The sequence below is a fragment of the Gordonia crocea genome (assembly GCF_009932435.1).
GTDB classification, from domain to species: domain Bacteria; phylum Actinomycetota; class Actinomycetes; order Mycobacteriales; family Mycobacteriaceae; genus Gordonia; species Gordonia crocea.
Genome location: NZ_BJOU01000001.1, coordinates 113765 through 340703, shown reverse-complemented (window position 1 = coordinate 340703; position 226939 = coordinate 113765). Strand labels below are relative to the sequence as shown.

201 protein-coding genes, 3 tRNA genes and 4 pseudogenes (2 of these 208 cut by a window edge) are annotated in these 226939 nt (G+C 68.8%); 100 read left to right on the top strand and 108 right to left on the bottom strand.

Translation table 11 applies throughout. The features are described from left to right. From nbrcactino_RS01555 to msrA, 4 genes are all read right to left on the bottom strand, one after another. Positions 1 to 944, bottom strand: partial view of an ABC transporter ATP-binding protein gene (locus nbrcactino_RS01555; RefSeq protein ID WP_161925769.1) — the 5' portion only. It extends 814 nt beyond the left edge of the window; 944 of the gene's 1758 nt are visible here — the first part of the coding sequence; it begins with the start codon at positions 942 to 944; its stop codon lies off the left edge, out of view. Then, positions 941 to 2722 carry an ABC transporter ATP-binding protein gene (locus nbrcactino_RS01550; RefSeq protein WP_161925768.1) on the bottom strand — a complete coding sequence of 594 codons (1782 nt, stop codon included), beginning with the start codon at positions 2720 to 2722 and terminating at the stop codon, positions 941 to 943. The genes nbrcactino_RS01555 and nbrcactino_RS01550 overlap by 4 nt, the downstream gene beginning before the upstream one ends. A gap of 109 nt (positions 2723 to 2831) precedes the next feature. Then, a complete protein-coding gene (locus tag nbrcactino_RS01545; RefSeq protein WP_161925767.1) occupies positions 2832 to 3899 on the bottom strand; it encodes a winged helix DNA-binding domain-containing protein in 1068 nt (355 codons plus the stop codon). Further along, complete coding sequence (gene msrA / locus nbrcactino_RS01540) at positions 3896 to 4570, bottom strand: peptide-methionine (S)-S-oxide reductase MsrA (protein WP_161925766.1); 675 nt, start codon at positions 4568 to 4570, stop codon at positions 3896 to 3898. The genes nbrcactino_RS01545 and msrA overlap by 4 nt, the downstream gene beginning before the upstream one ends. A 212-nt stretch (positions 4571 to 4782) precedes the next feature. Here msrA and nbrcactino_RS18320 point away from each other — a divergent pair, with 212 nt between their 5' ends. Together nbrcactino_RS18320 and nbrcactino_RS01535 are read left to right on the top strand one after the other, a co-directional pair. Then, on the top strand, positions 4783 to 4914 hold the full coding sequence (locus nbrcactino_RS18320) for a hypothetical protein (RefSeq protein WP_267130391.1): 132 nt from the start codon (positions 4783 to 4785) through the stop codon (positions 4912 to 4914). Between the two features lie 98 nt (positions 4915 to 5012). Next, complete coding sequence (locus nbrcactino_RS01535) at positions 5013 to 5642, top strand: superoxide dismutase (RefSeq protein WP_161925765.1); 630 nt, start codon at positions 5013 to 5015, stop codon at positions 5640 to 5642. 72 nt (positions 5643 to 5714) lie between these two features. Here nbrcactino_RS01535 and nbrcactino_RS01530 read toward each other — a convergent pair whose 3' ends face one another. Next, positions 5715 to 6473, bottom strand: coding sequence for an energy-coupling factor transporter transmembrane component T family protein (locus nbrcactino_RS01530; protein WP_161925764.1), 759 nt, complete (start codon positions 6471 to 6473; stop codon positions 5715 to 5717). Beyond that, positions 6470 to 8575: an ATP-binding cassette domain-containing protein gene (locus nbrcactino_RS01525; RefSeq protein ID WP_161925763.1), complete on the bottom strand. Its 2106-nt coding sequence runs from the start codon at positions 8573 to 8575 to the stop codon at positions 6470 to 6472. The genes nbrcactino_RS01530 and nbrcactino_RS01525 overlap by 4 nt, the downstream gene beginning before the upstream one ends. 209 nt (positions 8576 to 8784) lie before the next feature. Here nbrcactino_RS01525 and nbrcactino_RS01520 point away from each other — a divergent pair, with 209 nt between their 5' ends. Next, positions 8785 to 9675, top strand: a complete 891-nt coding sequence (locus nbrcactino_RS01520) for a formate/nitrite transporter family protein (RefSeq protein WP_161925762.1) — start codon at positions 8785 to 8787, stop codon at positions 9673 to 9675. A 21-nt stretch (positions 9676 to 9696) separates the two neighbouring features. Here nbrcactino_RS01520 and nbrcactino_RS01515 read toward each other — a convergent pair whose 3' ends face one another. Genes nbrcactino_RS01515 through nbrcactino_RS01505 form a run of 3 tightly spaced genes read right to left on the bottom strand, consistent with a single transcriptional unit; the run spans position 9697 to position 11884 of the window. Next, entirely contained in the window at positions 9697 to 10830 is a 1134-nt protein-coding gene (locus nbrcactino_RS01515) for an MAB_1171c family putative transporter (protein ID WP_161925761.1), read from the bottom strand. Between the two features lie 3 nt (positions 10831 to 10833). Next, positions 10834 to 11343 carry a hypothetical protein gene (locus nbrcactino_RS01510; RefSeq protein ID WP_161925760.1) on the bottom strand — a complete coding sequence of 170 codons (510 nt, stop codon included), beginning with the start codon at positions 11341 to 11343 and terminating at the stop codon, positions 10834 to 10836. Between the two features lie 55 nt (positions 11344 to 11398). Continuing rightward, entirely contained in the window at positions 11399 to 11884 is a 486-nt protein-coding gene (locus nbrcactino_RS01505; protein ID WP_161925759.1) for a helix-turn-helix domain-containing protein, read from the bottom strand. Between the two features lie 373 nt (positions 11885 to 12257). Between nbrcactino_RS01505 and nbrcactino_RS01500 the strand changes: the two genes are divergently transcribed. Next, positions 12258 to 13256 (top strand): hypothetical protein, encoded by a 999-nt coding sequence (locus tag nbrcactino_RS01500; protein ID WP_161925758.1) that lies wholly within the window; start codon positions 12258 to 12260, stop codon positions 13254 to 13256. Positions 13257 to 13402: 146 nt separating this feature from the next. Here nbrcactino_RS01500 and nbrcactino_RS01495 read toward each other — a convergent pair whose 3' ends face one another. Continuing rightward, the gene (locus nbrcactino_RS01495; RefSeq protein WP_228460612.1) at positions 13403 to 15073 is read right to left on the bottom strand and encodes a TM0106 family RecB-like putative nuclease; all 1671 of its coding nucleotides are present in this window, start codon (positions 15071 to 15073) and stop codon (positions 13403 to 13405) included. 118 nt (positions 15074 to 15191) lie between these two features. Between nbrcactino_RS01495 and nbrcactino_RS01490 the strand changes: the two genes are divergently transcribed. Continuing rightward, positions 15192 to 15923, top strand: coding sequence for a DUF6474 family protein (locus tag nbrcactino_RS01490; protein ID WP_161925756.1), 732 nt, complete (start codon positions 15192 to 15194; stop codon positions 15921 to 15923). Between the two features lie 22 nt (positions 15924 to 15945). Here the strand turns inward: nbrcactino_RS01490 and nbrcactino_RS01485 are convergent, their stop codons facing one another. From nbrcactino_RS01485 to lysX, 4 genes are read right to left on the bottom strand one after another with little or no spacing between them, the layout of a single operon-like run. Then, the gene (locus nbrcactino_RS01485; RefSeq protein ID WP_161925755.1) at positions 15946 to 16398 is read right to left on the bottom strand and encodes a hypothetical protein; all 453 of its coding nucleotides are present in this window, start codon (positions 16396 to 16398) and stop codon (positions 15946 to 15948) included. A gap of 23 nt (positions 16399 to 16421) precedes the next feature. Continuing rightward, positions 16422 to 17975: a succinic semialdehyde dehydrogenase gene (locus tag nbrcactino_RS01480; RefSeq protein WP_161925754.1), complete on the bottom strand. Its 1554-nt coding sequence runs from the start codon at positions 17973 to 17975 to the stop codon at positions 16422 to 16424. A 53-nt stretch (positions 17976 to 18028) separates the two neighbouring features. Beyond that, positions 18029 to 18529 (bottom strand): ribonuclease E activity regulator RraA, encoded by a 501-nt coding sequence (gene rraA, locus nbrcactino_RS01475; protein WP_161925753.1) that lies wholly within the window; start codon positions 18527 to 18529, stop codon positions 18029 to 18031. Positions 18530 to 18575: 46 nt separating this feature from the next. After that, positions 18576 to 21899 (bottom strand): bifunctional lysylphosphatidylglycerol synthetase/lysine--tRNA ligase LysX, encoded by a 3324-nt coding sequence (lysX, locus tag nbrcactino_RS01470; RefSeq protein WP_228460611.1) that lies wholly within the window; start codon positions 21897 to 21899, stop codon positions 18576 to 18578. A 66-nt stretch (positions 21900 to 21965) separates the two neighbouring features. Between lysX and nbrcactino_RS01465 the strand changes: the two genes are divergently transcribed. Then, entirely contained in the window at positions 21966 to 22184 is a 219-nt protein-coding gene (locus tag nbrcactino_RS01465; RefSeq protein WP_161925752.1) for an RNA-binding S4 domain-containing protein, read from the top strand. A 41-nt stretch (positions 22185 to 22225) separates the two neighbouring features. Here nbrcactino_RS01465 and nbrcactino_RS01460 read toward each other — a convergent pair whose 3' ends face one another. Together nbrcactino_RS01460 and gltB are read right to left on the bottom strand one after the other, a co-directional pair. After that, entirely contained in the window at positions 22226 to 23677 is a 1452-nt protein-coding gene (locus nbrcactino_RS01460; RefSeq protein WP_161925751.1) for a glutamate synthase subunit beta, read from the bottom strand. Then, complete coding sequence (gene gltB / locus nbrcactino_RS01455; protein ID WP_161925750.1) at positions 23670 to 28256, bottom strand: glutamate synthase large subunit; 4587 nt, start codon at positions 28254 to 28256, stop codon at positions 23670 to 23672. Before gltB ends, nbrcactino_RS01460 begins: the two co-directional genes overlap by 8 nt. Before the next feature lie 319 nt (positions 28257 to 28575). Between gltB and nbrcactino_RS01450 the strand changes: the two genes are divergently transcribed. From nbrcactino_RS01450 to nbrcactino_RS01435, 4 genes are all read left to right on the top strand, one after another. Beyond that, positions 28576 to 29553 carry an alpha/beta hydrolase gene (locus tag nbrcactino_RS01450; RefSeq protein ID WP_161925749.1) on the top strand — a complete coding sequence of 326 codons (978 nt, stop codon included), beginning with the start codon at positions 28576 to 28578 and terminating at the stop codon, positions 29551 to 29553. 58 nt (positions 29554 to 29611) lie between these two features. Next, complete coding sequence (locus nbrcactino_RS01445) at positions 29612 to 30175, top strand: DUF937 domain-containing protein (RefSeq protein WP_161925748.1); 564 nt, start codon at positions 29612 to 29614, stop codon at positions 30173 to 30175. Positions 30176 to 30256: 81 nt separating this feature from the next. After that, complete coding sequence (locus nbrcactino_RS01440; RefSeq protein WP_161925747.1) at positions 30257 to 32074, top strand: DUF2207 domain-containing protein; 1818 nt, start codon at positions 30257 to 30259, stop codon at positions 32072 to 32074. Between the two features lie 69 nt (positions 32075 to 32143). Then, positions 32144 to 32716 carry a LemA family protein gene (locus nbrcactino_RS01435; RefSeq protein ID WP_161925746.1) on the top strand — a complete coding sequence of 191 codons (573 nt, stop codon included), beginning with the start codon at positions 32144 to 32146 and terminating at the stop codon, positions 32714 to 32716. Positions 32717 to 32731: 15 nt separating this feature from the next. On the opposite strand, the gene nbrcactino_RS01430 is transcribed toward nbrcactino_RS01435, so the two are convergent. From nbrcactino_RS01430 to nbrcactino_RS01360, 15 genes are all read right to left on the bottom strand, one after another. Then, on the bottom strand, positions 32732 to 34276 hold the full coding sequence (locus nbrcactino_RS01430; protein WP_443093404.1) for an ATP-dependent DNA ligase: 1545 nt from the start codon (positions 34274 to 34276) through the stop codon (positions 32732 to 32734). Positions 34277 to 34287: 11 nt separating this feature from the next. Then, the gene (locus nbrcactino_RS01425; protein ID WP_161927524.1) at positions 34288 to 35568 is read right to left on the bottom strand and encodes an MFS transporter; all 1281 of its coding nucleotides are present in this window, start codon (positions 35566 to 35568) and stop codon (positions 34288 to 34290) included. Positions 35569 to 35635: 67 nt separating this feature from the next. Further along, positions 35636 to 36277, bottom strand: a complete 642-nt coding sequence (locus nbrcactino_RS01420) for a TetR/AcrR family transcriptional regulator (RefSeq protein WP_161925744.1) — start codon at positions 36275 to 36277, stop codon at positions 35636 to 35638. A 42-nt stretch (positions 36278 to 36319) separates the two neighbouring features. Beyond that, positions 36320 to 36856 carry a hypothetical protein gene (locus nbrcactino_RS01415; RefSeq protein WP_161925743.1) on the bottom strand — a complete coding sequence of 179 codons (537 nt, stop codon included), beginning with the start codon at positions 36854 to 36856 and terminating at the stop codon, positions 36320 to 36322. Between the two features lie 14 nt (positions 36857 to 36870). Next, the gene (locus tag nbrcactino_RS01410; RefSeq protein ID WP_161925742.1) at positions 36871 to 37920 is read right to left on the bottom strand and encodes a zinc-dependent alcohol dehydrogenase; all 1050 of its coding nucleotides are present in this window, start codon (positions 37918 to 37920) and stop codon (positions 36871 to 36873) included. Next, the gene (locus tag nbrcactino_RS01405) at positions 37917 to 38111 is read right to left on the bottom strand and encodes a ferredoxin (protein ID WP_161925741.1); all 195 of its coding nucleotides are present in this window, start codon (positions 38109 to 38111) and stop codon (positions 37917 to 37919) included. The genes nbrcactino_RS01410 and nbrcactino_RS01405 overlap by 4 nt, the downstream gene beginning before the upstream one ends. 11 nt (positions 38112 to 38122) lie before the next feature. Further along, positions 38123 to 39340: a cytochrome P450 gene (locus tag nbrcactino_RS01400; protein ID WP_161925740.1), complete on the bottom strand. Its 1218-nt coding sequence runs from the start codon at positions 39338 to 39340 to the stop codon at positions 38123 to 38125. 37 nt (positions 39341 to 39377) lie between these two features. Further along, entirely contained in the window at positions 39378 to 40640 is a 1263-nt protein-coding gene (locus tag nbrcactino_RS01395) for a cytochrome P450 (protein WP_371864453.1), read from the bottom strand. Between the two features lie 11 nt (positions 40641 to 40651). Next, positions 40652 to 42037, bottom strand: a complete 1386-nt coding sequence (locus tag nbrcactino_RS01390) for an aldehyde dehydrogenase family protein (protein WP_161925739.1) — start codon at positions 42035 to 42037, stop codon at positions 40652 to 40654. A gap of 15 nt (positions 42038 to 42052) precedes the next feature. Continuing rightward, positions 42053 to 42841, bottom strand: a complete 789-nt coding sequence (locus tag nbrcactino_RS01385) for a coniferyl-alcohol dehydrogenase (RefSeq protein WP_161925738.1) — start codon at positions 42839 to 42841, stop codon at positions 42053 to 42055. A gap of 228 nt (positions 42842 to 43069) precedes the next feature. Beyond that, the gene (locus nbrcactino_RS01380) at positions 43070 to 44161 is read right to left on the bottom strand and encodes an N-acetylglucosamine-6-phosphate deacetylase (RefSeq protein ID WP_161925737.1); all 1092 of its coding nucleotides are present in this window, start codon (positions 44159 to 44161) and stop codon (positions 43070 to 43072) included. Continuing rightward, positions 44158 to 45525, bottom strand: coding sequence for a sugar porter family MFS transporter (locus nbrcactino_RS01375; RefSeq protein WP_228460610.1), 1368 nt, complete (start codon positions 45523 to 45525; stop codon positions 44158 to 44160). Before nbrcactino_RS01375 ends, nbrcactino_RS01380 begins: the two co-directional genes overlap by 4 nt. A 76-nt stretch (positions 45526 to 45601) precedes the next feature. After that, positions 45602 to 46147, bottom strand: a complete 546-nt coding sequence (locus nbrcactino_RS01370; RefSeq protein ID WP_161925736.1) for a GDYXXLXY domain-containing protein — start codon at positions 46145 to 46147, stop codon at positions 45602 to 45604. Then, positions 46144 to 47241: a DUF2157 domain-containing protein gene (locus nbrcactino_RS01365; RefSeq protein ID WP_161925735.1), complete on the bottom strand. Its 1098-nt coding sequence runs from the start codon at positions 47239 to 47241 to the stop codon at positions 46144 to 46146. The genes nbrcactino_RS01370 and nbrcactino_RS01365 overlap by 4 nt, the downstream gene beginning before the upstream one ends. 1 nt (position 47242) lies before the next feature. Further along, entirely contained in the window at positions 47243 to 47971 is a 729-nt protein-coding gene (locus tag nbrcactino_RS01360) for a hypothetical protein (protein WP_161925734.1), read from the bottom strand. A 104-nt stretch (positions 47972 to 48075) separates the two neighbouring features. On the opposite strand from nbrcactino_RS01360, the gene nbrcactino_RS01355 reads away from it, so the two are divergent. Next, the gene (locus nbrcactino_RS01355; RefSeq protein ID WP_371864452.1) at positions 48076 to 48918 is read left to right on the top strand and encodes an SDR family oxidoreductase; all 843 of its coding nucleotides are present in this window, start codon (positions 48076 to 48078) and stop codon (positions 48916 to 48918) included. Positions 48919 to 48927: 9 nt separating this feature from the next. On the opposite strand, the gene nbrcactino_RS01350 is transcribed toward nbrcactino_RS01355, so the two are convergent. Both nbrcactino_RS01350 and nbrcactino_RS01345 read right to left on the bottom strand, forming a co-directional pair. Continuing rightward, entirely contained in the window at positions 48928 to 49212 is a 285-nt protein-coding gene (locus nbrcactino_RS01350; RefSeq protein WP_161925732.1) for a YciI family protein, read from the bottom strand. A gap of 33 nt (positions 49213 to 49245) precedes the next feature. Further along, positions 49246 to 49428, bottom strand: coding sequence for a hypothetical protein (locus tag nbrcactino_RS01345; RefSeq protein ID WP_161925731.1), 183 nt, complete (start codon positions 49426 to 49428; stop codon positions 49246 to 49248). A gap of 192 nt (positions 49429 to 49620) precedes the next feature. On the opposite strand from nbrcactino_RS01345, the gene nbrcactino_RS01340 reads away from it, so the two are divergent. Beyond that, positions 49621 to 49884 (top strand): hypothetical protein, encoded by a 264-nt coding sequence (locus nbrcactino_RS01340; RefSeq protein ID WP_161925730.1) that lies wholly within the window; start codon positions 49621 to 49623, stop codon positions 49882 to 49884. 18 nt (positions 49885 to 49902) lie between these two features. Here nbrcactino_RS01340 and nbrcactino_RS01335 read toward each other — a convergent pair whose 3' ends face one another. Further along, positions 49903 to 50673: a FadR/GntR family transcriptional regulator gene (locus nbrcactino_RS01335; RefSeq protein ID WP_161925729.1), complete on the bottom strand. Its 771-nt coding sequence runs from the start codon at positions 50671 to 50673 to the stop codon at positions 49903 to 49905. 399 nt (positions 50674 to 51072) lie between these two features. Between nbrcactino_RS01335 and nbrcactino_RS01330 the strand changes: the two genes are divergently transcribed. Then, on the top strand, positions 51073 to 52029 hold the full coding sequence (locus nbrcactino_RS01330) for an oxygenase MpaB family protein (RefSeq protein ID WP_228460609.1): 957 nt from the start codon (positions 51073 to 51075) through the stop codon (positions 52027 to 52029). A 16-nt stretch (positions 52030 to 52045) separates the two neighbouring features. On the opposite strand, the gene nbrcactino_RS01325 is transcribed toward nbrcactino_RS01330, so the two are convergent. Further along, a tRNA-Leu gene (locus tag nbrcactino_RS01325) sits at positions 52046 to 52131 on the bottom strand. A 236-nt stretch (positions 52132 to 52367) separates the two neighbouring features. On the opposite strand from nbrcactino_RS01325, the gene nbrcactino_RS01320 reads away from it, so the two are divergent. The 7 genes and pseudogenes from nbrcactino_RS01320 to pknB all read left to right on the top strand — a co-directional run bounded on the left by nbrcactino_RS01320 (position 52368) and on the right by pknB (position 61828). Then, positions 52368 to 53594: an FHA domain-containing protein gene (locus nbrcactino_RS01320; protein ID WP_161925727.1), complete on the top strand. Its 1227-nt coding sequence runs from the start codon at positions 52368 to 52370 to the stop codon at positions 53592 to 53594. Positions 53595 to 53808: 214 nt separating this feature from the next. Continuing rightward, on the top strand, positions 53809 to 54270 hold the full coding sequence (locus tag nbrcactino_RS01315) for an FHA domain-containing protein FhaB/FipA (protein ID WP_161925726.1): 462 nt from the start codon (positions 53809 to 53811) through the stop codon (positions 54268 to 54270). After that, complete coding sequence (locus tag nbrcactino_RS18410; RefSeq protein ID WP_161925725.1) at positions 54267 to 55652, top strand: PP2C family protein-serine/threonine phosphatase; 1386 nt, start codon at positions 54267 to 54269, stop codon at positions 55650 to 55652. Before nbrcactino_RS01315 ends, nbrcactino_RS18410 begins: the two co-directional genes overlap by 4 nt. Continuing rightward, positions 55649 to 57107 (top strand): annotated as a pseudogene (locus nbrcactino_RS01305) (FtsW/RodA/SpoVE family cell cycle protein). Before nbrcactino_RS18410 ends, nbrcactino_RS01305 begins: the two are co-directional and overlap by 4 nt. After that, positions 57104 to 58606, top strand: coding sequence for a penicillin-binding transpeptidase domain-containing protein (locus nbrcactino_RS01300; protein ID WP_161925724.1), 1503 nt, complete (start codon positions 57104 to 57106; stop codon positions 58604 to 58606). Before nbrcactino_RS01305 ends, nbrcactino_RS01300 begins: the two are co-directional and overlap by 4 nt. Continuing rightward, positions 58603 to 59928 (top strand): serine/threonine-protein kinase, encoded by a 1326-nt coding sequence (locus nbrcactino_RS01295; RefSeq protein WP_161925723.1) that lies wholly within the window; start codon positions 58603 to 58605, stop codon positions 59926 to 59928. The genes nbrcactino_RS01300 and nbrcactino_RS01295 overlap by 4 nt, the downstream gene beginning before the upstream one ends. Positions 59929 to 59932: 4 nt before the next feature. Further along, a complete protein-coding gene (gene pknB / locus nbrcactino_RS01290; RefSeq protein ID WP_161925722.1) occupies positions 59933 to 61828 on the top strand; it encodes a Stk1 family PASTA domain-containing Ser/Thr kinase in 1896 nt (631 codons plus the stop codon). On the opposite strand, the gene nbrcactino_RS01285 is transcribed toward pknB, so the two are convergent. After that, positions 61825 to 62484 carry an aminodeoxychorismate/anthranilate synthase component II gene (locus nbrcactino_RS01285; protein ID WP_161925721.1) on the bottom strand — a complete coding sequence of 220 codons (660 nt, stop codon included), beginning with the start codon at positions 62482 to 62484 and terminating at the stop codon, positions 61825 to 61827. The genes pknB and nbrcactino_RS01285 overlap by 4 nt on opposite strands. A gap of 38 nt (positions 62485 to 62522) precedes the next feature. On the opposite strand from nbrcactino_RS01285, the gene crgA reads away from it, so the two are divergent. Both crgA and nbrcactino_RS01275 read left to right on the top strand, forming a co-directional pair. After that, positions 62523 to 62813, top strand: coding sequence for a cell division protein CrgA (gene crgA, locus nbrcactino_RS01280; protein ID WP_161925720.1), 291 nt, complete (start codon positions 62523 to 62525; stop codon positions 62811 to 62813). A gap of 108 nt (positions 62814 to 62921) precedes the next feature. Continuing rightward, positions 62922 to 63395, top strand: a complete 474-nt coding sequence (locus nbrcactino_RS01275) for a PH domain-containing protein (RefSeq protein ID WP_161925719.1) — start codon at positions 62922 to 62924, stop codon at positions 63393 to 63395. A 641-nt stretch (positions 63396 to 64036) separates the two neighbouring features. Here the strand turns inward: nbrcactino_RS01275 and nbrcactino_RS01270 are convergent. Both nbrcactino_RS01270 and nbrcactino_RS01265 read right to left on the bottom strand, forming a co-directional pair. Next, positions 64037 to 64714: a rhomboid family intramembrane serine protease gene (locus nbrcactino_RS01270; protein WP_228460608.1), complete on the bottom strand. Its 678-nt coding sequence runs from the start codon at positions 64712 to 64714 to the stop codon at positions 64037 to 64039. A gap of 53 nt (positions 64715 to 64767) precedes the next feature. Next, complete coding sequence (locus nbrcactino_RS01265; RefSeq protein WP_371864449.1) at positions 64768 to 65283, bottom strand: peptidylprolyl isomerase; 516 nt, start codon at positions 65281 to 65283, stop codon at positions 64768 to 64770. Positions 65284 to 65382: 99 nt separating this feature from the next. Between nbrcactino_RS01265 and nbrcactino_RS01260 the strand changes: the two genes are divergently transcribed. Together nbrcactino_RS01260 and nbrcactino_RS18315 are read left to right on the top strand one after the other, a co-directional pair. After that, positions 65383 to 65526, top strand: a complete 144-nt coding sequence (locus nbrcactino_RS01260; RefSeq protein WP_161925717.1) for a hypothetical protein — start codon at positions 65383 to 65385, stop codon at positions 65524 to 65526. A 288-nt stretch (positions 65527 to 65814) separates the two neighbouring features. Next, positions 65815 to 66333, top strand: coding sequence for a DUF4190 domain-containing protein (locus nbrcactino_RS18315; RefSeq protein ID WP_161925716.1), 519 nt, complete (start codon positions 65815 to 65817; stop codon positions 66331 to 66333). A 10-nt stretch (positions 66334 to 66343) separates the two neighbouring features. Here nbrcactino_RS18315 and nbrcactino_RS01250 read toward each other — a convergent pair whose 3' ends face one another. After that, a complete protein-coding gene (locus nbrcactino_RS01250) occupies positions 66344 to 68134 on the bottom strand; it encodes a CocE/NonD family hydrolase (protein WP_228460607.1) in 1791 nt (596 codons plus the stop codon). Between the two features lie 63 nt (positions 68135 to 68197). Here nbrcactino_RS01250 and nbrcactino_RS01245 point away from each other — a divergent pair, with 63 nt between their 5' ends. Next, a complete protein-coding gene (locus nbrcactino_RS01245; RefSeq protein WP_161925715.1) occupies positions 68198 to 68971 on the top strand; it encodes an enoyl-CoA hydratase in 774 nt (257 codons plus the stop codon). 83 nt (positions 68972 to 69054) lie between these two features. On the opposite strand, the gene nbrcactino_RS01240 is transcribed toward nbrcactino_RS01245, so the two are convergent. The 3 genes from nbrcactino_RS01240 to nbrcactino_RS01230 all read right to left on the bottom strand — a co-directional run bounded on the left by nbrcactino_RS01240 (position 69055) and on the right by nbrcactino_RS01230 (position 69888). Beyond that, positions 69055 to 69130 (bottom strand) — tRNA-Ala (locus nbrcactino_RS01240). A 44-nt stretch (positions 69131 to 69174) separates the two neighbouring features. Further along, a tRNA-Ile gene (locus tag nbrcactino_RS01235) sits at positions 69175 to 69251 on the bottom strand. Positions 69252 to 69315: 64 nt separating this feature from the next. After that, positions 69316 to 69888: a TetR/AcrR family transcriptional regulator gene (locus nbrcactino_RS01230; protein ID WP_161925714.1), complete on the bottom strand. Its 573-nt coding sequence runs from the start codon at positions 69886 to 69888 to the stop codon at positions 69316 to 69318. A 78-nt stretch (positions 69889 to 69966) separates the two neighbouring features. On the opposite strand from nbrcactino_RS01230, the gene nbrcactino_RS01225 reads away from it, so the two are divergent. Both nbrcactino_RS01225 and nbrcactino_RS01220 read left to right on the top strand, forming a co-directional pair. After that, a complete protein-coding gene (locus nbrcactino_RS01225) occupies positions 69967 to 70542 on the top strand; it encodes a dihydrofolate reductase family protein (protein WP_161925713.1) in 576 nt (191 codons plus the stop codon). 147 nt (positions 70543 to 70689) lie between these two features. After that, positions 70690 to 72054, top strand: a complete 1365-nt coding sequence (locus nbrcactino_RS01220) for an HNH endonuclease signature motif containing protein (RefSeq protein ID WP_161925712.1) — start codon at positions 70690 to 70692, stop codon at positions 72052 to 72054. A 196-nt stretch (positions 72055 to 72250) separates the two neighbouring features. Here the strand turns inward: nbrcactino_RS01220 and nbrcactino_RS01215 are convergent, their stop codons facing one another. The 7 genes from nbrcactino_RS01215 to dnaA form a co-directional block, all read right to left on the bottom strand. Then, positions 72251 to 73174, bottom strand: a complete 924-nt coding sequence (locus tag nbrcactino_RS01215) for a DUF3566 domain-containing protein (RefSeq protein ID WP_228460606.1) — start codon at positions 73172 to 73174, stop codon at positions 72251 to 72253. A gap of 16 nt (positions 73175 to 73190) precedes the next feature. Beyond that, on the bottom strand, positions 73191 to 75680 hold the full coding sequence (gene gyrA, locus nbrcactino_RS01210; RefSeq protein ID WP_161925710.1) for a DNA gyrase subunit A: 2490 nt from the start codon (positions 75678 to 75680) through the stop codon (positions 73191 to 73193). Positions 75681 to 75760: 80 nt separating this feature from the next. Continuing rightward, positions 75761 to 77803: a DNA topoisomerase (ATP-hydrolyzing) subunit B gene (gyrB, locus tag nbrcactino_RS01205; RefSeq protein WP_161925709.1), complete on the bottom strand. Its 2043-nt coding sequence runs from the start codon at positions 77801 to 77803 to the stop codon at positions 75761 to 75763. A 224-nt stretch (positions 77804 to 78027) separates the two neighbouring features. Then, positions 78028 to 78576 carry a DciA family protein gene (locus tag nbrcactino_RS01200; RefSeq protein WP_161925708.1) on the bottom strand — a complete coding sequence of 183 codons (549 nt, stop codon included), beginning with the start codon at positions 78574 to 78576 and terminating at the stop codon, positions 78028 to 78030. Next, positions 78569 to 79777 (bottom strand): DNA replication/repair protein RecF, encoded by a 1209-nt coding sequence (recF, locus tag nbrcactino_RS01195; RefSeq protein ID WP_161925707.1) that lies wholly within the window; start codon positions 79775 to 79777, stop codon positions 78569 to 78571. The genes nbrcactino_RS01200 and recF overlap by 8 nt, the downstream gene beginning before the upstream one ends. Positions 79778 to 79780: 3 nt before the next feature. Then, positions 79781 to 80950: a DNA polymerase III subunit beta gene (gene dnaN / locus nbrcactino_RS01190; RefSeq protein ID WP_161925706.1), complete on the bottom strand. Its 1170-nt coding sequence runs from the start codon at positions 80948 to 80950 to the stop codon at positions 79781 to 79783. 423 nt (positions 80951 to 81373) lie between these two features. Further along, positions 81374 to 82834: a chromosomal replication initiator protein DnaA gene (gene dnaA / locus nbrcactino_RS01185; RefSeq protein ID WP_228460605.1), complete on the bottom strand. Its 1461-nt coding sequence runs from the start codon at positions 82832 to 82834 to the stop codon at positions 81374 to 81376. 359 nt (positions 82835 to 83193) lie between these two features. Here dnaA and rpmH point away from each other — a divergent pair, with 359 nt between their 5' ends. From rpmH to nbrcactino_RS01140, 9 genes and pseudogenes are all read left to right on the top strand, one after another. Further along, positions 83194 to 83337: a 50S ribosomal protein L34 gene (gene rpmH, locus nbrcactino_RS01180; protein WP_124246127.1), complete on the top strand. Its 144-nt coding sequence runs from the start codon at positions 83194 to 83196 to the stop codon at positions 83335 to 83337. Positions 83338 to 83383: 46 nt separating this feature from the next. Further along, the gene (rnpA, locus tag nbrcactino_RS01175; protein ID WP_161925704.1) at positions 83384 to 83746 is read left to right on the top strand and encodes a ribonuclease P protein component; all 363 of its coding nucleotides are present in this window, start codon (positions 83384 to 83386) and stop codon (positions 83744 to 83746) included. Next, positions 83743 to 83949, top strand: a pseudogene (yidD, locus tag nbrcactino_RS01170) (membrane protein insertion efficiency factor YidD); the annotation flags it as partial. The gene rnpA and the pseudogene yidD, both read left to right, overlap by 4 nt. 38 nt (positions 83950 to 83987) lie before the next feature. Further along, entirely contained in the window at positions 83988 to 85139 is a 1152-nt protein-coding gene (gene yidC / locus nbrcactino_RS01165; RefSeq protein ID WP_161925702.1) for a membrane protein insertase YidC, read from the top strand. Positions 85140 to 85185: 46 nt separating this feature from the next. Beyond that, a complete protein-coding gene (locus tag nbrcactino_RS01160) occupies positions 85186 to 85839 on the top strand; it encodes a Jag family protein (protein ID WP_161925701.1) in 654 nt (217 codons plus the stop codon). Between the two features lie 94 nt (positions 85840 to 85933). Further along, the gene (gene rsmG / locus nbrcactino_RS01155; protein ID WP_161925700.1) at positions 85934 to 86692 is read left to right on the top strand and encodes a 16S rRNA (guanine(527)-N(7))-methyltransferase RsmG; all 759 of its coding nucleotides are present in this window, start codon (positions 85934 to 85936) and stop codon (positions 86690 to 86692) included. Between the two features lie 75 nt (positions 86693 to 86767). Further along, on the top strand, positions 86768 to 87715 hold the full coding sequence (locus nbrcactino_RS01150) for a ParA family protein (RefSeq protein ID WP_161925699.1): 948 nt from the start codon (positions 86768 to 86770) through the stop codon (positions 87713 to 87715). Between the two features lie 12 nt (positions 87716 to 87727). Continuing rightward, positions 87728 to 88741 carry a ParB/RepB/Spo0J family partition protein gene (locus nbrcactino_RS01145; protein WP_161925698.1) on the top strand — a complete coding sequence of 338 codons (1014 nt, stop codon included), beginning with the start codon at positions 87728 to 87730 and terminating at the stop codon, positions 88739 to 88741. Positions 88742 to 88878: 137 nt separating this feature from the next. Then, the gene (locus nbrcactino_RS01140; RefSeq protein WP_161925697.1) at positions 88879 to 89559 is read left to right on the top strand and encodes a hypothetical protein; all 681 of its coding nucleotides are present in this window, start codon (positions 88879 to 88881) and stop codon (positions 89557 to 89559) included. Between the two features lie 2 nt (positions 89560 to 89561). Here nbrcactino_RS01140 and nbrcactino_RS01135 read toward each other — a convergent pair whose 3' ends face one another. The 8 genes from nbrcactino_RS01135 to nbrcactino_RS01100 all read right to left on the bottom strand — a co-directional run bounded on the left by nbrcactino_RS01135 (position 89562) and on the right by nbrcactino_RS01100 (position 101195). Next, positions 89562 to 90740, bottom strand: coding sequence for an N-acetylmuramoyl-L-alanine amidase (locus nbrcactino_RS01135; protein WP_161925696.1), 1179 nt, complete (start codon positions 90738 to 90740; stop codon positions 89562 to 89564). Between the two features lie 182 nt (positions 90741 to 90922). Continuing rightward, the gene (gene trxA, locus nbrcactino_RS01130) at positions 90923 to 91255 is read right to left on the bottom strand and encodes a thioredoxin (protein WP_161925695.1); all 333 of its coding nucleotides are present in this window, start codon (positions 91253 to 91255) and stop codon (positions 90923 to 90925) included. A gap of 61 nt (positions 91256 to 91316) precedes the next feature. After that, positions 91317 to 92297, bottom strand: coding sequence for a thioredoxin-disulfide reductase (gene trxB / locus nbrcactino_RS01125; protein WP_161925694.1), 981 nt, complete (start codon positions 92295 to 92297; stop codon positions 91317 to 91319). A gap of 89 nt (positions 92298 to 92386) precedes the next feature. Next, positions 92387 to 93052: an anti-sigma factor family protein gene (locus nbrcactino_RS01120; protein ID WP_503826576.1), complete on the bottom strand. Its 666-nt coding sequence runs from the start codon at positions 93050 to 93052 to the stop codon at positions 92387 to 92389. A 187-nt stretch (positions 93053 to 93239) separates the two neighbouring features. Further along, entirely contained in the window at positions 93240 to 93800 is a 561-nt protein-coding gene (gene sigM / locus nbrcactino_RS01115; RefSeq protein ID WP_161925692.1) for an RNA polymerase sigma factor SigM, read from the bottom strand. 205 nt (positions 93801 to 94005) lie between these two features. Next, positions 94006 to 97815 carry a murein biosynthesis integral membrane protein MurJ gene (locus nbrcactino_RS01110; protein ID WP_161925691.1) on the bottom strand — a complete coding sequence of 1270 codons (3810 nt, stop codon included), beginning with the start codon at positions 97813 to 97815 and terminating at the stop codon, positions 94006 to 94008. Next, a complete protein-coding gene (locus nbrcactino_RS01105; RefSeq protein WP_228460603.1) occupies positions 97808 to 100339 on the bottom strand; it encodes a DUF6049 family protein in 2532 nt (843 codons plus the stop codon). The genes nbrcactino_RS01110 and nbrcactino_RS01105 overlap by 8 nt, the downstream gene beginning before the upstream one ends. Continuing rightward, positions 100332 to 101195 (bottom strand): NUDIX hydrolase, encoded by an 864-nt coding sequence (locus nbrcactino_RS01100; protein WP_371864448.1) that lies wholly within the window; start codon positions 101193 to 101195, stop codon positions 100332 to 100334. The genes nbrcactino_RS01105 and nbrcactino_RS01100 overlap by 8 nt, the downstream gene beginning before the upstream one ends. A gap of 231 nt (positions 101196 to 101426) precedes the next feature. Here nbrcactino_RS01100 and nbrcactino_RS01095 point away from each other — a divergent pair, with 231 nt between their 5' ends. After that, positions 101427 to 102875 (top strand): CCA tRNA nucleotidyltransferase, encoded by a 1449-nt coding sequence (locus nbrcactino_RS01095; protein WP_161925688.1) that lies wholly within the window; start codon positions 101427 to 101429, stop codon positions 102873 to 102875. Here nbrcactino_RS01095 and nbrcactino_RS01090 read toward each other — a convergent pair. Both nbrcactino_RS01090 and nbrcactino_RS01085 read right to left on the bottom strand, forming a co-directional pair. Beyond that, the gene (locus nbrcactino_RS01090) at positions 102872 to 103804 is read right to left on the bottom strand and encodes a diacylglycerol/lipid kinase family protein (protein WP_161925687.1); all 933 of its coding nucleotides are present in this window, start codon (positions 103802 to 103804) and stop codon (positions 102872 to 102874) included. The two genes, nbrcactino_RS01095 and nbrcactino_RS01090, sit on opposite strands and share 4 nt — an antisense overlap. Next, a complete protein-coding gene (locus nbrcactino_RS01085; RefSeq protein WP_228460602.1) occupies positions 103804 to 105393 on the bottom strand; it encodes an FAD-binding oxidoreductase in 1590 nt (529 codons plus the stop codon). The genes nbrcactino_RS01090 and nbrcactino_RS01085 overlap by 1 nt, the downstream gene beginning before the upstream one ends. Before the next feature lie 68 nt (positions 105394 to 105461). Between nbrcactino_RS01085 and nbrcactino_RS01080 the strand changes: the two genes are divergently transcribed. Both nbrcactino_RS01080 and nbrcactino_RS01075 read left to right on the top strand, forming a co-directional pair. Continuing rightward, positions 105462 to 106100 (top strand): TetR/AcrR family transcriptional regulator, encoded by a 639-nt coding sequence (locus tag nbrcactino_RS01080; RefSeq protein ID WP_161925685.1) that lies wholly within the window; start codon positions 105462 to 105464, stop codon positions 106098 to 106100. 4 nt (positions 106101 to 106104) lie between these two features. Then, entirely contained in the window at positions 106105 to 107628 is a 1524-nt protein-coding gene (locus nbrcactino_RS01075) for a glycerol-3-phosphate dehydrogenase/oxidase (protein ID WP_161925684.1), read from the top strand. 19 nt (positions 107629 to 107647) lie between these two features. Here nbrcactino_RS01075 and nbrcactino_RS01070 read toward each other — a convergent pair whose 3' ends face one another. Together nbrcactino_RS01070 and nbrcactino_RS01065 are read right to left on the bottom strand one after the other, a co-directional pair. Continuing rightward, positions 107648 to 108049 (bottom strand): YccF domain-containing protein, encoded by a 402-nt coding sequence (locus nbrcactino_RS01070; RefSeq protein ID WP_161925683.1) that lies wholly within the window; start codon positions 108047 to 108049, stop codon positions 107648 to 107650. Positions 108050 to 108076: 27 nt separating this feature from the next. Next, positions 108077 to 108634 carry a pullulanase gene (locus nbrcactino_RS01065; protein WP_308470326.1) on the bottom strand — a complete coding sequence of 186 codons (558 nt, stop codon included), beginning with the start codon at positions 108632 to 108634 and terminating at the stop codon, positions 108077 to 108079. A gap of 26 nt (positions 108635 to 108660) precedes the next feature. Between nbrcactino_RS01065 and nbrcactino_RS01060 the strand changes: the two genes are divergently transcribed. Next, positions 108661 to 109767 (top strand): aminotransferase class V-fold PLP-dependent enzyme, encoded by a 1107-nt coding sequence (locus tag nbrcactino_RS01060; RefSeq protein ID WP_161925682.1) that lies wholly within the window; start codon positions 108661 to 108663, stop codon positions 109765 to 109767. Here the strand turns inward: nbrcactino_RS01060 and nbrcactino_RS01055 are convergent. Next, complete coding sequence (locus tag nbrcactino_RS01055) at positions 109761 to 110954, bottom strand: MFS transporter (RefSeq protein ID WP_161925681.1); 1194 nt, start codon at positions 110952 to 110954, stop codon at positions 109761 to 109763. The two genes, nbrcactino_RS01060 and nbrcactino_RS01055, sit on opposite strands and share 7 nt — an antisense overlap. 59 nt (positions 110955 to 111013) lie before the next feature. On the opposite strand from nbrcactino_RS01055, the gene nbrcactino_RS01050 reads away from it, so the two are divergent. The 3 genes from nbrcactino_RS01050 to nbrcactino_RS01040 all read left to right on the top strand — a co-directional run bounded on the left by nbrcactino_RS01050 (position 111014) and on the right by nbrcactino_RS01040 (position 114252). Next, the gene (locus nbrcactino_RS01050) at positions 111014 to 111640 is read left to right on the top strand and encodes a YqgE/AlgH family protein (RefSeq protein ID WP_161925680.1); all 627 of its coding nucleotides are present in this window, start codon (positions 111014 to 111016) and stop codon (positions 111638 to 111640) included. Between the two features lie 180 nt (positions 111641 to 111820). Continuing rightward, positions 111821 to 113857: a CocE/NonD family hydrolase gene (locus nbrcactino_RS01045; RefSeq protein WP_161925679.1), complete on the top strand. Its 2037-nt coding sequence runs from the start codon at positions 111821 to 111823 to the stop codon at positions 113855 to 113857. 59 nt (positions 113858 to 113916) lie between these two features. Then, positions 113917 to 114252 carry a DUF4333 domain-containing protein gene (locus tag nbrcactino_RS01040; RefSeq protein WP_161925678.1) on the top strand — a complete coding sequence of 112 codons (336 nt, stop codon included), beginning with the start codon at positions 113917 to 113919 and terminating at the stop codon, positions 114250 to 114252. A 21-nt stretch (positions 114253 to 114273) separates the two neighbouring features. Here the strand turns inward: nbrcactino_RS01040 and nbrcactino_RS01035 are convergent, their stop codons facing one another. The 4 genes from nbrcactino_RS01035 to nbrcactino_RS01020 form a co-directional block, all read right to left on the bottom strand. Continuing rightward, the gene (locus tag nbrcactino_RS01035) at positions 114274 to 114735 is read right to left on the bottom strand and encodes a hypothetical protein (RefSeq protein ID WP_161925677.1); all 462 of its coding nucleotides are present in this window, start codon (positions 114733 to 114735) and stop codon (positions 114274 to 114276) included. 243 nt (positions 114736 to 114978) lie between these two features. Beyond that, the gene (locus nbrcactino_RS01030; RefSeq protein WP_161925676.1) at positions 114979 to 115551 is read right to left on the bottom strand and encodes a hypothetical protein; all 573 of its coding nucleotides are present in this window, start codon (positions 115549 to 115551) and stop codon (positions 114979 to 114981) included. 121 nt (positions 115552 to 115672) lie between these two features. Next, complete coding sequence (locus nbrcactino_RS01025) at positions 115673 to 116668, bottom strand: bile acid:sodium symporter family protein (RefSeq protein ID WP_228460601.1); 996 nt, start codon at positions 116666 to 116668, stop codon at positions 115673 to 115675. 5 nt (positions 116669 to 116673) lie between these two features. After that, on the bottom strand, positions 116674 to 117195 hold the full coding sequence (locus tag nbrcactino_RS01020; protein ID WP_161925674.1) for an SdpI family protein: 522 nt from the start codon (positions 117193 to 117195) through the stop codon (positions 116674 to 116676). Between the two features lie 47 nt (positions 117196 to 117242). On the opposite strand from nbrcactino_RS01020, the gene leuS reads away from it, so the two are divergent. Both leuS and nbrcactino_RS01010 read left to right on the top strand, forming a co-directional pair. After that, the gene (gene leuS / locus nbrcactino_RS01015; RefSeq protein ID WP_161925673.1) at positions 117243 to 120113 is read left to right on the top strand and encodes a leucine--tRNA ligase; all 2871 of its coding nucleotides are present in this window, start codon (positions 117243 to 117245) and stop codon (positions 120111 to 120113) included. 196 nt (positions 120114 to 120309) lie between these two features. Beyond that, positions 120310 to 120693 (top strand): VOC family protein, encoded by a 384-nt coding sequence (locus nbrcactino_RS01010; protein WP_161925672.1) that lies wholly within the window; start codon positions 120310 to 120312, stop codon positions 120691 to 120693. 65 nt (positions 120694 to 120758) lie between these two features. Here the strand turns inward: nbrcactino_RS01010 and nbrcactino_RS01005 are convergent, their stop codons facing one another. Continuing rightward, positions 120759 to 121448 carry a hypothetical protein gene (locus nbrcactino_RS01005; RefSeq protein ID WP_161925671.1) on the bottom strand — a complete coding sequence of 230 codons (690 nt, stop codon included), beginning with the start codon at positions 121446 to 121448 and terminating at the stop codon, positions 120759 to 120761. A gap of 48 nt (positions 121449 to 121496) precedes the next feature. Between nbrcactino_RS01005 and nbrcactino_RS01000 the strand changes: the two genes are divergently transcribed. Then, positions 121497 to 122264, top strand: a complete 768-nt coding sequence (locus tag nbrcactino_RS01000; protein ID WP_161925670.1) for a methyltransferase domain-containing protein — start codon at positions 121497 to 121499, stop codon at positions 122262 to 122264. 12 nt (positions 122265 to 122276) lie between these two features. On the opposite strand, the gene rnhA is transcribed toward nbrcactino_RS01000, so the two are convergent. After that, a complete protein-coding gene (gene rnhA / locus nbrcactino_RS00995) occupies positions 122277 to 122732 on the bottom strand; it encodes a ribonuclease HI (RefSeq protein ID WP_228460600.1) in 456 nt (151 codons plus the stop codon). 114 nt (positions 122733 to 122846) lie between these two features. Between rnhA and nbrcactino_RS00990 the strand changes: the two genes are divergently transcribed. From nbrcactino_RS00990 to nbrcactino_RS00965, 6 genes are read left to right on the top strand one after another with little or no spacing between them, the layout of a single operon-like run. After that, complete coding sequence (locus tag nbrcactino_RS00990; RefSeq protein ID WP_161925669.1) at positions 122847 to 124109, top strand: glycoside hydrolase family 183 protein; 1263 nt, start codon at positions 122847 to 122849, stop codon at positions 124107 to 124109. Positions 124110 to 124120: 11 nt separating this feature from the next. Beyond that, positions 124121 to 124648, top strand: coding sequence for a DUF1697 domain-containing protein (locus nbrcactino_RS00985; protein WP_161925668.1), 528 nt, complete (start codon positions 124121 to 124123; stop codon positions 124646 to 124648). A gap of 35 nt (positions 124649 to 124683) precedes the next feature. Then, positions 124684 to 124992: a hypothetical protein gene (locus nbrcactino_RS00980; protein WP_161925667.1), complete on the top strand. Its 309-nt coding sequence runs from the start codon at positions 124684 to 124686 to the stop codon at positions 124990 to 124992. Continuing rightward, complete coding sequence (locus tag nbrcactino_RS00975) at positions 124992 to 126512, top strand: hypothetical protein (RefSeq protein WP_161925666.1); 1521 nt, start codon at positions 124992 to 124994, stop codon at positions 126510 to 126512. Before nbrcactino_RS00980 ends, nbrcactino_RS00975 begins: the two co-directional genes overlap by 1 nt. Positions 126513 to 126554: 42 nt before the next feature. Beyond that, positions 126555 to 127169 carry a class I SAM-dependent methyltransferase gene (locus nbrcactino_RS00970; protein WP_161925665.1) on the top strand — a complete coding sequence of 205 codons (615 nt, stop codon included), beginning with the start codon at positions 126555 to 126557 and terminating at the stop codon, positions 127167 to 127169. Further along, positions 127166 to 128083, top strand: a complete 918-nt coding sequence (locus nbrcactino_RS00965) for a DUF8017 domain-containing protein (RefSeq protein ID WP_161925664.1) — start codon at positions 127166 to 127168, stop codon at positions 128081 to 128083. The genes nbrcactino_RS00970 and nbrcactino_RS00965 overlap by 4 nt, the downstream gene beginning before the upstream one ends. Before the next feature lie 42 nt (positions 128084 to 128125). Here the strand turns inward: nbrcactino_RS00965 and nbrcactino_RS00960 are convergent, their stop codons facing one another. The 3 genes from nbrcactino_RS00960 to nbrcactino_RS00950 form a co-directional block, all read right to left on the bottom strand. After that, positions 128126 to 128983, bottom strand: coding sequence for an alpha/beta fold hydrolase (locus nbrcactino_RS00960; RefSeq protein WP_161925663.1), 858 nt, complete (start codon positions 128981 to 128983; stop codon positions 128126 to 128128). 33 nt (positions 128984 to 129016) lie between these two features. Next, complete coding sequence (locus nbrcactino_RS00955; protein ID WP_161925662.1) at positions 129017 to 130996, bottom strand: M13 family metallopeptidase; 1980 nt, start codon at positions 130994 to 130996, stop codon at positions 129017 to 129019. A gap of 201 nt (positions 130997 to 131197) precedes the next feature. After that, positions 131198 to 131953, bottom strand: coding sequence for a pirin family protein (locus nbrcactino_RS00950; RefSeq protein WP_161925661.1), 756 nt, complete (start codon positions 131951 to 131953; stop codon positions 131198 to 131200). Positions 131954 to 132219: 266 nt separating this feature from the next. Here nbrcactino_RS00950 and nbrcactino_RS00945 point away from each other — a divergent pair, with 266 nt between their 5' ends. Beyond that, entirely contained in the window at positions 132220 to 133923 is a 1704-nt protein-coding gene (locus nbrcactino_RS00945) for an NTF2-like N-terminal transpeptidase domain-containing protein (protein ID WP_228460599.1), read from the top strand. 39 nt (positions 133924 to 133962) lie between these two features. Here the strand turns inward: nbrcactino_RS00945 and nbrcactino_RS00940 are convergent, their stop codons facing one another. Together nbrcactino_RS00940 and nbrcactino_RS00935 are read right to left on the bottom strand one after the other, a co-directional pair. Further along, on the bottom strand, positions 133963 to 134394 hold the full coding sequence (locus nbrcactino_RS00940; protein ID WP_228460598.1) for a DUF3054 domain-containing protein: 432 nt from the start codon (positions 134392 to 134394) through the stop codon (positions 133963 to 133965). An 18-nt stretch (positions 134395 to 134412) separates the two neighbouring features. Continuing rightward, entirely contained in the window at positions 134413 to 135669 is a 1257-nt protein-coding gene (locus nbrcactino_RS00935; protein WP_161925660.1) for a lysylphosphatidylglycerol synthase transmembrane domain-containing protein, read from the bottom strand. A 54-nt stretch (positions 135670 to 135723) separates the two neighbouring features. Here nbrcactino_RS00935 and nbrcactino_RS00930 point away from each other — a divergent pair, with 54 nt between their 5' ends. The 3 genes from nbrcactino_RS00930 to nbrcactino_RS00920 are packed head-to-tail and all read left to right on the top strand — an operon-like array spanning position 135724 to position 138781. After that, positions 135724 to 136884, top strand: coding sequence for an AI-2E family transporter (locus nbrcactino_RS00930; protein ID WP_161925659.1), 1161 nt, complete (start codon positions 135724 to 135726; stop codon positions 136882 to 136884). A gap of 14 nt (positions 136885 to 136898) precedes the next feature. Beyond that, entirely contained in the window at positions 136899 to 138134 is a 1236-nt protein-coding gene (gene macS / locus nbrcactino_RS00925; RefSeq protein ID WP_161927515.1) for a MacS family sensor histidine kinase, read from the top strand. Then, a complete protein-coding gene (locus nbrcactino_RS00920) occupies positions 138131 to 138781 on the top strand; it encodes a response regulator (RefSeq protein ID WP_161925658.1) in 651 nt (216 codons plus the stop codon). Before macS ends, nbrcactino_RS00920 begins: the two co-directional genes overlap by 4 nt. Positions 138782 to 138787: 6 nt before the next feature. Here the strand turns inward: nbrcactino_RS00920 and nbrcactino_RS00915 are convergent, their stop codons facing one another. The 3 genes from nbrcactino_RS00915 to trmB form a co-directional block, all read right to left on the bottom strand. Further along, positions 138788 to 141694 (bottom strand): MMPL family transporter, encoded by a 2907-nt coding sequence (locus tag nbrcactino_RS00915; protein WP_161925657.1) that lies wholly within the window; start codon positions 141692 to 141694, stop codon positions 138788 to 138790. A 144-nt stretch (positions 141695 to 141838) separates the two neighbouring features. Then, on the bottom strand, positions 141839 to 142534 hold the full coding sequence (locus nbrcactino_RS00910; RefSeq protein ID WP_161925656.1) for an NYN domain-containing protein: 696 nt from the start codon (positions 142532 to 142534) through the stop codon (positions 141839 to 141841). Continuing rightward, on the bottom strand, positions 142531 to 143274 hold the full coding sequence (gene trmB, locus nbrcactino_RS00905) for a tRNA (guanosine(46)-N7)-methyltransferase TrmB (RefSeq protein WP_161925655.1): 744 nt from the start codon (positions 143272 to 143274) through the stop codon (positions 142531 to 142533). The genes nbrcactino_RS00910 and trmB overlap by 4 nt, the downstream gene beginning before the upstream one ends. 55 nt (positions 143275 to 143329) lie before the next feature. Between trmB and nbrcactino_RS00900 the strand changes: the two genes are divergently transcribed. From nbrcactino_RS00900 to nbrcactino_RS00870, 7 genes are all read left to right on the top strand, one after another. Beyond that, positions 143330 to 144436 (top strand): hypothetical protein, encoded by a 1107-nt coding sequence (locus tag nbrcactino_RS00900; RefSeq protein ID WP_161925654.1) that lies wholly within the window; start codon positions 143330 to 143332, stop codon positions 144434 to 144436. 37 nt (positions 144437 to 144473) lie between these two features. Beyond that, a complete protein-coding gene (locus nbrcactino_RS00895) occupies positions 144474 to 144779 on the top strand; it encodes a DUF6802 family protein (RefSeq protein ID WP_161925653.1) in 306 nt (101 codons plus the stop codon). 187 nt (positions 144780 to 144966) lie between these two features. Further along, the gene (locus tag nbrcactino_RS00890) at positions 144967 to 146796 is read left to right on the top strand and encodes a phosphoenolpyruvate carboxykinase (GTP) (RefSeq protein ID WP_161925652.1); all 1830 of its coding nucleotides are present in this window, start codon (positions 144967 to 144969) and stop codon (positions 146794 to 146796) included. Positions 146797 to 146841: 45 nt separating this feature from the next. After that, on the top strand, positions 146842 to 147642 hold the full coding sequence (locus nbrcactino_RS00885; RefSeq protein WP_161925651.1) for an ABC transporter ATP-binding protein: 801 nt from the start codon (positions 146842 to 146844) through the stop codon (positions 147640 to 147642). Between the two features lie 14 nt (positions 147643 to 147656). Further along, positions 147657 to 150212, top strand: coding sequence for an ABC transporter permease (locus nbrcactino_RS00880; protein WP_161927514.1), 2556 nt, complete (start codon positions 147657 to 147659; stop codon positions 150210 to 150212). A gap of 52 nt (positions 150213 to 150264) precedes the next feature. Further along, positions 150265 to 150936: a hypothetical protein gene (locus nbrcactino_RS00875; protein WP_161925650.1), complete on the top strand. Its 672-nt coding sequence runs from the start codon at positions 150265 to 150267 to the stop codon at positions 150934 to 150936. A gap of 7 nt (positions 150937 to 150943) precedes the next feature. Continuing rightward, the gene (locus nbrcactino_RS00870; protein WP_161925649.1) at positions 150944 to 151294 is read left to right on the top strand and encodes a hypothetical protein; all 351 of its coding nucleotides are present in this window, start codon (positions 150944 to 150946) and stop codon (positions 151292 to 151294) included. Between the two features lie 8 nt (positions 151295 to 151302). On the opposite strand, the gene nbrcactino_RS00865 is transcribed toward nbrcactino_RS00870, so the two are convergent. Beyond that, positions 151303 to 152547, bottom strand: coding sequence for an MFS transporter (locus tag nbrcactino_RS00865; RefSeq protein ID WP_228460791.1), 1245 nt, complete (start codon positions 152545 to 152547; stop codon positions 151303 to 151305). Positions 152548 to 152661: 114 nt separating this feature from the next. After that, a complete protein-coding gene (locus nbrcactino_RS00860; RefSeq protein WP_161925647.1) occupies positions 152662 to 153123 on the bottom strand; it encodes a MarR family winged helix-turn-helix transcriptional regulator in 462 nt (153 codons plus the stop codon). A 220-nt stretch (positions 153124 to 153343) separates the two neighbouring features. Here nbrcactino_RS00860 and nbrcactino_RS00855 point away from each other — a divergent pair, with 220 nt between their 5' ends. Further along, on the top strand, positions 153344 to 153619 hold the full coding sequence (locus nbrcactino_RS00855) for a hypothetical protein (RefSeq protein ID WP_161925646.1): 276 nt from the start codon (positions 153344 to 153346) through the stop codon (positions 153617 to 153619). 22 nt (positions 153620 to 153641) lie between these two features. Here nbrcactino_RS00855 and nbrcactino_RS00850 read toward each other — a convergent pair whose 3' ends face one another. Further along, positions 153642 to 156533: a patatin-like phospholipase family protein gene (locus nbrcactino_RS00850; protein WP_161925645.1), complete on the bottom strand. Its 2892-nt coding sequence runs from the start codon at positions 156531 to 156533 to the stop codon at positions 153642 to 153644. 126 nt (positions 156534 to 156659) lie between these two features. Between nbrcactino_RS00850 and nbrcactino_RS00845 the strand changes: the two genes are divergently transcribed. Next, a complete protein-coding gene (locus nbrcactino_RS00845) occupies positions 156660 to 157400 on the top strand; it encodes an SDR family oxidoreductase (protein WP_161925644.1) in 741 nt (246 codons plus the stop codon). 10 nt (positions 157401 to 157410) lie between these two features. Here the strand turns inward: nbrcactino_RS00845 and nbrcactino_RS00840 are convergent, their stop codons facing one another. After that, the gene (locus nbrcactino_RS00840) at positions 157411 to 157803 is read right to left on the bottom strand and encodes a nuclear transport factor 2 family protein (protein ID WP_161925643.1); all 393 of its coding nucleotides are present in this window, start codon (positions 157801 to 157803) and stop codon (positions 157411 to 157413) included. A 133-nt stretch (positions 157804 to 157936) separates the two neighbouring features. On the opposite strand from nbrcactino_RS00840, the gene nbrcactino_RS00835 reads away from it, so the two are divergent. Genes nbrcactino_RS00835 through nbrcactino_RS00815 form a run of 5 tightly spaced genes read left to right on the top strand, consistent with a single transcriptional unit; the run spans position 157937 to position 163293 of the window. After that, on the top strand, positions 157937 to 158962 hold the full coding sequence (locus nbrcactino_RS00835; RefSeq protein WP_161925642.1) for a hypothetical protein: 1026 nt from the start codon (positions 157937 to 157939) through the stop codon (positions 158960 to 158962). Then, positions 158959 to 159654 (top strand): DUF4129 domain-containing protein, encoded by a 696-nt coding sequence (locus tag nbrcactino_RS00830; RefSeq protein ID WP_161925641.1) that lies wholly within the window; start codon positions 158959 to 158961, stop codon positions 159652 to 159654. The genes nbrcactino_RS00835 and nbrcactino_RS00830 overlap by 4 nt, the downstream gene beginning before the upstream one ends. Continuing rightward, positions 159651 to 160904, top strand: coding sequence for a DUF4350 domain-containing protein (locus nbrcactino_RS00825; RefSeq protein WP_161925640.1), 1254 nt, complete (start codon positions 159651 to 159653; stop codon positions 160902 to 160904). The genes nbrcactino_RS00830 and nbrcactino_RS00825 overlap by 4 nt, the downstream gene beginning before the upstream one ends. After that, positions 160901 to 161881, top strand: a complete 981-nt coding sequence (locus tag nbrcactino_RS00820; protein WP_161925639.1) for an AAA family ATPase — start codon at positions 160901 to 160903, stop codon at positions 161879 to 161881. Before nbrcactino_RS00825 ends, nbrcactino_RS00820 begins: the two co-directional genes overlap by 4 nt. Next, on the top strand, positions 161881 to 163293 hold the full coding sequence (locus nbrcactino_RS00815) for a DUF58 domain-containing protein (RefSeq protein WP_161925638.1): 1413 nt from the start codon (positions 161881 to 161883) through the stop codon (positions 163291 to 163293). The genes nbrcactino_RS00820 and nbrcactino_RS00815 overlap by 1 nt, the downstream gene beginning before the upstream one ends. Before the next feature lie 86 nt (positions 163294 to 163379). On the opposite strand, the gene nbrcactino_RS00810 is transcribed toward nbrcactino_RS00815, so the two are convergent. Further along, the gene (locus nbrcactino_RS00810) at positions 163380 to 164375 is read right to left on the bottom strand and encodes a stage II sporulation protein M (RefSeq protein ID WP_161925637.1); all 996 of its coding nucleotides are present in this window, start codon (positions 164373 to 164375) and stop codon (positions 163380 to 163382) included. 67 nt (positions 164376 to 164442) lie between these two features. Here nbrcactino_RS00810 and nbrcactino_RS00805 point away from each other — a divergent pair, with 67 nt between their 5' ends. Continuing rightward, positions 164443 to 165339, top strand: coding sequence for an RDD family protein (locus nbrcactino_RS00805; protein WP_228460596.1), 897 nt, complete (start codon positions 164443 to 164445; stop codon positions 165337 to 165339). Positions 165340 to 165342: 3 nt separating this feature from the next. Here nbrcactino_RS00805 and nbrcactino_RS00800 read toward each other — a convergent pair whose 3' ends face one another. From nbrcactino_RS00800 to nbrcactino_RS00765, 8 genes are all read right to left on the bottom strand, one after another. Next, on the bottom strand, positions 165343 to 166533 hold the full coding sequence (locus tag nbrcactino_RS00800; RefSeq protein WP_161925636.1) for an acyl-CoA dehydrogenase family protein: 1191 nt from the start codon (positions 166531 to 166533) through the stop codon (positions 165343 to 165345). A gap of 108 nt (positions 166534 to 166641) precedes the next feature. Further along, positions 166642 to 167574 carry a hypothetical protein gene (locus tag nbrcactino_RS00795; protein WP_161925635.1) on the bottom strand — a complete coding sequence of 311 codons (933 nt, stop codon included), beginning with the start codon at positions 167572 to 167574 and terminating at the stop codon, positions 166642 to 166644. Between the two features lie 160 nt (positions 167575 to 167734). Further along, positions 167735 to 169654 carry an ABC transporter ATP-binding protein gene (locus tag nbrcactino_RS00790; protein ID WP_161925634.1) on the bottom strand — a complete coding sequence of 640 codons (1920 nt, stop codon included), beginning with the start codon at positions 169652 to 169654 and terminating at the stop codon, positions 167735 to 167737. Next, positions 169651 to 171537, bottom strand: coding sequence for an ABC transporter ATP-binding protein (locus nbrcactino_RS00785; RefSeq protein ID WP_161925633.1), 1887 nt, complete (start codon positions 171535 to 171537; stop codon positions 169651 to 169653). Before nbrcactino_RS00785 ends, nbrcactino_RS00790 begins: the two co-directional genes overlap by 4 nt. 101 nt (positions 171538 to 171638) lie before the next feature. Continuing rightward, on the bottom strand, positions 171639 to 172433 hold the full coding sequence (locus nbrcactino_RS00780) for a family 1 encapsulin nanocompartment shell protein (RefSeq protein ID WP_161925632.1): 795 nt from the start codon (positions 172431 to 172433) through the stop codon (positions 171639 to 171641). A gap of 32 nt (positions 172434 to 172465) precedes the next feature. Then, a complete protein-coding gene (locus nbrcactino_RS00775) occupies positions 172466 to 173470 on the bottom strand; it encodes a Dyp-type peroxidase (protein ID WP_161925631.1) in 1005 nt (334 codons plus the stop codon). 111 nt (positions 173471 to 173581) lie between these two features. Beyond that, positions 173582 to 174028 carry a hypothetical protein gene (locus nbrcactino_RS00770; RefSeq protein ID WP_228460595.1) on the bottom strand — a complete coding sequence of 149 codons (447 nt, stop codon included), beginning with the start codon at positions 174026 to 174028 and terminating at the stop codon, positions 173582 to 173584. A 48-nt stretch (positions 174029 to 174076) separates the two neighbouring features. After that, positions 174077 to 175747: an FAD-binding dehydrogenase gene (locus tag nbrcactino_RS00765; RefSeq protein WP_161925630.1), complete on the bottom strand. Its 1671-nt coding sequence runs from the start codon at positions 175745 to 175747 to the stop codon at positions 174077 to 174079. A gap of 59 nt (positions 175748 to 175806) precedes the next feature. On the opposite strand from nbrcactino_RS00765, the gene nbrcactino_RS00760 reads away from it, so the two are divergent. Further along, complete coding sequence (locus tag nbrcactino_RS00760) at positions 175807 to 176865, top strand: alpha/beta hydrolase (protein ID WP_161925629.1); 1059 nt, start codon at positions 175807 to 175809, stop codon at positions 176863 to 176865. Between the two features lie 5 nt (positions 176866 to 176870). Here nbrcactino_RS00760 and nbrcactino_RS00755 read toward each other — a convergent pair whose 3' ends face one another. After that, positions 176871 to 177536 (bottom strand): TetR/AcrR family transcriptional regulator, encoded by a 666-nt coding sequence (locus nbrcactino_RS00755; RefSeq protein WP_161925628.1) that lies wholly within the window; start codon positions 177534 to 177536, stop codon positions 176871 to 176873. A 38-nt stretch (positions 177537 to 177574) separates the two neighbouring features. On the opposite strand from nbrcactino_RS00755, the pseudogene nbrcactino_RS00750 reads away from it, so the two are divergent. Continuing rightward, positions 177575 to 178624: pseudogene (locus nbrcactino_RS00750) on the top strand (acyl-CoA dehydrogenase family protein); the annotation flags it as partial. 33 nt (positions 178625 to 178657) lie between these two features. Here the strand turns inward: nbrcactino_RS00750 and nbrcactino_RS00745 are convergent. Then, positions 178658 to 179500, bottom strand: coding sequence for a 3-hydroxybutyryl-CoA dehydrogenase (locus nbrcactino_RS00745; RefSeq protein ID WP_161925627.1), 843 nt, complete (start codon positions 179498 to 179500; stop codon positions 178658 to 178660). A 392-nt stretch (positions 179501 to 179892) separates the two neighbouring features. Between nbrcactino_RS00745 and nbrcactino_RS00740 the strand changes: the two genes are divergently transcribed. Together nbrcactino_RS00740 and nbrcactino_RS00735 are read left to right on the top strand one after the other, a co-directional pair. Beyond that, entirely contained in the window at positions 179893 to 180897 is a 1005-nt protein-coding gene (locus nbrcactino_RS00740; protein WP_161925626.1) for an alpha/beta hydrolase, read from the top strand. A 196-nt stretch (positions 180898 to 181093) separates the two neighbouring features. Beyond that, the gene (locus nbrcactino_RS00735; RefSeq protein WP_161925625.1) at positions 181094 to 181846 is read left to right on the top strand and encodes a TMEM165/GDT1 family protein; all 753 of its coding nucleotides are present in this window, start codon (positions 181094 to 181096) and stop codon (positions 181844 to 181846) included. 15 nt (positions 181847 to 181861) lie between these two features. Here the strand turns inward: nbrcactino_RS00735 and pgfA are convergent, their stop codons facing one another. Further along, the gene (gene pgfA, locus nbrcactino_RS00730; RefSeq protein WP_161925624.1) at positions 181862 to 183316 is read right to left on the bottom strand and encodes a cell envelope lipid trafficking protein PgfA; all 1455 of its coding nucleotides are present in this window, start codon (positions 183314 to 183316) and stop codon (positions 181862 to 181864) included. A gap of 36 nt (positions 183317 to 183352) precedes the next feature. After that, entirely contained in the window at positions 183353 to 184681 is a 1329-nt protein-coding gene (locus nbrcactino_RS00725; RefSeq protein ID WP_161927510.1) for an ABC1 kinase family protein, read from the bottom strand. 142 nt (positions 184682 to 184823) lie between these two features. On the opposite strand from nbrcactino_RS00725, the gene nbrcactino_RS00720 reads away from it, so the two are divergent. The 9 genes from nbrcactino_RS00720 (at position 184824) to pntB (ending at position 195910) form a co-directional block, all read left to right on the top strand. Then, on the top strand, positions 184824 to 185624 hold the full coding sequence (locus nbrcactino_RS00720; protein ID WP_161925623.1) for an alpha/beta fold hydrolase: 801 nt from the start codon (positions 184824 to 184826) through the stop codon (positions 185622 to 185624). Between the two features lie 112 nt (positions 185625 to 185736). Further along, complete coding sequence (nadB, locus tag nbrcactino_RS00715; protein ID WP_161925622.1) at positions 185737 to 187371, top strand: L-aspartate oxidase; 1635 nt, start codon at positions 185737 to 185739, stop codon at positions 187369 to 187371. Between the two features lie 71 nt (positions 187372 to 187442). Then, complete coding sequence (locus tag nbrcactino_RS00710; protein ID WP_161925621.1) at positions 187443 to 188195, top strand: hypothetical protein; 753 nt, start codon at positions 187443 to 187445, stop codon at positions 188193 to 188195. Between the two features lie 49 nt (positions 188196 to 188244). Further along, entirely contained in the window at positions 188245 to 188577 is a 333-nt protein-coding gene (locus tag nbrcactino_RS00705) for a metal-sensitive transcriptional regulator (protein WP_161925620.1), read from the top strand. Positions 188578 to 188642: 65 nt separating this feature from the next. Then, the gene (locus nbrcactino_RS00700; RefSeq protein ID WP_161925619.1) at positions 188643 to 189599 is read left to right on the top strand and encodes an alpha/beta hydrolase; all 957 of its coding nucleotides are present in this window, start codon (positions 188643 to 188645) and stop codon (positions 189597 to 189599) included. Between the two features lie 63 nt (positions 189600 to 189662). Beyond that, positions 189663 to 191162, top strand: coding sequence for an FAD-binding protein (locus nbrcactino_RS00695; protein ID WP_161925618.1), 1500 nt, complete (start codon positions 189663 to 189665; stop codon positions 191160 to 191162). A gap of 38 nt (positions 191163 to 191200) precedes the next feature. Then, entirely contained in the window at positions 191201 to 192619 is a 1419-nt protein-coding gene (locus nbrcactino_RS00690; RefSeq protein WP_161925617.1) for a PE-PPE domain-containing protein, read from the top strand. A gap of 286 nt (positions 192620 to 192905) precedes the next feature. Beyond that, on the top strand, positions 192906 to 194453 hold the full coding sequence (locus tag nbrcactino_RS00685) for a Re/Si-specific NAD(P)(+) transhydrogenase subunit alpha (RefSeq protein WP_161925616.1): 1548 nt from the start codon (positions 192906 to 192908) through the stop codon (positions 194451 to 194453). Positions 194454 to 194455: 2 nt separating this feature from the next. Next, entirely contained in the window at positions 194456 to 195910 is a 1455-nt protein-coding gene (gene pntB / locus nbrcactino_RS00680; protein WP_161925615.1) for a Re/Si-specific NAD(P)(+) transhydrogenase subunit beta, read from the top strand. On the opposite strand, the pseudogene nbrcactino_RS00675 reads toward pntB, so the two are convergent. Beyond that, positions 195907 to 196912 (bottom strand): annotated as a pseudogene (locus tag nbrcactino_RS00675) (IS481 family transposase). The gene pntB and the pseudogene nbrcactino_RS00675 overlap by 4 nt on opposite strands. Before the next feature lie 404 nt (positions 196913 to 197316). On the opposite strand from nbrcactino_RS00675, the gene nbrcactino_RS00670 reads away from it, so the two are divergent. Then, positions 197317 to 198345: a YdcF family protein gene (locus nbrcactino_RS00670; protein WP_228460594.1), complete on the top strand. Its 1029-nt coding sequence runs from the start codon at positions 197317 to 197319 to the stop codon at positions 198343 to 198345. A 71-nt stretch (positions 198346 to 198416) separates the two neighbouring features. Here nbrcactino_RS00670 and nbrcactino_RS00665 read toward each other — a convergent pair whose 3' ends face one another. From nbrcactino_RS00665 to nbrcactino_RS00655, 3 genes are all read right to left on the bottom strand, one after another. Beyond that, entirely contained in the window at positions 198417 to 199220 is an 804-nt protein-coding gene (locus nbrcactino_RS00665; RefSeq protein WP_161925614.1) for a putative endonuclease domain-containing protein, read from the bottom strand. Between the two features lie 105 nt (positions 199221 to 199325). Further along, positions 199326 to 200063: a metallophosphoesterase gene (locus nbrcactino_RS00660; RefSeq protein WP_161925613.1), complete on the bottom strand. Its 738-nt coding sequence runs from the start codon at positions 200061 to 200063 to the stop codon at positions 199326 to 199328. A 12-nt stretch (positions 200064 to 200075) separates the two neighbouring features. Then, positions 200076 to 202481: an ATP-dependent DNA ligase gene (locus nbrcactino_RS00655; protein WP_161925612.1), complete on the bottom strand. Its 2406-nt coding sequence runs from the start codon at positions 202479 to 202481 to the stop codon at positions 200076 to 200078. Between the two features lie 55 nt (positions 202482 to 202536). Between nbrcactino_RS00655 and ku the strand changes: the two genes are divergently transcribed. The 3 genes from ku to nbrcactino_RS00640 all read left to right on the top strand — a co-directional run bounded on the left by ku (position 202537) and on the right by nbrcactino_RS00640 (position 205486). Then, positions 202537 to 203475 (top strand): non-homologous end joining protein Ku, encoded by a 939-nt coding sequence (gene ku, locus nbrcactino_RS00650; RefSeq protein ID WP_186343278.1) that lies wholly within the window; start codon positions 202537 to 202539, stop codon positions 203473 to 203475. Positions 203476 to 203541: 66 nt separating this feature from the next. Then, on the top strand, positions 203542 to 205032 hold the full coding sequence (locus nbrcactino_RS00645; protein WP_161925611.1) for a flavin-containing monooxygenase: 1491 nt from the start codon (positions 203542 to 203544) through the stop codon (positions 205030 to 205032). Beyond that, a complete protein-coding gene (locus nbrcactino_RS00640) occupies positions 205025 to 205486 on the top strand; it encodes a DUF4334 domain-containing protein (RefSeq protein ID WP_161925610.1) in 462 nt (153 codons plus the stop codon). The genes nbrcactino_RS00645 and nbrcactino_RS00640 overlap by 8 nt, the downstream gene beginning before the upstream one ends. Here the strand turns inward: nbrcactino_RS00640 and nbrcactino_RS00635 are convergent. After that, complete coding sequence (locus nbrcactino_RS00635; protein WP_161925609.1) at positions 205468 to 206586, bottom strand: glycosyltransferase; 1119 nt, start codon at positions 206584 to 206586, stop codon at positions 205468 to 205470. The genes nbrcactino_RS00640 and nbrcactino_RS00635 overlap by 19 nt on opposite strands. A gap of 3 nt (positions 206587 to 206589) precedes the next feature. Continuing rightward, positions 206590 to 207180, bottom strand: coding sequence for a TetR/AcrR family transcriptional regulator (locus nbrcactino_RS00630; RefSeq protein ID WP_161925608.1), 591 nt, complete (start codon positions 207178 to 207180; stop codon positions 206590 to 206592). 83 nt (positions 207181 to 207263) lie between these two features. On the opposite strand from nbrcactino_RS00630, the gene nbrcactino_RS00625 reads away from it, so the two are divergent. After that, positions 207264 to 208556: an alpha-hydroxy-acid oxidizing protein gene (locus nbrcactino_RS00625; RefSeq protein ID WP_161927507.1), complete on the top strand. Its 1293-nt coding sequence runs from the start codon at positions 207264 to 207266 to the stop codon at positions 208554 to 208556. Between the two features lie 28 nt (positions 208557 to 208584). Here the strand turns inward: nbrcactino_RS00625 and nbrcactino_RS00620 are convergent, their stop codons facing one another. Further along, a complete protein-coding gene (locus nbrcactino_RS00620; RefSeq protein ID WP_161925607.1) occupies positions 208585 to 208998 on the bottom strand; it encodes a hypothetical protein in 414 nt (137 codons plus the stop codon). Between the two features lie 16 nt (positions 208999 to 209014). Continuing rightward, positions 209015 to 209881 carry an oxygenase MpaB family protein gene (locus nbrcactino_RS00615; protein WP_161925606.1) on the bottom strand — a complete coding sequence of 289 codons (867 nt, stop codon included), beginning with the start codon at positions 209879 to 209881 and terminating at the stop codon, positions 209015 to 209017. 274 nt (positions 209882 to 210155) lie between these two features. On the opposite strand from nbrcactino_RS00615, the gene nbrcactino_RS00610 reads away from it, so the two are divergent. The 5 genes from nbrcactino_RS00610 (at position 210156) to nbrcactino_RS00590 (ending at position 215401) form a co-directional block, all read left to right on the top strand. Continuing rightward, entirely contained in the window at positions 210156 to 210764 is a 609-nt protein-coding gene (locus nbrcactino_RS00610; protein WP_161925605.1) for a TetR/AcrR family transcriptional regulator, read from the top strand. Then, on the top strand, positions 210757 to 211368 hold the full coding sequence (locus nbrcactino_RS00605) for a TetR/AcrR family transcriptional regulator (protein WP_161925604.1): 612 nt from the start codon (positions 210757 to 210759) through the stop codon (positions 211366 to 211368). The genes nbrcactino_RS00610 and nbrcactino_RS00605 overlap by 8 nt, the downstream gene beginning before the upstream one ends. Positions 211369 to 211533: 165 nt before the next feature. Further along, positions 211534 to 212826, top strand: a complete 1293-nt coding sequence (locus nbrcactino_RS00600) for a TrpB-like pyridoxal phosphate-dependent enzyme (protein ID WP_161925603.1) — start codon at positions 211534 to 211536, stop codon at positions 212824 to 212826. A gap of 193 nt (positions 212827 to 213019) precedes the next feature. Continuing rightward, entirely contained in the window at positions 213020 to 214168 is a 1149-nt protein-coding gene (locus nbrcactino_RS00595; RefSeq protein ID WP_161925602.1) for an acyl-CoA dehydrogenase family protein, read from the top strand. Positions 214169 to 214177: 9 nt separating this feature from the next. After that, complete coding sequence (locus tag nbrcactino_RS00590) at positions 214178 to 215401, top strand: acetyl-CoA C-acetyltransferase (protein ID WP_186343277.1); 1224 nt, start codon at positions 214178 to 214180, stop codon at positions 215399 to 215401. A gap of 78 nt (positions 215402 to 215479) precedes the next feature. Here the strand turns inward: nbrcactino_RS00590 and nbrcactino_RS00585 are convergent, their stop codons facing one another. Genes nbrcactino_RS00585 through nbrcactino_RS00570 form a run of 4 tightly spaced genes read right to left on the bottom strand, consistent with a single transcriptional unit; the run spans position 215480 to position 218850 of the window. Next, a complete protein-coding gene (locus nbrcactino_RS00585) occupies positions 215480 to 215935 on the bottom strand; it encodes a MaoC family dehydratase (protein WP_161925601.1) in 456 nt (151 codons plus the stop codon). A 37-nt stretch (positions 215936 to 215972) separates the two neighbouring features. Further along, on the bottom strand, positions 215973 to 216854 hold the full coding sequence (locus nbrcactino_RS00580; RefSeq protein WP_161925600.1) for an HTD2 family dehydratase: 882 nt from the start codon (positions 216852 to 216854) through the stop codon (positions 215973 to 215975). Further along, complete coding sequence (gene fabG, locus nbrcactino_RS00575; RefSeq protein ID WP_161925599.1) at positions 216854 to 217594, bottom strand: 3-oxoacyl-ACP reductase FabG; 741 nt, start codon at positions 217592 to 217594, stop codon at positions 216854 to 216856. Before fabG ends, nbrcactino_RS00580 begins: the two co-directional genes overlap by 1 nt. A 44-nt stretch (positions 217595 to 217638) precedes the next feature. Next, positions 217639 to 218850: an acyl-CoA dehydrogenase family protein gene (locus tag nbrcactino_RS00570; RefSeq protein ID WP_161925598.1), complete on the bottom strand. Its 1212-nt coding sequence runs from the start codon at positions 218848 to 218850 to the stop codon at positions 217639 to 217641. Between the two features lie 81 nt (positions 218851 to 218931). Between nbrcactino_RS00570 and nbrcactino_RS00565 the strand changes: the two genes are divergently transcribed. Beyond that, a complete protein-coding gene (locus nbrcactino_RS00565; protein ID WP_161925597.1) occupies positions 218932 to 220185 on the top strand; it encodes a CaiB/BaiF CoA transferase family protein in 1254 nt (417 codons plus the stop codon). Positions 220186 to 220203: 18 nt separating this feature from the next. Here nbrcactino_RS00565 and nbrcactino_RS00560 read toward each other — a convergent pair whose 3' ends face one another. Beyond that, positions 220204 to 221397: an acyl-CoA dehydrogenase family protein gene (locus nbrcactino_RS00560; RefSeq protein WP_161925596.1), complete on the bottom strand. Its 1194-nt coding sequence runs from the start codon at positions 221395 to 221397 to the stop codon at positions 220204 to 220206. Between the two features lie 17 nt (positions 221398 to 221414). On the opposite strand from nbrcactino_RS00560, the gene nbrcactino_RS00555 reads away from it, so the two are divergent. Genes nbrcactino_RS00555 through nbrcactino_RS00545 form a run of 3 tightly spaced genes read left to right on the top strand, consistent with a single transcriptional unit; the run spans position 221415 to position 225014 of the window. Then, positions 221415 to 222629 carry an acetyl-CoA C-acetyltransferase gene (locus nbrcactino_RS00555; protein ID WP_161925595.1) on the top strand — a complete coding sequence of 405 codons (1215 nt, stop codon included), beginning with the start codon at positions 221415 to 221417 and terminating at the stop codon, positions 222627 to 222629. Beyond that, on the top strand, positions 222622 to 223770 hold the full coding sequence (locus tag nbrcactino_RS00550) for a CaiB/BaiF CoA transferase family protein (protein WP_161925594.1): 1149 nt from the start codon (positions 222622 to 222624) through the stop codon (positions 223768 to 223770). The genes nbrcactino_RS00555 and nbrcactino_RS00550 overlap by 8 nt, the downstream gene beginning before the upstream one ends. A gap of 35 nt (positions 223771 to 223805) precedes the next feature. After that, a complete protein-coding gene (locus tag nbrcactino_RS00545; RefSeq protein WP_161925593.1) occupies positions 223806 to 225014 on the top strand; it encodes a CoA transferase in 1209 nt (402 codons plus the stop codon). A 40-nt stretch (positions 225015 to 225054) separates the two neighbouring features. On the opposite strand, the gene nbrcactino_RS00540 is transcribed toward nbrcactino_RS00545, so the two are convergent. Together nbrcactino_RS00540 and nbrcactino_RS00535 are read right to left on the bottom strand one after the other, a co-directional pair. After that, positions 225055 to 225405 carry a hypothetical protein gene (locus nbrcactino_RS00540; RefSeq protein WP_161925592.1) on the bottom strand — a complete coding sequence of 117 codons (351 nt, stop codon included), beginning with the start codon at positions 225403 to 225405 and terminating at the stop codon, positions 225055 to 225057. A 163-nt stretch (positions 225406 to 225568) separates the two neighbouring features. Further along, a complete protein-coding gene (locus nbrcactino_RS00535; RefSeq protein ID WP_161925591.1) occupies positions 225569 to 225985 on the bottom strand; it encodes a globin domain-containing protein in 417 nt (138 codons plus the stop codon). Between the two features lie 152 nt (positions 225986 to 226137). Here nbrcactino_RS00535 and nbrcactino_RS00530 point away from each other — a divergent pair, with 152 nt between their 5' ends. Both nbrcactino_RS00530 and nbrcactino_RS00525 read left to right on the top strand, forming a co-directional pair. Then, complete coding sequence (locus tag nbrcactino_RS00530) at positions 226138 to 226773, top strand: hypothetical protein (RefSeq protein WP_161925590.1); 636 nt, start codon at positions 226138 to 226140, stop codon at positions 226771 to 226773. A gap of 160 nt (positions 226774 to 226933) precedes the next feature. Continuing rightward, positions 226934 to 226939, top strand: the beginning of a protein-coding gene (locus nbrcactino_RS00525) for an acyl-CoA dehydrogenase family protein (protein WP_161925589.1). It continues 1206 nt past the right edge of the window; 6 of the gene's 1212 nt are visible here — the first part of the coding sequence; the start codon lies at positions 226934 to 226936; the stop codon falls past the right edge of the window.

Below are 226939 nucleotides of genomic sequence, written 5' to 3'. Positions count from 1 at the left end.
TCGAGGGCGTCGAGCAACGGTCGCCGCGACTCCAGCGCCATCGCACTCTCGGTGATCGCCGACAGCGTCGAGGTGAACCGCAGTGCCAGACCGATGAACGCCAGCGCCGGGATCGGCTCCAGCGACCCGGACACCGCCAGCGATCCGGCGACGGTGATCAGCGCGACGATGACCGCCTGGGTCACCATGCCGCTCAACAACATTCCGGCCGTCTCCAACCACATCGCCCGGTGCTTGGCGGCGCGCGTCGCCTCCAACGCGTCCGCCAGCGGGGTGAAGTCTTCCGACCGCCCGCAGGAACGCAGCGCGCCCTGGCACTGCGAGAACTCGACGATGCGGTCGGCGAGGATGACCTCCTCCGGCTCGTGGATGGCCCGCCCCTTGCGCATGAACCCGGTGGATACCAGGGTGATCACGACGAAGACCGGAGCGGCGACGGTGAGTACCAGGCCCAGCAGCGGGTTCCAGCACCAGGCGGCGACCACGATGACGATCGCGGCGGAGATCCGGGCGACCAGCGGGCCGATCATGTGGGCGAAGATCTCGCCGGCCTGCATCAGCTCGGTGGACACCATCCGCGACAGCCGCCCGGCCACCGGTCGGGCGAACCATCCCAACGGCTGCTTGGCCACCTGGTCGCCGACGATGCGGTGGATGCTGTAGAGGAAGTCCAGGGCGACCGCATAGGTCCGTTGGCTCTGCCAGTAGTTGAGCCCGTAACTGGCGAGCGCGAGCACGGCGAAGACGACCACCCAGCCCCAGACCCCCATGCCCCACGCCGCCTCGTCGGCGGCCAGCGAGCTGATCGCCGGCAGCAGCGCGGCCAGGGCCAGCCCCTCGACGAGGCCGGTGGCCATCGCGATGAGCAGTGCGGGGTTGATGGCCTCGGGTTGGGAGACCATTCGCCGCAAGCGCGGCACGACGTCGATCAAAGGCAGGTTCATCGTCGGTCTCCTCGTGCGTCGATGGCGGCGCCGGCCGACTGCCACAGGCGGGCGTAGCCGGGTTCGTCAGACAGTGATTCGTGGGTGCCGGTCGCCACGACGCGGCCGGATTCGATCAGGACGATCTGGTGCACGCCCTTGATGACCTCGGGACGGTGGCCGATGAGCAGGACCGTGCGGCCGCGGGCCAGCTCGGACAGCGCCTGTTGGATCTGGTGCTGCGATTCCGGGTCGGTCAGCGCGGTCGCCTCGTCGAGAATCAGGATCGGCGCGTCGACGAGCAGCGCCCGGGCGATGGCGATCCGCTGGGCCTGGCCGCCGGACAGTCCGGTGTCGCTGCCGTAGACGGTGTCGAATCCGGCTGGCAGCGCCTCGATCTCGTCGAGCACTCGGGCGGCCCGGGCCGCGTGGCGGATCTGCTCGTCGGTGGCGTCGGGTCGGCCCAGGGTGATGTTGTCGCGGATGCTGATACCCAGCAGTTGCGGATCCTGCAGCACGAAGCCGACGTGGGAATACAGGTCGCGCACTCTGGACACCGGCACCCCGCCGATCGTGATGGACCCCGACTGCGGGTCGTCGAACCGCGCCAGCAGCGTGGCAATGGTCGACTTGCCCGACCCGGACGGTCCGACCAGCGCGGTCACCGTCCCCTCGCGGAGGGTGAAACCGACGCCGTCGAGGGCGAGGGCGGTCTGTGACCCGTAGGCGTAACTGACGTCGTCGAACACCACCTCGTGCGACTCGGGGGTTTGTGCCGCCCCGTCGTCGGGCAGCACCGGGGTGTTCAACAGCGCGACGATGCGGCCCGCCGACGCCCCGGCCATCTGCTTGGACCACATGGCGTTCATCAGCGTCTCGATGCCGTATGGGATGAGCAGGGCGATGAGCGAGGTCGCCAACACGTCGGCGGCGGTCACCGACCCGCGGTGCACCAGCCACGCGCCCCCGCCGATGTTGATCAGCAGGACCAGCGGCACGGCCAACAGCGACATCCCCAGCCCACTCACGCGGATGAGCGGACGGACCCAGTCGTAGTAAAAGTCCTGGAACTCGTCGGCGGATTCCTGATAGGCGCGGTGGGCGCGGCCGACGCGGCCGAAGGCCTTCACCACCGAGATGCCCGTGACGAATTCGACCATCCGCGCCGACACCGTCGACAGCCGCTGGTCCATCTCGACGGTCTTCTCGCCCATCCCGCGCATGCTGATGCTCATCGCCGCGATGTAGAGCGGCAGCGTGGCGATCGCGAGCAGACCCAGCCGCCAGTCGACGATGAAGGCGTAGACCATCAATGCCAGCGGCATGACGACGGCGTTGGTGCCGTCGACCGGCTGGTGGGCGATGAGGTGGTGCACGGTGCCGATGTCGTCCTGCAGCGCCTTGCGGACCCGACCCGAGTTGGTGGCCGTGAACCACGCCAACGGGACGCGGGCCATCCGCTCGACCATGCGCTCGCGCACGTGGTGGCCGAACCGGATATCGGCGAAGTGGGTGATGAGCAGAGCGACGAGGTAGATGCCGAGCCGCACGGCGAAGGTGGTCACGAGGATACGGATCCACCGGCGGACCTCGTCGCCGTCGACGGCGGTCCCGGTGCCGGCGGCGGCCAGCAACACGTCGCCGATGTGGACCAGCGCGATATACGGGACGACCGCGAGGATGGCCGACGCCACCGCGAGGATCCGCCCGATGGTCAGCGACGCCGCGACCGGGCGCATCAAGTCCTTCAACGCCTTCGCGTCGGCGCGCTGCTGTGCTTTCGTGTCCGCGGTCGTCATGGCCGAAGATGCCCCGATCTGCATAAGTTAGGGTAACCAAACCCATTTATGAACGGGCTTCACATTAACCGGCGCGAGGCGGCCCCGCAAGGGGTGTGGGTGCCCGGATTCAGCCCGCGAGGAAGGCGCTGAGCATCTGCGCCTGCTCGTCGACGTCGCGGCGCTGCGCCGGTGAGACGTCGGCGAAGAGTTCCACCGCCACCGCCGTGCCGTCGGACTTCCAGGTGCCGGCCAGTCGTCCGTCGACGAGGACGAAGCCGGGGCTGCGCCCGTTGGGCGTGACGGTCCGCGCAAACTGCTCGGGGTCGGCGACACGGATGCGGTCACCCGGCGCCTGGGCGACGAGGATGTGGTCGAAGGGTGCGATCAGCCGGGCCGGCGCCGGCTCGTCGCCATCGGCGATCGGCAGGCCGTCGAGGTCGTAGAGCACCTCGCCGCCGGGACCGTCGATCCGGTTGAGTTCCCAGTCGTCGACCATCGCCTGTACCAACGGCCCCAGGCCGGTGAGCCCGGCCCAGGTCTGGATGCCCGCGACGCTGGCCGGCCCGAAGCCGCGCAGGTACATCCGGATCAGGTCGCGCTTCGCCTCGTCGCCGGTAACGGCCGGTTCGCCCGGCCCGATCCACTCGTCGATCAGGGCGTACGCCGGCTCGCCGGTCCCCTTGGCCGCCCACGTGCCGCGCGGCGGCACCTGGACGAGGTGCAGTCCGGCGCGGACCACCGCCATCAGATCGGCTGCCGGCGCCCCGGGCCAGCGCCGCGCCAGACGATCGCGCAGCTCCCGCGAGCCGAGGCCGTCGCCGGCCAGCGCCTCGCGGGCCGTATCGACCACCTCTCTCGGATCGACGTCGGCGGGCAGCCGGTGATTGGTCCGGGTGGCCGCCTCGATCCGCGGCTGGGCCAACGCCCGCATCCAGCGGGCGTCGAGGGCATCCATGGCGAGCAGCGTTCCGCGCAACACCACCGACCGCACGATCTCCCGCTCGCGCAGGAGCTCGTCGTAGTCCGCCGGGTCGAATCCCTCGATGCGCGACCACAGCGCGACGAACGGCGGCCGGGGGTCTTGCGCCTGCAAGCCGACACAGCGGTCGACGACCTCGATGACGTCCTCGTCAATCCGCTCCAGCAGATGCTGTCGAGCAAGGAGTGTCCGGTTCCACTGCTCGAGGGTGATCACGACGCGAAGGTCACTCCGGTGGCCGCGTGACAGCGGTAGCCGTGGGGATTCTTCGCCAGATATTGCTGGTGATAGTCCTCGGCGTAGTAGAAGCGGCCGTCGCCGGCATCGGACAACTCGGCGATCTCCGTGGCGATGGAGCCGTATCCGGCCGCGGTCAACGCCGGCTGGAACTTCTCGGCGACCTCGCGGGCGAGCCGGGCGTCATCGGCCGAACAGGTGAACACCGCCGACCGGTACTGCGTCCCGATGTCGTTGCCCTGGCGCATGTCCTGCGTCGGGTCGTGGGTTTCAAAGAAGGCCCGCAGCAGGGTTTCCAGATCGGTCTGATCCTCGTCGAACACGACGAGCACGGCTTCGGTGTGCCCGGTCCGCGCCGTGCAGACCTCCTCGTAGGTCGGATTGGGCGTGAATCCGCCCGCGTAGCCGACGGCGGTGGTGTACACCCCCGGCAGCTGCCAACAGATCTCCTCGACCCCCCAAAAGCATCCACCACCGAGGACGACCGCGCGCCGGCCCGGCCCCCAGTCGCACAGCCCGCCGCCCGGAGAGACCATCGGCGTACCCAAAACGATGTTGGCCGCGGCCACCGGCATCGGGGCCGGGCGTCCGGGCAGCGCCTCGGATGCGTCGACCATCACCTGCTTCGTGCGTGAGAAACCCCAGGACATGGCATCGATCCTACGCGTCGCACGCCGGTGGCGACGGTCGACGACCGGCCCCGCACGCCCCCGAGTTGAATCGACTCGCCGACGCTGTTTATGATGTGAATCACATACCGACTGTGATGCAGTTCACCTCACCTGGTCGACGGGATTCCCCGCGACAGGGAATCCGGGTGACTGCCCGAGCGGGGGAGAACGAAAGGGTGGAGGCACGCACCATGACGACGATGCAGCACGCGACCAAGCTGCCGTCTGAGGGCAGTCCCACTTACAACGTGTCGAGCAGTTGCCTGTGGACCCTGGCGACGATCGCGCCGCTCGTCGTCCTCCTGCTGCTGCTCGCCTTCTAACCTCCCCCGAGACGGGCGTCGTGCTGACGCCTCCCCGCTCGGGGGATACGGTGGGTGTGTCCATCCGAAACACCACCGCGAACGCGAAGGGAAGACCTGTGGCTGAATACACCCTGCCCGATCTCGACTACGACTACGGCGCCTTGGAGCCCCACATCTCGGGCCGCATCATGGAGCTTCACCACAGCAAGCACCACGCGACCTACGTGAAGGGCGCCAACACCGCGCTGGAGAAGCTGGACGCCGCCCGCGAGGACGGCACCATCGCCGACAAGGTGTACGGCCTGTCCGCCAACCTGTCCTTCCACCTCGGTGGCCACACCAACCACTCGATCTTCTGGAAGAACCTCTCGCCCAACGGCGGCGGCGAGCCGACCGGCGATCTGGCCGAGGCCATCGGCACCGACTTCGGCGGCTTCGACAAGTTCAAGGCCCACTTCACCGCGGCCGCCACGACGCTGCAGGGTTCCGGCTGGGCCATCCTCGGCTACGACACGATCGGCCAGCGCCTGGTCATTGAGCAGCTCACCGACCAGAGCGGCAACACCAGTGCCGGCCTGATCCCGGTCGTCATGCTCGACATGTGGGAGCACGCCTTCTACCTCGACTACCAGAACGTCAAGCCGGACTACGTCAAGGCTTGGTGGAACGTGGTCAACTGGGCCGACGCCGGCGAGCGCTACGACCGCGCCCGCACCCAGGGTGCCGGGCTGATCGTCCCCGCCTGATCTGCTCGAACGCACAGCGCCCGCCCGGGGCATCGACTCCGGGCGGGCGCTGTCGTTTGGTGTCGGTCGGGGCTACATCGCGCCGGTGATCAGGAACGACCCGGCGATGGCGACGGCCAGGACCACCGCCATGATTCCCAGGGCGATGTAGTCGATCCGCCCGGGCCGCGCGGCGTCGGCGGTCAGTCGGCCGGTGCCGCCGCGGGCGGTGATCGCCTCCCCCATCTCCGCCGACCGACGCAGGGCCGAGGACAGCGCGGCGACCACCATGTCCACCAGCGTCAGCTGGGCCGCGGGGTGGCCGGCATTCGACGGGGCGTGCGGCCGCAGTCGGTGCACCGCACGCAGCGTGAGCAACTCGTCGACCATCAGCGGCAACGACCGCAGGCACAGCGCGATCACCACCGCCCATTCGTCGACGGGAAGACGCAACCAGCGCAGCGGCCGCATGAGGGTGGCGATGGCCGGGGCGATCTGCGCCGCCGGGGTGGTCCAGACGACGAGGACCGACACCGCGATGACGAGCAGGCCCAGCAACACGCCGCGCGCGGTGACCAGGCCGCCGGAGACTCCCGCGACCAAGGTGGACAACCCGACACTGGCCGCCGCCAGCGCCCACAACCACCACGGCGGCTTGGGCACCGCACCCAGCGGGATCCCGGCGAGCAACGCCACCCCGACCACGACGACGGCGACCATGCCGAGCGCGGGCCACGACGGCAGCACCCACATCAGGATTCCGATCATGCCAATCGCAATGAGTTTGGTTCCCGCCCACAGGCGGTGGATCACCGAATCCCCGGGGATCTCGCGCAGCGGTAACCCGTTCATGACGCCTCCCGCGCAGCCGCGTCGACGAGCACACCGTCGACGAGTTCGACCTGCCGATCGCAGACCTGGGCGATCTCGTCGAGGTCGTGGGAGATGACGATGAGGGTCAGACCGGCGGCCCGCATCCGGCCGAACAGGGCGACGACGTCGGCCCGGGCCTTCGGGTCCAGACCGGCGAGCGGCTCGTCGGCCACGATGACCTGAGGGTGCCCGGCCAGCGCGCCGGCAAGCACGCCGCGCCGCATCTGGCCCCCGGACAGGGCGTCGGTGCTGCGGGCCGCGAACTCCCGCGGCAGCCCCACCTCGTCGAGCAACCGGGACACTTCGGCGGTGCCCACCTCGACGCCACCGGCGGCCTGGATGTCCTCGCCGAGGGTCGGGCGCTGCAACTGCAGTCGTGCGTGTTGGAAGGTCAACTTCACCACGCCGACCTGCTTGTGGATGGGCGAGCCCTCGTAGTCCGCGGTGCCCGACGTCGGTGTGGTGAGTCCGGCGAGGATCCACGCAAGGGTCGACTTGCCCGACCCGTTGCCGCCGACGATGAGCAGCCCCTCACCCCGGTTCACCCGGAGGCTCACCTCGCGCAGCGCCGTCACCTCCCACGGCGTCCCGGCCAGGTAGCGGTGGCTGATCCCGGACAGCTCGATCAGTGTCTCCCCCGGTCGGTGCGGCGAAATCGGGACGACCGGGGCGGCTGCCGGCTCGGTATCGGGTTCGGCCACACCGGCCAGCCACTGCGGCGGGGCCGGGTCGACGCGCCCCTCGCGCAAGTGCACGATTCGGTCGGCAGCGGCGGCCTCGTCGGCCCGGTGGGTGATCAGCACGACGGCGAGCCCGCGGCGAGCAGGCAACGTCGTCAGCACGTCGAGGAGTTCGGCGCGCCCGACGGGGTCCACCATCGAGGTCACCTCGTCGGCGATCAACAGTGCCGGGTCGCGGGCCAGCGCCGCGGCCAGCGCCAACCGCTGCTGCTGACCGCCCGACAGGTCCGCGGTGTCGCGGTCGGCGAGCCCGGTCAGACCGACCTCGGCCAGCAGGGCGTCGACGTCGACCGCCACCCCCTCCGGCAATCCCCACACCACGTCGTCGGCGACCCGTGCGCCGAGCATCTGCGTCTCCGGGCGCTGCAGCACCATCGCCGTCCCACCCGGGCGGCCGAGGCCGGGATCACCCGGGCGCACCACCTCGCCGGTACTCGGGGCGCGGCCGGCGAGGATCTTGGCGACCGTCGACTTGCCGGACCCGTTGGCGCCGACGACGGCGACGAGTTCACCCGGCTCGATTCGGAGGTCGACGTCGACCAGGGCGTCGTCGGAAGCGCCGGGATAACGGAACCCGACCCCGCGCAGGTGCACCGGCAACGGCCCGACCAGGGCATCGTCGGCCAGGTCTCGCCCGGGCTCGTCGAGGCTGTCGGTACTGGGGATCGCGCGCACCCGGTCGATGACCCCGCCGACCAACCACCAGGCGACGAACAGCGAGATCAGCGTGCCCACGGTCCCGGTGGACCACAACCACAGCCACCAGTAGTCGACGATGGCGCCGGTCAGGGCACGCAAGCCGTCGGCGGTCTGCGTGAACACCGCCTCACCGCCGGGCAGCCGTTTGCCGACCTCGTCCAACCCTTTGGCCATCCCGGTGACGGTGTTCTCCAACGACTCCAGCAGGAGCCGTCGCAGCGGGGTGAGGATCCAGAAGACCACCACCGACAACCCGCCCATGATCGGTGCGACCAGCACGGACACCGCCGAAAAGGCGGCCAATCCGCGACCGCGGCGCTTCATCTCACCGACCAACCCGCCGACAACGCCGGCTCCGACGACCGACACCGCCGCCGAGAGTCCGGCGAGCGCGAAGGAGACGCCGGCCGCGGCGACGACGACCGCCACCAACGCCCGGGGCCGGGTGCGTTGCCCGAGGAGGGCCATCGGAACCGGCGCCAACAGCGCCACCGATGTCAGGATCGGCAGGACCTGCGCCACGACGACCGTTGCCACGGACAGCCCGCCGAGCACGGCCGCCAGCGCGACCTCGTGCGGGCGCAGCGGACCCCGGTGGCGGGAACGGGCCGGTTCACCGACTCGGGCTGTGTGCGTGGACATCGCATCCAGTTTGCCTGACCGTGTGTGAGAGGGCGCTGAGTGGGATTGCGCGTGGATGGACGGGCGGCGCACATCCCCGCCTGCGCAGATGTGCGCGGAATGTAACCACCTGGACCTTCACCGAGATTGTCCGGAAACACCGGATTCCTACCTTTGGGCAAATCGTTTCCGCTTGTCCCGCCCTACCCCCGCCCGAGAAGGAATCCACGATGACCTACGTGAAACCCCCCGAACTCGCCGTGTCGCTGATCGACGCCGGCGCGTCGAAAGTCATGATGTCGACCCGGGACACCTTGATCCGTGCCTATATGGCCGGCGCCATGCTGACGCTGGCCGCGGCGTTCGCGGTGAAGATGGCCGTCGACACCGGCGCACCCATCGTGGGTGCACTTCTCTTCCCCATCGGTTTCGTCCTTCTCTACCTGTTGGGCTACGACCTATTGACCGGCGTCTTCGTCCTCGCGCCGCTGGCCTGGCTGGCCAAACGCCCGGGCGTGACCGTCGGTTCGGTCCTGCGCAATTGGGGACTGGTGTTCGTCGGTAACTTCGCCGGCGCCCTCACCGTCGCCCTACTCGTCTCGATCTTCGTGACGTACGGCTTCGACACGACGATCACCGATTCGGGCAACCAATTCGCCGAGTATGGACAGAAACTTGCCGCCATCGGCCATGACCGCACCCTCGGCTACGCCGAGCACGGTGCCGGGGGTTGGCTATCGGTGTTCGTCCGCGGGATGCTCTGCAACTGGATGGTGTCGACCGGCGTCGTCGGCGCGCTCGTCGCCAAGGACGTCGTCGGCAAGATCTTGGTGATGTGGCTCCCGGTCCTGCTGTTCTTCGCGATGGGGTTCGAGCACTCGGTGGTCAACATGTTCCTGTTCCCGGTGGGCATCATGCTCGGCGCAGATTTCGGGTGGAGTGATTACCTGCTGTGGAACGAGGTCCCGACGGTTCTCGGCAACCTCGTCGGCGGGCTGCTGTTCACCGGCGCCGCCATCTACCTGACGCACTACCGAACCCGCCCCAAGCGGACCGGTCGCCAGTCCGAGCAGGAGGGCGAGGCACTCGACCGCGACGAGGATCTCGCCCCCGTCGTCTAGGTCCCCCGTCTAGGTCCCGGCCTAGGACTTGACCCAGCGCTTGGGTCCTCGGCTCATCGCCAACGACACCTCGCGCAGCGGTTCCCCGTCGCCGACGATTGTGGCCGCCGTCGTGGGGAGGATGTCACGCACCTCCCCCGACGGCGCCCCCTCGTCGGCGTATCGGCGTGCTGCCACGCCGATGAGCTTGGCCTGGCGCTCCGGCGACGACTCGTCGAAATCATCGGGCAGCAGCGGGCTCAGCTGGGTGAGAGCATCCCGGATCTCCACCACCCGCCGGTCGAACAGGATGATCGGCGTCGCCTTCAGCTCACCGCCGTCGGGTGCGGGCAGCACGACCTCCGGCACCGCCTCGGTGACCACCGTCCACAACGGCTCCAAGTCGCGGTACTGCTCACGCAGGGTGAACCGCGCCCGAATCCACCTGATCCGAGCGTGTATCAACGGGTAGGTGATGCCGAGCATGAACGCGAACATGCCGGCCACCGTCAAGATGTTCCCGACCGTCAACAGGGACGGGACGACGAAGGATCGGGTCATCGCCCCGAAGATGAAGGCGATCTGTAAGACCGCGACCACGGCGAGTGCCGACAGGCCGACGATCAGCAGGCTCAGCGATACCCGCAGATAGCCCGCTGCGGCCGGGACGAACTGGCGGATGCTGGCGACGCAGGCGGAGAAGCCGTAGGTGAGGTACACGCTGGCGATGAGGAAGAACGCGGCGAAGGCCCAGTAGCGCACCGAATTGCCCGACAGCGCGTTGTCGCGGACTTCGCGTGGGATGTAAACCATCGCGATTTGCAGCCCGGCCGCCGCGATGGTCAGCGGGACGGCCTCGATCCCGGCGCGGCGGGCCCGCGCGGATTCCCCCGGCACGTAGTAGAAGACGACGATCAGCGCCGCGACGCCGAGCGCCAACATGCCCCAGATCAGCACGCGCGCCATGCCCTCGAACGTGACCGCGTCGACGCGTTTGCCCATGGACGGATTGGCGGCGACGAATGCGAGGGTGAACCCGATGATGCTGACCGTCATCGCCAACGCCTGGAGCCCGCCACCGTATCGGCGGATCTGATCCATCCGCCAGCACACCGCGATGGTGAACACGATCAGGGCGATCAGGTTCACGACGTCGGCTTGCAGGATCACTTCCACGCGCTACATCCATCCCCCGTGGCCGCCGAGGAGCCGCTGGATGCGGCGCATACCGGCGTCGGGCGCGGTCTCGCCGACCGACCCGGAGGCGTCGGTGGCCCACCCGACGATGATCGACGCCAGCATCTCCGCCTCCCACTCGCGCTCGTCGGAATAGCAGGTCCGGGCCAGGGCATCGGCGGCTTGCTCGTCCGTCGGCGCCAGCAGCGCTGCGGCGTCGATCCCGCCGAGGACCTGGTGTCCGGCGATCAGATGCCCGAACTCGTGGATGATGATCTGGTTGCGGTGCAGGGGCGAGGTGTTGGCCTGGCAGAAGAAGTAGTCGCCGTCGCCGGCGGCCAACCAGACTCCGTTCGGCATCCCCGCGGGCAGCGGATAGGCGATGACGCTGATCGGCCGTCCCCGGCGCTGCCCGTACTGCCGGCAGAGTTGCTCGGCGTCGAGCGGCAACTCGAGGTCGAGACCGCGTAACTCCTTACGGCACAACCTGCGCAGTGCTCTCTCGCTGCGCATCCGCTCTCACTCCCCAAAAGAATCCGACGCGGGCCGGATGGCCCGCGTCGTGATCCTACTTGGCGGCCTGGTCGGCCCCAGGAATGTCCGGTGGGTCCTGCGGCAGCCCCTGCTGCTTCCGCAACACCTTGATGAGCTCGTTGACGACCGAAACCTTGTCACTGGACAGGCCGGCGAGACGGAAGGCTGCGAGCTGGATGTCGGTATCGGCCTGCATCCGGAGCTTGTCGATCTCCGTGCGCGTCCGCTGGGCGGCGCCGTCCTCCAGGAAGTAGTGGACGTCCACACCGAACGCGGCCGCGATCCCTTCGACCGTGCGGAACGACGGCGACTTGGCCTTACCGGAACGCAGCTGGCTCAAGTAGGACTCGCCCAACCGGAATCCGCGCGCCGTGGACCGCTGGGCAATCGCCTTGGCGCTGTAGGCCCGCCCGTTCGGGCCCGGAACGGTACGGAACAGTTCTTCCAAGCGCCGGGCGAAGAGACCGGGTTCCACATCAGCCGGGCGACTGTCCGCAGTCCCGGTCTCATTTACCGTCATGAGCTCTCTCCAGTCGAATATCCCCTGTTCAGGGTTAATCTTGAATCTTCTTCAGAATACCCCATTTGGGTGAATCCTGCGGTGCCCCAAGGGGCCGTCGCGCGGGTCACCGCACGTCAGACCGCCTCAGCAGTGCTACTAGCTAGCGCCTTACTTTACCGATAGATGAGTATTCAACATCGCATCGGCACTCGTAAAGATTCCCAGGTAGTCTTCTAACTCAGCTGTGCCGGAGTTCATGGATAGCTCTGCACACCGGCGGGGCATGCTCGGTTCGGGTAGCCCGTCGATGCCCGACAGGTACTCCATAACCCCAGGTCGCGGCAAGAAAACTGCAGATCACCCACAACCCGACGAACAAGGAAAAGCCGCTATGTCGCCCACCGCCCGCCTGCGCACTCGCCGCGTCGCGGCCCGCGTGGCGGTGGCCATTGCGGCGGTCGGTGTGATGAGTTTCACACTCCCAATAGGTAACGGCGGAGGCGACAGCCACGCGTTTCCCGGCGCATTCTCCGGTCCGGGGCACAACGGGGGTGGACCTGGCGGGCCCGGCGGACCCGGTGGCCCTGGCGGCCCCGGATCGACGTGGAGCGGGCCATCGGGCCAGGGCGGACAGAACGCACCCGGAAGCGGCTGGGGGAAGCAGAGTCCGGGTAGCCCCAAGACGGGGCCGGGCAGTCCCCAGACGGCACCGGGCGCCAAGACCGGGCCGGATGCCGGCACCCCCAAGACCTATTCGGACCAAGCGCCGACGACCACCCCTCCTCCGCCGACGACGGAGAGCACCGATCCTCCGGTCACGACGCAGAACACCCCCTCGGCGACCGCTACCCCCACACCGTCTCCCGACAGCTACAGCGGCGGCGGTGGCGGCGGCGGCAGCACCGCACCGCCGCAGATGGGCGGCGCCCCACCGGTACAGGCGCCGCAGGCTCGACCCAACGATCACTATTCGCCAAGCACCTTCCCGCCCCCCGGGGCTCAACAAGGGGCCCCCGGCAACGGTTCGGGCCGAGGTGGACCCCGCCCTCCGCAGGGCGCGGCGCCGCCTCCTCGGCAGCCCGGCGCCGGCGCTCCACCAGCGGCGGCACCCCCGGCACCACCGGGCTCGCCCAGCTCACCCGGGTCGCCCGGCTCTCCGGCCGCACCCCGCTCGGCCGGTGCTCCGGCCAACCCCGGCTCCGGCAACGCCCCCGCCCCGGCGCCGTCTGCTGGCGAACCCTCGTCCAACGACGTTCCGGTCGCCGCCCCGCTGGGCGACTTCGGCGGCCTGGCCGACGGCTACGGCCCCGCGCTGCTGATGGGGATGTCGACGCTCGCGCTACTCGGCAGCGGCCGGTTCCTCGACGCGCTGCGCGCCATCCGCCGCTAAGCCCGGGCCCAGTCGACAAGATCGAGGGCCCAGTCGGCGAGATCGAGGGCCCACTCGACGAGATCGAGGGCCCAGTCGACAAGATCGAGGGCCCAGTCGGCGAGATCGAGGGCCCACTCGACGAGATCGAGGGCCCAGTCGGCGACTCAGGCCAGCAGCTCGCGCATCGTCGGCAGGGCGGTGACGGCATCGCTGTCCATCCACTCCCGCAGGACCTTCGTCGCGCGGACGTCGTCCTCGTTGTATTGCAACAACCGCGTGCGCTGACTCTCGTCGGGCGCCGAACCGTCCATCCCGACGGCCAACGCGTACCAGTCCATCGACGCCGCGCCGCCCGCCTCGTCGTCGCGCCAATGGAAGCCGGCGACCGGTGCGACCCGCTTGAGCCCTTTGCCCTTGGGACAGTAGAAGTTCGACGACACCGCGGCATATACGTCAACCCACTGCGGCGAGGCGATGAACGCATCGACCTCGGCCCGGGTCGGGATCCCCGGCATCCCGGCGAAGCGATCGGCCGACCCGCGCAGCCACCGGTTTTCGGCCTGCTCGGAGTAGCAGTAGGCGGCAAAGGTCTTGCCCCGGGCGTGCGCGTGCGCCATCTCCTCCTGCAACCACGCCCAGAACGCCGCGAAGGACTCGGCCTCGGCCGTCGTCGGCAGCGGCCGCCAGGTCACGAACGGCCGGTATCGGACCGGCCGGTCCGGGTCGGTCCGGTCGGTGAGCAGCGTGCCCCACAGGTACGCGCCATCCTCGCCGAAGCTCTCCATGTCGACATCCACCTCGACGTCGGCCCGCGCGATGGGGGCGGTCGTTGAGCGTCGCACCATGGGACTACCGGTTTGATAGCAGCGTGCCGCAGCAATCGCGTCGGGGAACGACCCGCTGTGCCATTCCTCGGGTTCCTGCGCCGGGGACAGGGCGGCAAGCGCGCCGATGGTAGTGATCCCGTGCTCGCGCAGCGCGGTGGTCACCGACCCGTTCACGACGAGGCTGACATCGTCGCGGACCATGAGTTCGGCCTCGCACTGTTTCCACCACGGACAGTCGGCGCACTCCCCGATGCGACTGGGCGCGGTGGCCACAAGCTGGTCCACAATCGCGAGACGCTCATAGGTGAGGTGGGCGAAATCCTCGCGCTGGGCACCCAGGTCGATCACGGCGATGCAGTCGGCGTCCATCCCGATGACACCGGCCCGCCATTGCCCCGTGCTGCGCTCCCCGGAGAGTCCGGCGGCCACCAGCATCTCGGTCAGGTGTTGGAGACGCTGCTGGTCGCGGCGGTTGGGCCGCATCGTCCGCGTCGTATCGGGCATCGGCAGCCACGCCCACAGGGGACTGGTGGTGATGGCGCGCGGCCCGTCGCCGTTCCCGTTGCCCGCCGACGCCGGCCGGGTCACCCGGTGGTTCACGACGATGACCGGGAGGTAGCCGATACCGTCATGCACCAGCAGTTCGCTGTGACCGCGGCGGCGGTCGAGCGGATCGTCGGGCAGGGCGGCATTCCAGATCCACCGCGCACCCGCCCGCGCGGCCGCCAGGGTCGCGGCGACGCGATCCTCGCGCGGCCCCGACTCGACCGTCACGAACGTGGCGGACGCCTCGTCGCTGTGGATCGAGCGCAGCAGGTCGTGCACGCGCGCCCGGTGCAGTGCCGCCGCCTCTTTGCGCCGGGCCACCTCGGGCGAGTCCGCTGCCTGATCTCGGTGTCCCAAGGCCTGCGGCGAGTTGTCCAGAGCCAACCGGTGCCCACATCCGGAGAGATCACGAGCGGTCAGCAGTACCGCCGCCTGATTCCGGGTCACCGTGCTCACTCTCACCACCTTGCGCCTCCGCGCAGGGAAGCGCGCGAGTCGGTTCCCAACGTAACCGATGGGTCTGACGCCGGAGGCCGGGCGACACGTATCGAACAGAACCGAGATGTCATAGTGTGGCCGCATGGGATTGTTCTCCAACAGCGAGCAGCGGAGCAGCCGCGCGGAGCGGCGCGCCGAGAAGAAGGCCGCCAAGCGGGCCACCAAGCAGCGGGCCAAGTTCGAAGCCCGGTACGACGCCAAGGAGCGCCGCGCCGAACGCAAGCGCGTCGAGAAGGACGGCAAACGCGCCCAACGCCGCACCGACCGCAAGGACGAGCGGGCCCACAAGCGCGAACTGCGCACCGAGGGCCGTAAGGCCAAGCACGCGTCCAAGGCCTCGATCGCCGAGGCCAAGGTCCGCACCGCCGAGATCGAGGCTGCTGCGGCCAAGAAGCGCCTCACCCCGAAGAACGCCCGCCGCGCACTGTCGGTGGCCCGGGTGCTGGCGCCGGTCCTCGGCCCGGTGGTCTACCGCGGCGGGGTGGTCGCCCGTGAGAAGCTCGCCGACTACCAGGCGTCGCGCGCCGGGGTGGCCCCCGAGACGCTGCGGCAGTTCTCCGGCAAGGGGGCGCCGCTGGCGGCCCGTACCGCGACGACCCGGGAATCGCTGCGCGCCCTCACGCTCACCGATTCCAGCGCCGACGCGGCGGCTTTCGCCGCGGCCATGAACGCCCGCCTCGACAACCTGGCGGTGGCGGTCGACGCCGCCGAGTCCATGGCCCCCGCGGCGCGCAAGAACGCCCACCGGGCCATCGGCAACGAGCTCACGGCGATCGACGCCGACATCCTCGCGCGCCTGGGCGTCTCGTCCTAACGCGAGTCAGCGACTAGCGCCCCTACGGGACGATGATGTTGCTGTAGGACGTGCAGTCCTTGCCCGTGGGGGCCAGGCGGCACAACCGGAACTGCTTGCCGTCGAAGCCCTGCAGGCGGGTCCACTGACCCCACACCGGCCCGGAGCCCGGGCGGGCGATGGCCAGGCGCTTCCACGGCGTGCCCACCTTCTTGCGGTACTTCACACTGCGCTGCTCGAGCACCACCGGCGAGCGGCCCTTGTCGTGGGTGAGCACGAATCCGCCGTTGTCCGGCGTCGTCAGTGTCACCGCCCAGGCGGTGCCGTACCAGTCGGCCAGGTGCACGGCGGCCGCCGGATGGGGCGCCGGGGCCCCGGGAAGGGGCAGTGCATCGGCCTGCCCGGACCCGGCCAGCGCGGTCGCACCCACCGCGGCGGTGGCGGCCAGGGCGACCGCCCCGCGGCGGGCGGTATCGCGGATCAGCATCGTCGTCATCGTCGTCTCCGTTCGTGCCCGGTCTAGCGCCCGGGGAGGAACTTCATGGCCGCCATGGCCTTGGGCGTCAGTTTGAGGAAGACGTTCTGCGGAACGCCGCGGATGCCGTCGATCCCGATCACCCGCTGCTCGGCGACCGTCTGCGGCTCGGTGTACTTCAGCAGACCCTCGTCGCCGTGGCGGCGGCCCACCCCGGAGATGCCCATGCCACCCATCGGGGCGGCGGTGGAGCCCCAGGCGGCGGCATAGCCCTCGTTGATGTTGACGGTGCCGGCGCGCAACTGATCGGCGATCGCGTTGGCCTGCGCACTGCTGCCCGCGAAGACGCTGGCATTGAGGCCGTACTCGGTGTCGTTGGCGAGCTTGATTGCCTCGTCGACCGAATCCACCGGGTAGATCGCCACCAGCGGGCCGAAGGTCTCCTGCCGGTAGCAGGTGGCGGCGTCGGTGACGTTGGCCAGGACGGTCGGTTCGAAGAAGAACGGCCCCAGATCCTCGCGGCGCCGACCGCCGGCGAGCACCGTCGCACCGTGGGCCACCGCGTCGTCGAGATGGGCCTGCACGGTGTCCACCTGCGCCGCCGAGGCCAGCGAGCCCATGTCGACCGAGAAGTCGTAGGCCGCGCCCAGCTTCATCTCCGCGACGAAGGCGGCGAAGCGCTTGGTGAACTCCTCGGCGATCGGCTTCTCCACGTAGATCCGCTCGATCGAGATGCACAGCTGCCCGGAGTTGGAGTAGCAGGCGCGCGCGGCGCCGGGAACGGCCTGGTCCAGGTTGGCCCCGGCGGTGACGATGAGCGGGTTCTTACCGCCCAGTTCGGCGGAGAAGCCGATGAGGCGCTTACCGGCCTGGGCGGCGAGTGCGGAGCCGGTCGTCGACGATCCGGTGAACATGACGTAGTCGGTCTGCGCGACGATCTCCTGTCCGACAACGCTGCCCGGCCCGGGCACCACGGCGAACAGTTCGCGCGGCAGCCCCGCCTCGTAGAGCAGTTCAGCGGCCGCCAGGGCACAGTACGGGGTCTGGCTGTCCGGCTTGATGACGACGGCGTTGCCGGCCAGCAGGGCGGCGATCGCGTCGGAGACGGCCAGCGTCAGCGGGTAGTTCCACGGCGAGATGACGCCGACGACGCCCTTGGGTTGATACCGCACCCGGACGCTGGTCGCCCCGGGGATCATGCCCTTGACCTTGTGCTCGGCCAGGACGCCGGGCCCGGTACTCGCGTAGTGGCGGGCAGTCAGCGCCACGTCGAGGACTTCCTCCTGGGCGTACTGCCGCGCCTTGCCCGACTCCGCCTGCACGATGTCCATGAGGGCGTCCGAGTCGCGGTGCACGAGGCGCGCGAAAGCGAACAGCACCTGCGCACGCTCCTTGACCGACCGGGCGGCCCACCCTTCCTGGGCGACGCGGGCTGCGGCGACGGCAGCCTGCAGATCCTTCGCAGTCCCGACCGGGATCTCCGCAATCGTCTTGCCGCTGAAGGCCTCGAGGATGGGGCGCGACTTGCGCTTGGCGGCGGGGTCGATGGCGATCAGCTTGTTCCACCGGTCGAAGACCGCGGATGAGGGTGCCGGCATGTCTGGCTCCTAGCGAAGGGGTTCGGGGCGAAGGGGGTTGCGGGTGACGAGATTCAGGATTGGGTTCCGATGACGACGATGCCGTCGGCGTCGGAGTGCAGGATGTCGCCGGGGGTGAAGGTGATGCCGCCGAATTCGACCGGGACGTCGCGCTCGCCGGCACCGGTCTTGGTGGACTTGCGCGGGTTGGTGCCCAGCGCCTTCACACCGATCTCCATGCCGTCGATGGTGGCGGCGTCGCGGATCGCGCCGTTGACGACCAGTCCGACCCAACCGTGGGTGCGCGCGCGCTCGGCGATGAGGTCGCCGACCAGTGCGGTGTGGATCGAGGCATCCCCGTCGATCACCAGCACCCCACCGGGGTTGTCCTCGCCCAGGACCTCCTTGAGTAGGGCGTTGTCCTGGAAGCAGCGGACGGTGGTGATCGGGCCGGCAAAGCTCTCCCGCTGGCCGAACCGGCGGAACTGTGTGTCGCAGCTGCGCACGTCGGGACCGATTTCGTCGACCAGGTCTGCGGTGGGTACGGGTTGCACGGTGCCGTTGGGAGAACTCATGGGTGAATCCTAACCAAGTGCCCACCCGACCAGCGCCGCAGCGGGGTCACGATTGGTGCGGCTTGGTCAGCGGGAACGGCAGCGACTCGCGGATGGACCGCCCGGTGATGAGCATGACGATCCGGTCGACGCCGAGCCCGAGGCCCCCGGTCGGCGGCATCGCATACTCCAGCGCCTGCAGGAAGTCCTCGTCGAGCTCCATCGCCTCGGGGTCGCCACCGGCGGCCAGCACCGACTGCTCGGTGAGCCGGCGCCGCTGCTGCACCGGATCGGTGAGCTCGGTGTAGGCGGTCCCCAGCTCGACGCCCCAGGCCACCAGGTCCCACCGCTCGGCGACCCCGTCGGCCTCGCGGTGCGGTCGGGTCAGCGGCGACGTCGAGGCGGGGAAGTCCAGGTAGAAGGTGGGCGCGGTGGTGCGCGCCTCGCCGAAATGCTCGTACAGTTCGGCGACGATCTGCCCGGCGTCCCACATCGGGCGCAGGGCCACGCCGTGGGCGCGGGCCAACTCCCGCAGCTCGTCGACCCCGGTCTGCGGGGTGATGGGCACCCCGGCGACCTGCGACACCGTTTCGTACACCGAGTACCGCGGCCAGTCGCCGCCGATGTCGACGCGGTCGTAGCCCCCGTCGCCGTCGGGCCGCAACACCACCGGGGCACCGTGCACCGCGGTGGCCGCCGCCTGGATCATCTCGCGGGCCAACACGGCCATGTCGAGGTAGTCGCGGTGCGCCGCGTAGGCCTCCAGGCTGGTGAACTCCGGGTTGTGGCTGTAGTCGACCCCCTCGTTGCGGAAGTTGCGGCCGATCTCGAAGACCTTGTCCACCCCGCCGACGCAGAGCCGTTTGAGGTACAGCTCGGGAGCGATGCGCAGGTAGAGGTCGAGGTCGTAGGCGTTGATGTGGGTGGCGAACGGCGTCGCATTGGCCCCGCCGTGCACCTGTTGCAGGATCGGGGTGTCGACCTCGAGGAATCCCCGCTCGGCGAGGAAGCCGCGCAACGTGGCGATGATGGTCGACCGGGCGGCCAACAACTCCCGCGCCTGCGGGTCGATGGCGAGGTCGAGGTAGCGCTGGCGGACCTTGGCCTCCGGATCGGCCAGTCCGGCCCACTTGTCGGGCAACGGGTGCAGGCACTTGCCCAACATCCGCCACGTCGACGCCAACACCGAGCGCTGCCCGGACCGCGAGGTGCCGGTGATCCCCCGCACCAGGACGAGATCACCGAGATCGACGAGGCGGGCGAACTCAGGGGTGCCCTCGTCGAGCGCATCGCGTTCGACGACCAGCTGGGTCTGACCGGACCAGTCGTGCAACTCGGCGAAGACCACTCCGCCGAAGTCCCGCAGCGCCGTCACCCGACCGGCAACGGCGACCGCGGTGCCCGCCGGCGCGGCGGCGGTCTCGGCGACGGTGTGCGTCGGCCGCTCGTCGGGACCGGCCGCCGGATAGGCCGCCACGCCGGCGGCGGCCAGGGCGTCGAGCTTGCCCATCCGCACCCGCACCTGTTCGGGTCGGCGGATGGCCGGGGCACCGGCCCGGGCCTCCTCGTCGAGCTCGGCCAGGAGCGCGGGCAGGTCCACGCCCGCCGGGATCGCCGACGGGCCCCGATGGGCCTTGGGCCGGCGGGAGAACTTGGGCAGGGAGACGAATCCCTCGGTGACGATCGCGGCGGTCCCGACCCGCGGGATGACCCGGGCGTCCTCGAACGCCAGGTACCGCGGCACCCACTGCGGCCGGTACTTGGCGTTGGAGCGGTACAGCGATTCCATCTGGACGAACCGCGACGCGAAGGTGAGCACGCCGTGCATGGCGCGGACCACCGGCCCGACGCCCAACCGCTCGCCCTGCTCGAAGAACTCGCGGAACGCGGCGAAGTTCAACGACACCTCGGTGATGCCGAATTCGTCGGCCTGGGCCATCAACTCCGCGACCATCAACTCGACGATCCCGTTGACCGACGAGCGGTCCCGGCGCATAACGTCCAGCGAGGCCCCGGTCCGCCCCCACGGGACGAAGGACAGCATTCCGACACACCGCTCGTCGTCGGTACCGGCTCCCGAAATCGCTTCCACCAGAAGGCAATCGCCGTCTTGGGCGTCGCCCAACCGGCCCAGCGCCATGGCGAAGCCGCGCTCCTCCTCGGTGTCGCGCCACGCGTCGGCCAGCGCGACGACGTCGACCATCTCGGCGTCGGGGATGTCGCGGTGACGCCGGATCCGGACGCTCAGGCCCACGCGCCGGGCCCGCCCGACGGCGTGGCGGACGTTGCGCATCTCGTGGCCGCCGAGGGTGAATCCGCGCGGGTGCAGGATCGCCTCGTCGCCGATGCCGAGCAGGCTCAACCCGGCCTGTTCATAGGCGGCCGCGCCCCGCTCGCTGACACCGATGGCCGCGGGGTGCCAGCCGTAGCGCTCACACTCGGCGAGGAAGACCTCGATGGCGGCCGGCCACGACGCCGGGTCGCCGATCGGGTCGCCGCCGGCCATGCCGACCGATACCTCGACGCGGAAGGTGACCGCGGCCCGGCCGTCGGGTGCGAAGACCGCCGCCTTGTCCCGCCGGGTCGAAAAGTAGGCCAGCGAATCATCGGCGTTGAAGGTGGTGATGAGGGCGCGGATGAGCTCCTCGTCGGGTGGGGTGATCAACCCGCTGAGGCGTTGCGACCGGAACAGCACCAGGGTGGCCGCCAACAGGGCGAGCGCGCCGAACAGGCCGAGTAGCCCGTTGACCGGTCCGATGCTCTGGTGCCCGGCGAAGCTCTGCTGGTCGACGGCGGCGAAGGCGACGACGCGGTTGACCGCGTAGGCGAGCCGCTCGCCGCGTTCCAGGGTCCCCGGGAAGAGCTCGACCAAGCCCCAGCCGAGCAGGGTGCCCACGGCCAGTCCGGCGACCAGCGTGGCCAGCGCGGTGAATGCCGCGCCGCGGCGCACCCGGGTGTAGAACTGCTTGCGCGTGGCGACCAGGAACGCCAGCGCGGCTATGTCGATGGCCAACCCGATTCCCGCGTGGACCCGGTTGCCGGGCCCGTGGCCGTCGAGCCACGGCGGTTCCGCCTCGGCGAGGACGGCGATGTTCGACGCGGCGTAGATCAGCAGGTAGATGACCGAGATCCACCAGGCCACCCGCTTGCGGTGGCCCAGGGCGATCGCCACCAGCGTCAGCACGAAGGCCCACGCGAAGCTCGTGTCCGGCATGGTGATGACGTAGTCGTCGATGAAGGTGCGCGGCCCGTGGATCAGGTGGCGGATCCGCGGCGACAGCGACGACAGCAAGGACAGCGCCGCGAGGACACCGACGATCACCGACGCGGTGTGCGGCGCATCGGTCAGATAGGTTCGCGATCGCACCCGCGGGAAGGCAGTCTGTGGCACTCGTCCACGGTAGACCCGTCCGGTGCTCACGCCGGTGCGCCCGACGGCCGAACTAGACTGTTCCCCATGAACGAGGTACCCATCGACACCGAATCGATCAAGCTCGGGCAGTTTCTCAAGCTGGCCAACCTCATCGATTCGGGTGCCGATGCCAAGGCCGTGATCGCCGACGGGATGGTGCGGGTGAACGACGAGGTCGAGCGCCGACGGGGCCGCCAACTCGTCGACGGCGACCGGGTCGAGTTCGCCCAGTACGCCGCGACGGTGGTGGCTCCGACGCCGTAGCCACCCCCGCAACCCCCGCCGCGACGGGGAAGAGGCAACCGTCAGCGCTGGGCGACCTGGGTCGGCACGATCGGCGCCGGCAGGTCGGTCTCCCCCATCAGGAAGCGGTCGGCCGCCGCGGCCGCTGAGCGGCCCTCGGCGATTGCCCACACGATCAGCGACTGGCCTCGACCGGCGTCGCCGGCGACGAAGACGCCGGGGACCGTCGAGGCGAAGTCGTCGCCGCGCTTGATGTTGCCGCGCGCGTCGTACTCCACGCCGAGCTTGTCGAGCAGGTCGCCGCGCTCCGGGCCGACGAAGCCCATCGCCAGCAGGACCAGGTCGACCTCGAGCTCGAAGTCGCTGCCCGCGACCTTCTCGAATCGGCCGTCGACCATGGTGACCTCGTGGGCGCGCAGCCCGGTGACCTTGCCGTCGGCGCCGGTGAACTCCTCGGTGTTCACGCTGAAAACGCGCTCCCCGCCCTCCTCGTGGGCCGAGGAGACCCGGTACATCAGCGGGTAGGTCGGCCACGGCGTCGACGCGGCGCGCTCGCCCGGCGGGCGCGGCATGATCTCGAACTGGTGGACGATCTCGGCGCCCTGGCGCAACGACGTGCCCAGGCAGTCCGCACCGGTATCTCCGCCGCCGATGATGACGACCTTCTTACCCTTGGCGGTGATCTGGTTCGCCACCGTGTCGCCGTGCTGCACGCGGTTGGCCTGCGGCAGGAACTCCATCGCCTGGTGGATGCCGTCGAGTTCGCGGCCCGGGATCGGCAGGTCGCGCCCGATGGTCGACCCGACCGACAGCACCACCGCGTCGAAATCGGAGCGCAACTGCTCGACGGTGATGTCGACGCCGACGTTGACGCCGGCCCGGAACACGGTGCCCTCGGCGGTCATCTGCTCGAGGCGCCGGTCGATGTAGTGCTTCTCCATCTTGAACTCGGGGATGCCGTAGCGCAGCAGGCCGCCGATGCGGTCGGCCCGCTCGAAGACGGTGACCGCGTGACCGGCCCGGGTGAGCTGCTGGGCGGCGGCCAGACCGGCCGGCCCGGAACCGACGACCGCGACCGACTTGCCGGTGCGCACGGTCGGCCGGACCGGTTCCACGCCGGTGGTGGCGAAGGCGTTCTCGACGAGCTCGACCTCCACCTGCTTGATCGTCACGGCCGGCTGGTTGATGCCGAGCACGCACGACGCCTCACACGGCGCCGGGCACAACCGCCCGGTGAACTCCGGGAAGTTGTTGGTGGCGTGCAGGCGGTCGATGCCGTCGGCCCAGCGGTCCCGGTAGACCAGGTCGTTCCACTCCGGGATCAGGTTGCCCAGCGGACAGCCGTTGTGGCAGAACGGAACACCGCAGTCCATGCAGCGGCTGGCCTGCGTGCGCAGGGTGTCCTTGTCGAAGTCGGTGTAGACCTCTTTCCAGTCCAGCAACCGCAGTTCGACCGGACGCCGCTCGGGCAGTTCCCGTTCGGTGTGCTTGAGGAATCCGCGCGTGTCAGCCATTCGCCGCCTCCATGATCGCGTCGTTGACATCGCGGCCGTCGCGCTCGGCGGCCTCGATGGCGAGTAGAACCCGCTTGTAGTCCCGGGGCATGATCTTGCGGAAGTGCGCGAGCTGCGCGTCGAAGTCCGCCAGGATCGCCTCGGCGACCGGTGAATCGGTCTCGTCGCGGTAGTCCGCGATCGTCGTCCGCAGGAAGGCGACGTCGTCGGCGCCGAACTGCTCGATGTCCACCAACTCCGGGTTGAGGTTGTCGATGAGACGGTTGTCGGGGTCGTAGAAGTAGGCGATACCGCCCGACATCCCGGCCGCGACGTTGCGCCCGGTCGCGCCGAGCACGATCACCCGGCCGCCGGTCATGTACTCGCAGGCGTGGTCGCCCACGCCCTCGACCACCGCGGTGACGCCGGAGTTGCGGACGCAGAAGCGTTCGCCGACGATGCCGCGCAGGTAGATCGACCCGGCGGTGCCACCGAACCCGATGACGTTGCCGGCGATGATGTTCTCCTCGGCGACGAAGTCCGACGGCATCGTCGTCGTCGGCCGCACCACGATCCGCCCGCCCGAGAGGCCCTTGCCGACGAAGTCGTTGGCATCGCCCTGCAGGCGCATCGTGATACCCCGGGGCACGAAGGCGCCGAAGCTGTTGCCCGCCGACCCGGTGAACGCGATCTCGATGGTGTTGTCCGGGAGCCCGTGGGCACCGTAGACCTTGGTGACCTCGTGGCCGAGCATCGTGCCGACGGTGCGGTTGACGTTGCTGACCGGGATGGTCACCTGGATCGGCGTACCGGTGTCGATGGCCTCGCGGCACTGGGCGATGAGCTCCTGGTCCAGCGCCTTGTCCAGGGCGTGGTCCTGGCGGCCCGAGCAGTACCGGTCCTGGTTCATGAACGGTGAATCGGGCTCGGTGAGGATCGGGCTCAGGTCGAGCTTGCCGGCCTTCGAGTCGCGCCAGTGCGCCAGCGCCCTGCTGGTGTCGAGTGCCTCGACCTGGCCGACCGCTTCCTGCAGCGTGCGGAAGCCGAGGCGGGCCAACAGCTCGCGCACCTCCTCGGCGATGTAGAGCATGAAGTTCTCGACGAACTCGGGTTTGCCGGTGAAGCGCTCGCGCAGCAGCGGGTTCTGCGTCGCGACCCCCACCGGGCAGGTGTCGAGGTGGCAGACGCGCATCATGATGCAGCCCGACACCACCAGCGGGGCGGTCGCGAAGCCGAACTCCTCGCCGCCGAGCAGGGCGGCGATGACGACGTCGCGGCCGGTCTTCAGCTGGCCGTCGACCTGCACGACGATCCGGTCGCGCAAGCCGTTGAGCAGCAGCGTCTGCTGGGTCTCGGCCAGGCCGATCTCCCACGGGGCGCCGGCGTGCTTGAGCGAGGTCAGCGGGCTGGCGCCGGTACCGCCGTCGTGCCCGGAGATGAGCACGACGTCGGCGTGGGCCTTGGAGACGCCGGCCGCGACCGTGCCGACCCCGAGCTCGGAGACCAGCTTGACGTGGATCCGCGCCTCCGGGTTGGCGTTCTTCAGGTCGTGGATCAGCTGCGCCAGGTCCTCGATCGAGTAGATGTCGTGGTGCGGCGGCGGCGAGATGAGGCCGACGCCAGGCGTCGAACCGCGGACCTCGGCGACCCACGGGTACACCTTGTGCGGCGGCAGCTGGCCGCCCTCGCCGGGCTTGGCGCCCTGCGCCATCTTGATCTGGATGTCGGTGCAGTTGGTCAGGTAGTGGCTGGTCACCCCGAACCGGCCGGAGGCGACCTGCTTGATCGCCGACCGGCGCCAGTCGCCGTTCTCGTCGCGGCTGAAGCGGCGCGGATCCTCGCCCCCCTCACCCGAGTTCGACCGACCGCCGAGGCGGTTCATCGCGATGGCGAGGGTCTCGTGCGCCTCCGCCGAGATCGAGCCGTAGCTCATCGCGCCGGTGGAGAACCGTTTGACGATCTCGCTCGCCGGTTCGACCTTGTCGATCGGGATCGGGTCCCGGTCGCCGAAGTTGAAGTCGAATAGGCCGCGCAGGGTGCCCAGTCGCCGCGACTGGTCGTCGACGAGCGACGTGTACTCCTTGAACACCGAGTACTGGCCGGTGCGCGTGGAGTGCTGCAGCTTGAACACCGTGTCCGGGTTGAACAGGTGGTACTCGCCCTCGCGGCGCCACTGGTACTCACCGCCGACCTCGAGTTCGCGGTGCGCCCACTCCGACGGGCGGTCGAGGAAGGCCAGGTGGTGGCGCGCGGCCACCTCGTCGGCGATCTCGTCGAGGCCGATGCCGTCGAGCTGGCTGTTGCAGCCGGTGAAGAACTCGTCGCAGACCGCCTGGCTCAGGCCGATGACCTGGAACAGCTGTGCACCGTTGTAGGACGGGACGGTGGAGATGCCCATCTTGCTCATCACCTTGAGCACGCCCTTGCCCGCGGCCTTGATGTAGTTGGCCCGGGCGGTGGCGAAATCCGACCCGTGGTCACCGGTGGCACCGGTGATGATGCCCCGATCCAGCATGTCCTCGATCGACTCGAAGGCCATGTACGGGTTGACCGCCGAGGCGCCGAACCCGATCAGCGTCGCCATGTGGTGGACCTCGCGGGCATCACCGGATTCGATGATGATGCTGGCCCGGCTGCGGGTCTTCTCGCGGACCATGTGGTGGTGGACCGCCGAGGTCAACAGCAGCGACGGGATGGGCGCGAACTCCTCGTCGGACTCCCGGTCGGACAGGATGATCAGGCGGGCGCCCTCGTCGACGGCGGCCGACACCTTGGCGCAGACCTCGTCGAGCGCGCGCCGCAGGCCTTGCCCGCCGTCGGCGACCCGGTACAGCCCGTGCAGGTGCACCGAGGAGAAGCCGGTGTCGCCGTTGATCGCGATCAGGCGGCGCAGGTCGTCGTTGTCGAGGATCGGGCTGGGCAGCACGATCTGGCGGGCCGACTCCGGCGTCGGGTGCAGCAGATCGCCCTGGCCGCCGATGCGCTGCCCGATGCTGGTGACCACTTCCTCGCGGATGGCGTCCAGCGGCGGGTTGGTGACCTGTGCGAAGAGCTGCTGGAAGTAGTCGAACAGCAGCCGCGAGCGGGCCGAGAGGACGGCCACCGGGGTGTCGGTGCCCATCGATCCGATCGCCTCGGCCCCGGTCGCCGCCATCGGCTTCACCAGCAGGTTGAGGTCCTCGTTGGTGTAGCCGAACAGCTGCTGGCGGTGCGCGACGCGCTTGTGGGACATGTGGATGTGCTCGGGGGACGGCAGATCGCCGAGGCTGATCTGGTTCTCCTCGAGCCACTGCGCGTACGGGTGCTCGGCGGCGAGTTCGTCCTTGATCTCGACGTCGTCGACGATGCGGCCCTGTGCGGTGTCGACCAGGAACATCTTGCCCGGCTGCAGCCGCAGCTTCTGCACGACGTCGGCGTGGTCGATGTCGAGGACGCCGACCTCCGAGCCGAGCACGACCAAGCCGTCCTTGGTGACCCAGATGCGCGACGGGCGAAGACCGTTGCGGTCGAGGACCGCGCCGATCACGGTGCCGTCGGTGAAGCAGACCGAGGCCGGTCCGTCCCAGGCCTCCATCAGCGCCGAGTGGTACTCGTAGAACGCACGGTGCTCGGGTTTCATCGACTCGTGGCGCTCCCACGCCTCGGGAATCATCATCAGCACCGCGTGCGGGAGCTTGCGGCCGCCGAGGTGGAGCAGTTCCAGCGCCTCGTCGAAACGGGCGGTGTCCGAGGCACCCGGGGTACAGATCGGGAAGATTCGATCACCACCCTCGAACGCCGAGACGTCCATCAGGGCCTCACGGGCCCGCATCCAGTTCTCGTTGCCGTTGACGGTGTTGATCTCGCCGTTGTGGGCGACCCGGCGGTACGGGTGGGCCAGCGGCCAGCTGGGGAAGGTGTTGGTGGAGAAGCGCGAGTGGACCAGGCCCAGCGCGCTGACCACGCGGTCGTCCTGCAGGTCCAGGTAGAAGCCGCGCAGCTGCGGGGTGGTCAGCATGCCCTTGTAGACGAAGGTCCGCCCGGACAGGCTCGGGAAGTACACGGTGCCCGACGCCTCCGCGCCCTGGCCGGCTCCCTTGTTGCCGAGTTCGTGCTCGACGCGCTTGCGCACCACGTAGACCCGGCGCTCGAGCTCGTCGCCGGCCGCGCCGCCCACGAAGATCTGGCGGAAGGTGGGCATCGCGTCGCGGGCCAGGGCGCCGATCGACGCGTCGTCGACGGGGACGTCGCGCCAGCCGAGGACGGTCAGGCCCTCCGCCTCGACGATCTTGTCGACGCCTTCGACGGCGGTCTGGGCATCGCCGCTGCCCTGGGGGAGGAAGGCGATGCCGGTGGCGTAGGCGCCTTCGGCGGGCAGGTCGAAGTCGACGACCGCGCGGAAGAAGGCATCCGGGATCTGAATCATGATCCCGGCGCCGTCACCGGTGTTCGGCTCGGCGCCGGCGGCGCCGCGGTGTTCCAGGTTGACCAGTGCGGTGATGGCCTTCTCGACGATGTCTCGGCTGCGTCGGCCGTGCATGTCGACGACGAACGCGACGCCGCACGCGTCGTGCTCATTGGCTGGATCGTAGAGACCGATGGGTCCCGGAGCATGCTGCATGATCGCCCCTTGCACTCAAACGGTGCGCGACGCTGGGCACCCCAAACATTCGGACTGTGGGTGAATCCGTCGCGGGCTGCGCGACGGTGGGTCAGCGTCGTTGCTGACGATTCAGATGTGTGGAGACATTCTCCCATGACAACGCCCAGGACGGGAAATCGAATTCCCCACACCCGGTGTTACCCGGTCATGACCTGTGTGTTTCAGCCAGTTTACGCGTCCGGGACACCCCTCGGTGGTTGATCGCCCGGCCGATGCGGCCGAATCGCCGCCGCAACTTGCCCAAGCGTTTGCTAGGCAGCGACTACAGTCGATGTTTGTGAACGTGAATACCGCCGGTTCGGCACCGGCCCGCGGCTCGCTGCGGGCCCGGGCGATCAACGGCTCATTGGCCCGGGTGGTCAACCCGGCGTTCCGCATCACCAACCTCGGCTCACCCCAGATCATCAGCGCGATGCGCCCGGTGGTGAACCAAACCCTCAACCTCTTCAGCCCGGTCCCGCCGGGTACCCGGACCGAGCCCGTCCGCACCCGCGGCGACGACGGGCAGGTCCGCGGCGAGTGGGTGTGGGGTCCCCGCGTCGGGCAGCGCCGGGTCGCCGACACCACTGTCATCTACTACCTGCACGGCTCGGGCTATGTGATTTGCAGTCCGCGCACGCACCGCGGTTTGGTCTCCCGGCTCTCCCGTCGCACCGACTGCGTCGCGTTCTCCCTGGACTACCGCCTGGCTCCGGAACACCGGTTCCCCGCCGCGGGCGACGACACCGTGCGCGGCTACCGGTGGCTGCTCGACCAGGGGTACCGGGCGGAGAACATCGTCGTGGCCGGCGACTCGGCCGGCGGACACCTGGCGATGGATCTGCTGGCCGCCAATCAGGCCGCGGGTCGGCCGCAGCCACGGGCGATGGTCCTGTTCTCCCCGCTGATGGACCCGACCTTCGGCCTCGCCCTGGCCCGTGAGGCCCGCGGGGAGAAGGACCCGATCATCGCCGCCCGCTCGGCCCGCCGGATCCTCGACATGTACACCGCCGGCGCACCGGCGAACCACCCCCGGATGACGGTGTCGCTGCACCCCGCCGATGACTTGCCCGCGACGCTCATCCAGGTGGGCGCCCGCGAGGTGATGGCCGACGACGCCCGCTTCCTGCATGCGTCGTTGGTCGCCGCCGGTGCCCGTTCGCACCTGCAGCAGTGGCCCGATCAGGGCCATGTTTTTCAGATGTTCCCGATGCTCACACCCGAATCCAGTCAGGCCGTTAGCGATGCGGCGCGATTCATCCGTTCGGTAGCATGACACCACCGGCGACCGAGTGCTTCCAACCGTTCTCGAAAGCCTCAACTAAGGAGACTCCGTGTCCGATCTTGATGACCTGTTGAAGACCATTCCCGTCGGCGATATCGCCTCGCAGCTCGGGGTCGACGAAGCAACCGCCGGTGCCGCGGTCGCCCAGGCCGTACCCACCCTCCTGGCCGGACTGCAGGCCAAGGCCGAGTCGGACGACTCCGGCGACGACGTCGCCCAGGCTGCCGATGCCGGCGACGGCGACGCCGTGATCAAGGGGCTCTTCGGCGACAAGACCGACGACGTCGCGCATGCGGCCGCCGGCCAGGCTCCCGAGGGAGTCAGCTCCGACCTCATCAAGAAGGTCATGCCGATGCTGGCCCCGCTGGTCATCGCCTTCGTGACGCAGAAGCTCCTCGGCGGCAAGGGCGGCGCACAGCAGCAGGCCGGCGGCGCCGGTGGCGCACTGGGCCAGATCCTCGGCGGCGCACTCGGCGGCAACGCCGGCGGCGGGCTGGGCAGCATCCTCGGTGGCATGCTCGGCGGCGGCGCGCAGCAGCAGTCCGGCGGCGCCGGCGGCGCCGGCGGCGCGCTCGGCAGCATCCTCGGCGGGCTCCTGGGCGGCAAGAAGTAAACACACGGGGGGCTTAGCCTCTCCCGACGGCCGTCGCGTTCTCAACGGACGCGGCGGCCGTTTGGCGTTACGCTGCGATACGTGCGCCGCGTCTTCCTCTCCTCGATCGCCGCCCTGCTGACGGTGATCGGCCTGGCCTTGCCCGTCCAGTGGGGCCTCTCGTCGTCGTCGGGCAACGGGTCTCCCGATCCCGTCCGGGTCTCGTCCTATGAGGCGGACTACACCGTCGACGACACCGGCCGCCTCCACGCCACCGAAACCCTGACCACCGAATTCCCCTTCGGCCGCCACGGCATCTTCCGCTTCTGGGATCTGGCCGACTCCTCCAACCCCCACGTGCGCTACACCCCGGAGAACATCGCCGTGACCCGCGACGGGCAGCCGGAACAGTTCACCCTGCTCTGGGAGCGCGGCAAGCGCTTCCGCGTCGCCAAGATCGGCGCACCCAACGCGTTTATCGACTCGGGGACCCACGTCTACCGGATCACGTACACCGTCGACGGCGCCCTCGAACCGGCCAACTCCCGACCGGGCGACGGCCAGGCGACGTCGAGTTGGGGCGATCAGCACAAGTCGCGCCTGCGGTGGCGCGTCGTTCCCGACGGCCTGTCCATGCCGGTCGAGGCGTCGAAGGTCACCGTCAACCTGCCGGCCAAGGTGACCAGTTCCGCCTGCGCGACGAGCAACAACGATCCGTGCGAGGTGCGGGTCGACGGGGATCGATCAGTCGTCATCACCACCGGCCGACTCGGCTCCAACAACGGGGTCGCCCTGCTCGCCGACCTCGATCTGGCGCCACCGAAGCGCACCACCGTCCCGTGGTCGATCCGACTCGACCCGATGCTCGGCCGGTCATGGCCGGTCGTCGCGTTGCTCCTGGTGCTCTCGCTGATCACCTTCGCCATCGGGGCCTTCTGGACCTGGCGCAGCCGCGAGGAGATCCCGCTGCTGCCGGTCATGTTCGAACCGCCGGCCGACCCGCTCACCAACACCGCCCTGTCCCCGGTCCAGTCGTACTACGTCACCCGGGAGACCATTCCGACGAAGGCGCTGACCTCGACACTGCTGTTCATGGCCGAACAGCGGCTGGTGCACCTGGTCCGCGAGGACAACGGCGACTTCACCGTCGTCTCCGACGCCGACGAACAACGCTGGGCGCAAGCCGATCCGGTCACCCTGGCGGTGGGCCGGTCGCTGGGATTGACCCGCACCGGGGCCACGTTCAGCGCCGACGGATCGGTCAGCGCCGGGAAGGTCCTCCAGTCCACGCAGTCGACCCTGGACTCCACGACCAAGATCTGGGGCGTGCAGTCCGGTGCCATCGCGCGCAGCGGGTTCGAAACTGCCGGGCGCACCCTGGTCGGACTGGTGGCCATCGCCGCCGCGGTGCTGTTCATCTTCAAGGTGTTGCCGTTCTCGCTGGCGGTGCTGCCGCTGGCCGCCTTCGTCATCGGCGGTGCCGGCCTGTTCGTGAGCGGGGTCGGTACCCGCCGAACCCTGCTGGGTCGCGACCTCTGGTCGCGTGCGGGCGGGTTCGAGCGGTTGCTGTCGACCTCGTCGAACAAGGAGCGGCTGGACTTCAGCGCCCGCAAAGACCTGTACACCTCCTTCATCCCGTACGCGGTGGCCTTCGGCGCCGCGGCCGCGTGGGCCAACAAGTACCGGATGGCGATGGGCACCGAACCGCCGACGCCGAGCTGGATCGTCACCCCGACCGGCAACCCGGTGCCGGCCATGCTGTTGTCGGGCCCGGGCGGGGTCAGCAGCTTCGAGTCGAGCCTCTCGTCGTCGATCTCGGCCTACACCGCGAGCCAGTCGTCGAGCAGCAGCGGTGGCGGCTTCTCCGGCGGCGGCTTCTCCGGCGGCGGTGGCGGCGGTGGCGGTGGCGGCTCCTGGTAGCCGCTATCCCCCTACCCGAACCGCGACATCCCAGTAACCTCTAAGCAGAACCAACGAAAGGGCACGACCGTGACCGCTGGCCTTCTCATCCTGATCATCGTCGTGGTGGTCATCGTCGCTTTGCTCCTGTTCGGCATCACCGGCTTCAACAAGCTGCGCAAGGCCGATATCGCCGCACAGGAGGCCCTGGGCGGCATCGACGTCCAACTGACCCGGCGCGCCGACCTGATCCCGAACCTGGTCAACACCGTCAAGGGGTACGCCGCCCACGAGAGCGGGGTCTTCGAGGAGGTCGCCCGGGCGCGCGGCGCCGTCGCCCAGGCGGCGCAGAACGGCACCGTCGAGCAGAAGGCCGCCGCCGACCAGGCCCTCACCGGCGCCCTCGGCCGACTGTTCGCGGTCGCCGAGAACTACCCCGACCTGAAGGCGTCGGCCAACTTCATCCAGCTGCAGACCGAGCTGAGCGACACCGAGAACAAGCTGAGCTTCGCCCGGCAGTTCTACAACGACGCGGTGTCGCGCCTCAACCAGCTGGTGCAGACCATCCCGTGGATGTTCTTCTCCGGGATCGCCGGGGTCAAGGCCCGCGACTTCTACCAGGCCCCCGAGGGCCAGCAGGCGCCTCCGCAGGTCCAGTTCTAACCGCCGACTGGGCCCTCAATCCCGCCGAGTGGGCCCTCGATCTCGCCGAGTGGGCCCGTCACGGTCCAAGTCGCGCAGTTCGACGACGCTGGTCGCATCGTCCGGGGCCTTGTCGGGCCGGTAGCGGACCACCCGCGCGAAGCGCAGCGCGACCCCGCCGGGATAGCGCGTGCTGCGCTGGACCCCGTCGATGGCGATCTCGACGACGAAATGCGGGCGCAGGTACACCGTGTGCTCGTCGCGCCCGGTCTCATGCTCGCCGAACACGGCCGTCTGCCACGCCAATAATTCGTCGGTCATGCCCTTGAACGTCTTGCCGACCATGATCGGCGGACCCCCGTCCGGGTCGCGCGCACCGAGGTGGATGTTGGACAACCGGCCCCGACGACGACCCGATCCCCATTCCGCCGCCAGCACGACGAGGTCGACGGTGTGGACGGGCTTGATCTTCTGCCATGTCCGTCCCCGGCGGCCCGCCGCGTACCGCCCGTCGGGCGCCTTGACCATCACCCCCTCGTGCCCGGCCGCGACCGCGGCGTCGAACAGCTCCGCGACCCCGGCGGCACTGGTCACCGCACTACTTGGAATTCGCAACCCCCCGGCGACCGCGTCCAAGGCAGACAGACGCTCGACGAGGGGCTCGTCGATCAGATCGGCACCGTCGAGATGGAGGCAGTCGAAGAAGTAGGGCTGCAACGCGGTACCGCCGTCGCCGAATCCGCTCATCGTCTCCTGGAATGGGCGCGGCCGCCCATCGTCGGTGACCGCCATCGTCTCACCGTCGAGAATGACGCTGCGACAAGGGAGTTCGCCGACCAACCGGACCACCTCGGGGACCGCGCCAGTGATGTCGCGCAGCGATCTGGTGAATACCGAGATCTCGGACCCGTTGCGGTGCACCTGGATTCGCGCGCCGTCGTACTTCGCGTCGAGGACGACGGTCGGCCCCAACTCCTCCCACGCCTGCGCCACCGACGCGGCCGGTGTCGCCAGCATCGGCATCAGCGGTCGGCCCACGACGATGCCCAGGGCGTCCAACGCGTCGGCACCATCGGTGACCGCCAGCCGGGCCGTCGCCGGCAACGACCCGGACAGCATCACCGCCCGGCGCACCACCGGGGTGGGGATGGCCGTGGCCGCAGCCACCGCGTCGGTGACCACTCCGGCCAGCGCGCCCTGCCGGATCTCGCCGGAGAGGAGTCCGCGCAGGAAGTGTTGTTCGTCGGCGGTGGCCGCGGCGAACAGCTCGGTGACCAATCCGGCCCGGATCCCGGCCGAACCCGGGCCGTGAACGGCGGCGATCCGGGTGAAGACCTCGTCCACCGCGGCGACGGTGAGACCCGCCGCGACCGCCGGTGGCTGTCGGCTGAGATTCCGCAGGCTCGACCACCCGACCCCGATCCGCCCCTGCGGCAACTCGCCGGAGAGCCACGCGGTGACCGTCGCGATCTCCTCGGCCCCCGCCCGGCGGAGCAGATCGGCGATCGCCGCCGTCTTCTCCGTGCGCCCCCGCGTCTGCCCGACGCGGCCCGAGGTCGCGGCGACGTCGCCGAGCAGCAGCGCACCCATGGTCAGACCTTGGTCAGCTCCACGTCGCGGGTCTCCGGCGCGAGGATCAGCGCGATCAGGGTGATCCCGGCGGCGACCGCGAGATAGTGGCCCACCGCGCCGACGCCGTACCGGTCCGCCAGCGCGGTTGCGATGAACGGGGCGACCGCGGCGCCGAGGATGGAGGCGACGTTGTAGGAGATCCCCGAGCCGGTGTAGCGGACGTTGGTGGGGAACAGTTCCGGGAGCACGGCGCTCATCGGCCCGAAGGTCAACCCCATCAGCGTCATGCCGACGATCAGGAAGCCGAGCATGGTGCCCTCGGTGGCCACCCCCGGACCGATCACCTTGGTGAAGGTGAGGCCGAAGACGACCATGCCGATGGTGATGGCGATCAGCACCGGCTTGCGCCCGAGCCGGTCGGCCAGCCAGCCGGACATGGGGACGAAGGCGGCGAAGAACAGCACCGCGATCAATTGCAGTTCGATGAACCGGGTCGCCTCGATCGCCAGGTTCGTCGTCTCCGACTTCTTGGTGCCGTAGGCACTCACCCACGCCGTCATCAGATAGAAGAGCGTGTAGGTGGCCAACATGATGAAGGTGCCCAGGATCAACGGGCGCCACGAGGTGCGGAACACCGTCGCCAGCGGGGCCCGGACCTTCTCACCGGCTTCGACGGCGGCGGTGAACACCGGCGTCTCAGTCAGCCGCAGCCGCACATACAGCCCGACGATCACGATCACCGCGCTCGCCAGGAACGGCACCCGCCAACCCCACACGTAGAACGGGTGGTCGGTCGGCGAGGAGTCCTTGTCGAATCCCATGGTGACCATCAGCGCCAGGTAGACCCCGTTGGCCATCAGGAAGCCCAGCGGCGCACCGAGCTGCGGCCACATCGCCGCCCAGCCGCGCTTGCCCTCCTGCGCCGTCTCGGTGGCCAGCAGCGCCGCGCCCGACCATTCGCCGCCGAGGCCGACGCCCTGGCAGAAGCGCATCAGGGCGAGCAGGACCGGCGCGAGGTAGCCGACGGCACTGAAGGTCGGCAGCAGGCCGATGATGAACGTCGCGATCCCCATGGTCAACAGCGATCCGACGAGGGTGGCCTTGCGGCCGATCCGGTCGCCGAAGTGGCCGAAGATCATCGACCCCACCGGGCGTGCGACGAAGGCGACGCCGAAGATCGCGAAGGAGGCGAGCAGGGCCGCCGTGTCGTTGCCCTTCGGGAAGAAGAGCGTCGGGAAGACGAAGACGGCGGCCGTCGCATAGATGTAAAAGTCGAAGAACTCGATAGTGGTGCCCACCATCGACGCCACGACGATGCGCCGCCGCGGTACCTGCTGGTAATCGCTCACCCGTGGAGGATACCGGCGCTCACCCGCGGTCGAAGTCGTAACCCGCGCCCCGCAGGATCAGATCGACGTGGTCGCGGACGAAGTCGTCGGCGTGGGCGACCATCTTGCTGCGTTTGTCCGGCGGGGTCGCCAGCACGTGCATGATCAACCCGCCCAGCAGTCCGTCGATGAAAGCGGTGGGCCGGTCGATCGCCGAGAAGCGGCCCTCCGTGATCGCCCGGTTGGTCAAGTCGTACATGTACCGGACGTGCGCGACGGCGACCTGCTGGTAGTAGAGCTCGCCGACCTCGGGGTTGGTGGCGGCGTCGACGAAGGCGCGAAACGGGATCATCCCCTCCGGCGACGCGAAGGCCGCCAACGTCAGCGAGGCGATCTCGATGAGCTGGTCGCGCAGATCGGCATCGGCGTCGAAGTTGATCGGGATCGGTTCCTCGTGCAGCGCCGCGACGAGGAGGTCTTCGCGCGACGCGTAACGCCGGTACATCGCGTCTTTGCTGACCCCGGCCGCCCTGCACACCGCGCCGAAACTGAACCCGGCCCAACCGCGTTCGCCGTAGACGCTGCGGGCCGCCTCGATGATCTTGCGGTCGACGTCGGCGTCGCGGGGCCGGCCGCGGGACGGTTGCCCCTCGGCGAGCGGTTCGACGGCGTCGGCAGACATGATGTCCCACAGCATAGGCGGTGGTCGCGGTGCCGTCGGGGCTCAGCGCGGCACGCGCATGAACGCCTTGTCGATACTGGCAGTGCCATCCGGGGTCAACACGGTGCCGACGTTGCGCGTCCCGTCCTCCGAGAGCCGCCGCATCATCACGTATTGCGCCGTCCCGTCCGGGTTCTTGGTGATCCGGTACTGCGTTCGCGGGTCGACGTAGACCTGCTTGATCCACGCGATCGGCGCACCCAGCCGGGTGCCCTGCTTGAGGGTGTCGTTGGGCGCCAGCGCCGGGTGGTCGGGGTCCCCGTCGATCTGCACCACCGTGTACGGCACCCACTCGGTATCGCCGAACCGGCACTCGTACCCCATGTGGATGGCGAGGTCGTCGGTGATGTCGACGCGGATCCGGTAGATCTGGACGTCGCCCTCGTGGCGGATGTCGATCTCCTGGCCCTTGAGGACTTCGGGCACGTACTCCCCGCGGTCGGCGTCCCAGATGGTCGACTCGTCGTTCACCATCACCCAGTGCCCGTCGAATCCGCAGGGGTCGAAGGCGTCGAGCCCGTATCCGGTTGTGGCAGTCATGGTTTCTCCTCTGGTCAATCCGTGGTGGGGTCGATGAGCACTTTGAGCGGCCCGGGTCCGGCCACGAGCTGGTCGAGCACGTCGGGCAGGTCGCGCAGGGGACGCACGTCGCCGGTCATGGCCGCGGTGTCGAGCAGCCCGCGGTCCATCAGGTCCACGACGACGTCGAACTCGTCGCGGGTATGGGCGAGCGCGGTGTCGACGGTGAGTTCCTTGGCCAACCACAGCGCCGGGTAGACCTCGACGGGGGCGATGACCGCGCCGATCATCATCAGGTGCCCGCCGGGCCGCAAAGCCGCCGAGGCGAGGTTCATCGCCGCCGCCCCCTGCCCGGAACACTCGTAGACCATGTCGGCGCCCCGGCCCCCGGTGACCGCGGTGATCGTGTCCAAGGCCGCCGGATCGTCCGGGGCGAAGGCGGTGACCGAGTCCGGCGCCGGCCCGTATCGCTGCGCGATCTCGCGGCGCTGCGCGAGCGGCTCGACGGCGATCACCCGGGTGACGCCGGAGAGCAGTGCCAACTGCGTGGCGAACAGCCCGATGACGCCGAGCCCGATGACGACGGCGGTGTCGCCGAGCCGGGGCCGGGTGCGGCGCACGCCGTGCAGGGCGACGGTGGCCGGTTCGACCAGCGCCCCCTGCGCCAGGCCCACCCCGGCGGGCAGGGCGACCACCGAGCGCGCGGGTACCTCGATGGTCCGGGTGTAGGCGCCGTGGGCGGGTGCGGTCTGCACCGTCGAGAGGGACCGGCGCACGCAGTTGTGCGGGCGGCCGGCCCGGCACAATTCGCAGGCGCCGCACGGTGGTTGGCAGGTCCGCGCCACTGCATCCCCGACGACGAGCCCGTCGACCCCGGCGCCGACGGCTGCCACGGTGCCCGACCATTCATGGCCGGAGAGCGTCGGGTGGTACGGATAGCCCTGGCGGTAGGCGTCGACGTCGGAACCGCAGATGCCGCAGTAGGCGATGGCGATCCGGACGTGCCCGGCGGGGAGCGGCTCGGCATCGGGGGCCGGCACCGTCGACAGTTCGCCGGGGCCGGTGATGACGAAGGCGGTGCTCATTCCCGGACCTCGATCGCGCGCGCCGGGCAGGCCGACTCGGCGGTCCGGGCGGCGCCGTGCCACGCCTCGCCGGGCTCGGCGTCCACGACGATGACGACGCCGTCTTCGTCGCGCTGGTCGAACAGTTCCGGCGCCGACAAGACGCAGTTGCCCGAGCCGATGCAGTTGTCCTCGTGGGTGATGATGCGCATCCGCCGACCCCCTAGGCCCTCGTCCACGCGACGGTGAGCTCGGTGGGGCCCTTGAGGAGGCGCCGGGACCGCCAGTCCTGCCGTGGCGTCACATTGGTGAAGGTGCGGTAGCGGGCGAGCAGCGTCTTGAGCACGGCGGTGATCTCCATCCGGGCCAGGCTGGCGCCGGCGCAGGCGTGCTGCCCGAAGCCGAAGGCCAGGTGCGGCCGCGGGGACTCGCGGTCGATGTCGAGCTCATCGGGGTTCGGGTAGACCTCGGGGTCGCCGTGCGCGGCAAGCAGGTTGCCGCCGATCGCGTCCCCTTCCTTGATCAGCACGTCGTCGAGCCAGACGTCTTCCAGGGCGATGCGCCCGCGCGGGATGCCGATCCCCACGGTGATGCAGCGGAACATCTCCTCCAGCGCCCGCGGGAACACCTCCTCGTCGGTGCGCAGCCGCTCGAACAGCTCCGGTTCGTAGGAGAGCCACTCCATGATCCCGTTCAGCATCGTCGCGGTGGCGTCGTGGCCGGCGGCGAGCAGGGTGAATCCGACGGCGCGCAACTCCTCCTCGGTCCATTCCCCGGCCTCGGTGTCGTGGATCAGCGCGCTGAGCAGATCGTCGCCGGGGTTGGCCCGCTTCTCCTCGTACATCTCGTTGAAGAAGCCGAAGAGCACGAGGGCCGACGACATGGCCTCTTCCGGCGACATCGCCCGCGAGTCGACGAGGAGGTAGGAGGCGTCGAGGAACGCCGGGTCTTCGATGACCGGCGCGCCCATCAGTGCGCTGAGCACCTTCAGCGGCACCATCCGCCCCACCGCGTGGGTGATTTCGGCCGGGTTTCCGGCCGCCTCGAACTCGTCGAAGGCGGCGTCGATGATCTCCTGCGTCAACGGCTTGAGGGCGTGGACCCGCTTGGCGGTCAGGTTCTTCATCAGGATGCGCCGCTTGGTGGTGTGTTTGCGGCCGTCGTATTGCAGGAACGACGGTGGCGCACCCTTTTCGATCTCCCGGATCCGCGGGTAGTCGTCGAGCTCGCTCATCTTCTCGATCGAGAATCGCGGGTCGCCGAGGATGGCGCGGGCCCGCTCATAGCCCAGCGACATCCACCCCTCGCCGCCGAACGGGAAATCGACCCGGACGACGTCGGTGGGCGAAGACTCGCGCATCTGCGCATAGGTCGCCTTGAGTTCTTCGGCGTGGACGGTGTTTTGGCTGGCCGGCAGGTGGAACGGGCAGGTGGCGGTCATGATGCTCTCCTCAGCATTGGTCGGTGTCACGGACGGGTCAGGCCCGGACCGGAAGGGATGTGATGCCGTTGACGAAGTTGCTCGACAGGTAGACCGGCTCGCCGACCTCGAGGTCGGGCAGCTTCGTCAGCAGCTCCGAGAACAGGCAGCGCAACTGGATCTTTGCGACGAAGTGGCCGAGGCAGTAGTGGATGCCGCCCCCGCCGAATCCCTGGTGGGGATTGGGCCAGCGGGTCAGGTCGAACCGGTCGGGCTCGGCGAACACCGTCTCGTCCCGGTTGCCCGAGCAATAGAAGATCGCCACCTTCTCGCCCTGTGCGATGGGCTGATCACCGATCACGGTGTCGCGGGTCGCGTGCCGGGCGAAGTCCATCACCGGCGTCGCGTAGCGGACGAACTCCTCGATCGACTGCTTGATCCGGCCGTCGAAATCCTCGGTCAGCCAAGCCTTTTGGTCGGGATGGTCGGCCAGCGCCTTGATCACGTGGGCGCTCGTCTGTTTGGTGGTGTCGTTGCCGGCGGTGGACAACAGGATCATGAACGCGCCGATCTGCTCGTTCGTCAGCCGCTGACCGTCGACCTCCGCTTGCACGATGCTGGTCATCAGATCGTCGGCGGGGTGTTTGCGACGGTGCTCGGCGAGGTCGGCACCCATCGAGTGGAGGTATTGGATGTTCTCGAACATCCGGGTGATCGCCTCCTCCGAGGTGTCCAGGTCGGCGCCGATGATGCTGCCGGCGGCCTCGGTCACCGCGTCGCGCTCGCTGCGCGGCACCCCGACCATGTCCGAGACGGTGTGCATCGGCAGCAGTGCGGCCACGCGCTCGACGAAGTCGAATTCGCCGGCCCCGACCACCGCGTCGACGATGTCGCGGGCGTTGGCCGCGATGACCTCGTCGACCTTGCGCACCTGCTTGGGGGTGAAGGCCGCGCCGATGATCCGCCGATAGGTGGTGTGCTCGGGCGGGTCCATCGCGAGGAAGAAGCTCATCATCTGCTCGAACTCCACCGGGATGGGCCCCAGGCCGATCCCCTGCCCGGAGCAGAACAGGTCGTGGTGGGTGCTGACGTGGGCTATGTCGGCATGGCGGGTGACCGCCCAGAACCCCTTCTCCTCGTGGGGGAACGGGACGTCGAGCGGGGCGTGCCAGGTGATCCCCGGTCGGGCGCGCAAAGCGGCGAAGGCCTCCTCGCGGGCGGCGAAGGGCTGGCGCCAGAACCGCTCGGTGGAGATGTCGATGTCGCAGTGGGCGCGGTCGGCGGCGATGCGTTCGGGTGTCGGTGACTGGGCTGTGGTCACGGTCGGGACTCCTATTTGGCGGTGTGGATGGTGTGTGGTTCGGAGAAGCTGTGCAGGCCCCAATGGCCGCCTTCGACGCCGATGCCGCTGGACTTGGCGCCGCCGAACGGCTGGGCCGGGGTGACCAGGAGGTGGGTGTTGATCCACGTGGTCCCGGCGTCGAGGCGCGGGGCGAGGGTGCGCGCGGCGTCGACGTCCTCGGTCCAGAGCGAGGACCCGAGGCCGTAGTGCGAGGCGTTGGCGCGGGCGATCGCGTCGTCGACGTCGCGGTAGGCGATGATCGGGAGTACCGGGCCGAACTGCTCCTCGTCGACTACCCGCACCCCGTCGGAGAGGCCGGCGAGCACGGTCGGCTCGTAGAAGTAGCCGTGGTCGCCGTGGCGGCGGCCGCCGGTGACGACTCGTGCCCCGCGGGCGATCGCATCGTCGACGAGTCCCCCGACGCGCTCGAACTGCATGCGGTTGTTGATCGGCCCGTGTGTGACGCCGGGGCGGTCGCCGGGTCCGAGGACGACGGCGGCGGCGGTGGCTGCCACCGCGTCGACGAAGTCGTCGTACATCGACTCGGGGACGTAGGCGCGTTTGACCGCCATGCAGATCTGGCCGTTGTTGGCCATCGCGGAGTGGAAGACCAGCGGCGCGGTCTTCGCGATAGGGGCATCGGGCAGCACGATCGCCGCATCGTTGCCGCCGAGTTCGAGCGTGACCCGCTTGAGGTCGGTGGCAGCGGAGGCCGCGACCCGCTTGCCGGTGGCGGTGGACCCGGTGAAGCTGACCTTGCGGATCAGCGGGTGCTCGACGAGTCGCGCACCGAGCGGGTCGACGCCGGTGATCGCCTGCAGCACCCCGGCCGGGAAGTGCGGCGCCAACAGGTCGACGACGGCCAGCGTCGACAGCGGCGTATAGGGCGACGGCTTCACGATCACCGGGTTGCCCGCGCGCAGGGCGGGCGCGATCTTCCACAGCGCAAGGGTGATCGGGAAGTTCCACGGGGTGATCGCGGCGACCGGGCCCAGCGGGCGGCGCACCACTTCGATGCGGGAGTAGTCGTCGTCGGCGACCACTTCCACCGGATCGTCGAGGTCGGCGAAGTACATCAACCAATAGCCGCCGGTCTGCATCTCCAGCGCCGCCTCGTGCAGCGGGTTGCCTTGTTCGCGGCTCAACGTCGGCGCGAGGTCGGCGGCCGCAGCCATCAGGGCGGCCCCCGCGCCGCGCAGGGCCTCGCGGCGGGCGTCGTCGTCGCGGCTCCACGCGGCGAAGGCGGCATCGGCGGCGACGACGGCGGCGTCCAGTTCGGCGAGGCCGGCGTCGGGCGCGTCGGCGAAGGGCTCACCGGTGGCCGGGTCGACGACGGGGAAGGTGCCGGTGACCGGCGGGACTCGTGTGGCTGTCATGGCTGTTCTCCCGTCTCAGGCGTGTTGGCCGGCGAAGGTGGCGGCGGTGCCGGCGGAGAGCCCGGCGACGAATCCGCCGTCGACCTGGAGGTCTTGTCCGATCACCCATCCGGCCTGCTCGGAGAGCAGGAAGGCGATCACCGGCGCGATGTCGGCGGGGACCGCGTGCCGGCCGACGATCGAGCGGACGGTGTCGAGGGTGTCCTTGCCCATCGAGTCTTCGAAGTCGGCGAGGATCGGCGTCTGCACCGGGCCCGGGCTGACCGTGTTGACCCGGACGCCGTATTCGCGCCACGCGTGGGCGGAGAATTGCTTGGCGAAGGCGATCGCCGCCTCTTTGGAGACCGAATACGGCGGGTAGTCGTCCAGATTGGCCGCGGACCACTCGAGGCCCTCGGCGAAGCCGGCCGAGGCGAGCAACCCCTCGTTCTGCGCCAGCCGCAGGCTCCAGGCCGACCCCGCGGTCGAGGCCACGACGACGAGCCCGCCGCCGCGGGCGATGCGCGGCGCGATGCCGGTGGTGAACCGGCGCATGCCCAGGAAGTTCACCGCGATGACCTTCTCCGCGGGTGCCGTCCCGGGGATGCCCGCCACGTGCGCGACGCCGTCCCACTGCCCGTCGAGGCTGTCGAGGGCGGCGTCGATGCTGTCCGGGTCGGCCAGGTCGACGGGTACGTGGGGCAGTCCGGCCGGGTTCGGCTTGATGTCGGCGACGGTGACCTCGTACCCGCGCCCGCTCAGGGTCTGGGCGACCTCCTCGCCGATTCCCGACGATCCGCCCACCACCAGAATCCGTTGTGCCATCGCTGCTCCTTTTCGCGAGAGTGATCTGCCTCACTATCGGCTTGGGCGATGACACTAATACCGACCCCGAGGGTCGGCAAGTGGTTGGGGCCAAGGCGGAAGCCGGTTGCGGTGACAACCACGCCTTTGACCTGCGCTGTTAGCGCGAGCAGATTCCTTGAAATTACCGACTACCTGAGTCGGTAAATAACCGTGGCGGCGCAAAACCGGACTGGTTTCGCAAACTGCTCAGAGCACCGCGTAGGCGCCTGCGGAACCCACCGTCAGCCGTCCCAGATCGGCCCGTCCCAGGACCCCGGCGGGTGTGCCCGAGGACAGTGCGACGACGTCGCGCAACGCCGCATCACCGGCCGGCGACCCCACCAGATACCGCTCGACGAGGTCGGCCATCGTGCCCGTCCCACCCGCGATCGCACCGCCGTCGCGCAGCCGCGCCACCCCGTCGCCGACGGTCACCGCCAACGAACCGAGCCGGTACGAGCCGTCGGGCATCCCCGCCGCCGCCATCGCATCGGAGACCAGGGCCGCCCGCGCCGCGCCGACGGCCGACACGATCGAGGACACCAGCCGGGGATCGAGGTGCACGCCGTCGCCAATCAGCTCGACGACGACCCGCTCGTCGTCGAGCAGGGCGAGCACCGGGCCGGGATCGCGGTGGTGCAGCGGTCGCATGCCGTTGAACAGGTGCGTCGCCACCGTGGCACCCCGGTCGATCGCCGCGCGGGTCTGCGCGTAATCGGCGTCGGTGTGGCCGATCGCCACCACCACCCCGGCGGCGGTCAACCGGTCGATCGCGTCCAGCGCGCCGTCGAGCTCCGGTGCGATCGTCACCATCGCGACGGTGCCCTCGCCGGCCTCGAGCAGCGCGTCGATCTCCGCCGGGTCCGGCGGGCGCAGGTAGCGGGGATCCTGTGCGCCGCAACGGGATCGGGCCAACCAGGGCCCCTCCAGATGAATCCCCGGCGCCTCGCCGGCGCGGACCAGCGGCGCCAGCCGGCGGACCTGCGCGAGCAACTCGTCGGCGGGGGCGGTGACCAGGCTGAGCATGGTCGCGGCGTTACCGCGCGCGGCGTGGAAGGCCAGCGCGGCGCGCACATGCGCCACGTCGGGATCGGTGAACTCGTGTCCCCCGCCGCCGTGGCAGTGCAGGTCGACGAAGCCCGGTACCACCGTCCCGTCGATCGTCGTCGTGGCCGGCCCCGGCGGCTCTCCGGCCCCCAGCCCGACCACCGTCGCGTCCGCGATCCGCAGCCATCCCGGCGCGAGCACCTCGTCCTCGACGAGGAGGCGCTGCGCCGCGACGAGCCGCCCGCCGGTCACGACCGCCGCGCCCAGGTTCCGCCGTCGGTCCAGTACTGCTGGATGTCTTCGAGGGTGCGACCCTTGGTCTCCGGCGCCAGGCGCAGCACGAACAGGAAGGCCATCACCGCAAAGCCGCCGAAGATCGCGAAGGTGCCCGCCCCGCCGAGGCTGCTGTTGATCAGCGTGAGCGTGAACTGCGCGACGATCGCGTTGGCGACCAGGTCGGAGGTCAGCATCGCCGAAGACCCGTACGACCGCAGCCGGGCCGGGAAGCTCTCCCCCGCGTACACCCACACCAGGGCGCCGAACCCGAAGGAGAAGCCCATGGTGAACACGACCAGTCCGGTGAAGCCCCACAGGTTGGCGGTGGTCCCCTCGCCGCCGAGCGGGCCGTAGACGACGATGAGGATGACCGTGGCCACGATCATCGCGAAGATGCCGCCCAACAGGATCGGCCGGCGCCCGATCCGGTCCACGTAGCGCAACGCGATGATGACCGCGAGCAGCCCGTACACCTGCACCACCGCCGGCAGCAGCAGTGTGCCGAAGTGATCGGTGTAGCCCATCTCCTCGAACAGTCGCGGGCTGTAGACGACGACGGCGTTGATGCCGGTGATCTGGATGAAGAAGCCCAGACCGAGGACGAAGGCCGTCGCCCGCGCCCACGGCGCGCGCAGCATCTCCCGCAGGTGCCCGCCGGACTCGGCGGCAAGCGCGGCGCGCATCTCGTCGAGCTGTTCGGCCACGTCGGCGTCGGGGTCGATGGCCCGCAGCGCCGCCCGCGCCTCCTCGTCGCGGCCCCGCGACAGGTACCACCGCGGCGTATCGGGCAGGCGGATCAGCAGGAGCAGCACGAGCAGCGACGGCACCAATGCCAGTCCCAGCATCCACCGCCATTGGGCATCCCCGGCCAGGAAATACCCGACGAGGTACCCGACGATGATGCCGATGATCGTCGTCATCTGATACGCGACGAGCATCGCGCCGCGGCTGCGCGCCGGGGCGGACTCGGCCACGAACACCGGGACGACCACCAACGAGACGCCGACGGTGATGCCGAGCAACAGCCGCACCGCGGCGAGCGCGGCGAAGGACGGGGCGATACCCGACAGCACGGCGAACAACCCGTAGCCGATGGCGACGCTGATCATCGACGCCTTGCGGCCGATCCGGTTGGCCAGGGGCCCGGCCACCAGGGCGCCGATAATCGATCCGATCACCGCGACGGTGTAGAGCCACTGCTTGCCGTTGTCGTCGAGCGTGAACTCCTGGCCGACGAACTCCATGGCGGCGCCGATGTTGGACTGGTCGTATCCGTAGACGATGCCCATACTCGCCGCGGCCACCGCCACCAGCAGGCCCAGTCGGTTCCTCACACTCACCCTCCGCAGGCTCGGATTGCCAATCGCGCCAGGATACTTCGTCCGCACCGGGCCACCGGGGCGGATTCGCCCATGATCACCAGCCGAGGTCGTAGCGCCGGCCGTCGACGTCGACGCCGACCAACCTGGCCCGCCCGTCGGTCCCGATGGACACGATCGCGCCCGCGTCGTGCCCCGCGATCACCGCGCGCTCGATGGTCGTCGCGTCGGACTGGTTGACGTAGATGCGGTCCACCCCGATATCCATCGAGACGGTGGTGTCGGTGCACCCGAGGGTGCCGCGCACCGCCACGCCACCGTCGCGCTGCGCTTGTTCACGACTTCTATACCGACCCACCGGTACCCACCGAGACCCCTTGGGCTGCAACGAAATCCACTTTCCCTCACCGTGTGCACACACCTGGCCGCCGGGCAGGTCCTCGACGAGGTGGATGCGGACGTAGTGTCCGCGGACCACGTCGCGGGGGTCGACGCCGCGCATCGACAGCGTCACCTCGGTGCCGTGGGACCGGGCGTATCCCTCCCGGACGACCGCGCCGATCAGCACGGCGACGCAGAGGACCGCCACCCCGACGATCAACAGTGGACGGATCGACCGCCGATCCGCGGCAGGCGCCGTCATCGCACACCTCCGCTCGTCGGAGCGCTTCGGTCTCGGCGCAACACCAACCCGGCCACCAACGCCACCAGCGAGCAGCCGAGGAAGACCAGCGAGATCACGATGAGGTTCAAGCCGAGGTCGTGCAGCAGGGCACAGCAGGCGACGATGAGGCTGACCACGCCGAGGGCGGTGAGCACCGGCTGGCGGTCGAACCGCCCGTAGGCGATGAGCCCGGCCGAGATCGCGATCCACGCGACGCGGTGGCACAGGCCCAACACCGTGTTGTCGTCGAAGACGTCGGTGTAGCCGCCGGCGACGAAGAAGGCCAGTGCGCCGAAGACGAACCAGGACACCGGGATCCGTGCCAGGGCCGCGGGAATCGTGGATTCGCCGACCCGGCGGCCGACCACCTCCACCACGGCGGCCGCCGCGGCGACGGCCACGGCCAGGCCGATCAGCGCCCAGCCGCCGATGTCGTGGCGCAGGGTCAACCAGAACAGGGCGCCGAGGGTGGCGATCGAGGCGACGTGGGCCACGACCGCCGAGCGCCACCGCAGGGCCACCACCAGCGCCAGCGGAGCGACGATGATCGAGACCGGCAGCGGCCAGGACCCGGTCCCGACCATGGAGTCGCCGATCAGGACCGCGGCAACCCCGACGGCCAACGACCCGCGCGAAGCCCCGACCAGGCCGAGGGCGATCGCCGCGGCCCCGGCGCCGTAGGGCACGGCCGGCGGATCGCCGGTGAGGTCGAAGATCTGCCCCGTCAGGCCGATGGCGGCGGCAAAGACCAGCGCTGCGACGGTGAGCAGCACGTCGGAGACGACGACCCGTCCTCGCCGGCTCGCGACGGCCGCGGCGACGGCGGCGGCGAGGAAGCCGCCGATCAGCAGGCCGAAGCGGACCAGCCGTGGGATCCCGTCCCAGTTGGCCGCGATGAAGGCGATCACGGCGAGCCCGAGCAGCACGCCGGCCACCCAGATCAGCGCGGTCACCGCGTCGAGGCGGCGCCGCGACGGCAGGGACCCCAGGATCGCTTCCCGGTTGCCCGGGGCGACGAGGCCGTCGGCGATCCAGCGGTCGAGGTCGGCGGCGACGCGATCGCGATAGTCCAAGTCAGCCGACCAACAGTTGTGCGGCATCCGGCTTGAGCAGGCCGGTGACCTCGTTCCAGGGCAGGGTCACCTGCACGTAGTCGCCCAGCACGTGCGGTACTTCGACATACATGTGGAATCCTTCCGGCAGGGGTACCCAGGCGGTGAAGCTCGAGTAGGTCGCTCCGTCGCGTAGCCGACCGGTCGGGTCGTGGGCGGCGGCGCGGCTGGCCAGGAGCTTCGTCGCCTCGCTGCGGTCGGTGAACGGGTCGTCGATCACCGTGCCGGTCTGATTGTCGAGGACCACCGTCGCCACCCTGAGGCTCGGATAGGCGGCGCCCTTGGCATTTCCCAGCACGATGACCACGCCGGACAGGGTGCGGTCGCCGACGATGGTCCGACTTCGCTCGGCCGTCCCGATGCTCCCGTCCCCGATGGTTTGCCCGTTCCCGCTCGGTTGTCCGGTCAGCCGGGTGAGGATCGCGTCGGCCTCGTTGTTGAAGGCCGTGCGGACGTGCGGATCGCCGCCACGGACCTGGGGCAGCATCACCGTCCAGCTCGTCCCGTCGTCGAGGTGTCCGGTCCGCGGCTCGGTGACGGCGGTGAACCCCTCCGAGGGTGGCACGGACTCGCCGATCGTGGCCACCGAAGTTCCCGACGGATTGCCGTCGATGCCACACGCGCTGAGGGCCCCGGCGGCCAGCGTGAGCACGACGGCGACGCGGGCGGCGAGGGTGACGGGGGCGACCATTCGTCGAGTATGTCAAGTTCTCGGCGCCATGACGGTCCGTAGCGGCGACTTCCCGCGTGGCGTGGGGTCGGCCACGTCGGGCCCGTCCGGTCTGCCAAGCTGGGGTGGTGAAGCAGCAACGCGTAGCCGGATCGGTCATCGCCATCACCGGCGGTGGCCGCGGAATCGGCGCCGCAATCGCCGCTCGCGCGGCGGCGCAGGGCGGGGTCGTCGCCCTGGGTGACCGGGATCGCGAGGCGGCGGTACAGACCGCGGCAGAACTCGGCGGACGTGCCCGCGGCTATTCCCTCGACGTCACCGACGAAGAGTCCTTCGCCGCATTTCTGTCCGCCGTTGAGACCGACCTGGGCCCGATCGACGTCCTGGTCAACAATGCCGGGGTGATGTGGGTGGGCGCCTTCGACGCGGAGCCGCCGTCGTCGTCGGAGGCAATGGTCGCGGTCAACCTCCTGGGCGTGATCCGGGGGGTGCGCCTGGCCGCGCCGGCGATGCGACGGCGCGGACGCGGGCAGATCGTCACCGTCGCGTCGGCGGCGTCGAAACTGGCCCCGCCCGGAGAAGCGACCTACGCCGCCACCAAGCACGGCGTCCTCGGCTACCTGACGGCGGTGCGAGAGGAACTGCGCGGCACCGGCGTGACGATCTCGGCGATCCTGCCCGGAGTCGTCGACACGCAGCTCGCCGCCGGCACCGACACCGGTGCCGCCTCGATGCTCTCCCCCGACGAGGTGGCCGATGCCGTGGTGGGCGTGATCGGGCGGCCGCGGTTCGCCGTCACGGTTCCGGGATATATCGGACCGCTCGTCGCGCTGACGGGACTGTTACCCCAGCGCATCCGCGACGCGGTCCTGCGGCGCACCGTCCCCGACCAGGTCGCCGCCGTCAAGCAGTCGAACGCCCGTGCCGGCTACGAGGAGCAGGCGCTGCGGCGCGATCGCGACGAGTAGCCGCGCCGACTATTCGCCGAAGGGGCCGAACACGTTGAGCCACTCGGTGAACCGGGCCCCGGCGATGGCCCCGGCCCTGGCGAACGGATCCTCGGCGAGGATCCGCCCGACCGCCTCGCTGGATTCGGCAGAAACGATCAACAGCGCACCGCTGCCGTCGGTGTACGGGCCGACCAGCCGGATGACACCGCTCTCATAGCCCTCGCCGAGCCACTGCCGGTGGGCCGGCCGGTGCTCGTCGCGCAGGGCCGCCTCGTCAGGGGCGTAGGTGTATTCGACGGCGAAATTCGGCATGTCTCCATCATGCCCCCGTCCGGGCAAGCCCGTCTAACGCGGCGGAAGCCAGGGGGGACGGGCGGCCGGGAGCGGGTACTCGGCCAGGACCACCTCGTCGGGCGACAGCGGCGGGAACCCCTGCCCCGGCTCGCGCTGTTCGATGAACACCACGGCGAGGTACAGGTCGGGATCCCCGCCGTCGAACGAGGCCAGGCTCATCGTCCGGCTGTCCACAGCAACCACTCCCCCAGTCCGTTGCGCCCATCGTCTCACCGATTTCCGACTCCCCCTGTGATCCCCTGTCGGCAGCCACGTCAAACGGATGTGGCGGTTGGACGGGTGTGACAATGGTGCTCACCGAGGAAAAGGTCAGATCCCATCACCATGAGATTGCACCACCTTGTCCGCTAGTGGCGGGTCAAGCGCATGACGACGCCCGTGACGGGTTCGTTTCTGGTCGAGGCCTGCCCGCAACCCGACTCGGCGCCGGATTCGCTCTGGTACATGGCGTTGGGCTGCCCTCGAAGCAGACAGCGCGTGCCCGTGATTGTCGACCTGGCCAATCCAGAGAAGTTTGTCATCGAGTGGGACGAAGTCCCCGAACGCCCGCCGTACGGGGCTATCAACGAACAGACCCGCTCCACCACCGACCCCATCCTCGCCAGCCCGTTGATCCACCTGGGGAAGTAGCCGGCAGCGCTTGCGGGCTCAGTCGCCGATGACGATCTCAGTCCGCTCCTCCACCCGGGCGACCGCCTTGGCGAAGCCGTGGACGCCCTTGGTCATCCGACGGGTCGCGGCGGCAGAATCTCCTGCCCAGATGGCGTCGGTGATGTTCTTGTACGCCCGATAGATGGTCGTGCGCACCTCGTCGTCGACGAAGGCCGCGCTCTCGGTGGAGCTGTAGGTCGCCTCCGACAGCGCCGACATGAAGCCGGTCAACAGTTCGTTGTGGCTGGCGGCGGCGACGGCGAGGTGCCAGTCCACGTTGGCCTTCAAGAACTCATGGAGCGAACTCCGGTCATCAGCGACTTTCGCGTTCGCGGCGTCGAGGGCGGCGAGGTCGTCGTCGTCGCGGTACTTCGCGGCGAGCCCGGCGCAGGCCGGCTCGATCGCCTCGCACATCTCCAACAGCGCCGTCAGGCGCAACTGCTGGCCGCGGATGAGCAGGCTGACCGAGGCCGACACCGACTCGGCGCCGGGTAGCTGGACGAAAGCCCCGCCGGATCGGCCGGTCTTGATGACGACGAGCCCCTGCACCTCCAGGATCCGCAGCGCCTCGCGCACCGTGGTGCGGCTCATCTTGGTCTGGTTGACCAACTCGCGCTCGGGGGGCAACGCGGTGCCCGACGGGAAGTCGCCCCGCAAGATCCGTTCGCGCAAATCGTTGGCGAGGACGTCGGACGCCTTGGGCACCGACATGGGCTGCAGTCGGACCGGGTGCCGCTCGACGGCACCGGAGGGAGTTGAGTCGGTCATCGGCACCTAGCTTCCGTTTTCTAGTGATCATTCCTCATTCACCTGGCAGCCTGTGGCCGCCGACCTATCGACGCGGCGGATAGTCCCGTTTCGGATATTTGGCCCTACCACACTAATGGTCGACTGCACTCGTGGTTCGGGCCTGCGCCGAGACGCGACTGCCCGCTTTCCTACCCCCGGCCCGTTGGGCTGACCATTTGTCCAATACTCAGCATCTATCGCCGCCGCGCACAAACAGCCGCGGGCATCTCCCCCGACCGCAGCAGCCGGCATCACGCGGCCGCCGCTGCGGGCGGACGAATCGCCAAAGCGGGATCTCGGCAGGTCGTTGACCCGACCCGGAGGTCGGCCTACCGTTTTGTGATAACGATGGTTTTCAATTCACGCCTGGGAGGCCCCATGCCATCTCGACACCCGACGACGCTGCCCGGCCTGATCACCGCTTTCGGCATGACGAACGGCGTCGCGAACATCATCATGCAGTTGTCCCTGCCCGCCGTTGGCTACGGCGTGCACGAATCGCGGGTGGTCTCCGGCAGCCCTCGGCGCCACCCCGTCAAGCGGTCTCGGACGACGGGCCAGTACCTTGCCGTCGCCCTGTGCGGGAGCAATGCCGACCGGGCACGGATGCGCAGCGAGGTCCGCGATGTCCACCGGGCCGTCGTCTCCGGCCCAGGCAGTCCCGTGAAGTACAGCGGCAACAGCCCCGACCTGCAGAAGTGGGTTGCCGCGTGTCTCTTCCGCTACTACCTCGACCAGTACACGGCGCTCTACGGCGAACTCCCGGCCGACAACCTCGACGCGCTGACGAGATCGGCGTCGACGCTTGCCACCACCCTGAACGTCCGCGAATCCGCATGGCCGCGCAGTTGGGCCGAGTTCGAGGACTACTGGCACCACACCCTGCCCCTGCTGGCGATCGACGAACCCATCCGCCGCGACTTCGAGTCGTTGGCCAGCGCCGAGGTCATCACCGAGGCGTGGGGTCCGGCGGCCCGCCCGCTCGCGGCCCTCGGCGGCAGCCGCCTTCGCTTCATGACCCGAGGCAACCTGCCGACGGAATTCCGCACGATGATGGGGTGGGACTGGTCGGCGCGCGATCAACACCGCTTCGACCGGACGGTGCGCGTCTACCGCGCGGCCGACCGCCTCGGTGCCGGCCACCTCATGCGGCTCTCCTACCGGCTCGCGGTCGCCGATTTCCGGTTGCGCGCGCCCTCCTCGGAGACCGGGCGCTCGGCGCCATCCGAGTCTCGACGGTGCCGATCAAGGACGGCGGCGGGAGTCGCCGATGCGCCCGGGCCGCAGACCGGCTTTCCCACCCCTACCCACGGATACGAAAAAACCCCTACCTGAGTCGGTAGGGGTTTCCTGGTGGGCGAAGGGGGACTTGAACCCCCACGTCCCGAAGGACACTGGCACCTGAAGCCAGCGCGTCTGCCATTCCGCCACTCGCCCGTGGCACTGGAAACAGTGCGTCCGCTTGGACCCGAGAACGATAGCACGAGCCTCCGGCGGGATGAAATTCCGAATAGCGAGGCCCGGCCCGCACCACAGCCGCGAGGCTGAAACCAGTGGTGCTGCCGATACTAATGTGACGATCCTGTGTCCCATCGGCTTGTGTCGAGCCGCTATCATGAAACGAATTGTTCCGCACGCGCGACACGCCAGGATGACGACGGGAGGTCTCGACTTTGGGCATCATGCAACGCATCGAGCGCAAGCTCGAGGGTGCCGTCGACGGCGGGTTCGCGCGGGTCTTCGGGGGAAACGTCGCCCCCCAAGAGGTGGAACAAGCCTTGGCCCGCAAAGCCGAGGACGCGGTGACGACGGTCAGCCCCGGCTCCTACCTCACCGCCAACAGCTACACCGTCGAGGTTTCCCAGGACGACTTCGCCCAGCTCGCCGACGAGTACGAGCTCAATAGGAAAACCTTTTCCCGCCACCTGGACGAGTTCATCCGCGATAGTGGGTGGCAGACTTATGGGCCGGTCGTCGTCGAATTCGACCCGGCCCCAGAACTTCACACCGGGCAACTGCGCGTCACCGGCACCGTCGACCCCGACGTCGTGCCCCGGCCCCCGATCACGCCGGGACGCCCCGACCCCGGACCCGCAAACCAACCAAACCACCGCGAGAACGCACAGCTAGGAGCTCCGCACATGACCCAGAATCCCCGGAACGACCAGGCCGGCTACAGCCAGGGCGGGTACGACCCGCAGGGATACGACCAGCAGGGCGGATACGACCAGCAGCAGGGTTACGACCAGGGCGGCTACCAGCAGCAAGGCGGGTACGACCAGCAGGACTACCAACAGCAGGGCGGCTACGCCCAGGGCGGTTACGACCAGCAGGACTACAACCAGCAGGGCGGCTACAACCAGCCGCCGAGCTACGACCAGCAGGGCGGCTACAACCAGCAGGGCGGCTACAACCAGCCGGCCGGTCAGCAGGGCTACGCCCAGGGCGGCTACCAGCAGGGTGGCGGTTACGGGCAACAGCCCAACTACGACCAGGGTGGTTACCAGCAGGGCGGCCAGCCCGGCTACGACCAGGGCGGGTACGGCCAGCAGCAGGGCGGCTACCAGCAGGGCTACAACCAGCCCGCGTACGGCCAGCCCCAGAACTACGCCCCCACGGCGATCACCCTGCTCCTCGAGGACGGCAGCAACCGCACCTTCTCGCTGCGCGAGGGCTCGAACGTGATCGGCCGCGGGCAGGACGCCCAGTTCCGCCTCCCCGACACCGGCGTCTCGCGCCGCCACGTCGAGATCCGGTGGGACGGCCGTGCCGCGATGCTGACCGACCTCAACTCCACCAACGGCACCACCGTGAACGACGTCCCGGTGAACGACTGGGAGCTCGCCGACGGTGACCGGATCCGCATCGGGCACTCCGACATCACCGTTCGCTTCCAGTAACCCCGGCCGAACGATCGCTCGCCCCGCGTTACCTATGAGCAGCGCGAAAGGTAGCGATTCGGCGTCAGTCGATACCGAACTGTCACCTTTCCACAAGGGTCTCCGGGCGTTCGGCCCATAAGATGACGGTTGGTCCCACGACCAGCGCCCCGCGGTCGCCGGGCGCGACCGTCCACAGTTGCGGACGGTGGGCGGAAACGGAAGGCGGTGCGGCATGCAGGGTTTGATTCTGCAGTTCTCCCGCATCGGTTTCCTCATCCTGCTGTGGCTTTTCGTCTACGCGACCATCCGGGCGCTGCGCACCGACCTGTCCGCCGCCGCCGGACGCCCGATGGTCGGCGGCCGATCCTTCACCTCGCGACCCCGGACCAAACGGGCCCGCGGCTCGGCCCGCTACCTCGTCGTCACCGGCGGGGCCCTCGCCAACACCCGCATCTCGTTGGGCGACCAACCCCTGCTGCTGGGCCGCGCCGACGACTCCACCCTCGTCCTCACCGACGACTACGCCTCCGAGCGCCACGCGCGGCTGTCCCGGCGCGGCGACGACTGGTACCTCGAAGACCTCGGGTCGACGAACGGCACCTACCTCGACCGCGCCAAGGTCACCACCTCGGTCCGGGTCCCCCTCAACACCCCGATCCGCATCGGCAAGACCGTGATCGAGTTGCGCCCGTGACCCTCGTCTTGGAATACGTCGCCCGCAGCGACCGCGGACTCGTCCGCTCGAACAACGAGGACTCCGTCTACGCCGGTCCCCGGTTGCTCGCGCTCGCCGACGGCATGGGCGGCCACGCCGCCGGCGAAGTCGCCAGCCAGCTGGTCATCCAGGCCATGCAACCCCTCGACGACGACGAGCCCGGCGGCGACATCCTCGGGCTGCTGCACCGCGCGATGGACCTGGGCAACGACGCCATCGCCGCCCAGGTCGACGCCAACCCCGAACTCGACGGCATGGGGACCACCCTGACCGCCCTGTTGTTCTCCGGGACACGGGTCGGGCTCTGCCACGTCGGCGACTCCCGCGCCTACCTCTTCCGCGACGGCGAGGTCTCGCAGATCACCCGCGACGACACCTTCGTCCAGGCGCTCGTCGACGAGGGGCGCATCAGCGCCGACCAGGCACACACCCACCCCCAGCGCTCGCTGATCATGCGCGCGCTGACCGGCACCGAGGTCGACCCCACCCTCACGATGCGCGAGGCGCGCGCCGGGGACCGCTACCTCCTCTGTTCGGACGGGCTCTCCGACGTCGTGTCCGAGGAGACGATCGGTGACACCCTCGGTTCGGTCGAGTCGCTGTCCGCGTGCGCCGACCGGCTGATCGAATTGGCGCTGCGCAGCGGGGGCCCCGACAACGTGACGGTCGTCCTCGCCGACGTCGTCGACACCGAGTACGGCGAATCGCGACCGATCCTCGGCGGAGCGGCTGGCGGGGATGGCGAGGCCGTCTACACCCCCGATCCCTCGTCGGCCGCGGGCCGCGCAGCGGCGCTGCGGCCGTCTCCGGAGCCGGCCAAACCCGTCGCGGTCAGCCTCGAGGAGGAACAGCCGACGCGGCCGAAGCGCCGCTGGCGGCGGTGGGTCACCCTCGCGGTGATCGCGCTGCTGATCGCGACGGTGGCCGTCGCCACCCTGATCACCCGATCCAAGCTCGACGCCAATCACTTCCTGCAGGTCGACGACGGCAACATCGTCGTCTACCGCGGTTCCCCGGACCCGGTGTTCTGGTTCACGCTGAACTCCCCGGCCGAGCGGGTCTGCATCGACGACCTCGCCGCCGAGCACCCGAAGATCACCTTCGTCGCCGACCAAACCGCGGCCTGCAACCCGCTGCCGGTGGCCGCCCTGGCCGAACTCGACCGCAACGCGGTGCGCGAACACAAGGTGCGCAACCTGTCCCTCGACGACATGCACGAGCGCGTCCGCGGACTGATGCTGTTGCCGATGTGCCGGCCGGCCACGCCGCCGGCCCCCGCACCCGCGCCGCCGCCCGAACAACCACAACCCGCGCCGCCCGCACCGACCGTCACCGACGGACCCTGCCGAGGGGCCCGATGAGCGCGCCGACCGTGAGCCCGTCCACGGCCTCGACGGACAAGCCGAAGAACCGCGCCCGCCGAACCGAGCTGACCCTCATCGGTTTCGCCGTGGGACTCGTCGCGGTGGCATTGCTCATCGTCGAAACCGCGCAGTCCCAACCGATCGGGTGGGACCTGGTGAAGTACCTCGCCGCCTATGTGGCGCTGTACGCGGTCGCCCACCTGGCGGTCCGCTTCTTCGCCCCGCACGCCGACCCGTTGTTCCTGCCCATCGTCGCGATCCTCAACGGGCTCGGACTGGTCCTCATCCACCGACTCGACCTCGGTGCCGCTCGACCGGGCGAATCCGTCGACGGACAGGCCGAGATCCGCAACAACGCCGACCAGCAGGTGTGGTGGACGCTCATCGGCATCATCGTCTTCGTCTTGGTCCTCGCCCTGATCCGCGACCATCGCACCATCGCCCGGTATGCCTACACGTTGGGCCTGGGCGGCCTCGTGTTCCTGGTCATCCCGATCCTGCTGCCGAATTCGCGCGTCTACGGGTCGAAGAACTGGATCGTCACGCCGTTCTTCTCGATCCAACCCGGCGAGTTCGCCAAGATCGCGCTGATCCTGTTCACCGCCGCGGTCCTGGTCGGCAAACGCGACCTGTTCACCACCGCCGGGCGCCGGATCGGCCGGTTCGACGTCCCGCGCGCCCGCGATCTGGGCCCGCTCCTCCTCGCGTGGGCGGTGGCGATCCTCATCTTCATCCTGCAGAAGGACCTCGGCGCCCCGCTGCTCATCTACATGACGATCCTGATCATGTTGTACGTCGCCACCGACAAGATCGGTTGGGTCGTGATCGGCCTTCCGCTCTTCCTCGCCGGCGCGGTGGTCGCCTACCTGCTCTTCACCCACCTGCAAACCCGGGTGCAGATCTGGATCGACCCGTTCGCCGACCCGACCGGCGACGGCCTGCAGATCGTGCAAAGCATGTTCGGCCTCGCCACCGGCGGTCTCTTCGGAACCGGCCTGGGATCCGGGCGCCCCAACATCGTCCCGTTCGCCAACACCGACTTCATCATCGCGACGATCGGCGAGGAACTCGGCCTCGTCGGGCTCGCCGCCGTGCTGTGCCTCTACCTCGTGCTGGTAATTGTGCCTCTACCTCGTGCTGGTAATGCGGGGGCTGCGCACCGCGGTCACCGTCCGCGACAGCTTCGGCAAACTCGCCGCGACCGGGCTGGCCGCCACCGTCGCGGTCCAGCTGTTCGTCGTGGTCGGCGGCGTCACGAAACTCATCCCGCTGACCGGGTTGACCACGCCCTTCATTTCTTACGGCGGGTCGTCGCTGTTGGCGAACTTCATCCTGGTCGCGCTGCTCATCCGGATCTCCAACGCCGCGCGCGAGCCCCAACGGCGCCCGACCCCCGGCCCGGCGCTGACCGCCATCCCGACCAGCGTGATCCCCATCGGGGGTGACCGATGAACAAACCGATCCAGCGCATCGGCATGCTCGTCTGCCTCCTCATCGTCGCCCTGCTGGCCAACGTCACCTACATCCAGGTGTTTCGGGCCAACGAGCTGCGCGCCAACCCCGGCAACAACCGGGTGCTGCTCGACGAATACGGGCGCCAGCGCGGCGCGATCACCGCCGGCCCGGACGTGATCGCCCAGTCGGTCCCGACCAACGGCGAACTGCGCTTCCTGCGCTCCTACCCGGCCGCGACCGCGTCCGCGTTCGCCCCGGTGACCGGCTACTACTCGTTCCAGTACCGCAGCTCCGGAATCGAACTGGCCGAGGATTCCATCCTCAACGGCAACGACGATCAGCTGTTCGGTCAACGCTTCATGGACATGTTCGCCGGCCGCGACCCCCGTGGCGGCAACGTCGTCACGACGATCCGCGCCGATCTGCAGCGGGCCGCCTACGACGCCTTGATGAACGGGCGCTGCGACGGTCCGTGCCGCGGCGCCGCCGTCGCCATCGAACCGAGCACCGGCAAGATCCTCGCCCTGGTCAGTACCCCGTCCTTCGACCCCAACAAGCTGGCCAGCCACAATGCGCAGACCCGTGAGCGCGCGTGGTCGACCTGGAACGATCCGGCGAACAAGTCCGATCCCATGCTGAACCGCCCGCTCGACCAGCTCTACCCGCCGGGTTCGACCTTCAAGGTGATCACCACCGCGGCCGCGCTGCGCGACGGCATCAACCCCGACATCCGGCTCACCGCGGCCCGCAGCATCACCCTGCCGGAATCGTCGACGAAGCTCACCAACTACGGGAACAAGCCCTGCCCGGGTGCGGTCGACGGAACCGTAACGCTGGCCCAAGCGTTTCAGTACTCGTGCAACACTGCATTCGTCGACCTGGTGGTCAACAAGATGAAGCTTCCCGAGGCCGCGCTGATCGAGACGGCCAAGCGGTTCGGACTCGACGAACCGACGCCGACGATCCCTCTTCCGGTGCGCGCCAAGTCAACCGTGGGCACCATCGAGAACCGCGCCCAACTCGGCCAGTCGGCGATCGGGCAGTTCAACGTCCGGGTGTCCGCGCTGCAGAACGCGGTGATAGCGGCGACAATAGCCAACGGTGGGGTGCGCATGCAGCCCTATCTGGTCGATAAGCTACAAGCACCCGACCTCCGAACGCTGTCGACGACCTCGCCGGCGACGGTCAACGAGCCGGTCAGTTCCGCGCAGACAGCAATCCTGACCTCGCTGATGATCGACTCCGAGCGCCAGTCGGGGGGACCGGTCACCATCGCGTCGAAAACCGGGACAGCCGAGCACTCGGCCGGTCCGGCCACCGGCGAGGTGCCCTACGCGTGGTACATCGCGTTCGGTCCCTCCACCAACGCCCGGGTGGCGGTGGCGGTCGTCGTGGAGAACGGACAGTTGGGAACCGACACCACGGGAGCTTCGGTAGCAGCACCCATAGGACGCGCAGTGATTGAGACAGCATTGAGAGGAGGTGGCGGACGATGACGCTGCAACAAGGCACAGTGATCGCCGATCGCTACCGGCTCATGCGGTTGATCGCGACGGGCGGAATGGGCCAGGTGTGGGAAGCGCTCGACACCCGGCTCAACCGGCGCGTCGCCGTGAAGGTGCTGAAGTCGGAGTACTCGACCGATCCGGAGTTCATCGGCCGGTTCCGCGCTGAGGCGCAGACCACCGCCCGCTTGAACGATCCCGGGATCGCCGGCGTCTTCGACTATGGCGAGACCCCCGACCGCAATGGCGGGCAGGCGCTGGCCTATCTGGTGATGGAGCTCGTCGACGGCGAGCCGCTCAACGCCGTCATCTCCCGGATGGGCAAGCTTCCGGTCGCCAACACCCTCGACATGCTCGAGCAGACCGGGCGCGCCCTGCAGGCCGCCCATGAGAAGGGCCTGGTCCACCGCGACGTCAAACCCGGCAACATCCTCATCACCCCCGAGGGGAAGGTGAAGATCACCGACTTCGGCATCGCCAAGGCCGCCGACGCGGCACCGGTGACACAGACCGGCATCGTCATGGGCACCGCCCAATACATCTCGCCCGAGCAGGCCAACGGCGGCGAGGCGACGTCTGCCTCCGACGTCTACTCGCTGGGCGTGGTCGGCTACGAGGCGCTGACCGGGCGCCGCCCGTTCCAGGGCGACGGTGCGATCACCATCGCGATGAAGCACATCCAGGAGGCGCCGCCGCCGTTGCCGGCCAATCTTCCCGCCGACGTGCGCGAGCTCGTCGAGACGACACTGGCCAAGGACCCGCAGCAGCGATTCGCCAGCGGTGGCGAGTTCGCCGATGCCGTTGCCGCCGTCCGTGCCGGCCGGTCGCTGCCCACTCCGCGCACCGCGTCGAATGCTGCCGTCGCTCCCGCCGCGGTTCGCCGCACGGCCGCGGCCGGATCGTCCTCCGCTGCCGCTCGTCGTTCCACTCCGACAGCCACGGACGGTGGCTGGACCGGTGGCCAGAAAGCCCTGGCCGCGATCGCGGTGATGCTGCTGCTGACCGCCCTCGTCCTGGTGGGCTACCTCGTCTCACAGATGAACAACTCGCCGACGGTCACGCCGACGACGACGGTCGTGCGCGATACCCCCACGCCGCCGCAGACCACGCGCACCACCCCCCGGACCACGACGAAACCGACCACCACCACCACCACGACGACCACCGACGACGACACGACCACCACGACGACGACGACGACAACACCACCGACCCGTACCCGGACCAAGCCGCGTCCCGAGGACATGCCCCCGGACCCGGGCGCCCCGACGGCACAGTGGCCGCCGTTCCGCATCCCAGGACTGCCGGGATAGCGCAATGACGTCGACCCCCCACCACCTCTCGGACCGTTACCAGCTCGGCGAAACACTCGGCTTCGGCGGCATGTCCGAAGTGCACTTCGCCCGGGACCTCCTGTTGAACCGGGACGTCGCCATCAAGGTGCTGCGCGCGGATCTGGCCCGCGACCCGAGTTTCTATCTGCGTTTCCGCCGCGAGGCGCAGAATGCGGCCAAGCTGAACCATCCGACGATCGTCCAGGTCTTCGACACCGGGGAAGCCCAGACCGAGGACGGGCCGCTTCCGTTCATCGTCATGGAGTACGTCGAGGGCGAAACGCTTCGCGACATCCTCCGCGCCGACGGCCCGCTGGCGCCGCGGCAGGCCCTGACCTGGATGGCCGACGTGGCGGCGGCGATGGACTTCTCCCACCGCGCCGGCATCGTGCACCGGGATATGAAGCCGGCCAACGTCATGATCGACCGCACCGGTGCGGTCAAGGTCATGGACTTCGGCATTGCGCGCGCGATGAACGACACGTCGGCGACGATGACGCAGACCTCCGCGGTGATGGGCACCGCCCAGTACCTGTCCCCGGAGCAGGCCCGCGGTCTGAAGGTCGATCCGCGCAGCGACATCTATTCGATGGGCTGTGTGCTTTTCGAGCTGCTCACCGGTGAGCCGCCGTTCACCGGGGACTCCCCGGTGGCCGTGGCCCACCAACACGTCCACGAGGACCCGCCACTGCCGTCGGATGTGCGCCCCGACATTCCACCCGAGCTCGACTCGGTCATCCTCAAGGCGATCAGCAAGAACCCGGCGAACCGCTACCAGACCGCCGCGGAGTTCCGCGCCGACCTCATCCGGGTGCTGTCGGGTCAACGCCCGGCGGCGCCGATGATCATGTCCGAGGCGGAACGGACCGATCTGATCGACAGCGGGCCGCGCCAACTGGTGCGCCCGACTCCCGGCGGCCGACGCGACCGGGATGCCGGCGGCGAACGCCAGGTGTACCGACAGCGGCGGCTGCGTGCCGCGGCCATCATCGCTGCCGTGGTGATCCTGCTCGGGGGCCTCATCGTGTGGGCGCCGTGGTCGGGTCCGGCGCGCCAGGTCACCGTACCCACCATCACCGGCATGTCCGGTGACCAGGCCGAACAGCTGCTGACCCAAATCGGATTCCGGGTCAAGAAGATGGAAGAGGCCAGCCTCGACATCCCCGCCGGCAATGCCACACGGTCGACCCCGGGCGGGGATGTGCGCGCCGCGGAGGGCTCTGAGGTGACGCTGTACGTGTCGACCGGGCCGCAGCGCAACAAGGTTCCCGACGTCCGGGGTAAATCCAAGGAGGATGCCGTCAAGGCGCTCAACCTCCTCGGCTTCACCACCGTCAAGACCGACAAGGTGAACTCGCCGAAGGATCTGCTCGACAAGGCGGTGAACACCACCCCGCCGGCGGGCGCGGAGACCCCGGTGAACTCGGTCATCGTCGTGCACATCGGTGAGGGCCCGAAGGAAGTCACGATCCCCGAGCTCGTCGGTGAGACCGAGGACCGGGCGCGTGCCATCCTCAAGCAACTCGGGCTGAAGATGACCGTCGTCCTCGGGGATTCGGAGCTGCCGCGCGGCGAGGTCGTCACCACGGACCCGGGCCCGGGCGCCACCATCACCGACGATCAGACCGTGACGGTCACGATTTCCCGCGGCAACATGTTCATCGTGCCCAACCTGCTCGGCAAGACCCCCGGCCAGGCTCGGGCGGCGCTCGCCGCCGCCGGATGGCGGGCCTCGACGCTGACCCAGTCGAAGCGCGGACTGCCACTCGGACATCGCAGCAACGGACGTGTCGTCGGCCAAGACCCGCCGGCCGGTTCGGCCATCCGCAAGGACGACGGCGTCAGTATCGTCGTCGGCGAAAGCCGACTGATCGGTTAGTCCAGGGCCGCCGCGAGTTGTGCTTCGAGCCGGTCGACGAGCGCTTCGTCGACCGCGATCCCGCAGACCGCCAACCAGTTCGCGAGCATGCGATGCCCACCCTCGGTGAGGACGCTCTCCGGGTGGAACTGCACGCCGTGGATCGGCAGGTCCGTGTGCAGCATCGCCATGACGATGCCGCTCTCCGTGCGGCCGGTGACGTGCAGCTCGTCGGGGATGGTCTCCGGGAGCACGGTCAACGAGTGGTAGCGCGTGGCGGTGAACGGGTTGGGCAGCCCCGCCAACACGCCTTGGCCGTCGTGGCGGACGGTTGAGGTCTTGCCGTGCAGCAACTCGGGAGCCCGGTCGACGGTCGCGCCAAATACCGCGCCGATCGCCTGGTGGCCCAGGCACACGCCCAGCACCGGCGTCCGCGTCGTGGTGGCGGCCCGCACGACGTCCATCGTGGCGCCCGCCCGCTCCGGGGTACCCGGCCCCGGGCTCAGCAGCACGCCGGCGAATTCGGTGATCGTCTCGGTCAGCGGACGCTCGGTGAGGCGGGGATCATCGTTGCGCCAGACCTCGACCGACACGCCCAGCTGCCCCAAGTATTGGACGAGGTTGTAGACGAAGCTGTCGTAGTTGTCGACCACGAGGATCCGGTTTTCCTGACTCACGTGGACAGGCTACCGCCCGGTCGTGGGATAGTTGACGTATGCCCAAGTCAAAAGTCCGTAAGAAGACCGACTACACGATCTCCAGCGCGAGCCGGACTCCGGTCAAGGTCAAGGCCGGGCCGTCGGGTTTGATCTACCAGAGCGTGATGTTCGGGTTGATGCTGCTCGGCCTCGTCTGGCTGATCGTGTACTACCTCGCCGCCCAGACCGGTCTGTACAGCAATGACGGCCAGTTCCTGAAGTGGATGGCCGACCTCGGCGCCTGGAACTTCCTCATCGGCTTTGCCCTGATGGTGGCCGGTCTGTTGATGACCATGCGCTGGCGCTAGCGGCGCACCACCACCCCCTCGCGGGTTATCCACACTGTGGAAATTACATGTGTGTAATTCATCCACACTGTGGGTAACCCCTGTGGACAAGTATTCGTAGGAGCGTCGATGCAGGCATCTTGGTCAACCCCGGCCGGATTCGGCTATGCGCTGTTGGCGGGTGCGGTGGCCCTCGTCGTCGGTGCCTGGGCGGTGCACCTCGACCCGGTCGGGCTGGTGCTGATCGTGATCGCCGCGGCCGGCCTGGTCTTCTTCGGCGTGTCGGCCCTTCGGCTGCGCCCCCGCTTGGCGGTGCACGACAATCTGTTGACCGTGCGGACCCTCACCGGCCAACAGTCGTATCCGCCCGAGGACGTGCACCGAATCCGGGTGCTGTCGATGCGCCACATCGGTCGCCGAACGGCCCAGTTGGAATTGGATCTGGCCACCGAAGAGTCACGCGGTACCGAGTCCGGGCGGCGGGGACTGCCGCCGGACAATTCACGGTTGGTGGTGTTTGGACGCTGGGACCTGGGCGCTGATCCCCACGCCGTCGCCGATGTGCTCGCGCAGGCCGGCTTCCCCGTCGAAACGGGTCAGTAGCAGTACCGCCATTCCCAACGGCCAGTCTTCTCGTTGTAGAAGCGCGACTTGGACTTTGCTTTTCGGGACTTGTCCTCCGGGCCCCACGTGCATGCGGCCAGCCGACGGCTGCGCCGAAGCGGTATGTAGAACATATCGCGCATCTCCCTTTCGTTTCGGTACTGGCCGTGCTCGCGTGCACCATCGGTGCCGGGTCAGCCCGGCACCGGTTCTCTACACCAAAATGTAGGCCACAACCTTCCGCACGCACTGGCCTATTCCTGTCAGCTTGCTGGGAATCTGGGACATGAAGAAACCCGACCGCGGTCGCGATCGGGTTCTTCTCAGCCTGTTGGTTCAGACCGGCTCAGTACCAGCCCCAGTAGTAGCGGCGGTAGCGCGGGTCCCAGTAACGGCGACGACGACGGGGGCGCGGGCCGCGGCCCCAATCGTCGCGTCCACGTCCGGGGGGGCCGCCATGTCCACCGTGTCCACCAGGGCCACCGCGTCCGCCGCGGTGATGGTCTGCAAAGCGCATCGGGGTTGTTCCTTTCGTAAGGATCAGCGGTGGCGGAGGGGGACCGCCCGCCTGATCCCGTTGAACGTAGCGCCCTCAACCCGACTATGACGTATCCGACACCTGGGAGGTTCCTGTGAACTGGCTAACGGAGGGCGGGAGCGGCGATCCCCAGCGCGACGGCGACGACCAGGGCAACGACCAGTGCCGCCCACGCGGTACCGGTCGCCCGCTTGCGCAGCGGAACGGTCGGCGTCTGCCGGCCGATGACGAGGTCGGGAATGTACAGGGCCAACGCGGTCGCCAGCGCCCCGAACACGAGGCCGCCGACGTGACCGACCAGTGAGATGCCCGGAACGGTGATCGACAGCAGCAGGTTGATCGCGATGATCGCGATCACCTGGCCGGCGGGCGCCTTGAGTTTGAGCACGATGACGAGCATCGCGCCCATCAACCCGTAGATCGCACCGGAGGCGCCCGCGGTCGCGGTGTTGTCGCCCGCGAAGATCGCCACCGCCGCACTGCCGCCGAAGAGGGAGATCAGGTAGATGAGCAGGAAGCGGCCGGTGCCCAGGATGGGCTCGAGCATGGTTCCCAGGATGTACAGCGAGATCATGTTGACCCCGATGTGGATCGGGGACAGGTGCAAGAAACCCGATGTCAGCAGACGCCAATACTCGTGATCGGCAATATCACCCGGGGTCAGCGTCGAATAGTTGAAGACTGAGGAATCGACGAATCCGTAGAAGTCGCCGGTTCGGGCCTGCGCGACGCAGATCGCGTAGACCGCGACATTGATAGCGACCAGCGCGTAAGTGGCCAACGGCCGGGTCCGCATCGCCGCGGAACCCGGCCGTTGAGTCGGAGTGCTGATGACTAGTCCTGCAACTCGACCGATTCGATGACCACCTCGTCGACCGGGCGGTCACCGGGGCCGGTCGCCGTCGTCGCAATGGCGTCGACGATCTTGCGGGACTCCTCGTCGAGCACCTCGCCGAAGATGGTGTGGCGCCGGTTCAGGTGCGGCGTCGGGCCGACGGTGATGAAGAACTGGGAACCGTTGGTTCCGGGACCGGCGTTCGCCATGGCGAGCAGGTAAGGCCGGTCGAAGGAGAGCTCCGGGTGGAACTCGTCCTCGAACTTGTAACCGGGGCCGCCGCGGCCGGTGCCCGTCGGGTCACCGCCCTGGATCATGAAGCCGTCGATGACTCGGTGGAACACCGAGCCATCGTAGAACGGTCCGGAGTCACCACCCTGAGCGTTCGAAGTGCTGTACTCCTTGGATCCGTCGGCCAGCCCGGTGAAGTTGGCCACGGTCTTCGGTGCGTGGTTCGGGAACAACGTCACGGTGATGTCGCCGCGATTGGTGTGGATGATTGCTGTATTCGTCACCCCGCCATCCAATCATTTCCCCGGCGCTCGGGGGCGGGGTGGCCCGAATCGGCGGGTCGCCGGTTTGGTCGTGACTCCGGAGTTTGGCAGGCTGTAGCCATGGGTTTGCGAACTGTAGCCATCGCGCTGGCCGCGGCATTTGCCGCGGCGGTCGCCGTGACCGTCCTGCGGCGCCGACTCGACGCCTCCGGGCGCGACCCGATCGCCCCCGCGCCGCCGCGCGTGACTGACTTCACGCGCTGAGAAGCCAACTACGGGTAGTTTTGGCGCATGAGTTCAGATGAGCGCACCGGCGGTTCGGCGGGCGGAAGCCCCCTGGACCGTCGTCCCGCGCCGTCACCGATGACCCGTCAACCGATCCCGCCTCCGTCGGGGTCGGGCACTCGCGGCCGATCGTGGACGCCCGCGCCTCCTCCGCCGGCTCGGCGGCGGCCCCCGGTTCCGTCGAACCGGCCCACCCAACCCTCTGGTCCCCAATCGTCTGGGCCCCAATCGCAGCCGCCGCGCCCGAACGCCTCCCAGCCGACGACGGTGATCCCACCCGTCGGCAAGCCGTCGGCCACACCTGCCCAGCAGGGCCCTCGTCCCCCGGCAGGCCACCCGCGGCCGCCCGCCACCCCGCCGGCATCGACCAATCAGCCGCCGAAGGCGCCGCCCGCCCCACGCCCGGTTCCCCAACCGGCACCCGCTCCCACACCCCGGCCCGCCTCGGCTGCCGCGAATACCCCGGCCAAGCCCACTGCTCCGGCCAAGCCCGCAACGCCTCATGGCTCATCGTCGGGGACCGCGTCGGCCAAGCCGCATGCGCTGCCCGCCAAGCCGGAGCCGCAACTGAACAAGAACGCCATTCCGGCGTTGCTGTGTTCCTTCTTCGGTATCTCCGCCCCGTTCGGGGTCTATCTCGGCCGCAAGGCCCGTCGCGAGATCGCCCAGACCGGTGAGACCGGCGATCCGTACGCGGTCGCGGCCCTCATCATCGGGTGGGCCTATCTGACCGCTCTGGGGCTCGGGTTGGCGACCTACCTGATCTTCGTCCTCGGCGGGCGCTGACTCCGACGCGCTATCGGCGGGGCACCGGGTATCGGTACCACCGCAAATGACCCTCGAGACTGGTGTTCGAGGTACCTGTCGTCCGCGTGCCGGACACCACCGGCGCCAACGGGAGCAGAGCCTCACCGCCGACGACGTTTACCGTCACCGCATTCGGCGGTACCGCGTAGTAGTCCCATCGGCCACGGTTGGAGTCGGTGACCCGGATCGCCAGCCGGTGCCCGGGTGCAACGACCCAGTCGGTCGCGAAAAGCCGGAATGAGGTCGTCTTCGGCCCCAGCATTGAGACGTTCTGGGAGATCAAGATGGCCTGGCCCGACGGCGCGACGTCATACAGGTCCACCGCCACCGGCGTGGTTCCCGGATTGTGGCCGCCGGCCAACCGTGTCCGCAGGGTGATACGCGGTGCGCCGCTGATCCTGATCGCCGCGGCCTCGGGGGGGAGCAACGTCCACACGCCGTTCGCCGCGTCGTCGAACGTGCGCTGCAGGACGCCAAAGGATGCGGCAGCGCCGTCGATCTGTGTCGAGGCCCAACGATTGCGGAACGGCACCTTGGTGGCGACCTGCTGTCCGTTGAACCGGTACGCACCTGTGGTCAGGGCGACTCGGCGAACCGACGACCGCAGCGGCCACTGGTTCTGGACGCGCCACGATCCGGTGTTGTCCTGAACGTAAAACCCGGTGGGACGCGGGCCTTCGCCCTTGAGGTAGTGACCGTAAAACGCGGCGACCTGGTCCAGATAGTCGGTTCGCCCGGTCGACGAGCGGTCGGTCGCGTGGCCCATCATCGCGCTCCGGTCGGTGTCGTTGCCACGGACGTGGTCCCACATCCCCAACCACCCGGTAACCGGTCCGGACACGTTGCGCAACAGGTCAACCAGACCGTCGGCCGGCGTGTTCTGATCGATGAATCCCTGCGAGAGGAACAGCGGCACCGTCGAGCCGCGGAGCCTGCCGAGGACCCGACGCGAGACCCAATAGGGGTCGTTGACACCGGCACTCTGCGTCGCCACGAGCGCCGCCGGTACGCATCCGGGATTGATGACGTTGGCAGCCGAGCGGGTCAGGTAGTCCTGGAACTGGCGGCTGGACACATCGACGTTCGACGGCGGCGGGTTCATCGAGGTATAGACCAGCGACAGCGGTGTTCCCACGCGGGTGGTGCGGGGAACGCCGTTGCCGTACAGGTACCGGTACCAGTCATAGACCGGTTCTTGGGCGACCACCGCGGCCAATCCGGGGATTCGCTCCCCCGCCGCCATCAGGCCGGTCACGCCGTCATAGGACTTCCCGTACAGGCCCACTTTCCCCGACGACCAGGATTGGCTGGCCGCCCACCGAACAATCCGACGGATGTCGCTGCGGTCGGCGGGACCGCTGTTGTCGGGGCACCCGCTGCTGTTGGCGAAACCGCGCAGGTCGGCGAACACCACCGCGTAGCCGCGCTCCAGCAGACGCGCGCCCTTGACCAGGTCGTCGTACCGCTGCGCGGGCACCCGCTCGGCCAGCCGCTGACGTGACGCGCGCAGGTGCTGGAAGTACGGACCCACCGCCAAGACGACCGGCACCTTGCCGGACCGCTCGCGCGGCACGAGTACGTCGGCGTAGATCTGCGCTCCACCGGCCACCGGGATATAGGCGCCGTACCAGTTGGCGTGGGGAACCCGGCCCAAGAACTCTGCCTGCGGAGCGGCATTGGCCGGTACTGTCACGAGCGTGACGCCGAGAATGGCGGCAACGCCGACGACCAAGGCCATCGGCAGCGACGCCCGTCGGCGCCCACGCTGAGGGACGTACACAATATTCAGGATATCGGTGTGAACCTGGCAACTTCCTGTTAGGTCCCTTGAAGGGTGTTCACTATGGCGAACGAACTCGAAGTCACCCGCGATGCCGCGACTGCGATCATCACGCTGAATCGACCTGAGTCGCGGAACGCCTTGACGGCGGGATTGATTGCCGGACTCCAACAGGCGATCGCCGACGCGGGTGCCGACGACACGGTTGCCGCGGTCATCCTGACCGGTACCGACCCGGCGTTCTGTGCGGGCATCGACCTCAAGGCGATGGCCGACGGCGGTGATTGGGCGGGGTTAGCGTTCGAGAACACGCCGACCGGCCATCCGTGGGCTCCCATCGACAAGCCGATCATCGGAGCGATCAACGGGCCCGCCGTGACCGGTGGGCTCGAACTCGCCCTGGCCTGCGACATTCTGGTGGCGTCCGAGCGGGCGGTCTTCGCCGATACCCACGCTCGGGTCGGCGTCATGCCGCTGTGGGGTCTGAGCGCACGGCTTCCCGAGATGGTCGGGTTCGGGTTTGCCAAGCGGATGTCCTTGAGTGGAATGTTCGTCGACGCCGAGTCCGCTTTGGCGCACGGCCTGGTCACCGAAGTGGTCGCTCATGACGACTTGCTGCCGCTGGCCACACGGATCGCCTCCGACATCGCCGCGAACAACCGGGCGGCGGTGACCGCCCTACTCGGCTCCTACCAACGGATCCGCGACGATCATCTAACGCCGCAATTGCAGACCGAGGCCGACACCGCCCAGGCGTGGATGAGCACCGGTGGGGTGGACCGAGTCGGCGCCAGTGCGGAATCGGTGATCGAGCAGGGCCGCTCGCAGCTGTCCTGACGCACCGAGCCCGCGACGCATGAGTTTCTGGTGCTCTCCCCGCTGGCCGGCCGGTGGCTGTACCCGGAGGAGTGAAGAATTTCTGGTGGAGCCTAGGAGATTCGAACTCCTGACATCCGCCTTGCAAAGGCGGCGCTCTACCAACTGAGCTAAGGCCCCGTTTGCCATTCACGAGGTCGCCTCGCGTCCGGCAAGTGTGGGTTTGGTGGGCCTAGGAGGACTTGAACCTCCGACCTCTTCGTTATCAGCGAAGCGCTCTAACCGCCTGAGCTATAGGCCCGTGAACCGAGATCAGACCTTACCGTATCTGCAGCTACCGATACAAAACGGATCGGGCTTGCCGCTCACTCCCGGGGTAGCAGGGCTTCCACCAGGCGCTCGACGAAAACGGTCGTGGGTGTCTCACCAAGCAGTGGTGAGGTGAGCTGGTCGAGGACCAAACCGTCTATCGCGTGGTGGAACAGCGCGATCTCCGTCGCGCGCCCCGGGAATCCGGCAGCGATGTTGAACCCCACGTCGGCTTCAAACCCCTCTCGCTGCCACCTGCTGATCGCCTCGGCAACCTCTGGCCGGCGGGTGCTCTCCAGCCTCAGTTCGAACAGGGCCAGGGTGACATGGGGCTCAGCGAGGAGACGGTCGACGATGTTCTGCAGATACTCGGTGAAGAGCTCGCGCGTCGGGGGCTTGTTGGCGCGAGACGCCAAGAATTCCTCGGTCGGGGCGATCCGCTGGCCGATGCGTTCCACCAATCCACCGACCAGCGCAGCGCGGTCGCGGAAGTAGTTCGACGTGGTGCCGAGGGGAACGCCGGCCATCCGATCCACCGCGCGGTGAGTCAACCCCCTACTGCCCTCGGTTGCGAGAATCGTCAGCCCGGCGTCGGCCAGTTCTGCCCGCCGTTCATCGTTGCGCGCCACGAAAACACGATAGACGAAACCACTACTTCCGTCGTAGTCTTATCCAACCACTACAGTTGCCGTGATTGGAGACGATACATGTCTGAGCTCATCTACCTTGTGGCCGTTTCACTCGACGGATTCATCGCCGGCCCCGATCATCAATTCTCCGAGTTCGCGACCGAGGGAGACCACATGGACGATCTCTTCGAGCGCTACCCGGATGCACTACCCACCCAGCTCGCCGCGCACCTGGGCCTCGACCAAGCCGCGGGTCGCTTCAGTGCGGTCGTCATGGGTGCGCAGACCTACGCCATGGGGCTGCCCGAAACGACCAGCCCCTATCCGCATCTGGACCAATTTGTGTTCAGCCACCGCGACCATGCCCCCGCTGAGAACGTGACATTCACCGACGAGGAACCGAGCGACGTGGTTCGCCGACTCAAGTCAAAGGACGTTGGCGACGTATGGCTCTGTGGTGGATCAAACCTCGCCGGACAACTGGCGGACGAGATCGACCGGGTGATCGTGAAACGCCACCCCGTGGTGTTCGGGGCCGGCAGGCCACTGTTCGCGGGCGAGTACCGCCCAATCCGATTCGAGCGGCTCGCCACGCGGTCGTTCACCAGTTCGGTGGAGGTGACCGAGTTCGTCCCCGTCGGGCCGCGGCGCTGATCCTTACCGCAGAAACTGCAGGTCACAGCGCTGTGGCCTGCTTGTCCGACCTCCGTTGTAGATTCGGTGTATAGATAGAAGCAGAACAGCACACAGTTTCTAACCGAGTCCGCACACGATGATGCGAACCCGGGCATGGGGGGTCTCATGAACCACGACGAACTCGCCGCATTCGTCACCGAACTGGCCGACGATTTGGCACCGACGGCGGTCGAATCCGGTACCGGTGTGGGTGCCTTGATGGCCTCGGCCGAAGCCATCGCCGACGACAAGGCTCTGTTGGGGGTGATGGTCACCGCGGTGCGGATGGGCAACATCGCCTCGTATCTGTTGGCCGCGGCGACCGCTCGCGCCGAGGCCGTCGGTATCCCGGTTCGGCACCGGTTGAAGAACGGGCGGGACTTGTTGCGGGAGTTGCCGTTGGCGCCGGCCACCGTCAACCGGGTGGCCCGGTTGGCGCAGCACTTGGATGATCTGCCGAACCTGGTGCGCGAGGTCCGCGACGGCGACCTCACCGTTGACCATGCCGATGCGGTGATCCGCGGTCTCGACCACATCGCCACCCGCATGGGGGCTGATGGATTCACCGAGGTGCGCGACAAGACCGCATCAACCTTGTTGGCGCATGCCCGGATCGATCAACCCGCCCAAGTCATGGAAATGGCGCGCGAACTCGGCCACGAGTTGGCACCCCTGGATCCGCCATCCACCCCGCCGGCGGACAACCCGTCGTTGAACCAAGCATCGATCACCCGGACCGACGAGGGGCGTGTGACCCTGGAAGCTGATCTGGATCAGCTGTCCGGGGAGAAACTCCACACCGCGCTGGATGCGCTCGCGAAGCCGATCCCAGCGCCTGATGGCTCCCCGGATCCGCGTCCCAGGGCCCAACGCACCGCCGATGCCCTGGTCAGCGTGATCACCGCATACCTGGCATCACGGAATCGTCCGACCGTCGGCGGGGTCGTCCCGCACATCACCATGACCGTGCCCTTGCCTGTCCTGGTCGGTAGCGGTGGTGAAGGAGATTCGCGGGTCGCGCGGTTGGGATTCACCGGCTCGGTCTCAGCCGAGACCGCACGTGAGATCGCCTGCGGCAGCACCGAAGTCACCGCGTTGATCACCGCGGACTCGGTGCCGTTGGACGCCAAACGTACCCAACGCTTCGTCACCGGCACCCTGCGCAAAGCACTCGAAGCCCGCGACGGTGGCTGCCAATTCCCCGGCTGTGGCAGACCACCAGCCTGGTGCCCGGGCGCCGGGAGCGCCAGCGAGCGGGCCCAATCCAAGCAAGGTCACCATATTCAGCACTGGGCCGACGGCGGCGAGACGAACCTCAAGAACACGGTGCTGCTGTGCAGCATGCATCACCACACCTATGTCCACGGCAAAGGCTGGAACATCCAGATCGGGATCGACGGCCACCCCTGGTTCCAACCACCCGAAGGAGGTGAACCGATCCGCTGCCACAACCGACGCACCCTCACCCTCGCCAACCACGCCGCGGCTTAAACCCGGCCCGATGAGACGGCCTCCAAGGGCCGCGCACGTACCTTGAGAACTCCATAGCGAAAAGCGGCCCCGGTCGGGGCCGGTCCACTACGCCAGCACAACGCACGCCAGGACAACGCCGGCGCACGAACGGCCCCGACCACCTCCCGGGAGGAACCTGTGGCCTGACCGCCTGACTACCGAACCCGCCTGACTATTAGTCCAGATCGGCGAGCGTGACTTCGACGCCTCCGATGAAGTCGGCGCAAAGGTTGTAGACGAATGCCCCGACTGTCGCGAGCGCCGTAAGGAGGATCGCGTCGACGATTCCGAGCAGGAATGCCCAGCCGAAGACCGTTCCTGCGCCGATCGCGTCGCTTGCGCCACCTCCATCGGTGGTCAATGTTCCGACCGACGAGTTGACCTGCGACCAGATCCCCATCCCGTCAAGGATGAGGTAGAGGATGGCCACCGCGATCATCCAGATGAAGAAGCCGATCACAGACAGAATCGCGGAAATCTTCAGTGTCGACCACGGATCGATCCGACGGATCTGCACGGTGGCCCGCAACGCGCGCGAGCCGCCGGCCGAGCCGACGTGGGTGGGTGCGGAACGCTGACCCTGCGGTACTCCGCGACCCGCAGCACCCACCGGCGCAGCGTGGATCTCGTCCAAATTCGGCAGATCCTTCGCCTTGAGCTGGGACCGCCCGATACTGCGGGTCGGTGATTCGACGAACCCATCCTGGGCCTCGGGCGAGTCAGTCGACGACGCCCCGGGCTCGTCGATCTTGGGCTCGTCGATCTTGGGTGCGGCGGTACCGGTGATGATCGGCTTCTTCTTCTTCGACGAAGGGCCGGGCGGCGGTGGCACCGCACCACTGGTCTCGGGAGCCAACTCGTCGGCACGCTGCCACGGCGGCTTCACCCCGGGCTTATCGGCTGGACCGGAGTCGCCGGCCGCGGCCGAAGTCCCGGACCCAGCACCGTTCCCACCTGCATCGTCGGTCGCAGAACCCTGCTCGGCCGTCTTGGCCAAATCAGCAGCCTTCTGCGCGGCCTCCGAAGCAGTTGCCTGCTCGGTCGTCTCGGCCTTCGACTTCTCGCCGTCGTCCTTCGGATCGGGTCCTGAGGTCGTCACGTGGCGACTCCTAGCTCTAGTCCGTCGAGTCCTCGTCGGGCTCATCAGCATTTCGGGCGATCGCCAACAGCGTAGTGCCTTCATCAAGGTTCATCAGACGAACACCCTTGGTCTGGCGGCCGGCCTTGCGGACCTCCTTGGCCCGTGTCCGGATGACCCCGCCCGACGACGTGATCGCGTAAACCTCGCTGTCGAGATTGACTCGGATCGCTCCAATCAGAGTGCCACGGCGCTTGTCGTACTGAATGGTCAACACGCCCTTGCCGCCTCGACCCTGAACCGGGTACTCCTCCATCGGCGTCCGCTTGGCGTAGCCACCGTTGGTCGCGACCAGCAGGTAATCCTCCTCGTCGACGACCACCATCGACAGCAACTCGTCGCCCTCGTTGAAGCGCATGCCCTGCACGCCAGAGGTTTGGCGACCCATCGGGCGCAGCGCATCGTCGGTCGCGGAGAACCGGATCGACTGACCCTGTGCGGAGACCAACAGGAGGTCATCGTCGGCGCTGCACAGCCGCGCGGCAACCAATTCGTCCTCGCCACGCAGGTTGATCGCGGCGATTCCGCCAGAGCGGTTGGAGTCGAAGTCCTCGAGCCGCGACTTCTTCACCAGGCCGTTGCGCGTGGCGAGCACCAGGTACGGCGCGTCTTGGTACGACTTGATTTGGATGACCTGGGCGATCCGCTCCTCCGGCTGGAAGGCGAGAAGGTTCGCCACGTGCTGACCGCGGGCAGTACGGGCTGCCTCCGGCAGTTCGTAAGCCTTGGCCCGGTAGACGCGGCCCTTCGTCGTGAAGAAGAGGATCCAGTCGTGGGTCGAGCTGACGAAGAAGTGGGCGACGATGTCATCCTGCTTGAGCCCGGCACCCTGGACCCCCTTGCCGCCACGCTTTTGGCTGCGGTAGAGATCGGCCTTGGTCCGCTTGGCGTACCCGGTCTCGGTGATGGTGACGACGACGTCTTCCCGGGCGATGAGATCCTCGTCGGCGACATCTCCCTCGGCCGCCACGATCTGCGTCCGACGCTCGTCGCCGTATTTGTTGACGATCTCGGTGAGTTCGTCGCGCACGATCGCACGCTGCCGTTCCGGCTTCTCGAGAATGTCCTTGAGGTCGGCGATGACGCGCTCGATCTCGGCCAATTCGTCGATGATCTTCTGCCGCTCGAGGGCAGACAGGCGGCGCAGCTGCATCGCGAGGATGGCGTCGGCCTGGATCTCATCGATGTCGAGAAGTTCCATCAACCCGTTGCGGGCCTGTTCGGTGTTGGCTGATGCACGGATCAGCGCGATGACCTCGTCGAGCGCGTCGAGGGCCTTCACCAAACCGCGCAAGATGTGTGCGCGCTCCTCGGCCTTGCGCAACCGGTACCGGGTGCGGCGCACGATCACGTCGATCTGATGGGCGACATATAGGCGGATCATCTGGTCGAGCCGCAGGGTGCGCGGCACCCCGTCGACGATCGACAGCATGTTGGCGCCGAAACTCGTCTGCAGCTGGCTGTGCTTGTACAGGTTGTTGAGCACGACCTTCGCGACGCCGTCGCGGCGCAGCGTCACGACGATGCGCATGCCGACGCGGTCCGACGACTGATCCTCGATCCGGCTGATGCCCTTGAGCTTGCCCTCGTTGACCTGCTCGGCAATCGACTGGATCAGGTTGTCCGGGTTGACCTGGTACGGAAGCTCGGTGATCACCAGGGTCGTGGTGCCCTTGTGCTCCTCGATGTCGACGACACCGCGCATCCGGATCGACCCGCGCCCGGTGGTGTATGCGTCACGGATGCCTTGGCCGCCGACGATGAGCCCGGCCGTCGGGAAGTCCGGTCCTTTAACCGCGTCCATGCACGCAGCCAGCATCGTCTCGTCATCGGCCTTGGGGTTCTCCAACGCCCAGAAGACGGCATTGGCAACCTCGTTCAGGTTGTGCGGCGGGATATTGGTCGCCATGCCGACGGCGATACCGCCGGACCCGTTGATCAGCAGGTTCGGAATGCGCGCCGGCAGAACCGTCGGCTCCTCGGTCTTGCCGTCGTAGTTGGGGACGAAGTCGACGGTGTCCTCGTCGATGTCGCGAAGCATCTCCATCGCCAACGGGGTCAGACGCGCTTCGGTGTAACGCATGGCCGCCGGACCGTCGTTTCCGCGCGAGCCGAAGTTGCCCTGGCCGTCGATCAGCGGGTACCGCATGGACCACGGCTGGGCGAGGCGGACGAGTGCGTCGTAGATTGCGCTGTCACCGTGCGGGTGATAGTTACCCATCGTCTCGGCGACCGGCTTGGCCGACTTCACGTAGGGGCGGTCGGGGCGGTAGCCGGCGTCGTTCGTCGCGTACAGCAGACGCCGGTGCACCGGCTTGAGACCATCGCGGACCTCGGGCAGCGCGCGCCCGACGATCACGCTCATCGCATAGTCGATGTAGCTGTTCTGCATCTCCTGCTGGATGTCGACAGGAAGGATGCGGTCGTGGCCGTCGTCGTCGGTGGGCGGCAGCGTGGTGTCAGTCATGGGGTCCTCTTCAGTGCTGGTGTCTGTTCGGGACAGTCACCAAAGTTGGTGCAGTGCAACGAGTTTGGTGTCATCGGCGATCAGACATCGAGGAACCGGACGTCCTTCGCGTTACGCGCGATGAATCCACGGCGGGCCGCAACATCCTCACCCATGAGGATGGAGAACAGCTCGTCCGCGGCGGCGGCGTCATCGAGGGTGACCTGCTTCAGGACCCGGATGGACGGATCCATCGTGGTCTCCCACAGCTCGCTGGCATTCATCTCGCCCAGACCCTTGTATCGCTGGATGCCGTCATCGGTGTTGATCTTCTTGCCCGCCGCGCGGCCGTCTTCGAGCAACCGGTCGCGGTCGCGGTCGGTGTAGGCGTACTCCGGTTCGGCGCCCTTCTGCCACTTCAACTTGTAGAGCGGCGGCTGCGCCAGGTAGACGTGCCCGTTCTCGATCAACGGCCGCATGAATCGGAACAGCAGCGTCAACAGCAGGGTCGCGATGTGCTGGCCGTCGACGTCGGCATCGGCCATCAGCACGATCTTGTGGTACCGGAGCTTGGCGATGTCGAACTCGTCGTGAATACCGGTGCCGAAGGCGGTGATGATCGACTGGACCTCAGCGTTCTTGAGGACGCGGTCGATACGCGCCTTCTCGACATTGATGATCTTGCCGCGGATCGGCAGGATCGCCTGGTACATCGAGTCGCGCCCGGACTTGGCCGAACCACCGGCCGAGTCGCCCTCGACGATGTAGACCTCGCACTTGGTCGGGTCGTTGCTGCGGCAGTCGGCGAGCTTGCCGGGGAGACCGCCGATGTCGGTTGCCGTCTTACGGCGGACCAGTTCGCGGGCCTTGCGGGCGGCGATGCGGGCCTGGGCCGAGTCGACGGCCTTGCGGATAATGGTCTTCGCCTCGGCGGGGTTGGCCTCGAACCAGTGGCCGAGGTGCTCGTTACACGCCTTCTGGACGAAGCTCTTGACCTCGGTGTTGCCCAGCTTCGTCTTGGTCTGACCCTCGAACTGCGGGTCGGCGACCTTGACCGAGATGACGGCGGCGAGACCCTCGCGGATATCGTCACCGGTCAGCTTCCCGTCCTTCTCCTTGATCAGCTTCTTGTCTGCGGCGTACTTGTTCACCGTCGACGTCAGCGCCGCGCGGAAACCCTCTTCGTGGGTACCGCCCTCATGCGTGTTGATGGTGTTGGCAAAGGTGTGGACCGACTCGGCGTAGCCGGTGTTCCACTGCATCGCGATCTCGACCTCGTGGCCCTCGCCCTTGGCGGAGAAGCCGATCACCGACGAATGGATCGGGGTCTTCGTCCGGTTGAGGTGCTTGATGTAGTCGACCAACCCGTCCGGGTAGTGGTAGGTCCGGGTGCGGACGACCGCCGCCTGCTCGGCCTTCTCCTCGGCCGATTTCACCGACTCGGCCTTATCGGTGCCGTCTCCGTCGAGCTCGGCCTCGGCGATCGCCTCGTCGTCGGAGATCCGGTTGTCGGTCAGCGTGATGGTGAGGCCCTTGTTGAGGAAGGCCATCTCCTGCAGGCGCCGGGCCACGGTTTCCGCACTGAACGTGGTGGTCTCGAAGATGTCCGGGTCAGCCCAGAACCGCACCGTGGTCCCGGTGTTCGATGACGCGTCGCCCTTGCGCAGCGGTCCCGGCTCGGCGCGGGTGTAGTCCTGCGCCCACACGTAGCCGTCACGCTGGATCTCCAACTCGACGCGCGTCGACAGGGCGTTGACCACGGACACACCGACACCGTGCAAACCACCGGACACCGCGTAGGAGTCCGAGTCGAACTTTCCGCCCGCGTGCAGCTGGGTCATGATGACCTCGACGGCCGGCACTCCGGTTGCGTGCATGGCCACCGGCATACCGCGCCCGTCGTCGACGACCTCGACGCCGCCGTTCGCCAACAGGGTGACGTCGACGCGGGTCGCGTGTCCGGCCATCGCCTCGTCGACCGAGTTGTCCACGACCTCCCAGATGAGGTGGTGCAACCCGCGCTCGCCGGTCGAACCGATGTACATACCCGGCCGCTTGCGGACGGCCTCCAGGCCTTCAAGGATGCTGATCGAATCTGCGCCGTACTCGCCGCTCTTATTCGTCGACTTCTTCTTCTCAGCCACGCGCTTGCACCGCTCCCTTGACAGGTAATTCGCTAAAATTGCGCCCGGTTGGCGCTTCCGCCCCCGGCAGCCCGATTCCGGGCACGAAGACCATCCTACTGGGTGACTCACTCTAGAGTGGGGATGGCAGGCCGCTAGATCGCTCTCAGATCGATTATTTCGGCGAAATTGTCCCCGGGTTGTAGGAATCGGCGGTTATTCGCCGCTGCGGTCACTCACCGCCTCTACCCGTAGGTGTCGCGCGGACCCCGCCCGGGAACATGCCGGGGCCCCTTGCGCCATGACGGCGCCTGGGGGCCGGTGATCTTGAGTTGCGTCACCACACCGTTGCCGACGCGGGCGGCGATCCTCGCCAGAATCTGGCTCTGGACGTATCTCAGCTGCGTGGCCCAGGCGGTGGACTCGGCCGACACGTAGAGGATGCCGTCCTCCAGCCGCGTCGGTTGGGCGTGGGCACAGATGTCCTCGCCGACGATGCCGTCCCAGGAGCTCATCACCGTTGCCGCCCCCATCCGGGACTGCCACCCGGGGGCCTGCGCCAGCCGCCCGACGAGATTGCCCAGCAACTGGGGATCGCGGTGATCCGGTCCGGAGCCCGACCAGCGGCGTCGCGATTTGTTCCGCGGTCCGTCGATGACCGGTCGCGACGCCGGTGTGCGGCGGGACCGGGACTTCGCGCGGGCGTCCTCGAGCGCCTTCTTCGCGAGCTCATATCCGCTGAGCTCGCCCGCCCCTTGGGCCGACTCGGTCTCGCTCGATTCGGGATCAGTCATCGTCGTCGATTCTACTGTCGTCACTGACATGAGACCGGCGGCGAATCTCGCCATCGTCATCGGTCTCGGTCTCCATCTGCACCGCCAACCGCCGACCGCGTACGCCAACCGGAAGGTCCTCTGGAACGGCGGCAGTCACCAACAGCTGTTCAGCACCGTCGGTGTAGGCGGCCAGGTGTTCGCGCCGTTTCGCGTCGAGCTCGGCGAACACGTCGTCGAGCATGATGACGGGCTCAATCCCATCGGCGCGGATCAACTCGACCGTGGCCAACCGCAGGGCGAGGGCCAACGACCACGATTCGCCGTGACTCGCGTATCCCTTGGCCGGCTGTGCGTCCAGGGTGATGTCGAGGTCGTCGCGATGCGGACCGACCAGGCAGACGCCCCGGTCGATCTCCTTCTGCCGTGCCTGTGCCAGGGCTTCGAGCAGTTGCGCTTCGATGTCCTCCACCGGGCGCGCCGCGCCGTCGGCCTCGGCGACCCCGGGTCCGATGGCACTGCGGTAAGCGATGGTCGCCGGCCGCGAGTGCGGCGCGATCGAGGCATAGGCCGCCTCGAAATGCGGGGCCGCCGCGACGACGGTGGTGATCCGGTGGGCCGTCACCTGGGCCCCGAAGGCCGCGAGCTGGGAATCCCACACGTCCAAGGTGCTCATCACCGATTCGGCATCCGGGCCGCCGCGTCGCAACGCGGCGCCGGCCGTCTTGAGCAGCGCGGCGCGCTGCCGCAGCACGCGGTCATAGTCGGCCTTGGCCGCGACCGCTACGGGCCCCAGCCCGGTGACCAGTTCGTCGACGAATCGTCGGCGGTCAGCCGGTTCCCCCCGAACCAGGAGAAGATCCTCCGGCGCGAACATCACCGACCGCAGGACGCCCACGACTTCCCGGTGGCGCCGCACCGACCGACCATTGAGGGCGACCCGGTTCGCCCCGCTGCGCACCACATTCAGGTCGACGGTCAGTTCGCGCCCTTCGTTGCGGACCGTCGCCGTGACCTGTGCGGATTCGGCACCGTCGGCAACGATGACCGCATCCGAACTGATCCGGTGCGACCGCAGATTGGTCACGTAATAGAGGGCTTCGAGCACATTGGTCTTGCCAAACCCGTTGCGCCCCACCAAAATCGCCGGTTCCGCCGCGAACTCCAGGTCGAGCTCGCGCCATGACCGGAAGTCCCGCAGCGAAAGGTGGCGGACGAACACCGATCAGCCGGGCAGGCGGACCGGCATCAGCAGGTAGCTGAACACCGAATCGGGTGCCAGGAAGGCACCGCTCTCGTCGGCGACCGGCTCCTCCCCCGTCGACGGCCGCAACACGGCCGGCCGGCTAGGGGTGGTGAAACCGAAGTCCACAGTCGGCACGCCGATCGCATTCAACCCGTCCTGGAGGTAACCCGGGTTGAAGGCAATGGTCAGCGGCTCACCGCGGAACTCGACGGGAAGGCTTTCCTCCGCCTTACCCGCTTCATCGCCGCCGGCGGTGAGCAGCACCGATCCTTCGGAGAACTCCATCCGGACCTGGGCACCGCGGTCGGCCACCAGTGCCACACGCTTGATGGCGTCCAGCAGCGGAGCGCTCTCGATCGTCGCGACGGCGGTGTGGCTGGCCGGCAACAACTGGCGGAACTTGGGGAACTCGGCGTCCAGCAATCGGGTGGTTGTCTTCTTGCCCCCGCCGAGAATGCCGAAGATGCCGTCGGCGCCGATGGCCGCACCCGTTCCAAATGCCAGGGTGATCTCGGTTTCGGAGTCGCCACTGGCCGTCTTGGCCGCATCGGCGAGGGTTCTTGCCGGCACCAAGACTGCACCGGAAGCCGACTGGTCCCCGGGCTGCCATTCCAGCTCGCGGACCGCCAGGCGGAACCGGTCGGTCGCGGCGAGGACCACGGTGCGTCCCTCGATCTCGATCCGCACGCCGGTCAACATCGGCAGGGTGTCGTCGCGCCCGGCCGCGACGGCGACCTGGGAAATCGCCTCGGCGAAGATATTCGACGGAATCGTGCCGGTGGTCGGCGGGATCGCCGGCATCTCCGGGTAGTCCTCGACCGGCATCGTCGGCAGCGAGAACTTGGCACTACCGCAGGTGATGGCGACCCGTGCCCCATCGAGCCCGACCTCCACCGGCTTGGCCGGCAGCGCCTTGGTGATGTCGGCCAGCAGTCGCCCCGACACCAGCACCCGGCCCGGCTCAGCGACCTCGGCCGAGATCGCCTCCTCGGCGGAGACTTCGTAGTCGAATCCGGAAACGGTCAGTCCGGGGTCGCCGGCGGTGAGCACGACGCAACCGAGAACGGGCACCGGGGGACGGGCCGGCAGGCTGCGGGCAACCCACGCCACCGACTCCGCGAACTCGTCACGCGAGACACGAAACTTCATGGTGGTCACCTTAAAGCGTCCGAGCCCAACTCGGCGGTCCGGGTCACAAAAGATCCTCGACGACGATGCTGGCGATCGGGAGCTGAGGCCCGGTTGTGCACACGCCGACTATTACAAGAAATCTCTATAGAGAGATAAGTAGTGTTAGTAAGCACGGTGGAAACTGTGGGTAACCCACATCAGTGCAGGTCAGACCCTACGGATTCTTGTTGATTGGTTGTGGGTAAAGCTGCGGGAAGCTTCCGGCGCTGTGGACCGGCACAATGTTGTTCCATCGTTGTCCACGTCCTGTGCACACCAGTCGTGTGGTTTTCCGTAGGTCGTCCACAAACCCCGGACCGGCGTGTCGACCGGTGTGGCGGCATCGGGTGACAGCGGCAGAACCCTCGTCACTTGGTTGAGGGTTGCCGGTGGCAGCCCGGATCACGCCGGATTCGGCCGACGTTTGATCCGGGTGGTGAGTTCCTGGACGTGGTCGTAGATCTCGCGGCGTTCCTTCATTTGCTCGGTGATCTTCTTCTCCGCGTGCAGCACGGTGGAGTGATCCCGGTTGAAGGTTTCCCCGATCTTGGGAAGTGACAGATCGGTGAGCTCGCGGCAGAGGTACATGGCGATCTGTCGGGGCGTCACGATCTCGGCCTTGCGCGACGGTCCCTTGAGTTGGTCGATGGTGACGCCGAAGTAGTCGGTGATGACCGCCATGATGCGCGGTGCACTCACCTCGAAGGTGCCGCTCTCGGGTAGCAGGTTGCGCAGCACCACTTCGGCCAGCGATCGGTTGAGCTCGGCATTGGTCAACGACGCGAAGGCGGTGACGCGGATGAGTGCACCCTCCAACTCGCGGATGTTGCGCTCGATGTGCGACGCGATGAGCACCAGGACGTCGTCGGGCACGTCGATCTTGTCCATCTGCGCCTTCTTGCGAAGGATCGCGACGCGGGTCTCGAGGTCGGGCGGCTGGACGTCGGTGATCAGTCCGCCTTCGAACCGGGTGCGCAACCGGTCCTCGAGGGTGGCGAGCTGATGCGGCGGCCGGTCCGACGAGATGATGATCTGCTTGTCGGCATTGTGCAGCGTGTTGAACGTGTGGAAGAACTCTTCCTGGGTTCCTTCGCGTCCCATCAAGAACTGGATGTCGTCAACGAGGAGGATGTCGACCTCATCGCGGTACCGCCGCTGGAACTGGACGCGACGGTCGTCGCGCAGCGAGTTGATGAAGTCGTTGGTGAATTCTTCGGTGGAGACGTACTTCACCCGGAGTTGGGGGAACAGCCGAATCGCATAGTGGCCGGCGGCATGCAGGAGGTGGGTCTTGCCGAGACCGGACTCCCCCCAGATGAAGAGCGGGTTGTAGGCGCGGGCGGGGGCTTCGGCGACGGCCACCGCGGAGGCGTGGGCGAACCGGTTGGAAGCACCGATGACGAAGGTGTCGAACGTGTAGCGGGGGTGGAGGTTTCCCGCGGAGTTGACCGGTTGTGACTCGGCGCCGGGACTGAAGGTATCGGACCAGTCGGTGTTGTCGTCGCGGCCGCCGAAGTGGCGCCGACGCGACTTCCAATCGTCGTCGGCGAGCGCGGATTCCTGCGCCGGGTCATCGGCCGGGGCGTCATCGCCGGCCGGTGCTTCGGTGTCTGCTTCCACCGCCAGCGGTTGGATTCGCACGCCGAGGTCGATGGATTCGCCGAGCTGCCGGGACAGTGCCGTGCAGATGACGTCGCGCAAGTCGCGCTCGATGTGTTCTTGGACGACGCGGTTGGGAACGGACAGGAGGGCGAACCCCTCGGCGAACGTCAGCGGCTGGACGAGCGAAAGCCATGCCTTCTGCTGCCGGGTCAGGGGCGGGTTGACGCGAGTGTCGTCGTTCAGTTCGTCGATCACGGTCATCCACACGTCTGGAAAAGACTCGCTCGGCATGGTGGTAGCGCCCCCTTCCTGGACGGTTGCCGGAATTTCAAGCATGCCACGGGGGTCTCCGGAGGTCCAAGTTTTCCACACAGTTATTCACAAGTGTGTACAAAAGCAAGCGCCTTGTCCGGGTTCTCGCCTGCTCAGCGGTTTGATTGTGGTGTACCGGGTCCAGTACCCTCGACAGGTCATGTCCGTCGTGCGGACTTTCGGTCTGGCCGCCGGTTGGGACACCAATCTGTGACCCTGCCATCCGAGATGCCTCGGCACCGTGCGACGACAACCGAGACTTGTTTACCGTCCGCGTGAGTGGACACCAACTTGAAGGAGTCAATCCGATGGCCAAGGGAAAGCGGACGTTCCAGCCGAACAACCGTCGTCGTGCTCGCAAGCACGGCTTCCGCCTGCGTATGCGGACCCGTGCCGGGCGCGCGATCATCAGCGGTCGTCGCACCAAGGGCCGCGCAAAGCTGAGCGCCTGAGTTCTGTTCGATCACGCATCGCCGCTGAGGCGGTGCCGGTTCGACGATGAACTCCGCGCACCGGATCCATCGGGGATCCGACTTCAAGCGCACTCTTTCACAGGGGATGCGCATCCGTACCCCTGACCTCGATGTCCATCGGCTCGAGGTGGTGCCGGCCTGGCCGCACCGTTCCCGGAGCGATCTCGCGCTGTCTGGTGGCCCCCGCCTGGGAATGATCGTCAGCAAGAAGGTCGGCAACTCAGTCGTGCGCCACCGGGTGGCGCGTCGAATCCGGGCCGCCTTTCGCGACACCGTGTTGCCCCAGTGCGATAGCGAGACGTACCTCGTGGTGCGAGCACGCCCGTCGGCGGCGAACCGCACCTCGGTGGAACTGGCCGAGCAGTTGAGCCGGGCGGTCCGGCGATGAGTCGAGTTCTGATCGCGATGATCCGCTTCTATCAGGTGTGGATCTCGCCGACTCGGCTGCCGACCTGCCGCTTCGAACCAACCTGCAGTGCCTACGCGGTTGAGGCACTGACGGAACACGGATTCCTCTACGGCACCTGGCTGTCGGTGGTTCGACTGGCCAAGTGCGGTCCGTGGCACAAACCCGGATATGACCCCGTTCCGGCTCATCGGAACCATCGCAGTAAGGGACTGGAAACAACGTGCTGAACATCATCTATTACCCGGTGTCCGGGATCATGTGGGTCTGGCACTGGCTCTTCGACCACATCACCCCCGATACCCCGAACGGCAACGGTATTGCGTGGGCCCTGTCGGTGGTCTTCCTGGTGTTCACCCTGCGCGCCATCCTGTACAAGCCCTTCGTCAAGCAGATCCAGACGACGAAGAAGATGCAAGAGATCCAGCCGCAGATGCAGGCCATCCGCAAGAAGTACGGCAAGGATCAGGTCAAGATGGCCGAGGAGATGCAGAAGCTGCAGCGCGAGCACGGCTTCAACCCGCTCCTCGGCTGCCTGCCGATGTTCATGCAGATCCCGGTCTTCATCGGTCTCTTCCATGTGTTGCGCTCCTTCAACCGCACCGGCGGTCAGATGGGGATGCGCATGGAGACCATGAGCGTGGAAGAGAACCTGAAGCACGGGAACTACTTCTTCAGTCCTGCCGACGTCGCCAACTTCCTCGAGGCCCGGATCTTCGGGGTGCCGCTCGGCTCGTTCGTCACGATGAAGCAGGACAGCGACCAGTGGAATGCGTTCCTGACGCATGGTGCCCCGCAGTTCACCCGCATCGGCATCGTCGCCGTCGTCGTACCGATCATGATCGTCGCCTCGCTCATGACCTACCTGAACGCCCGCGCCTCGGTGAAGCGCCAGCCTGCGGCAGCGCTGGAGAGTCAGCAGACGCGGATCATGAACATGCTGTCGCAGTACGTGTTCCCGCTCGGCATCCTGGTGTCCGGTCCGTTCTTCCCCGTCGCGATCCTGCTCTACTGGGTCAGCAACAACATCTGGACCTACGGTCAGCAGCACCTGGTCTTCGGCCGCATCGAGCGCGAGGAAGAAGAAGCGCGCCAGGCAAAGCTGGAGAAGAACAAAGCCAACGCACCCAAGCCGGGAGCCCGCCCAGACCGGACCAAGCGCGACGACGATGCTGTTCCACTCAAGGATGAAATCGAGTCCCCTTCGGAGGCGGAGACCGCCGAGAGTGAGGCGTCGTCGACGACGGGGACCAAGACGACGAACAAGTCGGGCAGCCAGAACAGCCAGAAGCAGCCCAAGCAGGCTGCGGCGAAGGGGAAGGCCGCCGGCTCGAAGAAGAACCGTCAAGCGGCCAGAAAGAAGAAGGGCCGCTGAGCCCCTCCCCCACATTCGTTTCGCATTGAGATAGAGGAGACCCCCAATGACTGCTGATGCGCAGATTCCAGAAGAAGCCGTCACCGAGGACCAGGCAGCGGTTGACGAGGCAGGTGCCACAGAGGCAGTGGCTGCCGACGAGACCGAGGCTCGCGATGGCGAGACCGCTGAGGCCCCCGCCCCCGCCTCGAGTGGCGCCGACTCGCCTGCCGCCGACGAGGAGGAGCTCGACGACGAAGACCGGTTGGTCGAGGAAGGTGAGATCGCCGGCGACTACCTCGAGCAGCTCCTCGACCTTCTCGACTTCGACGGTGACATCGATCTGGATGTCGACGGCGACCGCGCGATCGTGAGTATCGATGGTGGCAAGGATTTGGCCAAGCTGGTCGGCCGTCGCGGAGAGGTGCTCGATGCTCTGCAAGAGCTCACCCGCCTGGCGGTGCAGCAGGCCACCGGTGATCGCAGCCGCCTGATGCTCGACATCGCCCGGTGGCGCGCGGATCGCCGGGAGCGACTCGCCGGCTTGGGCACCGAGGTCGCGCAGCGCGTGTTGGCCAGCGGTGAGCGGGAGGCGCTCGACCCGATGACGCCTTTCGAGCGCAAGATCGTCCACGATGCCGTCGCCGTTGTCGACGGGGTCGTCAGCGAGAGCGAAGGGGCGGAGCCCAAGCGACGCGTCGTCGTTATCAAGGTGTCGTAAGCTAGAACCACACAAGCGATCTACGGAAAGGTCCCGGCGTTTGCCGGGGCCTTTCTCGGTTCGATGGCCGTGAATGACAACCATGTGATTCTCGATGTTTCACGTGAAACATCGGGGCGCGGTGAGCCGAAATGTTTCACGTGAAACGGTGAGCGAAGGGGAGAGAGTGCCGATACCGGAGACGGCCGAATCTGTGTTTGGCGAACGGATCGACACCGCCATCGGGTATCACGGATGGCTCGCGGAGGCTGCGGTGACCCGGGGACTGATCGGGCCCCGCGAGACTCCCCGACTCTGGGACCGGCACATCCTCAATTGCGCCGTCGTCGGGGAACTCTTCGACGAGGGCGAGCGAGTCGTCGACATCGGCAGTGGCGCCGGACTGCCCGGGATACCCGTGGCCATCGCCCGACCCGATCTGACGATCGTCCTCGTTGAGCCACTCCTCCGGCGCACGACCTTTCTGGACGAGGTCGTCGAGGCGCTGGGACTGGACAACGTGACCGTCGTCCGGGGCCGGGCTGAGGAGCCGACCGTGGTTGCCAATCACGGTGATGCCGACGCCGTGACGTCTCGCGCTGTCGCTCCCCTCGATCGGCTGGTCGGCTGGTCGGCTCCGTTGATCCGGGCCGGCGGGCGACTGGTGGCGATGAAGGGCGCCAGTGCACAGCAGGAGATCGATCAGCACCGGCAGTCGTGTGAGGCGGCCGGAATCACGGACTTGAGGGTCGCCACGGCCGGCGAGAAGGTCCTGGCCGATCCGACGACGCTGGTCGTCGGGACCCGGACCGCACAGCAGTCCAAGAGGCCCGCGAGCGGGCGTCGTCGGCGAGATCCACAACGCGGACGATAGCGATGCCCGCCGTTGTCCGTGTCGGACGGCAGGCGCAGAATAGAACAATCATGAACGACCAAAGGATGGACGAGCGTGCCGAGTAACCAACCGAATGTTTCACGTGAAACGTCGGCCAACGGGGGGACGGACGGCTTCGCCGACACCCCGATCGCGGCCGCTGCGGCGCGGGCCAGCGAGATCCTCACCCCGGGTGGCACCCCGCCACTCCCCCGCCCTGCGTCCACCCGGATCATCACGGTGGCCAACCAGAAGGGCGGCGTGGGCAAGACGACCACGGCGGTGAACCTGGCGGCCGCCCTGGCGATCCACGGACTCCGCGTCCTCGTCGTCGACCTCGACCCACAGGGCAACGCCAGCACGGCGCTGGGGATTGACCACCGTCGACCCGACATCTCGTCGGTGTACGAACTGCTGCTGGGCGAGGCGACCCTGGATGGGGCGGCACAGCAGAGTCCGGCACACGAGAGCCTGTGGTGCGTGCCCGCGACCCTGGACCTGGCCGGTGCCGAGATCGAGTTGGTCTCCCTCGTCGCTCGCGAGAACCGGTTGAAGAATGCGCTCAACGCCGAGGCGCTCGCCCGTCACGGGTTCGACTACGTGTTCATCGACTGCCCCCCGTCGCTGGGTCTGCTGACCGTCAACGCGATGGTTGCGGCCAAGGAGGTCCTCATTCCGATCCAGTGCGAGTACTACGCGCTGGAGGGTGTCGGGCAGCTGCTGCGCAACATCGAGTTGGTCCAGGCACACCTGAATCCCGATCTCCACGTCTCGACGGTCTTACTCACCATGTACGACGGCCGGACGAAGCTCGCCGATCAGGTGGCCGAGGAGGTTCGCCGCCACTTCGGCGAGAAGGTGCTCAAGACGATCGTGCCGCGCAGTGTGAAGGTCTCCGAGGCTCCTGGCTTCGGGATGACCATCATCGACTACGACCCCGGTTCGCGTGGCGCGATGAGCTACGTGGACGCTGCCCGAGAATTCGCGATCGCCGGTGCGGCCACCGACGGCGCCGCCCGCTAGGAGGAGATCCTGATGAGTCGAGACAATCAGCGCAAGGGCGGTCTGGGTCGCGGTCTGGCCGCACTCATCCCCACCGGTCCGGAGGAGCCCACGACGATGGGCACCCAGCGGATGGGCGCAGCGGCGGCCGACGTCGTGATCGGTACCGGACCGACTCCCCCGGCGACCGAGGCGACGGCCACTGCGTCGGATGCCCCGATCGGCGACGAGGTCGGTGCGGTCTACCGGGAGCTGCGGCCGACCCAGATCCAGCCGAACCCCCAACAGCCCCGGACGGTCTTCGATGAAGAGGCGCTCAACGAGCTCGTCTTCTCGATCCGGGAGTTCGGCCTCATGCAGCCGATCGTGGTCCGACGGCTCCCGGTCGCGCAGGGCGAGGTCGAGTATCAACTCGTCATGGGCGAGCGGCGCTGGCGGGCCTCGCAGGAGGCCGGCCTCGAGACGATTCCGGCCATCGTGCGCGAGACCGCCGACGGTGACATGCTGCGCGATGCGCTGTTGGAGAACATCCATCGGGCACAGCTCAACCCGCTGGAAGAGGCGGCCGCCTACCAACAACTCCTCGAAGAATTCGATGTCACGCAGGAGGAGTTGGCGAGCCGGATCGGACGCTCGCGGCCGGTCATCACCAACATGATCCGGCTTCTCAAGCTTCCGGTGGCGGTCCAGCGCCGGGTGGCGGCCGGTGTGCTGTCCGCCGGGCATGCCCGCGCGCTGCTTTCACTCGACGCGGGCACGGAGGCGCAGGAGGCCCTCGCCGCACGGATCGTGGCTGAAGGTCTGTCGGTGCGCGCCACCGAGGAGGCGGTCACGCTGGCGAACCGAGGCGACGGTCCGGAGGCTCCGGTGCCGTCGGCGAAGCGCAAGCAGATGGTCATGCCGGGTCTCCAGGACGTGGCCGAGCGGCTGTCGGATCGCTTGGACACCCGGGTGACGGTCAGCCTCGGCAAGCGCAAGGGCAAGATCGTGGTCGAGTTCGGGTCGGTCGAGGATCTCGAGCGGATCGTCGCCGAATTGGCAAAATAGCGGCGAGTTTTCCCGATACTGCGACACCACCTCGTAACGTCACTGTGACGACAACTGAGAAAGAAGCGAAGCGTGAAGCGAAACCTCTTGTGGGACAATAGCTTTCGCGTTTCGCAGTCGGGGATGGGGTAGTTCCGATGGGAATCCGGCTCCTCCCCCTCGACATCGGTGGTTTTGAGCGGTTACCGCGCCACGTCCGCGAGTGCGTCTTCTGGGAAGTCGACCCGAGCGCCGGTGTTCGGATCAGCGAGTTCGACAAGGAGGCCTGGACCTCAGGACTCCTCCTGGAATGGGGTACGTGTGCCCAGCTCGCGGAGAACGGGCCGAATGTGATCCGTCGCGGTGAGGCTGCGTCACCCGGTGGTCGGCGCGTCGTCGGCACGGCGTTCTACGCTCCACCGCTGCGGGTCCCGCGGGCGGCCCACTTCCCCACCTCGCCCGTCAGCGCCGACGCGGTTCTGCTCACCTCGCTGCGGGTCGACGCCGGCTTCGACGAGGCGAAGGCGATACTGCTCGACTCCGTCGTCGCCGATCTCGTTCAGCGTGGCGTCCGCGCGGTGGAGGCCTTCGGACTGACCGGGTCGGCCGGCGTCGACGAGGACATCTGCCCCGACTGCCTGATCGACGCGCAGTTCCTCGCCGACTCGGGTTTTGAGTTGGTCGCGCCGCACCATCGGTTTCCGCGCTATCGACTCGCCCTCGACGAAGGGCTGGGTTGGAAGTCGGCCGTCGAAGGCGCGCTGGAGAAGCTGGTCGTCGAGGCGGCGATGCGCATCACGATCGATACCGGTCTGACGCTGGAACCGGCACCCGGCTAGCGTCAGGAGATGGCGCGCTCGGCGGCCAACAGATCGGCGAAGGTGTACGTCCCGGTGGGCCGGTCGTTCTCCCCCAGGAGGTAGACCCGCTTGACTGCGATGAGGATGGCCTCGGCGACGGTGTCGCGGTGGGCCGGGTCGTCGAGCCACGCGGCATCGGTCGGATTGGTGACGTAGCCGATGTCGATGAGTGCCGTCGGCATCCGCGTCTCGCGCAGGATCGACCAGGTGCGCGGGTGGGTGCGGCAGTCGTAAAGCCCTGTGCGAGCGACGATTTCGCGCTGGATGTAGCTGGCGAGATTCCGGCCGATGGTCGAGTAGGACCCGTGGTTGTTCCCGAAGTAGAAGCTGGCGACGCCGCTTGCGGCCGCGGTCGGGTGATGGGCGCAGCGCAGCGCGATGACGAGGTCGGCGTCAACGGCGTTGGCCGTTTGTGCCCGCTCGGAATCGTCGGGCACCGACCCGACACCGTGGGACAGGAAGGTCTCCATCCCCGCGGCCCCCATGCGCCCTTCCAAGCGGTGGGCGACGTCGTTGAGGATCCGTTCTTCGAGCTCGGCGACCGACCCGACGGAGAGCGGGTGGGTGCCGCCGTGGCCGGCATCGATCAAGACGCGCTTGCCGGAGAGCAACGGGCCGGACCGGCGCACGCGCTCCTCCTCGCGGATGGCGTGCGGCGACCCACCGGTAATGCGGTTGCCCAGGCGTTCCAGGGAGCGCAGGGTCGCCGGGCCACAGATGCCGTCCGAGGAGAGGCCGTACTCCTCCTGGTAGCGGCACAGGGCCCGATGGGTGCTGTCGCCGAAGATCCCGTCGACCAGACTCGGGTAGTAGCCGAGGTTTTGCAGCCGCGCTTGGAGTGCGGCCACGTCGTCACCGGTCATCGGGGAGGACAGGCGGTAGAGCAGGACGCGTGAGCCCAGATGGTAGGAGGATTCGAGGAGCGCGCGGTAGGTGGCCGGCCCGACGACGCCATCGACGATCAGGCCGCGCTGCTGCTGGAAGGCGCGGACCGCGTGGTCGAGGGCGGTATCGAAGACGGCTTCCGGCGAGGCCCAGCCGTCGGCGGCGGTGGTGAGGTCGCCGGGGCCGGAGGTATCGGGGAGCAACTGGTGCCCGACCAGGATGGCTCGAATCTCGGCAACGGCCGAATCCTGATCACCAAGCCTGAAGTTCGGCATTCGTGCGCTCCTCACCTCGGCCGCTCATCGGCCATGATCCCCGGGTCCAAGTGTGGCCCTGCCTGGGCATCACGACGCCGGTGTCGACGACCAATTCTGTCAGCCGACCCTGAACAGCACAACTTGATCGCCGGTGGCGAAACAACGGTGCAGGTCACGGCCGAGCTACGTCGGTCGATCGGTTAACCGTTGATCACCGAGTCCAGTTCCCGCAGCAAGGCGGCCTTCCCCTTCGCACCGACAATGGTCTTGACGACCTCGCCGCCGGAGAAGAGCTTCATCGTCGGGATCGACATGATCGAGTAGTCCCGCGCGACGCCCGGATTGGCGTCGACATCGACCTTGGCGACGGTGAGTTTGTCGCCGTGGTCGCGGGCGATCTCCTCCAGCACCGGCGCGACCATTTTGCACGGACCGCACCAGGTCGCCCAGAAGTCGACGAGCACGGGCTTGTCGGAGGCGAGCACGTCGTCGGCAAACGAGGTGTCGGTGACATCGGTGGTGTGGGCGCCCATTGCGGTTCCTTTGTCTCGGGTTGTCAGTGGTGTCGGGGTTCTCGGGGTGTCGTGGAAGGACTCAGACCGCGGCGGCGCGGTCTGAGGTGTGTTGGTCGGCCCGCTCGGCCAACCAGCGCTCGGCGTCGATGGCGGCCGCACACCCGCTGCCCGCGGCGGTGATGGCCTGACGGTAGGTGTGGTCGACGAGGTCGCCGGCCGCGAAGACGCCGGGAATGGAGGTGTAGCTCGAGCGGCCCTGCGTCAACACGTAGCCCTCGGCGTCGAGGTCGACCTGGCCGGCGACCAGGTTGCTGCGCGGGTCATGACCGATGGCGACGAACATTCCGGTCACGTCCAGATCGCGCTCCTCCCCGGTCCGTGTGTCGGAGAGAACCAGGCCGGTCAGCGAATCATCGCCGACGAGGCGCTCGACCGCGGCGTTGGTGACGAACTCGATCTTCGGGTTGTTCTTGGCGCGGTCCAGCATGATCTTCGACGCGCGGAACTCCTCGCGGCGGTGCACCAGGTAGACCTTGCTGGCGAACTTGGTCAGGAAGGTGGCTTCCTCCATCGCCGAGTCGCCGCCGCCGATGACGGCGATCGCGTTGTCCTTGAAGAAGAAGCCGTCGCAGGTGGCACAGGCCGACACGCCGCGGCCGAGGAGGCGCTGCTCGTCGTCGAGGCCCAGGTAGCGGGCAGCGGCACCCATGGCCAGGATGACGGCCTTGGCGCGGTGGACTTCGCCGCCGACCTCGACCTCTTTGACCTCGCCGTTGAGGCGGATGGCGTCGACATCCTCCATGCGCAGGTCGGCGCCGAATCGCAACGCCTGCTCGCGCATCTCGTCCATCAGCTCGGGGCCCTGGATCCCCTCGCGGAAACCGGGGAAGTTCTCCACCTCGGTGGTGGTCATCAGCGCGCCGCCGAACTGGGTGCCCTCGAAGACCACGGGGGCCAGCTCGGCCCGGGCGGCGTAGATGGCTGCGGTGTAGCCGGCGGGGCCGGAACCCACGATGATCAGCTCGTGGACGGGGTTCTCGGCTTCAGAACTGGAACTCACAGGGGATCCTCTTCCGGGGTCGGTCGTCGGTGCTCTCAGGCAGTAACACCAGCGTAGGTCCCGATGTTCCCGGTCGGGGGCGCGGGTGGCTACTCGGTGACCACGGCGCGGGCCAGGGTGCCCGGTTTACCGGCATCACAGTCCCTGGTGGTGACCAGGGCGTTGAAGCGGCCCGCCTGACCGGTCGGCGTCAGGATCACCTGGGCGGGGCGGCCCCGGTAGGTGAGATAGCCGGCGCCGACGACGCCGACGTCGCCCAACCGATTGGCGGTCAGGCACCGGGCCAACCGGTTCGCGTCGAGCGCCACCGATTGGGGCGCCCGGACGGCGGCCAACAGGGATGCGGTCTCGGCGGCGGCGACCTCGTCCGCGGAATCGGGCGACGCGGGATTCCCCGGGCTCATCAACGCGGCGACGGCGACCCCGGCGGCCACGACGCACACACCCGCGGCCGCTCCGAGCAGCAGCGCCCCGTGGCGCGGGCGCGGCGCGGCGGGCGCCGAGCGCTGTTGCGCGAGACGGGCGAGCGTGCGTTCCGACGCGGCGCGCACCTCCTCGGGAACGGTGACCGCGGGTGCGGGCAACCCGCCCAGGGCGTCGACCGTCGCGTCGAGTGACTCCAGGAGATCCCTGGCGTCGGGATCGGCGTCCAACCGCGACCGAATATGGGTGGCAAGGTCGTCCTCGAGGGCGCCGGCGTGGAGGTCGGCAATCAACTCGGGTGCGAAAGGCGGCTCCGGAAAGACCCGGGACATTTCGCTCACGTGAGACATCGGTCTGCTTTCGAGGTGGGGACAGTTCGTACTTTACGACGCGCCGCGACGCCGCGTGGTTCCCTTTGCGGCAAGCGATCATCGGCGACCGCCTGGTGACGGCCGGGCGCCGGCGGAAAATGGCGTTCCGGCGTTCGCGGCCGCGCGGATTCGTCGGGGAAAGACGCGCTCAGGCGGGTGCCCGCAATGCCCGCAGGATCACCGAGAGGCGCAGTCGGCCCCGCGCACAGCGGCTCTTCACCGTACCGGTCGGAACGGCGAGAAGCTCGGCGGCTTCGGCGATCGAGTAGCCCTCCACGTCGACGAGCAGGATGGCCCGGCGCTGGTCCTCGGGAAGCAGGCGGAGTGCACCGTTGATCGACAGGGTCAGATCGATGTCGCGGGCCTGCTCGGCCTCGTCGGGCAGTTGGGTGTCGATCTCGGCGACGAGTTTGGCCGCCCGGACGCGCGACCGCCGCATCCGGTCGAGGCAGGCGTTCACCACGATCCGGTGCAGCCAACTCGACACCTGGGAATCGGCGCGGAACTGGGCCGCCATCTCGTGGGCCTTGGTCCACGCCTCCTGGAGCGCGTCGGGGACTTCTTGCGGGTCGTTCATGGTGCGGTAGGCCACCGCCGCCATCCGGTCATGATGGCGGCGGACCAGCAGGGTGAAGGCGAAGTCGTCGCCGTCGATGTGTGCTTGCAGCAGGTCAGCATCGCTGAACTGCTCCGGATCCCCCCAGTTCATAGGCACGACAATAGGCAGTGCCCGCCTTGTCGGGATCGATTCGGCGGCGTTTGCGCAATCCTGCGGATAACTCGAACAACGGGTTAATACTGCTAAAGCCCAACGAAATGTGAGTCAACCCGATCTGACCGGGAATTCCGTTGTGCCACAACGAATCTCACATACCACCGACCGACAAAGCGCTGTGCACAGGCGCTGATTGCGGTCAGCTCTTCATCGTGACCTTCTGCACGGTGGCCTCGTACTGGCCCGAGTTCTGGGTCGACGGTGCCAGCTCGGTGATCCAGATCAACAGAAACGGCGACGGCTGCGGCGCATCGATGGTCAAGGTGGTCTGCGGCGAGTCGACAGTCCCCCCGCCCACCTTCTTCGTGGCCGACAGGTCGGTCACGGTGGCCCCCGCGGTGCGCAATTCGACGGTGAACCCGGGGTTGGGGGTCGCGATGATGACGGTGCGGACGGACCGGCTCCCACCGAGGTTGAACAGCAGGCCGATACCGGGCTTGAGGCCACCAAAATCAGCGGAGAAGCGATAGCTGTCGGTGTGCCAGGAGGGCGACGCGCCACTGATGATGTTCGCGATATTCGTCGACGGGTCGGCCGGTTGGTCGGAGAAGTCCACGACCGACACATTCTGCAGGGGGATCACCGCGCCCGGGGCCTGCGCCTGTTCGCTCGTGCCGGTGGTAAGGATCGCGTCGATGTTGGACAACGAGTCGTTGCCGCCGCCGAACACCTTGGCCAGTGCGATGACCAAGGCGATCACCAAGAGCAGCGCGGCAATGCCGAGGCCGATCCACAGCGGCTTGTTACGGCCGGCGGCCGGCTGGGCCGCGGGTATCGCCACCGGGGTCGACCGGATGCCCGGCGCTCCGGCAGCGGCGGTACCCGAAGCATCGTCGGGGGGAGCGATCGGCTTTCCGTCGCTGTCGACCGGCGCCATCATGTCGGTGGGCAGGTCCACCACGGTGGCCTGGTCGAGGACGTGCTGGACGGTGGCGGCGGTGCGGATCCCCTGGTTGCCGGCGAGCGCGCGGGCTGCCACAGCGGAGATCTCGAAGGGGATCGTCGACCGGACGCGGCGCGGTTCGATCGGGGTGTCGCCGTCGTCGTCGGCGAGCGCCGGATGCATCCCGTCGATCCGGTCGGTGGACTGCTTGACCGTCGTCGTCGTCGATCCGTCGGCGGTGAGTGGCCAGCGGTCGAGGAGCAGCGCGTAGAGGACCGCGCCGAGTCCGCGGACGTCGGAGGTCTTGTCGTCGCCCAGGTGCGTGCCGGGGAAGGCCAGTACGGCATCCCCGTCGGTGGAGATCCGGATGCGCGACGGGCTGTCGATGGACAGGGCGCCGCCGGCCCGGTGTGCCGCCTCGGCGGCGGCGGCCAACGCCCGTACCGCGCGCGCAGCGCCGATCGGGGAGGGATTGGTCCCGGCGACCTCGGCGAGGGACGAACCGGGCACCCACTCGGACACGACGATCCCGCCCGACGACCCGCGGATCACATCGAGAACCCGGGCCGCGCCGGCGGAGTTCAAATTGCCGATGCGCAGCGTCCGGGACAGCACGGCCTGCGGGCCCTCCCCCTGGGCGCTCGGCGTCTCCCCGGCCTTCGGCGGTTCGGCGAGTTGCTCGGCGTCGACAAAGGTCAAGGCCACGTCACGGTCGAGGTTGATGTCTCGCGCGTGCCAGAACTGCAGCCCCCGGGCACCGCCGCAGTGCGCGATCAACCGGTACCGGCCACCGGCGACGGCCGCTCCCGGCACCAGCCGTGGTCCGCGCAACCGGGGCGGCGGGCCCGGAGTGGCGACGGCGGTACCCTCGCTGCCGTCGGTCTGGCTGGTGTCGGTCGGATTGTCGTCGGTCGGGGCCGAGGGGGCCTCTGGCAGGGCGCTGTCGGCGTCGCCGTCGCTCATGAGCGGCATTCCTCTCCTGCGGTAGCGCATGTCAGGGCGGACGATTCCATCGGCGCCGCGCGGCTGATACGGAAGGCTACCGGCTCCGGCGGCCCCACCACTGTGAACGGTGTAGGACTGCCAGGTCGCGGTTCCCCGGTCAAACCGTCGCACGACCTCGACTTGACCAGAGTAGGGTAGCGATTCCTCCGAGCCAATTCGCGGGAACTGCACCGTGAGAGCGGTTTCATCCTCGTTGGGCGTAGCGGCCGGCGGCGCCAGCGCGGGGATGAATCGGCCGAGGGCGCGGCGGACCATCGCGGTGATGGCGACGACGTCGGGGACCCGCGCCGCGGCCATGATCGCGTAGGCCAGACCGAGCCCGGCCACCGCGGTGATCGCCAGGTACACCAGCCACCCGGCGGCACCGAACTTCTCCCCCAGCACGTCGGCTCCCGTCAGGCGGGCCACACCCCAGACGGTCGCGATGGCGCCCAGCGATGCGGCAATGGTGATCATCGTGGTCCGGGCGACCGCCGGCATCCGCTCGCCACCCAGCTGGGAGCGGAGCAGGAAATGTCCGACGACGGCGCCGACGAGGTAGCCCAATCCGTTCGACAGGGCCAGCCACCGGATGATCATGTCCGGGTCGTCGAACAACACCGGCCCCAGGTAGGAGGAGGCGACCTTGACGCCGGTGATTCCGACGACCATGGCCGTCGGGGTCCAGGCGTCCTGGCGCGCATAGAACACCCGCAGCTGGACCAGGGTCATCGCGTACGGGATGAGGGTGAACGCACCCCACGCCAGCACCGATCCGAGTTGGCTGGCCTGACTGGCGTCGAACCGCCCGAAGTCGAACAGGGTCAGACCGATCTGCGGACCGAAGAAACTCATGTAGACGACGACCGGCACGAGGGCCACCATCGTCAGCCGCGTGGCCAGGGACAGGTCGGCGACGACGGCGCGGTTGTCGTTGGCCGCGGCGTTGCGCGACAGCCGCGGCATCAACGCGGTGAGGATGGTGACGCCCAGGACCCCGTAGGGCAGCTGGAGCAATTGCCAATGTGTGGCGTAGGCGATGATCCCGGATTCGGCGTGGGCCGCAGCGATCCGGTTGGTGACGATGAGGCCGATCTGCAGGACCAAGACGTAGAGGACGATGGCCGCGGCCATGTTCCCGAACCGGCGCAGCCGGGCGTCGAGGCCCCACTGGATTCGCAGCTGGACCCCGGCCCGCTTGAGGAACGGGACCAGGATGGCGGCCTGCACCACGACGCCCAGCGTCGTGCCGATGCCCAGGACCAGCAGCTGCGGGTTGGTCATCCGCACCGGGTTGAGGGTCAACTCACCGGGCATCACGGAGTACAGCACCAGCGTGGCGATCTGCACGACGTTGTTCAGCACCGGTGCCCAGGCGCCGGGCTTGAACACGTTCTTCACGTTGAGAATCGCCATGAACAGCGCGGACACACCGTAGAAGAGGATCTCCGGCAGCAGCAGATAGGCGAATGCGGTGGTCAGCGGGCGGCTGACCTGGCTGTCGGAGCCGACGTTCAACCAGGTCAACACCGGTGCCGCGATCAGCGCCAGCAGGGTCGCGGTGCCGAGCACGGTGAGAGTCAGGGTGTAGATGCGGTTGATGAACCCGACGCCGCCGTCGTCGTCCTCGGCCTCGGCGCGCACCAGGACGGGAATCACGATGGCGGTGAGGACGGCGCCGAGGACGACCTCGGCGATCATGTTCGGCAGCACGTAGGCGACCTGGAAGGCCGAGGAGAACGCGGCGCCGAGGATGCCGACGAGCATCACCGTGCGGACGAAACCGGTGATGCGGCTGATCAGCGTCGCCAGCGCGATGGATCCGCCGGTGCGGACCACCGAGGCGTCGGAGGTCTCACCCGACTTGTCGGGGGGAGCCTGCTCCGGCGGCCGGCGGGGAGCCGGGCGACGCGGCGGGATGGGGTGGGGTTGGGCCCGGGGGGTTGGGCCCGGGGATTGGCGCGGGGGCGGGACCGGGGACTGGCCCGGTTCCGCCAGCGGGCCCGACAGCGGACGGAACCCGCCGGGCGGCGGGGTCGACTCGACCTCGCCGTCGGCGCTTGCGTCGCGGCGATCAGTCATCGGGCGCCCCGGGCGGGTGCTGGGCCGATTCGACCTGACGCCAGGAATAGTCGCGCCCGGCGAGGAAGCGGTCCTGGACGCTCACCTCGGGGCGGTCGGCGTCGGCCGGGTCGGGGGTGCCGCGGAACCGCCGCCACAGCCGGCGCGCGACGAGGAGGACCAAGACGGCGGCGGCGATCAGCGTGACGACGAAGAGCGGCTTGCCGTAGGCGTTCGAATTCACCGACAGTTTGATCGGGTCGCCGCCGAGGAGCACCCCGGAGGCGGACACCAGTGTGAAGGTGACCGAGGTGGACTCGGAGTTGGCCGAATTCGCCGGGAACTGCACCTGGCGGGTACCGCGCGCGGGGATCTCGATGACCCCGACGTCGCCGATGGTGAAGTCGAGCGGGGCGGCGGTTTCGATGCGTACCCGGATCGGCAGGGCGAGCTCGTTGCGGGTCACCAGGAGCAGCGGACTGCGCTCGGAGACTTGGGTGTAGCGCCCGCCCGGATCTAGGACCCGCACTGAGTTCTTCATCCGCTCCAGCGTCTCGGACACCGCCGAGACCCGTTGACCGCGTGCCGACCGCAGTTCGGTGCGCGTCGCGGCGGTGCCGTCGGGACCGGGGATGGCGCGCAGCAGGTCGTAGCGCAGCGGAGCCATGTACTGCTGCGGCGTGGTGCCGTGGGATTCGCCCCCCGAACCGCCGGGGCTGCGGACGAGGGCCGCCTGCAGTTGCCAGGTGAGGTTGGCCGAGGCGTCCATCGACGTGGCGGCCTTCTCCGAGGGCAGCCACCAGCCGTCGGTGGCCGGGTCGGCGAGTGCGGCCCGGCGATCAGACTTCGACGTGGCCGTGATCACCGCGGGCAGCGCCGCGGGCTTCGCCGCCCCGGACCGCAGCAGCAGTCCGGCGGTCGTGGCCAGATCGGTGGCGTCTTGCGGGGTGACCGACCAATAGGCGGGCGGGGAGATCACCGAGCTGCGACCGGTCACCGGGAGCGGATCGCCGGGTCGGACGGGGAACCGCGGATCGGGGACGACGATCGAGGGGAAGGCCAGCGCGGCCAGGGCGGCTTGGCGCCGACTCACCGCGGACTCCCCGGACAGGTCGACCCGCTGGTCCGCCGGGGTCGAGGCGGCGGTGTGCGGTTGGGATCCGGCGGCACCGAGTGCGGCAGTGATGGCGCGGTCGAAGGTGGCGACGCGCAACCGGTCGGCGACGTACTGCCCGTCGGCGGCATTCTTGCCCCGGGGGGTGACGGTGGACGAGGCGACCAGCGCGGTCGGGATCTGGGCCTTGGCGAGTTCGGCGGTGCTCGCGGTGTTGATGCGGCCGTTGCCGGGCAGCGCCATCCCGCGCACGGTCTTCACGTCGAGGATCTTGTCGACGAGGTCGGCCGGATCGGCCAGTGCCAGCCGGGTCAGCGCGGTGTTCCCCACCCGGTGCAGCGCGTCGAGATCGGCGCCCGCATACGGCAGTGCGACGGTGCAGCGCCCGGCGGCGAGCTTGGTCAGCTCGGCCAACCAGGCCTTGGCGTCGGCCTGACCCCGGCCGGGCGTCGTCGCGCCGGTCGGGTCGGCCGGGTCGCGCGGGACGGCGTAACCGCGGGTCATCGCGCTGACGGTGACCAACAGATCGGGGTCGATCGCGAGGCAGAGACTGTCGCGCACCGCGACGCGCGGGTCGTCGGCGCCGGCGGTCATCACCGGCCGCAGCCCGACCAGCAGGTTGTGCAGGCGCCCGCCCGGGGCCAGCGAATGGGCCAGGGCTTCGTTGACCAGCACGATGTGGTCGGTGGCGCCGGCGCCGACCCGTCCGGGGACGGTCTGCGCGGGCGCGGCGATCGGCCACAGCATGGTGAACGGGGCCGGCTGCGCGGTGGCGGCGGCGACCGAGCCATCCGGACCCAACCCGGTCTTCGCGGCCGCGGTGGGGTTGGCCCGGTACTCGCGGGCCCGATCCCGGTTGGGCGGGAGGGACAGCACCGGGAGGAGGGTGCGGGAGTCGGCGACCCTGGCCCGATCGCCGTAGTCGGGGGTGGCGTTCAGGTTGACCAGGATCGGGTAGACCCCGGGATCGGAGATCTGCAGCCCGGCTGGTCCGCTCAACGGCATGGTGATCGAGAACCCGGTGGTTTGGCCCGGCCGGAGCTGTTCGGCGATGGTCTGGAATTCGCCGTTGATCTCGAAAGTGGCGACGTCGTCGGCGAGTTCGGTGCGCAGGTGTGCCGCCTGTCGGGCCGGTTGACCGCGTTGGAGTCGCACCGCGAGGGAGTGCAGGACCCGGTCGCCGGTGTTGCGGATGACCCCTTCGACCACCACCGTCGGTCCGGTCGATGTGGTGACCACCGTTGGCCGGACGCCGTTGACGTCGATGGCCGCCAGGCGGGCGGGTTCCGGGGCCGGGGACGGCGCGGGGGTGCGTGGGTCGGCGGCCGAAGCGGCGGTGCACAGGCACGGGACGGCGACCAGGCCCAGGGTGGCCACCAGCGCCGCGAGGCGGCCCAGTGGTCCGGGCCGGTGACGGGATGCGCTAGTCACGGGGCGGCGCCGGCCGACGGCCGCGTCGGCGACGCCTGCGCGCGGACGGCGGCGGAGGCGGCGGGTCCTTGCGGCGCTGGTTGCGTGCGGCTGCGGCTTTCTCATACTCGTTGGGCTCGGTCCGGATGCTGTCGGCTTCGCTTTGCGCGAGGCGGCCCGGATCAGCGGTCAACTCGGCGATGACCCCCTCGGCCATCCGGGCCAATCGTCGCTCGTCAGAGTACGTGAGCCGCTTGGGCAATTCGACCAGCGGCACCCAGGCCACCTCGGCCACCTCGTAGTCGGCGTCGGACAGCTCGCCGCCGGTGCTGCGCAGGAGGTAGTGGTGGACCGTCTTGTGGATGCGGCGGCCCTCGCTGACGAACCAGTAGTCGATCTTGCCCAGCGGAGCGACGACCGACCCGTGGATGCCGGTTTCCTCGGCGACTTCGCGGATCGCGGTCTGCTCGGCGGTCTCCCCGGTTTCGATGTGACCCTTCGGCAGCGACCACATCATCCGGCCCCGGCGGTCGACGCGGCCGATCAGTGCGGCCGACAGCTCGTCGTAGGGGCGGGAGAGGTCACTGACGACGAGACCGCCGGCCGAGGTCTCGCGGACCGTGCGCAGGCGGGGCCCGCGGTTGCGGGCCTTCCCGCGTTCCTTGCGCTGGCCGGCGTCCGGTTGGGCCGTGGCCGACGCGTGGGAGCCGCGGGTGCTGGCGAGATCGGAGGGTTTCGGGGGCTGCGGTTCGCTGGATTCGGGTGCCGAGACGAGGCGCGGTCCGGGCTTGGGTCCGGGTTTCGCCTGGTCAGAACCGGTGCGAGTGCCCGTCGGTTTGTTCGCGGAGGCCGCCGCCGAGGTGGGTTCGGCCCCCATCGAGGGGGTTGTGTCGGTCTCGCCACCGCCGCCTCGGCCGCGTCGTCGGCGGCCCCGTCGGCGACGAGGCCGATGAGGAGACACCCCTCCCCCGGTACCCGCGTCGTCGCGGGGCGTGGGTGAGGGCTGGGCGGAGGACACGCTTCGATGCTAGCCGCCTGTAACCTTAAGTTTCCCGTGGACGCCGGGGATGTGTGAGGCGTGTCAGGGCAGAAGATAGGCTGTGACCCCGTGACTGAGTCCGATTTGCGGCGCGCGCGCCTGCTGGCCGCGGCAGCGGTGGCGCTGCGCGACCTCGGCGATGTGCTGAATCCGCTGGGACAGCGTTTCGCCGACGCGGGCCACGAGTTGTTCCTCGTCGGCGGGTCGGTCCGCGATGCGGTCCTCGGCCGGCTCGGCAACGATCTCGACTTCACCACCGACGCCCGACCCGAGGCCATCGCGGCCATCCTGGAGGAGTGGGCCGACACCGTGTGGGACACCGGGATCGCCTACGGGACGGTGAGCGCGCGCAAGGGTTCGCACCTCGTCGAGATCACCACCTATCGCAGCGACTCCTACGACCAGGTGAGCCGCAACCCGGAGGTCACCTTCGGCGACAGCCTCGACGGCGATCTGGTGCGGCGCGACTTCACCATCAACGCGATGGCGGTGGCCATCACCGGCGCCGGTGCGGCGGACTTCCACGATCCGCTCGACGGGATGTCGGACCTGCTGGCCGGTGTGATCGACACCCCGGCTGCGCCGGAGCAGTCCTTCGGCGACGATCCGTTGCGGATGCTGCGGGCGGTCCGGTTCGTCGGGCAGCTCGGGTTCTCGCTGGCGCCGCGCACGTTCGAGGCGATCACCGAGATGGCCGACGAGATCAACCGGATCACCGCCGAGCGGGTCCGCGTCGAACTGGACAAGATGATCTGCGGCGAGCATGCGCTCGAGGCCGTCGACCTGTTGGTCGAGACCGGGTTGGCCGACCGCATCATCCCGGAAGTTCCCGGGATGAAGCTGACCATCGACGAGCACCACCAGCACAAGGATGTGTACGCGCACTCGTTGACCGTGCTCCAACAGGCGATCGACCTGGAGACCGGTGATCCCGATCCGGTGCTCCGCTGGGCGGCGCTGCTGCACGACATCGGTAAGCCGGACACCCGGCGCCACGAAGCCGGCGGCGGCGTGAGCTTCCACCACCACGAGGTGGTCGGCGCGAAGATGGCGCGCAAGCGCCTGCGCGCGCTGAAGTATCCGAAGGCGATGGTCGACGATATTTCGCAGTTGGTGTTCTTGCACCTGCGATTCCACGGCTACGGCGACGGCAAATGGACCGATTCGGCGGTGCGCCGCTACGTCACCGACGCCGGTCCGTTGTTGGACCGGCTGCACAAGCTGGTGCGCGCGGACTGCACCACGCGCAACAAGCGGCGCGCGCGCCGACTGCAGGAGAACTACGACGACCTCGAGCGGCGGATCACCGAGATCGCTGCGGCCGAGGACCTCCAACGCGTCCGCCCCGATCTGGACGGCAACGCGATCATGGAACTGCTCGACATCCCGCCCGGGCCGTTGGTCGGCCAGGCCTGGAAGCACCTCAAAGAGGTGCGCCTGGACCGCGGACCGCTCGACCGCGACGAGGCCGAGGCCGAACTGCGCCGGTGGTGGGCGAAGCGCAACCAGGCGGACTAGGCGGTTCGCGGGACCAGGACGCGGACTGCGTCGGGGATGGTCTCGAACGTCGCCGGCAGTCGGCCGACGATGTCGCCGTCCACCGAGACCAGTGCCGGCGGGGTCGAGTCGACTTCGATGCGGCTGCCGCGGGCGGTGCGGACCATCTCCTGCTCGACGTGCTTGCCGCTGAACACTGTCGGCAGCAGGCGCAGCAGTGTCATCCGGCCGACGCCGGGAACCTTCGTCGCAATCGTCGCGTCGAGCAGCCCGTCGTGCAGATCGGCGTCCGGCGTGATCAACATCCCGCCGCCGTAGGAGCGGGTGTTGCCGATGGCGGTGAAGATGACGTCGCCGTCGACGACGGTGTCGCCGTCAACACGGACGGTGAATCGCCGCGGCGCCAGTCGGGCGACCTCCGCGACGGCGGCGACCAGGTAGCGCGCTTTGCCGCGCGGCCAGCGCATGTGGTTGGCGCGATCGGTCACGTCGGCGTCGAATCCGGTGGCGGCGACGGTGACGAACAGCGCCTCGGCGGGGTCGCCGTCGGCGCCGGCGAGTCGGGCCCGGCCCAGGTCGATGGGCGCGGTGTGGCCGTCGACGATGATGCCGACGGCGGCGGGCAGGTCCCGCAGCGGGACGCCAAGGGTGCGGGCCAGGTCGTTAGCGGTGCCGGCGGGGATGATCCCGACCGGTGTCGACGATCCGGCGGCCGCCTCGAGGGCGAGCCGGATGGAGCCGTCACCGCCGACGGCGACGAGCGCCTCGACGGTGTCATCGGCGACCGCCTGCGCGGCCAGCCGCTCCGCGTCGGCCAGGTCGGCGCCGACGAGGATCCGGGCAGCGACGCCATGGCCGCGCAACAGCTGGTCGACCTCACCCGCGATCTGTCGGCCGGTCCCCTTGCGCGCCATCGGATTGGCCAGGACGGCGATCGTTCGGGTGGGCATCACACCAGTTTGCCCGGATTGCACACCCCGAGCGGGTCAAGCGCGTGTTTCACCGCGCCCAACACCTCCACGCCGAGGTCACCGATCTCGGCGGCCAGCCACGGACGGTGGTCGCGGCCGACCGCGTGGTGGTGGGTGATCGAAGCCCCGGCCGCGGCGATCGCCCCGGTGACCCGTTGCTTGGCCGCCTGCCACTGGGCCAAGGGGTCGTCGCCCTGGCGGTAGACCACGGTGAAGTAGAGCGACGCCCCGGTCGCGTAGGTGTGCGAGATGTGGCACATCACGACGACGGGTTCGGGCAGGGCCTCGGCGAGTGCCGCGGTGACCGCGGCCTTCACCTCCTCGAGCTTGGCCCAGGTCGTGACGGTCTCGAGGGTTTCGCAGCCGACGCCGATGTCGAGCAGTGCGTCGCGCAGGTACGGTCCGGAAAACCGCCCGTGCTCCCACGTCTTCGCCGGTCCGTCGCCGAGCGACTGCCCACCGGCGGCGGTGAAGATCTCGCGCACCACGCCGGCGCGGGCGGCGACGGCGGTCGGCGAACCCTCGAAGGTGGTGATGGCCAGGCAGCCGCCGGGAACCTGCTTGTCGGGCAGGTCGTCGTCGGACTCGCCGATCTCGGTGGGCCGGGCGAGGTTCAGCGCGGTTTCGATCTCGTCGGACACGCGCATGACCGTCGGCATCACCCCCTCCTGCGCGACGGCCCGGAAGGCGGCGGCGGCATGGGCGAAGGTGTCGAACCGCCACCCTTCGTACTCGGTGGCCGCCGGCACCCGGTGCACCCGGACCGACACCGAGGTCACGATGCCGAAGGCGCCCTCCGAACCCAGGATCAGCTGTCGCAGGTCGGGACCGACGGCATTCTTGGGGGAGCGGCCGGCGCGCAGGATGCCGCGCGGGGTGACCAGGGTGATCGCCTGGACCATGTCGTCGAAGCGGCCGTACCCGGCCGACGCCTGTCCCGACGAGCGGGTGACGGAAAACCCGCCGATGGATCCGTAGCGGAAGCTCTGCGGGAAGTGGCCGAGGGAAAAGCCGCGATCGCCGAGGAGCCGTTCCGCCTCCGGTCCGGTCACCCCGGCGCCGAGGGTGGCGATCTGGGAGACCTCGTCGAGGTCGATCAGTGCGTCCATGCGGCGCAGGTCGACCGAGATCGCCGCGCGGAACTGCTCGGCCGTCGGGTCGACACCGCCGACGACGCTGGTGCCGCCGCCGAACGGGACGACGGCGACGCGGTTCTCGCCGCACCAGGCGAGCAGTGCGGCGACCTCGTCGTCGGTGCCGGGAACCACGACGGCATCGGGGGCGTCCTGCTCGGCCCGTCGTCGTCGCAGCAGGTCCGGGGTCGATTTGCCGCCCGCGCGGACCAGGCGGTCGGCGTCGGCGGCCGATACCCAGTCGGCGCCGACGATCGCCCGCAGCCCTGCGAGGTCGTCGACGGACAGCCGGCTGGGCGAGACGGCCACCGTCGCGGGATCGATGGTGGGGAGGGTGACCTCGCCGGACACGCCGAGCATGCCGCGGATCAGGGTGGCGGTCCCCTCCGAGAGTGGAGCGGCGAGTTCGGGGTCGCCCCAGGCGTCCCAACGCATGGGGGGGACGGGGATTTGATGCGACGAGGGGTCAAAACCAGCAGTCATGCGATACAGTGTTACACATCATGTCAATTCGTAATGCAGATTCGACGGATCCGCCGGTCGACACCGCCGCCGGGCCCGGGGACGAGCTGGGGACCCGGGTTCTCGATGCCGCGCGCGAGGAGATCCTGCGCCAACGCGGCCGTAAGGTCAGCCTCGCCGACGTGGCACGGGTGGCCGGGGTCAGCCGCCCGACGGTCTACCGCCGCTGGCCCGACCTCGACGCGGTGGTCCGCGACCTGTGCAGCCGCGAGATCAACCGGATCGTCGCCGCGGTCGGGGCGACCACGCCGCTGCGGACCCGTACCGGTTTCGCGGCCGCAATCGACCAGATCGTCCGGGTGGCCGGCGCGATCCGCGACGACGAGCTGTTCGCCGAACTGTGGCGCGGCCAGCCGGAATTCCTGCAGCCCTACGTCTTCGACCGGCTCGGTTCGAGCCAGCGCAGCCTGCTCCGGCTCATCGCGACGAGGATCGAACAGGGCCAGACCGACGGGTGGGTGCGCGAGGGTGACCCGGAGAAACTCGCCGCCATGGTCTTGTTGATCACCCAGTCGGCGGTGCAGTCGCGCGCCGTCGTCGAACCCATCCTCGGCGAGGACTGGTCCACCGAGCTGCACCGCGCGCTCGCCAGCTATCTTGAGCTACCCGGCAAGGAGTGAACCGATGACCGTACTGAACGCCGCCCGCCGTGCCGCCGATCTCGCCGAGCTGACCGCGCGCGCCGAGCCGGTCGATGTCCTCGTCGTCGGCGGCGGGGTGACCGGTGTCGGCGCCGCCCTCGACGCCGCGACGCGCGGACTCTCGGTGGTCCTCGTCGAGGCCCACGACCTGGCTTTCGGGACGTCGCGGTGGAGCAGCAAACTCGTCCACGGCGGACTGCGCTACCTCGCCTCGGGCGACATCGGGATCGCGCGGGAGAGTGCCGCCGAGCGCCACCACCTCATCACCACGATCGCCCCACACCTCATCCGGCCGGTCCGCCAGGTGGTGCCCGACTACGGGGGCATCGGGACCGGCGTCTTGGTGCGCGCGGGTTTCCTGGCCGGCGACGTGCTGCGCCGCATGGCGCGGACCCCCGCCGACGTCTTGCCCGGACCGAAGCGCCTGTCGGCGCTGGAGACCATCGCCGCCTGTCCGACGGTGCGCCGGCACGGCCTGCGCGGTGCCGCGTCGACCACCGACGGGCAGCTGATCGACGACGCGCGACTGGTCACCGCGATCGCCCGCACCGCCGCCGGCTACGGCGCCCAGATCCTCACCCGCACCCGCGTGCTGCGGGCCGACGGCACCGGTGCCGTCGTGCGCGACGAGGTGGCCGGCCGGGAGTTCCCGATCGCCGCGCGATCGGTCATCAACGCCACCGGAGTCTGGGCGGCCGACCTCGACCCGACGCTGAGCATCAAGCCCAGCCGCGGCACCCACCTGGTCTTCGACGCGGCGGCCTTCGGCAACCCGACCGGTGCGCTCACCGTCCAGGTCCCCGGGTCGACGAGCCGATTCGTCTTCGCCCTTCCCGAGCAGCTCGGCCGCATCTACCTCGGATTGACCGATGTCGCGGCCCCCGGCCCCATCCCCGACGAGCCGGTGCCCGACGACGACGAGATCGACTTCTTGCTCAACACCGTGAACACGGTGCTGGCGGTACCGGTCGGGCGGGACGACATCCGCGGCGCGTTCTCCGGGCTACGCCCGCTCATCGATGTGCCGGGCGGAGACGGCGACTCTCTCGCCGATGTCTCCCGCCGCCACGACGTCCGCGTCACCGACGGGTCGATGGTCTCGGTCATCGGCGGCAAGCTCACCACCTACCGGCAGATGGCCCAGGACGCCGTCGACGCCGCGGTCGCCTCCGCCGGCCTGACGGCCTCGGGCTGTGTGACGACGTCAATCCCCCTCGTCGGGGCGACGCCCGCCGAAGTACCTGCCGGACTGTCGAATTCGCTCGTCGCGCGGTTCGGGTCCGAAGCCGTCCGGGTCGTCGAGGAGGCGACCCTCGCGCAGCCGTTGGCGCCGATCGCCGAGGGCATCGACGTCACCCGGGCCGAGGTCGAGTTCGCGTTCACCCACGAGGGCGCTCTCACCGTCGACGACGTCCTCGACCGGCGGACCCGGATCGGCCTGGTCCCGAGCGATGCGGCGAAGTCCCGCGCCGCCGTCGAGCAGATTGCCGCCGGCGTCCTGGGGTAACCGCCGTTTCGGTCAGTGCTCAGGTCCGAACGATGACCTCGCGGTTCGAGCCGGTGGGCACGATCTCGGCACCGAGCGGCATCAATGACAGCGGCACCATCTTGAAGCTGGCGATGCCCAGCGGGATGCCGATGATGGTGGCGCAGAGGGCGAGACCGGTGGTGATGTGTCCGATGGCCAGCCAGATCCCGGCCACGAGCAACCAGATGATGTTGCCGAGCAGCGATGCCGTCCCGGCGGTGGGCTTGCGCTCGACCGTCCGGCCGAACGGCCACAGGGCGTAATTGGCCATCCGGAACGACGCGATGCCGAACGGGATGGTGATGATGAGGATGAAACACAGCACCCCGGCGGCCGCGTAGCCGATGGCCATCCAGAACCCGGCCAGCACGAGCCAGATGATGTTCAGAATCGTCTTCATCCACCCAGTATGCCGAGCATTCGGAACTCACGGGTCCCGGCGGGCCACCCGGTCGACCACCCCGTCGCCGTCATCGTCGACGAGGGCGAGATCCCACTGCCCGTCCCCGTCGGTGTCGAGCCGCAACTCCCGGGAGGAACCGCGGGTGACGAGCGTGGCGTCGGCCTTGCCGTCGCCGTCGGTGTCGACGGGTTGCCGGCCGGGACGCGGTGGTCCGGTCGGCGGCTGCCCCGACGACGTGGACGGCGCGCGGGCAAAGGGGGACGCGGTCCGCACGCCCCAGACGCCGCTGCCGTCGTCGGAATAGAAGGTCTCGGGGACCCCGTCGTCGTCGAGGTCGAGCCCCACGAGGTCGGCCACTCCGTCGCCATCGCTGTCGATCATCGCGTCGTCGGCCAAACCGTCGCCGTCGAAGTCGAGAGACACCGACTCGGCCCGCCCGTCACCGTTGAGATCGGCATCGGCGGGCGCGTACCAGGTGTGGGTCGGCCCCGCGCCGGTACCGAAGGAGTGCGCGATCAGCGGTGGGTCCATGATCCTTGGACGCAGCGCGGCGCCGAACGGTTCCACTGAGATCCAGCTCACGACGACCCGGGCGATAGATTGGGGCCATGTTCCTCAGCGATCTAGGGTCCGATTGGCACGCCGCTCGCATCGAGCCCGGCATCGTTCACCTCGATTCTGCGTCGGCGGGACGCTCGTCGAACGCGGTGATCGAGGCGATCACCGCGCACCTGTGGGAGGAGTCCAAGCACGGCTCCTACGTCGCGATGGATGCGGCGACGGCGGCGCTGGCGCAGGGGTCGCGCGAGCTTGCCGCCCTGATCGGGCACAGCGCCGACGAAGTGGTGTACCGGGACACCGCCCGCGCCGCCCTTCGGGCGCTGCTGGGCGTGGCCAACCTGCCCCTGGCCGCCACGATCTGGGTCGCGAAGAACGAGTTCGGCCCCAACCTCGTCGAGTTCGAGCGCCGCGGGTACGCGGTCCACACCCTCCCCCAGGCCGACGTTTACGGCCACGTCGATACCGACGCGCTGGAGAACATGCTGCAGTTCGAGCAGCCGGACTTCATCCACATCTGCCACATCGGATCAGCCGTCGGGATCGTGCAGCCGGTCGCCGAGATCGTGCGGATCGCGCACGCGGCGAACGTGCCCGTCGTCGTCGACATGGCGCAGTCGGTGGGTCACGTGTCGACCACCACCGGGGCCGACGTCGTCTACGGCACCAGCCGCAAATGGCTGACCGGCCCGCGCGGCGTCGGCTTCGTCGCGGTGCGGCCCGACTCGCGCCTGCCCGTCGACACCGAGGCGCTGGCGGCCGGGACCACCGGCGGGTTCATCGCCGGTCGGCTGGGGCTGGGAGCGGCGGTCGACGAGCTGATCACCCTGGGCCCGGACCGGGTCTTCGACGAGTTGGCCGGTATCGGCCGTGCGGTTCGCGAACGGCTGACCGGCATCGCGAGCTGGGAGGTCGTGGAACCGGTCGACGAGCGGTCCGCGCTGATCACGCTGGCTCCCCCGCCCGGATTCCAGAGCGCCGACGTGGTCGGCGTCGCCGAGCACCTGCGCCAGGTCGGGCTCCTGGTCACCCCGGCGGTGGCCGAACGGACCCCGCTGATGCTCGACACCGCCGTGTTGCGGCTCAGCCCGCACCTGGACGCGACGCGCGAGGACATCGACCGGCTGGCCGCGGAGTTGCGGACCACCGGCTACTGACGGGCCCGGTGCACCAGCGCGTCGGCGAGGGCCGCCGCGTACAGCACCACGCCGATCAGCACCACCGCCACCGCCTTCCCGTCGTCGGGAACCGTGATCGCCGCGATCGCCGCGCCCACGATGAAGGCCACATTGAAGACGGCGTCCTGGACGGCGAAGACCTCGCCGCGCGACTCGTCGGGGATGTCGGTCTGCATGGCGACGTCGCCGCACAACTTCACGCTCTGCCCGGCCCAGCCGAGGATGGTCGCCGCGCCGATCGACAGCGCGGGGTCGAAACGCAGGAGCAGCACCTGCCCGGCCACGGCGACGGCCAGTGCTGTCGCCAGCGTTTGCGGTCGGCCGATTCGGTGCGCCAGGACCGGTGTGGTCACCGCGGCGAGGACGGCTCCGACGGCCGTCGCCCCGACCAGCAGGAGGAACCGCTGCAGACCGGTGGTGACGCCGGCGTGGTTGGCCAGCACGAGCAGGAACAACGAGTTCATTCCGAAAGCCCAGCGGTGCGCGCTGATGGCCCGGAAGACGACGGCCACCGAGGGGGTGGCGGCGATCAACTGCAGCGCCCGTCGACGACGGTGGCCGGCGGCGGTCGGCGACCTTGCGGCGTCGGGGCCGAGGGACCGGACCGGGAAGCCGGCGGCGATGGCGGCGGCGATCAGCGCGAGAGCCGTGCCGACGAGCATGGTCTGGGCCGCCCCGGCGTCGTCGCCGCCGACGGCCGCGCGGACCGCCGCGGCCAGGCCGAGCCCGGCGATGGCCGCGAAGCCGCCGAGCGTTGTGAACACGGCGTTGACGGTGACCAGGGAGTCGCGGTCGGTGACGTGGGGAAGCGACGCGGACAGTCCCGATGCGACGAAACGACTGGCACCCATCACCAGCAGGGCGCTGCCGAGGACGGCCGGCTCGGGGAGCGAGGCGGCCAGCAATCCGGCGGTCACGACGATCAACAGCGCGCGGAAGACGTTGGCCCACAACAGGACCAACCGGCGGTCCCACCGGTCGAGGAGTGTCCCGACGAGCGGGCCGACGAGCGAATAGGGACCGAACAGCACCGCGAGGCTCGCCGCCATGAGCAACGGCGAGGCCTGGCGTTCGGGGTTGAAGGCGATCGCGGCGAACAGCACTGCCTGGAAGACTCCGTCGGCCGCCTGACCGGCCATGCGCGTCATCAGCAGCCGCGTTCTCACAGCTCAAAAGTAGCGCCAGCTTTCCGGCGCCGCCGCGTCGGCCGTGCCATGATGAGGTCGTGGGCGGTGACGACTTCGACGACCCGAAGGCCACCGGCGGTAGCGCCGACGGTCGTCACGGGTTCGCGCCCATTCGGGCCGGTACCCTGCTGATCGCCTCCCCGTCGTTGACCGAGTCTGCCTTCGCCCGCACCGTCGTCTACATCATCGAGCACGACGACGGCGGCAGCATCGGCGTCGTGATCAACCAGCCGTCCCATTCGGCGGTACACAACCTGCTGCCGAAGTGGTCGGACCTTGCCGCCAATCCCAAGGCGCTCTATGTCGGCGGGCCGGTGAAGCGCGACGGCGCACTGTGCCTGGGGGTTGCCGAACGCGGGGTCGATCTGCACGGTGTCGACGGCGTCATGATGGTGAGTGGGCGTGTGGTCCTCGTCGACCTCGACACCGATCCGGCCGATTTGGCGTCCCTGCTCGTCGGGATCCGCATCATGGCCGGCTATGCCGGGTGGGGCCCGGGGCAGCTCGACGACGAGTTGGCGCAGGACAGCTGGCTCGTCGCGTCGGCGATGGCCGACGACGTGTTGGCCCCGCCGGCGGTGGACCTGTGGGCCGAGGTGTTGCGCCGCCAACCGTGGCCGCTCCCCCTGCTGGCGACCTATCCGATGGACGTCACCGCCAACTGATTTCGTCGATCCGGTCCACCACCTGCACTGATTCGGACTTTCCGGACCCCTCTTGATTCTGATACTTACCTGTGAGTAACCTCCATCACAACTGTTAAGTCGAGTGACGTAGCCGGTCCGAGTCCATAGCGGAGACCTGCGCAACGACGTTTCGGCGCCAAAGGGGTCAGGGGGCCTGTGATGAAAAGACTTGCGTTGTTGACGGCTGCGCTGGGCGCGACCGCTGCGTTGATGGCACCCGCGGCGACCGCCGGTGCGGTCACGCCGGTGGGTCCCAGCGGTGGCCGCGCGGGTAAGGCCTGGGCCTACACGCAGGACAAGCAGAACCAGCGCTACCCCGGTGTCCATATCGATTGGGATGTGCCGATCCGGATGAGCGACGGCACCGTCCTCAAGGCCAACGTCTACCGCCCGGCGCACGCCGACGGCAGCCCGGTCCGCACGAAGACCCCGACGATCGTCAACATGACGCCGTACACGAAGCTCGTTTCCACGATCGCCGCCGAGACCTTGCAGCACCCGATCCTGGCGCCGCTGACCAAGCAGATCGTGGACATGATCAACCTCACCGGGACCCCGATCGAAGGGCTCGGCGACATTCTCAAGGCGCAGACCGGCGGCGCATTCCGCACGTTCACCGTCGACAAGACCCTGGTGCGCGCCGGATACAGCTTCATCGTCGTGGACGTGCGCGGCACCGGCTTCTCCCAGGGCAAGTGGGACGTGTTCAAACAGCGCGAGCAGAAGGACACGATCGAGGTCATCGACTGGGCGTCCAAGCAGCGCTTCTCCAACGGCAAGGTCGGCATGACCGGCATGTCGTACTCGGCGATCAACCAGATCTACGCGGCCAACCAGAACCCGCCGGCGCTCAAGGCGATCTTCCCGCTCGTCCCCGGCGGCGACCTGGTGCGCGACATCGTCGCCCCCGGCGGCGCGCTCGGCGCCGGCTTCCTGCCGATGTGGTTGACACTGGTCAATGTGACGAAGATGGTCCCCAACGTCGCGTCGATGCTGAACGGGACTTTCGACTGGAAATGGTTCGCCGACCGTCTCGCCGATCCGGTGACCTTCTTCCCACAACTGTTCGCCGCGCTGCTGACCCCGGACATGAATTCGATCCCGCCGGACATGAAGCGGTTGCTCGTGCCGGGTTCGGTGGAACGACGCGGCTGGCTCGACCACGCCGACCGGATCAAGGTTCCGACGATGATCACCGGCGGCTGGTTCGACCTGTTCACCAACAGCGAAGTGCGGATGTTCAACATGATCCCGCTCCCGCTGGGCCAGAAGCAACTGGTCATGGGCGAGGCGTACCACATCACGCCCGGCGCCGGCCACGGTGCGCGCAACACTCCCCCGCGGATCGACGTGCTCCAACGTGCCTGGTTCGACAAGTGGCTCAAGGGCATCGACAACGGGATCGACAAGTACGGCCCGGCCACCCTCGACCAGATGGGCAACGGCTGGATCACCGCGCCGAACTTCCCGCGTCCGGGGATGAAGCGCCAGCGGCTCTACCTGTCGGACCGGCCGAGCGGAACCGCGCCGCACGCCGTGCGCGACGGCCGACTGACCTCGGTCAAGCCGAACTCGCGCGGCCGGCTCACCGTCGGGCCGGGGGTGCTGACCCTCTGCTCCCGCGACGCCGGTCAGCAGACCGCGGGTGTCACGTCGATCTTCCGCTTCTGCGGCAAGGACAACCGCATCGCCGAACACAACGCCCTGACGTTCACCACGGCACCGATGCGCAAGGCGCGCAGTATCTCCGGCTACACCAACCTGCGGATCAACGCGGTCATGGATGCGACCGACGGGTACTGGACGGCGATGCTCACCGACGTCGCCCCCAACGGTGAATCGAAGGTCATTTCGTCCGGACAGATCATGGCGTCGCTGCGGGCGATCGACAAGAGCCAATCGGTTTTCGACGCGAACGGCGACGTGATCGACCCGTTCTACGTGATGTCGCTGGCCTCGCGCAAGCGCGTCAAGCCTGGCGTCCCGGTGCAGATCGACCTCGGGTTGTTGCCGACCGAGGCGTTGCTCAAGCCCGGACACCGGCTGCGGATCGACATCTTCGCGATGAACCTGCCCCGCGGTCTTCCGCTGCGGCCGCTGCTGAACGAGTCGATGCTCCGCCCGCAGCACATCCAGCTCGACCCGAACCGGCCGAGCTTCATCAACGTCCCGTTCTCCAAGGAGTTCGGCGGCTGATCCGGCCCCGGCAGCCCACCTCGGGTTGTTAAGGTTCGAAAGGTCTGGAAGGAGACCACATGCGGGCCACGATCATTAGAGCGGTGGGGGCGGGTGCACTCGTCTTCGCCACCGCACTCACCGGGTGCAGCGTTTCCGGCTCGGCGGGCAAGACCATCAGCCAGTCGGAACTGGAGAGCAAGTCGAAGGCCGCGCTTCAGCCGCAGGTTCAGGTGACGTTGAACCAACTCAAGTGCAAGGGCGGTCTCAAGGCTGAGGCCGGGGCCACTCAGGAATGCGCGATCGAGTTCGGCGGGAAGTGGCAACTCGTCGCAGTCAACGCGACCGACGACAAGGGCAACTTCCACGTCAAGACGGTTCCGGGAATCGTTCCGCAGCCGGATTGGGCGAAGTAGGTCTTCGGCACTGGTGGTTTGTCACCAGAACTTCAGGCTGCCGAAGTCGATGCCGAACGGACCCTTGGGCTCTGGTTTGGGGTCGGGCTTAGGTGCCGGTGCCGGGTTGATCGGCGTGGACTGGGTGACGGTCATAGAGAACGGTTTCCGCACCGTGGTGTCCTGACTCCCCGCGTATGCTGACACCTCCTTGTACGTGCCGGGTGGCAATCCCGAGGTGTCGGTAAACATTTGCCCGGGAGCGATCTTCCCGGTTGATTTCGTGGCATATTTTCCGGGGCTGCCGGCGGGGACCTCCATGTGAAATCGCACCTCTGCGACGGTGATGGCGCTGCCGCCGAGGTTCTTGAAGGTGATCTTGACCTGCCTGGCATCGACTTTATCGACGGTGGCGCGGAAGTTTCCGGGCCGCTCCAACGTGGTGGCCGCGTGGGCGGGGGCCGACCCCATCGCGACGGCGAGGGCGGTGGCGCCGCTGATCATGCTGATCGTGAGGCGTCGAGTCGATGGTGTCATGGCGGGCATCGGGACCCTCCGTTCTCGGTCGCAGGTGCCGGGCGACGAAGCCGGACCGCTGGTTCCTCCAGCCGTGTCAACCACTCTGCGGCGGGTTGTGCGGAATGCCGCGGGTAGCGGACTACTCGAATCTGAAACTGCAGATAGATCGGCCTCCGAGGGAGCAATTCCCACGGAGGCCGACCTATGCGCAGGACTCGGGGGGCGGCACTACAATTTCAGGCTCCCGAAGTCGATTCCGAACGGTCCCTTCGGTGCCGGCTTCACCGGCGCCTTGGGCGGGTTGCCGGGCTTGGGGTTGCAGTAGGTGCACTGACCCTGAGGAACCTTGGTGTTCGGGCCGAGCTTCTTGGGCCCATCCTTCTTGGGCGCTTCCTTCTTGGGCTTCGCCTTCGCGGCGCCCATGGTGAAGGGTTGCCCGTTGTTCTGGGTCCGGAAGCCGGACTTCTCGACGAGCCAGATGACGTAGTACCTGCCCGGGGCCAGGTGTTTCACGCTGGACTTGGTTTGACCGGGACCGAGCACACCTTTGGGTTCGACAAGCCGGCCGCCGAGCATTGGAGTGTCACTCTCGAAGACCGTGTAGCGGAAGGTCACCTGACTGGTGTTCTTCAGCGTCTTCGTGACCGTGCCGTTCCCGTTGTCGTGGTAGGAGATGAAGAACAGGGCCCCTCCTCCGGCCTGCCAGGTCGCGGCGTGTGCCGGGGCAGATCCCAGCGCTACGGATGCCGCAGTCGCCAGGCCGATTGCGGCGGCGCCGAGGCGGCGAGTGGATGGTGTCATGGCGGGCATCGGGACCCTCCGTTCTCGGTCGCAGGTGCCGGGCGACGAAGCCGGACAGCTGGATTCCCCAGCCGTGCGAATGAGTCTGCGGCGCGTTGTCGGGGAGGGCTCGAGTAGAGGACTACTCGATTTCCGTCGCGGCCTGTTTCGCGTAGTGCGACGCGAGCATGCTGCAGAGGATGAGCTGGATCTGGTGGAAGATCATCAGCGGGAGGACCAGCAGGCCGACCGGGCCGCCGGCGAAGAGGACCGTCGCCATGGGCAGCCCCGTCGCCAAACTTTTCTTGGTGCCGCAGAACTGGATGGCGATGGTGTCGGCGCGGTCGAAGCCCAGGCGCGGGGGGAGATTGCCGGTGATCAGCAGCATGACCACGACGAGCACCGCGGCGATGGCGGTCACCGCGATCACCTGCCACACGTCGACCTGCGACCAAATCCCGTTGCGCACGCCGTCGGAGAACGCCACGTATACGACGAGCACGATGGAGCCGCGGTCCACGATCTTGGTCGACTCCGCGTGCCGGGTCACCCAGCCGGAGATCCACGGCCGCGCGAGCTGGCCCAGGATGAACGGCAGCAGGATCTGCGCCATGATCTTGATGATCGACGTGGCGTCGATCTTCACCCCGGATTCGGTGCTCATCAACGCGACCACCAGCACCGGTGTGAGGAAGACACCCAGCAGGTTCGACATCGAGGCGCTGACGATCGCACCCGGGACGTTGCCGCGGGCGATGTTGGTGAATGCGATCGACGACTGGACCGTCGACGGCACCAGGCAGGCGAACAGCAGCCCCAGGTAGAGGTTTTCGCCGACGAGGGGCTGCACCATCGGGCGCATGGCGAACCCGATGATCGGGAAGACGATGAAGGTGAACGACAGGATCGTCAGGTGCAGCCGCCAGTGGGTCAGACCCGCGAGCGCCTCGCGCGGATGCAGCCGCGCACCGTAGAGGAAGAACAGCAGGGCGATGGCCGCGATGACGACCTTGTCCATCACATCGGCGAAATCCCCGCGTGCCGGGAACAACGACGCGACGACGACGGCGGCGATGATGGCCAACACGAAGCCGTCGACGGGGGATTTGGCCAGCAGGGCGCGCGGCGAGAAACCCACCGGTGTCAGACTCGTTCGGAACCGTCGAAGCAGGCGTCGCGCATCTCGCACCCACCACAGGTGGTGCCGGTGCCGCAGATGTCCTCGTCGGTGGCGCATGCCTGAGCGTCGGCGGCCGGCGACTCCTCCCCGTGTCCGCCGCAGCCGCATTCCGAGCCGCAGCCCGACGGCTCGGGGTCGGCGGGCAGGCCGGCGACCGCGCGGATCGCCGCACCGGAGAGCAGGCCCACGAGGGCGAGCGCGACGACCAGGCCGATCAGGCCCAAGATGATGCCGGCGACACCCTTCTGGGTGGCGGCGAGACCGGCCGCGACGAGGGCCAGCATGCCGGTGGCGATGAGGCCGGGCGCGACCACCCGGTTCGCCGTGGTGAACGCGCGCTCGCTGCGCATCGTTTCCTTACTGCGGATACCGACGTAGCGGTTGCGGCGCAGAAGACCCGTCCACCCGGCAATTCCGAGCGCGATCCAGGCGACGCCGCTGACAGCGGCGATCGCCGCAACGACAAGTGCGATCACATCGGCCACGCCTACCACTGTACGACGTGGCGGACGCCACCATTTACGCTGGTCGGGTGACTGGATCGAACCCGAACGCCCCCGAGCCCGAGGCCGCGCACCGCTACACCGCGCAGCTGGCGGGCGAGATCGAATCGCGCTGGCAGCAGGAGTGGAGTGAGCGCGGGGTCTACGAGGCGCCCAACCCCGTCGGACCGCTCGCCGGCAACCTGAGCGGATTCTCCGCCGACGACAAGCTGTTCATCCAGGACATGTTCCCCTACCCGTCGGGCGCGGGGTTGCACGTCGGCCATCCGTTGGGCTTCATCGCCAGCGATGTGTTCGCCCGCTTCTCCCGGATGGACGGGCGAAACGTCTTGCACACCATGGGCTTTGACTCCTTTGGTCTGCCTGCCGAGCAGTACGCCGTGCAGACCGGCACCCATCCGCGCACCACCACCGAGGCCAATATCGAGCGGTACCTCGAGCAGATCCGCCGCCTGGGGCTCGGTCACGACGAACGCCGCCGGGTGGCGACCACCGACGTCGAGTTCTACCGCTGGACGCAGTGGATCTTCCTGCAGATCTACAACGCCTGGTTCGACCCCGAGGCCGAGACCGGGACCGACGGCCGGCGCGGCAAGGCGCGGCCGATCGCCGACCTCGTCGCCGAGTTCGAGTCCGGGGTGCGCAGCCTGCCCGACGGCCGGGTGTGGGCCGATCTCGACGAGAGCGCGCGCCGGGCCGTCCTCGACGAGCACCGCCTGGTCTACCTGAGCAACTCGCTGGTGAACTGGTGCCCCGGGTTGGGCACCGTCCTGGCCAATGAAGAGGTCACCGCGGACGGGCGCAGCGAGCGCGGCAACTTCCCGGTGTTCCGCAAGAACCTGCGGCAGTGGATGATGCGGATCACCGCGTACTCCGACCGCCTCCTCGACGACCTCGAGTTGCTGGACTGGCCGGAGAAGGTCAAGACCATGCAGCGCAACTGGATCGGCCGGTCGCGCGGTGCGCACGTCGATTTCGCGCTGCCCGGGGACCGCTTGATCAAGGTGTTCACCACCCGCCCGGACACGCTGTTCGGAGCGTCGTACATGGTGCTGGCGCCCGAGCACGACCTCGTCGACGAGATCGTCGCCGAGGCGTGGCCGAGCGGCGTCGACCCCCGCTGGACCGGCGACAAGGGCGATCCGATGGCGGCGGTCGCCGCTTACCGGGCCTCCATCGCGGCGAAGTCCGACCTGGAGCGCCAGGAGAACAAGGAGAAGACGGGCGTCTTCACCGGTGCCTACGCGACCAACCCGGTCAACGGCGAGCAGATCCCGGTGTTCATCGCCGACTACGTCCTCATCGGCTACGGCACCGGCGCCATCATGGCCGTGCCCGCGCACGACACCCGCGACTACGAGTTCGCCACCGCCTTCGGTCTGCCGATCCGCGAGGTAATCGGCTCCGAGTCGGGTGTCGCCGAAGCAGCGTTCATCGGCGACGGACCGCTGGTGAACTCCGGCTTCCTCGATGGGCTGTCCGTCGACGAGGCCAAGTCCGCGATCGTGGCGAAGCTGGAGGCCGACGGGACCGGCGTCGGGACCGTTCAGTACAAACTGCGCGACTGGTTGTTTGCGCGGCAGCGGTACTGGGGCGAACCCTTCCCCATCGTTTACGACGCCGACGGCAACGCGCACGCGCTGCCCGAGTCGATGCTCCCCGTCGAGCTCCCCGAGGTCGCCGATTACCAACCGGTGGCCTTCGACCCCGACGACGCCGACTCTGAGCCCTCTCCCCCGCTGGCCAAGGCGACCGAGTGGGTCACGGTTGAGCTCGACCTCGGCGATGGTTTGCAGACCTACACCCGCGACGTCAACGTCATGCCCCAGTGGGCGGGCAGCTCGTGGTACCAGCTGCGCTACATCGACCCGACGAACTCGGAAACCTTGTGCGCTAAGGAGAACGAGCAGTACTGGATGGGCCCGCGCCCGGCGGTGCACGGGGACAACGATCCCGGTGGGCTGGACCTCTACATCGGCGGCGTCGAGCATGCGGTGCTGCACCTGCTGTACTCGCGCTTCTGGCACAAGGTGTTGTTCGACCTCGGCTTCGTCACGAGCCGCGAGCCGTACCGAAAGCTGTTCAACCAGGGCATGATTCAGGCCTATGCCTACACCGACGCGCGTGGCGTCTACGTGCCGGCGGAGGAGGTGACCGAGCGCGACGGAAAGTTCTACTTCGCCGACGCCGAGGTCAGCCAGGAGTACGGGAAGATGGGCAAGTCGCTCAAGAACTCCGTCGCCCCCGACGACATTGCCCGCGACTACGGCGCCGACACGCTGCGCGTCTACGAGATGTCGATGGGTCCGTTGGACCAGTCGCGTCCGTGGGCGACGAAGGATGTCGTTGGCGCGCAGCGGTTTTTGCAGCGGGCGTGGCGCCTAGTCGTCGACGAGGAGACTGGCGCCGTCCGCGTCACCGATGCGGAGCCGTCCGAGGACGATCTGCGCGCCCTGCACAAGGCGATCGCCGGGGTGCGCGACGACCTGGTGAACCTGCGGACCAACACCGCCGGCGCCAAGCTCATCGAGCTGACCAACCACCTGACGAAGGCCTACCCGGCGGGTGCGCCGCGCGCCGTCGTCGAGCCGTTGGTGTTGATGTTGGCACCGCTCGCGCCGCACATCGCCGACGAGCTGTGGGAGCGGCTGGGCCACGATGCCTCGCTCGCCCACGGCCCCTTCCCCGTCGCGGAGGAAAAGTGGCTGGTGGCGGATTCCATCGAGATCCCGATCCAGGTCAAGGGCAAGGTGCGCAGCCGGATCACCGTCGCCGTCGACGCCGACGAGGACACCATCCGTGCCGCGGCGCTGGCCGACGAGAAGATCGCCGCGCTGCTCGACGGCGAGCCGCGCAAGGTGATCGTCGTTCCCGGCCGAATGGTCAACGTCGTCCCGTAATCGTCGACTGGGCCCTCAATCTCGTCGACTGGGCCCTCAATCTCGTCGACTGGGCCCTCAATCTCGTCGACTGGGCCCTCAGCCCTCGTCGTCGCGGTTGTGGGCACTGGTCGCCCCGGAGTAGCGTGGCGGTCAGCGTCGCGTGTTGATGGTGGACTGCGCCAGGCATGGAGGCGCGGTATGCGAAAGCTTCACTGTGACAGTCACTTTCAACCACATCATTATTGTCTCAGCGGACCGCGACACCGCGGCCGACTTCTACCGGGATCTTTTCGAGCTCGACGAGGGACCTGCCTGGGGCCCGTTCCGCAACCTGTTGCTCGACGGGGGCACGGGGGCGTTGCTGCAGTTCGCCTCTCCCCCGGTTGATGAGATCCAACCGCAGCATCTCGCGCTTCTCGTCGACGACGATCTTTTCGATCGGGCGATGGATCGTCTGCGCGAGCGAGGACTCGAGTTCTGGGCCGACCCGCAGATGACCAAGCCCGGTGAAACGAACAGCGGACACGGCGGTCGGGGCGTCTATCTGCGTGACCCCAGCGGCCATTTCTTGGAGTTCCTCACCGCGCCATATCTCTAGGGCCATATCTCTAGGCCGCTCGACGGGGGCGCCATGCCCATACGACAGGGGCGACCCACCCGGCGTCAGCTCTCGAGCTCCTTGGCGATGGAGCGCTCCAGGGACTGTGCGCCGACGACGGGGATCTCGATCAGTCCGTCGAGTTCCTTGCGAGCCTTGCGGTACGCGGCTTGACGCTCGGCCGGCGTGGCGGCCTCGTCGGCGGCGATCATGACGAGCCGGCGTGCCCGCTCCAACGACTCCCGCTCCACCGGTGAGAAGTCGGCCTGTTTGCGACGACGCGCCTCGCGCTCGGCGACGTCGAACGCCGTCGAGAAGTCGAGGACGGCGTCGCGGTACTCGACAAACTCGGAGGCATCCAGGTTTGACGCGTCGACGCCGGTCGGGCTCGCGTCCTGGCCCGGGCGCAGGAGATCCGCACGGGCCTTGGCCTTGTGGAATTCGCGGGTGAGCGGCTCACGAACATCGACGAGCATGGGATAGCTGATGATCGTCGCCAGGTCGATTTCATAGTCCCACCAGCGCTGATTCACCTCGTCATGGGTGCGCAACGCCGTACGCAACTGCTCGGCGTTCACGCGTGCGAGGCGGTTCTCCTCGATCTGTGCGGCCGAGCGCGCCCGCGCCATGTCCAGCTTGTAGCGACGCCGCCGCTCCAGTTGGCGGTTGTACCGGTGCAGCCACGGACCGGCCACGGCGCTGATCGGGAAAATCAGCCACCAATACTGCGCGATTGCGGCAACGACCGGACCCACACCCTCGATCGTAGCCACCCGACGTCAGGCGCGATTAGGCTCGCGACCGTGGCCACCTGGGATCCGTCGACGTACCTGGCGTTCGCCGATCACCGCACCCGTCCCTTCCTCGAGCTGATCACCGCGGTCGACCGGGGACCTGCCGACGTGGACAGCATCGTCGACCTGGGCTGTGGCCCCGGCCACCTCACCCACTACCTGCGACAGCGCTGGCCCGACGCAACGATCCTGGGCGTCGACTCGTCGCCGGCGATGATCGAGCAGGCGACCAGGACCAACGACGACCCGCGCGTGCGCTACGAGACCGCCGACATCACGACTTGGTCCGGCGGGCCCGTCGACCTGGTGGTGTCCAACGCCATGTTCCAGTGGGTCGAGGACCAGTGGGCGGTGCTGGACCGCCTGATCACCGACCTCTCCCCCGCCGTCGTCGCCGTCGGCGTACCCAACAATTCCGGGCAGCCCGCCCACCGGCTGCTCTACAACCTCGCCAGCCGCGAACCGTATGCGCCGCACCTGCTCGGCGCACGACGGCTGGCACAGGTGGAACCGGACGACTACCTGCGGTTCTTCACCGACCGCGGATTTGCGGTGAACGCGTGGTCGACCACCTACCTCCAGGTCCTGACCGGTGATGATCCTGTTTTCGCCTGGATCTCCGGTACCGGCGCGCGCCCGTACCTGCAGGGTCTGCCCGATGATCTGCGCACCCGGTTTGCCGACGAGTACCGCGCGGCGCTGCGCCAGGCCTATCCGGCCCAGTCGTTCGGGACGGTCTTCTCGTTCACCCGGACCTTTGCCGTGGCGTCGCGCTGACCCTCGTCGGGATCACCCGTCCCGCAGGGACTTGGCGGCCGAGGTGGCCAGTTCGTCGGCGATCTCGTTGTAATGGTCGCCGTTGTGGCCCTTGACCCATTTCCAGGTGACGCTGTGGCGGGACTCCTCGTCGACGAGGCGCTGCCACAGCTCGACGTTTTTGACCGGCTTCTTGTCCGCGGTGCGCCACCCGTTGCGCTGCCACCCCGCCACCCATTTGGTGATGCCGTTGCGGACGTAGCTCGAGTCGGTATAGAGGACGACGGTCGACGGCTTGGTGAGCGCGGCGAGTGCCTCGATCGCCCCGGTCAGTTCCATCTGGTTGTTCGTCGTATCGGGGACGGCGCCGGAGATCCGCTTCTCGTGGCCCCGGTAACGCAGCACGGCGCCCCACCCGCCGGGCCCGGGGTTGCCCAGGCATGCGCCGTCGGTCGAAATCTCCACAACTTGGTCGGTGTCGCCACTCACGACAAATGAGGGTACCGTCACGACGACGTTGCGATTCGGTCGCGGCACTCGCGGTGCATCGGACCACCAATCACAATTGTCACACCAGCAACATCCTTGATTGGAAGTACCCGCATGCCCGCACGCCGACTCCTCGTGGCCGCACTATCCGCCGGCCTGGCCGTGACCGCCCTGACTCTCACGCCGCCGACCGCCCACGCCTCACCGTGCAACGCCCTCGGACCGGTTGGCCACGACGTCGGCAGCACCGGGAGCGCCGCGTCGTCGCGGATCGGCATGGGCAGCCTCGACTTCGGCAGCTACTCCGCCCCGGGCAAGAAGCCGCAGATGCCGCTGAAGAAGCTGCACGGCGGCCCGTCGCAGACGGTCCAGTGGGTGACCGGGCCGTTGAGCCCCAACCGCACCGACAAGCGGTTCTCGATCACCTCGACCGACGTCGGCATCCCGTGGGACAACGGCTCGGGCCAGGTCCTGATGGCGTTCGGCGACACCTGGGGCAAGTGCAACGGTGCCATGGTCTGGCGCCACAACACGATGCTGCGCGCCAACGGCAACAGCGACGTGTCCAAGGGCATCTCCTTCCCCAACGCGATGCCGGGCAACATCCGCTCGGGTGCCTCGGTGACCGCGGCCCATCCGAACTTCGCGCAGCCGATCACCAACGGCATCGGGATCAAGAACATCGAGGTCGGGCGCATCCCGACGGCGGCGATCTCGATCGGCGGCGTGCAGTACCTGTCGTTCATGTCGATCTTGCGCTGGGGCGCGGCGGGCCGTTGGGAGACCAACTTCTCGGCGATCGCGACCTCGCGCGACAACGGTCAAACCTGGCGGGTGGAGAACAACACCATCCGCTCGCGGTACGAACTCAACATCCCGGGCGTGCCGAACACCGCCACCGGGCAGGGCCGGTTCCAGGTCAGCTCGTTCCTGCGTGACGGGCCGTGGGTCTACCAGTACGGCACCCCCAACGGCCGCTACGGCGCGCTGTTCCTGAGTCGGGTCCCGGCCAACCGGATCCTCGACATCAACGCCTACCAGTACTACCGCGGTGGCGGGCAGTGGTCGGGTTTCAGCGGCGACGCGACGAAGATCGCCACCGAGCCGATCGCCGAGGTCTCGGTGCGCTACAACAGCTTCCTGAAGCGCTACGTCATGTTGTCCTCGCGCAAGGGCAGCATCACGCTGCGCACCGCGCCGAACCCGGAAGGACCGTGGAGCGGACCGCGCACCATCGTCTCCGGCCGGCAGATCAGCAAGCTCTACGCGCCCTACATCTGGCCGCGCGACACCGGCAGCGCACTGTACTTCGTCGCCTCCCGGTGGGACGACTACAACGTGATGCTGATCCGCACCGACCTCTCCTCGATCAGGTAGGCCCGGCGTCGGTGAGCGAGCGCATCGCACTGCTTCGCGCGGTCAACGTGGGCGGCGCGACGCTACCCATGGCGCGGCTGCGTGAGATCGCCGAAATGCTTGGGGCACAAGATGTTTCGACCTACATCGCCTCGGGGAACCTGCTCTACACCCCGCCCGGTGCCTCGGCCGAGTTCGACGAGGCGCTCGAGCGCGCCATCGAAGCGGAGTTCGGCTTCTACCGCGAGGTCATCAGTCGCACCCCCGACGAGCTCGATGCCGCGCTGCGGGCGCATCCGTTCGACGTCGTCGAACCAAAATTCTCCTACGTCTACGCGCTGACCGGGACCCCGACGGCGGCGGCCGCCGCGGCCCTCGCCGACCGCGTCGCCGCCACCGAACACGTCGCCGTGATCGGCAACGACCTGCACATTAGGTATGACGAGGGGGCCGGTAAATCGGCCCTGACACCGGCGGTCATCAAACGCGCTCTCGGGTTCACCGGGACCGGGCGCAACCTCAACACCGTCGCCAAGCTCGTCGCCCTCGCCCGGGCCTGACGGAACCGTCGGGGGCCGCGCTGCGTCCAAGATGCATGAGTCCCCCACCGGAATCCACGCACACCTTCGGAGTCGATCCGGCCGAGACGGCGGCACTGGCCCGTTCGTGGCGTCGCCACGGCCGGGTCTTGGCCAACCTCGACGTCGACGAGCTGGCGAACACGGTCGGCGCCGGCCACTGCCTGGCTGCGGCCCGCGCGGCTGCCGCCCCCACCAAGCGCGTCGGCGTCGACATCGCCAACCGGCTCGACGTGCTCGGGCAGATCGTCGGGCGGTTCCAGGCGCGGGCGGTCGACGACGACGCCGCGGCCGGGCGCGCGCTGCACGGACTGGCGGACCGCTGATGCTCACCGTCGAGGAGGTCGCCGGCTGGCCCGACCGGCCCCTGGCGCAGGCCGCGCGCCAGGCGCGCGACAACGCCCGCACGGTGCGGACCGAGGTGGCTGCGGCCCGGGCCGATCTGACGGGGATGGCGCGGTGGCGGGGACGTGCACACGAGGCGGCCGGTCGGCGGATCGCCGAGGAGGCCGACCATGCCGACGAGGTGTCCCGGGTGCTCGCGGCGTTCGCCGACGCGGCCGATGAGGCCGGAGCGGAGTTGGGCGAGGGGCGCGACCGGGTGCTGCGCCTGGTCGCCGAGGAATCGGGCCTACCGGTCGGGGAGCGGCCGCGCGGGGTCGACGCCGATGGGCCGGAGCCGGCACGGGGGGTGAGAGTCGCGGGGGCGTTGGCCGAGCTCGACGCGCTCGACCGGAGTCGTGCGGCACGCCTGGCACGCCTGGTCGCGGACCTGGAGGCGATGGTCGGGGGCCACGTCACGGTCGCCACCGACGAGGGTCGTCGGGACCCGGACGCGGTGGTCAACCGTCTCGTCGCGATGAGCCCGGAGCAGCGCCGGGAGCTGATGCGGCGCATGAGCCTGGGTGACGTCGACCGTCTCGTCGCGGCCAACCCGCAGATGCTGGGACGGCTCGACGGGGTGCCCTTCCCGGTGCGGATTGCCGCGAACCGCCGGGCGATCGAGGAGGCGTTGGAAGACGAGATCCGACGGGGAGCCGGCGACGGTGCACGGGCCCGTGAACTGCGCGGCATGCTCGGGACGGTCGCCGATCCGCACCGTCCCGGCGCACGGGTGCGCCGGCAGTTCGTGAGCTTCGCCAATGCCGGGGCCGGACGGTCGATCGAGATGTTCGGCCGGTGGGGTCCCGACACCCGCGGCGCCGCGGTGTACGTGCCGGGTACCGGGACGTCCCTCGAGACGGCGGCGCCCAACCGCACCGCCGCGTGGAATCTGGCCAACCGCAGCGGCGGACCGGTCTTCCTCTACATGGACGGCGACTTCCCGCAGACCCTCGCCGCAGCGGTCAGCCCCGGATTCGCAACCTCGATGGCGCCGGGTCTGGTGGCCTTCGGACAGGCGCTCGACGCCGAGGTCGCCGACCACGTGCCCGGCGCTGCGACGACGTATATCGGTCACTCCTACGGCGGCGCTGTGGTGGGGACGGCCGAGCAGCTGGGGCTGCGGGCCGACCGGGTCGTGTACGCGTCGGCGTCGGGGACCGGAGTCCTCCCCGGCGGGGCGCAGACATGGGCCAATCCTGATGCAGCACAACGGTTCTCAGTGACACCGCCGGGGGACCCCATCCACGCGGCCCAATCGTCGGGGATGCACGGCGGCGATCCGGACACCGCGCCGGGGGTCACCCGGATGGACTCGGGGGACTACTCGAACGGGGAACGTGTGCGCGGCTCGCGCGGGCACGGCGGTTACTTCGACGACCCGGGCAGCGATGCCTTCCGGAACATGGTCGCGGTGATCCGGGGCGACCCGGTGACCACCTATGTGCCTCGGGAGGGTGACTGACCCGGCCCCGCCGAGCCCCGGTCAGCGCCTAGGCTCGGTGACATGGCCACACCACAACCGCGATGGATCACCGAGACCGAGCCCGGCCACAGCGAGTGGTACATCGAACGCTTCCGCACGATGGCTGAACAGGGTGCCGATCTCGCCGGCGAGGGCCGCCTGATCGACGCGATGGTGCCGCGCGGCTCACGGATCCTCGACGCCGGTTGCGGGCCCGGTCGCGTCGGGGGATACCTCCACGAGGTGGGGCACGCCGTCGTCGGCGTCGACGTGGACCCAAAGCTCATCGCGGCGGCCGACGCCGACCACCCCGGCCCGACCTGGCTGGTGGGGGATTTGGCCGAACTGGACCTGCCGGCACGTGGTATCGGTGAGCCGTTCGACGCGATCGTGTGCGCGGGCAACGTGATGGTTTTCCTGGCACCCGGCACCGAGGCCCTGGTGCTGAGACGCTTCGCCGCGCACCTGGCCGACGACGGGGTGGTCGTCGTCGGCTTCCACACCAACCGCGACTTGGCGCTGGCCGATTTCGACCGCGCCGTCGACGAGGCCGGATTGCACCTCGACCTGCGCCTGGCGACCTGGGACGTGCGGCCGTGGCGCGATGATGCCGACTTCGCGGTGTCTATTCTGCGGAAGGCGCCGGGGTCGTCGTGAGCGCGTCGCCCGGCCCCTCCGGTCCGGCGCGGGACCCCTACGTCGACGACCAGGGCGATGTGTGGACGCCCGTGCCCGACTCGGGCGTGTCCGGTCCGGCCGCGGCAAGTCCGCCGTCGGCGCGCCGGTTCGACCCGGCACTGGTGAAGCTCGGCGTACTGGTGACGGTCATCGCGGTGGTCGTCGGCGGGCTGTGGGTGCACAGTCTTGGCAAGCCGTCGTCGTCGCGCACCGATGACGTACTCGCGGAACTGTCGAAGGCCCAGCGGTGGACTCCGCCGGCGCCCACCCGCACGGCACCGCGCCGCGGCTGTACCGGCCTGGCCGCGACGCCCACGGCCCAGACGCCGCCGGGATGGAAGACCGTGGTCGGGACCTGGGGCCTGACCTACGACGTGCCAGCCGAGTGGACGGTCAGCGGGTGCAACCGCGTCGTCGGGTGGGAGTATCCCTGCGACGACGGGCCGTTCGGCTTCTGTGTGGCCCGCGCACTCGACAGTTCGGCGGTCCAGCGGTCGCGCGAGGCGCGGTGCCTGGGCACCCAGACGACGATCGTCGGATTCGGCGGTGCCGCCCGTCTCCCCGACATCCGTGATGCCCTCGACGTCGAAAAGCGCGCGGTCAAAAGGATTTACACCTCGTCGTCGGGTGGACCGCCGCCCCTGGTGGAGATGGGTTCCGAGCGGTCGATCACGGTGGCCGGGCGGCCCGCCGTGCAGCAGGTCGCGTCGGTCAGCGGAATCAGTCCGAAGCGTTGCATCGGGCCCCGAGCCCTGCACAGCATGATCGCGACGCGGGTCCCGGCCCAGCGCAACACGGTGATCTTCGTGATCTCGATCGGGCAGGGATACGACGGGGCGCCGGAACCGTCGGTCATCGACCGGATCGTCGCGACGCTGCGCCCCTCGTCGTAGTCTGGCGCGACGCTTGGGTCGGCGAGGCCTACCGCCGACGATTCAGTCGGCGAGGAAGGCGGCGACCGTGGACTCGAAAGCCTGCTTCGCCTCGATCATCACCCAGTGTCCGCACCGGGGGAAGATGTGCAGCTGCGCGTCGGGGATCAGGCGCATCGGAACCATGGCCATATCCGGCGGACTGACCCGGTCGTCGCGTCCCCAGGTCAGCAGCGTCGGGCACGAGACTTTGTGCATCATCGCCCAGTAGGGGGGCGCGTCGGAGGCGGCCATGAACTGCTGCTGCATCTCAAAAGCCTTGGAGCCGTACATCATTGCCGCGGTCTGCTGTGCGTCGGGATTGGTGGCCGCCGCCCAGCGCTCCTCGATGAGTTCCTCGGTGACCAGGGAACGGTCGTAAACCATCGAGTTGAGCCAGCGTACGAGTTTGTCGCGGTCGGGGGCGTCGGTGAACTCCTGCAGCAGCCGCAGGCCCTCCGTCGGGGTCGGGCTGAAGATGTTGGGTCCCACACCGCCGATGGTCACGAGTTTGGCGACCCGCTCAGGCTTCTTGATGGCGAGGTTGACACCCACCACACCGCCCATCGAGTTACCGATGATCGGCGCCGACTCGATGCCCAGCGCATCCATGAAGCGGATCACCGAGGAGCCGGCGGTCATCACCGGGTGCCCCTCGACGGCGTCGCTGACACCGAAGCCGGGGAACTCGAGGACAAGCGCGCGGTGCGTCTGGGCGAAGAACCCGAGGTTGCCGCGGTAGTTGCGCCAGCCGTTCACGCCCGGCCCCGATCCGTGCAGCAGGATCAGCGGGGGAGCGTCGGGCGATCCCGCCTCGTGGTAGCGGAGTACGCCCTTGTCGGTGGTCAGTTCGCGCTTGGTCGCGTCGTAGGAGACATCCACGACCGCCATACTAGAACACGTTCTAGTTATGGGCTACCAGATGCGCACCCGCTGGGCCGGCTCGAGGTACAGATCGTCGCCCGGCTCGACGTCGAAAGCGTCGTAGAAGGCGTCGACATTGCGGAGCACGCCGTTGCAGCGGAACTCCGGCGGCGAGTGCGGATCGATCGCGAGGCGCTTGATGGCCTCCTCGTCGCGCGTCTTGGACCGCCAGATCTGGGCCCAGCTGTAGAACAGCCGCTGCTCGCCGGTCATCCCGTCGATCACCGGCGGGTCCGGGTTCGCCAGCCAATAGGCGACGAGCGCGATCGACAGGCCGCCGAGGTCGCCGATGTTCTCGCCGATGGTGAACTCGCCGTTGACCTTGTGCTCGGCATCCAGGCCGGTCGGGGTGAACTCGTTGTACTGGTCGATCAGCGCGCGGGTGCGGGCCGCGAACTCGGTGCGGTCCTCGTCGGTCCACCAGTCCACGAGGTTGCCGTCGCCGTCGTACTTGGCGCCCTGGTCGTCGAAGCCGTGGCCGATCTCGTGGCCGATCACCGCACCGATCCCGCCGTAGTTGGCGGCATCGTCGGCGTCGGCGTCGAAGAACGGCGGCTGCAGGATCGCGGCGGGGAAGACGATCTCGTTCATCCCCGGGTTGTAGTACGCGTTGACCGTCTGCGGGGTCATGAACCATTCGTCGCGGTCGACCGGTTGGCCGATCTTGCCGAATTCGCGGTCGTACTCGTAGGCCGAGGCCCGCGCGACGTTGCCGATGAGGTCGCCGCGGTCGACGAGCAGCGCCGAGTAGTCGCGCCACCGGGCCGGGTAGCCGATCTTGGGGTTGAAGGCCTCGAGCTTCGCCAAGGCCTTGGTGCGGGTCGTCGGGGTCATCCATTCCAGGTCGGAGATGTTGCGGCGGTAGGCCTCGACGAGGTTGGCGATCAGTTCGTCCATGCGGGCCTTGGCGGCGGCGGGGAAGTGCTCGTCGACGTAGAGCCGGCCAACCGCGAATCCCATGGCCCCCTCGACGAATCCGACGCCGCGCTTCCAGCGTTCCCGGATCTCCGGCGCACCGGACAGGGTGCGGCCGTAAAAGGCGAAGTTCTCGTCGACGAAGCGTTGCGGGAGGTACGGCGCGGCGGAGTGGAGGAGCTTCCAGCGCAGCCAGGTCTTCCAGTCCTCCAGCGGCCGGGAGGCGACGAGCTCGCCGATCCCGGAGATGAAGTCGGGCTGGCGGACGACGACTTCGGCGAAGACCGGGTCGTGGCTGGTGCCCAGGCCGGCGATCCACTGCTCGGCGTCGAAGGCGCCGGCCGCGGTTTCAAGGTCGCCGTAGGAGAGGAGGTTGTAGGAGCGTTCGGCGTCGCGGCGGGCGACGACGTCCCAGTGGTGCGCGGCGATCGCGGTCTCCAGGTCGAGCACGGTTGTCGCGGCGCCGGCCGGATCGGGCAGGTCGGCGAGCGCGAACATCGCCTCGACGTGGTCGCGGTAGGCCGCGCGGGTCTGCGCGTGCTTCTCGTCGCGGTAGTAGCTCTCGTCGGGCAGACCGATGCCGGACTGGGTGAGGTGGACCAGGTAGCGCGACGAGTTCTTGGCGTCGGTGTCGACGTAGCAGCCGATCAAGCCGGCCACGCCGTGGCGCTGGAGTCGACCGATCCGGCGGGCGAGGGCTTCAGCAGTGGTGATCTCGGCGATGGCGACCAGCTCGTCGGCGATCGGCCCGATGCCCAGGGCCTCGATGTGGTCGACATCCATGAAGGAGTTGTAGAGGTCGCCGATCTTGCACTCGTCGGTGCCAGATTCGGCCGCGGACTGCGACGCGGCGACGATCAGGTCGCGCACGTTCTCCTCGGCGCGGTCGCGCAGGACGATGAAGGAGCCGTCGATGCTGCGGTCGGCCGGGATCTCGTGGGTGGCCAGCCACTTGCCGTTGAAGTGGGCGTACAGGTCGTCCTGGGCGCGCACCGTGTCGTCGATGAAGGAGAGGTCGATGCCGGAGGTGGGAGTCGTCGCAGTCACGGTCTCCATCCTGCCTGAATCACCCGGGTCTCCGCCCGTCTCTGTCCGTCGACTGGGCCCTCATTCCTGCCGAGTGGGCCCTCCTTCCTGCCGAGTGGGCCCTCGATCTCGTCGACTGGGCCCTCATTCCTGCCGAGTGGGCCCTCGATCCTGCCGAGTGGGCCCTCATTCCTGCCGACTGGGCCCTCGATCCCGCCGAGTGGGCCCCGATTACTCGCCGAGGCCCTTGCGCATCACCCAGATGAGCGCCTCAGACGTCTCGTCGCCGTTCCCGACGAGGGGCGTCCCACCGAGGTCGACCGCACGCATCGCGTCTCCGACCCCGAGAACTTCTCCTTCGACGCGGAGTTCCCCGGCCGTGACGAAGACATGGGCGTACCTCCCCCCGGGCAGGACCGTGCGTCCGCCCTTCTGCAGGCGGGCCACCCACAGCGTCGCCGCACGATTCGCGAGTCGAATGGCCGAATCGACGTCGGCATCGCCCGAGGCGACGGGAATCAGGCCGCCCGCGGTGAGTTCGGAATCGATGTCGGCCTGGTCGTAGCCCGGGTCGATGCCGGGCTCGTCGGGCATGACCCACATCTGGACATAGCTGACGTCGACGAGCCCGGAACCCTCGACCCGCAACCCGTCGTCGCTCCAGGTGTCGTTGCGTTCAGAGTGCTCGATCCCGGTGCCGGCGCTCATCCGCTGGGCCAGGCCCGGGTAGACGATCCCGCTGTTGCCCCGCGAGTCTTGGTGGACCAGGCTTCCCGACCTCACCCACGTAATGATCTCGGTTTCGCGATGGGCGTGGGTATCGAAACCTTGGCCCGGCCGCAATGTCTCGTCGTTGTGGACGAGAAGGACGCCATGATGCGTGTTCGCCGGATCGTAGTGATCGCCGAAGGAAAAGCTGTGCGCCGACGACAACCAGTCCGTCGTCGTGGTGAACCGGTCGCCGGCCCGATGCACCGAGAAACCCATGTCTCCAGTGTGCACCCGACGGCGTGGACGTCGAGGAGCCGAGGGCCCACTCGGCGAGATTGAGGGCCCAGTCGGCGAAGAACAGGGCCCACTCGGCAGGAATGAGGGCCCACTCGGTGGGATCGAGGGCCCAGTCGACGAGATCGAGGGCCCAGTCGGCGAAAAGGAGGGCCCAGTCGGCGTTATGGGGGCGTGATGGGGTTGTAACGGAGACGGTGCCCGGAGAAGTCGCAGGAAGACTGCGACAGATGTGAAGATTGTTACTTATGGGACTCATGATGTTTTCTGGGGTCGACGACGGACGCGCCCGACGTGGCTGGGTGCCGCGGGCGGCGATTGCCGTCACCGCGGTCGGGGCGTGCTGCGCTGCGCTCACCTCGTGCTCGTCGGAACCGGCCGCGGCCGCCGCGGTCATCAACGACTTCGCGTCGGCGGTCTCCCAGCAGAACATCCAGCACGCGGCGTCGCTGACCACCGCACCCGGGCAGGCCAGCACCGAGCTGACCGAGACGATGGACGGGATGCACGCGTCGAATGTCGAGGCGAAGGTCCTGCGCACCGTCGGCTACAGCGACGGCACCGCCGGGTTCACCCTGAAGACGACCTACCACTGGAACACCGGCGGTGAGGGAGACGAGACGGGGACGGCCAAGCGCCGCGAATTCGTCGTGGAGACCCAGGGCACCGCGCGCGAACTGTCCACCGGCTGGCGCGTGCAGTGGGAGCCGGCGATCATCTACCCGGGGCTGCGGCCGGGCGGGCGGATCAACGAGATCCGTACCGACGCCCGTCCCGCCCCGCGGGTGCTCTCGCGGCGCAACCAGCCCTTCATGGTCATGCAGCCGATCAACGAGGTCGTCATCGACACCTCGCGGACCGAGAACATCGGCCGGACGGTGGCTGCCGTCGCCCGGGTGATCGCGCCGATGGCCCCGCAGGTCACCTCCGACGTCATTCTCAAGAAGATCTCGAGCAGTCCCGGCGAGCCGGTCGTCGCCGTGGCGCTGCGCGACCCCGACATGAAGGTCCTGGCCGGCGACCCGGCGAAGATCCGCGGCGTCACCGTGCGCCGGACCGAGCGCCTGGTCATGACCGATCGGCAGCTGAGCTCACCGCTTGAGGAGGGTCTGAGCAACTACTGGCAGGCCATCCGGGACGCCACCGCCGGTTGGCAGATCGTCGTCCAGCAGCCGGGTGAGGCGCCGAACCGCCTCGACGGCCATCAGGGACCGGCGGCCCGCAACATCACCACCACGGTCGATCCGAAGGTCCAGCGTGCGGTGGGGATCGCCGCCATCGAGGTGGCCCAGCCGACGACGGTGCTGGCGCTCGACGCGAGGACCGGCGGCATCCTCGGTATGGCCCGTAACCAGGCCGCCACCGACCGTGGGATCAACATCGACGGCGAGTACACGACCGGGTCGTCGTTGGCCGCGGTCTTCGACGCGGTGACCGCCTACGCCAAGGCCCACAACATCGGCACCGACGAGGTGTTGGACCGGCTGGGTCTGGGCGTGGCGTTCACGGTGCCGGGTGCCTCGTCGCCGCAGCGCAACGGCCTCGGCGTCGAGCGCATCGACTACCGTCCGGGCGAAGTCCGCGCCTCCATGCTCAACGTCGGCGCGCTCGGTGTCGCGCTGGGTCGGGCCGTCGCCGGCGAGAAATCCGCCGCAGCGCCCTACATCGTCTCCGGCCAGGTCACCAAGATCGAAGGCGGACGGCTCGGGTCGCTCGACGGCGACCTGGTGCGCCCGATCCTCGACGCCATGGCCACGACCGTGCGACGGGGAGACGCCAGCGACCTCACCGACGCGAAGGGGTTGCGCGCACTTGTCGGCACCAACGGCCCCGACGGCCCGGGGTGGTTCCTCGGCATCATCGACAACAAGGTGATCGTCGTCTACACCGAGGGCCAGCGATCGGGCACCGCCGCGCTGCAGGCGATGCAGAAGTACCTCAAGGTCCGCTGACAGGTCCGCTGACCGCCGATCACCCGGCGGAGGCGTGGGTTAGCGCCGCACCAGGTGGTACAGGCGCGCGGCCACGGTGCGCCAACCGAGCAGGAAGACGCACAAGGACAGTGTCGCGACAGCGATGAACCAGGCCGCGGTGCCCTGGTGCAGCACCGCCCGCAGCGCCATCCCGACGGCGACGGTGAAGAACCAGATGGCGATGCCGTAGGGCACCACGCGCTCGGGCCGGAAGGCGCGCGAGCCGGGCTGGTCCGTCGTCCCGATGTGGGTGTAGACGTACGTCAGCGACCATCCGACCGCGGCGCCGGCCAGGAACGGCCAGGCGGTGTCGACGATCCCGAGAACCGACAGCCCTTCGTCGTGGCTGCGCCGCCCCGTCGCCGCGAACACCACGATCATCGCCGCGTCCACGAGCGCGGTGACGAGCAGCGGAAGCTGCAGCGCCGTGCGTGTTTGTTGTGCTCTCACCCCGGATGTCATCGCCTTCTACGGTAGCTTCCAGGCGTCGTCCTCGGGCGGCCGGTCGTCTCCGGCGTCACCGTCGTCGTCGTCGCAACCGCTCGTATCGGCGCCGAACCTGCCACCGCGCCCGGGGATCGGGTCCTCGGGGAGGGGGTGCCCGAGGATCAATCGTCGCTGGTCGTCGGTGAATCCGAGCAGCGGCCGATCCGGGTCGGCCGGGGTCGCGGTGCGCAGGCTTTCCTCGAACTCGTCGGCTGAATCCTCGGCGGTCCGAATTCGCGACCGGAACATGACGATGATGACGACCCATCCGACGAGCGACACCAGCACCCAGCTGACCAGGCGGTACAGGATGACCGCCACCACCGCGTCACCGGTGGTCATCCCGGCCGGCACGAGGGCGGCGACCATCGCCGCGTCGACGACGCCGAGCCCGCCGGGCAGCAGCGGGATCGCGGTGCCGACGGCCTTCGACGCGGCGTAGGCGACGGCGATACCGGCGATGGAGGGGTGGGAACCGATCGCCCAGCAGGCGAACATGAGGCAGAAGACGTCGGCGATCCAGTTGAACAGGCTCCACCCAAAGGCGATCCCGGCGTCCTTGCGGGTCAGCTGCACGGCACCGAGCTGGTCGATCAGCTTCGTCAGCCGCTCCTGGCCGGCGTCCACCGGGCGATTGCGCAGTTCGTTGTACCAGGTGAGGATCTTCGACCCCAGGGTGTGCACGGTGGCCGGGTGGCTGGCCAGGTATTGCAGCACGGCGACGAAGGCGATGAAGCCGAGGATGGAGAACATCGTCGAATACGGGTTGGTCCGGGCACCCGCCAGTACCGCCCCGCCGATACCCAGGGTCGCGAGGCCGACACCGGCGAGCAGGCCGGACATGACGACCTGCCACGACGCGACGACCGGGTTGGCGCCCCACCGGCGCGTCTCGCGGTAGGTGAACGCGGGGGCCAGGACCTGGCCGCCGGGCATCGTCTGGCTCAGCGAGTTGGCGGCCAAGACCACCGAGAGCGAGCGCCACTGCGAGACGATGACGCCGGCCGAGCGGAACAGGGCGCGCTGAACGCGGGCGAAACTGTCGAGGTTGGCCATCGAAGCCACGAAACACGCGCTGAGCCAGCCCCAGTGGATGTCGCCGATGCGGCCCCACGCGGTGGAGAACTGGTCGCGGACGAGGTAGCCCTCGACGACGAGGACCGCGATGATCGCGACCAACATGACCCAGCGAAGCGCTTTTCTGCTGCGTTGCCAGATCGCGCGACGCGATTGTGCCATGCCGGATAGGTTACCTAACCCGGTATGGGGCCTGAACTGCCTAGTCTGGGGCGCATGAGCGAAACTGCAAATCCGTCGCCGCATCCGGTGCCGCCCGGGGTCCGCGCCGCCGCCGCCTGGTCGTGGCGCCTGTTGGTGATCGGCGCGCTGTTGGTCGCGCTCTTCGTCGCCTTCATGAAGTTTGACACCGTGTTGGTTCCGGTGGCGATCGCGGTGCTCGGCACGGCGATGCTGGTGCCCCTCGTGGACTTCATGGACCGCAACGGGCTGCCCCGATCGGTCGCGGTGATCATCGCCATGGTCGGCATGTTGAGCGCCCTCGGCTTGGTGTTGACCTTCGTCGTCCGGGAGTTCATCAACGGACTGCCCGAACTGACCAAACAGGTGACCGCCACGGTCAACAGCGTCAAGAGTTGGCTGATCAGCGGGCCGTTGGGGATGGACAAGAAGCAGGTCGACAACGTCGGCAAGGACGTCATCGACTTCATCAACCACAACCAGGAGAAGGTGACCAGCGGTGCGCTCGCGACCGCGACGACGGCGACCGAGATCATCACCGGTGCCTTCCTGACGCTGTTCCTGATGATCTTCTTCCTCTACGGCGGGGGCCAGATCTGGAAGTACCTGACCCGATTCGTGCCCGCCGCGCAGCGCGAGCGCGTCCAGTCGGCCGGCCACGCCGGCTTCGGCACCCTGGTCGGGTACGTGCGGGCCACGGTGGCGGTGGCCCTCGTCGACGCGGTGGGCATCGGCATCGGTCTGGCGTTCATCGGTGTCCCGCTGGCCCTGCCGTTGGCGTCGCTGGTCTTCCTCGGCGCGTTCATCCCGATCGTCGGTGCACTGCTCACCGGTGGTGTCGCCGTGCTGGTGGCCCTGGTGACCAACGGATGGCTCGCCGCCGTCATAGCGCTGATCATCGTCGTCGCGGTGATGCAGTTGGAGAGCCACGTGCTGCAGCCCTTCCTGCTCGGACGGTCGGTGCGCCTGCACCCGGTCGCGGTGGTGCTGGGCATCGCGGCCGGCATCGTTTTGGCCGGCATCGTCGGCGGCCTGCTCGCCGTCCCGCTGATCGCCTTCATCAACACCGCGGTGCACGAGCTGCACGCCTGGCCGCGCCGCCTCGCCGCGGAGGGTGCGCCGGGGCGGTCGGTGGGCGAGAGCGGGGGAGTCACGCTCAGCGCCGAGCCCGACGACCCGACGTGGGACACCCGGTGACCGCTTCGGAGCCGATGGACCAGTCTCGGGCGGAGGCGCGGCGGGCCTGGCTGGTCCGGGTGCGCGAACGCATCGACGAGGATGCCTCGGCACCGCTGTGGCGCGCCGCGCAGGTATTCCGCGCGTTGTCGTTGGTGTACGCCGTCGGGTTCCAGATCGCGGTCAACGACTCGTTGGAGCGGCCGCGGGTGACCCTGGCGCTGTTCACCGTGCTGATCGCCTGGTCGGTCGCCTGCGGCGTCGCCTACCTCGTCGGCTTCGGCCGCAACTGGTTGTGGGTGGGCGCAGAGATCGCGGTGACCGTGGGACTGCTGTTCTCGACGTCGCTGGTCGCCTCGGACGAGTGGATCGCCGACAACCAGGCATGGCCGACGACGCTGTGGGCGTGCAACGCGATCATCTCCGCAGCGATCCTGGGCGGGGCGACCGGCGGCGCGCTGACCGGGGTGCTGGTGTGGGTCTCGTCGATCACCGTCAAGGGCGATGTGAATCTGGACTTCGGCCGCAACGCCCAACTCATCCAGTTGCTCTTCCTCGGCCTCGTCGTGGGCTGGGCGGCGACGAGCGGACGGCGCAACCACGAACTGCTCACCCAGGCCGCGCGCTACGCGGCGGCGGGGGAGGAGCGCGACCGGCTGGCCCGCCACGTCCATGACGGCGTCCTGCAGGTACTGGCCCTGATCTCGCGGCGGGGCCGGGAGATCGGCGGGGACACCGCCGAGCTCGCCGAGCTGGCCGGGGAACAGGAGCGGGCCCTGCGGGCGTTCCTGACCGAGCGGGCCGACGAGGACCGCGATTACGCCGACGCCACTGCGCGCGCCGCCGCCGACCGGGTCGACCTGGCGGTGCTGCTGCGCCGACACAGCGCCGCCGACGTCTCCGTCTCCACCCCGCGCGAGGCGGTGTCGGTCCCATCGCAGGTCGGGGCGGAGATCGACGGCGCCGTGCTCAACGCGCTGGACAACGTGATCCGCCACGCCGGGCCGGGTGCCCGGGCGTTCGTGCTGCTCGAAGACCTCGGCGACGAGTTGGTGATCAGCATCCGCGACGACGGCGTCGGCATCGAACCTGGCCGGCTCGACGAGGCCGCCGCCGATGGCCGCCTCGGCGTCGCCCAGGCCATCGTCGGGCGGATCGAGGCGCTCGGCGGGCGGGTCGAATTGGATTCGACCCCGGGGGCGGGGACAGACTGGGAGTTGACCGTGCCCGTGCACGATGACAAGATCCGCCGCGACGAGGAGCAGGCATGACAATCCGCGTGATGGTCGTCGACGACCACCCGATGTGGCGCGACGGAATCGAGCGCGACTTGACCGCCGAGGGGTTCGAGGTCGTCGCCACCGCCGACGGGGTGGGTGCGGCCGTGCGGCGGGCCACCGCGGTCACCCCCGACGTCGTGCTCATGGACATGCAGTTGCCCGACGGGACCGGGGCGCAGGCCACCGCGGAGGTGCTGGCCGCCTCCCCGTCGTCGCGGGTGCTGGTCTTGTCGGCTTCCGACGAGCGCGACGACGTGCTCGAGGCGGTCAAGGCCGGGGCCACCGGATACCTGGTCAAGAGCGCGTCGCGGGAGGAGATGGTCGCCGGGGTGCGGGCCACCGCCGACGGGCAGGCCGTCTTCACCCCCGGGCTGGCCGGGCTGGTGTTGGGGGAGTTTCGCCGGATGTCGGCGGGCGGGGACGACCCGGAGAAGCCGGTCCTGTCGCCGCGCGAAACCGAGGTGCTGCGCTACGTCGCGAAGGGCATGACGGCCAAACAGATCGCCGCGAAGCTGTTTCTCAGCCACCGGACGGTGGAGAACCACGTCCAGTCGTCGCTGCGGAAGCTGCAGCTGGCGAACCGCGTCGAACTGGCCCGGTACGCAATCGAACACGGCCTCGACGAGGCCGACGACTGAGTCGGGCTACGTCGCCTGGCCGTCTTGGCCGCGTGAGCGCCGCATCAGGTCCTGCACGCTGATCTCCTGATCCCGGTTGCCCGCGGCGCGTTTGCCGTCGCCGTCGTCGGGGTCGGTCTCGGCCGATGCCGATGCCGATCCGCCGGTCAGCCGGATGCCGCCCTCGCCCAGCTTCCACCCGCCGGTGTCGGGGGCGTCGGGGACCGCGGCGTTCGGCCCGCTCGGGGTGACCGCCGGCGTGGCCGGGTTCGGCCCGCTCGGCGTGACCGCGGCGGTGGTCGGGGCCACCCGGGTCGAGCGCCGCACCCGAGGCTGCGGCGGCCCGGCGGGACGCGCGGTGACCGGCGGCTGCTCGGGCTCCACGGGGGTGCTCGGCGGCGCCGGGGTGGGCGCCGGCGGCGCCGGGATCGGTGGCTGTGCACTGCGCGTCGTCGGCGGGGTGGCCGGGCGCGGCGCGGGGATGACGGTGGTGGCCGCCGATTCGCGGCGCGAGGCGCGCGAGCCGCGCAGCGGGCTGCGGAACGCGGAGGTCGGGGCGGTGGCGATGACCGTGCCCGCCGACATCGAGCGGGCTGCGGCGACCTCGGTGTCGACCATCTGGTCCGGCTCGACGTCGAGGATCGTCTCGCCCAGCCCGACTTTGCGCTGCAGGGTCTGCATCCACTGCGGCGCCCACCAGCAGTCGTCGCCGAGGAGCTTCATCGTCGACGGCACCAGCAGCATGCGGATGATCGTCGCATCGAGGATCAGCGCCGCGATCATGCCGAAGGCGATGTACTTCATCATCACGATGTCCGACAGGGCAAAGGCCCCGGTGACGACGACGAGGATCGCGGCGGCGGCGGTGATGATGCGGCCGGTGTGGGCGGTGCCGACGCGGATCGCCTCCGTCGTCGAGGCACCCTTCTGTCTCGCCTCCACCATGCGGGACAGCAGGAATATCTCGTAGTCCGTCGATAGGCCGAACACGATCGCGATGATCAGCACCAGGACCGCGGCGAACAGCGGACCCGGCGTGAAGTTCAGCAGGCCCGAGCCGTGCCCTTCGACGAAGATCCAGGTCAGGATGCCCAGGGTCGCACCCAGGCCCAGGGCCGACACGAGTGCCGCCTTGATCGGCAGCACGATCGAGCCGAAGGCCAGGAACATCAGGAATCCGGTGACGAGCACCAGCATGATCGTCATCAGCGGCAGCCGCGACAGCAGGGCGTCGATCGAGTCCTGCGTCAGCGTCGGGGTGCCGGCGATGTACACGCGCAGCCCCTGGTGGTCGAGCCCGCGGAGGTACTTGATCGCCTCGTTCTGCCGGGTCGGGGATTGGCGCGCGGCCTCGGAGAACCCGGCCGACATCTGTTGGACGCCGTACTCCTCGCTGCCGGGGTACATGGCCGACAACCCGCCGTCGTCCTCGGAGAAGGAGAACGGCTTGGCGAAGAACTTCTGCTCGGGGCCCACCTTGGAGTCGTGGGCGTTGGCAGCGTTCTGCAGGGCGACCAGTTTGTTCTGGTCCTCATCGCTGTCGACGCGGTAGACGACGATGATCTTGACTTCCTCGGTGCGCTCCCGGGGGAAGGCGTCCTTGGCGTCGAAGGCCTCCTGGGCCATGCGGGTCGCGTTGTCCGGCGGCAGGTAGCGCTCGCTGATGCCGCCGAACTGGATGTTGCCGAACGGGATGATCAGTGCCAGCAGCAACAGGACGGTGGGGATCGCCGTCTTGAGCGGGTGCTTCATCACCCAGCCGGAGAGCTTGCCCCAGAAGCCGTCCTCGATCTCCTGCTTGGTCTTGGTGCGGCGCAGGAAGGAGAAACCGAAGGCGTCGACCTTGGGTCCGAGGATGCCCAGGATCGCCGGCAGCACTGTGATCGACAGGAACGCGGCCAGGGCCACCGACGCGATCGCGCCGTAGGCGACGGACTTGAGGAAGGCCTGCGGGAAGATGAGCAGACAGGCGATCGCCGCGATGATGATCGTCGCGGAGAACCACACCGTCTGGCCGGCGGTCATCACGGTTCTTCGCACCGCGGCCTTGGTGGTGTACCCCTCGGCCAACTCTTCTCGGAACCGGCTGACGATGAACAGGCCGTAGTCGATGGCGATACCCAGGCCGATGAGGGTGACCACTGACTGGGCGAACACGTTGACCTCGGTGACCTGGGTCAGGAATTTCATGATGCCCAGCGAGCCGGCGATGGTGAGTCCGCCGATGAACACCGGGAGGGCGGCGGCGATGACGCCACCGAAGACGAAGAGGAGCATCAGGGCGACGACGGGGAGGGCGATCACCTCGGCGCGTTTGATGTCGTGCTCCATGCCGATCGCCATCGAATTGGCGATCGGCTGCAACCCGGCCAATTCGAACGTGGTGCCCTGCAGGTCGAAGCGCTCGTCGATGTTCTCGAACGCGGGTTGGAGCTTCTTGAAGTTGTTGAGGATCGTCGTGTCGTCATCGCCGACGACGCCGATACTGATGAACGCCTTGGTCTTATCCTCGTTAAAGGTGCGCTGGCGGACGACGTCGTGGGCCAGTTTGGCGGCCGTCGACGCGTTGTCGGGCAGGTAAAACGGGTCGATGATGCCGGGCTTGTCGCGGCCGACGAGGTCCTTGGTCTTCGGGTTGGTGGTGAGGTCGGTGACGAAGTTCTCCACCTTGGCGCCGAACTCGGGGTCGTCGACCTTGACTCCGGCGGGCGGGGTGATCAGCAAGACGATGTCGGACTTGTGGTCGCGGCCGAACGATTTGTCGGCGATGACCGATCCCTTGGCCGACTCCGACGTGGGGTCGAACCACCCGCTCTGCGACAGGTGCTTGGACAAGTCGAGGCCGTAGAGGCCGAAGCCCGCCATCAACGCCACCATCACCGCGATGACGGTGTACCGCATTCGATAGGCGAACGCGCCGATCCATCCGAACACCTGCGTTCCTTTCGTCGGCTGCCGGGTTTCGGCCGCGTTCGCAGCAGACCCACGTCGGCCCATTCTTCCAGGAACCGCCTGAATACAAACTGAGCAGGCCCGAAAGTCGCAGGATTTCTCCGCCGGGTGTCGCCCGGCGCGCGGTTAGCGCAGGAGTGAGGCGAGCGGTCGAAACGGCGGCAGCCAGGCCCCGTCGTCGGGGAGCGCGTCCAGCGAGATCCGCGGCAACGGCTCGCGGAACACCTGGGGGATGTCCTCCAGGTCGACGAAGGAGATGCCGTCGAGTCCCTGCGCCCAACTGGCGTGTTCCCGGAATCCGATGACGGTGACGGGCACGCCGTCGCCGGCCAGCGCCAGCAGCGGTCCGCGGAAGGCCTGACCGTCGGCGGAGGCGACGATGAGCCCGGCGAGGCCGGTGGTGTGGTGGCGCAGATCGATGTGAGCGAGCATGTCCTCGTCCACGTCGGTGTCGTCGGTCACCTTCGGCTTGGCGAACACCGCGTAGCCGACGTTGCGCAGCGCGTCGACCCAGGGGCGCACCACGTCGGCACTGCCCGGGCTGACGTTGGTGAAGACCGTCGCCTCCGGTTCGATCTCGCCCGCGGTGCCGGCCGGGCGCCGGTCGTCGGCGGCGCGCAGCCGATCGGTCTGCGCCAGCAGCCAGCGGCCGATCGCGTCGAAGCGCGGCCGGTGCGAGGCGGTGGGCCGGCCGCCGATGATGGCACCCAACCCCATGTCCATGTTCGGGGCGTCCCAGACGAGCAGCACGCGCCGGGCCGCCGTCTGGCCGGAGATGATGTCGCCGGTTCCCGCCGGGCTGTCGGTCCGTTCGGCGCTCATCGGTCCCCCTCGGCTCGGGTGTAGACGAATTCGGTGACGACCCGCCCCTCGTCGGCGGCGCGGCCCTCGAACTTGGTGGTCGGCCGGGCCAGCGAGATGGGGCTGTCCCCGGGCAATTCCACCAGGTGGGTGCGCGAGGTGTCCTGGTTGTCGAGGAGCTCGCGGATCCACTCGGTGTAGTCGGCGTGGTCGGTGGCGATGTGCAGCACCCCGCCGTCGACGAGCTTCTCGGCCATCGCGGCCAACGTCCCCGACTGGATCAGCCGTCGTTTGTGGTGGCGGGCCTTGGGCCACGGGTCGGGGAAGAAGACCCGGATCCCCTGCAGGCTCTGGGGCGCGATCAGCTCGTTGAGGACGATGACGGCGTCGCCGCGGATCATCCGGACGTTGGTCAACCCGTTGCGGTCTACCAGGCCCACCAGCTGGGCCAGCCCCGGTTGGTAGACCTCGACGGCGATCACGTCGAACTGCGGCTCGTCGGCGGCCATCGCCGCCGTCGAGATCCCGGTGCCCGAGCCGATCTCCAGGATCAGCGGCGCCTGGCGCCCGAACCACGCGGGCGCGTCCAGCGGCGGTTCCACGACCTTCCCGTCGGGGTCGGCGCCGGTGCGCAGATCGCGGCCCAGCGTCGGCCAGAGGCGCTCCCAATTGTTGCGCTGGCCCGGGGTCAGGGTGCCACGCCGGAACCGGAAACTGGTCACGCGCGGGTAGAGCCGGGACTGATCGACGGTATCGCTCACCCGACCATGGTCTCACCTGATTACATGAGGGTCCGCGACTACGGGGGTGGTCGAGGTGAGTTCGGGGGGATTCATGCCGGTGGAACAGCAGTGCGCCCGGTTCGGGCGGGTGGTCGTCGCGGGTGCCGATGGACCCCCGCCCGACGTCCTCGTCGAGGCGTTCGCCGACGACGGGTTCGCCGTCGAATCGGTCGAGTCCGGTGGGGACGGGGTGGTCGGGCTGTGCTGCTTCGACGTCGGGGAGTCGGCAGCTCCGGCCCTCGTCGAGTCGGTGCGTGCCCTGCGCCGGCGTTGCGGGGCGGTGGCGCTGGTCGGGACCGGGTTGACCGCGTGCCCCACCTGGCCGACGCGCATCGCCGACGCGGCGCGGGTCCTCGACCCCGACGGTGTGCTGCCGGTCTTCGCCCTGGCCCTGGACGTGGCCGCGCGCGGGGAACGACCGGCGTCGGGGCTGCCGGAACTGCTCGACTGGGTGGGGGAGGAGTCCGATGCCCGGGCCGGCGCCGAACTGTCCCGCCGGGCCACCGCGGAACGGCTGAGTGGGCTGCGCGTCGGATCGGCAGCCGTTCGGTCCTGGGCCGGCGGTCACATCCATGGCGCGTTCCGCGAGGTGGCCTTCCAGGCCCAGGACGCGGCCGCGTCGCTGCGGGCCCGCGACGTGCCGGCGTACACCGGTTGGCTGCGGCAGTGCTGCGCGGCGGTCGAGCAGCGGCTGGTGGTCGGGGTTGCCGAGCAGGCCGCGCACCTGCAGGCGGTGGCGCTGGTCGGGTTGCGGGCATACGACCCGGTCGACGACCCCCGACCGGCTGCTCCGCCGGCCGCCGCACCGCAATGGCCCCGCCGGGCGTGGGGCGCCGAAGACGCGGTCTTGGTCCTGATCGGCGCCTCCAGCGGCCTGGGGGTGGGCCGGTTGGTGGCCGGTTCGCTGTCCGGGTGGATCTCACCGTGGACGGCGGTCGCGCTGGCGGTCGTGTTGGGGGTGTCGGTCGCCGCGGGGGCGGTCGCGCTGCGCCGCCGGGTGCTGCTGCGCGCCCAGGCCAGGTCGTGGGCGGGGGAGGTGATCGCCGATGCGCGGGCCCGAACCGAGTGGCGCGTCGCCGGGATGCTCAACGCCGTCGAACCGACGGCGACGGCCCGGATCCGGCGGGCCGTCGCATCGTGAGGGAACCGTGGGCGGGTCCGCTGCGTCTAAGTAAGTGATGGACGGCCACCACTTCGACGACGACGCCACCGGAACCTCCGGTGGGGTGGGCGCGCACCTGTGGCTGCCCGAGGCGGGCCGGCTCTGGGATTTGGGCCCGGCCACCTCGGACACCGATGCCGACGGGGTGGGCGACAGTCTCTCCCGTACCGATGCGGAGGGCTTGACCGTCTTCACCGACACCGACCGCGATGGCCGGGTCGACCTGATCACGAGGGTCGGGGCCGACGGCGAGATCTCCTCGTCGACCTATGACCCGACCAGCGGTACGTGGAGTGCGGCCAAACCCGGCCGCCTGCGGTAACGGGAGCCGGGGCCAGTCGATCGGGGGGTGGCTGGCCCCGGCCTCTCCCGAGGCCGCTGAGACCCTTTGCGTCAGATCGTCTCAATAGTGGCAAACCCGACTCCCGATCGGGCAGGTAGATCGCGTATCCTAAGCAATGGACTGACCGCGCTGCCGGCGGTCGGAGACTTCTCAGGAGACGCTTCTAATGACCTCTGCCACGATTCCCGGCCTGGATGCGGCCAGTGCACCCACGAAACACGCTGACCTGATCGCCTGGGTCGCCGAGGTTGCCGAGCTGACCCAGCCGGACCGCGTGGTGTGGTCCGACGGGAGCGACGAGGAGTGGGACCGCCTGACGGCCAAGCTCGTCGAGGCCGGCACCATGGTCAAGCTGAACGACGAGAAGAAGCCGAACTCCTTCCTCGCCCTGTCCGATCCCGCCGACGTGGCGCGGGTCGAGTCGCGCACCTTCATCTGCAGCAAGACCGAAGAGCAGGCCGGACCGACCAACAACTGGATGGACCCCGCCGAAATGCGGGCCACCATGACCGAGCTGTACCGCGGCTGCATGCGCGGCCGCACCATGTACGTGATCCCGTTCTGCATGGGCCCCCTCGGCAGCGACGACCCCAAGCTCGGCGTCGAGGTCACCGACTCGGAGTACGTCGTGCTCTCGATGCGCGTGATGACCCGCGTCGGACCCAAGGTGCTCGAGACACTCGGCGACGACGGCTTCTTCGTCAAGGGCCTGCACTCGGTGGGCGCCCCGCTCGAGCCCGGCCAGGAAGACGTGCCGTGGCCGTGCAACACCGACAAATACATCACCCACTTCCCGGAGGACCGCGAGATCTGGTCCTACGGATCGGGTTACGGCGGCAACGCGCTGCTGGGCAAGAAGTGCTACTCGCTGCGCATCGCCTCGGCGATGGCGCACGACGAGGGCTGGCTCGCCGAGCACATGCTGATCCTCAAGCTGATCAGCCCGGAGGACAAGGCCTACTACGTCGCCGCGGCCTTCCCCAGTGCCTGCGGCAAGACCAACCTCGCGATGATCCAGCCGACCATCCCGGGCTGGCGCGCCGAGACCGTCGGTGACGACATCGCCTGGATGCGCTTCGGCGAGGACGGCCGCCTGTACGCGGTGAACCCGGAATTCGGCTTCTTCGGCGTTGCCCCGGGCACCAACCACAGCTCCAACCCCAACGCGATGAAGACCATCGAGGCGGGCAACACGATCTACACCAACGTTGCGCGCACCGACGACGGCGACATCTGGTGGGAAGGCCTCGAGGGCGATCCGGAGCACCTGATCGACTGGCACGGCAACGACTGGTACCGCGACGAGACCGACACCAAGGCGGCGCACCCGAACTCGCGCTACTGCACCCCACTGGCGCAGTGCCCGTCGGTCGCCCCCGAGTGGGACGACCCGGCCGGCGTGCCGATCTCGGCGATCCTCTTCGGCGGGCGGCGCAAGACGACGATCCCGCTGGTCACCGAGGCGCGCGACTGGGCGCACGGCGTGTTCATGGGCGCGACCGTCGGCTCGGAGCAGACCGCCGCGGCCGAGGGCACCGTCGGCCAGGTCCGGCGCGACCCGATGGCGATGCTTCCGTTCATCGGCTACCACGTCGGCGACTACCTGCAGCACTGGCTGTCGATCGGCGAGAAGGCCGACGCGGACAAGCTGCCGAAGATCTACTACGTGAACTGGTTCCGCCGGGGCGCCGACGGCCGCTTCCTCTGGCCCGGATTCGGCGAGAACAGTCGCGTCCTCAAGTGGATCGTCGACCGGATCGAGGGCCGTGCCGACGGCAAGGCAACCCCGATCGGCGTCGTCGCCACCTCCGACGCGCTCGACCTGGACGGTCTCGACGTCGAGGCCGCCGATGTGGCCGAGGCCCTCGAGGTCGACAATGCGCAGTGGCGCGACGAGCTGCCCTCGATCAACGAGTGGTTCGACTTCATCGGCGAGAAGCTCCCGGTGCAGCTGCGCACCGAGCTCGACGCGCTGACGACGCGGCTCGCCGACTAGCGTCATGGGCGGAGCCGACGCGCGATTTGTGGCACGGTGGACACCATGCCGCCACGTCACGCCGCGTCCGCCGAGCCCGCACCGCCCGCCGCCGTCGCCGCCAGCGCCCGAGAAGTAGCCAAGGTTTACGGGTCGGGCGATACCGCCGTCCACGCGTTGCGGGGGGTGAGCATCGACTTCCCGACCGGCGAGTTCACCGCGATCATGGGCCCGTCCGGGTCCGGCAAGTCGACCCTGATGCACTGCCTCGCCGGATTGGACACCCCGACGTCGGGCACCGTCCGCATCGGCGACATCGACCTCACCGACCTGGGCGACAAGGCGATGACCGAGCTGCGCCGCGACCGCATCGGATTCGTCTTCCAGTCGTTCAACCTGGTGCCCACCCTGACCGCGCGGGAGAACATCACGCTGCCGTGCGACATCGCCGGTCGCGACGTCGACACCGCCTGGATGGATGCCGTGGTCACCCGCCTGGGCCTCACCGACCGTCTCGACCACCGGCCCAGCGAACTGTCCGGGGGGCAGCAGCAGCGCGTCGCCTGCGCCCGCGCCCTCGTCGGGCGCCCGGCCATCATCTTCGGCGACGAGCCGACCGGCAACCTCGACTCCCGCTCGTCGGGGGAGGTGCTGTCGATCCTGCGCGCGGCCACCGACGAGTTCTCCCAGACCGTCGTCATCGTCACCCACGATCCGCGCGCCGCCTCCTATGCCGACCGTGTCGTCTTCCTCGCCGACGGGCGGATCGTCAACGAGCTGCGCCACCCCGACGCCGACGGGGTCTTCGAGGTGATGCGCCACCTCGACGACGCGGTCGGCCCGGCCGGCACCGACGAGGGCCGCTAGCCGTGGCCTCGGTGATGCGCCGGGTGTCGCTGCGCAACCTCGCCGCCCACAAGGTCCGGCTGGTCCTGACCGTGTTCTCGGTGGTGTTGGGGACGGCGTTCGTGGCCGGGTCGATGACCTTCACCGCGAGTATCTCCAACGCCTTCACCTCGATCTTCGACAAGACCGCGCAGGGCGTCGCGGTCCAGGTCGCGCCCCGGAACCCGGCCGAGATGCAGGCCGTCGGCGCCCAGGCCAGCCCGGGGGTGCCGCTGGCCGTGGTGGAGAAGCTGCGCGCCAACCGCGACCGCCTCGGCTTCGACCGACTCGCGGTGAACTACAACGGGCTGGTCGCGGTCGCCGCGGCCGACGGCAAGGCGCTGCAGACCGGGAACGCGCCCAGCATCGGCACGACGTTCCTGCCGCCGGACCGGGCCGTCGCCAAGGGCGAGAACACCATCCTGCCGGGCGGGCGCGGGCCGGAACGGCCCGGTGAGATCGCCATTAACGCCACCGCCGCGGAGAAGGCCGGGCTCAAGGTCGGGTCGAAGACGCGGGTGGTCGCCGGCCAGGGGCTGACCCAACCGCAGGAGGTCACCGTCGTCGGCTTGTTGGACTGGCCGTTCGAGGTCGGCGGATTCGTCAACGTCGCCTTCGACGAGCAGACCGCGGCGAAACTGTTTTCCGACGGACAGCACGCCGGCACCGTCTCGCTGTCCGCGCAACCCGGCGTCTCCGACGTCGAACTGCAGCGCCGCGTCGCCGAGCTGCTCGGCGACACCCCGCTCAAGATCCAGACCGGCGACGAGGTGCGCCAGGAGAGCAAGGACGCGATCAACCGCTTCCTGCAGATCTTCACCTACATCCTGTTGGCGTTCGCCGGCATCGGCATCATCGTCGGCACCTTCCTCATCTACAACACGTTCGCCATGATCGTGGCGCAGCGCAACCGCGAGTTGGCGCTGCTGCGCGCGATCGGCGCCAACCGCAGACAGGTGTCGCGCTCGGTGCTGACCGAGGCGCTGATCGTCGGGCTCCTCGGCGCGGCCGTCGGGCTCGTCGCCGGGATCGGCCTGGCCGCCGCGCTGCGCGCCATCGCCGTCGCCACGTCGGGCCTGCCCGACGGGGGTCTGCTGGTCACCCCGGCCACCGTCATCGTCACCCTCGTCATCGGCGTCGTCGTCACCATGCTCAGCGCGTGGCTGCCCGCGCGCCGGGCGTCGAGCGTCGCGCCGGTGGAGGCGATGCGCGCGACGATGGCCGAGCCCAGGTCGTTGCGGACCCGCACCGCGGTCGGCGCCGTCATCGGCATCGTCGCCATCCTCATCACCGTGGCGGCCGCGACGGGGCAGGGCGTCGGGCCGGCGCTGGCCGTCGGCCTGGGTGCGGTCCTGTTGATCGCCGCGGTGGTGCTGACCGCCCCGGCGCTGTCTGGACCGGTCATCTCGGTGATCGGGGTGATCACCCGGCCGTTCGGCAAGATCGGCCAACTGGCCCGCACCAACGCCGGGCGCAACCCGCGGCGCACCGCGGCGACCGCGTTCGCCTTGACCATCGGCCTGATGTTGGTGGCGATCATTGGCACGCTCGGCGCCACGTTCAAAGCGACCATCGACGAGTCGCTGGACCGCGATGTCCTCGCCGACTACTTCGTGACCGGCGTGAACAACGGCCCGGTTCCGCCCGCGGTGTTGCCCGCCGTGCGCGACACCCCGGGCGTCGCGGAGGTGGTCGGCGCCGGAATGGTGGTCGGCTCGATCGACGGCCGGAACGTCTCCGGGCGGGGCATCGTCGGCGGCCGCCTGTCCGACCTGGTGCGCTACACCATCATCGACGGCACCGACGTCACCCCCGACGGCATGCTCGTCGACGAGGCGACCGCGCGGACCAAGGGGTGGAAGGTCGGTTCGGTCGTGACCTTCACCCGTGCCGACGGCACCCCCGTCGACGTGCCGGTCGTCGGGATCTATGAGCGCAACGACGCGTTGGGGCCGTGGTTGGTCGGGTCCGCGGCCTACGAGAAGCTGATGCCGCCGGCCACCCAGATGCTGTTGGGCATTTACGTGCTGGCCGATAAGGGAGTCGACTCGGGCCAGCTCAAGGACCGCCTCACCGACGCCACCGCGAAGTATCTGACCGTCCAGGTCCAGACGAACCAGGAGTACAAGTCCGCGGTGTCGTCGTTGATCGACCAGATGCTGGGGGTGCTCTACGCGATGTTGGGCCTGGCGCTGCTCGTCGCGGTGCTGGGCATCGTCAACACGCTGGCGCTGTCGGTGGTGGAGCGGCGCCAGGAGATCGGTATGCAGCGGGCCATCGGGATGGCGCGCAGCCAGGTCCGCCGGATGATCTATCTGGAATCGGTGCTCATCGCGATCTTCGGGGCCGTGCTGGGGGTCGTCCTGGGCAGCGGGCTGGCCGTCGCCCTGGTGCGAACGCTGCGCGAATGGGGGATCGGCAACCCGGTGCTGCCCTGGTCGTTGATCGTCCAGACGCTGATCGGGGCGGCCGTGGTCGGGGTCGTCGCGGCGGTGTGGCCGGCGATCCGCGCCTCGCGCACGCAGCCGTTGGAGGCGATCGCCGGCGAGTGATGCGCAACGCGGATTGCGGCGCGGTGTCGTCGGTCGGTGTCACAATGGCTGTATGACGCAACCCCCCGATCCGCGGGACCCGTTCGGCTCGTCGACCCGGCGGTTCGACCCGGAACAGCCGACGAGTGCCTATCAGCCCGACGCCTACCCGGGCACCGAGCAGTACGGGACCGGTCAATACGGCACGGGCCAGTACGGGACCGAGCAGTACGGCCAGGGACACGACGGCGGGAGCGGCGGTTCCGGTCGGCGCACCCGGGTGCTGATCGGGTCGATCATCGCCGCGCTCCTCGCGATCCTCCTGGTCGCCTTCCTCATCTCGGTGACCGGCGGCAAGGGCGGGGACAACCCGGCGCCGCTGCCCTCGGAGTCGACGAGTTCCCCGACGTCGGAGGAGACCACCTCGTCGGAGACCACGACTACCGAGTCCTCACCCACGTCGGAGACGACGGCGCCGACGGCCGCCGGCCAGGTGGTGTACCGCCTCGTCGGCGACGGCGATCTCATCGTCGTGCGCTACAGCGCCGATTCGGAGACGATGACCCTGGCGACAGTGCGCAGCCCCTGGTCGGTGACCGCATCGGTGCCCGACGGGCAGGCCAGTCTCGGGGCCATCGTCGTGCGCGGCAGCGTGACGTGCCAGATCGTCGCCGGTGGCGCGGTGGTGGCGGAGGGGACCAGCTCCGGCGGTCCGCTGAACTGTGCTGCCGACGTGGCGGAGTGAGGCACCGATGAGTCTCTTCCAAAGTGCTGCCGCTTTGGTCAACCGCGGGGTGTCGCCGTTGCTGCGTGCCCCCGGCGTCGGCTCGGTGCTCGGCCGCAACATGGTCGAGCTGTCCTATGTGGGCCGCAAGTCCGGGCGCCCGATCAGCCTCGTCGTCTCGTATCGCCGGCGCGGTGACGACCTGCTCGTCGGGGTGGCCGCGCCGGACCAGAAGTCGTGGTGGCGCAACTTCTACCCGGACGGCGGTCCGATCGGAGTGCGTCTCGACGGTCGCGACCGCACCGGATATGCGACCGCCCGCCGCGGGCAGCGCGGCACATCGGTGACGATCGCGCTGGATCCGCTGGCGGGCGGGTAGCGACGGGGTTACATCTCCTCGGTGCCGATGAGGGCCGCATCCTCGGGCACCGGCTGGTGGTCGGTGGCGTCGTTGCGGACCAGTGACACCGCGCCGACGGCGACGAGGCAGTAGGCCGCGGCGAACCAGAACGGGGCCGGGGCGCCGAACCACGAGGCGAGGTGGGCGACGAGGATCGCCGAGGCGGCACCGCCCAACCAGCGCAGGAAGCTGTAGCCGGCACTGGCCACCGAGCGCGGGGTGGCCGGGTCGCCGCTGGACATTGCGACGCTGGTGAACAGCGTGTTCAACACACCCGAGGGGATGCCGGACAGGACCACGGCCAGGCCGATGAGCAGGACCGAGTGCGTCATCGCGCCGTACGCGGCGACGGCCATGACGGCGGCGTAGACGATGATGGCGCCGATGACGCCTTCCTTCTGGCCGAAGCGATCGGCGAGGCGCGAGCCGAGGAAGACGCCCGAGACCGCGGTCAGCAGACCCCAGCCGAAGAAGACCAGGCCGGTGCCGATCGGTCCGACGGCACCGTGTCCGTTGGCCTTGTTCGCGGTCGAGAGCGCCAGGGGTGCCCAGGCGACGACGGTGAACAGTGCGCCGGTGTAGAAGGCCGATCCGATGCCGGTGACCAGCAGGGTCCGGTTGCGCAGGGCCTTGATCGGGTCGCTGATCGCGACTGGGATGCGGTTGGTGCGCGGGCCGTCCGACGGCAGCATCCAGGCGCACAGGATGGCGCCGGCCAGCATCAGCAGGGCGGTGCCGGCGAACGGAGCCTTCCAGGAGATGGTGCCCAGCAGCGCGCCGACGAGGGGGCCGACGGCCAGGCCGATGCCCAGCGCCGCCTCGTACAGGAGGATGGCGCCGCGCTGCCCGCCGCGGGCCTGGCCGACGATGAACGCCAGGGCGGTGGCCATGAACAGCGCGTTGCCCAAGCCCCACAGCACGCGCAGGGCGATGAGCTGGTCGATGTTCGAGCCGAAGGCGCTGAGGCCGGCGGCCACGACGATGAGGACCAATCCGACGGTCAGGGTGCGCTTGGGGCCGAACCGGGAGGCCGACCACCCGGTGATCAGCATGGCGAGCACCTGGATGCCGAGGTAGACGCCGAAGAGCAGGGTGAGTTTCGATTCGGGGGCGTTCAGGGCCTCGGCGATGGTGCTGAGGATCGGGTCGACCAGGCCGATGCCCATGAAGGCGATGACGGCGGCGAAGGCGGTCACCCACACCGCGCGGGGCTGCTGGCGGAAGGTCTCCATCAGCGATGGGTGGGCGTCGGTGGCGTGGTTGGCGGCGGACTGGTCGTCGGACGACGGGTCGCGGGCATCATCGACTGTTGCGGTCACGGGTTCCTTCTTCATGTGGGGCGGTGGTCAGTTGGTGGATGTGGTCGTCGCGGCGGGGATCGTCTCCAGGTGGCGAAACAGGTTGGCCAGGGCCGGGGTCGCGGCGGCGAGTTGGTCGCGCTCGTCCGGGGACAGCTGGGCCAGCGCCGCAGCCAGGGCGTCGTCGCGGTGGCGGCGGGCGGTTTCGATGACGGTGCGGCCCTGGGCGGTGAGGTCGACGATGACCGCGCGCCGGTCGTCGGGGTCGGCGTCGCGCTGGACGAGGTCCAGCTTGATCAGGCCGTCGACCAGTGCGGTCGCGGTCGGCATGCGGATTCCTTCACGTTCGGCGAGGGCGCCCATCCGCAGTGGCGCGTGGTGCAGCAGGGTTGACAGCGCCGAGGATTGGGCGGCGCTCAGCTCGGCGATCGGGGCCCGGCGCCGCAGCGCGAGGTACAGACGGGTGATCGCCGGGCGCAGGTCCCGGGCGAGGTCGACGTCATCAGGCATGCCACAAGGCTAATACTTAGGCATACGAAATAAAATCCCGACGAGGAGTGACGTTGCCCACTGCGGCTTCTCCAGCTGCGGCGGCGTTGTGGCTACGATTCTCACTGGCTACGCTCGGGTCCCGCACGTGTTTCGCCGTCGAGGGAAGTCGACAGCAATGGGTCATCCTCCGATACGTGGAGGACCTCCTGTTGCCACCTGGGGAAGTCGGGATTAGCTGATGGATCGACGAGAAACTGCGGAAGTGATTGCCGCGGAAGGTCTTGATACGCCGGTTATCGACGGAGTGGGTCAGCTGCGCGAGGATTCTGTTGTCGTGGATAGCAGCGCGCAGACGTGGCGCGTGTATTTGGTGGATGAACGAGCTCAGGTGATCGATTCTACGGTGCGGGAATTCGACCACGAGTCAGCGGCACTGGACTACGCGCTCGTAAAGCTCCGCGAGGTCGACGGTGCTCGTCGTGCGGTCGAGGATCGGGAAGATCGTGCCCGCTGATGTGGAACGATCTCGACGTTGACTAGTTCTCCTGTTCCAGCGCCGCCGACGCCTTGGCCCCGATGTGGCGGCCCAGTTCGGTGTAGGCGGCGAACTGTCCCTCGTCGAACCACTGGTCGGAGGTGGAGTCGTGCGGGAACACCGGGTGGTTGTCGGCGTAGGTGAGCAGCCATGAGGGCAAGTCGGCGGTGAGCACGGCTTTGGCCAGGATCAACGTGCCGGTGCGACCGCCGACGGCATCCGGGTAGGTGAAGGCGACGCGGACGATGGGTGAGGCCGCCAGCCGCGTCTGCATGCCGTCGGTGATACTCGCGTCGTCAACCGCGGGCGCTGTCCCCGGCGCCAATTCCGTCGGCGAATAACGCGGGTCGTCGTCGGGGTTGATGGTGAACCGCACCCCCAACTCCGCCTCGGCCAGGCGCATCGCCTCGGCGAAGGTGGTAAGGCTCGGCGGGCTGTCACCGCTCGCATCCACGGCGACGATCGTCGTGCAGCGCCGCCGCAACGCCTCGACGAGGCCGAGATTCTCGTAGTGCCCGCCGTCGGTGATCTGGACCAATCGGCCGTGGCTCGAATGCAAGCCGAACACCTCTCGGAACAGGTAACCCAGGCCGCGATACGACGGGAATCCGTGGGGCCACGACGGATTGTCGCCCTCGAACTGCGACTGGTCCAGGAACCGCGGATTCGGCAGCCAACTGCCGAGCCGCGCCCCCGAGACGGCAAGCAGGCTCTGGTAGCCGCGCGCGGCGCGCCCCATGGCCGAGGCAAACGCCGCGCCGCTGATCGAGACGGCGGCCTGCACGGTCATATCGCGTTCGATGCGGTGGGGGAGTAGCCGCGCCAGCCCGTCGGTGCGGACATAGCCGAGGTCGGGTCCGCCCACGTAGTCGGCGCTGAACACGTACGACGAGGAGGTCTGCCCGCTGGCCGGCTTGTCCTCCCCGGACACCGCCGCCGCCGCCGCGAACACAAAGACGGGCGTCTTGCCCCTGGGGGTCGTCTCGCCGGAGAACCCGGTGCGCCGGGGCTCGGTGAACAATGACAGCTCGGTCGATTCCGAATCCGGATAGGCCTGGGCCCGCTGTTGCCCCTCGGGCAACCGGACGCGGCGCATGGCGAAGGCACGCGCGAGCCGGCGCCGGTAGAACGGGTGCAGACTCGTCGACGTCACGTCGAAACGGGCGACGGCGATCAACGCGATCAGGGCCGCGGCGAATGCCACCGCAACGGCGAAATGTCGATCCGCCCCCGGTGCCGCGGCGCGCACCGCCCAGGCCGCCGCCCCGGAGACCGTCAACAACCACGATGCGACCAGCACCGCCAGCGTCACCAGCACGATCACCAACTGCAGCGCCCCCTGCGGCAGGGCCTGCTTCTGCGCGGTCCCCTTGCCGCGCAGACGAGAGATCACCCCGCCGACCGAGCCGCGCTTGCGCCACAGCATCGCGGCCAACACCGCGATGTAGTTCAACGCCACGACGCCCGACGCCGGCGCGAGGACCGAACCGCCCGCATTGCCCTGCCACGTCCACACCAGGCGCATCGCCCACGGAATGGCGAAGGTGGCCAGCGCGACGACGGCCGCCCCGCCGGCGGCGACCTGTCCGACGGTTGTCAGGAGCTGCTTGACACCGGCCATCCGCGCGTCGGCCCCGCGGGTCTCGGCCCCGTTTGCGCCGACGAGGGCGAGGAACGCGATGCCCGCCAGGACGCCGATGACGACCAGCGACGGGGTGGTGTTCAGCGTTTGGGTGACCGCGCCCCACTCCGGTTCCAGCCCGACCGCCGCGAGTGGGATCTGCGCGTAGAGCACGCCGAGCAGCAGCCCGAGCACGACGGCCGGCACGAAGACCGACGCCAGGGTGAGCAACATGTTCTTCGCCACGACGGCCAACGCGTAGGCGAGCTCGCGCGGCGAGTCGGCGATGTAGCTCGCGTGGCGGCGCACCCGGTCGTACTCGACGGACCCTTGCTTGAACGCCTCGGTGACCGGCAGCGACTCGGTCCGCACCTGCTCCGGGCTGGCGGCGCCGAGCGATTCCGCGAGGTTGTCCGGCCACACCGACTCGTCAGGCACCCGGTGCGCGGCCTGCAGGAATGCGCCGGCGAGGAACCCGCCGCCGGACACGGAGATGATGTAGTCGGCATCGTCCAATCGGTCCTCGCCACGGTGCGCGTCGTTGGCGTCGGTGCTGCCGGAGAGGGCCTGCAGTGCGCCGAGTGCGACACTGCCGGCCCGGATTCCGCCGCCGGACAAACAGACCGCCATCGTGTCGGTGGTTCGCGGGTCGGCGACGGTCGGGGCCCAGTACGCACGGCGCCACCGGTACTGGTCGGGATCCTCGTCGGGAACCGGGGCGGTGAACACTGACGTCGCCGCACCGAGTTGTCCGTGGTGGCGGTTCCACCATCGGGCGGAGCGACGTGACCGGACCGCGACGAAGGCCGCCGTCGGGACGAGGAAGAGCACCGGGACGATTAAGACGAACTTCAGCGTCGCGAACGGTGCCGAGACGTGGCCGTTGTGGAACAGCAGGCCGATGTTCTCGGCGACATCGGCGAGGGCCGCGACGCCCAGCATTCCGAGCAGCACGCTGGTGGCCTTGCGGAACGCGCCGGTGAACGCCCGGGCACGCAAGTACAGTCCGACTGCGCCCAGCGCCAGCGTGTACCCCGCGATGAACCCGAAGTCCGCCCACACGGCCCGGTCGAGGATGTCGGCTCGGCCGTTCGGGTCGCCGGTGAACTCATAGGTCATGATCTGATCGTCGTGGGCCAGCGGCGCGAAGGCGCCGATTAGGATCAGGCCGAGAAGCAGGGCAATCGCGATCGCCCGATCGGTGCCGGGATGTCGGGTGCGGCCAGCCGCGGAGAACTCGACGCCGTTGGGGAGTGGTGCGCTGTCGGCCATCCGTCCATCATCCGCCGAGGACCTGCCAGAAACTGCAGAAATTGCAGGGGTCGAGGGCAATATGCCCTCGAGGGGCCTGAATTCGGCCATTTCTGGCAGCATCGGCCGCCGAGTAAGGTCGCGACCATGCCAACCGCCCTGATCACCGGTGCCAGCCGCGGCCTCGGCGCCGCCATCGCCCGTGCGCTCGCGCCCACCCACGACCTGCTGCTGGGCGGGCGTCCGTCGGCCCAGCTCGACGAATTGGCGACCTCGCTCGACGGTGCCGCCACCTTCGACGTCGAGCTCACCGATTACGAGGCGGTGGCCGCGGCCACCGAGGCGATCACCGAACTCGACGTCCTGGTCCACAACGCCGGCGTCGCGTCGACGTTGGAACCCGTCGCCGACACTCCGGTGGAGGAATGGCGCCACATCTTGGAGGTCAACCTCGTCGCGGCGGCCGAGCTCACCCGGCTACTACTCCCGGCGCTGCGCGCCGCAGGTTCAGGATCTGGCCCGCTCGCTGGCGCTCCCGGCGCCGGTTCAGGATCTGGCCCGCTTGGGGGGCACGTCGTCTTCATCAACTCCGGCGCCGGAATGCGCGCCAACCCGGGATGGGCGCCGTATGCCGCAAGCAAGTTCGGGCTGCGCGCGCTGGCCGACGCTTTGCGTTTGGAAGAGCCGGACCTGCGGGTGACGTCCATCTACCCCGGCCGGATCGACACCGACATGCAACGCGACCTGGTGGCCATCGAGGGCCACGAGTATGACGGCCGCAAGTACCTCGACCCGGCGACGGTGGCCGCCGCGGTGGCCACGGCGGTGGCGACGCCCGCCGACGCGCACCCGGTGGACGTGGTGTTGCGTCCGACCGGGCGGCGTTAGGCCCGGCGGATCAGACCTGCTTCAGATCGGTGGCGGGGTCCCAGACCGCGCGCATCGAGGAGACCTTGCCGTTCTCGTCGAAGACCATGACGTCCACCGGCTGGATCTCGAAGCCGGCGTCGCCGGCCTTGGTGAAGAGGTGGAACTCGAAGACGGCGGTGTTGCCGGCGACCTTCTTCCACTTCAGGGTGGCCTTGTGCTCGTCGAGGTTGCAGATGAGTCCGTAGAACTCGACGAGTTCGTCGCGGGTGGTGCGCAGCGGGGCGCCGATCGGGTCCTCGACGCTGAACGTCTCGGCGTAGAGGTCGGCGATCTGCTCGGGGGTGCCGTTGGTCAGCAGGTCGATGTAGGTGTCGACCGCGGCGTTGATCGCGGCGGTCAGGTCGGTGGCGGTGTCGGCCATCTGGTGTTCTCCTCGAATGACAAATTAGAACAGGTTCTAGTCACGATAACAGCCGGATGGTGTTTGCTTTGGTAGGTTCGCGGTTCGAGAGACTGCACATCAGACGCACGTTCTCGCAGGCAAAGGGGTTGGTATGTCGTCAGACAGCGCTGGCCCCTGGGTACCGCCCAACATCGATCCGGCGGCGACCCCCGACGGCACGGTCGACCCGGAGTGGCGACCCGTCGGGCCGACCGCCTTCACCGGGCCCGACGACGAACCCGTCGCCCACATCCCGTCGCTCCCCGGGGTCGACCTGCCGACCCGGCTGCCGGAGCCCCAGCCCGAGGTCACCGGCGGCCTCGACGCCCACAAACCGGGCGTGGCCCCGCTGCGTCCGCTCGGCTTCCTCGACATCATCAGCGGATCGGTGGGTGTCATCCGCGGCAACCTCGGCATCGTCGCCGTCGTCTGGGCCTGCGTCTGGATCCCGGTCGTCGCGGTCGTCGTGGCCGGGCTGATCGCCGACGCGGAGCTGGGCCGCATCCTGGTGATGGTCGCGGCGCTGGTGGTGCCGGTCGTCGTCACCGGCATGCTCGCCGCGCCGATGACCGCGACCGCGGTGGGTCGGCCCCTGTCGTTTCGCGAGTCGGCGGCGGTACTGCGGTCGCGGATGCTTCCGCGCCTCACCGTCGACCTGACCGCCCTGGCCGTGTTGGCCGCGCCGGCGATCGTGGTGGGGCTGCTCATCTCCGGCATCACGAGGACGGCGACAGCGGTCATCATCGCCGTCGTCGCGCTGCCGGTGTTCTACGCGGTCCCGCTCGCCCTGTACCTCCTGCTATCGTCGCCGATCCTGATGGCCCAGACCGTCGTCGCCGTCGAGGGTGCCCCGCTGGGCGCGTCGATCCGGCGGGCACTCGTCCTGACCGGGCGCGGACTCGTGCACCAACTGGTGCCGATCGGGTTGGCGGCGGTGATGTTCAGTGCCGTGGGTAGCGCGGTTCTCGGGTTCAGTCGCCTCTTCGGGCTGGGCGGCACGCCGATGATCTCGATGTTGGTGGCCGCGGCGGTACTATCGCCGGTGGTCGCGGGATTCGCCGCGTTGGCGTACGTCGACGCGCGCATCCGGCAGGAGGGGCTCGACGTGGAGTTGTTGGCGGGGGACGACGCCCGATGATCACCTACCTCGGCCTGGAGCCCGACAACGACACCGCGCGCCAATGGCTGCGCGACGAGTTGTCCAAGCCGCGCTACTCACCGGAACCGACCAAGGCGCCGAAGTCGACCCACAACGAGCCAGGCTTTCTCGACCGCCTGGGCAAATGGATCGCCGACCTGTTCAACAGCGACCTCTCCAAGATCCTCGGCCTGATTCTGCTGGTCCTGTTGATCGCGGGGGCGGTCTACGTGGTCTACCGCGTCCGGCGCGAGACCCGGAGCTCCGGCGCCAACGCCGAGGCGCCCGAACCGGGCGCCGTGCTCGGCGGAGTAACCGGTACCGCCGATCAGTTCCGCGAGTCGGCGCAGGCCGCGCTGGCCGCCGGCGACTTCGACGCTGCGGTGCTCGCGGCCATGCGTGCCATAGCGCAAACGGCGTCGGATCGGACGCTGCTGCTCGGTGCGCGCTCGGCCACCGCTCACGACATCGGCCGCCGGCTGCGCCACGTCTTCCCCGCCCACTACCCGTCGCTCTACCGCGCCGCCGACGTCTTCGACGCCGTCGCCTATGGCGGGCGGCACACCGACGCGGCGTCCGCCTCGGCGCTGGTAGCCCTCGACACCGAGCTGCGCGAGGCCAAACCGAGCGGATACGTCGACGACGAGGTCGCCGAGATGTCGTTGCCCCTGCTCCCCCCGGTGAGCCGATGAGCGCCCCGGCCGTGGTACCCCCACCCGCACCGGCCGCCGGCGATGGCGCACCGGAGAAGAAGCGTCACACCGGGACCTGGGTCGCGGTGCTGGGTGTGGTCGCCGTCGGCCTCATTGCGGCGTTGGTCCTCGGCGTCCTGATCGTCGCCGGGACCAGCGACAAGAAGCCCGCGGAGAACGAGGTCCCCGGCGATCCAGGAAACTCACGATCCGACGGCACTGCCGCGCTGGTCGAGACTCTCAAGTCGCACGGTGTTCCCGTGCGGGTGGCCCGTGCGCAAAGCGAGGTGCAAGGCTGGCGCGACGCCTCGTCGTCGACGGTGGTCGTCATCTCCCGGGCCACTGGCGCGTCGGTGAGCAGTTCGCGCGTGGTGGCGTCCAAGGCGCGCAACGCGCGACGCATCGTGCTGCTCGACCCGCGTCCCGAGGTGCTCAGCGCGTGGGGTATCTCGATCGACCGCACCGAGCTGTACGGCGACGCAGTGAATCCGGTCGCCGACTGCTCGGCGGCGGGTATTGCACCGACCGATACCGCCGCTGTGCCGTCGACGGCGTTCACCGCCTCCTCTTACGACCGGGCGACGGTGTGCTTCCGCACCGCCAAGAACTCGGCCTTCGGTGCCACACTCGTGTTCCCCGCGTCGTATAACCGGCCCGAAATCGTTGTCACCCAACAGGACTGGTTCACCAACGGCTCGATCCTCAACCGGGACCAGGCCGGTATCGGGGTGCGGATGATCGGCACCGGTACCGAGGTGGCGTGGTTCGCGCCCGACTACAGCGACCTGCAGCACGACAACCCGGCCGCCCCGCCGTCGCAGAAGAAGGCGGGGCCGGACGTGCCGCGCTGGGTGTGGCCGATGATCGGCTTGGGCTTCTTCGTGCTCATCGCGATGATGCTGTGGCGCGGCCGCCGCTTCGGCGCCCTCGTCGCCGAGCCGCTGCCCGCCGTCGTCAAGGCCACCGAGACCACCGAGGCGCGCGGTCGGCTGTACCACTCCGCCGCCGACGCCCAACGCGCCGCGCAGCAGCTGCGCGAGTACGCCTTGCGGACGATGCCGCGCCGGCTCGGCGTCTCCCGCCACGCGCCCGTCGACGACGTGATCGCCGCCGTCTGCCGCGCCACCGGCCGCGACCACGCCGCCGTGACCGCACTCCTGGCCGGACCGCTGCCCGTCGACACCGACGACCTCGTCCGGTTCGCCACCGACCTGTCCACCCTCGAAGAGGAAGTCCGACCCGTACTATGACGACACCATCCGCAGGCCACATCGACTCCGACCGGGCCCGCGCCGCACTGTCCGCGGTGCGCGGCGAGGTAGCCAAAACCGTTGTCGGCCAAGACTCCGCCGTCGCCGGCATCCTCATCGCCCTGCTGTGCCGCGGCCACATCCTCCTCGAAGGCGTGCCCGGCGTCGCCAAGACGCTGCTGGTCCGCTCGGTGGCCGCAGCGCTCGACGTCGACACCAAGCGCGTCCAGTTCACCCCCGACCTCATGCCCGGCGACGTGACCGGGTCGCTGGTGTTCGACAGCGCCACCTCGGAGTTCACCTTCCGCGAGGGGCCGGTGTTCACCAACCTCCTCCTCGCCGACGAGATCAACCGGACGCCGCCGAAGACGCAGGCGTCGCTGCTCGAGGCGATGGAGGAGCACCAGGTCTCGATCGACGGCGAGCCGCACCCGCTGCCGTCGCCGTTCGTCGTCGCCGCCACCCAGAACCCGGTCGAGTACGAGGGCACCTACCCGTTGCCGGAGGCCCAGCTGGACCGCTTCCTGCTGAAGGTGACGTTGCCGCTGCCGCCGCGCGAGGACGAGATCGCGATCCTGTCCCGTCACGCCGGCGGTTTCGACCCGCGCAACCTCGCCGGTGCCGGGATCACCCCGGTGGCCTCCCCTGCCGACATCGCGGCCGGCGTCGCCGCGGTGCGCCAGGTGTCGGTGGCCCCGGCGGTCCTCGGCTACATCGTCGACATCGCGCGGGCCACCCGGATGTCGCCGTCGCTCTCGTTGGGCGTGAGCCCCCGCGGCGCCACCGCGCTGCTGGCCACCAGCCGGGCGTGGGCCTGGTTGTCCGGCCGCGACTTCGTCACCCCCGACGACGTGAAGGCCCTCGCCCAGTCGACGCTGGCGCACCGCCTCGGGATGCGCCCGGAGGCCGAGCTCGAGGGCGTGTCGGTCTCGGCGGTGCTCGACGCCGCGATCAACTCCGTGCCCGTGCCCCGCTGATGTTCGTCACCGGCCGCTTCGCCCTCCTCGTCGCCCTCGGCGCCATTCCGGTGCTGATCTGGCCGAACGGGTGGACGGTGATGGCCTGGGTGGCGATCGTGTTCACCGTCATGCTGGTGGACCTGATGGTCGCCGGCCCGACGTCGGCGCTCACCGTGACCCGGTCGAAGACCGCGCCGATCCGCCTCGGCGAGCACACCACCACCCGGCTGTCGGTCGTCAACACCTCCCGACGCCGCTACCGCGGCCGGATCCGCGACGCGTGGCAGCCGTCGGCCGGCGCGGGCGCGCCGGAGAACCCGGAGCGCCGCCTCGCGCGCGACCCCGGCTTCTTCGCCGATCTGGCCGATCGGTGGGAGGACTTCCGGGTCAAGCTCAGCGGGGACCCGGCCCCGCCCGGGCCGCTGGCCAACCGGCAGGACCTGAACGTGGCGCCCGGGGAACGGCAATTCTTCGAGGTCGGGTTGCGCCCCACCCGGCGCGGCGACCGCCTGGCCATCCGGATCACCCTGCGGCGCAGGGGGCCGCTCGGACTGGCCGGCCGCCAGCGCTCGCTGTTCCTCCCCGGTTCGGTGCGCGCGCTCCCGGCCTTCGACTCGCGCAAGCACCTGCCGTCGCGGCTCGCCTCGCTACGACAGTTGGACGGGCGCTCGGCGGTCCGCACCCGCGGTCAGGGCACCGAGTTCGACTCGCTGCGCGATTACGTCGAGGGCGACGACGTGCGGTCCATCGACTGGCGGGCCACCGCCCGTCGTCGCTCCACCGTGGTGCGCACGTGGCAGCCCGAGCGCGACCGGCACGTCGTGCTCGTGCTCGACACCTCGCGGACCTCGGCCGGCCGTATCGGCGACCAGCCGCGTCTGGACGCCGCGATGGACGCGGCACTGCTGCTGGCGGCGCTCGCGTCGCACGCCGGCGACCGTATCGACTTCATCGCCGGTGACCGGGTCATCCACAAGAAGGTCCGCGCCACCCGCCGGGTGAACCTGCTCAACGAGATGGTGACGGCGATGGCGCCGCTGGAATCGGTTCTGCTGGAAGCAGATTGGGGTCTGCTCGGCGCCGAGGTGTCGCGCACCGTCGGCCAGCGCGCCCTGGTGGTCCTGTTGACGCCGTTGGAGCCGTCGGCCATCGCCGAGTCGTTGCTGCCGACGCTGGCCGTGTTGGCGCAGCGCTACCAGGTGGTCATCGCCTCGGTCTCCGATCCCGCTCTCGAGGAGATGCTGGACGACCGAAGCGATGCCGTGTCGGCCTATCGTGCCGCCGCCTCGGCACGCACGCTGACCCAGCGCGAGGAGACCGCCGCGGTTCTGGCCCGACTCGGGGTGACCGTCATCGACCGCGGCCCCGAGGACCTGCCGCCCGCGCTCGCCGACCACTACCTGTCGCTGAAGTCGCGCGGGTTGCTCTAACCCGCGATCCGTCGAGTGGGCCCTCAATCTCGTCGACTGGGCCCTCAATCTCGTCGAGTGGGCCCTCAATCTCGTCGAGTGGGCCCTCAGGCCGCGACGGGTGCTTCGGTCCCGCGGTCCGATTGGTCTTCCAGGTCGCCGGTGGCACCGTCGAGGAAGGCCTTGCGGCCCAAGACGAAGACGTAGGCGAGGAAGCCGAGCCAGGCGGCCAGGCCGATCCCGACGCGGGCGAAGGTCGGCAACGGCGACGGTGTCACAAACGCCTCGATCACCCCGCAGATCAGCAGCAGCCCGACCAGTCCGATCCCGACGGAGATGACCGTGCGGCCCTCCTCGGCGAGGGCGCGACCACGGCTGCGGTGGCCGGGCGCCACCCAGGTCCAGAACAGTTTCAGACCCATCCCGGAGGCGACGAACAGGCAGGTCAGCTCGAGCATGCCGTGCGGGAGGATGAGGCCGAAGAAGACGTCGGCCTTGCCGTTGCCGATCATCAGCGCAGCGATCTGCGCGACCGACAACACGTTCTCGTACAAGACCCACACGACGGGGAAGAAGAACACGCCGAAGGCGATCGCCAACAGGGCCAGCCGGAAGTTGTTGGTCCACACGTTGAAGGCGAAATACTGCGCCTGGTGGGAGGAGTAGTAGTCGGCGAAGCTGCTGTCGACGTACTTCTGGCCGTAACGGTTGTTGAGCCAGGTCATGGTGTTCGGGTGGTTCAGGCTCCACACGACGACGACGGTCATCGCCACCACCGATCCGATCAGAATCGGCACCCACCACCACCGCAGCCGATACAACCCGGCGGGCAGGGTGCGCGTCAGGTAGGTGGCGACGACCGCCCACGACAACGGCCGCGACCCGGTGGCGCGGAACCGGGCCCGCGCGACGAGCGTCGACAGGTACTCGACCGTCTGCGCGTCTGGGGAGGTCGACCGAATGACCGAGAGGTGGGTCGCGGCGCGCTGATACAGGTCCAGGAGCTCGTCGGACTCCGCCCCGGTCAGGTTGCGGGTTCGCACGAGGTCATCGAGGCGATTCCATTCGGCGCGGTGCGCATCCAGATAGGCATCCAAGTCCACCCGTCACACCCTAGTCAGCCGAGGCCATCGGTGTCGTCCGGACGAATCGTCGCTTAGAGTCGTGGTCATGTCCCACCCCGTGCCCGCTCGGTACCCGGCACCGGCCCCGCGCCCGCCGATGCGGCCCCTGCCGCCGCCGGTCGCCCCGTCGCACAGCGGTACCCGCGGCGTCGGCCGCGACGATTTCGTGTCCGGCGAGGCGGTCGCGCTCGACCTCCCGTCGGCCAACATCGGGCTGCGCGTCCTGTCCGGCGTGCTGGACGTCATGGTCGGCTGGGCACTGTTCGTGCTCGGGCTGATCGGGTTTTCCAAGCTGTTGGAGAAGGTGAAGCTCGACGAGGCGCTGGCCAACGGGCTGTTCACGTCGTGGTTCGTGCTGGTGCTGATCGCCCTGCCCTTCGTCGTCGAGACGGCGACGCGAGGCAAATCGCTCGGTCACCTCGCCCTCGGATTGCGGACGGTCAACGACGACGCCGGGCTCATCACCGCCCGCCAGGCCTTCGCCCGCGCGCTGGTCGGCGTGGTCGAGTTGTACCTCTTGTTCGGGATCCCGGCCCTGATCACCGCGGCGGTCAGCTCGAAGGGCAAGCGTCTGGGCGACCTGATCGCGGGTACCTATGTGATCCGGGACCGGCGGGCCGCGCCGCCCGCGCGCCACGTCGCGATGCCGCCGACCCTGTCCGAGTGGGCGGCGACGGCGGACCTGGCGCCGATGCCGGCGAATCTGTCCAACGGCATCCGAGGGTTTCTCGACCGCTACGCAAGCTTCACGCCGCAGGCCCAGGCCGTCACCGGCCAGCAGCTGATGGCGCGGGCCCTCGGCTACGTGTCACCGGCCCCGCCGTCGACGGCGTCGCCGCTGGAGGTGCTCGCGGCGATCTCCGCCGAGCGCTACCAGCGCGACGCCAAGCGCATCGCGCGCAACCAGAAGCTTCAGGAAGCGTTGTTCAGTTCGGCGCGGTAGCGCCTATTTGAGGTCGGCGCTGGACTTGCCCAGGATCCGCCGCGAGATGATCAGCTGCTGGATCTGCTGGGTGCCCTCGAAGATGTCGAGGATCTTCGCGTCGCGCGCCCACTTCTCCAACAGCAGGGTCTCGGAGAAGCCCGCGGTGGCCCCGACCTCGACGGCCTTGTTGGTGATGTCGGTGACGGTGCGCCCGGCCTTGGCCTTGGACATCGACGCTTCGACCGAGTTCGGCTCGCGGTTGTCCATCATCCACGCTGCACGCAGGGTGAGCAGCCAGCTGGCCTCCCAGTCCGACTCCAGGCGGATGAACTCGGCGACCGCGGCGTGCTGGGCGGCGGCGGGCTTGTCGTAGTCGACCTCGTGCCCGGCCTCCTCGAGCAGACGCCGCATCTCCTCCAGCGCGGCGCGGCCCAGGCCGACGGCCATCGCGGCGACGACGGGCCGCGTGTTGTCGAAGGTCTGCATGACCCCGCCGAAGCCCTTCTTGGTGTCGATCTCCGGCGAGCCCAGCAGGTTCTCCTTGGGCACCCGGGCATTCTCGAAGACGACGACGGCGGTGTCGGAGGCCTTGATGCCCAGTTTGTGTTCGAGGCGGGCGACGGTGACGCCCGGGGTGTCCATCGGCACGACGAAGGACTTGATCGCGGCGCGCCCGATTGAGCGGTCCAGCGTGGCCCACACGACAACGTGACTGGCGCGCGAACCCGACGTCACGAAGATCTTCTCGCCGTTGATGACGTAGTCGTCCCCGTCGAGGGTCGCGGTCGTCGACACGGCCGCGGAGTCGGAGCCGAAGCTCGGCTCGGTGATGGCCATGGCGGCCCAGACGTCGCCGAAGCGCTCGAGCTGCTCGGGGTTGGCAACCGCGGCGATCGCGGCGTTGCCCAGCCCGCGGCCCGGGATGGAGAGCATCAGGCCGACGTCGCCCCAGCTCATCTCGGCGGCCGACAACACGCCGCGCATGTTGGTGCTGTTCACGGTGTCGCCCGCGGCGGGCTTCTCGCCGGCCTCGGCCTTGTCGCGCTCGGCGGCCTGCTTGGCGAGCTTGGCGAAGTCGTCGAGTTCCGTCGGGTACTCGTGCTCGGCCTTGTCGTACTTTCGGGAGATGGGGCGGAAGATGTGCTCGGCCGCGAGGTGGGCCTGCTCGACCGTGGAGTTCAGCTTCTCCGGGAGCTCGGTGTTGATAGCCATGCCGACACCTTACTCGGCGGTAAGGTTGTCCGTCCAGTGGGCTCCCGCTCCCGCATTCGGATCCCGCGTACCCGGCCGGGGGAGCGGGACCCGGACGGGGGAGCGGGATCAGGCGGCAACCAGGTTGACGTGCTGCAGCCACGGCCGCAGCACGTCCAGCATCTCGCCGCGCTGCAGCATCGGCCACGTCCAGCGGACGACCATGAACCCGATCGCCCGCAGTTCGTCCTCGCGGGACTTCTCGCGCAGGACCGCGGCGTTGATGGACTCGCCGGGTCGGCGGTAACGCCCGTACTTCACCGCGCCGTCAAATTCGCCGATCAGTTTGTCGCCCCAGCAGAAGTCGCAGCGGTAGCGGCCGGCCCGGCAGCGGAACTCGCGTTGGAGGGTGGGGGCCGGGAATCCGGCGTCGATCATCTGGGCTCGACTCCACGACTCGCCCACGCTTTCCGACCGGCCGTCGGCCAGAGGGAGCGCGCGCCGGGCCGATCGCGCGCCGACCCGGCGCCGCGAGAGGGCCGCGGCCATCGGTTCCAGGTCGGCACCGGCGCGCAACGCCCCGTCGAACGCGGTGAGCGCCTGGGCGAAGTTGCCGTCGCCGGCGACGTCGACGGCGGTACGCGAGAGCGACGTGACGGAGACGCCGTCGACGACGGTCACCTCGTCGTCGGACAGCGGCGCGGCGTGGATGTGGCGCAATCTCGTCGTCTTTCCGCCAGCAGCCTTCCCATTGGTGAGGTGCACGCGGGTGCGGGTCGGTGCGAGGAGCGGGAGCCGGTGGACCGCGGCGGCAGAGACGTGGCTAGACGGCAATGATCCGCCGATCTCGGCGGTGGCCACCGCGAGCGAGCGCAGCCGGTACAGCCGATCCGACCCCGCGGGGCCGTCGAACTGGTCGTCGGATTCGACGTAGACCCCCGGGGTCAACCGCAAGAGCGAGCCGGACTTCACCCCCGCGCGCAGGTCGTCGTCGGTGAGGTCGGCCGCCAGCGCTGCCGAGCGTCGGATCAATCCGTGCCGGTCACACGGGAACTGGGTCATGCCTACTTAGACGCGGCCAGCCCCGCGAACGGTTCCCCGCGCCCGCCCCGCTCCCCGCCGCGCGCCCGCCCCGCGCCCGGGCCCGCCGCCCGTCCCGCGCCCCCGCCATGGTCCCGCGCCTCCGGCCGGGGGAGCGGGACCATGATGGGGGAGCGGGAGGTCAGTCGAGTGCGCCGCTGAACTGGCTTTGGTGCAGGCGGAAGTAGGCGCCGCGGGCGTCGAGCAACTCCTCGTGCGTGCCCTGCTCGACGATGCGGCCCTGCTCCATCACGACGATGGTGTCCGCGTCGCGGATCGTCGAGAGCCGGTGGGCGATCACGAAAGACGTGCGGTCGGTGCGCAGCGCGGCCATCGCCTGCTGGATCAACAGCTCGGTACGGGTGTCGACGGAACTGGTCGCCTCGTCGAGGATCAGGATCGTCGGCTTTGCCAGGAAGGCCCGGGCGATGGTGATCAACTGGCGCTCGCCGGCGCTGACGCCGCCGCCCTCCTCGTCGATGACGGTGTCATAGCCGTCGGGCAGGGTGCGCACGAAGTGGTCGACGTGGCTCGCCTTGGCAGCCTCGATGACTTCCTCGCGGCTGGCCGAGGGGTTGCCATAGGCGATGTTGTCGTAGATCGTCCCGCCGAACAGCCACGAATCCTGCAACACCATGCCGGTGCGCGAACGCAGGTCTCGCCGCGTCATCGCGCGGGTCTCGACGTCGTCCAGGGTGATCGCGCCGGAGTCGATGTCGTAGAACCGCATGATGAGGTTCACCAGCGTCGTCTTGCCGGCACCGGTCGGTCCGACGATCGCGACGAGGTGGCCCGGCTCGGCCACCAATGACAACTCCTCGATCAGCGGGGCGTCGGGAAGGTAGCGGAACGACACGTCGTCAAAGGCGATGCGGCCGGTGTCCGCGGCCGGGGATTGTGGCTCGAGCGGATCGGGGGTCTCCTCGGTGGCGTCGAGGATGTCGAAGATCCGCTCCGCCGACGCGACGCCCGACTGCATCAGGTTGAACATCGAACCGATCTGCGTGAGCGGCTGGGTGAACTGGCGCGAGTACTGGATGAACGCCTGCACCTCGCCCAGGCTCAGCGACCCCGACGCCACCCGCAGCCCGCCGACCACCGCGACGACGACGTAGTTCACGTTCCCCAGGAACATGATCGTCGGCATGATGATCCCGGAGATGAACTGCGCCCGCCAACTGGAGTCGTAGAGCTTCTCGTTGCGGTCATCGAACGAATCCATCACCTGCTGCTGCCGGCCGAAGACGGTGACCAACTCGTGGCCGGTGAACGCCTCTTCGATCTGCGCGTTGAGGGTGCCCGTCGACGCCCACTGGCGGCCGAAATGCGGTTTGGAGCGCTTGGCGATCATCGCCGTGGCGACACCGGCGGCCGGGATCGTCAGCAGCGCGATGACCGAGAGCAGCGGCGAGATCCAGACCATCATGATCAAGATCCCGATCACCATCAGCACCGAGTTCAGGAACTGCATGATGGTCTGCTGCAACGTCTGCGACAGGTTGTCCAGGTCGTTGGTGACGCGGCTCAACAGATCGCCGCGCTGGGCCTCGTCGTAGTACCGCAGCGGCAGGCGGTGGACCTTCTCCTCGACCTGCGCGCGCAGCCGGGCGATCGTTCCGACGACGACGATGTTCAGCAGGTAGGCCGCCAACCAGCCGAGCAGGCTGGCCGCGACGTACAGGCCCAGCACGACCGCCAGCACGCGGGCCACCGCGGAGAAATCCACGCCGACGCCCGGCGTGAGGTCCATCGACGCGACCATGTCGGCGAACGTCCCCTGGCCCCGCTCGCGCAGCCCCGCGACCGCCTGCTCTTTGGTGATCCCGGCCGGCATCCGCGAACCGATGATGCCGTTGAAGATCAGGTCGGTGGCATGGCCGAGGATCCGCGGGGCGATCGAGGTGACGACGACGGAGCCGACGATCGAGCCGACGACCACCACCATCATCACCCGGTACTGCGCCAACAGCCGGATGAGCCGCTTGATGGACGGGCCGAAGGAACGCGCCTTGTCCTCCGGGCTCGGTGCGCCCGGCATGCCACCACCGCGCGGTCCCGTCATGACTCACCCCCGCTCCCGGCGCCGTGCCGATTCGGCCCGCTCGCCGCGCTCCCGGCGCCGTGCCGATTCGGCCCGCTCGCTGCGCTCCCGGCGCCGTGTTGATTCGGCCCGCTCGCTGCGCTCCCGGCGCCGTGTTGATTCGGCCCGCTCGCTGCGCTCCCGGCGCCGGCAAGCTGCGATTCGGCGATCTCCGCATATGTCTCGCATGTCTCGAGGAGATCGGCGTGGCGACCGCGCCCGACGACCCGACCGCGGTTGAGGACGATGATCTGGTCGGCGTTGGCGATCGTCGAAATCCGTTGCGCCACAATGATCACCGTCGAATCGCGGGTGGCCGGCGCGAGCGCGGCGCGCAGCCGGGCGTCAGTGGCAACGTCGAGGGCGGAGAACGCGTCGTCGAACAGGTACACCGAGGGTCGTCGGACGAGGGCCCGGGCGATGGCCAACCGTTGGCGCTGTCCGCCCGAGACGGTGGTGCCGCCCTGCGCGATCGCGGTGTCCAGCCCGTCGGGCATCGCGGTGACGAAGTCCTCGGCCTGCGCGATCCGCAGTGCCTCCCAGAGTTCCTCGTCGGTGGCGTCGGCCTTGCCGTAGCGCAGATTCGACGCGACCGTTCCGGAGAACAGGTAGGGCCGCTGCGGGACGACGCCGATGACCGAACGCAGCGCGTCCGGGTCGAGGTCGGCCACCGAGGTACCACCGACGGTGACCCGCCCGGCCGTCGTGTCGATCAGTCGCGGCACCAGCGACAGCAGCGTCGACTTGCCCGACCCGGTCGACCCGACGATGGCGGTGGTGGTCCCGGGCAGACATTCGAAGGCAAGGTCGGCCAGCACCGGCTCGTCGGCACCTGGATAGGCGAAGGTTGCGGAGTCGAAGGCCACCGCCGCGGGGTCGCCGGCGAAACCGACTGGCGCCGTGGGCGGTTCGACGCTGGTCTGGGTCTCGAGGACCTCCATGATCCGCTCCGCGCAGACCGCCGCCCGGGGCGCCATCATCGCCAGGAAAGACGCCATCATGACGGCCATCAGGATCTGCATGACGTAGCTCATCAGGGCGGAGAGGGCACCGATCTCCATCCGGCCGTCGACGATCTGGTGGCCGCCGACCCAGATGATCGCCACCATCGTGATGTTGGTGATCCCCATGACCACCGGGAACATCAGGGCGAAGACCCGGCCCACGCGCAGCGATGCGTCGGCGAGATGGTCGTTGGCGACGCCGAACCGGGCGACCTCTTCGGGCTCCCGGACAAACGCCCGCACCACACGGATTCCGGTGATCTGTTCGCGCAACACCCGATTCACCGCGTCGATGCGCTCCTGCATGGCCCGGAACCCGGGGATCATCCGGCTGATCGCGACCACCATGAACAAGCCGAGCATGGGGACGGCGACCGCCAGCACCCACCACATCCCGGGGGCGACGGTCAGGCCCATGATGATGCCGCCGACACACATGATGGGCGCCATGATCACGATGCTGACGCTCATCACGGTCAACATCTGGACCTGCTGGACGTCGTTGGTGGTCCGGGTGATCAGCGACGGTGCGCCGAACGTGCCCATCTCGCGTTGGGAGAAGGAACTGACCCGGTGGGCGAGGTCGTGGCGGATGTCGCGCCCGGCGCCCATCGCCGCGCGGGCGCCGAAGTAGATCGCGACGACGCTGGAGGCGACCTGGGCCAGCGTCACCGCGAGCATGACCCCGCCGATGCGCAGGATGTAGTCGGTGTCGCCGCGGGCCACGCCGCGGTCGATGATGTCGGCGTTGAGCGTCGGCAGGTAGAGCATGGCCGCCGTCGCAATCAGCTGCAGCACCACCACCAGGACTAGTTCGCGCTTGTAGCGCGACAGGTAGATGCGCAAAAGCCGGGTCAGCACCCCGCCGACGCTACTGGGCGCCGACGGCTCGTGCCACCGAATTGCCGCCGGCCCGAAGCGGCGATTCGCCCATTCCGCCCAACACGGAAACGGGTGGACGGTCAGGCCAGGCGCACCGCGGCTTCGGGGGTGTAGACGAGGAAGGTGAACGACTCGATGAAGTACAGGTTGACGACGTCGGCGTTGTGCGAGTCATAGCCGATCGAGACATCCTGCCCGATGGTCAACTCGAAGTCGCCGCCGCGCTGGGAGACGACGTAGGCACCGGTGAGGGCGGGTGCCCACACGATGTCGCCCTCGACGAGTTGGCGCTGCAGGTGCTCGCGCACCGGGTAGCCGTGATCGGTGGTCTCGGCGATCGCGTTGTACAGCGGGGCGGAAACCGCCACCGAGTACGGGTGGTCCACCGACTCCATCTTTAGCGCCGACAGTGCCGCGGCCAGTGCCTCGGGGTAGTCGGACACCTCGTCGGGCAGCTTCACCGGGCCGAGGGCGTTCTTGCCGAGCCCGTCGATCCCGGCGGCCTCGAAGCCCTCGAAGATCGCGCGGTCCTCGGCCAGGGCGAGGTCGCGGGCGGCGTCGCGGACCGGGTCCCAATCGGAGTCCTTGGCGCCGCGGTCGACGTTGTCGATGGACTCGCGGGTCACGGTGAACGGCACCCGCAATTCGACGAGGGACTGCGAGTCGCGCAGCGCGGCCTCGATCCCGTCTCCGGGTGAATCGATCTTGCGGGCCCGGCCGGTGCCCACCGACGCGACGTCCAGACCCAGCGGGCCGACGACGTCGACGAGGCGCCGCCCGGCGCTGTTGCGTTTGAAGGAGCGCGACGCCTCGGTCTCGATCTCCTCCCACGCCGCTGCCGAGATGGGTGCGAGTTCGCGATGCAGGTTGTTCATGGTGTCCTCCTGTGCGGGTGGGATGAGGTGGTCTAGCGCAAGGATCCGATGCCGAGCGAGCCGTCGGCCCGCGGTGCCGGCGTCTCGTCGGCGGGTGGGGCTGCGACGGCCGCCGGTGCGGGCGGCGGGTCGTCGAGGAAGTCGATCGGCGGGGCGAAGTACTGGCTGCCGGTCACCGCGGTGGTGAAGTCCAGCAGTCGGTCGGTGTTTCCGGGTGGGTCGCCGAGGAACATGTTCTCCAGCATCCGCTCGGTGGTGGTCGGCGACGAGGAGTAGGCGATGAACAGGGTGCCGCGCTCCCCCTCGGCGCTGCCGTAGGGCATGTTGTCGCGCAAGATGTCCAGCTCGTTGCCGTCGTCGTCGGTGATGACGTTCAGCGCGATGTGCGAGTTCGACGGCTTGGTCTCGTCGTCCATCTCGATGTTGTCGATCTTGGTGCGGCCGATGGCCGCCTCCTGGTCCTCGGTGGTCAACGCGGTCCACGCGGACAGGTCGTGGACGTAGCGCTGCACCGCGACGTAGCTGCCGCCCTGCAGCGTCGGGTCGTCGTCGACGACCGTGATCGCATCAATCGCCCCCTGGCCGGTGGGGTTCTCGGTGCCGTCGACGAAGCCGATCAGGTCGCGCAGGTCGAAGTACCGGAAGCCGTGCGTCTCGTCGACGACGGTGACGTCGGCGCCGAAATCGTCGACGATCTTCGTCGCCACCTCATAGCAGAGCCCGGCGGTGTCGGCCTTGAGGTGTATGAGCAGATCACCGGGGGTCGAGGGCGCGGTGTGCGGTCCGGCGAGCTCGATGAACGGGTGCAGCTCCGCCGGGCGGGGCCCGGTGAAGAGGCGGTCCCACGCCGCCGACCCGATGCCGAGGATGCCGGTGAGGTTGGCCTCGGGCGCGCGCGAGGAGACCGAGCGGACGGTGCCGGAGAAGCCGGACACGACGTCGCGGACCCGGTCGATGTCGGCGTCCTCGGCCAGGGTCAGCACCAGGAAGTAGGCGTACGGGTGCTTGCGGGTGATGATGATCTGCGGCGCGGCCACAGTTCTAAGGCTAGAGGAACCGGCGGTGCGGTGCCGCCCGCATCGCCAGAGGCGGGACTTGGGTCCGTGCGGTGGATGTGTCGGCCCGCGGTGGGACGTGGTTGTCGGCGGTCACGACCTGTCGCCCGCGGCGATCTTGTCGCCGACGACGCGCTGCGCCTCGCGGATCCCTGCGGCATAGGTCGGGTCGGCGGCACCGTCGAGCGCGAAGTCGAACTCGCGGCTCGTCTGCAACCGGTCCGCGGCCTCGGCGAAACGGCCCTGGCGCCGGTACCCATCGGCGAGGTTGAGATGGAGCGACGGCAGGAACCCGGCCACCGACAGGGTCGGGTGGATGGCACGCAGCTCGTCGTCGTTGAGGTGTACGGCCTCGGCGAGCGCGAGTTCATCCCAGCCGACCTCGGCATCGATGTCGTCCGCGACGTCGGCCCGATAGTGGGCGACGATGCATCGCGCGGCATGGTCGTCGATCTCCGCCCACAACGCGTCCAGTTCCCGCTTGCGATCCATCGGCGCGGCGGTGAGTGCCGGCCCCAACTTGGCCATCAGGTCATACATGGGTCAGACCGTAGGCGCGAGGTCGGACAGTGGATCGGCCTCGCGCGGTCAGCCCCGCGCGGCGGCCCGACCGGCGGCCCGGCCGGAGAAGATGCACCCGCCGAGGAAGGTGCCCTCCAGCGCGTTGTAGCCGTGGACCCCGCCGCCGCCGAACCCGGCGACCTCACCCGCGGCGTACAGGCCGTCGACGGGCTGGCCGTCGGTGCCGATCACCTGCGAGTCCAGATTCGTCTGGATCCCGCCGAGGGTCTTGCGGGTGAGGATGTTGAGGCGCACCGCGATCATCGGACCGTGCTCGGGATCGGTCAGCTTGTGCGGCTTGGCGACGCGGACCACCTTGTCGCCCAGGTACTGGCGCGCGTTGGTCATCGCCATCAGCTGGGCGTCCTTGGAGTACTTGTTGTCGATCTGCGCGTCGCGCGCCGACACCACGCGCTCCACCTGCGTCAGGTCGAGCTTGGGGCCGCGGCTGATCTCGTTCATCTTCGCCACGAGGTCGGCCAGGTTCGACGCGGAGACGAAGTCTTCCCCGTTCTCGAGGAACTTGCGGATCGGACCGGGCACGCCCTTGGCGAGGCGGCTCTTGGCGGTGACCTTCCAGCTCTTCTCGGTGATATCGGGGTTCTGCTCGGAGCCCGACAGCGCGAACTCCTTCTCGATGATCGACTGGGTGAGGATGAACCACGAGTAGTCGTAGCCGGTGGCGAGGATCGCCTTCATCGTCGAGTTGGTGTCGAAGCCGGGGAAGTTCGGCGGGGCCAGGCGTTCGCCGTTGGCGTCGAGCCACAGCGACGACGGGCCGGGGATGATGCGGATCGCATGGTCGGGCCAGATGGGGTCCCAATCGTGGATGCCCTCGGTGTAGTGCCACATCCGGTCGCGGTTGACCAGGTTGGCCCCGGCGGACTCGGCGATGGCGAGCATCCGGCCGTCGACGTAGGCGGGCACGCCGCAGATCATGTGCTCAGGTATCGGGCCCAGGCGGTCGACGGGCCAGTTCTCCCGGACCAAGTCGTGGTTGTGACCGATGCCGCCGGTCGTGACGATGGTCGTGGGCGCGCGGAACTCGAAGTCGCCCACCACCTCTCGGGTGCTGGCGACGCCCCGCTCGGTGGTCGACGGCTCGAGGACCGAGCCGCGCACGCCGAGCACGTCCCCGTCGTCGACGATGAGCTCGTCCACGCGGTGCCGGAAGGCGAAGCTCACCAGGCCGCGGCGCTCGGCGTCGAGGACGGGCTCTGCGAAGATGCGCACGACCTCCGGGCCGGTGCCCCAGGTGAGGTGGAAGCGGGGCACGGAGTTGCCGTGACCGTCGGCGAACCCGCCGCCGCGCTCGGCCCACCCGACGATGGGGGTGATCCGCAGGCCAAGGGTGTGCAGGTAGTCGCGCTTCTCGGTGGACGCCCAGTGCACATAGGCCCGCGCCCATTGGCGGCCCCAGTAGTCCTCGTCGTCGCGGTCGAAGCCGGCCGATCCCATCCAGTCGCCCAGCGCCAGCTCCTCGGAATCGTGGATGCCCAGGCGCCGCTGCTCGGGGGTGTCGACCATGAACAGCCCGCCCAGCGACCAGAATGCTTGGCCGCCAAGGTTGTTGCGGTTCTCCTGGTCGACGACGAGAACCTTCTTGCCGGCTTTCGTCAGCTCATAGGTGGCGACGAGGCCGGAGAGGCCGGACCCGACGACGATGGCGTCGGCGGCAAACTCCTTTTGCGAACCCATGACCGTTGAGCCTAGTGGATCTGCCCGGATTCGCATCTCCCGTCGGGCATGCTGGGACGATGCGTCGTGTGCTGACCAGCGGCTGGCTGTGGTGGGCCGTGTGCCTGGTGGTCTTTCTCCTCGTCGTCGCGGTGTTCGTGCTGCACGTGACGCCGACGCCGGGGGCCCTGCTCACCCGCCGGGTGTTCGACCAGGGTTCGGCCCAGATGCGCGAGCGCAACGCCCGATTCGCCGCCCCCGACATCCGGGTCGAGCGCGACATCGCCTACCTGCCGGCATCGTCGCGGCCCGCCGGTGCGGCGCCGCGCGACACCATGCTCGACGTGTACTTCGCCCCCGGCCCGCCGTCGACGACGGGACGGCCGACGGTGGTGTGGATCCACGGCGGCGGTTGGGTGTCCGGGGACAAGTCCGACCCCGCGCACTACCTGAGCCGGATCGCCGCGCGCGGGGTGACGGTGGTGTCGCTGAACTACTCGTTGGCGCCCGAGCGCACCTATCCGCTGGCGATCGCCCAGTTCAACGAGGCGCTGCGGTTCCTCGTCGGCCACGCCGGCGACTACCGGATCGATGCGTCGAAGCTGGTGGTTGCCGGCGACTCGGCCGGGGCGAACCTGGCGTCGCAGCTCGCCGCGATGATCACCAATCCGGGCTTTGCGCGCGACGTCGGCATCCGCCCGGCGATCGGCCCCGAGCGGTTGCGCGGGGCCCTGCTGAACTGCGGGGTCTACGACGCGTATGCGCTGTTCCCGGCGGATCAGCCGGGCAGCGTGTTGGCACGGATCCTGGGTTGGGGGATCGACAACACGCTGTGGGCCTACACCGGCTCGCGGGCGGTGCCGTCGCCGGCGCTGGACCAGATGTCGACGATCCGCCACCTGACCCCGGCGTTTCCGCCGACGTGGATCGGAGCCGGCAATGCCGATCCGCTCACCGCGACGCAGAGTGTGCCGTTGGCGGCGAAGCTGCGCGCGGTCGGTGTCGAGGTGACGCCGTTGATCTTCGACGAGTCGACGCCCGAACGGCTCGGCCACGAGTTCCAATACGAACTCGGCACCGCCGCGGGCCGGGCGGCGTTGGAGTCTTCGGTCGAGTTCGTCCTGCGGGTGACGCGGTAGCGCGGTCAGTCGAGCAGGTCGCGGTATTCGTCGCGGAACTGCGGGGCGATGATCGCGCGCAGCGCCAGGGAGCGCTGGGCGGCGATGTAGCGGTCCAGCGTCAGGGTTCGCCCGAAGTACCAGTGCTTGAGTGCCCACGAGTGGGCGAGCAACAGCAGGTTGTAGGCGACCAGATCGGGCTCGTCGGTCAGCAGCCGCCCACTGGTCACGTCCTCCTGCACGGCGGTGCGCAACGGCTGGCTGGTCTCGATCTCGAGATGCTTGATCTGCTCGCGGCCCTCGCCGCTGAGCGCGTTGGACTCCCGATAGGTCAAGACGGCGGCGTGCCGGTAGCGGTCGATCACCCGGCAATAGGCCTCGAATGCGGCTGAGAGTCGTCGGACCGGGTCGTCGCCGGCCGCCGCCACCGCCTCGGGCACGTCGGCGGCGAAGGCGTGCAACACGTCGACGATGACCGCCAGCAACACCTCGTCCTTGCCGCCGAAGTAGCGGTAGATCAGGCCGACGCTGACACCCGCCTCGGCGGCGAGGGCCTGCATCGACACCGACTCGGACCCGCTGCGCTCCATCAGGCGCGCGGCCGCGTCGAGGATCTGTCGGGAGCGCACGGCCGCCCCCGCGGCCCGGGCGGCCTCGGTGGCGTCGGTCGTCGTATCGGCGTCGGTCGACATTCGCGCTGCTCCTCCCACTGAATTGCGGTTCATCCTAAGCCCAGATCCCGGCGCGCGAACTGGCCAAGGGCCTCGGCGGCGTCGGCGTCCTCGGCATGCACCTGGAGGGCTACGGCTGCGCCGGGACCACGGCCAAGGCCTACGGTTTGGCCTGCCTGGAGTTGGAGGCGGCCGACTCGGGCCTGCGCTCGCTCGTGTCGGTGCAGGGATCGCTGGCGATGTTCGCCATCTGGAAGTGGGGCTCGGAGGAGCAGAAGCAGGAATGGCTGCCGCGGATGGCCGCCGGCGACGCGATCGGCTGCTTCGGCCTGACCGAGCCGGACTTCGGGTCCAACCCGGGCGGGATGCGCACCCGCGCCCGCCGCGACGGCGACGACTGGATCCTCACCGGCAACAAGATGTGGATCACCAACGGGTCGGTCGCCGACGTGGCCGTCGTGTGGGCCCAGACCGGCGACCAGGGCGACGGCCGCGGGGTGCGCGGATTCGTCGTGCCGACCGACACCCCCGGATTCTCGGCGCCGGCGATCAAGCACAAGATGTCGCTGCGTGCCTCGGTCACCAGCGAGCTGGTCCTCGACAACGTCCGGCTGCCCGCATCCGCGGTGCTCCCGGAGGCGCAAGGTCTGCGCGGCCCGCTGAGCTGTCTCAACGAGGCACGGTTCGGGATCGTCTTCGGTGCCCTCGGCGCCGCCCGCGACTGCCTGGAGACCGCTATCACCTACGCCCAGGAGCGCGACATCTTCGACAAGCCGCTCGCCGGCTTCCAGCTGACGCAGGCCAAGCTCGCCGACATGACCCTCGAACTGGGCAAGGGGCTGCTCCTGGCCGCACAGCTGGGCACCCTCAAGGACGCCGGGCAGTTGAAGCCGGAACAGGTCAGCCTGGGCAAGCTCAACAATGTTCGCGAGTCCCTGGAGATTGCGCGCACCTGCCGCACCATCCTCGGTGCCGCCGGCATCACCCTGGAGTACCCGATCATGCGGCACGCGAACAACCTCGAGTCGGTGCTCACCTACGAGGGCACCAGCGAGGTGCACCAGCTGATCATCGGGCAAGCGGTGACCGGCCAGGCGGCCTACCGATAGGCCGCGCGGCCGGTCCCCGCGGGTTCGCTCCGATCAGTATTCGTAGAACCCGCGGCCGGTCTTGCGGCCCAGGTAACCGGCGTCGACCATGCGGCGCAGCAGCACCGGCGGGGCATAGTGCGGGTCGCCGAACTCGTCGAACAGCGACTCGGCGACGGCGAGGCAGATGTCCAGGCCGACGGTGTCGCACAGGCGCAGCGGGCCCATCGGGTGGCCGCAACCGCTGACCATGCCCTCGTCGATGTCCTCGGCGCTGGCGAAGCCGGTCTCAAACATCCGGATGGCGCTGGTCAGGTAGGGGATCAGTAGTGCGTTGACGATGAAGCCGGCCTGGTCCTTCGACTCGATCGTCTTCTTGCCCAGCGTCTCGCGGGCATAGGTGGCGACCTTGTCGACGACGGCGCGGTCGACCTTGAGGGTGGTCACGACCTCCACCAACGCCATCACGGGCACCGGGTTGAAGAAGTGCATGCCCAGCACGCGCTCGGGGTGCTTGGTGGCGTTGGCCAGGCGGATGACCGGGATCGACGAGGTGTTGGTGGCCAGGATCGCGTCCGGCGAGACGATCTCGTCGAGCTTGGTGAAGTACTCCACCTTGAGCTCCTCGATCTCCGGCATCGCCTCGACGACCAGCTCCGAGTCGGCCAGCGTCGACAGGTCGGAGGTGATGGTGATCCGCGCCAGCGCGGCCTTCGCGTCGTCGTCGGAGAGGCGGCCGGACTTCACCGCGCGGGCGAGGCTCTTCTCGATGCGCTGCTGTGCGGCGTCGATGGCCTCGTCGCGCTCGACGACCCGCACGGTCGACCCGGCGCGGGCCACGACCTCGGCGATTCCGGCGCCCATCGTGCCGCCACCGATCACTCCAACGTTCTTCATGTTCACTGCTCCTGACGGTGATGCTTCGCCGGGGTCGAACCCGACTGTCGGTCGGTGTCGATCCAACCGCACCCGGCGGCTCAGGCCAATTCGACCCCGTTTCGGTGTGGTCGGTGTGGTTGTTGTCGTGTGCCGTGACTTCGTTCCTGCTTTGTGATGAATCCGCACTCGACCGCATACGTGCACGTCATACTGTCGAGAGATGCCGTTGTCGTGTCGGCGACCCCCGTTGGGAGGGCCGCAGCTTTTGCCCGCTCGTTATGAAGCCGTTACACTCGTCTGCGACCGGAGTCACGTCATTGTCGACCTGATGTCCGAGCAATCCAGAAGACGAAGCGGCCCGAACTTCTAGTCAGGTGTGCGTGCCGCCCAAATCAAAGGACAACCAAGAAATGTTGACTCGACCCCGCATGCGGCTTGCTGCCGGTGCCATGGCGCTCCTCGTGGGCGCTGGGCTGGCCTCAGCCGTCTCCGCGCCGTCGGCCGAGGCCCGCGCCGCCACCGATCGTGTGTACTCCCGTGCGATGCACAAGTCGATCCCGGTGTACGTCGTTCCGGCCAACCGCCCGAACGCGCCGACGATCTACCTGCTCGACGGCTTGCGCGCCCCCAACAACGACACGGGGTGGCTGATCAACACCGACGTGGCCCGCTTCATGCGTGGTAAGGGCGTGAACCTGGTTCTGCCCTTCGGCGGTGCCGGAAGCTTCTACACCGACTGGCAGCAGCGCGACCCGCGCCTGGGCCTGAACAAGTGGGAGACCTTCCTGACCCGCGAGCTCCCGCGCTACATGAAGAGCAAGTACAAGTCGGACAACCGGCGCAACGCCATCGGCGGCCTGTCGATGTCGGGCACCTCGGCGCTGAACATCGCTTCGCGCCACCCGAACTTCTACAAGTCGGTGGCCTCCTACAGCGGCTACCCGACGGTGACCATGCCCGGCTTCACCCAGGGCATCCAGGCCTCGGTCGCCGAGGTCGGCGGTAACCCCAACAACATGTGGGGGATCTACCCGGCCGGCGACTGGTTCGCCAACGACCCGTTCCTGTCGGCGGGCAACCTGGCCGGCAAGTGGGTCTACGTGTCCTCGGGCACCGGCATCACCAGCAAGTACGACAGCGCGATCAACCCGGGCAGCCCGAACTTCGACCCGATGCGCTTCGTCCAGATGGTGCCGCTGGAGACCGCCGCGTCGATCAGCAGCCAGATGTACATCACGCGGCTGCGCACGGTCGGCGTCCGGCTGACCACCCACATCTCGCCCGACGGCGGACACTGGTGGGACTACTGGCAGCGCCGCTTCAAGGAGTCGTGGTACACGACCTACCGCCCGTCCTTCTTCGCCCCGAACAGCCCGGTTCGCGGTGGCGGCGGCGGCAGCATGGGCAGCAGCTAGCCCCTCGCGCTCGACAAACCCTCGGGGCCATCGGCATTCGCCGGTGGCCCCGAGGTGTTTTTCCAGGTCAGTCCGGGGTGGGTCCACAACCAAATAAGTTAGGCCACCCAAAACTCTGATTTTGTGCCTTCGACCTGCATAAATGCGGCCGATCAATGAGTTGCGGGGCGGTCGGGAGGCCGTTAGCGTCGAGCACATGATTGCTGCCCTGATCCTGAGTTTCGGCGTGGTTTTCGTCGCCGAACTCGGCGACCGATCGCAGCTGATGGCGATGATGTTCGCGATGCGCTACCGCTCGTGGCTCGTCATCGCCGCGATCACCACCGCCACCGCGCTGATCCACCTGGTATCGGTCGGGGTGGGTCATTTCCTGGGTGCCTCCATCCCCGCCCACCTCACGTCGGTGTTGGCCGGACTGGCGATGCTCGTGTTCGGTCTGTGGACCATCCGTGGCGACTCCATCGACCCGGGTCCGATGCGCCCGGCGAAGATCGGCCCGTCGGCCTTCTTCGCCATCACCGGCGCCTTCTTCCTCGCCGAACTCGGTGACAAGACGATGTTCACCACCATCGCCCTGGCGACCGACAACAACTGGTTCGGCGTGTGGGTCGGCTCGACGCTGGGGATGGTCGCCGCCGATGCGCTGGCGATCGTCCTGGGTGCCGCCCTGGCGCGCCACCTGCCGCCGCAGGTCGTCAGCCGGGGTGCGGCCGCCCTGTTCTTCGGATTCGCCGCCTGGCTGCTCTACGGCGGTCTGCGCGGGGCGGATCCCTTGCTCATCGCCGGCGTCGTCGCCGTGGCACTGACCATCGTCGCCGTCGGCGTCGTCGTCATCCGCCGCGAACGGGCCCGCGAGGCCCAACGGCGGGCCCGGCGCGAGGCGGCCAAACGCAGACTGCGCCGCGACGCCGACGATCCCGAATCCGGCGAACTCGTCCCCGTTCGCTGAGCGGGAAGGGGGTAGCTAGCGGGTGTCGTCCCGGTTGTCCGGGTCGGCGACGTAGCGCCCCTGCTGGTCGTAGTGCCAGGTGTCATCGTCGCCGGCCGTCTGGGCCTCACCCGACGGGGAGAAGGGCCGGAACGCCGTCGTCTCCCAGTCAGGCTGCTGGTAGCCGCCCGGCTGGGAGTAAACCGTCGTCGACTCCTCGTCGTCGCGGCGCCACGGCGATTCCGATCCCCACGGGTCGGGTTCGCCTGTGGGGGTCACGTTCTGCGGTTCGTCGGCGATAGCGCCTTCGGCGACGGCGTCGGCCCCGGCGACGTCGTCGGGACCGTCGTCGCCTCGACGGCGGGCGAGGAACAACCCGGCCAGCCAGAGCAGCAGGAAGACGACGCCCGCGCCGCCGAGGATCAGCGGCAGGACGGTCTGGCCGAACCGGAGTTCCCCGGCGTAGTGCTCGGCCCGCTCCGCCTGCGCCTTGACGGTCGCCTCATCCCACTGGAACGTGGCCTTGAGGGAGGGCATCTCGAAGTCGCGGACCGCGGCCGGCGTCTCCTCGCTCTGGTCGGGGAACTTGAAGTACTGGTACTGGTCCTCGCGCCCGTCGACGATCGTGCCGGTCTTGGGCTCCACCCACACGTGGCGGGTCGAGCGGGCGTACCGGTGCATGGTCAGCGTCTCGGAGGGCTTGACGCCCTTGCCGGCGATCCCCCACCAGCGGGCGGGCATGGAGACCATCGTGCCCAGGGCGGCCTCGCCCTGCGGCGTCTCCAGGTCGGCCAGATCGGTCTCGGGGACCTCGGTGACGAAATGGTAGGTGGTCACCCCGTTGATGGTCTTCTCGTCGACGAAGCGGACCCGGGTGTCCTGTCGGGTGTTCAGGTCGAAGTAGTAGTACTCGCGCTTCTTGACGTTGAAGCCGAACTTGTACTGGAAACCCTGCCGCTTCGCCTCGACCGAAACCGTCTTCGGGTCGGCGCCCTCGGGCGCGGCCTCGGTCTGGATCGAGTTGACCGCACCGTTGGGCACCGAGGTCTTGCGGTCCACCGACACCCGGTCGATGCTCGCGGTGAGCAGCGCGTCGTCGCAGCGGCGCTCCTCGCCGGCCCCGGCCATCGTCGGCTCCACTTGCTTGCCGTTGGCCTCCCGGACCCGGTCGATGCGCACCGTCTGCGCCGACTGCACGGTGGCCTGGCGACGGTCGGACGGGTCGACGATCCGCGACCGGCGCTGCTGCGTCAGGTGGGCGTCGACGGTCCGTGCCTTCTTCGCCCTGATCGAACAGCGGTCGAACAGGACCGCCGGGAAGCGGTTGCCGGCCTGGTTGTCGGGGGACACCGTGGTCGCCACCGAGGTGATATCTAGGTCGAGCGGGACCACGCGCAACTGGGGGACGAGGAAGAACCTGGTCCCCACGGCCGCGGTGAGGCACACGAAGCCGAAGAACGCCAGCGTGCTCAGGACGACGATGCGTTTCATGTCGACAACCTTATATCCGACAACCTGGGCGCAGCCTTAGCCGTTGGCGGCATTGTCCGCGCGCCGGTCGCGTTCGGCTTCCTTCATGATCGAGGCCATGTACCCGAAGATCTCCGGATCCGACATCGCCTTCCACCGCGGTGCGAGCAGCTTGATGTACTTCTCGACGTAGAGCAGCTGCTTGCCGACGAGGACCAGCTCGCGCGGCAGGCGCGCATCGTGGGCCTTGGCGACCGCCGCCATTTGGCGGCCCAGGTCGGTGTAGGACATCTCGCCGAGTTCGGTACTGGTGAGCGGCATGGCGACCTTCTTGATGTCGGCACCGCCCTTGCTGGTCGAACCGGGCTTGTGGACCGCGCCGAGCAGGAAGATGGCCCGGCCGGCCGACTCGTAGTCCTTGCGGACGATGAGGTCGACGACCAGCTGGCGCAGAATGCGCCGGGTCCGCGGGGTGAAGCGCCCGACGATGCCGAAGTCGAGGAGGACGAGCTTGCCGTCCGCGTCGACCAGGACGTTGCCGGCGTGGAGGTCGCCGTGGAACAGCCCGCCGTGGAAGGCTGACTCGAGCAGCGAGAGGAACAGCGTGCGGCACAGGGCGACGCCGTCGTGGCCGGCCGCCTTCACCGCGTCCGCGTCGTCGATGCGGGTCGCGTAGATGCGCTCCATGGTGAGCACGCGGGGGGTGGTGAACTGGTCGTACACGGCCGGGACGCGTACCTGGTCGCCGAACTTGCTGGGCTGCAGGCACTCGAACCACTCGCGCATGGCGGCGGCCTCGTTGCGGAAGTCCAGTTCGTCGTCGAGGCCGTTGGCGAAGTCCTCGACGATGTGGCGCGCCGACAGCATCCGCCCGTACTCGCTGATCTCGAGCAGTCCGGCCGCGCGCTCGAGGATGGCGACGTCGGGGGCCAACCGGCCGGCGATGCCGGGCCGCTGGATCTTGACGACGACTTCCTGCCCGTCGTGCAGGGTCGCGGTGTGCACCTGGGCGATCGATGCCGACGCGATCGGCTCGGGGTCGAAGGAGGCGAACACCTCCTCGGGCCGTGCGCCGAACTCGTCGACGAACAGCGCGGTGATCTCGTCGGGATCGGCGGGCGGCACGCGGTCGAGCAGCGATTCGAACTCCGCGGAGAGCTCTTCGGTGAAGACTCCCGGGCTCGAGGCGATCAACTGGCCGAGCTTCACATAGGTGGGGCCGAGTTGTTCGAAGGTGGTCCGGACTTCGTGGGCGATGCCGACCTTCGTCGGCAGTCGGCGGTGGACCACCGCGTCGCCAGCGGCGTGGACCACGAAGCGGCCGACACCGGTGACGGCGGCCAAACCGGTGGCCCCGGCGCGGCCCAATTCCCGGAGCGGGGACACCGACGGGAGTGTGGCGCGCCGCTTTCCGGCGGGCCCGGCGGGGGAGCCGGACCGCGTTGCGTCGTCTTTTCGGGTGCTCACCCGAGGTGATTCTACGAGCCGCCGCAAGCGAAGCCGAATCGTCGGTCGTAAGCTGCGGCCCATGACACCGGCGTTCCACCATGCGGATGTGCGCGGCGCGCGACTGGCCTACAACTCCACCGGCACCGGTTCCCCGGTGGTCTGGGCGCACGGGATGAACTCCGCGGCCTACACCCAGGAGCGCGCCGGGCAGTTCGACTGGCGGCCGGTGTCGGCGCGTCATCGGCTGATCCGCTACGACGCGCGCGGCCACGGCCGATCCACCGGCGGCACCGATCCGCGCGAGTACACCTGGCCGGAATTGGGGCAGGACCTGCTGGGGCTGCTCGATGCCGTCGAGCCGCCCGTGGCCCCCGGTGAGCGGGTCGGGGCGATCGGCTCGTCGATGGGGACCGCGACGATTCTGTACGCGGCCCTCGCCGCGCCCGCGCGGTTCCGGCGTCTGGTCCTCACCACGCCGCCGACGTGCTGGGAGACGCGGCCGGCGGCCAACGGGGTGCGGCTGGGATCGGCCCAGCTGGTCCAGGACAGGGGGGTGGCCGCCCTCGCCGCGCTCAGCGTCGACGCCCCGGCTTCGCCGGCATTGGTGCAGGCCCGCCGATTCATCACCCCGATCCGGGTCTCCGCGTCGAGGCTGCCCGCGGTGTTCCGCGGTTCCGCGCAGACCGACTTCCCGCCGAGGGAGACGGTGGCGACGCTGGACCTGCCGGTGTTGGTGCTGAGTTGGACCGGCGACGGCACGCATCCGGTGTCCTCGGGGGAGGTGCTGGCGCAGACGCTGCCCAATGCCGAACTCGTCGTCGCGAGCACGCCGGCCGAGTTGGCGACGTGGGGACAGCGCGCCGCCGACTTCCTCGCCTGATCGCCGACTGGGCCCTCGATCTCGCCGACTGGGCCCTCGATCTCGCCGACTGGGCCCTCCCGCCGGGGCGTAGAGTTTTCGATCAGTAGTCGAAAACTCGAAGGAGTCGACCATGCGCAGTGCCGACCTCGTCGTCGTCGGAGCCGGGGTGGCCGGTTTGACCGCCGCGCTGCGGGCCGCGCGCGCCGGTCTGCGCGTCGTCGTGCTCAACAAGGGCACGGGGGCCGACTCCGGGCCGGTTGAGCGCAGCACGTCGACGTTCTACGCGCAGGGCGGTATCGCCGTCGTCGCGCCGGACAATCCCGAGGACTCCATCGGCCTGCACGTCGCCGATACGCTCGCCGCCGGTGCCGGGCTCGTCGCGTCCCACCCAACCGAGGCGATTGTCGCCGACGGCTGGGATGCGGTGACCGCGCTGATCGCCGACGGGGCGCAGTTCGACAGAGATGCCGCTGGCGCGCTGCTGCGCACCCGCGAGGGCGGGCACAGTGTCCGGCGGATCATCCACGCCGGCGGCGACGCGACGGGGGCGCAGGTCCAGCGGAGTCTGGAGCGGGCCACCACCGAGGCGATGGCCGGCGGACTGGATCTGACCTGCATCAACCACGCGATGGCGACCTCGATCCGGCGGGTTGACGGGGTGGTGGCCGGCGTCTCCTACCTCGTCGAGGACGGCGACCACCGGGAGGCCGGGGTCATCGCCGCCCCGACGGTGCTGCTCGCGACCGGGGGCGCCGGCCATCTCTACTCCGCGACGACCAACCCGGGCGGCGCCACTGGGGACGGCATCGCGCTGGCCCTGCGCGCCGGTGCCGCGGTTGCCGACCTCGAGTTCATCCAGTTCCACCCGACGATGCTCTACGTCGACGGGGCCCGTGGCCGCCGATCACTGGTCAGCGAGGCACTGCGCGGCGAAGGCGCCCGACTCGTCGACGCCAACGGCGACTCGGTGACCAAGGGTGTCCACCCGATGGGCGACTTGGCTCCGCGCGACGTCGTGGCCCGGGCGGTCGAGGCCGCCATCGAGCGGACCGGCGCCGCGTGCGTGTACCTCGACATCTCCGCGATGGCCGACTTCGACACCCGGTTCCCGACGGTGAGTGCCGGAATCGCCGCGGCCGGCGTCGACATCTCCGGCGGGTTGATCCCGGTGGTACCGGGTGCCCACTATCTTTGCGGCGGCATCGTCACCGACGAGTCCGGCGCGACGACCGTGCCCGGACTGCTCGCCGCCGGGGAGTCGGCCCGCACTGGGCTGCACGGCGCCAACCGGCTCGCCTCCAACTCGCTGTTGGAGGGATTGGTCATGGGGTCGCGCGCCGCCGACGAGGCCGTCCGGCTCGCAAGATCCGGGGCGGCCGTCGAACCCCTCGACAATGAGGAGCCCACGGAGGATCCCGCACTGCCGGTACTCCCGCGCAACGAACTGCAGAACCTGATGAGCCATCACGTGGCGCTGCGTCGGACCGACGCGGGGCTGCGGGAGGTTGCGGCCGCGTTGCGCGCGGCGCCGGTGACGTCGATGGCCGGCCGGGCCGACTTCGAGGACGCCGCGTTGACGCTCGTCGCGTCCGCGGTGTGCGCGGCGGCGTTGGCGCGCACCGAGTCTCGTGGGGCACACGGTCGGCTCGACTATCCCGACACCGATGCGGCGCAAGCCCGTTCGGCCGCCTTCACCCTCGACCCCGACGACGGGCCGGTGGCGACCGGCGACGATATTTATGCGTTTTCGGGTCTCGCTCTCTAGCCCCTCAGCACGTACTCTCGGGTAGTTCCCCCGAGCCGAGACTGCCGGCGTCGGGATGAAAGGTGATTGTGATGACGGGTGCGTGCTGGTCGACGGCTATCTGCACGGAGTCGGAGCGGCGCGCCCTGGGCCTCGCTTCCGACGGTGAGTGGCTGCTGACCTGTCGTCTCTCCGACGGCCACGAGGGCGAGCACGCCACCGACGCGAGCATGCGACCCCGGTCGGACCGTCGTGTCTGGTTGACGTGGAACGATCGCGCCGCCCATCGCCTCGTCGACCGCGAGCCCTGCCCGATGCACAGTCGGGCTGGAACCCCGTGCCTGTTGTTCGCCGGCCACGGCGGGATGCACTACTACGGCGCGCCCGGCGGCCCGGCCCAGCCGACCCGCTCGATCGATGCACCCGACGTGCGGATGCCGAGCGGCGGGATCGAGACCGATCGCCGGCCCGGTGACCCGACGGTGGCGCCGAGCCGCACGGCTGCGCGTGACGACGAGCCGCTCGACGTCGACGTGTCCACCGGACCGTCGCGCACCCTGGACACCCACGAGCGGGTCACCCAATCCGCCGCTGCGCCGCAGGTCGCCCAACAGCCTGTCGCCCAGCAGCCTGTCGCCCAGCAGCCCGCAGCCCCGCAGGCCGCGCAACAGCCTGCCCCCCAGCAGCCCCCCGTCGCACCGCAGCCACCCGCACCCTCGCGGGCGGCCCACGCGGCGGCACCGGCGGCCGGGATCGATACCGACGATGCCGTCGCGACGGCTCTGCAGGAGCTGGCAGCGGCCATCGAGAACCTGGCGCAGGCCGTTCGCCACCGCAGCAGCTGACTCCCGCGATACCATAGGGGGGTATATCCCCAACGGTAGAGGAGGGGCGATGGCCGAGCAGCCCGCGGTCGCGTCCGACTGTCAGTGCGGCAACAGCGACCATCAGCACGGCTATATCGCCGCCAAGGACGCCTATCTGAAGCGCCTGCGGCGGATCGAGGGCCAGGCGCGCGGATTGCAGCGCATGGTCGACGAGGACGCCTACTGCATCGACATCCTCACCCAAGTCTCCGCGATGACCAAAGCGCTGCAATCGGTCAGCCTGGAACTGCTGACCGATCACATGAACCACTGCGTGGTCGACGCCGCAGCCAAGGGCGGCGACGAGGCGCAGGCGAAGATCGACGAGGCGATGGCCGCTATCTCCCGTTTCGTGAAATAGGGTCTGTCATCGCGAACTGACTCGTGGGTAAGGTTGGGTGAAACCCCCTCGAGGAAGGTTCACCCATGGCACGAGGGCTGTACCGCGACCAACCCGAATGGCAGCAGTTGCAGGAGTTCCTGCCGCCGCGGCTACGCTTCACCGACGCGACCGCCCCCGCCGAGGAGTTCTGGGAGTGGCGCGGCCACGACGTCCACCTCGACACCTTCCGTAACCCGTCCGCCCCGGCCAAGGTCATCGCCCACCACGGCGTCGGCACCAACGGCCGGCAGATGTCGCTCATCCTCGGCGGCCCGCTCGCGCGGCGCGGCTGGGAGGTCGTCGCGGTGGACAACCTCGGCTACGGCCTGACCGACGTGGCCCCCGGCACCCGCTACGACTACGGCGACTGGGTCGAGCTCGTACTCGACCTGATCGCCGCGGAACAGGCCCGCGACGATCGGCCCATCGTGCTCTACGGGCTCTCCGCCGGGGGCATGCTCACCTATCACGTCGCGGCCGCCGCGCCGCGGGGCGCGGTGCGCGGCATCATCGGCATGACCTTCCTGGACCAGCGGGTGCAACACGTCCGCGACGAGACGGCCCACGACAAGCTGACCTCCCGCGTCGGGGTGCCGGCCATGGGGCTGGCCGTCCGCACCCCGTTGGGTCGGATCCGCTATCCGATGTCGCTCGCCTCCAAGTTGTCGACGCTGGTCAACGAACCGGCGGCGATGAAGCTCCTCAAGCGCGACCGGTCGTCGGCGGCGAACTGGATGTCGATGGACTTCCTCTCGTCGTATATGAATTACGCCCCGGCGGTGGAGCCGGCCGACTTCGACGCCTGCCCGGTGTTGCTCACCCAACCGGCGCAGGACCGGTGGACCCCGCGCGAGCTCAGCGGGCCGGTGCTCGCCCCCATCCGCAAGGTCTCGGTCGACGTCGTCGACCTCGAGAACGCCGGTCACCTCCCACTCGAGGACCCGGGGCTGGCGCAGCTCGAGGAAGCCGCCGACGAGTTCATCCGCCGGGTCATCGCCTGAGGTGCGGTCCACGAACTGAAACTAAACTGAAACGTGTTCTAGTTCTTGCGTTAGCATGTCGTCATGACTATCGCGGAGGCCAAGGGCACCACCCTGCCGGCCGTCATCGACGCCGGCGACATCACCGACTACACCGACGACGTCGACGTGCTGATCGTCGGCTTCGGGATCGGCGGCGGGTGTGCCGCCGTCGATGCCGCCCGGGCCGGCGCGAAGGTGCTGGTGTTGGAACGGGGCGCCGACGCCGGCGGTACGACGCGGATGGCCGGCGGGCACTTCTACCTCGGCGGCGGGACCGCCGTGCAGACGGCCACCGGCCACGAGGACTCGGCCGAAGAGATGGCCAAGTACATCACCGCGGTGTCCCGGGATCCGGAGCCGGAGAAGATCCAGGCCTACTGCGCCGACAGCGTCGAGCACTTCAACTGGCTCGAGGACCTGGGCCTGAAGTTCGAACGGTCCTACTTCCCGGGCAAGGCGGTGATCCAGCCCAACACCGAGGGGCTGATGTTCACCGGCAACGAGAAGGTCTGGCCGTTCAAGAACATGGCCAAGCCGGCCCCGCGCGGCCACAAGGTGCCCAAGCCGGGCGACACCGGTGGGGCCTCGATGGTGATCGACCTGCTGCAGGCCGAACTCGAGCGGCTCGGCGTCGAAGTCCGGTATGAGACCGGGGCGCGCAACCTCGTCGTGGAAACGGGTCCGCAGGGTCCGGCGGTCGTCGGCGTGCGCTGGAAGACCACCGACGGGGAGGGATACATTCGCGCCCGTGCCGTCGTCATCTCCGCCGGGGGCTTCGTGATGAACCCCGAGATGGTCGCCGAGCACGTCCCGCAGATGGCGGAGAAGCCCTTCGTCCTGGGCAGCACCTACGACGACGGGCTGGGTATCCGCATGGGGGCGTCGGTGGGTGCGGCGCTCAAACACATGGACTCCGCCTTCGTCACCGCGCCGGTGTACCCGCCGTCGATCCTGCTGACCGGGATCATCGTGAACAAGGATGGCCAACGGTTCGTGACCGAGGACAGCTACCACTCGCGCACGTCGGGATTCGTCATGGACCAGCCGGACTCGGCGGCCTTCCTCATCGTCGACGAGGCGCACATGAAGCGCCCCGAGGTGCCGCTGTGCCCGTTCATCGACGGCTGGGAGACCGTGGAGGAGATGGAGAAGGACCTCGGCATCCCCACCGGGAACCTGGTGGCAACGCTGAATCGCTACAACGAGTACGCGGCCAAGGGCGAGGACCCCGACTTCCACAAGGGCGAAGAGTTCCTCGCGCCGCAGGACACCGGCCCGTGGGCGGCCTTCGACATGTCGCTGGGCAAGGCGATGTATGCCGGCTTCACCATCGGCGGGATGGCGACCAGCGTCGACGGCGAGGTCCTCGACGAGTCCGGGGCGCCGATCGCCGGCCTGTACGCGGCCGGTGCCTGTGCGGCGAACCTCGCCCAGGACGGCAAGGGCTACGCCAGCGGCACGCAGCTCGGCGAGGGTTCGTATTTCGGTCGGCGGGCCGGTCGGCACGCCGCCGTCTCCGCTGCTGCCGCTGTCGAGGCGTAACGACCCTCATTGTCGGTTCGCGACGCTACACTCCGCATGTGAGAAGGCGTAGTCAATGGTTGGCGGCCGGAGCGGCGGCAGTCGTCGGGGTGGCACTGCTCGGGGCCGGGCCGGCGCAGGCGCAGCGTCCGGCGTTCATTCCGGACACCACCGGCTCGACGATCCTGCTGCTCCCCGGCACCGGCGACCGCGACGGTGCCGACCAGATCGGCCGGACGGTCGGCGTCGGGTGGTTCGACGACGCGACCGTCGCGAACGGGCGCGTCGTCGTGGTGGACTACCCGGCCGCCTTCGGCATCCGGCTGCTCGGCGTGCTGGTCCCCTTCGTCGGCGACGCCACCTATAACGAATCGGCGGTGGCCGGGACGGCGAACCTGGTGGCCGCGGCCGAACCCCGGCTGGCCAACGGCGATCGCGTCGTCCTCAACGGCTTCTCGCAAAGCGCCACCCCGGTGATGAGCGCGGCCTACCTGCTGCACCAGGCCGACCCCGGCAACGACGGCAGGCTGAGCGTCATCGTCGGCGCCGACCCCCGGTTCCCGAACACCGGCGCGGAAGTGGTGATGCCCAGCATCATCCCCGGGCTCTACACCAACGGCGAGCGCGACACCGCCGGCACCGGCGACATCCCGGTCACCTCGATCTGCGTCGTCGGGGACACGACCTGCGGGATGGCCAACCCGTTGGTCCACCCGATCAGTTGGGCCTTCTACTTCCTGCCCGGCTTCTACGTCCACGGCAACATGTACGACGACGCCGGCACCTTCACCCAGGTCGACGAGTTCACCTCGGGCAACACCACTTTCGTGGTTCTCGACGGCGGAAACCCGTGGGGGATGATGCTGCGCGACCTCGGGGTGCCGGTGCCCCGTGAGGTCGACGACGTGCTCAACGTGCTCATCCCGCGCCAGATGCCCGGGCAACCCGACACGGTGTTCGGCTACGAGGTGCCCACCCCGCGCGCCATTCAGGCCTCGCTGTACCGCGCCCTGGGGTGGTCGATGCCGGTGACCGATCCCGACGTGGTCGGAACGCCGGGGACCAGCTCGACCCCCGCCGGGGTGACGGCAACGACCCCGACGACGACACTCGCCGCTGCCACGGGACCGGCCGCCGCGGCCAGCGCAGCACCGACGGACCCGACGGCTCGGCGGTCCAGTGCCGCAGATGCGGCGCCGGCCCGGACGACGCCGCACTGGGCATCCCGCACCCCGTCGTGGGAGTCGCGGCAGGCGCAGACGCCGCCGTGGCAGCAGCCACAGGCGCAGACGCCGCCGTGGGAGCAACCACAGTCACCGGCCGCCACGCCGCACCCCCAGGCCTCGTGGGGCCCCGGGGCGACTCCTTGGGCGGCACCGCGGTCGGGGCGGGCCGCGCCCGAATCGTCGCCTTCGCCGCAAACGGGCGGATCCGCGCCGCAAGCACCGTCAGCCGCCGCGGGGGCCGGTTCGCACTGACGGAACAGGTTTGGCAACCCTAATGTGAGGTACCCAACCGCCTGCTGGTGCATGCATGCCCGCGTGCTATGTTTCTGTCAGTTTGTGACCCACGTGGCAGTCTGCGGACTCCACGCAGCGTGTCACCTGGCAATCGAAGGCCGACTGCGGTAAAGCGCGGCCGGTCATCACCACACGCCGTTGGTGGATGTGCGGGCCGGGGGACGCCGAAATGACAACGAAGTCAGCGAAGGAAGCAACACATGAGTGTCGGAGTCGTGCGTGAGGCGACCGGAGAGGCAATGACATGCTGATCGGAGTCCCCCGAGAATCGAAGTCGGGCGAGACCCTCGTCGCGGCCACCGCCAAGACCGTGGGCCAGCTCGAGCAGCTGGGCTACGAGGTGATCGTCGAATCCGGCGCCGGCCGGTTGGCCGAGCTGTCCGACGCGGCCTTCACCGAGGCGGGCGCCCGCATCGGCTCGGCCGAGGAGGCCTGGGCCGCCGACGTCGTCGTCAAGGTCAACGCCCCGTCGGATGACGAGATCGCCAAGATGCGCCGCGGCGCCGTCCTCATCTCGATGATGGCACCCGCGCGCAATCCCGAGCTGTTGGAGAAGCTGCAGCAGGCCGGCGTCACCGCGCTGGCGATGGATGCCGTGCCCCGCATCTCGCGAGCGCAGTCGATGGACGTCCTCTCGTCGATGGCCAACGTCGCCGGCTACCGCGCCGTCGTCGAGGCCGCCCACGAGTTCGGCCGCATGTTCACCGGGCAGGTCACCGCGGCCGGCAAGATCCCGCCGGCCCGCGTCTTCGTCGTCGGTGCCGGTGTCGCCGGCCTCGCGGCCATCGGCGCCGCGTCGGCCATGGGCGCCATCGTGCGCGCCTTCGACGTGCGGCCCGAGGTGGCCGAGCAGGTCGAGTCGATGGGCGCGGAGTTCGTCAACGTCGACTTCGAGGCGGAGAAGTCCGAGGACGGCTACGCCAAGGAGATGACCGCCGAGCAGGAGGCCGCCACCGCGTCGATGTACGACGAGGAGGCCCGCGCCGCCGACATCGTCATCACCACCGCGCTGATCCCCGGGCGCCCGGCGCCCAAGCTCCTCAGCGAGGAAACGGTCGCCGCGATGCGCCCGGGCTCGGTCATCGTCGACATGGCCGCGGCCAACGGCGGCAACGCCGCGGGCACCGTCACCGACGAGAAGGTCGTCACCGACAACGGTGTCACGATCCTCGGGTACACCGACCTCGCCGGCCGGCTGGCCGCGCAGACCTCGCAGCTGTACGGCACCAACATCGTCAACCTGCTCAAGCTGCTCACCCCCGGCAAGGACGGCGAGCTGACCCTGGACATGGACGACGTGGTGCAACGCGGTATCACCGTCGTCCGCGACGGTGAGGGCATGTGGCCGCCGCCCCCGGTCCAGGTCTCGGCGGCGCCGAAGGCGGCTGCGGTCGCCGACGTTCCGGTGGTCGAGCCCAAGGCGCCGATGTCCCCGGCCAAGAAGGTCGCGCTCGCGCTGACCGGCATCCTCGCGTTCGGTGCGCTGATCGCGGTCTCGCCGCAGCCGCTGCCGCAGCACTTCACCGTGCTCATGCTGGCCATCGTCATCGGCTACTACGTCATCGGCAATGTGGCGCACGCGCTGCACACGCCGCTGATGTCGGTGACCAATGCCATTTCCGGCGTCGTGATCGTCGGTGCGCTGCTGCAGATCGCCGTCGGCGAAGCGGCCAGCAACGCCACCACGATCCGAGTGCTGTCGGCGATCGCGATCCTGGTCGCCTCCATCAACGTCTTCGGCGGCTTCGCGGTGACGCGTCGCATGCTCGCCATGTTCAGCAAGGGGGCCTGACGATGACGATCGGCATCATTCCCGCCATCACCACCGCGGCGTACATCATCGCCGCACTGCTCTTCATCCTCTCGCTGGCCGGGCTGTCCAAGCATGAGACCTCCCGCAGCGGTTTGACCTACGGCATCGTCGGCATGGCGATCGCGCTCATCGCGACGATCGCGCTGGTGCTGCGCACGGTCTTCGACTTCGACGACACCAACCTCCAGTGGATCCTGATCGCACTGATGGCCGTGGCCGTTGTCATCGGCGCCCTGATCGGGTTGTGGAAGGCGCGCCGGGTCGAGATGACCGGCATGCCCGAGCTCATCGCGCTGCTGCACTCCTTCGTGGGTATCGCGGCGGTCCTGATCGGGTGGAACGGCGCCCTCGGCGGCTACCACGGCGAGGCGTCCGCGGTCGACCTGCGGACCATGACCAACGTCCACGAGGCCGAGGTCGCGATCGGCATCTTCATCGGTGCGGTCACCTTCACCGGCTCGATCGTCGCCTACCTGAAGCTGTCGGCGAAGATGAAGTCGGCGCCGCTGATGCTGCCCGGCAAGAACGTCATCAACCTCGGGTCGCTCGTCGGTTTCGCCGTCCTGACCGGCTTCTACGTCGCGCGAGACACCCACAACGACACCACGTCGCTGATTCTGCTCGGCGTCCTCACCGCGCTGGCGCTGTTCCTCGGCTGGCACCTGGTCGCCTCGATCGGCGGCGGCGACATGCCGGTCGTGATCTCGATGCTCAACTCGTACTCCGGTTGGGCCGCGGCCGCGTCGGGCTTCTTGCTCAACAACGATCTGCTGATCGTGACCGGTGCGCTGGTCGGCTCCTCCGGTGCCTACCTGAGCTACATCATGTGCAAGGCGATGAACCGCTCGTTCATCTCCGTCATCGCCGGCGGCTTCGGGATCGAGGCCGGGCCGGCCGACGACACCGACTACGGCGAGCACCGCGAGGTCCAGGCCGACGCGGTGGCCGAGCTGCTGTCCGGCGCGTCGTCGGTGGTCATCACCCCCGGCTACGGCATGGCGGTGGCGCAGGCCCAGTACCCGGTCGCCGACCTCACGGCCAAGTTGCGCGCCAAGGGCATCGACGTCCGGTTCGGCATCCACCCCGTCGCGGGTCGTCTGCCGGGCCACATGAACGTGTTGCTCGCCGAGGCCAAGGTGCCCTACGACATCGTGTTGGAGCTCGACGAGATCAACGACGACCTCGCCGACACCGACGTCGTGCTGGTGATCGGTGCCAATGACACCGTGAACCCGGCCGCGGCCGAGGATCCGAGCTCGCCGATCGCCGGCATGCCGGTGCTCGAGGTCTGGAATGCCCGCGACGTCATCGTGTTCAAGCGGTCGATGGCCGCCGGTTACGCCGGTGTTCAGAACCCGCTGTTCTTCCGGGACAACACGCAGATGCTCTTCGGTGACGCCAAGGACCGCGTCGAGGACATCATCGCCGCGCTCTAGCTGTACTTCCCCGTGAGGTTGTGTACGCGGTCTGAGGGGACTTGGCCGCCGATCCCGGTGTGGGGTCGGTGGTGATTGTAGTGGTGGAGCCATGCGGTGTAGGCGGCTTCTCGTTCGGCTTCGCTGGCATAGGGTTTCGCGTAGGCCCATTCGGCGGCCAGGGTCCGGTTGAAGCGTTCGACCTTCCCGTTCGTTTGTGGCCGGTAGGGCTTGGTCTTCTTGTGTTTGATCCCGGCGTCGGCCAGTGCTTGGGCGAACATCGTTGAGCGGTAGCAGGCGCCGTTGTCGGTCATCACTGCGGTCACCCTCACGCCGTGCTCGGCGAAGAACGCGTTCGCCCGCCGCCAGAAGCCGGCCGCGGTCTCCTTGCGTTCGTCATCAAGGATCTCCGAGTACGCCACCCGGGAGTGGTCATCGACGGCGTGGTGTAGGTAGCGGTAGCCACGCGAGCCCGGTGCTCCCGAGCGTGCTGCCCGGTCGCGGGCCACACCGGCGGTACGGTCGGCGGCTGATCCGCGACCATGCACACGCCAGCCGCCGCCGTCGGGGATTCGGCCTTGTTTCTTGATGTCGACGTGCACGAGCTGGCCGGGCCGGCCGACCTCGTACCGTTTCGGTTTCGGTCTGCGTACCGGCAGTCCGGTGGCCTGGTCGATATTGGCCAGCAGCGGCATCTGATAGCGGTCGAGGACCCGGCCGACCGTCGAACGCGGGATACCCAGGTGATAGGCGATCCGATGCGGGCCCCACCGGCGGGTGCAGCGCAGGTTGATGATCCGGCGCTCGGTGCGGCGGGGCAGCCGGGCCGGTGAACGTGTGGGCCGGGAACTGCGGTCGGTCAGCACCTGGCCGGCGCGGTAGCGGTCGGCCCACCGCTTGGCTGTGGGCCGGTGAACACTGGAACCGTTCGGCAGCGCGCCGCAGTGACCAGCCCTGGTCCACCACGAGTGAAGCAAGACGTCGACGCCCCTCGGGCGTCAAAGGTGCGTTAGCGTGAGTCACGAAGACCTCCGTGGCTAGATGGTGGTTGTGGTAACCCACATCCTGCCCGGAGGTTTTCGCCTCACCTCAGATGTTCACAACGTGTCGGGGAAGTACATCTAGCCGATTGCGGTGCCCTACGATGACTTCACCCCGTGGGATTGTGACACTGGCACTGCGATCCAGAGGATTGGCGACTTGCTCGGTCACCACCCTGATTCGGTGCAGAACTCCTTTGAGTTCTGGTTCGACCTGACTGAAGAGGGCGAGGCGCGCGCCGCGGCGGCCCCGGATCCGTTCGCGGACGATCCGCAGTGGTGACCCCGGCTCGGGAAGAGGAGCGCACCGACGCGCGTGCTCGGCTGTTGCCGTACCGATACCGTGCCGAACCTCCGGCGTAGCCAGCCGTCGCTACTGTTACGCGTGTGACTCATGTGACTAATGTGAAACGGCGCCTCGGGGTCGGTCTGGTGGCCGTCGGGTTGGCCGCCGCGGGCGGTGCGGCGCTGGGCACGCTCCCCAACGGATCGCCGTCGATCGTCCACACCGCCGACGCGGTCGAGCCGATGGGCCTGTACAACAACGCCCAGAAGAAGTTCGCCGCGCGTGATGTCGCCGGCGGACTGGCCGATCTCAAGAGCATGCTCGCGATCACCGCGAATGATCCCGACGCCCTGGCGCTCCAGGCGATCTGGGCCGACCAGGAGGGCGACGCGACGACCCGCGACGGAGCGTTGCAGCGCCTCACGATGGTGCGGCCGACCGCGGCCTCGCAGGCGCGCGGCCTGGTCGAGGGAGTGACCGCCGCCGCCGCGATCGTGCCGTCGACTTCGCCGGTCAGCGCCCCGGCGGGTTCGGCGATCGTCATCCTCGGCTACGGCCTGCGGCCGAACGGGTCGATGGCGCCGGAGCTGGTCAAGCGCCTCGAGGCCGGGTTGGCCCAGGCGCAGGCCTCGCCGTCGACGCCGATCTTCGTGACCGGCGGCGTGCCCAAGAAGGGGATCACCGAGGCGGCGGCGATGCAGAAGTGGCTCGTCGGCCGAGGGGTGTCCGCGTCGCGGATCACCACCGAGGACAAATCGACCTCGACCATCTCCAACGCGCAAAACACCACCGAGCTGCTGCGGGCCCGGGGCATCTCGCAGGTCGTGCTGATCACCTCGCCGAACCACATCCGCCGCGGCGCCGCGGACTTCGCCGGCGCCGGCACCCGGGTCGCGGCGACCGTCACCACGCCCACCGAACTCAGCCGCTACGCCAAGCCGCTGACCGGGTCGAGCATTGCCGGCATCCGTTACGAGGCCACGCAGGCGGCCAAGATCCCAGTCACCAAGGGGGCGGCCGACATGTTGCCCGACACCGGTCCGGGGCTCATCGGCGATCTGGCCGACAAGCTCCTCAAAGAACTCATGAAGGCCGGCTCGTCGGGCCAGGGTCAGGCGCCGAAGCCCTGAGCTGCTGAGAATGGCCCCGAGGTGATGGGCCGGGGGAAATACTCCCTTTGTGGGTCGGTAGGGGAGCGTTCTCAGCAGGCGCGACGGTCGCGATGGCGGTCGGCCCGGACGAACTCGGCGATGTCGGCCAGGACGTCGTCCCACTTGTGCAGCACCATTGCGTAGGTGAGGCGGATGGTCGGGCGGCGGGCCAGCAGGGACTTGCGGTCTTGGAGGCGGTCCTTCTCGTACTGAATCTCGTCGACCTCGTGGTGCTCTCTGCTGTCGCACTCGATGATCAGGCGGCCGACGCCGAGGTCGGCGTGTCCGCCGCTGGGTCGGCGCGGCTGAACTCGGACCCGGTAGCCGCGGGCGCGGAGCCGAACCCGGGCCAGGGTCTCAGTTCCCGACTGCGACCTCGGATCACATTTGTCGAGCAGGCGGCTCGTCTTGGCGTCGATGAGCCCGGTGAGGTCGCAGCGCAGGTCGTCGACCGTGAGTCTGTTCTTGTTCAGCACGGAATCGGCGACGACCAGGAAGTCTTCGTCGGCCATGCACTTGGCGGCGTAGGCCAATGCCATGCCGACCGGATCGACCGCGTCGTGAACCGGGCGGGCGCGACCGTGGAACCGGCAGTAGCCGGGAAGATGGCGGCGCGCCCGGACGTGCGCGCCGCCGTAGCCGGGAGGTACCCAGAAGCCGGCGCGCTTGAGTGCCGATGCGCAGCTCAGCGCCCCGCCCCGGCGGACGGCCTCGACGACCTGCTGCTCGGCGGTCGGTGTGGCGAACCAACCATCGCGGATCCGGGTCAGATGGCCGAGGCGAACCTCCCGGCGGATCACCGCGTCGTCGTGGCCTAACCGCTGCAATTGATCGCGTGTGAAGACTCCGCTCATACCTGCTTAGACGCAGCGGACGGTGGTTTGGCTCCCGGGCTGCTGAGAAAACTCCCCTACCGACGAAGGGAGATGTTCCCTTTGCCGGTCGGCACGGTGACTTTCTCAGTCGGGGATGGCGCGGAAGTGGGTGATCACGCGGCCGTCGTCGTCGATCAGGTGGAAGGCGACGCCCGCCGGCTGTCCGCGGTTGATCACGCCGCTGCCCTCGAACGGGAGGTTCAGCGTCGAGGAGACCCCGGGGGCCAGACACAGCGGGCGCCCGCGGAAGGTGGTGACGGCGCCGGAGTGGGCGTGACCGCAGACCAGCGCAACAATCTTCGGATGGGCGTCGACGACGGCCCCCAAGCGCTCCGGACTCGACTGCATGATCGAGTCCATCATCGGCATGCCGAGCGTCACCGGCGGGTGGTGGAACGCGATCACCACCCGGTCGGCGGCAGTGGCGAGTTGGGCATCGAGCCAGGCGAGGGTCTCGTCGTCGAGGAAGCCGCGCCGCTCGCCGGGCAGCGAACTGTCCACCGACAGCAGCGTCACGTCGCCGATGGTCAGCGCCTCGTTCACCGGGGACGTCGGTTCGACCTCGGGCCGGAAGACGGTGTTGAACGACGGTCGGGCGTCGTGGTTGCCGATGGTGATCAGCGTCGGCAGCGGGCTGGTGATGAGCTTGCGGGCCTCGAGCATCTCGTCGGGGCTGGCGTGGTCGGTCAGGTCGCCGGTGACCAGGAGAGCGTCGATTCCGTCGGCGCGCGAGTTGATGTACCCGAAGGCCGCTTCGATGCGCGCGCGGTTGTGGTGCGTCCCGTTGACATGCAAGTCGGACAGTTGGGCGATGACGAACATCGGCTGCCCCTTCTACAAATCTCCGGGCAGCTTGTCGCGTCGAATTCCCCGCCAACTGGGATGGCGGAGATGCCCGGTCGATGTCCAGTCTAGGAACTGCACTTCGCCGACGATTTTCGGTAGCACCCAGGTGGCGCTGGAGGCCACCGGGGCGTCGATCTCGTCGAGGAACGGGCTCCGACTGATTTTCAACGGTTTCAGTTCTGCCGCAAGGGATTTCAGTGCCGCATCGGTGAATCCGGTACCCACCCGGCCGACATAGCGCAGGCCGGTCGTCTCGGGCAGTCCCACCAACAGCGAGCCGATTGTGTTCGCACGCGACCCGCGGCCGGGCCGCCAACCGCCCACGACGACTTCGATGTCGGACCAGTTCTTGTGCTTGAGCCAGGTCTTGGCCCGACGACCCTGCTGGTAGGTCGAACTGCGCCGCTTGGCGACGACGCCCTCGTAACCCCGATCGCGGCTCGCCGCGACGGCCGCGGCCCCCGGGCCGGGCAGCAGCGGTGGGATCTCCACGTGGCGCGACCGGCGGAACAGCGGCCCGAGTTCCTCGAGGAGACTGCGACGCGCCTCCCACGGGGTGGTGAGCAGGGATTTGCCGCCGAGCGCGAGCAGGTCGAACAGGAAGAGCTTGAGCTGATACGGCTCGTCGGTGTTGCGCCGCGACGACAACAGCGTGAAGTTCGTCCGTCCCGACGAGTCGAGCGCGACCACCTCCCCGTCGAGGACGACGTCGAGCATGCCCAGGTCGTCGGCGATCTCGGTCAGCTCGGGGAAATCCGCGGTCATGTCGATCCCGGACCGCGACGTCAGGCGGAGCCGACCGTCGACGTAGCGGACGATCAACCGGTACCCGTCCCATTTGCCCTCGAACGCCCACGTGTCGTCGAGGTGCTCGATCCCCTCGTCGGTGGCCAGCATGGGCCGCGGGTCGCGCAGCGAGTCGGGCAGCAGCGGCCGCGGCTCGTCGGCCATCAGGTGCACGAGCCAGTTCTTGTCGCCCTCGGCCCGATTTCCCCCACGCCGGTCACCACCGGTCCGGATGAGGACATACCGGCCCTGGACGCGCTCGCCGCGCAGTACGACGATGATCTCGTCGTCGCGCCACTTCTCGACGGTGAAGGTGCCGGTGTCCCAGATCTCCACGTGCCCGCCGCCGTATTCGCCCCGCGGGATGTCGCCGGCGAACGTCGCGTAGTCCAGCGGGTGGTCCTCGGTTCGGATGGCCAGGCGGTTCTGCGTCGGGTCGTCGGGCAGGTTTTTGGGCACCGCCCAGCTGACCAGGACGCCGTCGTGTTCGAGTCGGAAGTCGTAGTGCAGCCGGCGGGCCCGGTGCTCCTGGATGACGAATACCGGACCGGGCCGCGGGGCGTCGGCGTCGGCCTCCTCGGCGTCGGCCTCGTCGACGACGGGGTCGGGGGCCACCCCCGGTTCCGGGGTCTTGCCGGGGTTGCGCTTGCGGCGGTACTCGCCGAGGTTGACCACCGGCGCGGGGGCCCCGGCGTCTACCGCGCCGACGACGGCACCGCCGTCCACTTCGCCGACGACGAGACCGCCGTCCAGCCCGGCGAGTAGGTCACCGTCGGTGTCGACCCGTTCGAGCACCTCGTCGAAGGTCAGTTGGCGCAGGCCGGCGTCGGCGAGCTCGGCCCAGGTGCGCGGCGCGGCGACCCAGGGGCGCTCCCGGCCGCGCAACGAATACGGCGCCAGCGTCGTCTTCGACCCGCTGTTCTGACTCCAGTCCAGGAAGACGCGGGAATCGCGCACCGACTTGGTCATCGACGCGGTGATCGACTCCGGGTGCGCGGCGGCCAATCCGTCGGCCAGCTCGTGGGCGACGGTGCGCGCCGAGCGGGGCGTCACCGGCGGGTCGATGCGGGCGTAGACGTGGATGCCCTTGCCGCCGCTGGTGACCGGCCAGCAGGTCAACCCGGCGTCGGCGAGCACGTCGCGGATGAGCAGCGCGACCTGTGCGCATTGCGTGAGCGGCACATCGGGCCCGGGGTCGAGGTCGAAGATGATCCGGTTGGCCTTCTCGGGCCCGTCGTCGGGAATCCGCCACTGCGGGACGTGGAGTTCGAGCGCGGCCATCTGCGCCATCCAGACCAGGGCAGCGCGGCTGTTGACCACCGGGTAGACGATGGCCCGCTGGCTGTGCCCGACGGTGTGGCGGTCGAGCCAGTCTGGGCTGCCCGCGGGGAGGTTCTTCTCGAAGAACGGTGCCGCGTCGACCCCGGACGGCCAGCGTTTGCGCGTGACGATCCGATCGCGCAGGTGCGGCAGCATGGACTCCGCGACACGCGTGTAATAGTCGATGACCTCGAACTTGCGCGTCCCGGTCGCCGGGTAGAGGACCTTGTCCAGGTTGGTCACGCTGATGGCGCGGCCGTCGACGTCGATGACTCCGCCGCTGCTCATGACTCCATTCTGGCAACCCCGTCGCTCTCGCGCGCACAATGGCACAATTGGGGCCATGCGCTCGATCTGGAATGGCGATCTGAGCTTTGGCCTGGTCAACGTGCCCGTCAAGGTGTACTCGGCGACGGAGAGCCACGACCGCAAGTCCCACCAGGTCGACGCCAAGGACGGCACCCGCATCCGCTACAAGCGGGTGCGCGAGGGGACCGACGACGAGGTCGAGTTCGCCAACATCGCCAACGCCTATGAGACCGACGAGGGCGAGAGGGTCATCCTCACCAAGGAGGACCTGGCGAGTCTGCCCGTCACCCGCAGCCCGGAGATCTCGATTCTGGAGTTCGTTCCGGCCGAGCAGGTCGATCCGGTCTACTTCGACAAGCCGTATTACTTGGAGCCGTCGTCGAAGTCGCCGAAGGCCTACGTGCTGTTGGCCAAGGCGTTGGAGACCACCGACCGGCTGGCCATCGCCAATTTCACGCTGCGCAACCGGACGCGGCTGGCCGCGCTGCGCGTCGTCGACGGGGTGATGACCCTGCAGACGCTGCTGTGGCCCGACGAGGTGCGCAAGCCCGACTTCGATTTCCTCGGCTCCGATGTCGAGGTCCGCGACCAGGAACTCGAGATGGCCAAGTCGCTGATCGAGACCATGGCCGCCGACTTCGACCCCGACGAGTACAGCGACACCTACACCGAGGAACTCGGCAAGCTGATCGAGTCGAAGGCGGGTGGGACGACGGCGTTCCCGGAGGAGGCGGTGCCCGCTTCCGACGACGACGGCGAGGTCGCCGATCTGCTGGCCGCGCTGCGGGCGTCGGTCAAGGACCGCGCCGGCGGATCGTCGGGGTCGGCGAAAACCACGGACAAGGCTCCCGCCACGACTGCTCCCGCCAAGAAGACGCCCGCCAAGAAGACGCCCGCCAAGAAGGCGTCGGCCAAGAAGGCCGCTGCGAAGAAAGCGCCGGCGAAGAAGGCCGCGAAAAAGGCAGCCAGCTGACGCTAGTATGACAATAGGTATTGTCACATCAACCAATGATCGGCCCACCCCGACCGAGGAGTCATCATGCCCGCCACCGCCACCGATGTCCTTGACGTCCTGATCGTCGGCGCCGGTCTGTCCGGCATCGACAGCGCCTACCGGTTGACCGAGCGCAACCCGGACCTGACGTACAAGATCGTCGAGCAGCGCGACCAGATTGGCGGCACCTGGGACCTGTTCCGCTACCCCGGTGTCCGCAGCGACTCCGACATCTTCACGCTGAGCTTCCCCTGGTACCCGTGGAAGGGCACGAAGACCGTCGCCCTGGGCCACGAGATCCGCCAGTACCTCGAGGACGCGGCGGCGCATTTCGGCATCGACGAGCACATCGACTTCGGCGTCAAGGTCGTCTCCGCGGACTTCGACACCACCACCGACCTGTGGACGGTCACCACCGAGGTCGACGGGAAGGCCCGCGTCTACGTCACCCGCTTCCTCTACGTCTGCGCGGGCTACTACCGCTACGACCACGGCTACGAACCGCAGCTCCCCGAGATCGAGAAGTTCGGCGGCCAGGTGGTCCACCCGCAGTTCTGGCCCGAGGACCTCGACTACGCCGGCAAGAAGGTCGTCGTGATCGGTTCCGGGGCCACCGCGGTGACCCTGATCCCGTCGATGGCCCCCGACGTCGAGAGAATCACCATGCTGCAGCGCTCGCCGACCTACATGCTGGCGTTGCCGTGGGAAGACCCGATGACGAAGATCCTGCTCAAGGTCCTGCCGAGTAAGGCGGCCCACCACATCATCCGGGTCCGCAACGCGATCGGCACCTTCGGCTTCTACCAGTACTGCCGACTGTTCCCGAAGTTGTCGCGGCGGACGCTGCGGCGCTTGGCCAAGCTGCAGCTGCCCAAGGATTACCCGGTCGACGTTCACTTCAAGCCGCGCTATGAGCCCTGGGACCAGCGCCTGTGCGTGATCCCGGCCGGCGACCTCTACACCGCGGTCCGCTCCGGCAAGGCCGAGGTGGTCACCGACCACATCGAGCGGTTCACCGAGACCGGCATCGACCTCAAGTCGGGCCGTCACCTCGACGCCGACATCGTCGTCACCGCGACCGGCCTCGAGCTCGTCGCCATGGGCGGTGCCGCCCTCTTCATCGACGGCGCCGAGCAGAAGCCGGGCGACAAGTACGCCTACCGCGGATACATGCTCAACGACGTGCCGAACCTGGCCTGGGCGGTCGGGTACACCAATGCGTCGTGGACGCTGCGCGTCGACCTCACCGCGCAGGCCACCGCCAAGCTCATCGCCCACATGCGCGAGCACGGCTACACCCACGCCTACCCGACCGCGCAGGGGGAGGTCCTGGAGGATTCGCCGCTGCTGGAATTGGACTCCGGTTACGTCCAGCGCGCCGCCGGGAACATTCCGAAGGCCTCGAAGACCCAGCCCTGGGTGGTGCGGCATAACCTGGTGCTCGACGCCTACGATGCGCGGCGCTACGACATCACCGAGTCGATGGTGTTCGGGACCGCCGCGAAACAGCAGAAATCGGAGACCCTGAGTGCCTGAGGCCGCCGCACAGCTCCTGGCCCGGATCGAATCCGGACAGGCCAACACCCCCGAAGAGCTCGACGAGTTGTGGGCCGGACTGCCCACCGTGCGGGTCGAGGAGATCCTCGGTTCCTGGCGCGGCGGCGAGCTGCCCACCGGACACCCGATGGACGGCCAGCTCGAGCAGGTCGGCTGGCACGGCAAGACGTTCCTCTCGCCGACCGAGGTGCAGCCGCTGGTGTGCCGCACCGCCGACGGCGAGCTCTATTCCAACGCCGAGCTCGGCAAGGGCGAGGCGAGCCTGTGGCACGTCGAGTTCCGCGGCGAGGTCACCGCGTCGATGGTCTACGACGGCCAGGCCGTGATCGACCACTTCAAGCGCATCGACGACAACACCCTCATGGGCATCATGAACGGCAAGTCCTCACTCGTGCGCGACAAGCATTTCTACTTCTACCTCGTCCGAGACTGAGGCGGTTGGGTCGCCTGGCGCGACTGAGCCGTCTCAGTAGCCAGCGATTCCAGGTGTGCCGCAGCGGTTTCCGCGCCCCGCATGGCACGGATGTCGGCGCCGAGCCGCGCGGCCGCGTCGCGGTGCGGGCCGTCGGCCAGGAGGGTTTCCAGGGCGGCGCGGATCCGTGACGCCGGCGATCGTCGGCTCAGCGTGATGGCGGCTCCGCTGCGGCTCAGCGTGGCGCCGATCGTCGGCTGATCGGTCTTGGCGTCGACGGGCAGCACCAGCATCGGCAGGTCGTGGGCCAGGGCCACCATGGCGGTCGCGTGTCCGCCGTGGGTGAGGACCACCGATACCTCCGGCATCACCTCCGAGTGTGCCAACCACGGGTGGACCTCCACCGCGTCGGGGACGCGCAGCGCAGCGGTGTCCAGCGACGGCCCGGTGGTCATGATGACCCGGGCGGGCAGGTCGGCGACCGCGTCGAGCACGCGTTGCCAGGTGCGGGTCAGGGCGGAGAAGCCGACGGTGCTCAGGCTGATCAGCACCGTCGGCTCGGCCGGAGTCGCGGGGCTGCCGCTGACCACCGGGCCGGTGTGTCGGACGTGGGCTGCGTGCCCGGCGTCCAGCGAGGGCAGGGTCGGCGTGATCACGCTGCGGCCGGCATCGATGAGGGCGAGTGGCGACAATCCGCGCAGGCGCACCATCATGCCCAGCGGGCCGTGTGCCGCGGATCGCAGGTAGCCGTCGAAGGTGTGCTCGAACGTCACATAGGCGATGCCAGCCTCCCGTAGTGCGGCCATCGCGCCGAACAGATAGCAGTCGACAACGACGAGATCCCAGGGGTCGGCGCCGGCTCGGGCGACGGCGTCGCGGCCCAGGGCGCGGTCGGTGAACACTTTGAGGACGCCCCAGGGGGCATTGGGGTGTGCCACGTCGAAGTCGTGGGCGGTGGGATAGGCGGAAAACCGGAGGCCCTCGCGGGCGAAGTAGTCGGCTTGTCGTCGGTGCCCGAGAAAGGCGACGTCGTGGCCATGGCGGCGCAGCACGTGTGCGACGCCCACGGCGGGCGGGAGGTTTCCGCCACCGTCCCAGGTGAGGAAGAGGATTCGGCTCATGACTTACTCCGAGGTGAGGGGGACCAACGTGGATACCAGGCGCAGCATCCGTTGTTCGGTGGCGCTGCGGTCGAGGCCGCGGTCGCGGCGCAACAGCTTCCAGGTGTAGACATCGGTACTGACGATGAGCAGGTCCACGAGCTCGGCGCGGGCCGCCCCCGATTCGGGCAGGTACGGGGCGAATGTCGTCTCGACCCAGTCGCGGTGGAGGTCGCGTCCGCCGTCGGTGATCCGGGCCACCTGCGGGTCGGTCGATTCCTGGGCCAGCATCAGGACGACGCCGTCGCCGCGGCGCTCGTAGTGGTCGACGACGTTCGTGATGGCGGTGCGCACGTCGCCGACCGGTACCCGCCGCTCGTCATCGACCTGCGCCCGGGCGTGCGCGGTGGCGGCTTCGATCAGCCCTTTGCGATTGCCGAAGTGGCGCAATACGGTTCGCACGGTCACCCCGGCTTCGGCGGCGACATCCTCCAAGGAGATGTCGGCGAGGAGCCGGATGCTGGCCAACCGCACCGCGGCATCGATGATGCCGACCCGGGTGCGATCGGTGGCTTGCGCCCGAGCGGTCATCGTGTAGACCCGCTTCGTTTTCATTTCACTTCAAGTTGACATCAATATGGGCGGCATGTCAATGACGCGGGAGCGGGGGTGAATATCGTGCGCGCCGATAGGCTGACATCGTGGAACAGGGAATCGGACGCGAGCGACAGAACGTCATCTACCGAGCGGGGATCGCCGACGGCCGACCCGCGGTGCCGACCGACTACGCCGAGCTCGAGCGGCGCGCCCACGCGGCGATGTCGGAGAAGGCATGGGCCTACATCGCCGGCGGGGCCGGCGAGGGCGAGACCATGCGCGCCAACCGTCGGGCGCTCGACCGCTGGGCCATCGTGCCGCGGGTGCTGCGCGACGTCTCGTCGCGCTCGCTGTCGACGACACTGTTCGGCCAGACGCTCCCGGCGCCGCTGCTGCTGTCGCCGGTCGGTGCGGGCGGACTCGTGACCCGCAACGCCGATGTCGCGATCGGCCGCGCGGCGGCATCGCTGGGCTTGCCCTACATCCTGTCCAACCAGGGCAGTGCGTCGATGGAGGACGTGGGCGCCGCGATGGACGACGTCGCGCCCGGTTCGCCGCGGTGGTTCCAGCTGTACTGGTCGGTCGACGACGGGTTGGTCGACAGCTTTCTGCGCCGGGCCGAGGCGATGGGTGCCTCGGCGGTGGCCGTCACCCTCGACACCACGATGCTCGGCTGGCGCCCGCAGGACCTCAATCTCGGTTCGTTGCCGTTCGCGCGCGGCGAGGGCATCGCCCAGTACACGCGCGACCCGCGCTTCCGTGCGATCGTCGACGAGAAGGTGGCCAACCCCGACCCGGCGGCCGAGTCGCCCACGCCGTCGATCGGCGCGATCAAGACGCTGGTGTCAATCGCCCGCAACGCCCCCGGCGCGTGGTGGCGCAACCTCGTCGACAAGCACCCACGGGCCGCGGTCGAGACCTTCCTGGAGATCTATTCGCGGCCCAGCCTGTCCTGGACCGAGATCGAGGGGTTGCGGGACCGGACGTCGTTGCCGATCGTGCTCAAGGGGGTCCTGCACCCCGACGATGCGCGCCAGGCCGTCGACGTCGGCGTCGACGGGATCATCGTGTCCAACCACGGGGGGCGCCAGATCGACGGTTCGATCGGCTCGATCGACGCGCTGGTGGATGTCGTCGACGCGGTCGACGGCCGGCTCAAGGTCCTCGTCGACTCCGGGATCCGCACCGGCGCAGACGTTTTCAAGGCGCTGGCGCTGGGTGCCGATGCCGCCTGCATCGGCCGGCCGCACATGTACGGGCTGGCCCTCGACGGCGAGAACGGCGTGCGCGAGGTCATGTCCAACATCGCTGCCGAACTGGATCTGACGCTCGGGCTGTCCGGGCACACCGACGTTGCGGCACTCGACCGCGATGCGCTGAAAAAGGTGGACTGACGCCCGGGCGATCAGCCCGGCGCGGTGATCAGCCCCGTCGGACCAGGCGGTCGCGCAGCGGCGTGTTCACGACCATGCGGTCGGCCCGGTAGCCGTAGCTCGTGCGGTAGAAGCGGTCCGCCGGGTAGTGCGGGTTGGTGGCGATCCAGCCGCCGCCCCGCGCGCTTCGGATGTGGAAGACGTTCTGCGTCTTCTCCGCCGAGGCGGGGTAGTCGATCGTGAGGGTGGTGCCGCTGATCGTCGCCGGGTAGCGCTTCGTGCGGATATGCGGGCGCACGATCCACAGATTCGGGGCGTCGAGGACGATGCTCTCCTTGACGAACCAGTACTGTCCGGGCGCGATGGCGGCGTGGGAGGCCGGCGCGCCGATCGTCGACCCGGCAACCGCGAGCGAACCGGCGAGCAAGCCGGTGACCAACAGTGAAGCGCACCATCGGGGCATGGCAGCCGATTCTAGGTCAGATGAGGGGTTGCCCGGTGCGAATCCGGCGTCGCAGGTCGGCGAGCAAGAGTTTGAAAGGCAGTTCCTGGATCGGCCTGGGGGTGATCCGGGTGGCGATGCGCAGCACGACGTTGTGCGCCTGGAAGAAGCGTTCCTGGGAGGCGGTGGGGTGCAGCCGCATCATGTCGCGGAACTCCGACGGCAGGTAGCCCAGCGTCAGCGCCTCGGCGTACCACCCGAGCAACATCGACGGCACCTTGCCGGCGAACTGGAGTTTGGCCAGCTTGGTCAGGTAGGTGCGGACCTCGGGATCCATCTCAATTCCCGCGACCGTCTCGTCCCAGTACTTCTGGAAGTCGGCCCGCGTGGCCGGCCACATTTCATAGGGCATCTGCAGCGTCGCGCCGATGGTCACGGCGTCGCGGTAGGCCTGCTCGGTGATGACCCCCTTGCGGCCGTAGAGGCGGGCGACGTCCTCCCAGCCGCGGTAGAGACAGGCGGCGACCCAGAGCTGGAGCTGCGGGTCCATCGCGTTGTACTTCACCGGCGACTCGTGTGTGGAGTGGACCTGCCGGTGCGCCGAGTTGATCGCCTCCCGGTAGGCCTTGCGGTCCGCCGCGGTGCCGATCGAGGCCACAGACAGGTAGGTCAGTGTCGTCCGGGTGCGCTTGATCGGGTGCTTGAGGATGTTGCCGGACTCGACCTTGCTCTCCACCACCCCGCGTCCGACGGGGGCGTTGGCCAATTGCATGATCACGTTGGCCGGTCCGGCCAATAGCGCCGCGGTGTAGAGGGGCACGTCGTGCGAGGGCAGCGCGTCCATCTCGGCGCGGGACATGCGCGGCTGTCGCTGGTCGGCGGGGACATGGGCTGTGGCGGTCATTGATCGCTCCTCGGTGCGGCACTGCACGTGGTCGCATTGTCCCACTCAGTCGGCCTCGCCTGGGCCCAACAGAGTGATAACAAGCGTTGTCACTTACATTCAACGCTGGCATGGTGGGGTTGTCAATCGAAGTTTTGCCTGTGCCGGCGGCGTGTCGCGAGGACGAGAAGAAGGTGCCGTTTCACAACGATTCCGTGACATCAGACTATGTCATAGTCGGTTTCGTTGGAGGGAAGTCGCCGCCCGCTCCTCGGGCGATGACACAATGGGGGCCATGGCTTCCCAGTCGATGACAGCGCTGCGCACCTATGCCGGTGAGCAGGGCGACGAACGTATCGCCCGTCGGCGCCAGCAATTACTCGATGCCGCACTCGAGTCCCTCGGGGCCAGTGACGGTGGGTCCATCAGCGTTCGCGGGGTGTGTCGCGAGGCGCGGCTGACCGCCCGCTACTTCTATGAGAGCTTCGATTCCGCCGACGATCTCGTGGCCGCGACCTACGACGGCGTGATCGACGAGATCATGGACAACGCGAGTGAGGCCTTCTCGCGGCGCACCAACATCCGGTCCCGGGTCCACGGCGCGGTGGGCGCGATCGTCGACGTGATCGACGGCGACCGCCGCAAGGGCCGCCTGCTGTTTTCGCCGACCCTCGTCTCCGCGACGCTGGCCACGCGCCGTCTCGAGGCGACCCGGAACCTGGCCGCGATCACCGCGCAATCGGCGGTCGGCAGCCACCACACCGCGTCGGGCGACGACGTGGCCGCGGCCTATTACCGCGTCGGCGGGTTGGCGAACCTGCTCGCGGCATGGCTCGACGACCGGGTACAGATGACGCGCGACGCCCTGATCGACGCCTGCACCGCGTTACTGATCGGTGAGTAGCCCGAACACGGGTGCGTGGCGGGAGTTCGGCCCCCGATCGCTGCCCGTCCCGCTGGAAGCAGCGCTGCTGTGCTTTGCCGAACACGGGTACCACGGGACGTCGGTGCGTGAGATCGCCGCGCGCGCCAAGCTCTCGGTCCCGGGGCTCTACCACCACTACCCGTCCAAACAGTCACTGCTGCAAGGCCTGTTGGACCTGACGATGAACGAGTTGTTGCAGCGTTCCGAGCAGGCGCTGGCCGAGGCCGGACCGGCCCCGGTGGATCAACTCGATGCCGTCGTCGAATCCCTCTTGCGGTTCCACATGTCCCGGCGCGAGCAGGCCTTCGTCGCGTCGACCGAGACGCGCAGCATCGAGGACGGCTACCGCGACACCTACATCGGGTACCGCGACCGACAGCAACACATGGTTGACGGCATCATCGCCGCCGGCGTCGGCACCGGCGACTTCACCGCTGCCGACCCCAAGGCGGTCGGTCGGGCCATCACAACGATGTGTGTCGGGGTATCTACCTGGTACAACGCCGACGGCGCCTCGAGCCCCGATGAGATCGTCGAGCAGAACGTCGGTTTCGCCCGCGCCATCGTCGGGTACCGCGCTTAGCTGCTGAAAAAACTCCCGTCCTGACCCGCCGAGGGAGTATTTCCCCCGGCGGGGCAACAGGGGGGCATTGTCAGTCCCCGCGCAGAGGTCTGAAGGCCGTCACCGGCGCAGATTCGACATCGCAAACCCCTCCGCCACGGCAAAGGAGGTGGATAGGGTGGCCCCATGACCGCTACGCAACTGAACGACGCCGTGTTCGTCGACGTCCCCACCCACTGGTACAACCTGGCCGCGGAACTCGACGAGCCCATCCCGCCGCACCTGCACCCGGGCACCAAGGAGCTGGTCGGGCCCGACGATCTCGTCGCCCTGTTCCCCATGGGGCTCATCGCCCAGGAGGTCGCCGCCGAGCCCTACATCGAGATCCCCGAGCCGGTCCGCGAGATCTACAAGATGTGGCGTCCCTCGCCGCTGCTGCGCGCCCGCAAGTTCGAGGAGGCGTTGAACACCAAGGCGCGGATCTACGTGAAGTACGAGGGGGTCAGTCCGGTCGGCAGCCACAAGACCAATTCGGCTGTTGCGCAGGCGTATTACAACTATGTCGACGGGGTCACCAAGCTGACCACCGAGACCGGTGCCGGCCAGTGGGGTAGTGCGCTGGCCTTTGCCGGGGCGCAGTTCGGCATCGACGTCGAGGTGTGGCAGGTCCGGGCCTCGTATGACTCCAAGCCCTACCGCGGCTACCTGATGCGGACCTACGGCGCGACGCTGCACCCGAGTCCCTCGGAACTCACCGCGTCCGGCCGGGCGATGCTTGCCAAGGACCCGAACACCACCGGCAGCCTCGGCATGGCGGTCAGCGAAGCGGTGGAGGTCGCCGCGGGCGATCCGGCCGCGCGCTACGCACTGGGCAGCGTCCTCAACCATGTGGTGTTGCACCAGAGCGTGATCGGGCAGGAGGCGGTCGAGCAGTTGGCGGCGGTCGAGCCCGACGGCGCCGACATCGTCTTCGGGTGTGCCGGCGGTGGTTCCAACCTCGGCGGACTCGCCTTCCCTTTCCTCCGCGAGAAGATCCACGGTCGTTCCAACCCGCGCATCATCGCCGCCGAACCGTCTGCCTGCCCCTCGATCACCGAGGGGGAGTACCGCTACGACCACGGCGACGTGGCCGGCCTGACGCCGCTGCTGAAGATGCACACGCTGGGCATGGACTTCGTTCCCGACCCGATTCACGCGGGTGGTCTGCGCTATCACGGCATGGCGCCGGCGCTGAGCCACACGGTCGAGCAGGGGTTGGTGCAGGGCGTGGCGATCACCCAGCACGACGCCTTCACCGCGGGTGTGCAGTTCGCCCGGGCGCAGGGCATTGTGCCGGCGCCGGAGTCGACGCACGCGATCGCCGCCTGTGCCGCGCACGTCGCCGACAGCGACCGCGACGAAGTCGTCGTCATCGGTCTCTCGGGTCACGGTCAGCTCGATCTCCCGGCCTACGCCGAGTACCTCGACGGCAAGATCTAGCGCCGACTGGGCCCCCATTCCCGTCGACTGGGCCCTCGTTCTCGTCGACTGGGCCCTCGATCTCGTCGACTGGGCCCTCGATCTCGTCGACTGGGCCCTCAATCTCGCCGACTGGGCCCTCATTCCTGTCGACTGGGCCCTTGTGCTTAGTGTCTATATGACGGTGAGTCCGATCACAGGAGGAGCGGAACGCATGGCGCTGACCAAGGACGAGGAGGACATGGTCGCGTTGGTGCGCGACTTTGTCGACCAGCGGGTCGTCGGGAATGTCCGTGAATTCGACGAGCCCGACGTCTACCCCGAGGAATTCATCGAGGCGATGAAGGAACTCGGATTCTTCGGGCTCCTCGCCCCGGCCGAGTACGGCGGCGTCGACGTGTCCATGGCGTGCTTCGCCCGCGTCTGCGAGGAACTGGCCCGCGGGTGGATGAGCCTCGCGGGTGCCATCGGCGGTCACTCGGTGATCACCTACTTGATCAAGACCTTCGGCACCCCGGAGCAGAAGGACAAGTACCTCACGGCGATGGCCGAGGGCACCATCCGCGCGACGATGGCACTCACCGAGCCGGGTGGCGGCAGCGACCTGCAGGCGATGCGCACCCATGCCTCCCCGACGGGGGACGGTTACGTCATCACCGGTTCCAAAACGTGGATCTCCAACGCTGCGCATTCGGGCCTGATCGGTCTGCTGTGTCTCACCGACCGCGACGTCACCCCGGCGCACAAGGGCATGAGCGTGATCCTCGTCGAACCCGGCGAGGGCTTCGCCATCTCCAAGAAGCTCCCCAAGCTGGGTTACCGCGGCGTCGAGGCCTGCGAGCTGGTCTTCGACGACATGCCCGTGCCCGCCGACGCCGTGCTCGGTGGTGACCCCAACAAGGGGTGGGCGCAGATGATGCGTGGGTTGGAAGTCGGGCGGATTCAGGTCGCCTCGCGTGCCCTCGGCGTCGGCCAAGCGGCCCTCGAAGCGGCAACCCGCTACGCGCAGGAACGCGAGTCCTTTGGGAAACCGATCTGGAAACACCAATCGGTCGGCAACCTGCTCGCCGACATGGCGACCAAACAGCAGGCCGCCCGCCTGCTGACCGTCGACGCGGCCGAAAAACTCGATCGTGGTGAGCGTGCCGACATGGAAGCCGGCATGGCGAAGCTCTTCGCGTCGGAGACGGCGATGCAGATCGCGCTGGACGCGATTCGCGTGCACGGCGGCTACGGGTATTCGAAGGAATACGACGTCGAGCGGTACTTCCGGGACGCCCCGCTGATGATCGTCGGCGAGGGCACCAACGAGATCCAGCGCAACGTCATCGCCGCGCAGCTGATCGCCCGCAACCAGATCTGAGGTCGCCATATGGCAAACACGGGATTGCGCCGCGCCGCCATCGTCGCGCCGCTGCGCACGCCGGTCGGGACGTTCGGCGGATCGCTGAAGGACCTCCCCGTCGAAGACCTGGGGGCCACCGTCGTGCGGGCCGTGGTCGAGCGGTCTGGCATCGACCCGGGCCGCATCGACGACGTGGTGTTCGCCCAGTCGTATGCGAACTCGGAGGTGCCCTGCGTCGGGCGGTGGCTGGCGCTGCACGCCGGACTGCCGATCGAGGTGCCGGGGATGCAACTCGACCGTCGGTGTGGCGGTGGTCTGCAGGCGATCGTGACGGCGGCGATGATGGTCCAGACCGGCGCAGCCGACGTCGTGCTCGCCGGGGGCGTGGAATCGATGAGCCGCATCGAGTACTACTCGACGAGCCAACGATGGGGGTCGCGCAGCGGCAACGCGGTGCTGTTCGACCGTCTCGACCGCGGCCGCGAACGGTCCCAACCGGAGAATCGCTTCGGCAAGATCTCCGGGATGATCGAAACCGCGGAGAACCTTGCCGACGATTTCGGGATCACCCGCGAGGCCGCCGATGAGTACTCCGCGCGCAGCCATCGTCGTGCCGCGGCGGCCTGGGAGCGAGGGTTCTTCGACGACGAGGTGGTGCCGGTTTCGGTGCCGCAGCGGCGGTCGGACCCCGTCCAATTCTCGCGCGACGAGGGGGTCCGGCCCGACAGCACGGTCGAATCGCTGGGTCGGTTGAAGCCGATCATTCCCGGCGGTGTGGTCACCGCGGGAAACTCGAGTCAGCAGAACGACGCCGCGTCGGCGCTCCTCGTCGTCGGGGAAGACCAGCTGGAGTCGCTCGGCCTGACACCCATCGGATACCTCACCGATTGGGCCGCCGCCGGCTGCGACCCGGCGCGCATGGGGATCGGCCCGGTCCCCGCCGTGGCCAAACTCGCGGCACGCGCCGGCACGACGACGCAGGACCTGCTCGAGGCCGTCGACCTGGTCGAGCTCAACGAAGCCTTCGCCGTTCAGGTCCTCGCCGTGTTGGCCGGTTGGGGCTGGGACGATCAAGATCGGGTCAACGTGAACGGGTCCGGGATCTCATTGGGCCACCCGATCGGAGCGACGGGCGTGCGCATGGTCACGACGATGCTCCACGAACTGCGACGACGAGCTGGTGGCACCGGGCTCGCGACGATGTGCGTGGGCGGCGGACAGGGTGTCGCCGCGCGGTTCGAGACGGCTTGAGGGCCCACTCGGCGGGGATGAGGGCCCAGTCGGCGGAAATGGGGGCCCACTCGGCGGAAATGAGGGCCCAGTCGGCGATTAGGGGGTGATCACGACGAGGGTCTCGGCGACGCACGCGGGCTTGGGTGCACCCTCGGCGGTCACGACGTATTTCACCGTCAAGACCGCGCCGGCGGGACTCTCGGAGACGTCGGTGATCGTGGCCGTCGCCGACAACGAGCTGTTCACCGGGACGGGCGAGGGGAAGCGAACCTTGTTGACGCCGTAGTTGATTCGCGCGCCACCGAACTCGAAGTGGATGAGGTCGGCGCCGAGCAGCGGGATCAGCGACAGGGTCAGGTAGCCGTGTGCGATCGGGGTGCCGAACGGCCCCTCCTTCGCCCGTTCCGGGTCGACGTGGATCCACTGGTGATCCCCGGTCGCGTCGGCGAACAGGTTGATGCGCTCCTGGTCGACGACCAGCGACGGACCGGGCCCGTTCTCCTCGCCGATCGCGGCACGGACGTCGTCGAGAGAGGTGAAGGTACGGGCCATGGTGACTCCTTGGGTCGGGCGGGCCGGAGGCTCGCGCTTATTCGAGTGTGAGGTCGACGGTGGTGTGCGGACCGCTGCCGCCGGGTCCCATCAATTCGACCGTAGCGCCGTGGTCGCTCGGTGTGGAGACCAGTCGGGCGGATTGCCCGCAGAACAGCGGCGCGGCATTGCGGTGCGAGAGCCCGGCAACCCGGCGCGGGGGCCCGGCCAACCGGTGGGTCTCCAGCAGGGCCAGCGTCATCAGGGGGCCGTGGACGACGAGGCCGGGGTACCCCTCGACGCCGGTCGCATACGGCCAGTCGTAGTGGATGCGGTGGGCGTTGGCGGTGGCCGCAGAGAACCGCATCAGCAGGGTCGGGTCGGTCCGGAACTCCCAGGTGCCCGGCCCGGCGGGCGCGATCGGCGCGCCGGCGGGCGTCATTGCCGCGGCCGGCGCAGGATCCGATTGGCCCCGCTCGCTATCGCTCCCGGCGGCCTCTCGATAGATCAGATTTTGCTTCTCGGTCACCGAGCCGTGTTCGCCGGTGAGCGTCGTCGACGTGACGACGACAACGAGCGGCCCGCTCCGGCCCTGCTTGTCGGTGACCGATTCGACGGTGGCCTCCCGGCGGACGGTTTCCCCCACCCGCAGCTCGCCGTCGAAGACCGCCGATCCACCGGCGAACATCCGCCGCGGCAATTCGACCGGCGGCAGGAAACCGCCGCGCAGCGGATGCCCGTCGACACCCAACTGCGACGACGACGCCCACGTCGGCAGGGCGGCCCAGTGCCACAACGGGGGGAGCGGGTCGCCCGCCGCTGGCGGGGGCAGCCCGTCGTCGAAGATCGACGCGAGTGCGAGGACCCGCCCGGGGTCGAGGCGCTCCTCGGTCACGACGGTGTGCGGCTCCCACCCCGGTGCCACGCCTGACTCGGCCATCACATGTGCCGGCCGCCGGTGACCTCCAAGACGGTGCCGGTCATGTACGACGACAGGTCGCACGCCAGGAACACCGCGACCTTGGCGATCTCGTCGGGCTCGCCGGCCCGCCGCAGCGGAATCTCGGCCATCTTCGAATCCCACGCCTCCTGCGGCATCGCCTCGGTCATTGCGGTGCGGATCAGGCCGGGCTGGATCGCGTTGACCCGGATGCCCTTGGACGCCACCTCTTTCGCGGCGGCCTTGCTCATGGCGGCGATGCCGGCCTTGGCCGCGGAGTAGTTGGTCTGCCCGAAGTTGCCGACCTTGCCCGAGATCGACGACATGTTCACGATGGCCCCACCCCCGTGCTGGCTCATGATGTCGGCGCCCAACTTCATCCCGAGCCAGGTGCCCTTCAGATGCACGTCGATGACCTGGTCGAACTGCTCCTCGGTCATCTTCCGCATCGTCGAGTCACGGGTGATTCCGGCGTTGTTGACCAGGATGTCGAGGGTGCCGAAGCGGTCGACGGCCGCGGCGAGCAGTGCGGCGACGTCGTCGGCGACGGTGACGTTGCACCGCACGCCGAGCGCGACGTCCTCGCCGAGTTCGGCGACGGCCGCGGTGATCGCGTCCTCGTTCATGTCGCCGAGTACGACGGTGGCGCCCTCGGCGATGAACCGGCGGGCGATGGCTAGGCCGATGCCCTGCGCGCCCCCGGTGATGACGGCCGTCTTTCCGGCGAGTAGTTCAGACATGGTGGACTCCGTTTTCTCCTTGGGGGCGTGGGGGTTTCCAGTGTTCAACTGGCGGCGTGCTTCTTGGCCTCGCGGATTAGTCCGCCGCCGATGATGAGCCGTTGGATCTCGCTGGTTCCCTCATAGAGGCGCAGCAGGCGCACGTCGCGGTAGATCCGTTCGACCGGCATCTCGCGCATATAGCCGCTGCCGCCGTGGATCTGGACGGCTTTGTCGGCGACTTCGCCGACCATCTCGGTGCAGTACAGCTTGGCCACCGACGGGGCGATGCGCCGGTCCTCGCCGCTGACCCATTTGGCTGCGGCGTCGCGGACCAGCGCCCGCCCGGCCATCACCCCGGTTTGCATGTCGGCGAGCATCGCCTGCACCAGTTGGAAGTCCCCGATCGGCGTCCCGCCCTGGGTGGTGATCGCCGCGTGGCGCAGAGACTCGTCGAGGGCGCGCTGGGCGGTGCCGACCGCCATTCCGGCGATGTGCACACGCCCGCGGGCCAGGGAGATCATCGCGGCGCGGTAACCGAGGTCCACCTCGCCGCCGACCAGTGCCGACGCCGGAACGCGCACCCCGTCGAAGTGGACGTCGGAGGTCCACGATCCTTCCTGGCCCATCTTCCTGTCGTGCTCGGATACCGAAACCCCGGCGGTGGCGGCGGGAATCAGGAACACCGCGATTCCGGTGCCCTCGTCGTCAGCGGGGCGCACCCGCGCGAAGGTGACGAACAGGTTGGCCAGCGGCGCGTTGGTGATGAAGCACTTCGAGCCGTCGACGATCCAGTCGGAATTCTCGTCGGTCTTGTCGACGCGCACCGCCTTGGTCCGCAGCCCTGCCGGGTTGGAGCCGGCGCCGGGCTCGGTGAGAGCGAACGACGCGACGACCTCGCCGGAAGCGATCGGCGCCAGCCACCGCGCCTTCTGCTCGTCGGTGCCGAAGTTCACCAGGACCTGTCCGGCAATCCCGTTGTTGGTGCCGAACATCGACCGCAGGGCCAGGCTGGTGTAGCCCAACTCCTGGGCCAGCTCGACATCTTGGGCGAGGTCGAGGCCCAGTCCGCCCCACTCCTGGGGAATCGCGAAACCAAACAACCCCATCTCCTTGGCCGCCTGCCGCAGGTCCTCGGGGATGGCGTCGCCGTCGGCGATCTCCTGCTCCCGCGGCACCACGCGGGTCCGGATGAACTCGCGGACCGTCTGCCGGATTTCCGCGAAGTCCTCGGCGTCCACCTCGGCGCCGCCGATCGCCAGCCCGGTATCAGTCATCGATGTCTCCTCCGTGGTTCGGCCTGGTTCGGACTCTATGCGATCGCCCACCGGTCGCGGCAGGGCTGCCAAACTGTTGCCATGGCCGACCGTCCACTTGCCGGGATCCGAGTCCTCGATATGACCACGGCGCTGTCCGGGCCGTACGGCACGTTGGTGCTGGCGGCGCTGGGCGCCGAGGTGATCAAGATCGAGGCGCCGGGCGGCAACGACCTCGCCCGGACCAATCCACCGTTTGCGACGGCCGATGGAGAATTGGGCCTGATCAACACCGGTGACGATGAGTCGCTGTCATTCCTGGCGCGCAACCGGGGCAAGCGCTCCATCGAGCTGGACCTTAAACACGAGGCTGGCCGCGAGGTGTTCTTCGGTCTGGCGCGCGCGTCCGACGTCGTGTTCGAGAACCTCAGCGACGGTGCGGCCGACCGGCTCGGGCTCGGCTACGAGGCGGTGCGCGCGGTGAACCCCGCGATTGTCTATTGCTCGCTCAGCGGGCTGGGACGCCCAGAGGGGTCGGCCGCCGACCAGCCGGCGCTGCGGGTGAAGGCGATGGACATCATCGTGCAGGCGCTCAGCGGGGCGATGGACACGACCGGTGAGGTCGACGGCCCACCATTGCGCTTCGGGCTGCCCGTCGCCGATCTGATGGCGCCGCTGTACGCGGTCATCGGGATTCAGTCGGCGCTGATTCAGCGGGCGCGGACCGGTGAGGGCCAGCGCGTCGACGTGTCGATGCTGGAGTCGCTGGCCTCGCTGCTGCCGTTCGAGCACCTCGACGTCCTGCAGCGTGCGGGTTATCCGCCGCGTTCGGGAAACTTCCACAACCGGCTCGCGCCGTTTGGGGTGTACCCGACCGTCGACGGCCATGTCGCGATTGCCGCCGCCTCTGACGCCTGGGTGGCCGCGCTCTTCGATGCGATGGGCCGCCCCGACCTGATGGCCGATCCTCGGTTCGCCGGACGCGGACCACGGGCGGCCAACTCGGCCGCATTGAACGCCCTCATCGAGGAGTGGACATCGGGCATGGCGACGGACGCGGTGGTCGCGGAGCTGGGCCGCGACCGGGGTGTGCCGTGTGCGCAGGTCCGTTCCGCGGCCGAGGTGATGGCCGACGAGGAGTTGACGGCGCGTGGGGTGATCGGGCCGCTGGTCCACCCGACGGCGGGCGAACTCGACGCGGTGGCCGGTGGCGTGCCGATCATGCTCTCCGGCGCCGAGGTCTCGCTGCCCGCGCCGGCGCCGCTGCTCGGCGCCGACACCGACGCCGTGCTGCGGGAGTTGGTGGGCCTCGACGACGAGACGCTGGCGCGGCTGCGTTCCGCGGGCACCATCTGAGCGTCGGCGGGTCCGCGATTACTGCGCCGAGTAGTTCTCCAGCAGTCGGCGGCCGATGATCATCCGCTGGATATCGGCGGTTCCCTCGCCGATCAGCAGCATGGGCGCCTCCCGGTAGAGCCGCTCGATCTCGAACCCTTTGGCAAAGCCATAGCCGCCGTGGATGCGGAACGCATCCTCGACGACCTCGTGGCAGTACTCCGATGCCAGGTACTTGGCCATTCCCGCCTCCAGGTCGTTGCGCGAGCCGGCGTCCTTGACCCGTGCCGCGCGCACCACCATCTGGTGGGCCGCCTCGACCTTGGTGCCCATCTCGGCAAGTCGGAACAGCACCGCTTGGTGCGAGGCGATCGGCTTGCCGAAGGTCTCCCGGGTCTGGGCGTAGGCCGCACCCAGCTCGAAGGCCCGGTGTGCGACGCCGACGGCGCGGGCCGCGACGTTGACGCGGCCTACCTCGACCCCGTCCATCATCTGATAGAAGCCCCGACCGGGTTCACCGCCGAGCACCTCGTCGGCACTGATCCGGAAGCCGTCGAACAGCATCTCGGTGGTGTCGATGCCCTTGTAGCCCATCTTGTCGATCTTCCCGGGGATGGTCAGACCGGGTGCCACCTCGCCGAAGCCGGGGGTCTTCTCGATCAGGAAGGTGGTCAGATTCTGGTGGGGACTCTTGTGCCCCAATGGAGTCCGGACCAGGACGGCGACGAGGCTCGAAGTTCCACCGTTGGTCAGCCACATCTTTTGGCCGTTGATCACATACTGGTCGCCGTCGAGGGTGGCCGTCGTGGTGATGGCGGCGACGTCGGATCCTAGGGCTGGCTCGGACATGGAGAAGGCGCCGGTGAGTTCCCCGGTCGCCAGTCTCGGGAGATAGCGTGCCTGCTGCTCGGGCGTGCCGTGCTGCCCGATCAGGTGGGCGACGATGAAGTGGGTGTTCACAATCCCCGACACACTCATCCAGCCGCGCGACAGTTCTTCGACGACCAGCGCGTAGGTCAGCAGCGATTCGCCGAGCCCGCCGAACTCCTCGGGGATCATCAGCCCGAAGATCCCCATCGCCTTCATTGTGGCGACGATCTCGGTCGGGTATTCGTCGGCGGCCTCCAGCTCGGTGGCGACCGGCAGGATCTCCGAATCGACGAAGGTGCGTACCGTCCTCAGCATCTCGCGCTGCACGTCGGACAGGTCGGCGGTATCGCAAAGCCTTGTCATGGGTTAGAAACTAATGCATGCGCGATGCAGTGATCTGTGAACCGATCCGAACCCCGGTCGGCCGGTACGGCGGCATGCTCGCCAGTGTCCCGGCCGCCGATCTTGCATCGGCGGTGGTCGCTGAACTCGTTGCCCGCACCGGGATCACCGGCGCCGACATCGACGATGCGGTCTTCGGCCAGTGCTACCCGAATGGCGAGGCGCCGGCGATCGGGCGCGTCGCCGTCCTCGATGCCGGCCTCGACGTCACCGTGCCCGGGATGCAGGTCGACCGCCGGTGCGGTTCCGGCTTGCAGGCGGTGGTCGACGCCGCGATGCGGGTGCAGACTGGGATCTGCGACTTGGTTCTGGCTGGCGGCGCGGAGAGCATGAGCCAGGCCGAGCACTATGCACTGGGGCTGCGGTTCGGGCTTCGCGGTGCCGACACGCAGCTGGCCGACCGGATCAACCGGGGACGGATCACTGCTGGCGGCAAGTTCCACCCGGTCGACGGCGGGATGCTGGAAACAGCGGAGAACCTGCGCGCCGAGTACGGCATCAGCCGTGAGGCCCAAGACCACCTCGCCTACACCTCACACCGCCGTGCCGTGGCCGCGCAGGAAGCGGGAGTCTTCGTCGACGAAATCGTGCCAGTCACGGTGGCCACCCGCAAGGGCGAGGAGAGTCTTGACCGCGACGAACACCCGCGCCCAGACATTTCGCTTGAGGCGTTGGCGGCGCTGTCGCCGGTGCGGCGCAAGGTCGACCCGGAGGCCACGGTGACGGCCGGGACCGCCAGCGGGCAAAACGACGGTGCCGCGGTCTGCATCGTCACGACCATGGCGGAGGCGGCACGGTTGGGTCTGCGGCCGTTGGCCCGTCTGGTCACCTGGGCGGTGGCCGGCGTCGAACCGGCGCGGATGGGCATCGGTCCGGTACCCGCAACGAACACCGCGCTGGACCGGGCTGGGCTGGGGCTGGCCGATCTGGATCTGATCGAGCTGAACGAGGCCTTTGCCGCCCAAGTCCTCGCCTGCACCACCGCCTGGGGGCTGGGCGCCGACGACTTCGATCGCATCAACGTCCACGGCTCCGGCATCTCGCTGGGCCACCCTGTAGGCGCCACCGGCGTGCGCATCCTCGCGACGATGCTGCGCGAGCTGGACCGCCGCGGCGGGCGTTATGCGCTGGAGACGATGTGCATCGGCGGCGGGCAGGGCATTGCCGCAGTCTTCGAGCGGATCGATGGCTGAGCTGGCGCGCCCGCTCGAGGGCATCACCGTCGTCGCGGTTGAACAGGCGATCGCCGCACCGCTGGCGACTCGACATCTCGCCGACCTCGGCGCCCGGGTCATCAAGGTCGAGCAACCCGGGCAGGGTGACACCACCCGTCACTACGATTCGACGGTCCGCGGGATGGCGGCACACTTCGTCTGGCTCAACCACGGCAAGGAGTCCGCGGCGCTCGACCTCACGACCGCGGCCGACCGCGCCCTGTTCGACCGACTGCTCGGTGCGGCCGACGTCTTCGTCGCCAATCTCGCCCCGGGCGCGCTGGATCGCCTGGGGTTGGGCGTCGACGAGGTGGCACGTGCCTATCCCCGGCTGATCGTCGCCGACATCTCCGGGTACGGGAAGGGTGGACCTTACGACCACCGCCGTGCCTACGACCTGCTGGTCCAATCCGAGGGTGGGTCGTGTTCGATCACCGGCACCACCGGGCACCCCGCCAAGTCGGGCATCCCCGTCGCCGACGTCGGCACCGCGTTGTATGTGTACTCGACCGTGCTCGCCGCCCTGTACGAGCGGGAGCGCACCGGCCGCGGGGGGGTCATCGAGGTGGCGATGCTCGACGTGGTCGCCGAATTCATGGGGTTCGCCCTGAACCAGACGATCCACACCGACGTTGCGCCCGAGCCGGTCGGCATGGGGTCGGCGATGGTGGCGCCCTATGGTGCGTATCCGACCGCCGACGGCCAGACCGCGGTGCTCGGCACGACGAATGACCGGGAGTGGCAACGGCTGTGCGCGATGCTGGCGCGACCTGACCTCGCCGAGGACCCGCGGCTCGCGCACAACGGCGACCGGATCTGTCACCGCGACGAGCTCGACGGGGTGCTGGGCGACTGGTGTTCGACGCGCACGCTGGCCCAGATCCAGGCGGCGGCCGACGGAGCCGGGATCGGCAACGCCCGCCTCAACGGGGTCGCCGACCTGGTCGAGCACCCGCAGCTGCGTGCGCGCGGGCGCTGGCGTGATGTTGGTACTCCGGCCGGTCCGGTCCCGGCTCTCAAACCACCGGCGCTGGCACGGCACTGGGATGTCGTCAACGGCGAGGTGCCCGCACTTGGTGCGGACACCGAGCGTTTACGCGCCGAATTCGGTCAGCCCTGAGCGTCATTCCGCCCACCGAGAGAAGAGGCCTCACCATGTCGGCGTCACCACTACCGCTCGATGGCCTGCGGGTCGTCGAGTTCGCCAGTTTTGTGGCTGGCCCGTCGGCGGGGATGACCCTTGCCCAGCTGGGCGCCGAGGTTATCCGGATCGACCCGCTGGGCGGCAACTCCGACTACCGGCGGTGGCCGGTAGATACCGGATCCGAGCACAGCCTCTACTGGACCTCGCTCAACCGCGGGAAGCGGTCGATTGCCGTGGACGTGCGCAGTCCGGCCGGTCAAGAGTTGGTGGTGGCACTGGCCACCGCGCCCGGGCCCGACGCGGGGATCTTCGTGGACAACAACGTCGGGCGTCGGTGGTTGTCGCACGAGGCGCTGGCGGATCGTCGGGCCGACATGATCACGGTGCACGTCGAGGGACATGCCGACGGTCGGGGAGCGGTGGACTACACGGTGAATGCCGCGGTCGGCGTGCCCGAACTCACCGGGCCGCCCGACGCCGGACCGGTCAACCATGTGTTGCCGGCCTGGGATCTCATCGCCGGGCAGAGCGTGACGACGGCCCTGCTGTCGGCGGTCTACCGGCGCCTGCGGACCGGTGCGGGGTCGAAGATCGACGTCGCACTCGCCGACGTCGCCGCGGCTGGGGTGGCCAATCTGGGCTGGCTGACCGAGGTGGTCCAGCGCGGGGATCGGGCGCGCCACGGGAACTATCTGTACGGCAGTTTCGGTGTGGACGCCCTCACCTCCGACGGCGGTCGGGTGTACGTGGTGGCGCTGACCCCGCGACAGTGGCGCAATCTGGTCGAGACCACCGGGACCGCAGCGGCTTGCGCGGCGTTGGCCGAGTCCCTGGCTGCGGATTTCAGCACCGACGAGGGAAGGTATGTCCACCGCGAGGCCATTGCGGCGGTGCTGCGTCCCTGGTTCCAGGCGCGGCCGGCTCAGCAGGTGCACCGGGCGCTGGACGCCGGAGGGGTGCTCTGGGGCCCTTACCGCTCGATGGCGGAGTTTGTCGACGCGGTTCGCGCGGACCCCGCGTCGGCGCCGGTGCTGGCCGAACTCGACCAACCCGGCATCGGGGCGGTGGTCTCGGCGCATGCTCCGATCCGTGTCGACAACGAGTACGCCGGGGTGGCGCCGGCCCGGGAATTGGGCTCCGATACCGACGAGGTGTTGGCCTCGGTGTTGGGGCTCTCGGATGCCGAGCTGGGCAGGCTGCGGGCCGACGGGGTCATCTGAGGCCCGCGGTGTCGCCGGGCTTGACGGCGGCAGGAACGGCCTACGAGCCGAACATGCCCTGGGTGCTGTTGCTGAACTGCGTGCGCAGATCGTTGATTGGGCTGCGGGGGGCAAAAAGAGTGAGCTTGGCGCTCTTGCCGGATGGACACACCACCTGTATGCGATGTTGTCCCGGCGCCAGCGAGCCGGAAACTGGATAGTCCCCTTCCCAACCGGCAGCGATCCCCGAAGAGGAAGCGCCGGAGATCAGCCCGCAACCAGTGTTGCCGCTGGTGTTGATATGGAGCAGCCATCCAGTCCCAGCTGTTCTGATGGAGAGGGTCGGAGCGCCCGCGGCGAGTGATTGGCCGGCCGTGAAGACACTACCGGCGACAGTGATGGTGCTGGCCAAGGCGACGAGCACAGTGCGAGGGGTGGACATGGCTGACTTCTCCTTCGGGTCTGACCCTGGTTGTCGGGTCATCGCCAGCCTGCGCGCCCGGGCGGGGGCGCTCTAGAGTGGTCCACTACTCGACGTGTGAAAGGCCTGGCCGCCGACTCGCTGCGAAGCCCCGTCAGGCGGCGCCGGTTTCACCCGCCGGGTAGCCCGCGAGCATCATCGAGGCGACGGCGCCGAGGGCCGCGGTCCATTCCTCTGACATCTCGGGAGTCCACTGGTCTCCGCCGATCTCAGTCATCGCCGCGACCATACATTCGGCAACCGCGCCATACATCGGCTCGGTGACCCCCATACCTGCATGTCGGGCCCCGAGGGTCCCGAGCGTCGTGGCGAGCCAATCAGCATCGTCGAGATGATCGACGACGGAGACGATGGCCGAGCGCAGCATGGAGGCCTGCTGGCGGGTGTTGCGGGAGAACATCGGCTTCACCTGCGGGTAGCGGTCGAAGAGGATGTCGTAGAAGCGGGCGGTCAGACCGTCATCGGGCAGGTCGACGAGGGTGAGGCTGTGGTGGAGAAGATCTTTGTTCATGGACCAACGATCCAGTGGGGCGGTGACGCCACGATTTCCCGGCCGCTAAACCTCGGTAACCGACTCCGCACGCCGGTCTCATATCGGAAACATCGTTGGGTGTGAATTCGAGTAGTCAACTACTCGCGCCGTCGTCGCGGGGGGATCCTAGCGTGGCCGTTGCCAACCATTTCCCGACAGTGTCGGCAACAGAGGAGATCGAAATGTTACGGATAGCAACTATGACGGGCGCCGTGGCGGCTCTCGCCCTGACCGCGTCGGCCCTGGCGGCTGGTGGGGCCTCGGCGACGTCGACGGGCTACGTCTTCAAGAGCACGAACGGGGGCTTTCAGATCACGATCACGGGCCATACCGACGGGCATGTGCGTTTCAAGGCCGTCAACACGCTGGACCGGGGGTTGAACTGTGGCATCTGGACGGTGAACAAGGATGACCCGGCAAAGAAGGAATCCGGCAAATTCCAACTCCTCAAAGGGACCGAAAGCGCTGGGGTCCTCACCCTGGTGACCTACGGCCTTACGGAAGCCTCGTTTGACTGCATGTCGAATGCGGACAACAGCTTCCCCACCCCGTTCGGCAATCCGGGCGCGCCGAAGTACCACTACCAGTTCACCAAGACGATTCTGGTTCCCAAGCCAGCACAGCCGGCCCCGCCACCGCCGCCGGCACCGAAGCCGCCCAAGAAGGTGCAATACAAGCCATTGAAGATTCAGCACAACCCGACGCCGCCGCCGTCGCAGCGGTCGCCGCTGGACCAGTTCCTCTACGACATGGGCAGCAGTAACTGATTTGCGACCCGCGCTCTGGCCCCGGCACCCAACGGTGTCGGGGCCATCGCGCGTTGCCCGTGGCGCGTTGCCCGTGATGCACCGGCCTTGACCACTACCTCAAGGACGCCTATGGTGACGATGACCGAGCGACCGCTCGGTAACGAAGTGGAGTGAATCAATGCCG

What these genes read in the sequence shown, in the direction of transcription:
- nbrcactino_RS01550 (WP_161925768.1), bottom strand. Translation starts at nt 2,722, where the DNA reads ATGACGACCGCGGACACGAAAGCACAGCAGCGCGCCGACGCGAAGGCG.
- msrA (WP_161925766.1), bottom strand. Translation starts at nt 4,570, where the DNA reads ATGTCCTGGGGTTTCTCACGCACGAAGCAGGTGATGGTCGACGCATCC.
- nbrcactino_RS18320 (WP_267130391.1), top strand. Translation starts at nt 4,783, where the DNA reads ATGACGACGATGCAGCACGCGACCAAGCTGCCGTCTGAGGGCAGTCCC.
- nbrcactino_RS01530 (WP_161925764.1), bottom strand. Translation starts at nt 6,473, where the DNA reads ATGAACGGGTTACCGCTGCGCGAGATCCCCGGGGATTCGGTGATCCAC.
- nbrcactino_RS01525 (WP_161925763.1), bottom strand. Translation starts at nt 8,575, where the DNA reads ATGTCCACGCACACAGCCCGAGTCGGTGAACCGGCCCGTTCCCGCCAC.
- nbrcactino_RS01520 (WP_161925762.1), top strand. Translation starts at nt 8,785, where the DNA reads ATGACCTACGTGAAACCCCCCGAACTCGCCGTGTCGCTGATCGACGCC.
- nbrcactino_RS01510 (WP_161925760.1), bottom strand. Translation starts at nt 11,343, where the DNA reads ATGCGCAGCGAGAGAGCACTGCGCAGGTTGTGCCGTAAGGAGTTACGC.
- nbrcactino_RS01505 (WP_161925759.1), bottom strand. Translation starts at nt 11,884, where the DNA reads ATGACGGTAAATGAGACCGGGACTGCGGACAGTCGCCCGGCTGATGTG.
- nbrcactino_RS01500 (WP_161925758.1), top strand. Translation starts at nt 12,258, where the DNA reads ATGTCGCCCACCGCCCGCCTGCGCACTCGCCGCGTCGCGGCCCGCGTG.
- nbrcactino_RS01490 (WP_161925756.1), top strand. Translation starts at nt 15,192, where the DNA reads ATGGGATTGTTCTCCAACAGCGAGCAGCGGAGCAGCCGCGCGGAGCGG.
- nbrcactino_RS01485 (WP_161925755.1), bottom strand. Translation starts at nt 16,398, where the DNA reads ATGACGACGATGCTGATCCGCGATACCGCCCGCCGCGGGGCGGTCGCC.
- nbrcactino_RS01480 (WP_161925754.1), bottom strand. Translation starts at nt 17,975, where the DNA reads ATGCCGGCACCCTCATCCGCGGTCTTCGACCGGTGGAACAAGCTGATC.
- rraA (WP_161925753.1), bottom strand. Translation starts at nt 18,529, where the DNA reads ATGAGTTCTCCCAACGGCACCGTGCAACCCGTACCCACCGCAGACCTG.
- nbrcactino_RS01465 (WP_161925752.1), top strand. Translation starts at nt 21,966, where the DNA reads ATGAACGAGGTACCCATCGACACCGAATCGATCAAGCTCGGGCAGTTT.
- nbrcactino_RS01460 (WP_161925751.1), bottom strand. Translation starts at nt 23,677, where the DNA reads ATGGCTGACACGCGCGGATTCCTCAAGCACACCGAACGGGAACTGCCC.
- gltB (WP_161925750.1), bottom strand. Translation starts at nt 28,256, where the DNA reads ATGCAGCATGCTCCGGGACCCATCGGTCTCTACGATCCAGCCAATGAG.
- nbrcactino_RS01425 (WP_161927524.1), bottom strand. Translation starts at nt 35,568, where the DNA reads ATGGTGGGCACCACTATCGAGTTCTTCGACTTTTACATCTATGCGACG.
- nbrcactino_RS01420 (WP_161925744.1), bottom strand. Translation starts at nt 36,277, where the DNA reads ATGTCTGCCGACGCCGTCGAACCGCTCGCCGAGGGGCAACCGTCCCGC.
- nbrcactino_RS01415 (WP_161925743.1), bottom strand. Translation starts at nt 36,856, where the DNA reads ATGACTGCCACAACCGGATACGGGCTCGACGCCTTCGACCCCTGCGGA.
- nbrcactino_RS01410 (WP_161925742.1), bottom strand. Translation starts at nt 37,920, where the DNA reads ATGAGCACCGCCTTCGTCATCACCGGCCCCGGCGAACTGTCGACGGTG.
- nbrcactino_RS01405 (WP_161925741.1), bottom strand. Translation starts at nt 38,111, where the DNA reads ATGCGCATCATCACCCACGAGGACAACTGCATCGGCTCGGGCAACTGC.
- nbrcactino_RS01400 (WP_161925740.1), bottom strand. Translation starts at nt 39,340, where the DNA reads ATGACCGCCACCTGCCCGTTCCACCTGCCGGCCAGCCAAAACACCGTC.
- nbrcactino_RS01390 (WP_161925739.1), bottom strand. Translation starts at nt 42,037, where the DNA reads ATGACAGCCACACGAGTCCCGCCGGTCACCGGCACCTTCCCCGTCGTC.
- nbrcactino_RS01385 (WP_161925738.1), bottom strand. Translation starts at nt 42,841, where the DNA reads ATGGCACAACGGATTCTGGTGGTGGGCGGATCGTCGGGAATCGGCGAG.
- nbrcactino_RS01370 (WP_161925736.1), bottom strand. Translation starts at nt 46,147, where the DNA reads ATGACGGCGCCTGCCGCGGATCGGCGGTCGATCCGTCCACTGTTGATC.
- nbrcactino_RS01360 (WP_161925734.1), bottom strand. Translation starts at nt 47,971, where the DNA reads ATGGTCGCCCCCGTCACCCTCGCCGCCCGCGTCGCCGTCGTGCTCACG.
- nbrcactino_RS01350 (WP_161925732.1), bottom strand. Translation starts at nt 49,212, where the DNA reads ATGCCGAATTTCGCCGTCGAATACACCTACGCCCCTGACGAGGCGGCC.
- nbrcactino_RS01340 (WP_161925730.1), top strand. Translation starts at nt 49,621, where the DNA reads ATGACGACGCCCGTGACGGGTTCGTTTCTGGTCGAGGCCTGCCCGCAA.
- nbrcactino_RS01335 (WP_161925729.1), bottom strand. Translation starts at nt 50,673, where the DNA reads ATGACCGACTCAACTCCCTCCGGTGCCGTCGAGCGGCACCCGGTCCGA.
- nbrcactino_RS01330 (WP_228460609.1), top strand. Translation starts at nt 51,073, where the DNA reads ATGCCATCTCGACACCCGACGACGCTGCCCGGCCTGATCACCGCTTTC.
- nbrcactino_RS01315 (WP_161925726.1), top strand. Translation starts at nt 53,809, where the DNA reads ATGCAGGGTTTGATTCTGCAGTTCTCCCGCATCGGTTTCCTCATCCTG.
- nbrcactino_RS01300 (WP_161925724.1), top strand. Translation starts at nt 57,104, where the DNA reads ATGAACAAACCGATCCAGCGCATCGGCATGCTCGTCTGCCTCCTCATC.
- nbrcactino_RS01295 (WP_161925723.1), top strand. Translation starts at nt 58,603, where the DNA reads ATGACGCTGCAACAAGGCACAGTGATCGCCGATCGCTACCGGCTCATG.
- pknB (WP_161925722.1), top strand. Translation starts at nt 59,933, where the DNA reads ATGACGTCGACCCCCCACCACCTCTCGGACCGTTACCAGCTCGGCGAA.
- crgA (WP_161925720.1), top strand. Translation starts at nt 62,523, where the DNA reads ATGCCCAAGTCAAAAGTCCGTAAGAAGACCGACTACACGATCTCCAGC.
- nbrcactino_RS01275 (WP_161925719.1), top strand. Translation starts at nt 62,922, where the DNA reads ATGCAGGCATCTTGGTCAACCCCGGCCGGATTCGGCTATGCGCTGTTG.
- nbrcactino_RS01260 (WP_161925717.1), top strand. Translation starts at nt 65,383, where the DNA reads ATGGGTTTGCGAACTGTAGCCATCGCGCTGGCCGCGGCATTTGCCGCG.
- nbrcactino_RS01245 (WP_161925715.1), top strand. Translation starts at nt 68,198, where the DNA reads ATGGCGAACGAACTCGAAGTCACCCGCGATGCCGCGACTGCGATCATC.
- nbrcactino_RS01225 (WP_161925713.1), top strand. Translation starts at nt 69,967, where the DNA reads ATGTCTGAGCTCATCTACCTTGTGGCCGTTTCACTCGACGGATTCATC.
- nbrcactino_RS01220 (WP_161925712.1), top strand. Translation starts at nt 70,690, where the DNA reads ATGAACCACGACGAACTCGCCGCATTCGTCACCGAACTGGCCGACGAT.
- gyrA (WP_161925710.1), bottom strand. Translation starts at nt 75,680, where the DNA reads ATGACTGACACCACGCTGCCGCCCACCGACGACGACGGCCACGACCGC.
- nbrcactino_RS01200 (WP_161925708.1), bottom strand. Translation starts at nt 78,576, where the DNA reads ATGACTGATCCCGAATCGAGCGAGACCGAGTCGGCCCAAGGGGCGGGC.
- dnaN (WP_161925706.1), bottom strand. Translation starts at nt 80,950, where the DNA reads ATGAAGTTTCGTGTCTCGCGTGACGAGTTCGCGGAGTCGGTGGCGTGG.
- dnaA (WP_228460605.1), bottom strand. Translation starts at nt 82,834, where the DNA reads ATGACCGTGATCGACGAACTGAACGACGACACTCGCGTCAACCCGCCC.
- rpmH (WP_124246127.1), top strand. Translation starts at nt 83,194, where the DNA reads ATGGCCAAGGGAAAGCGGACGTTCCAGCCGAACAACCGTCGTCGTGCT.
- rnpA (WP_161925704.1), top strand. Translation starts at nt 83,384, where the DNA reads ATGAACTCCGCGCACCGGATCCATCGGGGATCCGACTTCAAGCGCACT.
- nbrcactino_RS01160 (WP_161925701.1), top strand. Translation starts at nt 85,186, where the DNA reads ATGACTGCTGATGCGCAGATTCCAGAAGAAGCCGTCACCGAGGACCAG.
- rsmG (WP_161925700.1), top strand. Translation starts at nt 85,934, where the DNA reads ATGTTTCACGTGAAACATCGGGGCGCGGTGAGCCGAAATGTTTCACGT.
- nbrcactino_RS01145 (WP_161925698.1), top strand. Translation starts at nt 87,728, where the DNA reads ATGAGTCGAGACAATCAGCGCAAGGGCGGTCTGGGTCGCGGTCTGGCC.
- nbrcactino_RS01140 (WP_161925697.1), top strand. Translation starts at nt 88,879, where the DNA reads ATGGGAATCCGGCTCCTCCCCCTCGACATCGGTGGTTTTGAGCGGTTA.
- nbrcactino_RS01135 (WP_161925696.1), bottom strand. Translation starts at nt 90,740, where the DNA reads ATGCCGAACTTCAGGCTTGGTGATCAGGATTCGGCCGTTGCCGAGATT.
- trxA (WP_161925695.1), bottom strand. Translation starts at nt 91,255, where the DNA reads ATGGGCGCCCACACCACCGATGTCACCGACACCTCGTTTGCCGACGAC.
- nbrcactino_RS01120 (WP_503826576.1), bottom strand. Translation starts at nt 93,052, where the DNA reads ATGTCCCGGGTCTTTCCGGAGCCGCCTTTCGCACCCGAGTTGATTGCC.
- sigM (WP_161925692.1), bottom strand. Translation starts at nt 93,800, where the DNA reads ATGAACTGGGGGGATCCGGAGCAGTTCAGCGATGCTGACCTGCTGCAA.
- nbrcactino_RS01110 (WP_161925691.1), bottom strand. Translation starts at nt 97,815, where the DNA reads ATGACTGATCGCCGCGACGCAAGCGCCGACGGCGAGGTCGAGTCGACC.
- nbrcactino_RS01100 (WP_371864448.1), bottom strand. Translation starts at nt 101,195, where the DNA reads ATGGGGGCCGAACCCACCTCGGCGGCGGCCTCCGCGAACAAACCGACG.
- nbrcactino_RS01090 (WP_161925687.1), bottom strand. Translation starts at nt 103,804, where the DNA reads ATGCCCACCCGAACGATCGCCGTCCTGGCCAATCCGATGGCGCGCAAG.
- nbrcactino_RS01085 (WP_228460602.1), bottom strand. Translation starts at nt 105,393, where the DNA reads ATGCGTTGGGACGCCTGGGGCGACCCCGAACTCGCCGCTCCACTCTCG.
- nbrcactino_RS01080 (WP_161925685.1), top strand. Translation starts at nt 105,462, where the DNA reads ATGTCAATTCGTAATGCAGATTCGACGGATCCGCCGGTCGACACCGCC.
- nbrcactino_RS01075 (WP_161925684.1), top strand. Translation starts at nt 106,105, where the DNA reads ATGACCGTACTGAACGCCGCCCGCCGTGCCGCCGATCTCGCCGAGCTG.
- nbrcactino_RS01070 (WP_161925683.1), bottom strand. Translation starts at nt 108,049, where the DNA reads ATGAAGACGATTCTGAACATCATCTGGCTCGTGCTGGCCGGGTTCTGG.
- nbrcactino_RS01060 (WP_161925682.1), top strand. Translation starts at nt 108,661, where the DNA reads ATGTTCCTCAGCGATCTAGGGTCCGATTGGCACGCCGCTCGCATCGAG.
- nbrcactino_RS01045 (WP_161925679.1), top strand. Translation starts at nt 111,821, where the DNA reads ATGAAAAGACTTGCGTTGTTGACGGCTGCGCTGGGCGCGACCGCTGCG.
- nbrcactino_RS01040 (WP_161925678.1), top strand. Translation starts at nt 113,917, where the DNA reads ATGCGGGCCACGATCATTAGAGCGGTGGGGGCGGGTGCACTCGTCTTC.
- nbrcactino_RS01035 (WP_161925677.1), bottom strand. Translation starts at nt 114,735, where the DNA reads ATGATCAGCGGCGCCACCGCCCTCGCCGTCGCGATGGGGTCGGCCCCC.
- nbrcactino_RS01030 (WP_161925676.1), bottom strand. Translation starts at nt 115,551, where the DNA reads ATGACACCATCCACTCGCCGCCTCGGCGCCGCCGCAATCGGCCTGGCG.
- nbrcactino_RS00990 (WP_161925669.1), top strand. Translation starts at nt 122,847, where the DNA reads ATGCCCGCACGCCGACTCCTCGTGGCCGCACTATCCGCCGGCCTGGCC.
- nbrcactino_RS00980 (WP_161925667.1), top strand. Translation starts at nt 124,684, where the DNA reads ATGAGTCCCCCACCGGAATCCACGCACACCTTCGGAGTCGATCCGGCC.
- nbrcactino_RS00975 (WP_161925666.1), top strand. Translation starts at nt 124,992, where the DNA reads ATGCTCACCGTCGAGGAGGTCGCCGGCTGGCCCGACCGGCCCCTGGCG.
- nbrcactino_RS00970 (WP_161925665.1), top strand. Translation starts at nt 126,555, where the DNA reads ATGGCCACACCACAACCGCGATGGATCACCGAGACCGAGCCCGGCCAC.
- nbrcactino_RS00955 (WP_161925662.1), bottom strand. Translation starts at nt 130,996, where the DNA reads ATGGAGACCGTGACTGCGACGACTCCCACCTCCGGCATCGACCTCTCC.
- nbrcactino_RS00950 (WP_161925661.1), bottom strand. Translation starts at nt 131,953, where the DNA reads ATGGGTTTCTCGGTGCATCGGGCCGGCGACCGGTTCACCACGACGACG.
- nbrcactino_RS00945 (WP_228460599.1), top strand. Translation starts at nt 132,220, where the DNA reads ATGGGACTCATGATGTTTTCTGGGGTCGACGACGGACGCGCCCGACGT.
- nbrcactino_RS00935 (WP_161925660.1), bottom strand. Translation starts at nt 135,669, where the DNA reads ATGGCACAATCGCGTCGCGCGATCTGGCAACGCAGCAGAAAAGCGCTT.
- nbrcactino_RS00930 (WP_161925659.1), top strand. Translation starts at nt 135,724, where the DNA reads ATGAGCGAAACTGCAAATCCGTCGCCGCATCCGGTGCCGCCCGGGGTC.
- macS (WP_161927515.1), top strand. Translation starts at nt 136,899, where the DNA reads ATGGACCAGTCTCGGGCGGAGGCGCGGCGGGCCTGGCTGGTCCGGGTG.
- nbrcactino_RS00920 (WP_161925658.1), top strand. Translation starts at nt 138,131, where the DNA reads ATGACAATCCGCGTGATGGTCGTCGACGACCACCCGATGTGGCGCGAC.
- nbrcactino_RS00910 (WP_161925656.1), bottom strand. Translation starts at nt 142,534, where the DNA reads ATGAGCGCCGAACGGACCGACAGCCCGGCGGGAACCGGCGACATCATC.
- nbrcactino_RS00895 (WP_161925653.1), top strand. Translation starts at nt 144,474, where the DNA reads ATGGACGGCCACCACTTCGACGACGACGCCACCGGAACCTCCGGTGGG.
- nbrcactino_RS00890 (WP_161925652.1), top strand. Translation starts at nt 144,967, where the DNA reads ATGACCTCTGCCACGATTCCCGGCCTGGATGCGGCCAGTGCACCCACG.
- nbrcactino_RS00885 (WP_161925651.1), top strand. Translation starts at nt 146,842, where the DNA reads ATGCCGCCACGTCACGCCGCGTCCGCCGAGCCCGCACCGCCCGCCGCC.
- nbrcactino_RS00880 (WP_161927514.1), top strand. Translation starts at nt 147,657, where the DNA reads ATGCGCCGGGTGTCGCTGCGCAACCTCGCCGCCCACAAGGTCCGGCTG.
- nbrcactino_RS00875 (WP_161925650.1), top strand. Translation starts at nt 150,265, where the DNA reads ATGACGCAACCCCCCGATCCGCGGGACCCGTTCGGCTCGTCGACCCGG.
- nbrcactino_RS00870 (WP_161925649.1), top strand. Translation starts at nt 150,944, where the DNA reads ATGAGTCTCTTCCAAAGTGCTGCCGCTTTGGTCAACCGCGGGGTGTCG.
- nbrcactino_RS00865 (WP_228460791.1), bottom strand. Translation starts at nt 152,547, where the DNA reads ATGGAGACCTTCCGCCAGCAGCCCCGCGCGGTGTGGGTGACCGCCTTC.
- nbrcactino_RS00860 (WP_161925647.1), bottom strand. Translation starts at nt 153,123, where the DNA reads ATGCCTGATGACGTCGACCTCGCCCGGGACCTGCGCCCGGCGATCACC.
- nbrcactino_RS00855 (WP_161925646.1), top strand. Translation starts at nt 153,344, where the DNA reads ATGGATCGACGAGAAACTGCGGAAGTGATTGCCGCGGAAGGTCTTGAT.
- nbrcactino_RS00850 (WP_161925645.1), bottom strand. Translation starts at nt 156,533, where the DNA reads ATGGCCGACAGCGCACCACTCCCCAACGGCGTCGAGTTCTCCGCGGCT.
- nbrcactino_RS00845 (WP_161925644.1), top strand. Translation starts at nt 156,660, where the DNA reads ATGCCAACCGCCCTGATCACCGGTGCCAGCCGCGGCCTCGGCGCCGCC.
- nbrcactino_RS00840 (WP_161925643.1), bottom strand. Translation starts at nt 157,803, where the DNA reads ATGGCCGACACCGCCACCGACCTGACCGCCGCGATCAACGCCGCGGTC.
- nbrcactino_RS00835 (WP_161925642.1), top strand. Translation starts at nt 157,937, where the DNA reads ATGTCGTCAGACAGCGCTGGCCCCTGGGTACCGCCCAACATCGATCCG.
- nbrcactino_RS00830 (WP_161925641.1), top strand. Translation starts at nt 158,959, where the DNA reads ATGATCACCTACCTCGGCCTGGAGCCCGACAACGACACCGCGCGCCAA.
- nbrcactino_RS00825 (WP_161925640.1), top strand. Translation starts at nt 159,651, where the DNA reads ATGAGCGCCCCGGCCGTGGTACCCCCACCCGCACCGGCCGCCGGCGAT.
- nbrcactino_RS00820 (WP_161925639.1), top strand. Translation starts at nt 160,901, where the DNA reads ATGACGACACCATCCGCAGGCCACATCGACTCCGACCGGGCCCGCGCC.
- nbrcactino_RS00815 (WP_161925638.1), top strand. Translation starts at nt 161,881, where the DNA reads ATGTTCGTCACCGGCCGCTTCGCCCTCCTCGTCGCCCTCGGCGCCATT.
- nbrcactino_RS00805 (WP_228460596.1), top strand. Translation starts at nt 164,443, where the DNA reads ATGTCCCACCCCGTGCCCGCTCGGTACCCGGCACCGGCCCCGCGCCCG.
- nbrcactino_RS00800 (WP_161925636.1), bottom strand. Translation starts at nt 166,533, where the DNA reads ATGGCTATCAACACCGAGCTCCCGGAGAAGCTGAACTCCACGGTCGAG.
- nbrcactino_RS00795 (WP_161925635.1), bottom strand. Translation starts at nt 167,574, where the DNA reads ATGACCCAGTTCCCGTGTGACCGGCACGGATTGATCCGACGCTCGGCA.
- nbrcactino_RS00790 (WP_161925634.1), bottom strand. Translation starts at nt 169,654, where the DNA reads ATGACGGGACCGCGCGGTGGTGGCATGCCGGGCGCACCGAGCCCGGAG.
- nbrcactino_RS00780 (WP_161925632.1), bottom strand. Translation starts at nt 172,433, where the DNA reads ATGAACAACCTGCATCGCGAACTCGCACCCATCTCGGCAGCGGCGTGG.
- nbrcactino_RS00770 (WP_228460595.1), bottom strand. Translation starts at nt 174,028, where the DNA reads ATGTATGACCTGATGGCCAAGTTGGGGCCGGCACTCACCGCCGCGCCG.
- nbrcactino_RS00765 (WP_161925630.1), bottom strand. Translation starts at nt 175,747, where the DNA reads ATGGGTTCGCAAAAGGAGTTTGCCGCCGACGCCATCGTCGTCGGGTCC.
- nbrcactino_RS00760 (WP_161925629.1), top strand. Translation starts at nt 175,807, where the DNA reads ATGCGTCGTGTGCTGACCAGCGGCTGGCTGTGGTGGGCCGTGTGCCTG.
- nbrcactino_RS00755 (WP_161925628.1), bottom strand. Translation starts at nt 177,536, where the DNA reads ATGTCGACCGACGCCGATACGACGACCGACGCCACCGAGGCCGCCCGG.
- nbrcactino_RS00745 (WP_161925627.1), bottom strand. Translation starts at nt 179,500, where the DNA reads ATGAAGAACGTTGGAGTGATCGGTGGCGGCACGATGGGCGCCGGAATC.
- nbrcactino_RS00740 (WP_161925626.1), top strand. Translation starts at nt 179,893, where the DNA reads ATGTTGACTCGACCCCGCATGCGGCTTGCTGCCGGTGCCATGGCGCTC.
- nbrcactino_RS00735 (WP_161925625.1), top strand. Translation starts at nt 181,094, where the DNA reads ATGATTGCTGCCCTGATCCTGAGTTTCGGCGTGGTTTTCGTCGCCGAA.
- pgfA (WP_161925624.1), bottom strand. Translation starts at nt 183,316, where the DNA reads ATGAAACGCATCGTCGTCCTGAGCACGCTGGCGTTCTTCGGCTTCGTG.
- nbrcactino_RS00720 (WP_161925623.1), top strand. Translation starts at nt 184,824, where the DNA reads ATGACACCGGCGTTCCACCATGCGGATGTGCGCGGCGCGCGACTGGCC.
- nadB (WP_161925622.1), top strand. Translation starts at nt 185,737, where the DNA reads ATGCGCAGTGCCGACCTCGTCGTCGTCGGAGCCGGGGTGGCCGGTTTG.
- nbrcactino_RS00710 (WP_161925621.1), top strand. Translation starts at nt 187,443, where the DNA reads ATGACGGGTGCGTGCTGGTCGACGGCTATCTGCACGGAGTCGGAGCGG.
- nbrcactino_RS00705 (WP_161925620.1), top strand. Translation starts at nt 188,245, where the DNA reads ATGGCCGAGCAGCCCGCGGTCGCGTCCGACTGTCAGTGCGGCAACAGC.
- nbrcactino_RS00700 (WP_161925619.1), top strand. Translation starts at nt 188,643, where the DNA reads ATGGCACGAGGGCTGTACCGCGACCAACCCGAATGGCAGCAGTTGCAG.
- nbrcactino_RS00695 (WP_161925618.1), top strand. Translation starts at nt 189,663, where the DNA reads ATGACTATCGCGGAGGCCAAGGGCACCACCCTGCCGGCCGTCATCGAC.
- nbrcactino_RS00685 (WP_161925616.1), top strand. Translation starts at nt 192,906, where the DNA reads ATGCTGATCGGAGTCCCCCGAGAATCGAAGTCGGGCGAGACCCTCGTC.
- pntB (WP_161925615.1), top strand. Translation starts at nt 194,456, where the DNA reads ATGACGATCGGCATCATTCCCGCCATCACCACCGCGGCGTACATCATC.
- nbrcactino_RS00665 (WP_161925614.1), bottom strand. Translation starts at nt 199,220, where the DNA reads ATGAGCGGAGTCTTCACACGCGATCAATTGCAGCGGTTAGGCCACGAC.
- nbrcactino_RS00660 (WP_161925613.1), bottom strand. Translation starts at nt 200,063, where the DNA reads ATGTTCGTCATCGCCCAACTGTCCGACTTGCATGTCAACGGGACGCAC.
- nbrcactino_RS00655 (WP_161925612.1), bottom strand. Translation starts at nt 202,481, where the DNA reads ATGAGCAGCGGCGGAGTCATCGACGTCGACGGCCGCGCCATCAGCGTG.
- ku (WP_186343278.1), top strand. Translation starts at nt 202,537, where the DNA reads ATGCGCTCGATCTGGAATGGCGATCTGAGCTTTGGCCTGGTCAACGTG.
- nbrcactino_RS00645 (WP_161925611.1), top strand. Translation starts at nt 203,542, where the DNA reads ATGCCCGCCACCGCCACCGATGTCCTTGACGTCCTGATCGTCGGCGCC.
- nbrcactino_RS00635 (WP_161925609.1), bottom strand. Translation starts at nt 206,586, where the DNA reads ATGAGCCGAATCCTCTTCCTCACCTGGGACGGTGGCGGAAACCTCCCG.
- nbrcactino_RS00630 (WP_161925608.1), bottom strand. Translation starts at nt 207,180, where the DNA reads ATGAAAACGAAGCGGGTCTACACGATGACCGCTCGGGCGCAAGCCACC.
- nbrcactino_RS00620 (WP_161925607.1), bottom strand. Translation starts at nt 208,998, where the DNA reads ATGCCCCGATGGTGCGCTTCACTGTTGGTCACCGGCTTGCTCGCCGGT.
- nbrcactino_RS00615 (WP_161925606.1), bottom strand. Translation starts at nt 209,881, where the DNA reads ATGACCGCCACAGCCCATGTCCCCGCCGACCAGCGACAGCCGCGCATG.
- nbrcactino_RS00610 (WP_161925605.1), top strand. Translation starts at nt 210,156, where the DNA reads ATGGCTTCCCAGTCGATGACAGCGCTGCGCACCTATGCCGGTGAGCAG.
- nbrcactino_RS00600 (WP_161925603.1), top strand. Translation starts at nt 211,534, where the DNA reads ATGACCGCTACGCAACTGAACGACGCCGTGTTCGTCGACGTCCCCACC.
- nbrcactino_RS00595 (WP_161925602.1), top strand. Translation starts at nt 213,020, where the DNA reads ATGGCGCTGACCAAGGACGAGGAGGACATGGTCGCGTTGGTGCGCGAC.
- nbrcactino_RS00590 (WP_186343277.1), top strand. Translation starts at nt 214,178, where the DNA reads ATGGCAAACACGGGATTGCGCCGCGCCGCCATCGTCGCGCCGCTGCGC.
- nbrcactino_RS00585 (WP_161925601.1), bottom strand. Translation starts at nt 215,935, where the DNA reads ATGGCCCGTACCTTCACCTCTCTCGACGACGTCCGTGCCGCGATCGGC.
- nbrcactino_RS00580 (WP_161925600.1), bottom strand. Translation starts at nt 216,854, where the DNA reads ATGGCCGAGTCAGGCGTGGCACCGGGGTGGGAGCCGCACACCGTCGTG.
- fabG (WP_161925599.1), bottom strand. Translation starts at nt 217,594, where the DNA reads ATGTCTGAACTACTCGCCGGAAAGACGGCCGTCATCACCGGGGGCGCG.
- nbrcactino_RS00570 (WP_161925598.1), bottom strand. Translation starts at nt 218,850, where the DNA reads ATGACTGATACCGGGCTGGCGATCGGCGGCGCCGAGGTGGACGCCGAG.
- nbrcactino_RS00565 (WP_161925597.1), top strand. Translation starts at nt 218,932, where the DNA reads ATGGCCGACCGTCCACTTGCCGGGATCCGAGTCCTCGATATGACCACG.
- nbrcactino_RS00560 (WP_161925596.1), bottom strand. Translation starts at nt 221,397, where the DNA reads ATGACAAGGCTTTGCGATACCGCCGACCTGTCCGACGTGCAGCGCGAG.
- nbrcactino_RS00555 (WP_161925595.1), top strand. Translation starts at nt 221,415, where the DNA reads ATGCGCGATGCAGTGATCTGTGAACCGATCCGAACCCCGGTCGGCCGG.
- nbrcactino_RS00550 (WP_161925594.1), top strand. Translation starts at nt 222,622, where the DNA reads ATGGCTGAGCTGGCGCGCCCGCTCGAGGGCATCACCGTCGTCGCGGTT.
- nbrcactino_RS00545 (WP_161925593.1), top strand. Translation starts at nt 223,806, where the DNA reads ATGTCGGCGTCACCACTACCGCTCGATGGCCTGCGGGTCGTCGAGTTC.
- nbrcactino_RS00535 (WP_161925591.1), bottom strand. Translation starts at nt 225,985, where the DNA reads ATGAACAAAGATCTTCTCCACCACAGCCTCACCCTCGTCGACCTGCCC.